Source organism: Nocardia sp. NPDC050435 (genome assembly GCF_040655395.1).
Lineage (GTDB): Bacteria > Actinomycetota > Actinomycetes > Mycobacteriales > Mycobacteriaceae > Nocardia.
This window is the reverse complement of record NZ_JBFAJW010000006.1, coordinates 1-226,687: the sequence shown is the minus strand read 5'-3', so window position 1 is coordinate 226,687 and position 226,687 is coordinate 1. Positions and strand designations below refer to the sequence as shown.

219 protein-coding genes and 2 pseudogenes (1 of these 221 cut by a window edge) are annotated in these 226,687 nt (G+C 69.8%); 135 read left to right on the top strand and 86 right to left on the bottom strand.

Annotated elements, in window-relative coordinates:
* The 7 genes from secD to AB0I43_RS20335 form a co-directional block, all read left to right on the top strand.
* Positions 1-1,556 carry the 3' portion of a protein translocase subunit SecD gene (gene secD / locus AB0I43_RS20365; RefSeq protein ID WP_356975705.1) on the top strand. Its footprint begins 181 nt before the window's first position, so the window shows 1,556 of its 1,737 coding nt (coding positions 182-1,737); its start codon lies beyond the left edge, outside the window; it ends in the stop codon at positions 1,554-1,556.
* Positions 1,553-2,773, top strand: coding sequence for a protein translocase subunit SecF (gene secF, locus AB0I43_RS20360; RefSeq protein WP_356975707.1), 1,221 nt, complete (start codon positions 1,553-1,555; stop codon positions 2,771-2,773). Before secD ends, secF begins: the two co-directional genes overlap by 4 nt.
* A 22-nt stretch (positions 2,774-2,795) precedes the next feature.
* Positions 2,796-4,502: an ABC transporter substrate-binding protein gene (locus AB0I43_RS20355; RefSeq protein WP_357432508.1), complete on the top strand. Its 1,707-nt coding sequence runs from the start codon at positions 2,796-2,798 to the stop codon at positions 4,500-4,502.
* Positions 4,503-4,640: 138 nt separating this feature from the next.
* The gene (locus AB0I43_RS20350) at positions 4,641-5,177 is read left to right on the top strand and encodes an adenine phosphoribosyltransferase (protein WP_357432590.1); all 537 of its coding nucleotides are present in this window, start codon (positions 4,641-4,643) and stop codon (positions 5,175-5,177) included.
* A 177-nt stretch (positions 5,178-5,354) separates the two neighbouring features.
* Complete coding sequence (locus tag AB0I43_RS20345; protein WP_357432507.1) at positions 5,355-6,944, top strand: ATP-binding cassette domain-containing protein; 1,590 nt, start codon at positions 5,355-5,357, stop codon at positions 6,942-6,944.
* A 106-nt stretch (positions 6,945-7,050) separates the two neighbouring features.
* On the top strand, positions 7,051-7,980 hold the full coding sequence (locus AB0I43_RS20340; protein ID WP_357432506.1) for a hypothetical protein: 930 nt from the start codon (positions 7,051-7,053) through the stop codon (positions 7,978-7,980).
* A gap of 9 nt (positions 7,981-7,989) precedes the next feature.
* Positions 7,990-9,240: an adenylosuccinate synthetase gene (locus tag AB0I43_RS20335; RefSeq protein ID WP_357432505.1), complete on the top strand. Its 1,251-nt coding sequence runs from the start codon at positions 7,990-7,992 to the stop codon at positions 9,238-9,240.
* A gap of 531 nt (positions 9,241-9,771) precedes the next feature.
* Here the strand turns inward: AB0I43_RS20335 and AB0I43_RS20330 are convergent.
* Positions 9,772-11,049 (bottom strand): family 1 glycosylhydrolase, encoded by a 1,278-nt coding sequence (locus AB0I43_RS20330; RefSeq protein WP_357432504.1) that lies wholly within the window; start codon positions 11,047-11,049, stop codon positions 9,772-9,774.
* A gap of 111 nt (positions 11,050-11,160) precedes the next feature.
* On the opposite strand from AB0I43_RS20330, the gene AB0I43_RS20325 reads away from it, so the two are divergent.
* Positions 11,161-11,808 carry an NUDIX hydrolase gene (locus AB0I43_RS20325; RefSeq protein ID WP_357432503.1) on the top strand — a complete coding sequence of 216 codons (648 nt, stop codon included), beginning with the start codon at positions 11,161-11,163 and terminating at the stop codon, positions 11,806-11,808.
* Here the strand turns inward: AB0I43_RS20325 and AB0I43_RS20320 are convergent.
* Positions 11,786-12,118, bottom strand: coding sequence for a YnfA family protein (locus AB0I43_RS20320; protein WP_356975718.1), 333 nt, complete (start codon positions 12,116-12,118; stop codon positions 11,786-11,788). The two genes, AB0I43_RS20325 and AB0I43_RS20320, sit on opposite strands and share 23 nt — an antisense overlap.
* 140 nt (positions 12,119-12,258) lie before the next feature.
* Positions 12,259-12,978, bottom strand: a complete 720-nt coding sequence (locus tag AB0I43_RS20315; protein ID WP_357432502.1) for a metallophosphoesterase — start codon at positions 12,976-12,978, stop codon at positions 12,259-12,261.
* A 318-nt stretch (positions 12,979-13,296) separates the two neighbouring features.
* Here AB0I43_RS20315 and AB0I43_RS20310 point away from each other — a divergent pair, with 318 nt between their 5' ends.
* From AB0I43_RS20310 to AB0I43_RS20225, 18 genes are all read left to right on the top strand, one after another.
* Positions 13,297-15,609 carry a RelA/SpoT family protein gene (locus tag AB0I43_RS20310; RefSeq protein ID WP_356975812.1) on the top strand — a complete coding sequence of 771 codons (2,313 nt, stop codon included), beginning with the start codon at positions 13,297-13,299 and terminating at the stop codon, positions 15,607-15,609.
* Positions 15,610-15,990: 381 nt separating this feature from the next.
* Positions 15,991-17,583 (top strand): cutinase family protein, encoded by a 1,593-nt coding sequence (locus AB0I43_RS20305; protein WP_356975722.1) that lies wholly within the window; start codon positions 15,991-15,993, stop codon positions 17,581-17,583.
* Between the two features lie 58 nt (positions 17,584-17,641).
* Entirely contained in the window at positions 17,642-18,571 is a 930-nt protein-coding gene (locus tag AB0I43_RS20300; protein WP_356975724.1) for a hypothetical protein, read from the top strand.
* A gap of 16 nt (positions 18,572-18,587) precedes the next feature.
* Positions 18,588-19,526, top strand: a complete 939-nt coding sequence (locus AB0I43_RS20295) for a hypothetical protein (RefSeq protein ID WP_356975726.1) — start codon at positions 18,588-18,590, stop codon at positions 19,524-19,526.
* Entirely contained in the window at positions 19,523-20,173 is a 651-nt protein-coding gene (locus tag AB0I43_RS20290) for a hypothetical protein (RefSeq protein ID WP_356975728.1), read from the top strand. The genes AB0I43_RS20295 and AB0I43_RS20290 overlap by 4 nt, the downstream gene beginning before the upstream one ends.
* A gap of 40 nt (positions 20,174-20,213) precedes the next feature.
* The gene (locus AB0I43_RS20285; protein ID WP_356975729.1) at positions 20,214-20,507 is read left to right on the top strand and encodes a hypothetical protein; all 294 of its coding nucleotides are present in this window, start codon (positions 20,214-20,216) and stop codon (positions 20,505-20,507) included.
* A gap of 2 nt (positions 20,508-20,509) precedes the next feature.
* On the top strand, positions 20,510-20,770 hold the full coding sequence (locus AB0I43_RS20280) for a hypothetical protein (protein ID WP_356975730.1): 261 nt from the start codon (positions 20,510-20,512) through the stop codon (positions 20,768-20,770).
* The gene (locus AB0I43_RS20275) at positions 20,767-21,423 is read left to right on the top strand and encodes a hypothetical protein (RefSeq protein ID WP_356975731.1); all 657 of its coding nucleotides are present in this window, start codon (positions 20,767-20,769) and stop codon (positions 21,421-21,423) included. The genes AB0I43_RS20280 and AB0I43_RS20275 overlap by 4 nt, the downstream gene beginning before the upstream one ends.
* Positions 21,420-22,241 carry a hypothetical protein gene (locus AB0I43_RS20270; RefSeq protein WP_357432501.1) on the top strand — a complete coding sequence of 274 codons (822 nt, stop codon included), beginning with the start codon at positions 21,420-21,422 and terminating at the stop codon, positions 22,239-22,241. The genes AB0I43_RS20275 and AB0I43_RS20270 overlap by 4 nt, the downstream gene beginning before the upstream one ends.
* On the top strand, positions 22,235-23,089 hold the full coding sequence (locus tag AB0I43_RS20265) for a hypothetical protein (RefSeq protein WP_356975734.1): 855 nt from the start codon (positions 22,235-22,237) through the stop codon (positions 23,087-23,089). Before AB0I43_RS20270 ends, AB0I43_RS20265 begins: the two co-directional genes overlap by 7 nt.
* Positions 23,083-24,570, top strand: coding sequence for a hypothetical protein (locus tag AB0I43_RS20260; RefSeq protein WP_356975735.1), 1,488 nt, complete (start codon positions 23,083-23,085; stop codon positions 24,568-24,570). The genes AB0I43_RS20265 and AB0I43_RS20260 overlap by 7 nt, the downstream gene beginning before the upstream one ends.
* Positions 24,571-24,646: 76 nt before the next feature.
* Positions 24,647-26,134 carry an SCO6880 family protein gene (locus AB0I43_RS20255; protein ID WP_356975737.1) on the top strand — a complete coding sequence of 496 codons (1,488 nt, stop codon included), beginning with the start codon at positions 24,647-24,649 and terminating at the stop codon, positions 26,132-26,134.
* Positions 26,135-26,141: 7 nt separating this feature from the next.
* Complete coding sequence (locus AB0I43_RS20250; protein ID WP_356975739.1) at positions 26,142-28,673, top strand: hypothetical protein; 2,532 nt, start codon at positions 26,142-26,144, stop codon at positions 28,671-28,673.
* A 114-nt stretch (positions 28,674-28,787) separates the two neighbouring features.
* Positions 28,788-29,069: a transposase gene (locus tag AB0I43_RS20245; RefSeq protein WP_356975741.1), complete on the top strand. Its 282-nt coding sequence runs from the start codon at positions 28,788-28,790 to the stop codon at positions 29,067-29,069.
* 13 nt (positions 29,070-29,082) lie between these two features.
* Positions 29,083-30,756, top strand: coding sequence for a peptidoglycan DD-metalloendopeptidase family protein (locus tag AB0I43_RS20240; protein ID WP_356975743.1), 1,674 nt, complete (start codon positions 29,083-29,085; stop codon positions 30,754-30,756).
* Between the two features lie 77 nt (positions 30,757-30,833).
* Complete coding sequence (locus AB0I43_RS20235) at positions 30,834-31,547, top strand: hypothetical protein (protein WP_357432500.1); 714 nt, start codon at positions 30,834-30,836, stop codon at positions 31,545-31,547.
* A 56-nt stretch (positions 31,548-31,603) separates the two neighbouring features.
* On the top strand, positions 31,604-33,430 hold the full coding sequence (locus tag AB0I43_RS20230; protein WP_356975746.1) for a TraM recognition domain-containing protein: 1,827 nt from the start codon (positions 31,604-31,606) through the stop codon (positions 33,428-33,430).
* On the top strand, positions 33,427-33,813 hold the full coding sequence (locus AB0I43_RS20225; RefSeq protein ID WP_307869657.1) for a DUF4913 domain-containing protein: 387 nt from the start codon (positions 33,427-33,429) through the stop codon (positions 33,811-33,813). The genes AB0I43_RS20230 and AB0I43_RS20225 overlap by 4 nt, the downstream gene beginning before the upstream one ends.
* A gap of 64 nt (positions 33,814-33,877) precedes the next feature.
* Here AB0I43_RS20225 and AB0I43_RS20220 read toward each other — a convergent pair whose 3' ends face one another.
* Together AB0I43_RS20220 and AB0I43_RS20215 are read right to left on the bottom strand one after the other, a co-directional pair.
* The gene (locus tag AB0I43_RS20220; RefSeq protein WP_356975749.1) at positions 33,878-34,432 is read right to left on the bottom strand and encodes a hypothetical protein; all 555 of its coding nucleotides are present in this window, start codon (positions 34,430-34,432) and stop codon (positions 33,878-33,880) included.
* 424 nt (positions 34,433-34,856) lie between these two features.
* On the bottom strand, positions 34,857-35,723 hold the full coding sequence (locus tag AB0I43_RS20215) for a peptidylprolyl isomerase (protein ID WP_356975751.1): 867 nt from the start codon (positions 35,721-35,723) through the stop codon (positions 34,857-34,859).
* Between the two features lie 150 nt (positions 35,724-35,873).
* Between AB0I43_RS20215 and hisS the strand changes: the two genes are divergently transcribed.
* Both hisS and AB0I43_RS20205 read left to right on the top strand, forming a co-directional pair.
* Positions 35,874-37,139, top strand: a complete 1,266-nt coding sequence (gene hisS, locus AB0I43_RS20210; protein WP_356975753.1) for a histidine--tRNA ligase — start codon at positions 35,874-35,876, stop codon at positions 37,137-37,139.
* 306 nt (positions 37,140-37,445) lie between these two features.
* Positions 37,446-38,093 (top strand): hypothetical protein, encoded by a 648-nt coding sequence (locus AB0I43_RS20205; protein WP_356975754.1) that lies wholly within the window; start codon positions 37,446-37,448, stop codon positions 38,091-38,093.
* Between the two features lie 90 nt (positions 38,094-38,183).
* Here the strand turns inward: AB0I43_RS20205 and AB0I43_RS20200 are convergent, their stop codons facing one another.
* On the bottom strand, positions 38,184-38,612 hold the full coding sequence (locus tag AB0I43_RS20200) for a MarR family winged helix-turn-helix transcriptional regulator (RefSeq protein ID WP_356975756.1): 429 nt from the start codon (positions 38,610-38,612) through the stop codon (positions 38,184-38,186).
* 68 nt (positions 38,613-38,680) lie between these two features.
* On the opposite strand from AB0I43_RS20200, the gene AB0I43_RS20195 reads away from it, so the two are divergent.
* From AB0I43_RS20195 to AB0I43_RS20185, 3 genes are all read left to right on the top strand, one after another.
* Entirely contained in the window at positions 38,681-39,145 is a 465-nt protein-coding gene (locus tag AB0I43_RS20195) for a MarR family winged helix-turn-helix transcriptional regulator (RefSeq protein WP_356975758.1), read from the top strand.
* A 99-nt stretch (positions 39,146-39,244) separates the two neighbouring features.
* Positions 39,245-40,258 carry a malate dehydrogenase gene (locus tag AB0I43_RS20190; RefSeq protein ID WP_356975760.1) on the top strand — a complete coding sequence of 338 codons (1,014 nt, stop codon included), beginning with the start codon at positions 39,245-39,247 and terminating at the stop codon, positions 40,256-40,258.
* 144 nt (positions 40,259-40,402) lie between these two features.
* Positions 40,403-40,552, top strand: a complete 150-nt coding sequence (locus tag AB0I43_RS20185; RefSeq protein ID WP_356975762.1) for a hypothetical protein — start codon at positions 40,403-40,405, stop codon at positions 40,550-40,552.
* 56 nt (positions 40,553-40,608) lie between these two features.
* Here AB0I43_RS20185 and AB0I43_RS20180 read toward each other — a convergent pair whose 3' ends face one another.
* From AB0I43_RS20180 to AB0I43_RS20165, 4 genes are all read right to left on the bottom strand, one after another.
* Positions 40,609-41,682, bottom strand: a complete 1,074-nt coding sequence (locus AB0I43_RS20180) for a 2-oxoacid:ferredoxin oxidoreductase subunit beta (RefSeq protein WP_356975764.1) — start codon at positions 41,680-41,682, stop codon at positions 40,609-40,611.
* A complete protein-coding gene (locus AB0I43_RS20175; RefSeq protein WP_356975766.1) occupies positions 41,679-43,619 on the bottom strand; it encodes a 2-oxoacid:acceptor oxidoreductase subunit alpha in 1,941 nt (646 codons plus the stop codon). Before AB0I43_RS20175 ends, AB0I43_RS20180 begins: the two co-directional genes overlap by 4 nt.
* Positions 43,620-43,687: 68 nt before the next feature.
* Positions 43,688-44,704: an Rv2578c family radical SAM protein gene (locus AB0I43_RS20170; RefSeq protein ID WP_356975768.1), complete on the bottom strand. Its 1,017-nt coding sequence runs from the start codon at positions 44,702-44,704 to the stop codon at positions 43,688-43,690.
* A 31-nt stretch (positions 44,705-44,735) separates the two neighbouring features.
* A complete protein-coding gene (locus AB0I43_RS20165; RefSeq protein WP_356975770.1) occupies positions 44,736-45,737 on the bottom strand; it encodes an NAD-dependent epimerase/dehydratase family protein in 1,002 nt (333 codons plus the stop codon).
* Positions 45,738-45,917: 180 nt separating this feature from the next.
* Between AB0I43_RS20165 and AB0I43_RS20160 the strand changes: the two genes are divergently transcribed.
* Complete coding sequence (locus AB0I43_RS20160; protein WP_356975772.1) at positions 45,918-46,235, top strand: type VII secretion target; 318 nt, start codon at positions 45,918-45,920, stop codon at positions 46,233-46,235.
* A gap of 13 nt (positions 46,236-46,248) precedes the next feature.
* Positions 46,249-47,892 carry a hypothetical protein gene (locus AB0I43_RS20155; RefSeq protein WP_356975774.1) on the top strand — a complete coding sequence of 548 codons (1,644 nt, stop codon included), beginning with the start codon at positions 46,249-46,251 and terminating at the stop codon, positions 47,890-47,892.
* Between the two features lie 60 nt (positions 47,893-47,952).
* On the opposite strand, the gene AB0I43_RS20150 is transcribed toward AB0I43_RS20155, so the two are convergent.
* Positions 47,953-48,462: a hypothetical protein gene (locus AB0I43_RS20150; RefSeq protein WP_356975776.1), complete on the bottom strand. Its 510-nt coding sequence runs from the start codon at positions 48,460-48,462 to the stop codon at positions 47,953-47,955.
* A 122-nt stretch (positions 48,463-48,584) separates the two neighbouring features.
* Positions 48,585-49,508, bottom strand: coding sequence for a neutral zinc metallopeptidase (locus AB0I43_RS20145; RefSeq protein WP_356975778.1), 924 nt, complete (start codon positions 49,506-49,508; stop codon positions 48,585-48,587).
* Between the two features lie 206 nt (positions 49,509-49,714).
* On the opposite strand from AB0I43_RS20145, the gene aspS reads away from it, so the two are divergent.
* On the top strand, positions 49,715-51,505 hold the full coding sequence (gene aspS, locus AB0I43_RS20140) for an aspartate--tRNA ligase (protein WP_356975780.1): 1,791 nt from the start codon (positions 49,715-49,717) through the stop codon (positions 51,503-51,505).
* Positions 51,506-51,560: 55 nt separating this feature from the next.
* Here the strand turns inward: aspS and AB0I43_RS20135 are convergent, their stop codons facing one another.
* Positions 51,561-52,754 carry a hypothetical protein gene (locus AB0I43_RS20135; RefSeq protein ID WP_356978238.1) on the bottom strand — a complete coding sequence of 398 codons (1,194 nt, stop codon included), beginning with the start codon at positions 52,752-52,754 and terminating at the stop codon, positions 51,561-51,563.
* 195 nt (positions 52,755-52,949) lie between these two features.
* Between AB0I43_RS20135 and AB0I43_RS20130 the strand changes: the two genes are divergently transcribed.
* Positions 52,950-54,119, top strand: a complete 1,170-nt coding sequence (locus AB0I43_RS20130) for a kinase (RefSeq protein WP_356978236.1) — start codon at positions 52,950-52,952, stop codon at positions 54,117-54,119.
* Positions 54,120-54,186: 67 nt separating this feature from the next.
* Here AB0I43_RS20130 and AB0I43_RS20125 read toward each other — a convergent pair whose 3' ends face one another.
* The gene (locus AB0I43_RS20125; protein ID WP_356978234.1) at positions 54,187-55,806 is read right to left on the bottom strand and encodes an alkaline phosphatase D family protein; all 1,620 of its coding nucleotides are present in this window, start codon (positions 55,804-55,806) and stop codon (positions 54,187-54,189) included.
* A 257-nt stretch (positions 55,807-56,063) separates the two neighbouring features.
* Between AB0I43_RS20125 and AB0I43_RS20120 the strand changes: the two genes are divergently transcribed.
* The 7 genes from AB0I43_RS20120 to AB0I43_RS20090 all read left to right on the top strand — a co-directional run bounded on the left by AB0I43_RS20120 (position 56,064) and on the right by AB0I43_RS20090 (position 64,445).
* Positions 56,064-57,416, top strand: a complete 1,353-nt coding sequence (locus tag AB0I43_RS20120) for a replication-associated recombination protein A (protein WP_356978232.1) — start codon at positions 56,064-56,066, stop codon at positions 57,414-57,416.
* Between the two features lie 173 nt (positions 57,417-57,589).
* A complete protein-coding gene (locus tag AB0I43_RS20115) occupies positions 57,590-58,279 on the top strand; it encodes a Uma2 family endonuclease (RefSeq protein ID WP_356978230.1) in 690 nt (229 codons plus the stop codon).
* 36 nt (positions 58,280-58,315) lie between these two features.
* A complete protein-coding gene (gene alaS, locus AB0I43_RS20110; RefSeq protein ID WP_356978228.1) occupies positions 58,316-60,982 on the top strand; it encodes an alanine--tRNA ligase in 2,667 nt (888 codons plus the stop codon).
* The gene (ruvX, locus tag AB0I43_RS20105; protein WP_356978227.1) at positions 60,982-61,545 is read left to right on the top strand and encodes a Holliday junction resolvase RuvX; all 564 of its coding nucleotides are present in this window, start codon (positions 60,982-60,984) and stop codon (positions 61,543-61,545) included. Before alaS ends, ruvX begins: the two co-directional genes overlap by 1 nt.
* The gene (gene mltG, locus AB0I43_RS20100; protein WP_356978226.1) at positions 61,542-63,101 is read left to right on the top strand and encodes an endolytic transglycosylase MltG; all 1,560 of its coding nucleotides are present in this window, start codon (positions 61,542-61,544) and stop codon (positions 63,099-63,101) included. Before ruvX ends, mltG begins: the two co-directional genes overlap by 4 nt.
* Complete coding sequence (locus AB0I43_RS20095) at positions 63,091-63,903, top strand: shikimate dehydrogenase (protein WP_356978224.1); 813 nt, start codon at positions 63,091-63,093, stop codon at positions 63,901-63,903. The genes mltG and AB0I43_RS20095 overlap by 11 nt, the downstream gene beginning before the upstream one ends.
* Positions 63,904-63,971: 68 nt before the next feature.
* Positions 63,972-64,445 (top strand): B-4DMT family transporter, encoded by a 474-nt coding sequence (locus AB0I43_RS20090; protein WP_356978223.1) that lies wholly within the window; start codon positions 63,972-63,974, stop codon positions 64,443-64,445.
* Positions 64,446-64,545: 100 nt separating this feature from the next.
* On the opposite strand, the gene aroB is transcribed toward AB0I43_RS20090, so the two are convergent.
* The 5 genes and pseudogenes from aroB to AB0I43_RS20065 all read right to left on the bottom strand — a co-directional run bounded on the left by aroB (position 64,546) and on the right by AB0I43_RS20065 (position 69,650).
* A complete protein-coding gene (gene aroB, locus AB0I43_RS20085) occupies positions 64,546-65,667 on the bottom strand; it encodes a 3-dehydroquinate synthase (protein ID WP_356978222.1) in 1,122 nt (373 codons plus the stop codon).
* A 1,205-nt stretch (positions 65,668-66,872) separates the two neighbouring features.
* Positions 66,873-67,391 (bottom strand): annotated as a pseudogene (locus AB0I43_RS20080) (shikimate kinase); the annotation flags it as partial.
* Positions 67,388-68,587: a chorismate synthase gene (gene aroC, locus AB0I43_RS20075; protein WP_356978220.1), complete on the bottom strand. Its 1,200-nt coding sequence runs from the start codon at positions 68,585-68,587 to the stop codon at positions 67,388-67,390. The gene aroC and the pseudogene AB0I43_RS20080, both read right to left, overlap by 4 nt.
* A gap of 118 nt (positions 68,588-68,705) precedes the next feature.
* Positions 68,706-69,152, bottom strand: a complete 447-nt coding sequence (locus tag AB0I43_RS20070; RefSeq protein ID WP_356978218.1) for a prepilin peptidase — start codon at positions 69,150-69,152, stop codon at positions 68,706-68,708.
* 99 nt (positions 69,153-69,251) lie between these two features.
* Positions 69,252-69,650 (bottom strand): MerR family transcriptional regulator, encoded by a 399-nt coding sequence (locus AB0I43_RS20065; RefSeq protein WP_356978217.1) that lies wholly within the window; start codon positions 69,648-69,650, stop codon positions 69,252-69,254.
* A gap of 114 nt (positions 69,651-69,764) precedes the next feature.
* Here AB0I43_RS20065 and AB0I43_RS20060 point away from each other — a divergent pair, with 114 nt between their 5' ends.
* The 10 genes from AB0I43_RS20060 to AB0I43_RS20015 all read left to right on the top strand — a co-directional run bounded on the left by AB0I43_RS20060 (position 69,765) and on the right by AB0I43_RS20015 (position 78,560).
* Positions 69,765-70,466 carry a VTT domain-containing protein gene (locus tag AB0I43_RS20060; RefSeq protein ID WP_356978215.1) on the top strand — a complete coding sequence of 234 codons (702 nt, stop codon included), beginning with the start codon at positions 69,765-69,767 and terminating at the stop codon, positions 70,464-70,466.
* 91 nt (positions 70,467-70,557) lie between these two features.
* The gene (locus tag AB0I43_RS20055) at positions 70,558-71,922 is read left to right on the top strand and encodes a hemolysin family protein (protein ID WP_356978213.1); all 1,365 of its coding nucleotides are present in this window, start codon (positions 70,558-70,560) and stop codon (positions 71,920-71,922) included.
* Entirely contained in the window at positions 71,915-72,937 is a 1,023-nt protein-coding gene (locus tag AB0I43_RS20050) for a hemolysin family protein (RefSeq protein ID WP_356978212.1), read from the top strand. Before AB0I43_RS20055 ends, AB0I43_RS20050 begins: the two co-directional genes overlap by 8 nt.
* A gap of 109 nt (positions 72,938-73,046) precedes the next feature.
* Positions 73,047-73,622 (top strand): TerD family protein, encoded by a 576-nt coding sequence (locus AB0I43_RS20045; RefSeq protein ID WP_356978211.1) that lies wholly within the window; start codon positions 73,047-73,049, stop codon positions 73,620-73,622.
* A 71-nt stretch (positions 73,623-73,693) separates the two neighbouring features.
* On the top strand, positions 73,694-74,821 hold the full coding sequence (locus tag AB0I43_RS20040; RefSeq protein WP_356978209.1) for an aminopeptidase P family protein: 1,128 nt from the start codon (positions 73,694-73,696) through the stop codon (positions 74,819-74,821).
* A gap of 39 nt (positions 74,822-74,860) precedes the next feature.
* Positions 74,861-75,424, top strand: coding sequence for an elongation factor P (gene efp / locus AB0I43_RS20035; RefSeq protein ID WP_356978208.1), 564 nt, complete (start codon positions 74,861-74,863; stop codon positions 75,422-75,424).
* Between the two features lie 16 nt (positions 75,425-75,440).
* Entirely contained in the window at positions 75,441-75,944 is a 504-nt protein-coding gene (gene nusB / locus AB0I43_RS20030; RefSeq protein ID WP_356978206.1) for a transcription antitermination factor NusB, read from the top strand.
* 191 nt (positions 75,945-76,135) lie between these two features.
* Entirely contained in the window at positions 76,136-77,026 is an 891-nt protein-coding gene (locus tag AB0I43_RS20025) for a hypothetical protein (RefSeq protein ID WP_356978204.1), read from the top strand.
* Positions 77,026-77,706: a hypothetical protein gene (locus tag AB0I43_RS20020; protein WP_356978203.1), complete on the top strand. Its 681-nt coding sequence runs from the start codon at positions 77,026-77,028 to the stop codon at positions 77,704-77,706. The genes AB0I43_RS20025 and AB0I43_RS20020 overlap by 1 nt, the downstream gene beginning before the upstream one ends.
* Entirely contained in the window at positions 77,685-78,560 is an 876-nt protein-coding gene (locus AB0I43_RS20015; RefSeq protein ID WP_356978201.1) for an inositol monophosphatase family protein, read from the top strand. Before AB0I43_RS20020 ends, AB0I43_RS20015 begins: the two co-directional genes overlap by 22 nt.
* Here AB0I43_RS20015 and AB0I43_RS20010 read toward each other — a convergent pair.
* Complete coding sequence (locus AB0I43_RS20010; RefSeq protein WP_356978199.1) at positions 78,557-79,804, bottom strand: SLC13 family permease; 1,248 nt, start codon at positions 79,802-79,804, stop codon at positions 78,557-78,559. The genes AB0I43_RS20015 and AB0I43_RS20010 overlap by 4 nt on opposite strands.
* A gap of 126 nt (positions 79,805-79,930) precedes the next feature.
* On the opposite strand from AB0I43_RS20010, the gene AB0I43_RS20005 reads away from it, so the two are divergent.
* The 8 genes from AB0I43_RS20005 to AB0I43_RS19970 all read left to right on the top strand — a co-directional run bounded on the left by AB0I43_RS20005 (position 79,931) and on the right by AB0I43_RS19970 (position 89,960).
* Complete coding sequence (locus AB0I43_RS20005; protein WP_356978197.1) at positions 79,931-85,660, top strand: TIR domain-containing protein; 5,730 nt, start codon at positions 79,931-79,933, stop codon at positions 85,658-85,660.
* Between the two features lie 49 nt (positions 85,661-85,709).
* Positions 85,710-86,246, top strand: a complete 537-nt coding sequence (locus AB0I43_RS20000; RefSeq protein ID WP_356978196.1) for a DUF4334 domain-containing protein — start codon at positions 85,710-85,712, stop codon at positions 86,244-86,246.
* An 85-nt stretch (positions 86,247-86,331) separates the two neighbouring features.
* A complete protein-coding gene (locus AB0I43_RS19995; RefSeq protein ID WP_356978194.1) occupies positions 86,332-86,472 on the top strand; it encodes a hypothetical protein in 141 nt (46 codons plus the stop codon).
* A gap of 47 nt (positions 86,473-86,519) precedes the next feature.
* Positions 86,520-87,149, top strand: coding sequence for an alpha-ketoglutarate-dependent dioxygenase AlkB (locus tag AB0I43_RS19990; RefSeq protein WP_356978192.1), 630 nt, complete (start codon positions 86,520-86,522; stop codon positions 87,147-87,149).
* Positions 87,150-87,195: 46 nt separating this feature from the next.
* Positions 87,196-87,639 (top strand): SgcJ/EcaC family oxidoreductase, encoded by a 444-nt coding sequence (locus tag AB0I43_RS19985; protein ID WP_356978190.1) that lies wholly within the window; start codon positions 87,196-87,198, stop codon positions 87,637-87,639.
* Between the two features lie 78 nt (positions 87,640-87,717).
* Positions 87,718-88,593, top strand: coding sequence for an aldo/keto reductase (locus AB0I43_RS19980; protein ID WP_356978188.1), 876 nt, complete (start codon positions 87,718-87,720; stop codon positions 88,591-88,593).
* A gap of 194 nt (positions 88,594-88,787) precedes the next feature.
* Positions 88,788-89,501 carry an HD domain-containing protein gene (locus AB0I43_RS19975; protein ID WP_356978186.1) on the top strand — a complete coding sequence of 238 codons (714 nt, stop codon included), beginning with the start codon at positions 88,788-88,790 and terminating at the stop codon, positions 89,499-89,501.
* Between the two features lie 33 nt (positions 89,502-89,534).
* Positions 89,535-89,960 (top strand): nitroreductase family deazaflavin-dependent oxidoreductase, encoded by a 426-nt coding sequence (locus AB0I43_RS19970; RefSeq protein ID WP_356978185.1) that lies wholly within the window; start codon positions 89,535-89,537, stop codon positions 89,958-89,960.
* On the opposite strand, the gene AB0I43_RS19965 is transcribed toward AB0I43_RS19970, so the two are convergent.
* From AB0I43_RS19965 to AB0I43_RS19955, 3 genes are all read right to left on the bottom strand, one after another.
* The gene (locus AB0I43_RS19965; protein ID WP_356978183.1) at positions 89,947-91,728 is read right to left on the bottom strand and encodes an ABC transporter ATP-binding protein; all 1,782 of its coding nucleotides are present in this window, start codon (positions 91,726-91,728) and stop codon (positions 89,947-89,949) included. The genes AB0I43_RS19970 and AB0I43_RS19965 overlap by 14 nt on opposite strands.
* A 124-nt stretch (positions 91,729-91,852) precedes the next feature.
* Positions 91,853-92,248 carry a nitroreductase/quinone reductase family protein gene (locus AB0I43_RS19960; RefSeq protein WP_356978181.1) on the bottom strand — a complete coding sequence of 132 codons (396 nt, stop codon included), beginning with the start codon at positions 92,246-92,248 and terminating at the stop codon, positions 91,853-91,855.
* A gap of 57 nt (positions 92,249-92,305) precedes the next feature.
* Positions 92,306-92,881: a helix-turn-helix domain-containing protein gene (locus tag AB0I43_RS19955; RefSeq protein ID WP_356978180.1), complete on the bottom strand. Its 576-nt coding sequence runs from the start codon at positions 92,879-92,881 to the stop codon at positions 92,306-92,308.
* Between the two features lie 106 nt (positions 92,882-92,987).
* On the opposite strand from AB0I43_RS19955, the gene AB0I43_RS19950 reads away from it, so the two are divergent.
* From AB0I43_RS19950 to pyrF, 8 genes are all read left to right on the top strand, one after another.
* Positions 92,988-93,953: a zinc-binding dehydrogenase gene (locus AB0I43_RS19950; RefSeq protein ID WP_356978178.1), complete on the top strand. Its 966-nt coding sequence runs from the start codon at positions 92,988-92,990 to the stop codon at positions 93,951-93,953.
* 452 nt (positions 93,954-94,405) lie between these two features.
* Complete coding sequence (gene pyrR / locus AB0I43_RS19945; RefSeq protein ID WP_356978177.1) at positions 94,406-95,035, top strand: bifunctional pyr operon transcriptional regulator/uracil phosphoribosyltransferase PyrR; 630 nt, start codon at positions 94,406-94,408, stop codon at positions 95,033-95,035.
* Positions 95,032-95,988, top strand: a complete 957-nt coding sequence (locus AB0I43_RS19940; RefSeq protein WP_357432499.1) for an aspartate carbamoyltransferase catalytic subunit — start codon at positions 95,032-95,034, stop codon at positions 95,986-95,988. The genes pyrR and AB0I43_RS19940 overlap by 4 nt, the downstream gene beginning before the upstream one ends.
* Positions 95,985-97,298 carry a dihydroorotase gene (locus AB0I43_RS19935; protein WP_356978173.1) on the top strand — a complete coding sequence of 438 codons (1,314 nt, stop codon included), beginning with the start codon at positions 95,985-95,987 and terminating at the stop codon, positions 97,296-97,298. The genes AB0I43_RS19940 and AB0I43_RS19935 overlap by 4 nt, the downstream gene beginning before the upstream one ends.
* Positions 97,299-97,796, top strand: a complete 498-nt coding sequence (locus AB0I43_RS19930) for a transporter (RefSeq protein ID WP_356978171.1) — start codon at positions 97,299-97,301, stop codon at positions 97,794-97,796.
* A 23-nt stretch (positions 97,797-97,819) separates the two neighbouring features.
* On the top strand, positions 97,820-98,968 hold the full coding sequence (gene carA, locus AB0I43_RS19925) for a glutamine-hydrolyzing carbamoyl-phosphate synthase small subunit (RefSeq protein ID WP_356978261.1): 1,149 nt from the start codon (positions 97,820-97,822) through the stop codon (positions 98,966-98,968).
* A complete protein-coding gene (carB, locus tag AB0I43_RS19920) occupies positions 98,968-102,300 on the top strand; it encodes a carbamoyl-phosphate synthase large subunit (protein WP_356978169.1) in 3,333 nt (1,110 codons plus the stop codon). Before carA ends, carB begins: the two co-directional genes overlap by 1 nt.
* Before the next feature lie 43 nt (positions 102,301-102,343).
* Positions 102,344-103,168 carry an orotidine-5'-phosphate decarboxylase gene (gene pyrF / locus AB0I43_RS19915; protein ID WP_356978168.1) on the top strand — a complete coding sequence of 275 codons (825 nt, stop codon included), beginning with the start codon at positions 102,344-102,346 and terminating at the stop codon, positions 103,166-103,168.
* Positions 103,169-103,245: 77 nt separating this feature from the next.
* Here pyrF and AB0I43_RS19910 read toward each other — a convergent pair whose 3' ends face one another.
* The gene (locus AB0I43_RS19910) at positions 103,246-103,587 is read right to left on the bottom strand and encodes a hypothetical protein (RefSeq protein WP_356978166.1); all 342 of its coding nucleotides are present in this window, start codon (positions 103,585-103,587) and stop codon (positions 103,246-103,248) included.
* Positions 103,588-104,025: 438 nt separating this feature from the next.
* On the opposite strand from AB0I43_RS19910, the gene mihF reads away from it, so the two are divergent.
* The 6 genes from mihF to AB0I43_RS19880 all read left to right on the top strand — a co-directional run bounded on the left by mihF (position 104,026) and on the right by AB0I43_RS19880 (position 110,471).
* Positions 104,026-104,349 carry an integration host factor, actinobacterial type gene (mihF, locus tag AB0I43_RS19905; RefSeq protein WP_194813993.1) on the top strand — a complete coding sequence of 108 codons (324 nt, stop codon included), beginning with the start codon at positions 104,026-104,028 and terminating at the stop codon, positions 104,347-104,349.
* Positions 104,350-104,357: 8 nt separating this feature from the next.
* Positions 104,358-104,939: a guanylate kinase gene (gmk, locus tag AB0I43_RS19900; RefSeq protein WP_356978164.1), complete on the top strand. Its 582-nt coding sequence runs from the start codon at positions 104,358-104,360 to the stop codon at positions 104,937-104,939.
* Positions 104,940-104,982: 43 nt separating this feature from the next.
* On the top strand, positions 104,983-105,258 hold the full coding sequence (gene rpoZ / locus AB0I43_RS19895; protein ID WP_356978162.1) for a DNA-directed RNA polymerase subunit omega: 276 nt from the start codon (positions 104,983-104,985) through the stop codon (positions 105,256-105,258).
* 51 nt (positions 105,259-105,309) lie between these two features.
* Positions 105,310-106,530 (top strand): bifunctional phosphopantothenoylcysteine decarboxylase/phosphopantothenate--cysteine ligase CoaBC, encoded by a 1,221-nt coding sequence (gene coaBC / locus AB0I43_RS19890; RefSeq protein WP_356978259.1) that lies wholly within the window; start codon positions 105,310-105,312, stop codon positions 106,528-106,530.
* Between the two features lie 278 nt (positions 106,531-106,808).
* Positions 106,809-108,023 carry a methionine adenosyltransferase gene (gene metK / locus AB0I43_RS19885; RefSeq protein WP_356978160.1) on the top strand — a complete coding sequence of 405 codons (1,215 nt, stop codon included), beginning with the start codon at positions 106,809-106,811 and terminating at the stop codon, positions 108,021-108,023.
* A gap of 66 nt (positions 108,024-108,089) precedes the next feature.
* On the top strand, positions 108,090-110,471 hold the full coding sequence (locus AB0I43_RS19880) for a primosomal protein N' (RefSeq protein WP_357432498.1): 2,382 nt from the start codon (positions 108,090-108,092) through the stop codon (positions 110,469-110,471).
* Between the two features lie 515 nt (positions 110,472-110,986).
* On the opposite strand, the gene AB0I43_RS19875 is transcribed toward AB0I43_RS19880, so the two are convergent.
* The gene (locus AB0I43_RS19875; RefSeq protein WP_356978158.1) at positions 110,987-111,799 is read right to left on the bottom strand and encodes a GNAT family N-acetyltransferase; all 813 of its coding nucleotides are present in this window, start codon (positions 111,797-111,799) and stop codon (positions 110,987-110,989) included.
* A 63-nt stretch (positions 111,800-111,862) separates the two neighbouring features.
* Here AB0I43_RS19875 and AB0I43_RS19870 point away from each other — a divergent pair, with 63 nt between their 5' ends.
* From AB0I43_RS19870 to AB0I43_RS19860, 3 genes are all read left to right on the top strand, one after another.
* The gene (locus tag AB0I43_RS19870) at positions 111,863-113,446 is read left to right on the top strand and encodes an amidohydrolase family protein (RefSeq protein ID WP_356978156.1); all 1,584 of its coding nucleotides are present in this window, start codon (positions 111,863-111,865) and stop codon (positions 113,444-113,446) included.
* Between the two features lie 99 nt (positions 113,447-113,545).
* Positions 113,546-114,775, top strand: a complete 1,230-nt coding sequence (locus AB0I43_RS19865; protein ID WP_356978154.1) for a helix-turn-helix domain-containing protein — start codon at positions 113,546-113,548, stop codon at positions 114,773-114,775.
* Positions 114,776-114,944: 169 nt separating this feature from the next.
* Positions 114,945-117,386 (top strand): KR domain-containing protein, encoded by a 2,442-nt coding sequence (locus AB0I43_RS19860; RefSeq protein ID WP_356978152.1) that lies wholly within the window; start codon positions 114,945-114,947, stop codon positions 117,384-117,386.
* A 3-nt stretch (positions 117,387-117,389) separates the two neighbouring features.
* Here AB0I43_RS19860 and AB0I43_RS19855 read toward each other — a convergent pair whose 3' ends face one another.
* A complete protein-coding gene (locus tag AB0I43_RS19855) occupies positions 117,390-118,223 on the bottom strand; it encodes an NAD(P)H-binding protein (RefSeq protein ID WP_356978150.1) in 834 nt (277 codons plus the stop codon).
* Positions 118,224-118,299: 76 nt separating this feature from the next.
* Between AB0I43_RS19855 and AB0I43_RS19850 the strand changes: the two genes are divergently transcribed.
* The 7 genes from AB0I43_RS19850 (at position 118,300) to AB0I43_RS19820 (ending at position 124,975) form a co-directional block, all read left to right on the top strand.
* Positions 118,300-118,872 carry a TetR/AcrR family transcriptional regulator gene (locus AB0I43_RS19850; RefSeq protein WP_356978149.1) on the top strand — a complete coding sequence of 191 codons (573 nt, stop codon included), beginning with the start codon at positions 118,300-118,302 and terminating at the stop codon, positions 118,870-118,872.
* 143 nt (positions 118,873-119,015) lie between these two features.
* Entirely contained in the window at positions 119,016-119,666 is a 651-nt protein-coding gene (locus AB0I43_RS19845) for a PadR family transcriptional regulator (protein ID WP_356978147.1), read from the top strand.
* Positions 119,667-119,722: 56 nt separating this feature from the next.
* On the top strand, positions 119,723-120,751 hold the full coding sequence (locus tag AB0I43_RS19840) for an alpha/beta fold hydrolase (protein WP_356978145.1): 1,029 nt from the start codon (positions 119,723-119,725) through the stop codon (positions 120,749-120,751).
* 190 nt (positions 120,752-120,941) lie between these two features.
* A complete protein-coding gene (def, locus tag AB0I43_RS19835) occupies positions 120,942-121,508 on the top strand; it encodes a peptide deformylase (protein WP_356978143.1) in 567 nt (188 codons plus the stop codon).
* Complete coding sequence (gene fmt, locus AB0I43_RS19830) at positions 121,508-122,431, top strand: methionyl-tRNA formyltransferase (protein ID WP_356978141.1); 924 nt, start codon at positions 121,508-121,510, stop codon at positions 122,429-122,431. Before def ends, fmt begins: the two co-directional genes overlap by 1 nt.
* A gap of 589 nt (positions 122,432-123,020) precedes the next feature.
* Complete coding sequence (locus AB0I43_RS19825; RefSeq protein WP_356978255.1) at positions 123,021-124,517, top strand: transcription antitermination factor NusB; 1,497 nt, start codon at positions 123,021-123,023, stop codon at positions 124,515-124,517.
* Positions 124,518-124,627: 110 nt separating this feature from the next.
* Positions 124,628-124,975 carry an MmcQ/YjbR family DNA-binding protein gene (locus AB0I43_RS19820; protein WP_356978139.1) on the top strand — a complete coding sequence of 116 codons (348 nt, stop codon included), beginning with the start codon at positions 124,628-124,630 and terminating at the stop codon, positions 124,973-124,975.
* Here the strand turns inward: AB0I43_RS19820 and AB0I43_RS19815 are convergent, their stop codons facing one another.
* Together AB0I43_RS19815 and AB0I43_RS19810 are read right to left on the bottom strand one after the other, a co-directional pair.
* Complete coding sequence (locus tag AB0I43_RS19815) at positions 124,976-125,872, bottom strand: RNA polymerase sigma factor SigF (protein WP_356978137.1); 897 nt, start codon at positions 125,870-125,872, stop codon at positions 124,976-124,978. It lies immediately after the preceding gene.
* Positions 125,872-126,240, bottom strand: a complete 369-nt coding sequence (locus tag AB0I43_RS19810) for an anti-sigma factor (protein WP_356978135.1) — start codon at positions 126,238-126,240, stop codon at positions 125,872-125,874. Before AB0I43_RS19810 ends, AB0I43_RS19815 begins: the two co-directional genes overlap by 1 nt.
* 186 nt (positions 126,241-126,426) lie before the next feature.
* Between AB0I43_RS19810 and rpe the strand changes: the two genes are divergently transcribed.
* A complete protein-coding gene (rpe, locus tag AB0I43_RS19805; RefSeq protein WP_356978254.1) occupies positions 126,427-127,080 on the top strand; it encodes a ribulose-phosphate 3-epimerase in 654 nt (217 codons plus the stop codon).
* Positions 127,081-127,125: 45 nt separating this feature from the next.
* Here the strand turns inward: rpe and AB0I43_RS19800 are convergent, their stop codons facing one another.
* Positions 127,126-127,533 (bottom strand): hypothetical protein, encoded by a 408-nt coding sequence (locus AB0I43_RS19800; protein WP_356978133.1) that lies wholly within the window; start codon positions 127,531-127,533, stop codon positions 127,126-127,128.
* Positions 127,534-128,072: 539 nt separating this feature from the next.
* Between AB0I43_RS19800 and AB0I43_RS19795 the strand changes: the two genes are divergently transcribed.
* The 4 genes from AB0I43_RS19795 (at position 128,073) to AB0I43_RS19780 (ending at position 131,058) form a co-directional block, all read left to right on the top strand.
* Positions 128,073-128,696: a riboflavin synthase gene (locus tag AB0I43_RS19795; protein WP_356978131.1), complete on the top strand. Its 624-nt coding sequence runs from the start codon at positions 128,073-128,075 to the stop codon at positions 128,694-128,696.
* A gap of 102 nt (positions 128,697-128,798) precedes the next feature.
* The gene (locus AB0I43_RS19790; protein ID WP_356978129.1) at positions 128,799-130,043 is read left to right on the top strand and encodes a bifunctional 3,4-dihydroxy-2-butanone-4-phosphate synthase/GTP cyclohydrolase II; all 1,245 of its coding nucleotides are present in this window, start codon (positions 128,799-128,801) and stop codon (positions 130,041-130,043) included.
* 33 nt (positions 130,044-130,076) lie between these two features.
* Complete coding sequence (gene ribH / locus AB0I43_RS19785; RefSeq protein ID WP_356978127.1) at positions 130,077-130,556, top strand: 6,7-dimethyl-8-ribityllumazine synthase; 480 nt, start codon at positions 130,077-130,079, stop codon at positions 130,554-130,556.
* 4 nt (positions 130,557-130,560) lie between these two features.
* Positions 130,561-131,058 carry a PH domain-containing protein gene (locus AB0I43_RS19780; RefSeq protein ID WP_356978126.1) on the top strand — a complete coding sequence of 166 codons (498 nt, stop codon included), beginning with the start codon at positions 130,561-130,563 and terminating at the stop codon, positions 131,056-131,058.
* Between the two features lie 70 nt (positions 131,059-131,128).
* On the opposite strand, the gene ggt is transcribed toward AB0I43_RS19780, so the two are convergent.
* Entirely contained in the window at positions 131,129-133,075 is a 1,947-nt protein-coding gene (gene ggt, locus AB0I43_RS19775; RefSeq protein WP_356978125.1) for a gamma-glutamyltransferase, read from the bottom strand.
* 227 nt (positions 133,076-133,302) lie between these two features.
* Here ggt and uvrC point away from each other — a divergent pair, with 227 nt between their 5' ends.
* The 7 genes from uvrC to tpiA all read left to right on the top strand — a co-directional run bounded on the left by uvrC (position 133,303) and on the right by tpiA (position 141,797).
* On the top strand, positions 133,303-135,414 hold the full coding sequence (gene uvrC, locus AB0I43_RS19770; protein ID WP_356978123.1) for an excinuclease ABC subunit UvrC: 2,112 nt from the start codon (positions 133,303-133,305) through the stop codon (positions 135,412-135,414).
* A gap of 94 nt (positions 135,415-135,508) precedes the next feature.
* Positions 135,509-136,486, top strand: a complete 978-nt coding sequence (gene rapZ, locus AB0I43_RS19765; RefSeq protein ID WP_356978122.1) for an RNase adapter RapZ — start codon at positions 135,509-135,511, stop codon at positions 136,484-136,486.
* Positions 136,483-137,529: a uridine diphosphate-N-acetylglucosamine-binding protein YvcK gene (gene yvcK / locus AB0I43_RS19760; protein WP_356978121.1), complete on the top strand. Its 1,047-nt coding sequence runs from the start codon at positions 136,483-136,485 to the stop codon at positions 137,527-137,529. Before rapZ ends, yvcK begins: the two co-directional genes overlap by 4 nt.
* Positions 137,526-138,503, top strand: coding sequence for a DNA-binding protein WhiA (whiA, locus tag AB0I43_RS19755; RefSeq protein ID WP_356978253.1), 978 nt, complete (start codon positions 137,526-137,528; stop codon positions 138,501-138,503). The genes yvcK and whiA overlap by 4 nt, the downstream gene beginning before the upstream one ends.
* Positions 138,504-138,768: 265 nt before the next feature.
* Positions 138,769-139,788: a type I glyceraldehyde-3-phosphate dehydrogenase gene (gap, locus tag AB0I43_RS19750; protein ID WP_356978119.1), complete on the top strand. Its 1,020-nt coding sequence runs from the start codon at positions 138,769-138,771 to the stop codon at positions 139,786-139,788.
* A gap of 5 nt (positions 139,789-139,793) precedes the next feature.
* Positions 139,794-141,008, top strand: coding sequence for a phosphoglycerate kinase (locus AB0I43_RS19745; protein WP_356978117.1), 1,215 nt, complete (start codon positions 139,794-139,796; stop codon positions 141,006-141,008).
* 3 nt (positions 141,009-141,011) lie between these two features.
* Entirely contained in the window at positions 141,012-141,797 is a 786-nt protein-coding gene (gene tpiA, locus AB0I43_RS19740; RefSeq protein ID WP_356978115.1) for a triose-phosphate isomerase, read from the top strand.
* A gap of 71 nt (positions 141,798-141,868) precedes the next feature.
* Here tpiA and AB0I43_RS19735 read toward each other — a convergent pair whose 3' ends face one another.
* Together AB0I43_RS19735 and AB0I43_RS19730 are read right to left on the bottom strand one after the other, a co-directional pair.
* A complete protein-coding gene (locus AB0I43_RS19735) occupies positions 141,869-142,711 on the bottom strand; it encodes an META domain-containing protein (protein ID WP_356978114.1) in 843 nt (280 codons plus the stop codon).
* Between the two features lie 80 nt (positions 142,712-142,791).
* Positions 142,792-144,207 (bottom strand): lipase family protein, encoded by a 1,416-nt coding sequence (locus AB0I43_RS19730; RefSeq protein WP_356978113.1) that lies wholly within the window; start codon positions 144,205-144,207, stop codon positions 142,792-142,794.
* Between the two features lie 175 nt (positions 144,208-144,382).
* Between AB0I43_RS19730 and AB0I43_RS19725 the strand changes: the two genes are divergently transcribed.
* Positions 144,383-145,003 (top strand): TetR/AcrR family transcriptional regulator, encoded by a 621-nt coding sequence (locus tag AB0I43_RS19725; protein WP_356978112.1) that lies wholly within the window; start codon positions 144,383-144,385, stop codon positions 145,001-145,003.
* Positions 145,004-145,009: 6 nt separating this feature from the next.
* Positions 145,010-145,603 carry a hypothetical protein gene (locus AB0I43_RS19720; protein WP_356978110.1) on the top strand — a complete coding sequence of 198 codons (594 nt, stop codon included), beginning with the start codon at positions 145,010-145,012 and terminating at the stop codon, positions 145,601-145,603.
* Between the two features lie 182 nt (positions 145,604-145,785).
* Here the strand turns inward: AB0I43_RS19720 and AB0I43_RS19715 are convergent, their stop codons facing one another.
* The gene (locus AB0I43_RS19715; RefSeq protein ID WP_356978109.1) at positions 145,786-146,196 is read right to left on the bottom strand and encodes a hypothetical protein; all 411 of its coding nucleotides are present in this window, start codon (positions 146,194-146,196) and stop codon (positions 145,786-145,788) included.
* 52 nt (positions 146,197-146,248) lie between these two features.
* Entirely contained in the window at positions 146,249-146,545 is a 297-nt protein-coding gene (locus AB0I43_RS19710; RefSeq protein WP_356978108.1) for a hypothetical protein, read from the bottom strand.
* A 119-nt stretch (positions 146,546-146,664) separates the two neighbouring features.
* Here AB0I43_RS19710 and AB0I43_RS19705 point away from each other — a divergent pair, with 119 nt between their 5' ends.
* Together AB0I43_RS19705 and secG are read left to right on the top strand one after the other, a co-directional pair.
* The gene (locus AB0I43_RS19705; RefSeq protein ID WP_356978251.1) at positions 146,665-148,245 is read left to right on the top strand and encodes an MFS transporter; all 1,581 of its coding nucleotides are present in this window, start codon (positions 146,665-146,667) and stop codon (positions 148,243-148,245) included.
* 60 nt (positions 148,246-148,305) lie between these two features.
* Complete coding sequence (gene secG, locus AB0I43_RS19700; protein ID WP_356978106.1) at positions 148,306-148,539, top strand: preprotein translocase subunit SecG; 234 nt, start codon at positions 148,306-148,308, stop codon at positions 148,537-148,539.
* Between the two features lie 82 nt (positions 148,540-148,621).
* On the opposite strand, the gene AB0I43_RS19695 is transcribed toward secG, so the two are convergent.
* Positions 148,622-149,251 carry a class I SAM-dependent methyltransferase gene (locus tag AB0I43_RS19695; protein ID WP_356978105.1) on the bottom strand — a complete coding sequence of 210 codons (630 nt, stop codon included), beginning with the start codon at positions 149,249-149,251 and terminating at the stop codon, positions 148,622-148,624.
* Positions 149,252-149,287: 36 nt separating this feature from the next.
* The gene (locus AB0I43_RS19690; RefSeq protein ID WP_356978104.1) at positions 149,288-150,136 is read right to left on the bottom strand and encodes an SDR family NAD(P)-dependent oxidoreductase; all 849 of its coding nucleotides are present in this window, start codon (positions 150,134-150,136) and stop codon (positions 149,288-149,290) included.
* Between the two features lie 107 nt (positions 150,137-150,243).
* Here AB0I43_RS19690 and AB0I43_RS19685 point away from each other — a divergent pair, with 107 nt between their 5' ends.
* Both AB0I43_RS19685 and AB0I43_RS19680 read left to right on the top strand, forming a co-directional pair.
* On the top strand, positions 150,244-151,173 hold the full coding sequence (locus AB0I43_RS19685) for an alpha/beta hydrolase (RefSeq protein WP_356978103.1): 930 nt from the start codon (positions 150,244-150,246) through the stop codon (positions 151,171-151,173).
* Positions 151,174-151,270: 97 nt separating this feature from the next.
* On the top strand, positions 151,271-151,870 hold the full coding sequence (locus tag AB0I43_RS19680; protein WP_356978102.1) for a hypothetical protein: 600 nt from the start codon (positions 151,271-151,273) through the stop codon (positions 151,868-151,870).
* Positions 151,871-151,873: 3 nt separating this feature from the next.
* Here AB0I43_RS19680 and AB0I43_RS19675 read toward each other — a convergent pair whose 3' ends face one another.
* From AB0I43_RS19675 to tkt, 9 genes are all read right to left on the bottom strand, one after another.
* Entirely contained in the window at positions 151,874-152,347 is a 474-nt protein-coding gene (locus AB0I43_RS19675) for a hypothetical protein (protein ID WP_356978100.1), read from the bottom strand.
* 93 nt (positions 152,348-152,440) lie between these two features.
* Positions 152,441-154,660 carry a thiamine pyrophosphate-dependent enzyme gene (locus AB0I43_RS19670; RefSeq protein WP_356978098.1) on the bottom strand — a complete coding sequence of 740 codons (2,220 nt, stop codon included), beginning with the start codon at positions 154,658-154,660 and terminating at the stop codon, positions 152,441-152,443.
* A 113-nt stretch (positions 154,661-154,773) separates the two neighbouring features.
* On the bottom strand, positions 154,774-155,175 hold the full coding sequence (locus tag AB0I43_RS19665) for a PIN domain-containing protein (protein ID WP_356978096.1): 402 nt from the start codon (positions 155,173-155,175) through the stop codon (positions 154,774-154,776).
* Positions 155,160-155,414: a type II toxin-antitoxin system prevent-host-death family antitoxin gene (locus AB0I43_RS19660; RefSeq protein WP_356978095.1), complete on the bottom strand. Its 255-nt coding sequence runs from the start codon at positions 155,412-155,414 to the stop codon at positions 155,160-155,162. The genes AB0I43_RS19665 and AB0I43_RS19660 overlap by 16 nt, the downstream gene beginning before the upstream one ends.
* A 45-nt stretch (positions 155,415-155,459) precedes the next feature.
* Entirely contained in the window at positions 155,460-156,206 is a 747-nt protein-coding gene (pgl, locus tag AB0I43_RS19655; protein ID WP_356978093.1) for a 6-phosphogluconolactonase, read from the bottom strand.
* A complete protein-coding gene (gene opcA, locus AB0I43_RS19650; RefSeq protein ID WP_356978249.1) occupies positions 156,199-157,107 on the bottom strand; it encodes a glucose-6-phosphate dehydrogenase assembly protein OpcA in 909 nt (302 codons plus the stop codon). Before opcA ends, pgl begins: the two co-directional genes overlap by 8 nt.
* Positions 157,104-158,657, bottom strand: coding sequence for a glucose-6-phosphate dehydrogenase (gene zwf, locus AB0I43_RS19645; RefSeq protein ID WP_356978091.1), 1,554 nt, complete (start codon positions 158,655-158,657; stop codon positions 157,104-157,106). Before zwf ends, opcA begins: the two co-directional genes overlap by 4 nt.
* A 5-nt stretch (positions 158,658-158,662) precedes the next feature.
* Positions 158,663-159,793, bottom strand: a complete 1,131-nt coding sequence (gene tal, locus AB0I43_RS19640; protein ID WP_356978089.1) for a transaldolase — start codon at positions 159,791-159,793, stop codon at positions 158,663-158,665.
* Positions 159,794-159,797: 4 nt separating this feature from the next.
* A complete protein-coding gene (gene tkt / locus AB0I43_RS19635; protein WP_357432497.1) occupies positions 159,798-161,939 on the bottom strand; it encodes a transketolase in 2,142 nt (713 codons plus the stop codon).
* Positions 161,940-162,336: 397 nt separating this feature from the next.
* Between tkt and AB0I43_RS19630 the strand changes: the two genes are divergently transcribed.
* Positions 162,337-163,257 (top strand): heme o synthase, encoded by a 921-nt coding sequence (locus tag AB0I43_RS19630; protein ID WP_356978248.1) that lies wholly within the window; start codon positions 162,337-162,339, stop codon positions 163,255-163,257.
* Here the strand turns inward: AB0I43_RS19630 and AB0I43_RS19625 are convergent.
* Entirely contained in the window at positions 163,250-164,653 is a 1,404-nt protein-coding gene (locus AB0I43_RS19625; RefSeq protein ID WP_356978086.1) for an FAD-dependent monooxygenase, read from the bottom strand. The genes AB0I43_RS19630 and AB0I43_RS19625 overlap by 8 nt on opposite strands.
* 85 nt (positions 164,654-164,738) lie before the next feature.
* Here AB0I43_RS19625 and AB0I43_RS19620 point away from each other — a divergent pair, with 85 nt between their 5' ends.
* Together AB0I43_RS19620 and AB0I43_RS19615 are read left to right on the top strand one after the other, a co-directional pair.
* Positions 164,739-165,341, top strand: coding sequence for a TetR/AcrR family transcriptional regulator (locus AB0I43_RS19620; RefSeq protein WP_356978084.1), 603 nt, complete (start codon positions 164,739-164,741; stop codon positions 165,339-165,341).
* 82 nt (positions 165,342-165,423) lie between these two features.
* A complete protein-coding gene (locus AB0I43_RS19615; RefSeq protein WP_356978082.1) occupies positions 165,424-165,795 on the top strand; it encodes a nuclear transport factor 2 family protein in 372 nt (123 codons plus the stop codon).
* A gap of 43 nt (positions 165,796-165,838) precedes the next feature.
* On the opposite strand, the gene AB0I43_RS19610 is transcribed toward AB0I43_RS19615, so the two are convergent.
* Entirely contained in the window at positions 165,839-166,804 is a 966-nt protein-coding gene (locus tag AB0I43_RS19610; RefSeq protein WP_357432496.1) for a quinone oxidoreductase, read from the bottom strand.
* Positions 166,805-166,886: 82 nt separating this feature from the next.
* On the opposite strand from AB0I43_RS19610, the gene AB0I43_RS19605 reads away from it, so the two are divergent.
* The 3 genes from AB0I43_RS19605 to AB0I43_RS19595 all read left to right on the top strand — a co-directional run bounded on the left by AB0I43_RS19605 (position 166,887) and on the right by AB0I43_RS19595 (position 168,622).
* Entirely contained in the window at positions 166,887-167,234 is a 348-nt protein-coding gene (locus AB0I43_RS19605) for a hypothetical protein (RefSeq protein ID WP_356978079.1), read from the top strand.
* A gap of 133 nt (positions 167,235-167,367) precedes the next feature.
* Positions 167,368-167,829 carry a hypothetical protein gene (locus tag AB0I43_RS19600; protein WP_356978078.1) on the top strand — a complete coding sequence of 154 codons (462 nt, stop codon included), beginning with the start codon at positions 167,368-167,370 and terminating at the stop codon, positions 167,827-167,829.
* 43 nt (positions 167,830-167,872) lie between these two features.
* Entirely contained in the window at positions 167,873-168,622 is a 750-nt protein-coding gene (locus AB0I43_RS19595) for a hypothetical protein (protein WP_356978076.1), read from the top strand.
* A 1-nt stretch (position 168,623) separates the two neighbouring features.
* Here the strand turns inward: AB0I43_RS19595 and AB0I43_RS19590 are convergent, their stop codons facing one another.
* The 4 genes from AB0I43_RS19590 to mptB form a co-directional block, all read right to left on the bottom strand.
* The gene (locus AB0I43_RS19590) at positions 168,624-169,592 is read right to left on the bottom strand and encodes a heme A synthase (protein ID WP_356978075.1); all 969 of its coding nucleotides are present in this window, start codon (positions 169,590-169,592) and stop codon (positions 168,624-168,626) included.
* Between the two features lie 70 nt (positions 169,593-169,662).
* Positions 169,663-170,466, bottom strand: a complete 804-nt coding sequence (locus AB0I43_RS19585) for an ABC transporter permease (RefSeq protein ID WP_356978073.1) — start codon at positions 170,464-170,466, stop codon at positions 169,663-169,665.
* Positions 170,463-171,392, bottom strand: coding sequence for an ABC transporter ATP-binding protein (locus tag AB0I43_RS19580; RefSeq protein ID WP_356978071.1), 930 nt, complete (start codon positions 171,390-171,392; stop codon positions 170,463-170,465). The genes AB0I43_RS19585 and AB0I43_RS19580 overlap by 4 nt, the downstream gene beginning before the upstream one ends.
* Positions 171,389-173,074 (bottom strand): polyprenol phosphomannose-dependent alpha 1,6 mannosyltransferase MptB, encoded by a 1,686-nt coding sequence (gene mptB, locus AB0I43_RS19575; protein WP_356978069.1) that lies wholly within the window; start codon positions 173,072-173,074, stop codon positions 171,389-171,391. The genes AB0I43_RS19580 and mptB overlap by 4 nt, the downstream gene beginning before the upstream one ends.
* A 398-nt stretch (positions 173,075-173,472) precedes the next feature.
* Between mptB and AB0I43_RS19570 the strand changes: the two genes are divergently transcribed.
* From AB0I43_RS19570 to AB0I43_RS19530, 9 genes are all read left to right on the top strand, one after another.
* On the top strand, positions 173,473-174,255 hold the full coding sequence (locus AB0I43_RS19570) for a metalloregulator ArsR/SmtB family transcription factor (protein WP_356978067.1): 783 nt from the start codon (positions 173,473-173,475) through the stop codon (positions 174,253-174,255).
* Positions 174,252-175,688 carry a Fe-S cluster assembly protein SufB gene (gene sufB / locus AB0I43_RS19565; RefSeq protein ID WP_356978065.1) on the top strand — a complete coding sequence of 479 codons (1,437 nt, stop codon included), beginning with the start codon at positions 174,252-174,254 and terminating at the stop codon, positions 175,686-175,688. Before AB0I43_RS19570 ends, sufB begins: the two co-directional genes overlap by 4 nt.
* Entirely contained in the window at positions 175,688-176,896 is a 1,209-nt protein-coding gene (sufD, locus tag AB0I43_RS19560; protein WP_356978063.1) for a Fe-S cluster assembly protein SufD, read from the top strand. Before sufB ends, sufD begins: the two co-directional genes overlap by 1 nt.
* 37 nt (positions 176,897-176,933) lie before the next feature.
* Positions 176,934-177,701, top strand: coding sequence for a Fe-S cluster assembly ATPase SufC (gene sufC, locus AB0I43_RS19555; protein WP_356978061.1), 768 nt, complete (start codon positions 176,934-176,936; stop codon positions 177,699-177,701).
* 1 nt (position 177,702) lies between these two features.
* Entirely contained in the window at positions 177,703-178,959 is a 1,257-nt protein-coding gene (locus tag AB0I43_RS19550) for a cysteine desulfurase (RefSeq protein WP_356978059.1), read from the top strand.
* Positions 178,960-178,962: 3 nt separating this feature from the next.
* Entirely contained in the window at positions 178,963-179,430 is a 468-nt protein-coding gene (gene sufU / locus AB0I43_RS19545) for a Fe-S cluster assembly sulfur transfer protein SufU (RefSeq protein ID WP_356978057.1), read from the top strand.
* Positions 179,427-179,792, top strand: a complete 366-nt coding sequence (locus tag AB0I43_RS19540; RefSeq protein ID WP_356978055.1) for a metal-sulfur cluster assembly factor — start codon at positions 179,427-179,429, stop codon at positions 179,790-179,792. The genes sufU and AB0I43_RS19540 overlap by 4 nt, the downstream gene beginning before the upstream one ends.
* A gap of 86 nt (positions 179,793-179,878) precedes the next feature.
* On the top strand, positions 179,879-180,298 hold the full coding sequence (locus tag AB0I43_RS19535) for a DUF4189 domain-containing protein (protein WP_356978246.1): 420 nt from the start codon (positions 179,879-179,881) through the stop codon (positions 180,296-180,298).
* 104 nt (positions 180,299-180,402) lie between these two features.
* Positions 180,403-180,900 carry a DUF4189 domain-containing protein gene (locus AB0I43_RS19530; protein ID WP_356978053.1) on the top strand — a complete coding sequence of 166 codons (498 nt, stop codon included), beginning with the start codon at positions 180,403-180,405 and terminating at the stop codon, positions 180,898-180,900.
* A 58-nt stretch (positions 180,901-180,958) separates the two neighbouring features.
* On the opposite strand, the gene AB0I43_RS19525 is transcribed toward AB0I43_RS19530, so the two are convergent.
* From AB0I43_RS19525 to AB0I43_RS19515, 3 genes are read right to left on the bottom strand one after another with little or no spacing between them, the layout of a single operon-like run.
* Positions 180,959-181,621, bottom strand: coding sequence for a methionine ABC transporter permease (locus AB0I43_RS19525; protein ID WP_356978052.1), 663 nt, complete (start codon positions 181,619-181,621; stop codon positions 180,959-180,961).
* 2 nt (positions 181,622-181,623) lie between these two features.
* Positions 181,624-182,631: a methionine ABC transporter ATP-binding protein gene (locus tag AB0I43_RS19520; protein ID WP_356978050.1), complete on the bottom strand. Its 1,008-nt coding sequence runs from the start codon at positions 182,629-182,631 to the stop codon at positions 181,624-181,626.
* Entirely contained in the window at positions 182,628-183,443 is an 816-nt protein-coding gene (locus tag AB0I43_RS19515; protein ID WP_356978244.1) for a MetQ/NlpA family ABC transporter substrate-binding protein, read from the bottom strand. Before AB0I43_RS19515 ends, AB0I43_RS19520 begins: the two co-directional genes overlap by 4 nt.
* Positions 183,444-183,633: 190 nt before the next feature.
* Here AB0I43_RS19515 and AB0I43_RS19510 point away from each other — a divergent pair, with 190 nt between their 5' ends.
* On the top strand, positions 183,634-184,497 hold the full coding sequence (locus AB0I43_RS19510; RefSeq protein WP_357432495.1) for a MetQ/NlpA family ABC transporter substrate-binding protein: 864 nt from the start codon (positions 183,634-183,636) through the stop codon (positions 184,495-184,497).
* Positions 184,498-184,540: 43 nt separating this feature from the next.
* On the opposite strand, the gene AB0I43_RS19505 is transcribed toward AB0I43_RS19510, so the two are convergent.
* Together AB0I43_RS19505 and AB0I43_RS19500 are read right to left on the bottom strand one after the other, a co-directional pair.
* Positions 184,541-185,071 (bottom strand): SRPBCC family protein, encoded by a 531-nt coding sequence (locus tag AB0I43_RS19505; RefSeq protein WP_356978047.1) that lies wholly within the window; start codon positions 185,069-185,071, stop codon positions 184,541-184,543.
* The gene (locus tag AB0I43_RS19500; protein ID WP_356978045.1) at positions 185,068-185,403 is read right to left on the bottom strand and encodes a metalloregulator ArsR/SmtB family transcription factor; all 336 of its coding nucleotides are present in this window, start codon (positions 185,401-185,403) and stop codon (positions 185,068-185,070) included. The genes AB0I43_RS19505 and AB0I43_RS19500 overlap by 4 nt, the downstream gene beginning before the upstream one ends.
* 112 nt (positions 185,404-185,515) lie before the next feature.
* On the opposite strand from AB0I43_RS19500, the gene AB0I43_RS19495 reads away from it, so the two are divergent.
* A complete protein-coding gene (locus AB0I43_RS19495) occupies positions 185,516-186,139 on the top strand; it encodes a hypothetical protein (protein ID WP_356978043.1) in 624 nt (207 codons plus the stop codon).
* 4 nt (positions 186,140-186,143) lie between these two features.
* Here the strand turns inward: AB0I43_RS19495 and AB0I43_RS19490 are convergent, their stop codons facing one another.
* Positions 186,144-186,701 (bottom strand): GNAT family N-acetyltransferase, encoded by a 558-nt coding sequence (locus AB0I43_RS19490; RefSeq protein ID WP_356978042.1) that lies wholly within the window; start codon positions 186,699-186,701, stop codon positions 186,144-186,146.
* A gap of 67 nt (positions 186,702-186,768) precedes the next feature.
* Entirely contained in the window at positions 186,769-187,704 is a 936-nt protein-coding gene (locus AB0I43_RS19485; protein ID WP_356978040.1) for a Ku protein, read from the bottom strand.
* Between the two features lie 144 nt (positions 187,705-187,848).
* Between AB0I43_RS19485 and AB0I43_RS19480 the strand changes: the two genes are divergently transcribed.
* The gene (locus AB0I43_RS19480) at positions 187,849-188,682 is read left to right on the top strand and encodes a hypothetical protein (RefSeq protein WP_356978038.1); all 834 of its coding nucleotides are present in this window, start codon (positions 187,849-187,851) and stop codon (positions 188,680-188,682) included.
* Between the two features lie 159 nt (positions 188,683-188,841).
* Here the strand turns inward: AB0I43_RS19480 and AB0I43_RS19475 are convergent, their stop codons facing one another.
* Positions 188,842-189,933: a lycopene cyclase family protein gene (locus tag AB0I43_RS19475; protein WP_356978036.1), complete on the bottom strand. Its 1,092-nt coding sequence runs from the start codon at positions 189,931-189,933 to the stop codon at positions 188,842-188,844.
* A 274-nt stretch (positions 189,934-190,207) separates the two neighbouring features.
* On the bottom strand, positions 190,208-190,972 hold the full coding sequence (locus tag AB0I43_RS19470; protein ID WP_356978034.1) for an SDR family oxidoreductase: 765 nt from the start codon (positions 190,970-190,972) through the stop codon (positions 190,208-190,210).
* A 145-nt stretch (positions 190,973-191,117) separates the two neighbouring features.
* Here AB0I43_RS19470 and map point away from each other — a divergent pair, with 145 nt between their 5' ends.
* The gene (map, locus tag AB0I43_RS19465) at positions 191,118-191,885 is read left to right on the top strand and encodes a type I methionyl aminopeptidase (protein ID WP_356978033.1); all 768 of its coding nucleotides are present in this window, start codon (positions 191,118-191,120) and stop codon (positions 191,883-191,885) included.
* Here the strand turns inward: map and AB0I43_RS19460 are convergent, their stop codons facing one another.
* A complete protein-coding gene (locus tag AB0I43_RS19460; RefSeq protein ID WP_356978031.1) occupies positions 191,886-192,491 on the bottom strand; it encodes a YdeI/OmpD-associated family protein in 606 nt (201 codons plus the stop codon).
* A gap of 198 nt (positions 192,492-192,689) precedes the next feature.
* Here AB0I43_RS19460 and AB0I43_RS19455 point away from each other — a divergent pair, with 198 nt between their 5' ends.
* Both AB0I43_RS19455 and AB0I43_RS19450 read left to right on the top strand, forming a co-directional pair.
* Complete coding sequence (locus tag AB0I43_RS19455; protein ID WP_356978029.1) at positions 192,690-193,649, top strand: alpha/beta hydrolase; 960 nt, start codon at positions 192,690-192,692, stop codon at positions 193,647-193,649.
* Between the two features lie 153 nt (positions 193,650-193,802).
* Positions 193,803-194,684: a TIGR03621 family F420-dependent LLM class oxidoreductase gene (locus tag AB0I43_RS19450; protein WP_357432494.1), complete on the top strand. Its 882-nt coding sequence runs from the start codon at positions 193,803-193,805 to the stop codon at positions 194,682-194,684.
* 21 nt (positions 194,685-194,705) lie between these two features.
* On the opposite strand, the gene AB0I43_RS19445 is transcribed toward AB0I43_RS19450, so the two are convergent.
* Entirely contained in the window at positions 194,706-195,551 is an 846-nt protein-coding gene (locus tag AB0I43_RS19445) for a hypothetical protein (RefSeq protein ID WP_356978026.1), read from the bottom strand.
* A 541-nt stretch (positions 195,552-196,092) separates the two neighbouring features.
* On the opposite strand from AB0I43_RS19445, the gene AB0I43_RS19440 reads away from it, so the two are divergent.
* Entirely contained in the window at positions 196,093-196,644 is a 552-nt protein-coding gene (locus tag AB0I43_RS19440; RefSeq protein WP_356978025.1) for a hypothetical protein, read from the top strand.
* Here AB0I43_RS19440 and AB0I43_RS19435 read toward each other — a convergent pair.
* A complete protein-coding gene (locus AB0I43_RS19435) occupies positions 196,618-197,037 on the bottom strand; it encodes a hypothetical protein (protein WP_356978024.1) in 420 nt (139 codons plus the stop codon). The genes AB0I43_RS19440 and AB0I43_RS19435 overlap by 27 nt on opposite strands.
* Positions 197,038-197,204: 167 nt before the next feature.
* On the opposite strand from AB0I43_RS19435, the gene AB0I43_RS19430 reads away from it, so the two are divergent.
* A complete protein-coding gene (locus tag AB0I43_RS19430) occupies positions 197,205-197,681 on the top strand; it encodes a class I SAM-dependent methyltransferase (protein WP_356978022.1) in 477 nt (158 codons plus the stop codon).
* Positions 197,682-197,744: 63 nt separating this feature from the next.
* On the opposite strand, the gene AB0I43_RS19425 is transcribed toward AB0I43_RS19430, so the two are convergent.
* Both AB0I43_RS19425 and AB0I43_RS19420 read right to left on the bottom strand, forming a co-directional pair.
* Positions 197,745-198,272 carry a DUF3558 family protein gene (locus AB0I43_RS19425; RefSeq protein WP_356978021.1) on the bottom strand — a complete coding sequence of 176 codons (528 nt, stop codon included), beginning with the start codon at positions 198,270-198,272 and terminating at the stop codon, positions 197,745-197,747.
* 43 nt (positions 198,273-198,315) lie between these two features.
* On the bottom strand, positions 198,316-199,062 hold the full coding sequence (locus AB0I43_RS19420) for a VOC family protein (RefSeq protein ID WP_356978020.1): 747 nt from the start codon (positions 199,060-199,062) through the stop codon (positions 198,316-198,318).
* Positions 199,063-199,418: 356 nt separating this feature from the next.
* Here AB0I43_RS19420 and AB0I43_RS19415 point away from each other — a divergent pair, with 356 nt between their 5' ends.
* Positions 199,419-199,706, top strand: a complete 288-nt coding sequence (locus AB0I43_RS19415) for a hypothetical protein (RefSeq protein WP_356978019.1) — start codon at positions 199,419-199,421, stop codon at positions 199,704-199,706.
* A 10-nt stretch (positions 199,707-199,716) separates the two neighbouring features.
* Here AB0I43_RS19415 and AB0I43_RS19410 read toward each other — a convergent pair whose 3' ends face one another.
* Complete coding sequence (locus AB0I43_RS19410; protein WP_356978018.1) at positions 199,717-200,199, bottom strand: nitroreductase family deazaflavin-dependent oxidoreductase; 483 nt, start codon at positions 200,197-200,199, stop codon at positions 199,717-199,719.
* Positions 200,200-200,378: 179 nt separating this feature from the next.
* Here AB0I43_RS19410 and AB0I43_RS19405 point away from each other — a divergent pair, with 179 nt between their 5' ends.
* The 3 genes from AB0I43_RS19405 to AB0I43_RS19395 are packed head-to-tail and all read left to right on the top strand — an operon-like array spanning position 200,379 to position 202,947.
* On the top strand, positions 200,379-200,675 hold the full coding sequence (locus AB0I43_RS19405; RefSeq protein WP_356978017.1) for a DUF6285 domain-containing protein: 297 nt from the start codon (positions 200,379-200,381) through the stop codon (positions 200,673-200,675).
* Between the two features lie 20 nt (positions 200,676-200,695).
* Positions 200,696-201,676, top strand: a complete 981-nt coding sequence (locus AB0I43_RS19400) for a phosphotransferase family protein (protein ID WP_357432589.1) — start codon at positions 200,696-200,698, stop codon at positions 201,674-201,676.
* Positions 201,677-201,684: 8 nt separating this feature from the next.
* On the top strand, positions 201,685-202,947 hold the full coding sequence (locus AB0I43_RS19395) for an acyl-CoA dehydrogenase family protein (protein ID WP_356978015.1): 1,263 nt from the start codon (positions 201,685-201,687) through the stop codon (positions 202,945-202,947).
* Positions 202,948-202,980: 33 nt separating this feature from the next.
* Here AB0I43_RS19395 and AB0I43_RS19390 read toward each other — a convergent pair whose 3' ends face one another.
* From AB0I43_RS19390 to AB0I43_RS19375, 4 genes are all read right to left on the bottom strand, one after another.
* Positions 202,981-203,745: a class I SAM-dependent methyltransferase gene (locus AB0I43_RS19390; RefSeq protein ID WP_356978014.1), complete on the bottom strand. Its 765-nt coding sequence runs from the start codon at positions 203,743-203,745 to the stop codon at positions 202,981-202,983.
* A 59-nt stretch (positions 203,746-203,804) separates the two neighbouring features.
* Entirely contained in the window at positions 203,805-204,395 is a 591-nt protein-coding gene (locus AB0I43_RS19385; RefSeq protein ID WP_356978013.1) for an NAD(P)H-dependent oxidoreductase, read from the bottom strand.
* A gap of 75 nt (positions 204,396-204,470) precedes the next feature.
* Positions 204,471-204,950 (bottom strand): hypothetical protein, encoded by a 480-nt coding sequence (locus AB0I43_RS19380; protein ID WP_357432493.1) that lies wholly within the window; start codon positions 204,948-204,950, stop codon positions 204,471-204,473.
* 28 nt (positions 204,951-204,978) lie between these two features.
* Positions 204,979-205,824, bottom strand: a complete 846-nt coding sequence (locus tag AB0I43_RS19375) for a helix-turn-helix transcriptional regulator (protein WP_357432492.1) — start codon at positions 205,822-205,824, stop codon at positions 204,979-204,981.
* A 102-nt stretch (positions 205,825-205,926) separates the two neighbouring features.
* Here AB0I43_RS19375 and AB0I43_RS19370 point away from each other — a divergent pair, with 102 nt between their 5' ends.
* Positions 205,927-206,646 carry an SDR family oxidoreductase gene (locus AB0I43_RS19370; protein ID WP_356978008.1) on the top strand — a complete coding sequence of 240 codons (720 nt, stop codon included), beginning with the start codon at positions 205,927-205,929 and terminating at the stop codon, positions 206,644-206,646.
* Complete coding sequence (locus AB0I43_RS19365; RefSeq protein ID WP_357432491.1) at positions 206,643-207,122, top strand: hypothetical protein; 480 nt, start codon at positions 206,643-206,645, stop codon at positions 207,120-207,122. The genes AB0I43_RS19370 and AB0I43_RS19365 overlap by 4 nt, the downstream gene beginning before the upstream one ends.
* Positions 207,123-207,125: 3 nt before the next feature.
* Here the strand turns inward: AB0I43_RS19365 and AB0I43_RS19360 are convergent, their stop codons facing one another.
* The 4 genes from AB0I43_RS19360 to AB0I43_RS19345 all read right to left on the bottom strand — a co-directional run bounded on the left by AB0I43_RS19360 (position 207,126) and on the right by AB0I43_RS19345 (position 211,881).
* Positions 207,126-207,566, bottom strand: a complete 441-nt coding sequence (locus tag AB0I43_RS19360; protein ID WP_356978004.1) for a pyridoxamine 5'-phosphate oxidase family protein — start codon at positions 207,564-207,566, stop codon at positions 207,126-207,128.
* Between the two features lie 59 nt (positions 207,567-207,625).
* Positions 207,626-208,975 carry a family 1 glycosylhydrolase gene (locus tag AB0I43_RS19355; RefSeq protein ID WP_357432490.1) on the bottom strand — a complete coding sequence of 450 codons (1,350 nt, stop codon included), beginning with the start codon at positions 208,973-208,975 and terminating at the stop codon, positions 207,626-207,628.
* A 127-nt stretch (positions 208,976-209,102) separates the two neighbouring features.
* Complete coding sequence (locus AB0I43_RS19350; protein WP_357432489.1) at positions 209,103-210,290, bottom strand: FAD-dependent monooxygenase; 1,188 nt, start codon at positions 210,288-210,290, stop codon at positions 209,103-209,105.
* Between the two features lie 121 nt (positions 210,291-210,411).
* Positions 210,412-211,881, bottom strand: a complete 1,470-nt coding sequence (locus AB0I43_RS19345; protein ID WP_357432488.1) for an MFS transporter — start codon at positions 211,879-211,881, stop codon at positions 210,412-210,414.
* An 88-nt stretch (positions 211,882-211,969) separates the two neighbouring features.
* Here AB0I43_RS19345 and AB0I43_RS19340 point away from each other — a divergent pair, with 88 nt between their 5' ends.
* The 3 genes from AB0I43_RS19340 (at position 211,970) to AB0I43_RS19330 (ending at position 215,015) form a co-directional block, all read left to right on the top strand.
* Entirely contained in the window at positions 211,970-212,422 is a 453-nt protein-coding gene (locus AB0I43_RS19340) for a MarR family transcriptional regulator (RefSeq protein WP_356977995.1), read from the top strand.
* A 189-nt stretch (positions 212,423-212,611) separates the two neighbouring features.
* Positions 212,612-213,787 (top strand): cytochrome P450, encoded by a 1,176-nt coding sequence (locus AB0I43_RS19335; RefSeq protein WP_356977993.1) that lies wholly within the window; start codon positions 212,612-212,614, stop codon positions 213,785-213,787.
* A gap of 10 nt (positions 213,788-213,797) precedes the next feature.
* Positions 213,798-215,015, top strand: coding sequence for a cytochrome P450 (locus tag AB0I43_RS19330; RefSeq protein WP_356977991.1), 1,218 nt, complete (start codon positions 213,798-213,800; stop codon positions 215,013-215,015).
* Positions 215,016-215,018: 3 nt separating this feature from the next.
* On the opposite strand, the gene AB0I43_RS19325 is transcribed toward AB0I43_RS19330, so the two are convergent.
* The 9 genes from AB0I43_RS19325 to AB0I43_RS19285 all read right to left on the bottom strand — a co-directional run bounded on the left by AB0I43_RS19325 (position 215,019) and on the right by AB0I43_RS19285 (position 223,021).
* A complete protein-coding gene (locus AB0I43_RS19325; protein WP_356977989.1) occupies positions 215,019-215,228 on the bottom strand; it encodes a hypothetical protein in 210 nt (69 codons plus the stop codon).
* A 76-nt stretch (positions 215,229-215,304) separates the two neighbouring features.
* Positions 215,305-215,760, bottom strand: coding sequence for a DUF6640 family protein (locus AB0I43_RS19320; protein WP_357432487.1), 456 nt, complete (start codon positions 215,758-215,760; stop codon positions 215,305-215,307).
* The gene (locus AB0I43_RS19315) at positions 215,757-216,347 is read right to left on the bottom strand and encodes a TetR/AcrR family transcriptional regulator (protein ID WP_357432486.1); all 591 of its coding nucleotides are present in this window, start codon (positions 216,345-216,347) and stop codon (positions 215,757-215,759) included. The genes AB0I43_RS19320 and AB0I43_RS19315 overlap by 4 nt, the downstream gene beginning before the upstream one ends.
* Before the next feature lie 76 nt (positions 216,348-216,423).
* The gene (fadD11, locus tag AB0I43_RS19310; RefSeq protein ID WP_357432485.1) at positions 216,424-218,229 is read right to left on the bottom strand and encodes a fatty acid--CoA ligase FadD11; all 1,806 of its coding nucleotides are present in this window, start codon (positions 218,227-218,229) and stop codon (positions 216,424-216,426) included.
* The gene (locus AB0I43_RS19305; protein WP_357432484.1) at positions 218,226-219,131 is read right to left on the bottom strand and encodes a short-chain dehydrogenase/reductase; all 906 of its coding nucleotides are present in this window, start codon (positions 219,129-219,131) and stop codon (positions 218,226-218,228) included. The genes fadD11 and AB0I43_RS19305 overlap by 4 nt, the downstream gene beginning before the upstream one ends.
* Positions 219,131-220,597, bottom strand: a complete 1,467-nt coding sequence (locus tag AB0I43_RS19300) for an NAD(P)/FAD-dependent oxidoreductase (protein ID WP_357432483.1) — start codon at positions 220,595-220,597, stop codon at positions 219,131-219,133. The genes AB0I43_RS19305 and AB0I43_RS19300 overlap by 1 nt, the downstream gene beginning before the upstream one ends.
* Entirely contained in the window at positions 220,594-221,091 is a 498-nt protein-coding gene (locus AB0I43_RS19295; RefSeq protein ID WP_357432482.1) for an SRPBCC family protein, read from the bottom strand. The genes AB0I43_RS19300 and AB0I43_RS19295 overlap by 4 nt, the downstream gene beginning before the upstream one ends.
* Before the next feature lie 20 nt (positions 221,092-221,111).
* Positions 221,112-222,089 (bottom strand): PDR/VanB family oxidoreductase, encoded by a 978-nt coding sequence (locus AB0I43_RS19290; protein WP_357432588.1) that lies wholly within the window; start codon positions 222,087-222,089, stop codon positions 221,112-221,114.
* A 50-nt stretch (positions 222,090-222,139) separates the two neighbouring features.
* On the bottom strand, positions 222,140-223,021 hold the full coding sequence (locus AB0I43_RS19285) for a metal-dependent hydrolase (protein WP_356977978.1): 882 nt from the start codon (positions 223,019-223,021) through the stop codon (positions 222,140-222,142).
* A 98-nt stretch (positions 223,022-223,119) separates the two neighbouring features.
* Between AB0I43_RS19285 and AB0I43_RS19280 the strand changes: the two genes are divergently transcribed.
* Positions 223,120-223,728, top strand: a complete 609-nt coding sequence (locus AB0I43_RS19280; RefSeq protein ID WP_357432481.1) for a helix-turn-helix domain-containing protein — start codon at positions 223,120-223,122, stop codon at positions 223,726-223,728.
* Here AB0I43_RS19280 and AB0I43_RS19275 read toward each other — a convergent pair.
* From AB0I43_RS19275 to AB0I43_RS19265, 3 genes and pseudogenes are all read right to left on the bottom strand, one after another.
* Positions 223,715-224,284, bottom strand: coding sequence for a hypothetical protein (locus AB0I43_RS19275; protein WP_357432480.1), 570 nt, complete (start codon positions 224,282-224,284; stop codon positions 223,715-223,717). The genes AB0I43_RS19280 and AB0I43_RS19275 overlap by 14 nt on opposite strands.
* On the bottom strand, positions 224,209-225,864 hold the full coding sequence (locus AB0I43_RS19270) for a hypothetical protein (protein ID WP_357432479.1): 1,656 nt from the start codon (positions 225,862-225,864) through the stop codon (positions 224,209-224,211). Before AB0I43_RS19270 ends, AB0I43_RS19275 begins: the two co-directional genes overlap by 76 nt.
* A 38-nt stretch (positions 225,865-225,902) precedes the next feature.
* Positions 225,903-226,687: pseudogene (locus tag AB0I43_RS19265) on the bottom strand (Fe-S oxidoreductase); the annotation flags it as partial.

Below are 226,687 nucleotides of genomic sequence, written 5' to 3'. Positions count from 1 at the left end.
GCAAGCCGAGCCAGGACAGCCTGAAGAAGGCCCAGGAGATCATCGAGAACCGCGTCAACGGTCTCGGTGTCGGCGGTTCCGAGGTCGTCATCGACGGTGACAACATCGTCATCACCGTCCCCGGCGACGACGGGCAGCAGGCCCGGGCGCTGGCCACCACGGCCAAGCTCTACATCCGCCCGGTGCTGGCCGCCGTGCCGGTCGGCCCCGACGGCAAGGTGGCCTCGCAGGGCGCGGCCCAGCAGCCGCAGCCCACTCCGGCGCCCGCTCCCGCGCCGGTCCCCGATCCCGCCGCGCCGCCGGCCGAGCCCGCGCCCGCCGAGGCGCCGCCGGTCGAGCCCGCGCCGCAGCAGCGCGTCTTCCCGGCGCAGGCGCCCACCGAGCCCGCCGATCCGGGCGATCTGACCCCGCAGGAGATCGCGCAGAAGGAGATCGCCGAAGCCAAGGCGACCCGGCAGAGCAGCGATCCGGCGGTGCAGCAGGCGGCCGTGCTGGCCATGGACTGCTCCAAGCCCGACCCGCTGGCCGGCAACGACGACCCGACCCTGCCGCTGATCACCTGCGCGGTTCCCGGCTCGGCCAATCCCGAGATCTACCTGCTGGCCCCCAGCAAGATCGACGGCCAGGAGATCAAGGACGCCACCGCCGGGCTGAACAGCCAGCAGGCGCGCCACGAGGTCAACCTGGAATTCAAGTCCGGCGGCAGCGACGCCTGGGCGGCGATCACCGGTGACGCCATCAAGCAGCAGTCCCCGCAGAACCGCGTCGCCTTCGTGCTCGACTCGCGCGTGGTCTCCGCTCCGGTCGTGCAGCAGGGCCCGCAGCTGGGCGGTCGCACCACCATCTCCGGCAACTTCAACGCGGCCAGCTCCAAGGAACTGGCCAACACCCTGAAGTACGGTTCGCTGCCGCTGTCGTTCCAGACCTCCGAGGCCGAAACCGTCTCCGCGACCCTGGGGCTGTCCTCGCTGCGGGCGGGTCTGCTGGCCGGTGCGATCGGCCTCGCGGTGGTGCTGCTGTACTGCCTGGCCTACTACCGCATGCTCGGCTTCCTGACGGCGATCTCGCTGGTCGCCTCGGGCCTCGCCGTGTACGGCATCATGGTGCTGCTCGGCCGCTGGATCGGGTTCACCCTGGACCTGGCCGGCATCGCCGGTCTGATCATCGGTATCGGCATGACAGCCGACTCGTTCGTGGTGTTCTTCGAGCGCATCAAGGACGAGATGCGCGAGGGCCGCAGCTTCCGTTCGGCGGTGCCGCGCGGCTGGCAGCGCGCCCGGCGCACCATCCTTTCCGGTAACGCGGTCAGCCTGATCGCCTCCGCGGTGCTCTACATCCTGGCGGTCGGCCAGGTGAAGGGCTTCGCGTTCACCCTGGGTCTCACCACCGTGCTCGACGTCATCGTGGTGTTCCTGGTGACCGCGCCGCTGGTCATGCTGGCCTCGCGGAGTCAGTTCTGGTCCAGGCCCGGCGTCAACGGCCTGGGCGCTGTCCAGGAGGTGGCGCGCGAACGCCGGGCCGCCGGCGCCGTCACCGAAGGTGTGAGGACTCGATGAGCAACCAGACCAGCCCGCAGTTGCGCAAGCGCGACGCCGAGGACAGCGTGGACTACGACGACAACTACGACGCGAAGGCCCGGCACGGGTTCTTCAGTCGCCTCTACACCGGCACCGGCGCCATCGACGTGATCGGCCGGCGCCGCATGTGGTACGCCATCACCGCTGTGATCCTGCTGATCTCGCTGGGCAGCATCCTGGTGCGTGGCTTCAACTTCGGCATCGATTTCGAGGGCGGCACCCGGATCCAGTTCCCGGGTTCGGTCAGCCAGAGCGCCGTCGAGGACACCTATCGCGCGGCGATCGGCACCGATCCGGAATCGGTGCAGAAGGTCGGCGCCGGCGCGACCAGCAATATGCTGATCCGCTCCGAGGCCCTGGATCAGGGGCAGGTCGAGAAGCTGCAGGCCGCGCTGTACCAGGAGTTCCAGCCGAAGGATTCCAGCGGCAAGCCCAGCCTGAACGCGATCAGCGTCTCGGATGTGAGCGAGACCTGGGGCGATCAGATCACGAAGAAGGCGCTGATCGCGCTCGCGGTCTTCCTGGCCATCGTCGCGGTCTACATCACCATCCGGTTCGAGCGGGACATGGCGGTCGCGGCGCTGGCCGCGATGGTCTTCGACGTGCTCGTCACCGCGGGCATCTACTCGCTGGTCGGCCTGGAGGTCTCCCCGGCGACCGTGATCGGCATTCTCACCATTCTCGGCTTCTCGCTCTACGACTCGGTGATCGTGTTCGACAAGGTCGAGGAGAACACCCGCGGCGTGCTGCACGTGAACCGCCGCACCTACGGCGAACAGGCCAACCTGGCCGTCAACCAGACGCTGATGCGATCGATCAACACCGCGCTGATCGGCATCCTGCCGATCGTCGGCCTGCTGGTGATCGCGGTCTGGCTGCTCGGCGTCGGCACGCTCAAGGACCTGGCGCTGGTGCAGCTGGTGGGTCTGCTGGTCGGCACCTACTCCTCGATCTTCTTCGCCACGCCGCTGCTGGTGTCGATCAAGGAGCGCTTCGGCCCGGTCGCCGCGCATACCAGGAAGGTGCTGGCCAAGCGATCCGGCGTGGCGAGCGCGCGGGCCCTGGCGGCCGCCGAGCAGCGGGCCGTGGCCGCCACCGGTCGCGCGCCCTCCGAGCAGGAGATCCGCCGCGCCGCCGGGCAGACCCCGCCGCCGGGCGCGCGCCCGAGCGGGAAACGGCACAAGCGAAGGAACTAGTACCCCAGGGGGTTTCGTTCAGATGCAGCGATCACGCGTCATGGTGCGGTTGATCGGAGTGGTCGCGGCGGGTGCCTCGGTCGCCGGGCTGGCGGCCGGGTGCTCGAGCCAGAGCCAGGTGCCGTCCATCGGGTACGCCGTCGACGCGGCGATCGCGAGCTACAACGGCGGCAGCACCCTGGGCGCGAGCGGCGGCGCGACCGCCGTCTTCGGCCGGGTGCTGACCGGGTTCTACTACACCGGGCCGGACGGGCAGCAGGTCGCCGACACCGATGTCGGCACCGCCAAGGAGGTGCCGGGCGAGGCCCAGACCGTCCAGTACCGGCTCAACCCGGACGGTGTGTACTCCGACGGCGTGCCGACCTCCTGCGACGACCTGTACCTGACCTGGGCGGCGCGCAGCGGCCGCTTCACCAAGCCCGGCGGCGGGTCGCTGTTCGACGCCGCGAGCACCGCCGGGTACGCCGACATCGAGCGGGTGGAATGCCAGCCCGGGTCCAAGGACGCGACCGTGGTGTTCCGGCCGGATCGGCACTACCAGTACTGGCGCAATCTGTTCACGGCCGGCGAGCTGATGCCGGCGCACGTGGCGGCGAGCGCGGCGAACGTGCCGAACGTGGTGTCGCCCTTGCAGACCGGTGACGCCGCCGGAGCCGGGCGACTGGCCGATTTCTGGAACACCGGGTGGACTCTGACCGAGAGCGCGGATCTGACCCGGTTCCCGTCCTCGGGGCCGTACCGCATCGATTCGTTCAGCCCCACCGACGGCGTGGTGCTGGTCGCCAACGAGCGCTGGTGGGGCAACAAGCCCGAGACCGGGCGCATCGTGGTGTACGGCAAGTCGGCGGATCTGGGCAAGAAGATCGGCGACGGGTCGGTCAGCGTCGTCGACATCGGCGGCGAGTCGGTGAAAGACCTGGACCTGGGCGGTTTCTCGACGCGCACGGTGCCGGGGCGCGGCGCCGAGCAGCTGGTGCTGGCGACCGGGGGAGTGCTGGGTTCGGCCGACGCGCGTCGCGGTTTCGCGCAGTGCGTGCCGCGTCAGGAGCTCTACAACCAGCTCGGCAAGGCCAAGGACCTGCCCAAGACCGCGCTCGGCGCCGGTCCGCTGAACGGCCATATCGTGCAACAGGATTCGCTGTTCTACCCCGCGGTCACCGGGGCCGCCGAGAAGTACCTGAATCCCGACATCTCCCGGGCGACGGCCACGCTGGCGTCCGCCAAGGCCGCCGGGCAAACTCTCCGCATCGGTTATCTGGGCCCGGACGAGCGCCGTGCCCGCACCGTGGCGATGATCGCCGAGTCCTGCAAGGGTGCGGGCATCACCGTCGTCGACGCGGGCGCGGCCGACTTCGATCCGAGTCAGCTGGCGGCGGGCAAGGTCGATGCCGTGCTGGGCGGCGCCGGCGGCGTGCCGGGGCCCTCCGGGTCGCTGTCCGGGGTGGCCGCCACCAGCGCGTTGCGCACCGGAAACGGCCTCAATTTCGGTCGATTCGGCAATGGCCGCTACGATTCGATTACCGATCAGCTTGCCGCCGACGATAATTCGACGGCCCAGCTGAATCTGCTCACCGAGGGCGAGAACCTGCTGTGGGCGGAGATGCCGAGCATTCCGTTGTTCGCCACTCCCCGCACCATCGCGTTCGCCGAAGGGTTGCAGAACGGTGTGGCCGGCCCCACCCAGGCGGGGTCCGGCTGGAACATGGACCGCTGGGTGTTGAAGCGGTGACGGCCGGCGGCGTGAGCTCAGGGCACGGAGGCGGCAGCCTGCGTAACCATGGAGGGCCCGCGAATGCCGCCAAATGAAGACAGTGACCATGGAGAGGGCTCGATGAGCAAGCACGCGGCGATCGAATCCGAGGAGCTAGTGGCCGAGCGGACCGCGCTGGCGGGCGCGGCGGTGCAGCGCCTCACCCGGTGGCGGGACGATTTCCCCACGCCCGGAGTGCGTTTCGCGGATCTGACCCCGGTGTTCGCCGACGCCGAGGGCTTCCGGACGGTCATCGACTGCCTGGCCGCCTGCGCGCCCGACGCCGATCTGGTGGCGGGCGTCGACGCGCGCGGGTTCCTGCTCGGCGCGGGCGTCGCGGCCACGCTGGGCACCGGCGTGCTCGCCGTGCGCAAGGCCGGCAAGCTGCCCCCGCCGGTGCTGAACCGCGAATACGACCTGGAGTACGGCACGGCGGCGCTGGAGATCCCGGCCGACGGGCTCGAGCTCGCGGGCAAGCGCGTGCTGCTGCTGGACGACGTGCTCGCCACCGGCGGCACCCTGGCCGCGGCCGCCGATCTGTTCCGCCAGGCCGGTGCCGAGATCGTCTCCGCGGCCGTGGTACTGGAGCTGGAATTCCTGAAAGGCCGTGAGCGCCAAGGGGATTACCCGGTCACCGCCATCGTCAAGGTCTGACCGACGGGATCGCGCCGGCGTGATGTGAATTACACTGGCGCGAATCACCGAAGTGTGGTTAACCTAGTCGGGTCTTAATCCCGTTGATCGGAGTCATGCCGTTGAAGTTCTGAGGTAGCGCTTTCGGGCGGCCCGCAGTATGCGCGCCGCGATACCGTCGCAACCTCAGGAGGACGCATGTCTTTTCTGTCTATTTCCGATCTCACTTTCACCTGGCCTGACGGCACCCCGGTCTTCGAGGGGCTCGCGGCGGTTCTCGGTCCCGGTCATCTCGGCCTCGTCGGCAGCAACGGCGCGGGAAAATCCACGCTGCTGCGGCTGATCGCCGGTGAGCTCACCGCTCAGCGCGGTTCGGTCACCGTCTCGGGGGAGCTGGGGTATCTGCGCCAAGATCTCGGCCTGGCCGAGGGGCAGCGGGTCGACGCCGTGCTCGGCATCGCCGAGATCCGGAAAGCCCTGCACCGCATCGAATCCGGGGCCGCCGAGGAGTCCGACTTCGAGACCGTCGGCGCGGCCTGGGATGTCGAGGAGCGCGCGGTGGCGCTGCTCGGCCGGCTCGGCCTGCACTACCTCGCCGATTCGGCGGCGCAGCTGGACCGCACCCTGGACACCCTGTCCGGCGGCGAGACGGTGCTGCTGGGGCTGGTGGCGCAGCTGCTGGCCGAGCCGAGCGTGCTGCTGCTCGACGAGCCCACCAACAATCTGGATCACGTTGCGCGGGAACGGCTCTACGAGGTGATCGGCCAATTCTCCGGCACCGTGCTCACGGTCAGCCACGACCGTGAGCTGCTGGAGCGGATGGACACCATCGCCGAGCTCCGGCAGGGCGAATTGCGGCTGTTCGGCGGCAATTTCAGTGAGTACGAGCGGATCGTCGCGGCCGAGCAGGAAGCGGCGCGGCACGCGATCCGCGACGCGAAGAGCGATGTGCGCAAACAGGCGCGCGAACTCGTGGAGGCCCGCATCAAACTGGACCGGCGGCTGCGCTACGGCCAGAAGATGTGGGATCAGAAGCGGGAGCCGAAGATCATCATGAACGAGCGCAAACGGCAGGCCCAGGTCTCGGCCGGCAAGCTGCGCAACAATCATCTCGAGAAAGTGGAGGACGCGAAACAGCAGCTGGATCAGGCCGAGGCGATGCTGCGCGCCGACAAGGAGGTCCGGATCGAGCTCCCGGACACCCGCCTCTACCCGGGGCAGGATGTGCTCGAGCTGGAGGACGTGCGGCTGGCGTGCGGTCCGACGGTCACTCTGTCGGTGCACGGGCCGGAACGCATCGCGCTGACCGGTCGCAACGGTGTCGGCAAAACCACTCTGCTGCAACACATCGCGGCTACCGGGCCGAAGGTGCCGTGGCGCATGCTGCCGCAGCGCCTGGACATCTTCGACGAGGACCTGACGGTGTTCGAGAACGTGGCGCGGGCGGCGCCGCATGTGCTGCCGCAGCAGATCCGGGCGCAACTGGCCCGCTTCCTGTTCCGCGGGACCGATGCCGACGTCCTGGCCGGCGCCCTGTCCGGCGGCGAACGCCTGCGCGCGGCGCTGGCCATGCTCCTGCTGGCCGACCCCGCGCCCAAGCTGCTGCTGCTCGACGAGCCGACCAACAATCTGGACCTGCCCAGCCTGCAACACCTCACCCAGGCCCTGTCCAGTTTCGAGGGAGCGCTGATCGTGGTCAGCCACGACCCGCGCTTCCTCGACGACATCGGCGTCACCCGCCGGGTGGATCTCACCCCCGACGGACTCGTCGAAACGCTGGTCCGATGACCCGATGAGCGCCCCCGGCCCGCTGTGGCCGGGGGCGTTCGCGTTCTTGACGCGATTTGTTTTGGTGGCTTAGACTAAAACAGATCGAACGGGAGGACTGATCACCATGGGTTACGGACACTGGGACGACACGGCCTACAGCGCGGCCAAGACCTATCGCGCCAGCCGGGGGCTGGACGACTTCGGCTACACCGCCGAGATGCGCGGCAAGCCCTACGACACCTGGCAGGCGCACCCCGCGCTGGACCCGCTGGGCGTCGGGGTGCGGGAATGCCGGGATTCGGCCGAGCACGGCAACTCGCTGCCCATCGCGGTTCTCTTCGACGTCACCGGCTCCATGGGGCAGGTGCCGATCATCATGCAGCGCAAGCTGGGCAAACTGCACGGGCTGTTGCAGCGCAAGGGCTACGCCGACGATCCGCAGATCCTGTTCGGAGCGGTCGGCGACGCCGACTGCGACCGGGTCCCGTTGCAGGTCGGGCAGTTCGAGTCGGACAACCGGATGGACGAGCAGCTGCGCAATATCCTGCTCGAAGGCGGCGGGGGCGGCCAGAAATCCGAAAGCTACGAACTGGCCGCCTATTTCATGGCGACCCATACCGCCACCGACGCCTGGGACAAGCGCCGCAAACGCGGCTACCTGTTCCTGATCGGCGACGAGCTGAACAAGCGCAAGCTCGCCTCGCGGCACATCCGCGCCGTCATCGGCGACCACGTGCGCAAGGACATCTCGGTCGAATCGATCTACCGGCAGCTCGCCGAGCGCTGGCACGTCTACTACATCCTGCCGAACCAGTCGAGCTACTACAACGACCCCGAGATCGCCGAGCACTGGCGGGAGCTGCTCGGCCAGAACTTCCTGAAGCTGGACGATCCCGCGGCGGTGTGCGAGCTGATCGCGCTGACCGTCGGCCTGGAGGAAGACCGGGTCGACCTCGACACCGGTTTGGCCGACCTGGCCGATCTCGGCTCGGCCGCGGAGGTGGCCGCGGTCGGCAAGGCCATCACGCGCGCCCTGCCGCCCGGTAAGCGCTGAGGGGGAGGGGTGAGCGAGCACATCGTGGTGGTGGATCTCGGATTCGGGGACGCCGGTAAAGGGGCCACCGTCGACTGGCTGTGCTCGCCCGACGCGGGGCTGGGCGTCTCGGCGGTGGTGCGGTTCAACGGCGGCGCGCAGGCCGCGCACAACGTCGTCGCGGACGGAAAGCACCACACCTTCGCGCAATTCGGCTCGGGCACCTTCTCGGGCGTGCCCACCCTGCTGTCGCGGCACATGCTGGTCGAGCCGATCGCGCTGGCCGGTGAGGCGCGGCAGCTCGCGGCGCTCGGCGTCCCGGATCCGCTGGCGCTGCTGCGGATCGACGGCCGGGCGCTGCTCACCACGCCGATCCACATCGCCGCGAACCGTGCGCGCGAGGACGCGAGGGGTTCCTCGCGGCACGGTTCCTGCGGGCGCGGCATCGGCGAAACCGCCGCCTACGCACTGGAACACGACGCGCCGACCGTCGGCGACTGCCTGCGCCCGCGGGTCCTGCGGCAGAAGCTCGATCTCCTGGCCGCGCACTACGGCCCGCTGATCGCGCCCAGCTCCCACCGCTACGAGCCGATCGCCGACCTCATTGCGATGTACGGTGAGTTCGCGGCCGCCGTGCGGATCGTGGACGACAGGGAACTCGGGCACCTGGCCCGGCGCGGCCGGCTGATCTTCGAAGGGGCACAGGGGATCCTGCTGGACGAGTGGCGCGGTTTTCATCCGCACACCACGTGGTCCACGGTGGAACCGCGCAACGCCCGCGCGCTGCTCGCGGGGATCGGTGCCCGCGCCTACGTCCTCGGAGTGACCCGCACCTACCAGACCCGCCACGGCGCGGGCCCGCTCCCGACCGAGGACCCGGCGCTCGATATCCCCGAGCCGCACAACACCTTCGGCCCCTACCAAGGCGGCTTCCGCCGCGGCCCCCTCGACCTCCCGCTCCTGCGCTACGCCCTCGCGGCCGCCGCGGGCGTCGACGGCCTCGCCGTAACGCACCTCGACGCGCGAACCGACTCGGTCGCAATCGGTTACGACACCCCGTCCGGATTCCGCACCGACCTCCCCCTCGGAACCTGGCGCGACCTCGACCACCAGCGCTCCCTGACCAGCCTGCTGACCACCGCCCGCCCCCACCTCACCGCTTGGCCGACCGAGCCGACCGACTACCTCGCCAGTGCACTCCAAGTGCCAGTGGTCCTCGCGTCCAACGGCCCTGACCGCGCCGACCGCACCCCGTTGTCGCGCTTGCGATCTGCCGCTTGACGACCCGTCACCTCGGGTTTGACGGGGCAGCTGCCCGCACCGACCCTGCTGCCTGCTGCCTGCTGCCTGCTGCCTGCTGCCTGCCGCCTGCCGCCTGCTGGCCGTCGCTCGTCGCGAATCAGCCGACCGAGCCGAGCGACTACCTCGCGAGCGAACTCGACGTGCCAGTGGTCCTCGCGTCCAATGGCCCCGACCGCGCCGACCGCACCTCGTTGTCGCGCTTGCGATCTGCCGCTTGACGACGCGTTGCCTCGGTTCGATCAGGAAGCTGCCCGCCTGCCGCCCGCTTGCCGCCTGCCGCCCGCTTGCCGCCTGCCGGCCGTCGCTCGTCGCGAATCAGCCGAGCGAGCCGACCGACTGGCTCGCGAGTGCACACCGCGTGCCGGCGGTCCTCCCGTCGGAGGGCCTGACTGAGCTGGCGCACCCTGTTGGCGCGCTCGCGATGTGCGGACTGCGCGCGGCGCATCGGGTTCGGCGGCCGCGCGCTACCGGCACGGCCGCGCTACCGGCACGGCGTTGGGTGGGCGTGGTTCAGCGCAGGGTCACGGGCTCCGCGCAGCTGGCGGGTGGGTCGATGAGGGTGCAGTCGGCGGGTGGGCGGGAGGGGCGGTAGTGGGGGGTGACGCCGTCGGCCGCGACGATCGCGGCGTAGGCGGCGGCCGCTTCGGTGGGGACGCGGGTGAGGTCGCCGGCGGCGGCGTCGACGCGGTAGAGGCCGAAACGTGGCTTGTAGCTGCCCCATTCGTAGTTGTCGGTGAGGCTCCAGTAGTTGTAGCCGATGATGTTCATGCCGTCGGCGGCGGCCCGCTGCACCCAGTAGATCGAGTCGCGGAGGTGCTCGGCGCGGGTGTACCCGGTGCGGTGCGGGGCGTGGTTCTCGGTGGTGATGCCGTTCTCCACGATGAACAGCGGTTTGCCGGGGAACAGGCGGGCGTAGCGGCGCAGCGCGAAATAGATGCCCTCGGGGCGGACGGGCAGTTCCCAGAGTTCGGACGGATCCGGTTTCGGCGGTTCGAAGCCGTAGTAGTAGTCGAAACCGATGTAGTCCAGGCGGGGGCCGATGTCGGCCAGCACCGAGCCGTTGATCTGCAGGTCGTTGCCCGCGACATAGCCGACATTGCTGGTGACCATGGCGTCGGGGGAGCGCTGGTGGATGTGGTCGTAGATCGCGTTGTGCGCCGCCGCGACGCGTTTCTCCATGGTCGCGCGGTCGGCGCCGCTCAGGGCGACCTCGTGGCTGATGTAGGCGACGGGCTCGTTGATGGTGACCCACAGCGGATTCCGGTCGGCGTAGCGGTCCACCACCCGGCGCGCGTTGGCGACCCAGTCCCGCACCATGTCCGGGTGGTCCCAGCCGCCGCGGTCGTAGGCCCAGCCCGGATACACCCAGTGGTCGAGGGTGAGCATCGGCCGCATGCCGGCCGCGACGATTTCGGCGACGACCTTATCGTAGAACTGGAACGCCGCCTCGTCCCAGGTGGAGCGGCCATCGGGTTGCAGGCGGGCCCACTCGACGCCGATCCGGAAGACCTGCACGCCGAGCGCGGCGGCTAGCCGGATGTCCTCGGGGTAGCGGTGATAGAAGTCGACGGCGTCGCCGTAGTCGTCGAACTCGGGATGCTGCCGGATGTAGCGCAGCCAATTGCTGTCCGGCGCATGGCCTTCAGCCTGGAATCCGGAGACCGCGACGCCCCACAGGAAATCCGGCCGCAGCGCGGGCACGCCGGGCGCGACGGCGGTGCCAGGCATCAGCATCGCGACCAGGGTGGTCGCGAGGGCTGCCGCGGCGTGCCGAGCCGTTGTGCGCATCCCTCGCGAAGGTAGCCCGCGATTCGCTGCCCTGCTAGGCCCCGGTCAGTGGGCAGTAGCAGCCCCGCCCCGGAGTCGGGGGCGTCGCGGCGTCCGGCAGGATGGTGCGCCGTGGAGCAATCGATGGTCTCGGTCGATGTGGTGACACTCCGCTTCTGGGCTTCCGACAGCGCGGTCACCGTCGGCATCGCGCCGCGCGAGCACGAGCCGTTCACCGGCGCGCTCGCGCTGCCCGGCGTGCTGCTCGGGCGCGGCGAAAGGCTCGCGGTGGCGGCGCGGCGCGCGGTGCACACCAAGCTGGGCGTGCCCGAGTCGGCGATCGGCGCCGTCGGTCAGCTCGTCACCTTCGACGAACCCAATCGCGACCCGCGCGGGCCGACGCTGTCCATCGCCATGTGGGCGGTGGCCGGCGAGCACGAGGGCCCGGCCCGCTGGGCGCCGTTCGACGAGGTGCCCCCGCTGGCCTTCGACCACAACAGCATCATTACCGCGGCCCGCGCCCACCTGGCGCGCCTGCTGTGGAAGGACCTGTCCTTCACCCGCGCCCTGACCGGGTCCGAATTCCCGGCCACCCGCGCCGTCGATCTCGCCACCACGCTGGTCGGCGCGCGCCCGGACCCGGCCAATCTGAACCGCACCCTGGCCGCCATCCCCGGCCTGACCCGGACCACCGAGCGCCGTCGCACCAAGCCCACCGGCCGCCCCGCCGCGGTCTGGGCCTTCGACCCGGATCCGGTCAGCGCCGCGGCGCGTACATGATGATCGCGACGCCGATCAGGCAGATCGCGGCGCCGAGGTAATCCCACCGGTCGGGCCGGAATTTGTCGACCACGATGCCCCACGCCAGCGACCCCGCCACGAACACGCCCCCGTACGCGGCCAGAATCCGCCCGAAATTCGGATCCGGCTGAAAAGTAGCCACAAACCCGTAGGCCCCGAGCGCGATCACCCCCGCCGCGATCCACAGCACCCCGCGTTGCTCCCGCCACCCCTGCCACACCAGCCACGCGCCCCCGATCTCGGCCACGGCCGCCAGCGCGAACAACAGCAACGAGCGCAGGATGATCACCAGGCGAACCTACCGTCCCGCCGACTCCCTTCGACCGCTGTACCTCGGAGTCCTATTGCGGCGCCCGCCTGCGTGTCGACCGCACTTTGTTCGCGCTCGGAGCGGGTCACTTCCGGCGCGCGCGTCGACTCGGTCGGGCGTCACGCCTCGAGCGAGTACACCGCGTACGGCCGCCCGAGCACCGGATAGGAGACGTTGCGTACCGGAACGCCGCCGTCGGTGCTGCCCACCTCGGTCCCGGCGTGGGCGTGCCCGTGCACCGCGAGGTCGGCCCCGGCGCGGTCGATCGCCAGGCCCAGTTCGTGGCATCCGAGACCGGGGTAGATCCGGGGATTCTCGCCCGTGAGCGTGCCCAGGACCGGGGAGAAGTGCGTGAGGGCGATCCGGAGATCGCAGTCGAGGGCATCGAGGGCCTGCTCCAGGCGCAGCGCGTCGACCGGTCCGCGGAGCATGCGCTCGCGGTGGCGGAGGCCGGCGTGTTCCGGGTCGCCGGGATGCCCGGGGAATCCGCCGCTGCCGCCCATCACGCCCGCGATCCCTACGCGCGTTCCGGTGAGATCCAGGGCCAGCGCGGTCCCGTCCAAGACGTGCACCCCGATCCCGCTCAGCAGCGCGGCGATCCGATAGCCCTGCTTGCGGTCGTGATCGTGGTTGCCGAGCACGGCGACGACCGGGACCGGAAGGTCGAGGAGTTCGGCCCGCAGCAGTTCCGCCTCGGCCATCGCGCCGCTGTCGGTGAGGTCGCCGGCGAGCAGGAGCAGATCGGCGTGCGCGGCGAGTTCCCGGAAGGCCGGGCGGAATTCTCCGGCGACCGCCGGGCGCATATGCAGATCGGCCCCGGCGGCGACGCGAACAGACACCGCCTCAGCCAGCCACAAGCGGCGAATGGTGTCAACAGAATTCACCTCCGATACCAACCCGGGATTCACCTATCGGTCGCTGGTCCGATACCCGGACTAAAGTGGTGATCTGGGCGGTTGCAGCGTCGGATAAGGTGTTGCGATCGAGCCCGGCATGCGAGGTCGGGCCCGGAAGCGGCGGCTGGTGTAACCATGTAGGGCTCCGAGCCTGCCGAATGGTTGCGGAGAGGTGGTGGCATGGCTCAACACTTGGGCGAGGCGAATGTCGGGCAATCGGCAGCACCCGCGGAGTCGAACGGCGCGCCCACGCCGTCCGACATGCCCGCCACCAAGCCGGGCGCGGAGCCGCCCGCCCGCGGCGCCACCGCCGCCGTCCCGACCTCCGCCTCGCGCCGTGTGCGCGCCCGCCTGGCCCGCCGGATGACCGGTCAGCGCGGCATCGCCGCGGTCAAGCCGGTGCTGGAGCCGCTGGCCTCGGTGCACCGCGAGCTGTATCCCAAGGCCAACCTGACGCTGTTGCAGCGCGCCTTCGATGTCGCCGACGAGCGGCACGCGCACCAGTTCCGCAAATCCGGCGATCCGTACATCACGCACCCGCTCGCGGTGGCCAACATCCTGGCCGAGCTCGGCATGGACACCACCACCCTGGTCGCGGCCCTGCTGCACGACACGGTCGAGGACACCGGCTACTCGCTCGAGCAGCTGACCGGCGAGTTCGGCCAGGAGGTCGCGCACCTGGTCGACGGCGTCACCAAGCTGGACAAGGTGAATCTCGGCGCGGCCGCCGAGGCGGAGACCATCCGCAAGATGATCATCGCCATGGCCCGCGATCCGCGCGTGCTGGTCATCAAGGTCGCCGACCGCCTGCACAACATGCGCACCATGCGCTTCCTGCCGCCGGAGAAGCAGGCCAAGAAGGCCAAGGAAACCCTGGAAGTCATTGCGCCGCTTGCGCACAGACTCGGGATGGCCACGGTCAAGTGGGAGCTCGAGGACCTCGCGTTCGCGATCCTGCACCCGAAGAAGTACGACGAGATCGTGCGCCTGGTCGCCGACCGCGCGCCTTCGCGCGACACCTACCTGGCCAAGGTGCGCGCCGAGATCGTGAACACGCTCGCGGCCTCGCGGATCACGGCGATCGTCGAGGGCCGCCCCAAGCACTACTGGTCGATCTACCAGAAGATGATCGTCAAGGGTAAGGACTTCGACGACATCCACGACCTGGTCGGCATCCGCATCCTGTGCGACGAGGTGCGCGACTGCTACGCCGCGGTCGGCGTCGTGCACTCGCTGTGGCAGCCGATGGCGGGCCGTTTCAAGGACTACATCGCCCAGCCCCGCTACGGCGTCTACCAGTCGCTGCACACCACCGTGGTCGGCCCGGACGGCAAGCCGCTGGAGGTGCAGATCCGCACCCAGGACATGCACCGCACCGCCGAGTTCGGCATCGCCGCGCACTGGCGCTACAAGGAGACGCGCGGCAAGCACTCCAACGACACCGCCGAAGTCGACGACATGGCGTGGATGCGCCAGCTGCTGGACTGGCAGCGGGAGGCCGCCGACCCGGCGGAGTTCCTGGAGTCGCTGCGCTTCGACCTGAAGTCGCCGGAGATCTTCGTCTTCACCCCGAAGGGCGACGTGATCACGCTGCCGCAGAAGTCGACCCCGGTCGACTTCGCCTACGCGGTGCACACCGAGGTCGGGCACCGCTGCATCGGCGCGCGCGTCAACGGCCGGCTGGTCGCGCTGGAGCGCCAGCTCGAAAACGGTGAAGTGGTCGAGGTTTTCACCTCCAAGGCGCAGAACGCCGGCCCGAGCCGGGATTGGCAGAACTTCGTCGTCTCCCCGCGCGCCAAGGCCAAGATCCGGCAGTGGTTCGCCAAGGAGCGCCGCGAGGAGGCGCTGGAATCCGGCAAGGAGCAGATCTCCAAGGAGGTCCGCCGGGTCGGACTTCCGTTGCAGCGCTTGATGAGTGTGGACGCGATGACGGCGGTCGCGCACGAGCTGCACTACACCGACATCTCCACCCTCTACACCGCGGTCGGCGAGCACCAGGTCTCCGCGCACCATGTGGTGCAGCGGCTGATGGCCCAGCTCGGTGGCATCGGCGACGTGGAAAACGAACTGGCCGAACGCTCTACGCCCTCGACCACGCCGAGCCGGCAGCGCGTCACCGGCGACGCGGGCGTGCTGGTGCCGGGCGCCTCGGGCACCGTGGCCAAGCTGGCCAAGTGCTGCACCCCGGTGCCCGGCGACGAGATCATGGGCTTCGTGACCCGCGGCGGCGCGGTGAGCGTGCACCGCACCGACTGCACCAACGCGGGCTCGCTGCGCGAGCAGTCCGAGCGCATCATCGACGTGGAGTGGGCGCCCTCGCCGTCCTCGGTGTTCCTGGTGGCCATCCAGATCGAGGCGCTCGATCGCACCCGCCTGCTCTCGGACGTGACCAAGGTGCTGGCCGACGAGAAGGTCAACATCCTGTCCGCCTCGGTGGCCACCCACGGCGACCGGGTCGCGATCAGCAAGTTCACCTTCGAGATGGGCGATCCGAAACATTTGGGCCACTTGCTGAATGTGGTGCGCAATGTGGAGGGCGTTTACGACGTCTACCGCGTCACCTCCGCCACCTAGTCGCGAGCGCATCGGCGCGAACAGGAACTTTCCGCTGCGTGTCGCAGAGGTTAATTCGTTGCGTGGCGGGTAGATTTCCTTCCACAAGCGAACCATGGCGGCCTCAGTTGCCCGGCAGCACACCGGTTTCGAGGCCCGCGCACACTTCGCCGGAGGATTGCGGTGCGGCCCCTCGGGGTCGGAAAACTGTTGTTCACATTCCGGCGCCGCGCCGTCCTGTGTTCAGCATCTCCGCCGGATGGGCGGAAACTTTTCGCGACGTCGGCAGTCATAGCCGGAATCTGTTACCGTCGAATGCGTTTGAGGACGTCAAGATTCACCAGCGGCAATACGGATTGATGGCGGTTCGCTATGGCCAATTACCCGGCAAGAATCACGGGGGTGCTCAGTGCGCTCGCCGTTGCTGTGGCATTTGCCGCGGCGGTTCCGGCAGTTGCCCAGGCCGAGCCCTCTCTCGACCTCTCCATCGAATCCTGTCCGGCGCTGTACGCCTTGGGAATTCAGGGCACCGGTGAATCCTCGCCGGACGCCGCGCCCAGCACCGATACCGGCATGCTGTCCACGGTATTCCGCCCGCTGCTGGCCAAGGCCGGCGAGCAGGGGCTGGTGGACCGCGCCTACGTGCCGTACGAATCCAGTTTCGGCGGTTTCACCAATGGCGGACCGGCGCCCTACGCGCAGTCGGTCGGCGCGGGTCTGGACCGGCTGAAGTCGATGGCGCAGCAGGTGTTGCAGCGCTGCCCCGAGACCGATCTGGCGATCGTCGGCTACTCCCAGGGCGCGCACGTGGCCTCGCTGTTCGCCCAGGAGGTCGGGCAGGGCAAGGGCGCGGTCCCGGCCGACAAGGTCGCCGCCGTAGCGCTTTTCGGCGATCCGACCCGGAATTCGGGTGCGCCGCTGTTCCCGGGCTCGCCGGGCAAGACCAACCCGGACGCGGCGCCCGGCACCGACGGCGCCGAGGTGGCGGCCATCGCGGCGCTGAACCAGACCCCGGCCTCCGGCGGCGGCATCGCCCCGGAACGCGATCAGGCCAAGAACTTCGCGGCGCTGACCGGCCGCGTCGCGAGTTTCTGTACGGCGGGCGATCTTTCGTGCGATGCCCCCGCGGGCGCGCCGATCCTGCGGGCGGTGGCCAATATCGCGGGCCAGGCCCAGGTCAGCGGCGGCGACCCGATCGCCTCGCTGGTCTCGGTGGCGCAAGCGCTGGCCTACACCTCGATCAAGACCGTCTCGAAGGTGGTCAACGAGGACATCTCCGGCAACTCGCTGTCGAACCTGTCGCTCTCGCCGAAGAAGTCGATCTCCGAGCGCCTCGCCGACGCCTCCGACCCGCGCACGCCGATCGAGGTCAACAGCGCGTTCCAGGCGTTGCTGAAGGTCGGGCTGATCGGCTTGAACGCGGTGGTCACCGTGGTCAAGGCGGTGATCAATCCGGCCACCATCGCCGAGCTCGCCACCGCCGGGCTGGCCAACCCCGTGGCGGGGCTGGCCCTGCTCGGGACGAAACTGCTCGGCGCGATCCCGGAACTGATCCCGCCGACCACCATTTCGCGGCTGGTCAGCCAGGCGTTCACCGCCGTCGTCCAGAACATCACCGACAACAGCGAACTGCTCAACGTCACCACCTGGGTGAAGTACTGGGAGACGGTGCAGCGGCACGGCGCCTACGGCACTGCCGCCGTCACCGCCGGCGGCGACGCGCCGGTGCGGTTCGTGGCGGACTGGTTCGCCGCGCTGGCCCGGGATTTGGACGACACGCAGGGCAGCGGCACCGCGCCGCAGCCGCTGAGTACCACGGCGGTGCCTCGATTATCGGTACCCGCTACCGGCGCGTCGACTACGCCGAACCCGTCCGGTACGGGAGAATTTCCGTTCGGGAACGGAGCCGCCAGCGCCCCAACCAGTGGCGCGTCGACTACGCCCACCGTGGTACCCGGCACCCCCAGATCCAGCAACCCGTCCTTGACGAACTGAGCGCCGAGAGGGTCTGACCGATGCGACACCAGTTGCCCGGCTCCGTGGGAAGGGGGGAATGTTGAAGTCGTACAAAGAGCTGTCCCGCTGGTTCCCCCCGTTGGAGCCGGAGACGGGCACACCGGCTCCCGCGCCGGTGCGCGCGGACGATCTGCGCGCCGACGACGACGGCCCGGCCCAGTACCCCGATTACATTCGCGAACCCGACCCGAACGATCCGGACGTGGCCCGGGCGCGCGCCGAGGTGCCCACGGATCTGCCTTCGCGGCGCAGCGAATTCACCGGCGGCTGGTCGGACTGGGTGGGTGAGCGGGCCCCCGCCGCCGGTCACCGTCGCGACGCCGACCTGGTCCGCTTCCCGTGGGCCGACGACGACGAGGACGACGACTACGACGACGAGCCCGAGGACGAGGGCCGCTGGGGTGTGGTGCGTGAGCGCGTCCGCCGGCCGCTGCCCGGCCGGAACCGGGTCCTGGCCGTGCTCGCCGTCGCGGTGCTGCTGCTCGCGCTAGCCGGGGCGGGCGCGCTGTGGCTGCTGAAATCCTCCGGCAACGACAGCGCGGGCTCGCCGCGAGAGTCCATGCAGTTCACCGCGGGCAGCGCACAGTCCGATCCGGCCGCCGTCTGCCCCGTGGAACGCACCGACCGGGTGGTGCGCAGTTCCGAACCCGGCGGCACCGGCTCCGGGCCGGACGCCATTCTGTCGTTCCAGTACGCCTACTACGTGGAACGCGACGCCGACCGCGCGCTGCAGGTCGTCGCCCCCGGCGCGAGCGTCTCGCCCGCCGCGGTGATCCAGCAGGGCATCCAGACCATTCCGGCGGGTACCCGGCATTGCGTGCGCATCGTGGCGATCGGCACGGACAAGTACTCGGTGGAGGTCACCGAGCAACGGCCGGACAGCACACCGGCGACGTACAACAAGCAGACGGTCACCACCGCGGTGATCGGCGGCCGCACCCTGATCACGGGTATCGCGGCCGGATGAAGGAGAGCTGATAGCGATGGGCGAGGACTGGAGCCGCTGGCTCGACGACACACCCGAGGCGGGTGCGGCGACGAAGTCCGCGAAGGTGGGTCTTTTCGAGCGACCTGCGAGCAATCGCCTCGGCAAGGCTCCAGTGGTGCGGTTACGGCGGAACAGGCAGAGCGGCGGGGGGGCGGGGGCCGGCACCGGGGAGCAGCACGAATCCCAGCGCGCGCCACGCCCGATCCTGGTGGTCGGCGGCTGCGGCGGGGCGGGCACCACGACGACGGCCCTGGGCATCGCGGGTGAACTCGGCATGTCGGGCACGCCGACCGTGGCGGTGGACGCCACCGCGGCGGGCAGCGACCTCGCGCTGCGCGGCGCCGACGAGCACCTGCACCCGATCAGCCTGCAATCCTGGTTGTACGGGCGCGGCAACGACGAGCCGGCGCCGGTGAAGGAGTGCCTGTCGCTGGCGACCTCGGGCATCGGCCTGCTCTGGCGCGACGCCGCGCCGCTGCGCCGGCGTGCGACCTACCTCACGGTGGCGCGCGCCATCGACGACGCCGGGTTCACCGGCGTCTACGACGGCGGCAGCCCGATAGCCGGACGGCAGCTGCGCCCCCTGCTCGACGACTCCGATGTCGCTCTGATTCTTGCCATTCCGGCCCGCGCCGATGCCGCGAACCGGCTGCGCGTCACCCTGGAATGGCTCGACGACCAGTACGGACACGGCACCGAAGGGCAGGGGGGCGGCATCGTGGGTGACACCACCATCGTCATCTCGCACCAGCTTCCGGGCGCCGACTCGCGCATAGCCGATCATTTGCGCGAGCACCTCGCCGGCTGGGTCCGCGACATCAACGAGATTCCCTACGATCCGCATCTGGCGCGCGGCGAACTGGTCCGGCACTCGGAGCTGGCCCCGGAGACCCGACGAGCCTATGGGCGCCTGCTGACGGGGGTGGCATCATGACCGCCGCCATGTCGAAACTAGGTCAGCGCAAGCAAACTCCGCAGCCGGCGGGCGTGATCGCCCCGCCGGAGTCCCGCCGCGCCCCCGTCTGGGACCGCCCGGTACCCGGCATCGGGCGCGCGCCGCTGCTGTGGCTGCTGGGCGTGCACGGCGGTGCCGGAGCCACCACGCTCGCGCACGTGCTCGCGCCGGCGGCCGACGCCAGCCGGCGCTGGCCCGGCGTGTTCGACCGGGAGTCGCCGTTCGTGGTGCTGGTCGCGCGCGAGACCATCGCCGGGCTGACCCGCGCCCATGATCTGCTGCGCCAGCACCACTTCGGTTTCGGCGGACCCTCGGAGGTGCTCGGCCTGGTCACCGTCGCCGCGCGCCCGGGGAAGATGCCGGTGGAGATCCGCCGCTATCGTGACGTCGTCGGCTCGCTGGCCGGGCCGATGTGGCAGGTTCCGTGGTACGAGGAGTGGACCCTCGTGGAGGCCGACGCGCTGCCGGTCTGGACGCCGGGCGACCCGCTGCCGGAGCGTAAACGCAAGATCGATCCGCTCGCGGAGGTACCGCTGGAGGTCCGCGAAATCGGGGCGGATATTGTCGCCACGGTTCGCGAAAAGATCGACGCCCGTACAGCTTTCGAAGAGGGGGAGGAGCCGTGAGGTCGGTCGCCGAACCTTCGGATTTCGAGAAAGGCACCCGATGAGCTCGTTACTCCTCGCCGTGCAGGACACCTACGGCACCGTGCTGGCCCAGGTCGGTAACCCGACCCCGGAGGCGCCGCCGGGATCGGAGAAGTTCCTGCAACTGGTCAGCTACCTTACGTGGTTCGTTCTGCTCTCGGGCATCTGCGGCATCGTCTACGCGGGTGGCAAGTTCGCCTGGGAGAAGTGGACCGGCGGCGGTCTGGAATCGCCGAAGATGGTGGCCGGGGCCATGATCGGCGGTGTCGTCGCGACCAGCGCCGGCACCATCATGAACGCGCTCATCGGATAGCGATGACGGATACCGTGATGCTGGCATACAAGCAGTTGCCCTCGGAGGTCCTGGAACCGCTGATGCAGCTGCTGAATTGGCTGCTGTGGTTCGTGCTCCTGATCTGCCTGGCCTGGATGATCTTCTCCGCGGGCCGGCTCTGGATCGCGTTCCGCAGCGACATGGCGGTCAACGACGCCACCCACGGCGTGGTGATGAGCCTGATCGGAGCGACGGTCGCGAGCACGGCGTCGGGGATCGCATTGGCGTTCCTACCGACATGACAGAACCGGCCTCGATGCCCGCCCAGCCCGACCACGCCCCGCGGCGCCGGGCCCGCTACCGCCCCGCGGCGGGGCTGCTCGGTCTCGCGGTGTTCGCCGCGGTGGGCTGCGGGTCCGATACCGAGGCGGCGCCCGATCTCAACGCCGGGCCCGGTGGGGTCCGCTGGCAGGCCTATCACGGCGTGCAACTGCCGCGGACCGACCAGGGGCCCGAGTCCGAGGCCGACGGCGCGGCAACGGGTTTCGCCCACACGCCGGCCGGGGCGGCGGTCGCCGCGATCACCCACACCGTGCGGATGTCGGTGGCGCCGGACAACCAGTGGGCCAAGGTCATCGCGAAAGAGGTCGTTCCGGGCCCGGCGCGTGACGAATGGTCGGTGAACCGGGTGCAGCTGTCGATCACCGGCCCGGCCGCGCCCGAATACGCGCCGCGCCTGCTCGGCTACAAGATCACCGAGTACACCCCGCAGCGGTCGGCGGTGGACATCTACACCGAATACTCCGACGCCTCCAAGGCCGTGAACCACACCACCGTCGAGTGGTACCTCGACGATTGGCGACTGCGCTTACCCGATCCGGGCTCGACCGCGCGCCCGATCGACGCGATCACCGAATTACCCAGCGACCTCGTCGAGTTGGAAGGACCGAAATGATGGCGAAAGAGAAGGAGGCCGCGTACCCGCGCGACCGGGTCTCCTTCGGCGCGATCGCCTCCGCCGCGGTACTCGCCCTCATCGTGATCGTCGGCGCCGTCATGTTCCTGACCCGCGACGACAACGGCGGCCCGCAGGATCCGGCGGCCGCCACGGCGACCGGCGGGCAGGGCTTCACCGATCCGGAGGTCGATATCTTCGGGCGGCGGGTGGACATCCCGAACAACGCGGCGGGCCAGCCGCTGCCGCAGGACCCGGCCCAGCAGCGCCGGCCCGCGGATCCGGATTGGCTGACCGGCGCACCGGCTGGCACCACGCAGCCGCACGGGTGGCAGCGGGTGTTCGGCGCCTCGGTGCCGTTCTCCACCTCCGACGGCCCGACGCGGATCGAAGACGGTCTGGCCGTGGGGTATTCGCACACCCCGCAGGGCGCCGCGCTGGCCGCGGCGCAGATCACCTACCGGCTCAACGCCCGCCCGGCCGACCGCGACCTCTACGTCCGGCAGGTGCGGGTCTCGGCCCAGCAGATCGCGGCCTACGACAAGGCGCTGAACGAGAACCGCCTGCCCAAGCAGCAGCCGGAGAAGGTGACCAAATACTTCGTCGCCTCCGACGCGTTCAAGGTCGAGAACTACGCCGACGATCTGGCGATCCTGCAGCTGGCCTCGCGCGGCCAGGTGATCGACGGCAAGCAGACCTGGGTGGCGATGCGCCTGGTGATGGTGTGGGACGCGGGCGACTGGCGGCTCAAGCCCGCCACCTCGAGCGGTTCGCAGACCGAGCTGATCGATTCGCTGGCGGGGTGGACCAAATGGTGAACCCGCGCGCTACCGCCCGCCGTTCCCGGCTGACGCTGCTCGGCCTGGGCGCGGCCGTCGCCGTGCTGGTCGCCGCGGGCGTCACGGTCTCGGCGCTGCGCGACAACGACTCCGGCGACGAGCGGGTGCAGGCGACCAACGCGTCCTCGGGGACGGGGCCGCTCGCCCAGACGGTGTCGGCGGCTCCGGTCGGTTTCGCGGGCGCCGCGGTCGACGTCTTCGGCCGCCGGGTCGACATTCCCAACAACCCGGCCGGGCAGCCGCTGCCGCAGAACGCCGCGCAGCGGCGCACGACCGCCGACGCGGATTGGCTGACCGCGGCTCCGGCGGGCACCCGCGGTGCGGGCGGCTGGCAGCGCGTCTACGGGGTCTCGCTGCCGTTCTCCACCTCCGACGGCCCGGCGCGCGTCGAGGACGGGCTCGCGCTCGGCTACAGCCACACCCCGCAGGGCGCGATCCTGGCGGGCGCGCAGATCATGTACCGGGCCAACGCCCGCCCGGCCGACACCCGGCTGCGCGAGCGACAAATGGTGCTGACCGCGCAGGAACAAGACACCTACCAGCGCAAGCTCGCCGAAGGCGGTGTGCCGGAACAGCTTCCGGAGTCCGCGGCGAAGTGGCTGGTGGCCTCGGACGCGTTCCAGATCGAGAAGTACACGCCCGAGCAGGCCACGATGCGCATCGCCACGCGCGCCGCGGCCGGCGAGGGCGGTGGCACCAGATGGATGGCAACACGTTTGGCAGTGGTGTGGGTCGACGGCGACTGGCGGTTGCAGTCGGCGCCCGGTCCGGACGGCAGACCGCAAACCGAAACCATTACGACGCTGACGGGGTGGACGCCATGGTGAAAAAGCTCCTCACAATCCTCGCGGTGATGTTCACCGTGATGGTCGCGACGCCGACCGTGGCCTATGGCCAGACCTACGGCTTCGACCAGACCTGCAACGAGATACACGACACGCTCGACGGTGTCGGCATCCCGGGCACGCCGTCGCTCGGTGATCTCGCCTCCGCGGTGTGCAAGGGCGGCAACGCCACCACGCACCCGGGCGACGCCGCCGCCGCGGTCCGGGACAAGGCCTGGGACTCCACCTTCGGCAAGGTGGTGGACTCGCTGATGAACGGTCTCGGCGAGGCGCTGATCTTGGCGTTGACGTTCTGGATGAAGGTGCCGAACGAGGCGGCCAGCGACGGTGGTTCGCTGTTCACCAAGATCAACGATTACACCTATCAGATCCAGATCATGCTGCTGATAGCCTCGGTGATCATCTCCGGCGGCCGGTTGGCCGCGGCCCGGCGCGGCGGCGTGTCGGGTGAGGCGGAAGAGGGCTTCCGGATGTTCGCCCGGGTGGTGTTCTCGTCCTGGATGCTGGGCGCCATCATCGTCGCGGGCACGCAGGCCTCGGACCGGTTCTCCGAGTGGATCATCAACGATTCCACCAACGGCAACGCCAAGGACCTGGCCGAGCTCATGGTGAAAACGTCCAAGCTGCAAGCGTTCTCGCCGGGTCTGGTGCTGATCATCGCGATCGTCGGCCTGCTCGGCGCGCTGGCGCAGATCGTGCTGGCCATCGTCCGTCAGGGCCTGCTGATCGTCGCCGCCGGTGTGCTGCCGTTGGCGGCGGCGTCCTCCGGCATGGACATCGGCAAGAGCTCCTACCAGAAACTGGTCGGCTGGATCATCGCGTTCATGCTCTATAAACCGGTGGCGGCGATCGTCTACATGATCGCCTTCACCACCGCCGGGCACGTCGACGGGCTCACCGCCACCACCAGCCTGCCCGAAGGCGAAGAGGCGCAGCGCATGCTGGTCGCGATCGTGCTGCTGTGCAGCGTCGCGTTCGTGCTGCCCGCGCTGATGCGCCTGGTCACCCCGGCGGTCGCGATCGTCGGCTCCGGCGGTTCCGGTCTGACCGCGGCGGGCGGCACCTTGGTCGCCGCGGCCGCGCTCGGCGCGATGGGCACCAAGGCCGTCGGGGTCAAGGGCACGGCGGCGGCCGGGCGGCCCGGCTACGTCAGCGGCAGCGGCACCGGTCCGCCGGGTGGCGCGGGCGGTCCGCGCGGCGGCGGCGGAGCCCCGCGTCCGGTGCCCCCGCCCCGCCCCGGCGGCGGTGGCGGGCAACCACTTACGGGGGAGCCACCGCGCGCCTCCGGGCCAGGCGGCTCCACCGCCGTATCGTCCGGTGCGGCACGCGCCGCGGGCCGGATCGGCGCGGCCAGAGCCGCCACCAGCAGCTTCAACAGCGCCGAACAAAGCATGGGAGACATGGCCGGTGACCGTTGGGCGAATCGGTCGCCCGACCTCGGGAGGAGCACCATTCCGCGATGAACGTGACTGAGCGCAGCGAAGGAACCAAAAGCCCAGCACGGCCCGGCGCCATGTCGGCGAGCGCTAGCGAGTCGGCATGGTGACGGATACCTACGAGCGCCGGTCTTACGGGCTCTGGCAGAAGCCGCGCAGCGCGGGCCTTTTCGGCCTGCGCTGGGAGGAGACCGTGATCGGCTTCGTGGTCGTGATCACGGCGCTGATCACCGCGATGGTCGGCGGCTTCAAATGGGGCGTGATCGTCGGCGGCCTCGGTGTTCTGGTGATGGTGCCACTGGTGTGGCGGACCGGAGGGCGCTCCGGCTACGAGACGGGAATCATGATGTTCAACTGGATGCGCTCGCGTAATCGTGGCGAGCACGTGTACCGCGGCGGGCGGTTCTCCCGGATCCCGGGCGGCGTCACCCGGCTGCCGGGCCTGCTGGCCCCCTCCAAGCTCTACGAGGGCATCGACGCCGGCGGCTACAGCTTCGGCATGATCCACCTGCCCCAGTTCGCGCAGTACACGGTGGTGCTGCGGGCCTGGCCGCAGGGGCACGAGGCGGTGGACCAGCCGGTGATCGATCGCTGGGTCTCGGCCTGGGGCACCTTCCTGGCCTCGGTCGGCCAGACCTCCGACATCGTGGCGGTGGTGCCGGTGATCGACACCGTGCCCGAGACCGGAAACCGGTTGCTCACCGAGGTTTCCACCATCACCCGCCCGGACGCGCCGGAGCTGGCGCAGCAGGTGATGTACGAGCTGGCCACCGAACTGCCGCAGGAGCGGGTGCAGTTGCTGCCGCGCGTGGCGATCACCTTCAAGGCCACCACGGCCGAGCGGCGCAAGAACCCGGCCGAGGAGGCCGTCGAGATCGGCCGCCGGCTGCCGGGTATCTGCGCGGCGCTGGCCGAGGCGGGCGTGCGCGCCCAGCCGATGTCGGCCGACGAGGTGATCGGCTTCATCCGCCGCAGCTACGATCCGGCCTCGCAGGCCGACCTCGAGGTCGCGGCCTCCGATCCCGAAGGGCACGGCCTGGATTGGGCCGACGCGGGCCCGGTCTCGCACGACGAGAAGTGGGATCACCTGATCCACGACGGCGGCCGTTCGGTCACCTGGGAAATGGACGCTGCCCCCGAGGGGGCGGTGGACGAGCGCGTGCTGCAGCGGCTGCTCGCACCGAACCCGGAGGTGCCGCGCAAGCGGATCGCCATCGTCTACCGGCCGCACTCGGCGGCCGACGCCGCCGAGATCGTCGACGACGACTTCAAGAACGCGCTGGTGGCCCAGCAGAGCGAGCGCGGCGTCGTCTCGGCGGCGGCCACGCTGCGGGTCGGCGCCACCCAGCAGGCGCGCGAGGAGCAGGCCCGGGGCCACGGCGTCACCCGGTTCGGCGCGCTGGTCACCATCACCGAGCCGCTGCGCGGTGACCTGCCGCGCATCGAAGCCATCACCCGCGACCTGTCCACACAGGCGCGCTTGAAGATCCGGCGGTGTTACCGCTACCAGTCGGCGGCCTTCGCGGCTTCGCTCGGCTGCGGGGTGATCCTGCCGGAGCACGCGACCATTCCGAAGGCATTGGCAGGGTAGGCGATCCATGGACCACGACGACGATCTGCGCGGGCCCGGCACCGATCCGGGTGGTTCGACCACGTCCGAACCGAATACGTCCGGGCGCGACGAGGCTCCGGCCCGCCGCAAGTCCCGCGACGACGAGTGGACGTTGTTGCCGGCCGGCGACCGGTCCGGAGAGTCACCGCGGGTGCGGCAGCGATCCGGGCTGGAGGAGATGCCGGATCGTCGTCGGTCGGGCGAGCCGGGGGCGGAGCGACGCCAGCCGGTCGAATCGTCGCAGGAGGCGGACGCGGAGTGGCGGCGTCCGGCGGAGTCCGGTCGCTCCGTCGAGCGTCGCCAGGGCGATCCGGGGCATCCCGGCAACGCGGAGCAAAGCCGGTCGGCGGAGGCGCCGCGGGCCGGCGCCGCGGGTGCGGAACGTCGCCGTCCGGCGGAGTCCGCGCAGCCGGGTGCGGAACGTCGCCGTCCGGCGGAGTCCGCGCAGCCCGGCGCGGAGCGGCGGCGCCCGGGAGCCGGTGCGCCCGGGGCGGATCGGCGCCGGACGGCCGCGGAGTTGTCGGCGCGGGAGCGCCGCGGGGCCCAGGAGCCGGAACGCCGCCCGCGTGCGGGAGAGCCGCCGCGCAGCGGCGCGGGGAGGGCAGAGGCCGGTAGGCCGTCGCGGGACGCGGCCGTGCCGCGGCCGCCGCGCGGTGAGCGCGGCGCGCACGCGGCACGACCCGAGCGGACGGCGAAGCCGCCGGTGCGCGCGGAGCGCGGCCGCGGCGGGCGGCCGGAGAAGACCGATTACGCCGCCGATCGCGCCATGGGCACCCCGGTCCAGGACAAGGCCGCCCGGCGCGCGAAGGCCAAGGCGGACAAGCGCACCCGGCAGGGTCCGCCGCTGCTGGACGAGGCCACCCGGTCCCGGCTCGAGATCGCCAGCCGCGAGGGCAACGGCCTGCGCGCCGCCTGGGCCGCCTTCCGGGTGCGCACCGACGACATGCGCCGCCGCAACTACGCCGCGCGCGCCGAGCAGGTCCTAGTCGACGGATTCGACCGCAGCACCGCCCAACTCACCGACCGCGGCTTCAGCGGCGCGGGCGGCGGCAAGATGAACGTGGTCGGCCGTCCGGTCGAATACCGCGCCACCACCGCGCAGGTCGCGGGCCTGTGGCCGTGGTCGGTCGGCGCGGGCGCGCCGCTGATCGGCACCCCGCTCGGCTCGCATCTGCACACCGGCGCGCCGGTCTGCTTCGATCCGATGAACTGGTTCCTGCGCGGCAGCTTCATCACCGCGCCCAGCCTGTTCGTGCTCGGTCTCAACGGTTTCGGCAAGTCCTCGCTGGTGCGCCGGATCGTGCTGGGCGGCATCGCGCAGGGCATCACGCCGCTGATCCTGGCCGACGTGAAGCCGGACTATCGCCGGATGGTGGAGCTGGTCGGCGGTCAGGTCATCGATCTGGGGTACGGTCACGGCAAGCTCAACCCGCTGGCGGCGGGCGTGCTCGGCTCCGTGGTGCCGCTGCTGGACGAGTTCCCGGCGCTGCAACTGCAGGTGCTGCAGGATCTGCGGGCCCGGCAGGTCACCCTGATCGCGGGCCTGGTGGAGCTGGTGCGCGGCGCGCGCGTGCGCGACTACGAGGAGACGCTGATCGCGACCGCGCTGCGTGTCCTCTACCAGCCGGGCAGCGGCTACACCCCGGACCAGCCGCCGATCATGGAGAACCTGCTCGAGGTGATCGTCGCGGGCGGCGACGAACTGCGCCTGGACGCCGGCGCCGACGACGTCGACGAGTACAACATCGCGATCAAGGGCCTGCGCCGCTCGCTGCGCGCGCTCACCCAGGGCCCGTTCGGCGCCATCTTCAACGGCCAGACCTCGGTGCCCATCGACACCGGCTCGGTCGCGGTCTGCATCGACGTCTCGCACATCCCGACCGGCGACAAGAAGCTCAAAGCCGCGGTCATGCTGGCCTGCTGGGCCGACGGATTCGCCTCGGTGGAGGCCGCGCACGTGCTCTCCGACGCCGACCTGGGCCCGCAGCGCTACTTCCAGGTCGTGATGGACGAGTTGTGGCAGGTGCTCGGCCTGGGCGACTTCATGGTCGACCGCGTCGACGAGCTGACCCGCCTGCAGCGCGGCATCGCCACCTCGCTGATCATGATCAGCCACACCATCAAGGACCTGCAGGCCCTGGGTTCCGAGGCCGCGATCGCCAAGGCGCTCGGCTTCCTGGAACGCGCGCGCGCCAAGATCTTCGGCGCGCTGCCGGGCGAGGAGGTCAAGCGGCTGGACAGCATCGTGCCGTTCACCTCGGCCGAGACCGAGATGGTCACCGGCTGGTCGGCGCCGCAGGCGCTGACCGGCGAGGCGCTCAAACCCGGTCAGCAGCGGCCCTCGCCGCCCGGCACCGGCAAGTTCCTCATCAAGATCGGCGAGGATCGCCGGCCGGGGATCCCGTTCCACATGGAGTTCACGCTGTCCGAGCGCGAAAGCGGCATCCACGACACCAACTCGCGCTTCAGTGAGTTCACCGAATCCACTACGCGCGGGACGGATGGGAGCGCCGCATGAAAAGTCAGGCCCGGAGGCGGCAAGGCGGCGTAACCATGCAGGGCCCTGATCATGCGAGGTGGGACTCAGCGTGAGAGAGACGCAATCATGATGCCGCATCGGTCATATCGCAGAGTGTCGCCGGAAGTGCGCAAGGCCGCCGTCGAGCAGGTCATCGCGCTGACCGGCAAGCTACGCAGCGAGTCGGAGGCCTGCCGGGTGGTCGCCGATCAGATCGGCGTGCACACCAACTCGGTGCGGAACTGGGTGCGCGCGGCGGAGGGCCCGGGCCTGGATCGGATGGACGCGACCGCCCTGCGGCGCAAAGTGGCGCTGCTGCAACAGCAGCTGGCCGCGGCGGCGGAGATGAACCGGACGCTCGCCGACACCCTCAACGAAGCCCGCCGCCAGACGTGAAGCGCGGCACGCGATGAACGCCAAGGGCGTGCTGTGGCTCGCCATGGGCCTGGTCGTCGGTCTGATGGCCCTGGTGCTCGTGGTGGTGCTGCCCGCGGTGGAGGACCCGTGCGAGGGCACCCCCGTGGTGGGCGCCTCGCAGACTGCGCTGCCGCCGCTGGGCGGCTGGGCCCCGGGTGACCCGCGCGCGAGCGGAGCACCGCCCGACCCGGGTGCTACCTCGGTGAATCCCAGTGCGGCGCAGGCGAATCCGACCGTGACCGGCACCCCCTCGCTGGCCGCGGGCGTCGGCCCGATCAACCGGACCATGCCGCTGGCCGCGGGTACCTTCACCGTCTCCGACACCTTCGGTTCGCGCGGCGGCGACCACAAGGGTGTCGACATGGCGGCCGCCGACGGCACCCCGATCTTCTCGGTCTCCGACGGCAAGGTCGTCGCGGCCGGCTCGGCGTCCGGTTTCGGCAACTGGATCGTCGTCGACTCGATCGACACCAACGGCCGCGGCTACTCCGCGGTGTACGGGCACATGTGGGATTACGGCGTGCTGGTGCGCACCGGCGACAGCGTGCGCGCGGGCCAGCAGATCGGCCTGGTCGGTTCGGCCGGCGAATCCAGCGGCCCGCACCTGCACTTCGAGATCGTGCCCGGCGGCCGGTTCACCGGCGGTCGCCAGATCGACCCGCTGCCCTGGTTGGACGGCGCGCCGACCCCGGATCTGGGTGGCGCGCAGTGGTATTCCGCCGATCCGCGGTGCAGCCGCGGCTTCGGCACCCAGGGCGGCGCGCTGGCCGACGGCAAGGTGCCCGCCGAACTGGAGATCTGGTATCGGCGCGCGGGGTCGCTGTGCCCCGAGATCACGCCGTCGCTGCTGGCCGCGCAGGCCAAGCAGGAGTCGGGGTTCCGTCGCGGCCTGACCTCCCCGGCCGGTGCGCAGGGCCTGGCGCAGTTCCTGCCCGGCACCGCCGCCTCCATCAATCCCGACGACGGGCAGCCGTATGTGATCGACGCGGATGGCAACGGCGTGGCAAGCGTGTGGGACGACGGCGACGCGATCATCGGCCAGGGCCGCTACATGTGCGCCATCGCGGGCAAGGTGAGCCGGTGGATCACCGAGGGCCGGGTGCAGGGTGAGGTCACCGCGCTCACCCTGGCCGCCTACAACGCCGGCGAGGGCGCGGTGCTGGCCTCCGGCGGCATGCCGAATCAGTATGCGGCCCATCTGTCCGAGACCCAGCCCTACGTGCGCAACATCCTGGCGATGGAACCGCAGTACCGCTCGCCGGGCGCGCAAGGCCGCTTCACACCCGGTGAGGAGGCGGGCGGCGCGCAGATCGTGGAGGCCGCGCACGACTGGCTCGGCACGCCCTACGTCTGGGGCGGCGGCGGACCGCAGGGCCCCAGCGGGGGCGGCTTGGACGCGCCCGGCCTGACCGCGGCCGCCGTGTTCGCGGCCTCCGCGGGCACGGTCACCCTGGCGCGCACCGTCGAACAGCAGTGGGAGACAGGGACGGAGGTGTCGATGAGCAAGGTGCAGCCCGGCGATCTGGTGTTCAGTTCCTTCGGCCCGCGCGGCCCCGCCGACGTCGGGATCTACTCCGGTACCGGGACGATGATCCAGTCGGTGCCCGGCGCGGGCGTCCGCGAGGTCCCGGTGCCCGGCGACGCGCGCGCGAGGCGGGTGCTGTGAAACACGCCGGGACGCGAGTTGGGCACGGACCCGCACAGGGCCGGTCCGGACGGTTAGCCTGGAAGTACAGGAGTTCTGTGTCCGACAAACCGATCGCATTCGCTGGCGGCCGCACGGCAGGCCGCTCGAACAGGTCCACGAAACTGGTGGTGGTGCTGGTGGCAAGCGTGGCGGTGCTCGGCGCGGGATGCGCCCGGGACAGGGACGCGAATTCCGATGCGTCCCAGTCCGCCACGTCCACCACCCGCCTGCTCGAGAACGTCCCCGCGCCGGACCCGGTGACGCCCGACGGCGTCGCGGTGGCGGCGCTGAAGGAGATCTTCACCTGGCAGCCGGCCACCGAGTTGCCGGGCGCGTCGCTGGAGCGTGCCCGGAAATGGCTGGGTCCCAGCCTGATCCGGGTGCTCGACGCGCAACCCGCGCTGACCACGGTCACCACGGCTCCGGCCACGACCACCCGGGCGACGGGCGTCGGCCCGTTCGCGACCACCGTCGCACCGACCAGTAGCGCCGCCCCGAGCAGCACGGTGGCCGCCCCGCAGAACACGGCGCCGAAAGTGACGCTGCAGTGGGCCGACTGGGCCCGGGCCAAGGCGACGGTGCAGGCCTTCACCTTCGCGTCGGGGGAGAAGCCGCCGGCCGGCGCGGACCCGAACACCGAGCAGTACAAGATCGGCATCGAGCAGACGGTGCTGTATCCGAACGGGCGCAAGGAAGCGCTACCCCCCAGCACCGTGATCGCCACGGTGGTGCGCACCCCGGCGGGCTGGCGTCTGGACGCATACCGCTGACGCACAAGGGTTTTCAACCCCGCGCGTCATGGCAGAAAGGATCGAGGAGGCACGACATGGCGAAGAAAAAGAAGGTGACGGACCCGGCCGCGGTCGGTCCCGATCACGCCCTCATCCTCACCTACGTCGGCCTCGGCCTGCTGGGCGTGCTGTGGGTCGCGCTGCACCTGGGCAACGCGCTGGCGGTAGTCCGCCAGGACGTCCCGGTCAATCCGATCACGATCGTGGTCGAACTGGTGCGGGGGCAGCTCAGCTGGCCCAAGCCGGCGACGGTCATCGTCGTCGTGGTCGCGGGCATGATCGGCCTTTTCCTGCTCTTCCGCAAGAACCGCGCCAAGCGCGCGACCAAAGGCAAACTGGCCGTGGACGACAAGGCCGGCCACATGGGCAACGGCGGCGCGATCGCCTCGCTCACCGAGGCCGGCGTGCGGGAGAAGGCCGAGCAGCTCGGCATGAAGCTGGGTTTCAAGGACGCCCCGGGCGTGCCGATCGGCGTCGGCGTCGCCGACGGGATCATGCTCTACGGCTCCTACGAGGACCTGCACCTCGACATCTGGGGTCCGCGCCAGGGCAAGTCGACCTCGCGCGTGATCCCGGCGATCCTGTCGGCCATCGGCCCGGTGCTCACCACCTCCAACAAGCGCGACGTCGTCGACGCGACTCGCGATGTGCGCGAGGCCAAGGGCAGCCCCACCTTCGTCTTCGACCCGCAGGGCGTCGCCGACGAGGACCCGACCTGGTACTGGAATCCGCTGGACTGGGTGGACGCGCGCCGCGAGGGCTGTGAGATGCGCGCCCAGCGCCTGGCCGGGCACTTCGCCGACGCCGACAACGGCACCGACAGCTCGAAATCGGACGTCTTCTTCGACCCCGAGGCCGAGGATCTGCTGGCCGGGCTGTTCCTGGCGGCGGCGGTCGCGCGCCGGCCCATCGTGCAGGTCTGGGACTGGGTCACCAACCCGGGCGACCACGAACCCATCGAGCTGCTGCGCGCGGCCAGCCACGACTACACGGCCTCCGGCCTGGCCATGCAGTACAACGCCGATCCACGCACGCGCAGTGGCATTTTCGGCACCGCGAAGAAGATGATCCGCTGCCTGCAGCTGTCCAACGTGCACCCGTGGGTGCTGCCCGGCGGCGACCGCCGCCAGTTCGACGAACTGGAGTTCGTGGAGCGCAACGGCACCCTCTACAGCCTCTCGCTGGAGGGCCGCGGCTCGGCCGCCCCGCTGGTCAGCGCCTTGACCGAAGCGGTGGTCGACGTCGCGATGCGCAAGGCGTCCCGCTCGCCCGGCGGCCGGCTGCCGATCCCGCTGCTCGCGGTGCTCGACGAGGCCGCGAACGTGGTGCGCTGGAAGGATCTGCCCAAGCAGTACAGCCACTTCGGTTCCCGCGGCATCGTGGTGATGACGGTGCTGCAATCCTGGGCGCAGGGCGCGCGCTGCTGGGGTGACGCCGGGATGCTGGCCCTGTGGTCGGCGGCCAACATCAAGGTGCTCGGCAGCGGCGTGGACGACATGAACTTCCTGCGCGACCGTTCCGAGGCCATCGGCGAATACGAGTCCATCTCCTCCTCGGTCTCGGAATCCAAAGGCGGCAAGAGTTATTCGCGATCGCTCGGCGCGTCCAAGACGTTCACCGTGCACGGGCTGACCACCCTGCCGAAGGGGCGCGCGATCGTGTTCACCTCCGGGCAGCCGGCGGTGCTGGTTCGCACGGTTCCGTGGTGGGAAGGCGACTACGCTACTGAGGTCAAGTCTTCGATCGCGCGCCACGATCCGACCCGCAAGACCACGATTTCCGACCTGATCGGCTCGCCCAAGCTGACCAAAGTCGTTCCGCCCCAAGACTCCGGGCAAGTAGAGGAGGTTCGCCCGCTGTGACCGAACAGCAGCAACAACCGATGATCTACACCAATGTCGTGGAGTTCGTCGAGAATTACCTGAGCCTGGTGTACCGGCGTCAGGTAACCGACATCAGCGAGACGGTGTGGTGCCCGGAGTGGTGGAAACACGCCGAGGCGGTGGCCCGGCTGGACGCGCTGTGGCGGGCCTGGGAGCACTACCGGCTCGAGCCCAGCACCGGCCTGAGCATCTGGTTCCTCGACCACGCCGACCCGCACATGACCAAGCTGTTCGATCCACGCGGCCCGTTCAAGTACTGCTCGGTCCGCAACGGCCACAAAGACATGCTGAGTCCCCTACCGCTGAAGTCCCCGGCGCAGGGCATGTTCGGCGATCCGACGATCGGCGACTTCCGGATGTGAGGCCCCGCGCAAAGCAGAACGCCCGCTGTTCGCAGCGGGCGTTCGTTTTTTCGGTGCCGTGGCGCTACTGTCGCACGCGCTCCAGGCCGCGGGCTTCCTGCTCCCGGCCCCGGGCGGCGACCGCCCTGGCTTCCTCGTTACGGGCCCGTACGGCCTCTTCCGGCGGCGTGGCCTGCCCTACCTCGATGAGCATCCGGACCGCGGCGAGCTCCGGCGCCACGCCGAGGCGGGCGAGGTGCGCCGCGATGGCCTGGCGGCGTTCCTGGGAGTCGTAGCGGACCAGGGGTTGCTTGGCGGCGCTGGCATTGGCCGCCATGCGCGTGGCCTCGGCCTGTGCGGAGAAACGATCCTTCTCCAGCGAAATGCCCTTGGCGGGCACGGCTTTCTCGACCATGCGTGCGAGCTCGAGGTTGCGCGGATCCTTGGCTTTGGAATCGCGCGCCTCGCGGATCTGGAGCTCCCGGGCCTCTTTGACCCGGGCTTCGGTGACCTTGACGCGAGCTTCGGCTTCTTTTTGACCACGCTCGCGGGTGCGCAGTGCGACGAGGGTCGCAAGCTGCAACATTGTCCTCATCATGGCCGCGGTCTCCCGGCCGATGTCGTCCAGTTCCTCGGACATGGCTGCTCCCCGATGCTGCAGTGATCACTATGGATGGTGTGGTGCTTCGTCCGGACATCGCCACGCGAACTGTAACCCGCTGAGCGATGTCCCGCCTGCAAACGTGGACACCCAGAGGACTCGTGTCGTGGCTTCCCGGGGGATCTCCCTCAGGTATTTAGGGATGGCTACGCTACGTGTACTCCTTGGTTCGAGATTACCCGAGAAACGCCTGCACCAATCGTACGGACGTGCCGGATCAAGCATATAACGCACAATTCCGTCACGCATCGGGAAGTTCAGGAGGAAATCAGGTTTAAGGGCACCCTTGCCGGATGATTAGGTGTGCCTTGCCTTTTGGGGTCCTACCTGGGGATACAGTGCGGGCCCGGTACCTGTGAGGTACCGGGCCCGAAGTCAATCCCGCTGATCGGAGTGTCGCTGATCAGTTATCCAGGAGGACGGACTTGATCTCCACCGGAGTGAGCGGCTTGCCGTCGCCGGGGCCGTTCGAGTCGTCGCTGCCGGCCGCGGCGATCTTGTCCAGGGTGGCCAGGCTGTTCTCGTCCACCGAACCGAAGATGGTGTACTGCGGCGGCAGCTGCGAATCGCCGTAGACCACGAAGAACTGGCTGCCGTTGGTGCCCGGCCCGGCGTTGGCCATGGCGAGCACGCCGCGCTTGTAGTCGACCGGCGACTGAGCGTTCGGATCGTTCGCCGCGTACTGATCGGTCGGGTACTCGTTCGCGAACTGGTAACCGGGGCCGCCCATTCCGTCGGCCTTCGGGTCGCCGCACTGCAGCACCTTCAGACCCTCGCCGGTGGTCATCCGGTGGCAGGAGGTGTTGTCGAAGTAGTTCTGCTTGGCCAGGCTGACGAAGCTGTTCACGGTGCATGGCGACTCGGCGTTGTTCAGCGTCAGGCCGATCGGGCCCGCGCTGGTCTCCATGCTCATGCTGACCTTGGCGTTCACGCCGGTGGTCGGCACCTCGGTCTTCTCCGGCTTCGTCGCGGCCTTGGCCGCGGGCTGCGGGCTGTCGGCGTAGGTGCAGTTGACCAGGTCGGCCTTGGGCTTGGCGGCCGGCGGCGCGGCCGCGGTCAGCGAGGCGTCCGGGGCGGCGGTGTCGTCCTTCTTGTCCTCACCCTTGGTGAGGAAATACACCCCGGTGGCCGCCGCTACCGCGACGACCACGCCGAGTACCGATCCGGCGATGGTCAGTTGCTTGCGCCGGCGCGCCCGTTCGGCGCGATTGGCCAGCTGGCGCTCGAGCTTGCGTTTGGCCGCCGCTCGGCGCTGTTCGTTGGTCGGCACTACCACGTTCCTCCCGTTTTCCGTTCTCTTCGGGGTAAGAGTGTGCCATTCCTTCCTGAGACACCCGTGCACTTCCCTGAGAACCTGCGCGGCGCGCACGGTGAACAACCGGTTGGACTTCGGTGGGCGCGGTGGTGGAAACTTGCCCTCGTGACCAAGACCAGCAGCTTCTCCGCCCCGAAGGGGGTCCCGGATTACGTGCCACCCGGTTCGGCCGAGTTCGTCGCGGTGCGCGACGGTCTCCTCCGCGCCGCCCGACTGGCCGGATACGGGCATATCGAGCTGCCGATCTTCGAGGACACGGGCCTGTTCGCGCGCGGCGTCGGCGAGTCCACCGACGTCGTCTCCAAGGAGATGTACACCTTCGCCGACCGCGGCGACCGCAGCGTCACGCTGCGGCCCGAAGGCACCGCCGGGGTGATGCGTGCGGTCATCGAGCACGGGCTCGATCGCGGCCAGCTGCCGGTGAAGCTCGTCTACTCCGGTCCGTTCTTCCGCTACGAACGCCCGCAGGCCGGCCGCTACCGGCAGCTGCAGCAGGTCGGCGTCGAGGCGATCGGCGTCGACGACCCGGCGCTGGACGCCGAGGTGATCGCCATCGCCGACGCGGGCTACCGCAGCCTGGGGCTGGAAGGCTTCCGCCTGGAGCTCACCTCGCTCGGCGACGACACCTGCCGCCCGCAGTACCGCGAGCTGCTGCAGGAGTTCCTGTTCAAGTTGCCGCTCGACGAGGAGACGCGGCGGCGCGCCGAGATCAACCCGCTGCGCGTGCTAGACGACAAGCGCCCGGAGATGCGGGAGCTGACCGCCGACGCGCCCCTGATGATCGACCACCTCTCCGAGTCCGCCAAGGCGCACTTCGAGCAGGTGCTCGGCTATCTCGACGCGCTGGGCGTGCGGTACGTGGTGAATCCGCGCATGGTGCGCGGCCTGGATTACTACACCAAGACCACCTTCGAGTTCGTGCACGACGGTCTCGGCGCCCAGTCCGGCATCGGCGGCGGCGGCCGCTACGACGGGCTGATGGCCCAGCTCGGCGGTCAGCCGCTGTCCGGCATCGGGTTCGGCCTCGGCGTCGACCGCACGGTGCTGGCGCTGCAGGCCGAGGGCAAGGCGGCCGGCGATCCGGCGCGCTGCGAGGTCTACGGTGTGCCGCTCGGCGACGCCGCCAAGCAGCGCCTGGTGGTCCTGGCCGCCCAGCTGCGGGCCGCGGGCGTGCGGGTCGATCTCGCCTACGGCGGGCGCGGCGTGAAGGGCGCGATGAAGGCCGCCGACAAGTCCGGCGCGAAGGTCACCCTGGTGCTGGGCGACCGCGATCTGGCCGACAACACCATCGGTGTGAAGGACATGGCCACCGGCGAGCAGCGGCAGGTGTCGCTGGACGAGGTCGTCGACGCGGTGCGCGCCGCGCTCTGATCGCCCGCGGACCGCGTGGCGGGTGTTCGCCTGCCTCGCGCCCCCGAGGACTGCGTGGTTGCCTGCCTCGCGCCAGGCCGGTTGCATGCTGCGCGCCCGGCGTCGGTGTGGTTGTCTGCCTCGCGCCCCGGCGTCCGTGCGGTCGTCTGCTTCGCGCCTCGGCGGCGGTGCGGTTGCCTGCCCGCCCGATGGCCCACCAGCGTCGCCCCCGTCACGGAATCGTTGAAGCGCAGCTGATTCCGGGGCTGCGCGGTACCGTGTCTGCGCACCCTGGGGTGCGGTGGTGTCGCGGAGAGGTTTGGGGCAGTGGAGAGCAATGCTGGGGGGCCGGCGGGGGATTCGCGGATCGGGCTCGATCTGGTCGCACCGGAGGTCTACGCGCCGACGCTGCGCCGGCTGGCCCTGATCGCCGCCGGCATCGGGGTGGCGGCCGCGCTGCTGGCGGCGACGGTGGCGAGCTGGCCGGTGGCGCTGGCGATCGGCCTGGCCGTCGGCGCGCCGACCGCCGGGTACGCGCTGGCCTCGCGCCGGCGGCGAATGTGGCTGCACGGGACCACGATCCACGCCCAGCGGGTGCTGGGTGCGCGCACCATCGAGGTCGCCGCCGCCAACGGGGTCGAACTGCTGGTGTTTCCGGGGCGGCTGAGCCGGGTGGTGCTGCGCCTCACCGCGGGCCCGGACACCCAGATCATTCCGCTGGCCATGTACACCGACGCGGGCAGCGGGCGCGAACTGCATCTGCTCGGCCTGCGCAAACTCGCCGACGCGCTCGCCGCGAGCCACTTGGCCGCGGCCGTGGCGGTTTCGGGTGTGCTGGTGCGGCAGTTGCGCGCCGAGGCCCGCGACGCCGCGCTGGGGGAGCGGCCGCTCTATCGGGCGGTGCAGTTCGCCCGCGCCAAGGATCTCGTCTCGCCGATCGTGCTCACGGACAGGGAAGTCGCCGAACTGAACTGACGCAGCGACTGCCGGTATGCACGCGCTGCGAAGTGGCACACGATGCAAACATGCATGGGGTGCGCGGGTTTTCGTGTTTTCCCAGGTCGGCTACCGCCGAGCGGCGGCTAGAGCGTCCACGTTCCCGGATACCCGCTCCAGCAGGCGGATAAGCGTCCGATAGCCCTCGGGGCCGATCCCCTCGAGGAGCGCGGCGCGCTCGGCCTCGACCAACTCCGTCACCGCATGGTATTCCGCCCGGCCCGTTTCGGTCAGGACGTAGCGCCCCTCCGTGTCGGTGCGCAGCCAGCCCCGGGCGAGCAGGGGTGTGAGCTGTGGCGCGACGCTCGGCTCGGAGTCGTCGAGGAAGTGGGCGAGCGCGCGGTCGAGAGCGGGCAGGTCGGCGGGGCCCCGGCCGAGCGTGTTGAGGACCTGCCAGCCGCGGCGCACCAGGCCGCGATCGCGCAGCAGAGCGGCGAAATTCGCCTCCAAGCCGGTGTGAATGTGCATGAGCCAGTAGCCGAGCGGACGGTCGGACATGAGCGTCTCCATAAGCTTGTAAAAGTACATCTATATGTAATTTAGCATGCATATGTAGGATGGCGACCATGAAGCAGGCAGACCCGGCGACCGCGGCGATCGAGCGGGCGATGGTCGCGATTCGGCGCAGTCAGACCCGTCGCACGCTGAACCAGTTCCGGGGGGCCGGGCCGACCATCGATCCCACGGTGTTCGCCGTGCTGGACGCGGTCGCCGAGCGGGACGGGGCCTGCACTGTCGGCGATATCGCCGCCGGGTTGAACGTGGATCAACCCCGGGCCAGCCGCCTGGTGGCGCGCGCGGTGGCCGAGGACCTGCTGGAACGGCGGGCCGACCAGTCCGACGCGCGCCGGGTGCTGCTGCACCTGACCGCCGCCGCGCGCGCCGCGCTCGTGCAGGCACGCGAGCTCCGGCGGGCGTTCTTCGGCCGCGCGATCGCCGACTGGCCCGAGCGTGACCGCACCGAATTCGCCCGTCTGCTGACCCGTTTCGTGGCCGACTTCGACGCCGCCTCCACCCGGTCGCGGGACTGAGCGAAAACCGGACTGTTCCGTAGCTCACGCCTAGCTCGTGGCGGCGGTTCGCGTGGCTAGGGTGGGCAACGAGTGTCCTTCTATCGCAAGGAGTTCGTCGTGAGCAGCGCTGCTACCCGGAAAGCCCCCGTCACCGTCGCCGTCACCGGCGGCGCCGGCCAGATTGCCTATGGTCTGCTGTTCCGGATCGCCTCCGGCGCGATGCTCGGCCCCGACACTCCGGTGCGCTTGCGGCTGTTGGAGATTCCGGCGGCGGTGGCCTCGCTCGAAGGCGTGGCGATGGAACTCGACGACGGCGCCTTCCCGCTGCTGGAGTCCATCGATATCAGCGACGATCCGTGGGTCGGGTTCGACGGCGCGAATGTCGCGGTGCTGGTGGGCGCGCGCCCGCGCACGGCGGGCATGGAGCGCTCGGATCTGCTGGCCGCCAACGGCCCGATCTTCACCGAGCAGGGCCAGGCGATCAACGCCAGCGCCGCCGGTGATGTGAAAGTGCTCGTGGTCGGCAATCCCGCCAACACCAACGCGTTCATCGCGATGAGCAACGCCCCGGATGTGCCGGCCGAGCGATTCACGGCCTTGACCAGGCTCGATCACAATCGCGCGATCGCACAGCTGGCCAAGAAGAGCGCGACGCCCGCCGCCGAGATCGCCCGGGTCGCGATCTGGGGTAATCATTCCGCCACCCAGTACCCGGATCTCACGCACGCCACCATCGCCGGCCGCCCGGCGCTCGAGCTGATCGACGACCAGGCCTGGGTGCGTGACGATTTCATCCCCACGGTGCAGCAGCGCGGCACCGCGATCATCCAGGCGCGCGGCGCGTCCTCGGCGGCCAGCGCGGCCAGCGCGGCGCTGGACCACGTCCACGACTGGGTGCTCGGCACGCCCGCGGGTGCGTGGACGTCGATGGCGGTGCCGTCGGACGGGTCCTACGGCGTCCCGGCCGGATTGATCAGCTCCTTCCCGGTCACCTGCGCCGACGGCGGCTACCGGATCGTGCCGGACCTCGAGATCGACGAGTTCTCGCGGGCCCGCATCGACCTCAGCGTCGCCGAACTCGAAGCCGAACGGGACGCGGTCATCGATCTGGGGTTCGCCAAGCGCGACTGAAACTCGCAGCTACGAAAAGCAGCGCACGGCCACGCGGCCGTGCGCTTTTTCGTTTCCGATCCACCCCTTGACACCACTGCAATTGGAGTACTACATTCACATCACTACGAACGCAGTGGTTCGGATCGAGGCGAAGGAGAACCCATGCGAAACACCACCGAGCAGGCCCAGAACCGCGCGGCCCGGCGCGGCGCGAAGAACGCGGCCGTGCGCAGCATTCAGCCCATTCAGCCCACGGGCCGGTTGAACAACTCCCGGCGGCCTGCGGCCGCGCCCCGGCGCAGCGCCTACTGACCGACACGGCAAAGCGGGTCCCGGCTCCGGCCGGGGCCCGCTTTCGTCTGCGTGAACTACGCCTCGACAGTCCAGGTCTCGGTGCCCGAGAGCAGGGCCTGCAGTGAATCGGGGCCCACCGGCCGGCGTGCCCGCGCCGCCGCGGACTGCCCGCGCACGCCGTCGTCGTAGGTCGGGCGCGTGACCGCGCGGAACACGCCGGTCACGACGTGCCCCAGATCCTGATCGGAGAGCCGCGACAGCGCATAGGCGTACTCCGGATTGTCGGAATACGCGTCGTGCACGATGATCTCGGACTCCGCCGCGTCGGCGGCGGGCACCACCGCGAGGCCGAAACCGTCGCGGACCACCGCGAATTCGCCGTCGGCGCCGAAGCGGACCGGCTGCCCGTGCCGCAGCGGAATCAGCCGGGATTCGGCCTCGCCCTTGCGCAGCACGTCGAAGGAGCCGTCGTTGAAGATCGGGCAGTCCTGCAGGATCTCCACGAACGACGTGCCGCGGTGCTCGACGGCCGCGCGCAGCACCTCGGTGAGACCCGCGCGATCGGAATCCAGGGCCCGGGCGGCGAAGGTGGCCTCGGCGCCCAGGGCGATCGACAGCGTGTTGAACGGATGGTCCACCGACCCCATCGGCGTCGACTTGGTGATCTTGCCCGGCTCCGAGGTCGGCGAGTACTGGCCCTTGGTCAGGCCGTAGATCCGGTTGTTGAACAGCAGAATCGTCATGTTCACGTTGCGCCGCAGCGCGTGCACCAGATGATTGCCGCCGATCGACAGGGCGTCGCCGTCGCCGGTCACCACCCAGACCGACAGATCCGGCCTGGTCACCGCCAGGCCGGTGGCGATGGCGGGCGCGCGGCCGTGGATGGAGTGGACGCCGTAGGCGTCCAGGTAGTACGGGAAGCGGCTGGAGCAGCCGATCCCGGAGACGAACATCAGGTTCTCCCGGCGCACGCCGAGCTCGGCCAGGAAGCCGCGCACCGTCGCCAGGATGACGTAATCGCCGCAGCCCGGGCACCAGCGCACCTCCTGGTCGGAGGTGAAATCCTTGACCTTCTGCGGGCCCGCGGCGAGCGGCACGCCCGCGAGCCCGAGTTCGGTTCCGACAAGCGAGGTTTCGGTGATGGTCATCGGTTGCCCCCGGTCGTGAGATAGGTGGCGCGCGCCCGCGCGGTGAACGCCTTGTCGTGTTCCAGATCCTCGATCGAACCGTCCAGCGCGGCATCGATCACGCCGACGAGTTCCTGCGCGGAGAACGCGGTGCCGGCGATTTTCGTCCAGGGCCGCACGTCCACCAGGTATTTGCCGCGCAGCAGCAGCGCCAGCTGGCCGCCGTTCATCTCCGGCGCGACCACCGTGCGGTAGCGCCGCAGAACCGCGCCCAGGTTGGGCGGCAACGGATTCAGATGCCGCAGATGCGCCTGCGCGACCGGCACGCCGCGCCGGCGGGCCCGCCGGCAGGCTTCGCCGATCGGGCCGTAGGAGCTGCCCCAGCCGATCAGCAGCAGTTCGGCCCGGCCGTCGGGATCGTCGACCTCGAGCTCGGGCACGGCGATGCCGTCGATCTTGGCCTGGCGCAATCGCACCATCAGCTCGTGGTTGGCCGGCTCGTAGGAGATGTTGCCGCTGCCGTCGGCCTTCTCCAAACCGCCGATGCGATGCGCGAGACCGGCCGTGCCCGGCACCGCCAGCGGCCGGGCCAGGGTTTCCGGATCGCGGGCGTAGGGCTGGAAATTCTCGGTGCCCGCCGGCGTGAAACCCGGATCGATCGGCGCCAGCTCGGCCACGTCCGGAATCGACCACGGCTCCGAGCCGTTGGCGATCGCGCCGTCGGACAGCAGCAGCACCGGCGTGCGATAGGTGAGCGCGATCCGCGCCGCCTCCACCGCGGCGGCGAAACAATCGGCGGGGGAGCGCGGTGCGAGCACCGCGACCGGCGACTCGCCGTTGCGGCCGAACAGCGCCTGCAACAGATCCGCCTGCTCGGTCTTGGTCGGCAGCCCGGTGGACGGGCCGCCGCGCTGCACGTCGACCACCACCAGCGGCAGTTCCATCATCACGGCCAGGCCCACGGTCTCGCTCTTGAGCGCCAGGCCCGGCCCCGAGGTCGAGGTGACGCCGAGCGCGCCGCCGATCGACGCGCCCAGCGCCGCGCCGATGCCGGCGATCTCGTCCTCGGCCTGGAAGGTGGTGACGCCGAAGTTCTTGTGCTTGCTCAGCTCGTGCAGGATGTCGGAGGCGGGGGTGATCGGATACGTGCCGAGGAAGACCTCCAGCCCCGAGAGCTGCCCCGCCGTCACCAATCCGTAGGCGAGCGCGGTGTTTCCGGTGATCTGGCGGTAGGTGCCCGGCGGCAGCGTCGCGGGCGCCACCCGATAGGTGGTCGCGAAGGCCTCGGTGGTCTCGCCGTAGTTCCAGCCGGCGCGAAAGGCCAGTACGTTCGCCTCGGCGATCTCCGGCTTCGCGGCGAACTTCTCCCGCAGGAAGCGCTCGGTGCCGCCGATCGGGCGCCCGTACATCCAGGACAGCAGGCCGAGCGCGAACATGTTCTTCGCGCGCTGGGCGTCCTTCTTGCCGACGCCGGCGGGTTCGGTGGCGCCCAGGGTGAGCGAGGTCATCGGCACCTCGTGCACGACGAAATCGGTGAGCGTGCCGTCGGTGCGCGGGTCGGCGGGGTAGCCGACCTTGGCCAGATTGCGCTTGGTGAACTCGTCGGTGTTGACGATGACGGTCGCGCCGCGCGGCAGTTCCTCCAGGTTCGCCTTCAGCGCGGCCGGATTCATCGCGACCAGCACGTCGGGCTGATCGCCGGCGGTGAGGATGTCGTAATCGGCGATCTGGATCTGGAACGAGGAGACCCCGGGCAGTGTGCCCTGCGGTGCGCGGATCTCGGCGGGGAAGTTGGGCTGGGTGGCGAGGTCGTTGCCGAACGCGGCGGCCTCGTGGGTGAAACGGTCGCCGGTGAGCTGCATGCCGTCCCCGGAATCACCGGCGAACCGGATCACGACTTTTTCCAATTTCACTGCGGCGGCATCACTTTGGTCCGCCGGTTGGGTCCACTGCGCCATCGGCCTGTGTCACTTCCTCGTCATCGACGGGTGCCATTGGCCAAAGTACTCCGATCTCGGGAGCAGGCTCAGGCGAACAGGGCCAGCTGCGGATCCGCGGGGTGCTCCGGCTTGGTTTCGGCTGCCGACGGTAGCGCGGTTTCCCTTGTCAGACCGTGTTTTTGCAAAAGCGGATCCAGACGCTCGCGCAACCACGCCGCGTACTCGGGCGTCACATACGCGCCGCGGCCGTAGAGCTGCCGGTAGCGGCGCAGCAGGGCCGGGTGCTCGCGGGCCAGCCACTCCAGGAACCAGCCACGCGTGGCGCCGCGCAGATGCATCGGGAACGCCACCGCGGAGGCGGCCCCCGCCGCGGCGATCGCGCCGAACAACTCGTCCAGGTGGGCCCGGCTGTCGGTGAGATAGGGAATCACCGGCGCCACCATGACATTCACCTCGAACCCGGCGCCGGCCAGCGCCTCGACCATCTCCAATCGCGCACGCGGGGACGGCGTTCCGGGCTCCAGGCCGCGGTGCAGCTCCAGGTCGAAGATCGCGATCGAGACCGCGACCCGGATCGGCACGGCCCGCGCCGCCTGGGTGAGCAAGGGCAGATCCCGGCGCAGCAGCGTGCCCTTGGTCAGGATGGAGAACGGCGTGCCGGACTCGGTGAGCGCGCGAATGATGCCGGGCATCAACCGGTATCGGCCCTCGGCGCGCTGATACGGGTCGGTATTGGTGCCCAGCGCCACCGGCTCCCGATGCCAGGAACGCCGGCCCAGTTCCTTGCGCAGCACCGCGGCGATGTTCGTCTTCACCACGATCTGCGCGTCGAAATCCCGGCCGGCGTCCAGATCCAGATATTCGTGCGTGGGGCGGGCGAAGCAGTACCGGCACGCGTGCGAACAGCCGCGCATCGGGTTGATCGTCCAGTTGAACGGCAGATTCGACGCCTCGGGCGTCTTGTTCAGCGCGCTCTTGCAGAGCACCTCGTGGAAGGTGATGCCGTCGAATTCGGGGGTCTGCACGGTGCGCACGAACCCGGCCCGGTCGAGACCGGGCAGTGCGCCGTCGTCGGCGTCCAGGGATTGGTTCTGCCACCGCACCCCCTCAGTCGAACATGTGTTCTATCGAGTGTCAAGCGATGCGGCGGGTGGCCTGCGGTTCGAAGGCGGACGGATCGTTGAAGAAAGCGACCAGGTCGCGCACCGTCTCCTCGGTGGAACGCGGCTGGTAGCCGAGCTCGGCGGTGGCCTTGGAGTGATCGACGATCGGAGCCGAGACGATCGCCCCCAGCGCCGCCTTGGACAGCACCTCGCTACCGATCAGCTTGCCGATCGGTTCCAGCACCGGCATGGCCCCGGAGACCAGCTTGGCGGGGATGGTGAAGCGCGGGCCCTTCTTGCCGTTGAAGTTCGCCGACATCTTGCACAGGTCCATGGTGGTCACCATTTCGCTGCCGAGCAGATAGTTTTCGCCGGTGCGGCCCTGGCCGGCGGCCAGGGTCAGGCCGTGGGCGACGTCGCGCACGTCGACCATGTCGAAGCCGCCGCTGATCATCGCCGGCACCCGGCCCGCGGCGGCGTCCTTGAGCGTGCGGTTGACCCGCGAGAGCGGGGTGCAGTAATCGGCCGGGCCGAAAACGCCGGTGGGATTGCAGATCACCGCGTCCAGGCCCTTGTCGATGACCTTGCGCAGTTCGACCTCGCCCTGCCACTTGGAGCGGTCGTAGACCGGGAGCGCGGGATCGGTGGAGCGGACGGTGGACTCGTCGATGCTGCCGCCGCAGGTGTACTGGTTGAACGCGTGGATGGAGCTGGTGTGCACCATGCGCCGCGCGCCGACCGCGAGCGCGGCCTCGGCCACCACGCGCACGCCCTCGGTGTTCACTTTCCAGGCGAGATCGTTCTTCTCCGACAGCGTGATCACCGCGACCAGGTGATACACCAGTTCGCTGCCGTCGAGGGCCTCGCGCATCGAGGCCGGGTCGAGCACATTGCCCGAGACCCAGGTGACGCGCGGGTCGGGGTTTTCGGGGGCGACCCGATCGATGGCGGTGACCTCGTGGCCCGCCTCGGTGAGCAAGGGGAGCAGGTTACTGCCAAGGTAGCCGGCTGCGCCGGTCACTGCGACCTTCATGTGATCGAGAATATAGAACTTGTTCTAATTTGCAACACGTTCCAGTTCTGCGTCCGGACACCTGTATCGGCTCGAAAACCGGACACGTTCTCGGCTATATTGAGCGCCAACCATAGCGGCCGGTTCGAACGCTAGGTGGCGAAACACAGTGATGTCACAAACAACTTGGGGGGTGCCAACTTGTCGAATCTCGCGGTAGATACCGACGCGGTCCGGATGTTCGGTGTGCAGAACGCGAACATCGCGGCGCAGATCTTCGGCGTGGCGAATGTCGATTCGGCGGGCAGCGTCGCCGCCATGGTCCCGGTCTTCGGCGTGATCGGCGCCGACTTCCTCATGAGCTTCGCCGCGGCCCAGGTGCTGCAGGCCAAGGACATGAACGAACTGGGGGCCAAGTACAGCGAGCTGGCGGCGAACGCGCAGACCGCGGCCAACGAATACCTCGCCCAGGACGGCAGCAACGCGGTCAACCTGGCCGTGCAGAACAACAAGATCTGAGGCGGGGGAATAGATGAAGCCGATCGACAGCGGCAATACCGGCGTGATCGCGCCGCAGGACATCCCGGCCTCGGAGTCGCTGCAGCACGCCGCGGCCACCCCGCACGAGCCCGCGATCGCCGCCGCGCAGACCGCGCAGCAGGGCATCCCGGATGTCTCGCTCGGGCAGTGGCCCGCCGAGGTGGCCGAACCCGAGTCGCCCGCGCTGGTTTTCGCGCGCAAGCTCGCCGAGGAACAGCAGAACACCGGCACCATGCCGGCCGGTCTCGGTCTCGGCGGCCTGACGGGGCAACCGATCTCGGACACGCCCGACCTGTCCGGCGCCGTGCCGACGGATGTGTCCAGCCTGCTCAGCGGTGCGCACGGCACCATCACCGCGGCCGCGCAGCAGGCGCAGGTCGCCGCCAGCAGCGCTCTCACGCAAGCGAACGGCGCGCTCACCTCCGGTGATCTGGCCAAGCAGGTCGCTCAGGTCGCCGACACCTCGGGGCTGTCCGCGGTGATCAACGATCCGGCCAAGGCGGTGGATTCGCTCCTCAACGGCGTCTCGCTGCCCGCGCTGCCCGGCGTCGACCAGCTGATCAGCCCGATTCTGGAGTTGCTCAGCAGCTTCGGCTCCGGTGTGCTCGGCTCCTTCGACCCGACGGCGATCATGAGCAGCGCGTCCTCGGTGATCGAATCCGCGATGGAGGTGGGCCAGGGCGCCATCACCAGCGTCCAGGAACTGTGGGAGGGCAAGGCTTCCGAGCAGGCCACCAACGCCGCCCAGCAGGCCAACGTCCAGGGCACCGAGACCAGCCAGCGCGGCTTCGACATCTCCGATCTGACCCAGAAGGCCGCGGCCGTGGTGCAGACGGGCAACGCCCAGTTGTCGGGTATCGCGACGTCGTTCGCCTCGCAGGCGGTCGCGATGGCTCCGGTCATCCTGACCCCGCCCGGCCAGGCCGCGCTGGTGGCCTCGGCCACCGAGCATCTCGGCAACGCGGTCTCGGTCGTCAACGCCACCCGCGGTGATCTGTCCGGCAAGACCACCGAGCTGAACGCCATGCTGCAGGGCCTGCTCGGGCAGAGCGGCATGCCCTCGGTGCAGGAGGTCGCGGAGACGGTGGCGAAGAACGTCGCCGAACCGCTGTCGAACACGGCCTCCGAGGCCGCGACGCAGGCGCAGTCCGCGCTGAGCAGCGGTTCGCCGACCTCGACCACCGCGGCCACCACCCCGGCGTCGACCACCAGTCCGACCTCCGCCAACCCGGCCAGCACGGTGCTCGGCACCGGCACGCCGCGCACCTCCACCGGCACCCCGCGCACCTCCACCGGCAACCCGACGAGCGGGAACCCGGCGGCCAAGGGCGTCTCCGGCGTGCCCGGCACGGTCTCGCCGCTGCGCGCGCCCACCGTGCCGACGGGTCTGGGCAGCGGCCTGAACGCGGCGACGTCGCCGGCCAGTGCCGGCAACTCGTTCATGGGTAACCCGGCGGCCGCCGCCAACCGCGGCAACAACGACGACGACGAGCACGATCGCAACGTCACGCCGTACCAGAGCCTGACCGGCAACGACGATCTCACCGGCCCGCTCGGGGAGTCCACGCCCGACGTCATCGGCGCGACGCACTCCGACGAGATGCTCGGCATGGATTACGAGCAGGATCAGTTCTAGACGGTTCGAAGAACGGTGCCCCGCTTCCGAATCCGGAAGCGGGACACCGTTCTTCGCGCGCTATTCGACGACGAACGCGTCCAGCAGGCGGCGGTACAGCGCCGCGAAACGGATCCGCCCGTCCTGCTGCTCGGTCGTCAAACCCTCGGTCGCGCCCGGGGCATACAGGATCAGATGCAGTTCCTTGCCCCGGGTACGCGGCAGGTAGTCGATGATCTGCTTGGCCTCGTCGGTCGTGGTCGGTTCGCCGAAATCGACCTCGGTCAACGACCGGATCTCGGCCTGCGCCGCCTGCAAGACGTCCGGGCGGATGACGCCGTGCAGTTCCTGCGGCGGCACGTCCGGCGGCCGGGCCGGCGCCGCGGCGTCGGGCTTCATGATTGCGCGGCCGTCCGCGTAGACCTGCAGTTCCGGGCGCAGATCGTTGCGGCCGGACCAGCCGTGCGGGATGTTCGTCAGCGTGATTTCCGCCAGGTCCGGCGGGGCGGGTGCGGGGTCGGCCGCGGCCAGACCCGACCCGGCGGTCGTCAACAGAACCAGTGCGAGCAGAACCGACTTCGTCTTGCGCATGAAACCCCTATCCGTGCGAACCGGGTATGCCTGATCAAGCCGAGCGCGCGGGAACCTCGGAGGTTCCCGCGCGTCGCGGTGTCGAACAGTGTGACAGTGAAAAGCGCCCGGTCGCCGCAGGATCAGCGCAGCGCGGGCGGATTGCGCAGATCCGAGGCGCCGAAGGTGTCGCAGCCCTTCAGCTCACCGGACTTGTAACCGGCCAGGAACCAGGCCTGGCGCTCGTCGGAGGAGCCGTGCGTCCACGCCTCCGGATTGACCCGCCCGGTGGCCGCGCGCTGGATCCGGTCGTCGCCGACCGCGGCGGCCGCCGACAGGGCGTCCTTGACGTCCTGGTCGGTCAGCGTCTTCAGGAACGGCTGATCGCCGCCCGGGGCGGGCTGCTTGTCGGCGTAGTGCGCCCAGATCCCGGCGTAGCAGTCGGCCTGCAGTTCGGTGCGCACCGCGCCGGACTCGGGGCCGTTCGGATCGCGCTGCGCGCGGCCGAGATCGCCGAGCATGTTCTGCAGGTGATGGCCGATCTCGTGCGCCACCACGTACTCCTGGGCCAGTGGGCCGGTGCTCGCGCCGAAGCGGGTGGTCAGCTCGTTGAAGAAGGTGACGTCGAAGTAGGCCGTCTGGTCCAGCGGGCAGTAGAACGGACCGACCTCGCTGGTGGCGTTGCCGCAGCCCGTCGCCGTGGCGCCGGAGAACAGCACCACCTGCGGCTTGACGTACTTCTTGCCGCCGGTCTGCTTCGGAAACTCGGTGCCCCACACCGCGTTCAGGCTGGTGGCGGTGGCCGCGACCCGGCAGTCCAGGTATTTGTTGGCGTCCGCGCCGGTCTTGCAGTGCTCGGGGGTGCCCTCGGTGACCGCCGGCGCCTCCTGTGCGCCGTTCAGGCCGCCCAGCACCGAACCCGGATCGCCGCCCAGCAGCAGCACCACCACGGTCAGGAGCAAACCGCCCAGACCGCCGCCCAGCGCCAGCTTGCCGCCCATGCCGGGACCGCCCCCACCGGACCGCACCGCGCCCGGATCGATCTGTGTGCCCTCGTTGAAGGTCATGGATGTCGCTCCTGTAAATCGAGTGGCCGGTCGGGCGCGGTTCGTCGCGATGGAGCTAGCGCGCCTACAGCTTTACATGTGATACCCAGCAATGCGGCGCTCACCGCCACCGTGTCGCGGCCGCTGTGGGCGGCCGCCCTTATTAGGGCTTGGGCCTGCGTCATCGCTACGATGGCTGCGCATCCGCATTCGTCGAAAGGAACACCGTGCTGCGCACCCACTTGGCTGGTTCGCTGCGAAGCGAGCACGCCGGTCAGACCGTCACCCTCACCGGATGGGTGGCCCGGCGGCGTGACCACGGTGGCGTGATCTTCATCGATCTGCGTGATGCGTCCGGTGTCTCGCAGGCCGTCTTCCGCGAGGGCGCGGCGGCCGAGCAGGCGCACAAGCTGCGCGCCGAGTTCTGCGTCCGGGTCACCGGTGTCGTCGAGCAGCGGCCCGACGGCAACGAGAACCCCGAGCTGCCCACCGGCCAGATCGAGGTGAACGTCACCGAGCTGGAGGTGCTCAACGAGAGCGCCCCGCTGCCGTTCCAGCTCGACGAGCAGCCCGGCGAAGAGGCCCGCCTCAAGTACCGCTACCTGGACCTGCGCCGCGAAGGCCCGGCGCACGCCATGCGGCTGCGCTCCAAGGCCAACGCCGCCGCGCGCGAGGTGCTCTCCCGGCACGAGTTCGTCGAGGTGGAGACCCCGACGATGACGCGCTCCACCCCGGAGGGCGCCCGCGACTTCCTGGTGCCCGCCCGCCTGCAGCCGGGCAGCTTCTACGCGCTGCCGCAGAGCCCGCAGCTGTTCAAGCAGCTGCTCATGGTCGGCGGTATCGAGCGCTACTACCAGATCGCGCGCTGCTACCGCGACGAGGATTTCCGCGCCGACCGGCAGCCCGAGTTCACCCAGCTCGACATCGAGATGAGCTTCGTCCGCCAGGACGACGTCATCCTGCTGGCCGAGGAGATCCTGGTCGCGCTGTGGAAGCTGATCGGCCACGACATCACCACCCCGATCCCGCACATGACCTACGCGGAGGCCATGCGGCGCTACGGCTCCGACAAGCCGGACCTGCGCTTCGAGGTCGAGATCACCGAGTGCGCCGAGTACTTCAAGGACACCCCGTTCCGGGTGTTCCAGTCGCCCTACGTCGGCGCGGTCGTCATGCCGGGCGGCGCGAGCCAGCCGCGGCGTCAGCTCGACGCCTGGCAGGAGTGGGCCAAGCAGCGCGGCTCGCGCGGCCTGGCCTACGTGCTGATCGGCGCGGACGGCGAGCTGACCGGTCCGGTCGCCAAGAACCTGTCCGAGGCCGAGCGCGAGGGCCTGGCCAAGCACGTCGGCGCGGAGCCGGGTGACTGCGTCTTCTTCGCGGCCGGCGAGGTCAAGGCGAGCCGGGCGATCCTGGGCGCGGCCCGCGGCGAGATCGCCCGCAAGTGCGGCCTGATCGACGAGAACGCCTGGGCGTTCGTGTGGATCGTGGACGCGCCGATGTTCGAGCCCGCCGCCGACGCCACCGCCAGCGGCGACGTGGCGCTCGGGCACTCGGCCTGGACGGCGGTGCACCACGCGTTCACCTCCCCGAAGCCGGAGTCGGTGGACACCTTCGACACCGACCCGGGCGCGGCGCTGGCCTACGCCTACGACATCGTCTGCAACGGCAACGAGATCGGCGGCGGCTCGATCCGTATCCATCGCCGCGATGTCCAGGAACGCGTGTTCAAGGTGATGGGCATCAGCAACGAGGAGGCGCAGGAGAAGTTCGGCTTCCTGCTCGACGCGTTCGCCTTCGGCGCCCCGCCGCACGGCGGCATCGCCTTCGGCTGGGACCGCATCACCGCCCTGCTGGCCGGTGTCGACTCGATCCGCGACGTCATCGCCTTCCCCAAGAGCGGCGGCGGCGTCGACCCGCTGACCGACGCGCCGGCGCCGATCACCCCGCAGCAGCGCAAGGAAGCCGGGCTGGACTTCAAGCCCGAGGACAAGAAGAAGCCGAAGGACGAGGCCGAGTAGTCCGGCAACTCCGCCCCCGCGCTCGCGAGAGCGCGGGGGCGGAGTCGTTCACGGCTTATCGCGCCGGTGCGACGAGGCCCCCGGTGAGCACGCGGTAGGCGTAGGTCACCGCGATGACGGCGACCGGCGCGGCGAACAGCAGGCCGAAGCCGCACAGCAGCGCGCCCAGGAAGGTGATCACGGCGACCGCCAGGGCCAGCAGCAGCGCCGGACCGACATTGGCGATGACCAGGTTTGCGCTGGATTTGATCGCCTGCACCGGACCCTGATCCTGGTCGATGACGAAGTGCAGGGCGAACATGCACAGGAAGCCGATGATGATTCCGGGCAGCACCAGCAGCGCCAGGCCGAGGAAGGTCGCCGCGAAGGCGATCAGCGAGGTGAGCAGCACGTTGCCGGCATTGCGGAATTGGAAGTAGGAGCTGAAAACCGGTGGGGTGCCGTCGGTTTCGTAGAGCGCGCCGCGCACCATGGCGGCCTGCAGCAGCCACAGCGCCGCCATCACCGCGAGGAACAGCACCATCAGCACCAGGACCGAATTCGGCTCGAAAACCAGGACGAAAATCCAGTACACCAGGTAGATGCCGAAGCCGACCGCCGTAATGCCAAGCCACGGCGCGAGATTCGCGCGGAACCGGTCCAGGCCGTAGCCCAGGGCGGAGCCGACCTCGAGACCGGTGGGTGCACCCTGGGCGGCCGCCTGATAGCCGTAGGTGGGCTGCTTCGGCGGCTGCGGGCCGGGCGGCTGCCCGCCCCCGGGTAAACCGTGTCCGGGCGGTGGCGGGGCATCCTGGGGGGTGTAACCGGGCTGCTGGGCTCCCGGGGGGCCGTATCCGGGTGGCGGTGCGCCCTGGGGCCCGTATCCGGGAGGCGGTGCGCCCTGGGGGCCATAGCCGGGTGGCGGCCCGCCCTGGGGCCCGTATCCGGGTGGTGGCCCGCCCTGCGGCCCGTAGCCCGGCGGCGGTGCACCCTCGGGCCCGTATCCGTGCTGGGGCTGGTAACCCTGCTGCGGTGGAAAGCCTTGCTGCGGTGGGTAACCCTGCTGCCCGAGGTGCGGCGGCGGCTCCACCGGCTCGTTGCCGTACTGCGCCGCGCCCGGCCCGCCGAACTGCGGGTAGCCCGCGGCCCCCGGCAGCTCGTGCTTGCCGTGACCGGCCTGGGGGTGCGGATCGCCACTCCCGGAGTCGGGCGCGTCGCCGGCCGGATCCCGCTGGGGATCGCGGGGGGCGGAAGGCGGTGTGTCGGTCATTCTCGTCGACCTTTCCGGCGCAACTGGTTTGCGGTGTGGCGCACAACAGTTCACGATGAGAAAACCGGACGATTGCGCCTGATGTCAAGCAGACAGCGCGCACCCGGCAACCACAACCTCAGACACGCCGAGCGACGCGGAAAGGTTGTGCAACCGCTCGCTAGAAGTGACCCGATGCGAGTAGCTTGAAAGGCGATGACCGCACTATTGGCCGAACGCGCCGCCGAAGTCGTGTCCGCAGCACAGCAATTGCTCACAAAGCGAATGGGTGCTCCGGTGAAGCTGAGCGATCCGATGGAACTCAGCGGTAGTGGTAGGACGACGGTCCTACGCGTGCGCGTTTCAGAAAACGCCTTCTCGTTGCCTCGCACCCTGATCATCAAGCAGGTGCGCGGCAACGCCGACGAGCGCAGCACCGGCGGCCTCGCCCCCGGTGTCGTCAGCATCGATTCGGCATTCCTGCGCGAAGCGGTCTCCTACCAGTTCACCACCGCGCTGAGCCGCCATCAGCGCCCCGGCGCCTACCTGGTCGCCCACAGCCTGCCCGACCGCCTGCTGATCCTCAGCGACCTCGGCGAGAATTCGCTGCTCACCCAGCAGTTGCAGTCCGGCGCCGAGCCGGCCACCCGCAACGCGCTGATGGCCTTCGCGCAGGCTCTGGGCCGCATGCACGCGGCCACGGTCGGCCGCGAGGCCGATTTCGTGGCGCTGCTGCGCCGGGTGGACGTGATGCACCGGGTCGACGGCATCGCCCAGCAGGCCGAGACGGCGATCTCCGAGGTGCCCGGGCTACTGCGCCGCGAGCTCGGTATCGAGGTGCCCGGCGAGATCGCCGAGCGCATCGTGCGCGGCAACCGGCTGTTCTCCGCCGGCCGCTTCCGCGCGTTCAGCCCGTCGGACCTGTGCCCGGACAACGTCATCCTCAACGAGGAGGGCGCCCGCTTCCTGGATTACGAGTGGGGCGGCTTCCGCGACGCCACCCTGGACATCGCCTACGCGCTGGTGTCCGCGCCCGGGTGCCTCTGCGATTTCGAGCTCTCCCGCGATCGCGCGCGGCAGATGGTGGAGGCGTGGCGCTCGGAGGTCGTCGGCGTCTGGCCCGCGCTCGCCGACGACGCGGTGCTCGCCGAACGCATCCTCGAGGCCCGGCTGATCTGGGTCTGGCTCAGCACCTACTGGTTCCTGCCGGCCGACCACGCGCGGATCGCCGCCGCCCGGGAACACGGCCTGTCGGTGCCGCGCTCGGTCGCGCTGATCAACCGCTGGGCCGCGCTCGCCGAGGACGCGCGCTGCACCGGCGACGACGTCATCGGCGATTTCGCCGACGAGGTCTCGGCGATGCTCGAGGAACGCTGGTCGGAGTAGCCGCCGGAATCATCGAACACCTCGGCCGGGCACCGCGAGACGGTGCCCGGCCGAGGTGTTCGATCGGTCAGACCACCGGGCTCGGGCGCGGCTCCAGCCGTCCGCCCGAGCGCACCGCGAACGAGGCGCCGTGCCGGACGGCGGTATTCGGGTCTTCTACGTTGAGCACGTAGAACCAGTCCATCTGGGTCTGCTCGGCGGTCACCTCGAGCACGCCGTAGCCGTGCGATTCCAGTTCCACATAGCGCATGTGGTGGTTGACGCCCTTGATCGTCTCCTCGATCGGCACCGAGGTGGTGCGCGGCGCCGACTTCATGATCTCGCCGATGCTGGAGGAGGTGACCGAGGGGACGACGAACTCCGCGCCGACCGTCGGGCCGGCCGGATAGGTCGCGGCCTCCACCGGCAGGTCCGAGGCCCAGGAGGAGTGGATGTCGCCGGTCAGGAACACCACGTCCGAGACCTGGTTGTCGGTCAGCGTGCGGAACAGCGTGCGGCGATCGGCGGTGTAGCCGTCCCACTGGTCGGCGTTGGCGGGGACGCCGGACTGCGGCACGCCCAGCGCGTCGGTGAACGCCTTGCTGGTGGCCGGGTCCAGCGGCGGGAAGACCAGCGGCGCGATCATCACCGAGGTGCCGATCAGCTTCCAGCGCACCGGGGCCGAGGCCAGGCCCGCGGTCAGCCATTCCATCTGCGCCTTGCCGGTGAGGGTGCGCGCCGGGTTGTCGACGTTGCGCCAGCCCGCGCCGGGGGTGACCTCTTCGTCGCGGTAGCTGCGCAGGTCGAGCATGGACAGCTCGGCCAGCGTGCCGAATCGCAGGCGCCGGTAGATCTGCACGTCCGCGCCGGAGCCCTTGGCGCGCACCGGCATCCATTCCAGGTACGCCTGGGCGGAGGCGGCGCGGCGGTCCGACCAGGGGCCCTGCACGGCGGGATCGTGGTGGTTCGCGCCGCCGGACCAGGAGTTGTCGGCGGACTCGTGGTCGTCCCAGGTGCAGATGAAGGGCAGCAGGGCGTGCAGCGCGGACAGGTCGGCGTCGGTCTTGTACTGGGCGTGCCGGATGCGGTAATCGGCCAGCGTGACGATCTCGTTGATCGGGTCGTGCCCGCGCACCGCGCCGCTGCGGCCGCCGTACTTGCCGCGGCCGTATTCGTAGATGTAGTCGCCCAGATGGATGATCGCGTCCAGGTCGCCGCGGGCGGCCAGGTGCCGGTAGGAGGCGAAGTAGCCGGCCTCCCAGTTCGAGCACGACACGACGCCGAAGCGCAGGCGGTCGGGGGTGTCGGCGTCGGCCGGGGCGGTGCGGGTGCGGCCGGTGGGGGAGGTCTCGCCGAGCGCGGAGAAGCGGTAGTAGTACTCGCGGCCGGGTGCCAGGCCGGTGGCGTCGATCTTGACGGTGTGGTCGGAATCGCGGGTGGCCGTGACGGTTCCGGAGCCGGCCAGGGTGCCGAAGCCCTCGTCGGTCGCGATCTCCCAGCGCACGGGGGTCGCGGGGCCGATGCCGGAGCCGGGGGTGGCGTCCTCGGCGACGGTGGCCCGGGTCCAGAGGACGACGGCGGTGGGGAGTGGGTCGCCGGAGGCTACGCCGTGCCGGAATACCGCGCCCTGGGCGCGGGCCGGACCGGCGAGCAGCGTGGTCGCGGCGGCCGCGGCGGCGCTGCCTTTCAGCAGTGTCCGCCGACCCATCGATCCCCGCGCGCGGGCGGAATCTGAAACAACCATGTTTTCGGCCACGTCTATTGATCTCAGTCGATCCCGGGCCGTCAGGCAAGTTGAAACACCTCGATATTGGTCGAGTGTCCAGTTTTGTGCGGATGTTCGCGCTCGGTTCACGTCGCGTTGGCCCGCGCCGCGACGCGTGCGAAGTTGTCGGAGGTGCGCGGTACGGTCGCAGACATGACCGCGCGCATCTTCTCTCCGCCTGCCCCGAGGCAGGCGCGGGCATGACCGATGGGCTGTTCGACGTGCCCGGGCAGGCGCCGGGGGAGTCGGATGGGCGGGGCCGCGTCGAGTTCCGCGGCGCCGGTGATTCCGTCCCGCTGGCGGTGCGCATGCGCCCGGCGTCGCTGGAAGAGGTTGTCGGCCAGCGGCATCTGCTCGGTCCCGGGTCGCCGCTGCGGCGGCTGGTGGAGGGGTCCGGTGCGGCCTCGGTGCTGCTCTACGGTCCGCCCGGCACCGGCAAGACCACCCTCGCCTCGCTGATCTCGCAGGCCACCGGCCGCCGGTTCGAAGCGCTCTCGGCGCTGTCGGCGGGCGTGAAGGAGGTGCGCGCGGTCATCGATCTGGCGCGCCGCCGGCTGACCGTCGGCGAGCAGACGGTGCTGTTCATCGACGAGGTGCACCGCTTCTCCAAGACCCAGCAGGACGCGCTGCTCGCCGCGGTCGAGAACCGGATCGTGCTGCTGGTCGGCGCGACCACGGAGAACCCGTCGTTCTCGGTGGTCTCCCCGCTGCTGTCGCGGTCACTGGTGTTGCAGTTGCAGTCGCTCACCGACGCCGATATCCGCGAGGTGCTCCAGCGCGCGGTCGAGGATCCGCGCGGCTATGGCGGCGAGTACACCGTCACCGACGGCGCGCTGGATCACATCGTGCGGATCGCCGGCGGTGACGCCCGCCGCGCGCTCACGGCGCTCGAGGCCTCGGCCGAGTCCTCGCTCGACGGCACGGTGGACGTGGATCTGGTGGAGGCCAGCGTCGACAAGGCGGCCGTGCGCTACGACCGCGCGGGCGATCAGCACTACGACGTGGTCAGCGCCTTCATCAAGTCCATTCGCGGCTCCGACGTCGACGCCGCGCTGCACTACCTGGCCCGGATGATGAGCGCGGGTGAGGATCCCCGCTTCATCGCGCGCCGACTGGTCATCTCCGCCAGCGAGGACATCGGCATGGCCGATCCCAGCGCGCTGCAGGCCGCCGTCGCGGCCGCCCAGGTGGTGCAGCTCATCGGCATGCCCGAGGCGCAATTGACGCTGACCCACGCCACCATCCACCTGGCCACCTCGCCGAAGTCGGGCGCCGTGCCCGCCGCGCTGGGCGCGGCCATGTCCGACATCGCGGCGGGCAAGGCCGGCCTGGTCCCGCCGCACCTGCGCGACGGCCACTACGCGGGTGCGGCCAAGCTGGGCAACGCCCAGGGCTACCGGTACCCGCACGACGATCCGGACGGCGTTCTCGCCCAGCAGTATCCGCCGGACGATCTGGTCGGCCGCGATTACTACGCCCCGACCGACCACGGCAACGAACGCGAAATCGGTACGCGAGTCCAGAAGCTGCGCCGGATCGTCCGCGGCAAGTGAAGTTCGCCGGTTACCACATCACGCGCGGATAACGTTCTGTCCCAACGCTATTTGAGTGACGAGGGGATTCGCTCGACGGTGCGCCCGGCCCGGCGAAAGCGTGGGTGCGGAAGGGTTGCCGGGCGTAGGGTCATCCGACGTGGGTATTGCCACCGGGTCGGAGGAGGTGCGCGGTGCAGGTTCGCCCGGATCGGCCGCAGCTGTCGAAGGAGCAGGTCGAGGCGCTGGCCGTGCACGTGCCCGCCGCGCTCCGGCTCGAATTCCGGGCGGGCAAACTGGCCGTGCGCGGCGACGGCCCGCAATTGCTGATCGAGGAATTCGAGGCGCTCGCCGGGCACGCGCCCACCGCCGTGGCACTGGAGTTCCTGGACGGCGCGCTCGGCGCGAAGGTCGCCCCGGATCAGCAGTGCGTGGAGATCCGGCGCGCGCTCACCCAGCAGATTCTGCGGCAGCGCCCCGAGCTGCGCTTGTATCCGGCATTGGATCTGAAGGTGCAGGCCGATCGGGAAGGCCGGGTGCGCCCGGACGGCGTGCTCGCGCCGGACGGTTCGTTCCGGCGGCGCGCGGGCTGGGCCGAGCCCGATGAGGTGTTGCTGGTCATCGAGATCACCGCCTACGAATCCGAGACCGACCAGCGGGCGCGGGCGCACAAGACCCAGGCCTACGCCGAAGCCGGCATCCCGCTGTACCTGCTGATCGACCGCGCGGTGCGGGGCGCGTTCGTCTTCAGCCACCCGGTCAAGGGCTGGTACGCCCAGACCGCGCGCACCGAGTTCGGTCACACCATGGAACTGCCGGAGCCCGTCGGCGTCGTGCTGGAAACCGAGCCGCTGCTCGCCTGGGCCGACGGCTCCGGCCCCTGAAAAACCGGATGCGCCGTCCCGGTAGGCTGGATACCTGTGCAGACCCACGAGATCCGACGGCGATTCCTGGAACATTTCGTCCGTGCCGGCCACACCGAGGTGCCCAGCGCCCCGCTGAGCCTGGACGACCCGACCCTGCTCTTCGTGAACGCGGGCATGGTTCAGTTCAAGCCGTACTTCCTGGGTCAACAAGCAGCGCCGTACCCGCGAGCTACCAGCGTGCAGAAGTGCGTGCGCACCGGTGACATCGAGGAGGTGGGCGTCACCACCCGGCACAACACCTTCTTCCAGATGGCCGGCAACTTCTCCTTCGGCGACTACTTCAAGGAAGGCGCCATCTCCCTCGCGTGGGAGCTGCTGACCAAGTCGCAGGAAGAAGGCGGCTACGGCTTCGATCCCGAACGCCTGTGGGTCACCGCCTACAACGAGGATCCCGAGGCCGCCGAGATCTGGCGCACCAAGATCGGCATCCCGGCCGAGCGCATCCAGTTCCGGGACGGCGAGGACAACTACTGGGACATGGGCGTGCCCGGCCCGGGCGGCCCGTGCTCGGAGATCTACTTCGACCGCGGCCCGGAGCACGGCAAGGATGGTGGCCCGGTCGCCGACGAGGACCGCTACCTGGAGATCTGGAACCTGGTCTTCATGCAGGACATCCGCGGTGATCTCAGCCCCAAGAAGGGCCACCCGCCGATCGGTTCGCTGCCGAAGAAGAACATCGACACCGGCATGGGCGTCGAGCGGGTCGCGATGTTGCTGCAGGGCGTGGACAACGTCTACGAGACCGATCTGCTGCGCCCGATCATCGCCAAGGCCGAAGAGCTCACCGGTAGCTCCTACGGCGTCGACGCCGAGGGTGACCGGCGCTTCCGCGTCATCGCCGACCACGCCCGCAGCGGCGCCATGCTGATCGCCGACGGCATCAACCCCGGCAACGACGGCCGCGGCTACGTGCTGCGCCGCCTGCTGCGCCGGATCGTGCGCTCGGCCCGCCTGCTCGGCGCGGACAAGCCGGTGATCGGCGAGTTCATGAAGACGGTCAGCGATCTGATGGCGCCGTCCTACCCGGAACTCGGCGCCGACTTCGAGCGCATCAGGGATGTCGCGGTCGCCGAGGAAGCCGCGTTCCTCAAGACGCTCAACACCGGCTCCAAGCTGTTCTCCGACGCCGTCGACGAGGTCGAGGCCAAGGGCGGCAAGACGATTCCGGGCAACGCCGCGTTCAAGCTGCACGACACCTACGGTTTCCCGATCGAGCTGACCCTCGAAATGGCTTCCGAGGCCGGGCTTTCCGTCGACGAGGCCGGTTTCCGCTCATTGATGGCCGAGCAGGTCGCCATGGCCAAGGCCGACGCGCAGGCCCGCAAGCACGGGCACGCCGACCTGTCGATCTACAAGGAATTGGTCGACCGCGGCGAGACCGAGTTCACCGGCTTCGACGAATTGACCTCCGAGGCCACGGTGCTCGCGCTGATCGCCGACGGCGTGCGTGTCCCGGTCGCCACCGCGGGCCAGGACGTCGAGGTCATCCTGGACCGCAGCCCGCTCTACGCCGAGTCGGGCGGTCAGATCGCCGACCGCGGTTCGATCACCGCCTCGGGCCTGAAGCTGACCGTCAACGACGTGCAGAAGATCGCCAAGAAGCTGTGGGTGCACAAGACCACGGTGGAGCAGGGCCAGATCACCGAGGGCGATGTCGTGCTGGCGCAGGCGGATCCGGCCTGGCGCCGGGGCGCCACCCAGGGCCACTCCGGCACCCACATGGTGCACGCCGCGCTGCGCCAGATCCTCGGCCCGAACGCCGTGCAGGCGGGCTCGATGAACAAGCCGGGCTACCTGCGCTTCGACTTCAACTGGACGGGCCAGCTCTCGGAGAACCAGAAGGCCGACATCGAGGCCGTCTCCAATGACGCTGTGGGAGCGGACTTCCCGGTCAACACCTTCGTCACCGACCTGACCAAGGCCAAGGAGATGGGCGCGATGGCGCTCTTCGGCGAGAACTACGGCGACGAGGTGCGCGTCGTGGAGATCGGCGGCCCGTTCTCGATGGAGCTCTGCGGCGGCACCCACGTGCAGCACTCTTCGCAGATCGGCCCGATCACCCTGCTCGGCGAGTCGGCCATCGGTTCCGGCAAGCGTCGCGTGGAGGCCTTCGTGGGCCTGGATTCCTACAAGTACCTGGCCAAGGAGCGCGCGCTGCTGGCCGGCGTCGCGTCGTCGCTGAAGGTGCCCTCGGAGGAGGTGCCCGGCCGCGTCGAGCAGCTGGTGGAGCGGCTCAAGGTCGCCGAAAAGGAGCTCGAGCGCACCAAGATGGCCGCGGTGCTGGCCTCGGTGTCGACCTTCGTCGAGCAGGCCGAGCGGATCGGCGGCGTGCTGCTGGTCGCGGTGGCCGCGCCCGAGGGCGTCGGCGGCGGTGACCTGCGCACGCTGGCCACCGACATCCGCGGCCGCTTCGGTACCGAGCCCGCGATCGTGGTGCTGCTCGGCAACGCCGAGGGCAAGGTGCCGTTCGTGGTGACGGTCAACAAGCCCGCCCAGGATCTCGGCTTCAAGGCCGGTGAGCTGGTGGGCGCGTTCGGTCCCAGCATCGCGGGGCGCGGCGGCGGCAAGCCGGAGATGGCGCAGGGCGCCGGTTCGGATCCCTCGGGCATCACCACCGGTCTAGCGGCGGTCCGGGCGCGGGTGGCCGAACTGGCCTCCTGATGACAGCAGAGTCTTCACATTCCGAATTGCCCGAGGGGGGTCACCGGCCGGATCCGGCGACCGACCCCGGGCGGGGCCGGCGCATCGCGATCGATGTCGGCAGTGTGCGCGTCGGCGTGGCGTCAAGTGACCCTGACGGCATTCTCGCGACACCCGTCGAGACGGTCGCGCGCGCGAAATCCGGTGCGCGCGGGGGCGGTCCGCCGGCCGACATCGCCAGGATTGCCGAAATTGTGCGCGAGTACGAGGCGGTGGAGGTTATTGTCGGCCTGCCACGGACATTGCGCGGGGAGAAGGGCACCGCGGCGGGGCTGGCCGTGGCATTCGCCAAGCGTTTGCAGGCCAGCATCGCCCCGGTGCCGATCAGGCTTTCCGACGAACGTTTGACTACGGTGTCAGCTGCACGTGCATTGCGGGACAGCGGAGTACGCACGCGTGGTCAGCGCCAAGTAATCGATCAGGCGGCGGCCGTGTCGATCCTGCAAGGATGGTTGGACGAACGGAGTGCGGTGTTGAGGTCGGGCGAAGAGGAACGTGGTGCGTCGTCGGAGGGCGATGCATGACGGATCGATGGGCGCGGGCCGAGGAACGCTTCCGGCAGCGCGAGGCTGATCGCCGCTACAAGCGTGACGACCGGGCGTGGGCCGCCGAGCCCCGCGGGCGCGCGGCGACCGGATCGAACCCCGATGCCTGGGACGACTATGACGACGACACCACCGTCATCCCGCGTTACACCGACGACGAACCGTTCTACGACGGCCCCGCGCTCTACGACCGCAAAGACCCCGACTACGACGGGTACGACGCCGACGGCGAGTACGACGCCGACTACGACGACGATCCCGAACCGCCGCCGCCGCCGAAGCGGGCCAAGACCGCGGGCGGCCGCGCGGCGGGCAAGGGCAAGGCCGGCCGGGCGCCGAAATCGGGGCGCGGCCGGCGCTCGCGCGCGGCGTCGCGCAAGGCGGCCGAGCGCAAACGCCGCCGCCGCAACCTGTGGATCATCGGCGGCGTCTTCGTCGTCCTGTTCGTCGGCGCGGCCGGATTCGCGGCGATGCAGTTCGCCAAATCCTTCGGCCCGCCGCCGGATTACACCGGCGCCGGCGGTCCGCTGGTCGTGGTGCAGGTGCATCCCGGCGACACCGCCACCCAGATCGCGGACACCATGCTGGAGAAGGGCGTGGTCAAGAGCAGTTCCGCGTTCTACCAGGCGGCCATGCGCAACGCGAACATGACCTCGGTGCAGCCGGGCTTCTACGCGATCCCGAGCGAGAGTCCCGCCGCGCTGGCGGTCACCACGCTGGTCGGAAAGACTTCGCGGGTCGGCAATCTCGTCGTCGCCGAGGGGCGGCTGCTGCACGATCAGCACGACGTGAAGACCGGCGCACAGACCGAGGGCCTGTACACCAAGATCTCCGCCGCCAGCTGCATCGGCATGGCGGCCCAGCAGAAGTGCGTCAGCGCGGAGTCCCTCGCCGCCGCCGGCGCGAGCACCGATCTGGCCGCGCTGGGCGTGCCGTCCTGGGCCATCGACTCCGTGCGTGCGGCCCCCGACCGCACCCGGCAGTTGGACGGCCTGTTCGCCGCCGGCACTTGGGATTTCGATCCGAGCGGCACACCGCAGCAGATCCTGCGGCAGCTGATCACGCAGAGCGCGGCCAGCTACGAGCAGACCGGCCTGCTGCAATCCGGCGCGGAGACCAAGCTGACCCCCTACCAGACGCTCATCGCCGCGTCCCTGGTCGAGCGGGAGGCGTCGCCGGAGGATCGGGCGAAGGTCGCGCGGGTCATCCTGAACCGGTTGAAGATCGACATGCCCCTGCAGTTCGACTCGACGGTGAACTACGCGCTCGACACCACCGAGCTCGCGACCACCGACGAGGACCGCGAGACCAAGACGCCGTGGAACACCTACGCGATGGCCGGCCTGCCGGCGAATCCGATCGCCGCGCCGTCGCTGGACGCGTTGCGCGCCATGGAGAAGCCGGAAGCGGGCGACTGGGTGTACTTCGTGACGATCGATTCCAAGGGCACCACGCTGTTCACCGCCAGTTACGCCGAGCACCTGCGCAATATCCGCAAGGCGCAGGAGAGCGGGATCCTCGACAGTGGACGCTGAGGTACGCAAGGCCGCGGTCCTCGGGCAGCCGATCGCGCATTCCCGCTCGCCGCAGTTGCACCTGGCCGCCTACCGCGCGCTCGGCCTGCCGTGGACCTACGAGCGGATCGAATGCTCCGCCGAGCAGCTGCCCGGCCTGGTGGACGGGCTGGGTCCGGAGTGGGTCGGCCTGTCGGTGACGATGCCCGGCAAGGAAGCCGCGCTCGCCTACGCGGCCGAGCGCACCGAGCGGGCCGTGCTGGTGGGTTCCGCGAACACCCTGCTGCGCACGCCCGGCGGCTGGCGCGCGGACTGCACCGATGTCGACGGGGTGCTGGGCGCGCTGCGCGGCGGAGGCGTCGGCACGATCAGCGCGGGCGTGGTGCTCGGCGCGGGCGGCACGGCGCGCCCGGCGTTACTGGCGCTGTCCGAGCTCGGCGCGAAATCGGTGACGGTGCTGGCTCGGGACGCCGGAAGAGCCCGCGGCGCACTGGAACTCGCCGAGCGGCTCGGCATGACGGCCGCGGTCGCCGGGTTCGATCCCGAGGCCGTGCGCGCCGCGTGCGCGAGCGCGGGGGCCGTCGTGAGCACCATTCCGTCCGGTGCGGCCGCGGTCGTCGCCGACGCGGTGGCCGTCGCGCCGGTGGTGCTCGACGCGATCTACAACCCGTGGCCGACCCCGCTCGCCGAGGCCGTCGAGCGGGCGGGGCACACCGTGGTCAGCGGGTTGCAGATGCTGCTGAATCAGGCGTACGGCCAGGTGGAGCAGTTCACCGGGCGGCCCGCGCCGCGCGCGGAGATGGCCGCGGCCCTCGACGACTGAGCGCATTGCGAAATTTCTAGCACCGGTTCTAGTTAGGTTTCGTCTAGCTGCGGGTTATGGTGTTGGCCATGACTGGTTGGGTGATGCGGGCCGTGCTGCTCGGTGGGCTGGTGGTCGCCATGCGCACCCTGCTCGGGCTCGCGATGGTGTACTGGCCGACGCAGGGTTCGTGGCTGCGCATGCTGTGCCTGGCGGCGCTGATCGCCGTCGTCGTGGCCTGGGGCGTGCTCGACGGACGCAAGGACCGCGAAGTGCATCCCGACCCGGAGCACGGCTCCGACCTGACCATCGTGTGGCTGAAGGCGGCCGTGGCGGGCGGGCTCGGCATGGGCCTGGTGTCCTGGCTGCTCGATTTCCTGCCGCGTTTCGACCTCGGCGACAACCCGCTGCTGTTCGAGATGACGGCGGCCGCGTCGTTCATCGTGCTGCTGATCTTCCTGCCCGGCCTGGCCGGAGTGGGCATCGGGCGCATGGTCGCGGAGCGGCGGTTGGAGAAGGCGCGGAATTCGGCGGCGCGCGAGCACGCGGGTACCGCTGCCTGAAGGTGAACTCGGCCCCGTGCGAGCTAGTTCGCGGCGTGGCGACACGAAAGGCCCGGCCTCCCTTATGTGGCGGCCGGGGCTTTCGTTGTCGCGGTGGGGGTTACAGCAGGATCGCGCCGCCGGACGGGCTGTCCTCGCGGGCGATGGCCGAGTACGCGGCGGCCAGCAGCGCCGGGTCCGGGCCCTCCAGGCGGCCGGGCTTGGCCAGGCCGTCCAGCACCACGAAGCGCAGCACGCCGGAGCGGGTCTTCTTGTCGGTCTGCATGGCGTCGAGCAGCTGGGGGAGCGCGTCGGCGTCGTAGGTGGTCGGCAGGCCGACACTGGCCAGCACGCTGCGGTGCCGGTCGGCGGTCGCGTCGTCGAGACGACCGGCCAGCCTGCCCAGCTCCGCCGCGAACACCAGGCCCACCGCGACCGCCGCGCCGTGCCGCCAGCGGTAGCGCTCGCGGCGCTCGATGGCGTGGCCCAGGGTGTGGCCGTAGTTGAGGATCTCGCGCAGGCTGGATTCCTTGAGGTCGGCGGCGACCACGTCGGCCTTCACCTGAACGGCGCGGCGGATCAGTTCCGGCAGCACGTCACCGGTCGGGTCCAGCGCGGCCTCCGGGTCGCGTTCCACCAGATCCAGGATGACCGGGTCGGCGATGAAACCGGCCTTGAGGATCTCGGCCATGCCCGCGACGATCTCGTTGCGCGGCACCGTTTCCAGCGTCGCCAGGTCCACCAGCACCGCGGCGGGCTCGTGGAAGCTGCCCACCAGGTTCTTGCCGGCCTCGGTGTTGATGCCGGTCTTGCCGCCGACGGCCGCGTCCACCATGGCCAGCAGCGTGGTCGGCACGTGCACGATGTTCACGCCGCGCATCCAGGTGGCGGCGACGAAACCGGCCAGGTCGGTGGCGGCGCCGCCGCCCAGGCTCACCACGACGTCGTTGCGGGTCAGCCCGATGCGCCCCAGCACTTCCCAGCAGAAACCGGCGACCTGCAGGTCCTTGCCGGCCTCGGCATCGGGGATCTCGATCCGGTGCGCGTCGAGCCCGGTGTCGGCCAGGGCTTTGCGCACCGCCTCGGCCGTCTCGGCCAGTGGCGGCTGATAGAAGATCGCCACGGTGCGCACCCCGTTGGTCGCCGTGCGCACCGATTCGACGAGCTCACCGAGCAACCCGCGCCCGATGATCACCGAATACGGGTCGGCCGTGCGTACCTCGATACGGGTCGGCTCACTCACGTTGTCTGCTCCGATTCTGTTCGTGCCGAAGGCTCTTGATCTCGCATACGCGCGCGACGAGCACGCGCCCGCCGAGCGCGCCCACTCGAACTTGGTCTACCACTGGACTGTCCACCGGCATTCGCCGCCGGCTCCGCCGCGCCGCTACCACTCTGCTGCCCCGAACGCACCTCGCCACCGGCCGAGTCCGCCGCCGAACCGCTCGGCGTGCGGGCGGCGGGAGCGCCTGCGGCCCGGCGGGCGCGCCGGGGACGGCGGCCGGGCGACGCGTCCGCACCCTGCTCGTGTGGAGGGGCGGCCGGTCGCTGCCCGCGCTGTGCGGCCGGGGTCGCGAAATCCACTTGGTTATGGGATGTTTCGGGTCGATCAGCGGCCGCCTGGGTGTGGGGCGATCGCGGGCGGTCGGCGTTCGGCCGATCGTTGGACGGACGGCGGGTGGTGTCCGTCGGGTTCGAGCGCCTGCCTGCCCGGCCGGCGCGATGGTCCGGTCGCGCAAGGCTGTTCGAGTCGCCCGCGCCCGACGGTCGCCCAGTGGTAGAGGTACCGCCGGATAAGTCACCGCCCGGATCGGCGGGCGTTCGCCTGCCACCTCGGCGTCGGCCACGACGCCGGGCATGCCTGTCGTTCTCGGTGCTGGATGCGGCTGAGCTGCCCGATGTTTCGGCAGCACCGAGCCCGGTGTGAACGTCAGGTTCGGAGTTGGGGCCGCCAGTGGTGCCAGGACCGCGCGTTTCACTGCCGCTGCCACTGCCGCCGCCGCTGCTGGCGCCGCCGCCACTGCCACTGCTGCTGCTACTGCCGCTGTTGGCGCTGCCACTGCTGCTGCGACTGCCGCTGCTGCTGCCGCTGCCACTGCTGCTGCCACTGCTGCCGCTGCTGGCGCTGTCGCCACTGCTGCTGCCGCTGCCGCCGGTGCTGCTGCCGCCGCTGCTCACGTTGTTGTTGCCGCGGCTGCTGCTGGCGTTACCTCCGGCGCGATCGCGCCGACGGCCGCCTGCGCGAGGCCCAGCGGAGTCGCGGGGATCGTTGTCGGCGGTAGTGGTATCGCCTGTTGTGTTCGCGCCGTCGGAAGCGGACGGGTTGCGACGGGCGGCGGCTGCGCGGGCTCGGGCTCGGCGGCGGGCGCGGGAGCGGCTGCTGCCGGACGGGGGTGGGGTGAGGGGGGTTTCGGGGGCGAGGGGGTCGGGGGTGGAGGGTTCGACGCCGAGTTTGGCCAGGATCATGCGCACGACGCGGCCGGGGCTGCGGCCGTCGGTGCGGACGCGGATCGAGGCGACCTCGCGGTAGAGGGGGCGGCGCTTGCGCATCAGCTCGCGGTACTTGGCCGCCGGGTCGGCGCCGTTGAGCAGCGGGCGCTGGTTGCTGGCGCCGGTGCGGCGCAGCCCCTCGGCCACACTGATTTCCAGGTAGACGACGGTGCGGTTGCGCAGCAGGGCGCGGGTCTCGGCGGACAGCACGGCGCCGCCGCCGAGCGAGACGACCCCGCGCTCGTTCTGGATGGCGCGGCGCACCACCCGCTCCTCGATCGTGCGGAACTCCGGCTCGCCGTCGGCGGCGAAGATCTCCGGGATGGTGCGACCGGTGTCGGCCTCGATCCCGGCATCGGTGTCGAACAGTTCGACACCGAGTTCCTTGGCGAGCTTGCGGCCGATCGTGGACTTTCCCGCCCCCGGCGGTCCGACCAGCACCACGCGCGGCGCGCGTGGATCGGTCTGGACGATCATTGCGCTGTCGGAATATGTGGCCGCGAACTGATCCGCTTGACGTAGCTGGTGACGTTGTCGACGGTCTCGACCAGCGAGTCACCGCCGAACTTCTCCAGCGCGGCCTGCGCGACGACCAGCGCCACCATCGCTTCGGCGACCACGCCCGCGGCGGGCACGGCGCACACATCGGAGCGCTGGTGGATCGCGACGGCTTCCTCGCCGGTGGTCATGTCGACGGTGGACAGCGCGCGCGGCACGGTGGAGATCGGCTTCATCGCGGCGCGCACCCGCAGCGGTTCGCCGTTGGTCATGCCGCCTTCCAGGCCGCCCGCGCGATTGGTGGAGCGCAGCACGCCGTCCGGGCCGGGCTTCATCTCGTCGTGGGCCTGGCTGCCGCGCCGGCGCGCCGTTTCGAAACCGTCGCCGACCTCGACGCCCTTGATCGCCTGGATGCCCATGAGCGCGGCGGCCAGCCGGGAGTCGAGGCGATCGGCGCCGCTGATGAACGAGCCGAGACCGACCGGCAGGCCCTCCACGACGACCTCGACGACGCCGCCGAGGGTGTCGCCATCTTTCTTGGCGGCCTCGATCTCGGCGATCATGGCCGCTTCGGCGTCCTTGTCGAACGCGCGGACCGGGCTCTCGTCGATGGCCGCGAGATCGGCGGCGGTGGGGACGACACCGGTGGTGTTCGCGGCCGCGCCGATGGAGACCACGTGCGAGACGACCTCGACGCCGAAGGCCTGGCGCAGGAAGTTGCGCGCCACGGTGCCGGCCGCGACGCGGGCCGCGGTCTCCCGGGCGCTGGCGCGCTCGAGCACATTGCGGGCGTCGTCGAAGTTGTACTTGAGCATGCCGGAGTAATCGGCGTGCCCGGGACGGGGCCGGGTGAGCGGCGCGTTGCGGGCCAGGTCGGCCAGTTCGGCGGGATCCACCGGGTCGGCGGACATCACGGTGGTCCACTTGGGCCACTCGGAGTTGGCGACCTCGATGGCGACCGGGCCGCCCATGGTGCGGCCGTGGCGCACGCCGCCGACCATGGTGACCTTGTCGGCCTCGAACTTCATCCGGGCGCCGCGCCCGTATCCGAGCCGCCGGCGCGCCAGCTGTGCGGAGACTTCGTCGGACGTCACTTCGACTCCCGCGACCATCCCTTCGAGGATGGTGACGAGAGCGGGACCATGGGATTCTCCGGCAGTTATCCAGCGCAACACGCCCTATATCCTTCCATGTCGGGGCCCGCCCTCCAGCATCCGGGCGGCCGTGATTACGGGCACGTGGTTATCGCACCGCGTGGGGGCGGCCGTAACCGGCCACCGCGACCGGCGGTGGTCAGGGTGGCGCGGCGAGCAGGCCGAGCAACGTGGCGGCACACATCGCGGGCCCGTGCGGCAGCGAGCGCTCGCCGGCGGGGCGCCGAATCCGGTTGGCGCACAGCAGGGCGACCCCGGCCAGCGCGGTGCCCACCGGCGCCGCGACCGCCGCCCAAACCCAGGCCTGCGCGCCGCCGAGCCCGGCGGCGGCCCCCAATCCGGCGGCCAGCTTCACATCGCCCGCGCCCAGCGCCGCGGGCGCGAGGAGATGAACCAGCAGGTACGGCCCGGCCAGCAGCAGCGCGCCCGCGACCGCCGCGCCGAATTGCGCTGTGCTCAGCGCGTATCCGAGGACGCCGAGCGCCAGCAACCCGGTGAGCGCATTCGGCAGCCGCCGCGCGCGCAGATCCCACCCGCTCAGCACCGCGCACCAGAGCGCGAACACCGTGAAAGCCGATATCGTCATGCCTTCCAGCCTCGTCCGCGGCCGCCGGAAAACAACCCCGGAACCGCTGGCTGTGGACAACTTTCACCGATGTGGACAGCCCACGTTCCGAAGCCGGGCTCAGATCAGCGGCAGGTTGGGCGGAAGTTGCATGGCGACCGCGATCAGCGAGTGCACCCGCGTGGCGATGATGTCGAGCAGGCCGTGGATCTCGGCGGGCGCGGATTCGCTGACCGTCGCCAGATTCTTCAGATCGCCATCGATGCGGGCGAGGACCTCGTTGATGTCGCGGGGACCGGCGCTGAGCGCGGCCGCGATCTCCTCCAGCGGAATGCCCTGCGATTCCAGCCGCTGGATGAGCTGGATCCGTTCCACGTCGGCGGGGCTGTAGAGGCGATAGTTGCCGGCGCTGCGCTGGGCCGGCGCGAGCAGGCCGATGGTGGTGTAGTAATCGACCGTGCGCGAGCTGACCTCGGCGCGTGCGGCCAGTTCACCGATCTTGAGCAGCGTCTCGGTCATCATGGCCTCCTTCCACGGAGACAAATACCATACAGCGGCACGTGCTACCTGGGCGCACGCCGCGATGCGCCCGACCTCCCCGAAACCATACAGTGCTGCGTGATACTGTGTGGCATGTCTGATCTCGCCAGCGTGGCAACTACGAATCTGGCATTGCTGCCAGGTTTTCTGGACCCGGTGAATCTGCTCAATTCCTTCGGCACCTGGATGCTGGTGGGTTTGCTGGCGGTGGTCTTCATCGAATCCGGACTGCTGTTCCCGTTGCTGCCGGGTGACTCTCTGCTGTTCACCGCCGGCCTGATCGCCGCCTCCAAATCCACCGAGATCGCGCCCTTCGCGCCGATCGGCGTGCTGCTGGTGCTGATCCCGATCGCCGCCATCGCCGGTGACCAGGTCGGCTATCTGATCGGCGCGAAGGGCGGCACCGCGCTGTTCAAGAACGACGACGCCCGCTTCTTCAAGAAGCGCTACATCGATGAATCGCACGCCTTCTTTCTCAAGCACGGCCCCATTACCATCGTGCTGGCCCGGTTCGTGCCGATCGTGCGTACTTTCGCGCCCGTCGTTGCGGGCGCGGCGGGCATGCGCTACCGAGTCTTCATCACCTACAACGTCATCGGCGGCGTGCTCTGGGGCACGGGCGTCACCTACCTCGGCTATCTCCTCGGTCAGATCGCCCTGGTCCGCGACAACATCGACCTCATCTTCCTGCTGATCGTCTTCGTCTCGGTGCTGCCGATCATCATCGAGATCGCCAAGCGCATGCTCGCGAGCCGCCGCGCGGCTACCGTCGAGACGGCACGTTCCGACCACTGAGAGAGGCCATGAGACGCGCATCGCGCAAACGCCGAAAACCCGTCCCGCCCCCGGCGGACCAGCCCCCGCGATCTAGCCGGGAGGTGCGGTCGTGCTGACGTTCGCGAGTCTGCTGCTCGGCATCCTCGTGGTCCTGGGCATCACGGCGCTGACCGGCTATTTCGTCGCCCAGGAATTCGCCTACATGGCCGTCGACCGGTCCCGGCTGAAGGCGGGCGCGGAAGCGGGCGACGCGGGCGCACGGCGGGCCCTGGCGGTCACCCGGCGCACCTCCTTCATGCTGTCCGGCGCGCAGCTCGGCATCACGGTCACCGGCCTGCTAGTCGGCTATGTCGCCGAACCGCTGATCGGTCGTTCGCTGGGCCGCCTGCTCGGCGGCGTGGGTGTGCCGACGGCCGTCGGCGTCGCGGTGGGAACGGTGCTGGCCATCGCGTTCTCCACCGTCGTGCAGATGCTCTTCGGCGAGTTGTTCCCGAAGAATCTCGCTATCGCCCGCCCGGAGCCGGTGGCCCGATGGCTGGCCCGCTCCACGACGTTGTATCTGACCGTCTTCGGCTGGCTGATCCGGCTGTTCGACCAGTCCTCGAATGTGTTGCTGCGCCTGCTGCGGATCGAGCCGGTGCACGATGTCGAGCACTCGGCCACAGCGCGCGACCTCGAGCACATCGTCGCCGCCTCGCGGGCGGCCGGTGAGCTGCCGCGCGAACTGTCCACGCTGCTCGATCGCATCCTGGACTTTCCGGCCGGGACAGCGGCGCACGCCATGATTCCCCGTTCGCGCGTGGACGTCGTGCACGTCGATGACGGGGTCGACGCGGTCCTGGCCCGGATGGGAACCGGGCACACCCGCTATCCGGTCGTCGGATCGAGCAGTGACGACCTGCGCGGTGTCATCCACCTGCACGATCTGCTCGGCGGCGCGCCGGCGGGCGTCGCGGGCGATCGGCTCCGGCCCGCGGTGCTGGTGCCGGAATCGTTGCCGCTGCCCGAGGTGGTCGCCGCGCTGAGCGCCGCCGACGAGGAGATGGCGCTGGTGGTGGACGAGTACGGCGGTTTCGCCGGCATCGTCACCGTCGAGGACATCGCCGAGGAACTCGTCGGTGAGATCGCCGACGAACACGATCAGAACGCCGAGGCGGAGATTGTGCGTTCGGGCGCGGGCTGGCTGATCGCCGGTGACGTCCACCTCGACGAGATCGAACGCCGCCTGGAGGTGCGCCTGCCCGCAGGCGGCTACGAGACCCTGGCCGGGTTGGTGATCGCCGAGTTCGGCGGTCTGCCCGAGCCCGGCGACGAGGTATCGATCACCCTGCCGCGCAACGGTTCCGACTACGCGACCGACCTGCCACCGCGGGGTCGTACTCTGACCGCGCGGGTCCGCACGGTAGCCCGGCATGTCCCCGCCGCGGTGTTCGTCACCGTGCACACCGAGTCGGAGGCGGACGCCGATGAGTAATCCGTGGACGATTCTCGCGATCACCGTCATGCTGATCGCGGCCAGCGCGTTCTTCGTGGCGGTGGAGTTCGCGCTGATCGCCGCGCGGCGGCACCGGCTCGAGGACGCGGCCCCGGCCAGCCGCGCGGCGCGTGCGGCGCTGCGCAGTTCCGCGGAGCTGTCGGTGCTGCTGGCCGGTTCCCAGCTCGGCATCACGGTGTGCACGCTGGCGCTGGGCGCGATCACCAAACCCGCTGTGCACCACTGGTTGACGCCCGCGCTCGAGCGCCTCGGCGCACCGCTCGGACTCGCTGACGTCGCCGGTTTCGTGCTCGCGCTGATCGTGGTGACGTTCCTGCACCTGGTGGTGGGGGAGATGGCGCCCAAGTCCTGGGCCATCGCCCACCCGGAGCGATCGGCGACGCTGCTGGCACTGCCGATGCGCGCGTTCATGTGGTTGACGCGCCCGTTGCTGACCGCGCTGAACCAGATGGCGAACTGGTGCCTGCACAAGGTCGGGGTGACGCCGGTCGACGAGGTCGAGGCCGGGCAGGACCCGGCCGCGCTGCGGCATCTGGTCGAGCATTCCGCCACCGTGGGCACGCTCGACGAGCGTTACCACGGCAACTTGATCAGCGCGCTGGAGCTGGAACGCCTCACCGTCGGTGATCTGGTGCATCCCGATGCCGCGCCGAGCGCTGTCGCGTCGGGCGCGGGCCCGGCCGAGATCCAGGCGGTCTCGCGGGCCAGCGGTCATCTGCGCCTGCTGATCCGTGACGGGGACGAGATCGGCGGCATGGTGCATGTGCGCGACAGTCTCACCGCACGGCCGGGCGCTACGGCCTGGGAGCTGGCACGACCGGTGCTGCGCATGGCGACGGACCTGCCGGTGTACGAGGCGCTGCGCACGATGCGGTCGGCGCGGCGGCACCTGGTGGTCGTCACCGAGGCGGGAACGGGCCGGCTGGTGGGCCTGCTGACGATCACCGATGTGCTGCGACGTCTGTTGCCGGGCGGCCCCGCCGACCTCCGATGAGGTCGGCCCGGCAAACCATACAGTGGCACGTGATACTGTGAAAAGGGACGGTTCGGACTGTCCCGCAACCCTTTCGGGACGGCCGCCGCGATGATCGAAGGAGATCGAGATGGGTGTCAGTCTGTCCAAGGGCGGCAATGTATCGCTGACCAAAGCGGCGCCGAACCTGGCCGCGGTGTCCGTCGGCCTGGGCTGGGATCTGCGCAGCACCACCGGCACCGACTTCGATCTCGACGCCAGCGCCATCGCGCTCGGCGGCGACAAGCAGGTCGTCTCGCCCGGCCACTTCGTCTTCTTCAACAACCTGAAGTCGCCCGAGGGCACGATCGAGCACGCCGGTGACAACCGCACCGGCGAGGGCGAGGGCGACGACGAGGTCATCAACGTCGATCTGGCCAATGCCTCCCCGGCCATCGAGAGCATCGTGTTCCCGGTCTCGATCTACGACGCGGACACCCGCGCGCAGAGCTTCGGCCAGGTCCGCAACGCCTACATTCGCGTGGTCGACCGCGCCAACGGCAGCGAGCTGGCGCGCTACGACCTGACCGAGGACGCCTCGACCGAGACGGCCATGGTCTTCGGCGAGCTCTACCGCAACGGCGCCGAGTGGAAGTTCCGCGCGGTCGGCCAGGGCTACGCCTCCGGGCTGACCGGCATCGCCCGCGACTACGGCGTCACCGTCTGACCCGGGTCCGGTCGATCCCCGGTCTCGTGTTGTGGCTCCGCGCCGCACCGGCCCGGCGGTAGTTTGGATCCATGTGTGCTGATCACGTGGGCCCCGGGCCCGATTACGCGGCGCGGCGCGGCGCGTTGCGGAGCCTGCTGATGGAGAACGAGGTCGACGCCCTGCTGGTCACCGACCTGGTGAACATCAGGTACCTGACCGGTTTCACCGGATCCAACGCGGCGCTGCTGGTGCACGCGTGGGAGATGCGCAATGCCGAGGAGCGCACGGTGATCGGCACCGACGGCCGCTACCGCGATCAGGTCGCCGCGCAGGTCCCCGACCTGCGCGCCGAGATCGCCCGCGCCACCGCGCGCCGCATCGTGGAGCTGGCCGGGGAGTGGCAGGTCGGCCGGGTCGGTTACGAGAGCCATGTCGTCACCGTCGATCAGCACCGGGGCTTCGCCGAACAGAAGACGGGTCTGGAACTGGTGGCCGTGCGCGGCCTGGTCGAGCAGTTGCGCCTGGTGAAGGACGAGTACGAGGTGGCCCAGCTGCGCGCCGCTGCCGCGGCGGGCGACGCGGCGCTGGCCACCTTGCTCGAGCGCGGCGGGCTGCGTCCGGGCCGCACCGAGCGCCAGGTCGCCCGCGACCTGGAGTGGGCGATGTACGAGCAGGGCGCGGACGCGATCGCGTTCGAGACCATCGTCGCCGCCGGGGTCAACTCCGCGATTCCGCACCACCGGCCCACGGGCGCCGTCCTGGCGGCGGGGGATTTCGTGAAACTCGATTTCGGCGCGGTGCGCAACGGCTACCACTCCGACATGACCCGCACCTTCGTGCTCGGCGCGCCCAGCGACTGGCAGCGCGAGACCTATGCGCTGGTCGAGGAGGCGCAGCGGGCGGGCCGCGCGGCGCTGCGGCCGGGCGCCGAGGTGGTCGACGTGGACGCGGCGGCGCGCTCGGTGATCGAGGCCGCCGGGCACGGCAAGCTGTACACGCACGGTCTGGGCCACGGGGTCGGGCTGGAGATCCACGAAGCGCCCGGCATCGCGAAAACCGGAACCGGTACACTTCTCTCCGGCGTGGCGGTGACCGTCGAACCCGGTGTGTACTTTCCCGGCCGCGGCGGAGTCCGGATCGAGGACACGCTCGTGGTGCGCGAAGGGGGCCCGGAGTTGCTCACCAACACCAGCAAAGACCTGACCGTCGTCGAATGACGCGGTACGACCTGTGACGAACGAGGAGAGCCGAGAACCGTGGCGGACACCAGCGACTTCAAGAACGGCCTTGTGCTGAAGATCGACAACAACCTGCAGCAGATTGTCGAGTTCCAGCATGTCAAGCCGGGTAAGGGCCCCGCGTTCGTGCGGACCAAGCTGAAGAACGTGGTGTCGGGCAAGGTCGTCGACAAGACTTTCAACGCGGGCGTCAAGGTGGAGACAGCCACCGTCGACCGCCGTGACATGACCTACCTGTACCACGACGGCTCGGACTTCATCTTCATGGACGGCGAGACCTACGACCAGATCCACCTGGGCGACGCCATCGTCGGCAAGGCGGGCGGCTTCCTGCTGGAGAACATGGGCGTGCAGATCGCCATGTACGAGGGCGAGGCGCTGTTCATCGAGCTTCCCGTCTCCATCGAGGTCGAGGTCACCCACACCGAGCCGGGCCTGCAGGGCGACCGCTCCAGCGCGGGCACCAAGCCGGCCACCATCGCGACCGGCGCCGAGGTGCAGGTCCCGCTGTTCATCAACGTGGGTGACAAGCTCAAGATCGACACCCGCGACGGCAGCTACATCAGCCGCGTCAACTCCTGACGCGGATACTGTGACTGTGCCGCAGCAGCCAGAAGACAAGAAGTTCAAGAAGCTCGGCGCCCGGCACAAGGCCCGGCGCCGCGCGGTGGATCTGCTCTTCGAGGCGGAGGCCCGCGACGTCGACGTGGCCGACCTGCTGAGCGAACGGGTCGAGCTGTCCCGCGGCGACCAGTCGGTGGCTCCGGTGCACGCCTACACCCACACCCTGGTCGAAGGCGTGGCCGACGATCTGGATCGGGTGGACGGCACCATCGAGTCCTATCTACAGGACTGGACGCTGTCCCGCCTGCCCGCCGTGGACCGCGCGATCCTGCGCATCGCGGTGTGGGAGTTGTTCCACGCCAACGATGTTCCGCCGGTGGTGGCCGTGGACGAGGCGGTGGAGCTGGCCAAGGAGCTGTCCACCGACGATTCGCCGTCGTTCATCAACGGCGTGCTCGGGCAGGTGGTCCTGGTGGCCCCGCAGGTCCGCGCCGCGGCCGCCGCGACTCGTGCGCCGCGTCCGGAGCCCGACGCCTGATTCGCGAAAAGCCAGCAGCCGCACACTCTTCGAGGAGTGTGCGGCTGCTGTCGTAGACGCCGGTGGGTGTACGGGGCCCGGCGGCTACGGATTCCATCCTGATTCCTCAACCATGCTCGAGGTCAAGGGAATCGGGTGTGGGGGCGGCCACGGAGCACCTATCCTGGGGGGAAACACGGGGAGGGTGGTGCATGGCTCGGTTTCTGACCTGGTTCCGCAACAACGTCGACGGCTTGGTCGCGCTGGTCCTGGCCCTGGTCGTCGGGGTGCTGGCCGTCATCGACGTGCTGGGCACCGACACCGTGGACGCCGCGGTGCTGCTGGTGCTGGCGCTGCTGGCCACTACGCTGCTGCGGGATCGGCATCTCTCGGCCAAGGCGATGCGGGACGCGTCCTCGGTGCAGATGCTCAACGGCCCCGAGATCGGCCACCAGCACACGCTGGCGCGGCGCGACACCGAGAAGTGGATCTTCAAGGGCGGCACCGGAACCTACATCCGGGCGGTCACCCTCAAGGAGTGCGTGCGCAACGCCCGCCAGGCCCAGCGCAGCCTGCGGGTCCGCCTGGAGATCCTGGATCCGACCAACGAACTGCTCTGCAAGACCTACGCGGAGTTCCGCGCCTCGGTGGCGCCGGACGCCACGCGCGCTCGTGATCCGTGGACCACCCGGCGGGTGCAGCAGGAGTCCTTCGGCACGGTGCTCGCCGCCTGCTGGTACAAGCAGCAGTACAGCCCGCTGGATATCGCGGTGGGCTTCTCCTCGGTGATGACGACCTTCCGCTGGGATCTGTCGACGAGTTGCGTGATCATCACCCAGGACAACCCGAACACCCCGGCCATGATGTTCGAGCGGGACAAGCCCTATTACCGGGATTTCAGCCGCGAGCTGGATTCCAGCTTCGATCAGGCCAAGAAGGTGCCGCTCGGCAATGCCCGCGACGTCCAGCTGGACGATCCGCCCACGGTCGAGCAGGTGCGCGCGGTGTTCGACGCGCTGGGCCTGCCCCTGCCTGCCTCTTTCGAGGATCGTGACGTCGCCGAGATCGTGCGTCGTGCCTTGAACCCGGAGAACCCATTCTGATGAATCCCTATGCCCGACTACGTAGTTCGATCGGCTCCACCGCCGCGGCCCGCGAAGTGGGCGGCTGGGTCCGGGAGTACCTGACGCCGGTGGCCACCGGCGCGGCGACGGTCACGGTGGTCCGGCATCCGCTGGGGTTCCTGTGCTTCCCGGTGTGGCGTGGCGGCGATCTGGGGGTGTGCCTGCACGTGTGGGCCGAGGGCATGCGCTCGCGGCCCACCACCTCGCCGATTCACGCGCACAGCTGGGATCTGCTGAGCCTGGTGCTCTACGGCTCGGTCGGCAACGAGGTGTTCGAGCTCCTCGACGCGCCCGAGCGGCCGACACACCGGGTGTTCGAGATCCAGAGCGGCGCCGACGGTGATCTGGTCCGCGCCACCCCGCAGGTGGTGGGCTATCGGCTGCGTTCGCATGAACTTTTCCGGGCCGGGGACGCATATACCCTCCCGCACGGTGTATTCCATGTATCCGAGGTGGTCGGCGCCGCTGCGACCGTAGCCTTGGGCGAGTACCGTCACGGCAAGCCCGATCGATCTCTCGGCGGTCTGGCCACCGACGACCACTGGGTGCACCGCGTGCCGTGCACTCCGGAGGAGACGCGCCGCGTGGCACGGACCGTACTGGAACAGCTGACCCAGCCGGCTCACCTGGAGGAGCAATGGGACCGAGCAACGTCTTGAACGCGGTGCCGACGCTGGCCGCCCCGCCCGACGCCGCGGCGCGGGTGGCGCGCGCGGCGGCGGAGGAGGCGGGGGCGGCGATCCGCGCCGGACTGGGGGGCGCGCTGGCCATTCGCGCGAAGGGCGCCGCCGGCGACCTGGTCACCGATCTGGATCTGCGCGCCGAGGACATCATCCTGGGGCACCTGCGTCGCGCGTTCCCCACGCACCGGATCCTGGCCGAGGAGTCCGGCCTGCTGGCCGGGGCGGACGAGGCGTGGTGCTGGGTGGTGGATCCGCTCGACGGCACCAACAACATCGCCATCGGCCTGCCGGTGTGCACGGTCGGCATCGCGCTGTGCCACTACGGCACGCCGGTCGTGGGTGTCGTGCACGAGCCGCTCACCGGCCACACCTGGTCGGCGGTGCGCGGCGGCGGCGCGCTGGGCCCGGACGGCCCGCTCTGGCAGCCGGCGTCACCCCGGCCCGACAGCGCGCCGGTGCTGGCCTGGTTGCAGGGCTATCCGGTCGCGCGCACCGATGCGGTGGCCCGGGCCATGCGCCTGACCTTGGAGACGAACGCCCGCCGGCTGATCCAGCTGTGGTCGCCGCTGCTGTGCTGGATCATGCTGGCGCGCGGGGACATCGACGGCTTCGTCGGCTACCGCGCGGGCGTGGTCGACCTGCCCGCGGGCAGTCTGATCGCCCGCGAGTCCGGCGTCGCGATCACCGATTTCGGCGGCACGCCGCTGGACGACACGATCGATCCGCTGGGCGGCGAGGTCGACTTCCTCGCGGGCAGCCCGCGGATGGCCGCCGAACTCGCGCGCTGGGTCAAATCCGCTGCCGAGGTGGCCGTGACGGGCTTGCGCTAGCCCGTGACCAGCAGCGCCGCGACCGAGCCGATGGTCGCCAGCGCCGCCAGCGCCGACCCGGTGAGCACGAACCGCCGCATCGGCACGCGCACGCCGTGCGTGCGGCAGAACTCCAGGCACAACAGGGTGGCCAGGGACGCCCACGGCGTCACGATCGGGCCCACGTTGGTGCCGATCAGCAAGGCCAGCAACTGGTTCCGGTTCTCGCCGGGGACGACGGCCTCGCCCGCGGTGTAGGCGGGCAGATTGTTGGCGACGTTGGACAGGCCGGCGCCGGCGGCGGCCGCGCGGTACGCGCCCTCGGCGCCGGGGTCGTCGCCGATCAGCCAGTGCATCAGGTCGGAGAGCCCGTGCCTGCTCAGGGTCGGGATCACCAGGAACAGGCCGACCACGAAAACCAGGAGCTGCCAGGGGAACAGCGCGAACTTCAGCGCCGAGCGATCGAAGACGGCGAAGGCCAGCAGCGCGATCGCCGCGGCGATGACCGCCGCCACGTCGATCCGCTCGCCGACGATCGGGATGGCCAGGATGAACAGCAGGCACGCGCCGCCGGTGGTGTAGAGCAGCGCCCGCTCGCGCCGGTTCCGCGGCCGCACCGGCTCCGGGGGCACGTAGCGATCGGCGTCGCGGTGCCCGCGCCGCCAGTAGAACACCCACAGGCACAGCATCGTGGCCGCGATCGAAACCACCTGCGGCGCCCACATTCTGGCGGCGAAGTCGGTGGCGTGCAGCGCCACCCGCTCGGCCGCGAGCAGGTTCGTCAGGTTCGACACCGGCAGCAGCAGGCTGGCGGTGTTGGCCAGCCACAGCGTCAGCATCGCCAGCGGCAACGGCGGAATCCGGGCCGGGCCGGCCAGCGCCAGCATCACGGGGGTCAGCAGCACCGCGGTGGTGTCCAGGTTGAGCAGGATCGTGGTGGCCGAGGCGAACAGTACGCACAACCCGAACAGCGCCGGGTAGTAGCCGCGTCCCAGGATCGCCAGCCGATGCGCGATGACGTCGAAAACCTTTGCCTGCCTGGTCAGTTCGGCCAGAATGATGACCGCGCCGAGGAATACCAGCAGCGGCCAGATGCGCCGCATGTTGTCGGCCGCCTCGGCGCGGGGAAGCGCCCCGGTGGCCACGCAGAGCAGCCCGGCCACCAGCAGCGCGATCCGGACCCAGTCCAGGATCGTCAACCCCCAGATGCGCCGGGTCTGCTCGTTCGGCGGCGGTGACGCGGCGGATTCGACCTGATCGGGCACGGCTTCATGATCGCATTCGGCACCCGCTTCGGCGCGCAGGGCGGCCGGACAGGTGATTCGGCGGCGGGGGCGAGCCCTGATTCCGGTGTCTCCCAAGATGATCTAGTGCCGGGGCATACTGGGTGGGTGACGCAGCCGAGCGCCCAGCCCCGCGACTTCTTCATCAGCTACTCCCCGGCGGACGAAAGATGGGCGACCTGGCTGGCCTGGCAGCTCGAATCCGAGGGGTACCGCACCCTGATCCAGGCCTGGGATTTCGTCCCCGGCACGAACTTCATCGACTTCATGGACCGCGGTGTACGGGAATCCGCGGTGGTGCTGGCGGTGGTCTCGGAGAACTACCTGAATTCCAAGGGCGGCACCCAGGAATGGCAGGCGACCTATCGCACCGAACCGGGCAAACTGCTGCCGATCCGGATCGCCGAGTGCGAGCTGAGCGGCCTGCTCGCCACCATCACCTATGTGGATCTGGTCGGCGTGGCCAGCTCCGACCTGGCGCGCCGGACGCTGCTGGAGCGGGTCGGTCACCTGCTCGCCGGCCGGGCCAAACCCGGCCTGGCCCCGGCGTTCCCGCTCGACGCCGTGCCCGAGCACCGGCCCGAGGACGAGCCCGACACCATCGAAAGGCCCTGGCACCGGCGCACTCCCGTGGCCGCCCCGGATTTTCCCGGCGCCGCGCCGCTCGCGGGTGCCGGGCACGAGGGGTTGTCCATCCTGCATGTGGCCGGCCCGCGCTTCGGCCGCGGCCTGCTCGGGCGCGACGATCCGGCGACCGCGGGCGATCTGCAGGCTCACATCTGGGCGAATGTCACCCAGCTGGTCGATCAGGGTGTGCCCAAGCCCGATCTGGTCGTGATCACCGGCGATCTGACCGAATCCGCGCGTCCCAGCCAGGTGGACGAGGCGCTGCGCTTCCTGACAGGGCTGCGGATCCTGCTCGGGCTGGAGCCGAGCCGGCTGATCGTGGTGCCGGGCAACCACGACGTGTCCAAGGCCGCCTGCCAGGCGTACTTCCTGGAGCAGGAGGCCAACGAGCGCAAACCGCAGCCGCCCTACTTCCCGAAGCTCAAGCAGTTCTCCCGCTTGTTCGGGGAGCTGTACCAGGGGCTGGACCACCTGGTGTTCGACATCGGCCAGCCGTGGACGCTGTTCCCGGTCCCGGAATTGCGGGTGGTGGTCGCCGGATTGAACTCCACGATGGCGATGACGCACCGGGTCGGCGACGACTACGGCGAGATCGGCACGGCGCAGGCGGCCTGGTTCGCCCAGCAGCTGCGCGAATTCGAGCGGCTGGGCTGGTTGCGGCTGGGCGTGCTGCGGCACGATCCGCTGCCGGGTCCCGCCGCCGCCCCCGAGGATCCGACGGTGCTGCGCGATGCCGACGCGCTGTCCCGGCTGCTGGCCGGGCGGTTGAACCTGCTGCTGCACGGACCCGGTCCCGGTGGGCGGCACCTGGACCGGCTGGGCGGCGTGCTGCCGGTGCTCCCCGCCGCCGCGCCCGGGCGGGACGAGATCGTGCACGTCACCCTGGACGGGCTGGCCCGCTACAGCAGTGCCGAAGCCCGGCCGGGCGAGCCGTGGGCGACGCTCACCCAGACCTGGGCCCATGCCGCCGCCGCGCTGCCACCGGCGGCGCCGCTGCAACTGCCCGCGCCCGAGGAGCTCGAACTCGAGCAGCCCGAGAACGGCGAGGCCGAAATCCTCGATCCGCACAGCCGATTACTCGACCGGGTCGCCGAGGTGTGCGAGACCAGGTTCCCCGGCGCGCGGATCCGGCGGGTGCCCTCGGATCCGCCGCACCTGCTCGTCGTGCACAAGGAGGGCGAGGTCGTCGGCGTGCGCCGGGTCGGCGTGCACGTCGGGGACATGACCAGGCAGGTGGTCGAGGAATTCCTCGCCCAGGACCCGGAATACGGCTCCGATCTGGTCTATCGTGGTGCGGCGCCGCCGCTTTCGCTGCGTGAGGAGGCGGCCAGCCACGGTGTCTGGCTGCGCAGTTTCACCGATTTCCAGGGTCTGCTGGATCTGGACGAGTATCTGGCCGGGCAGTTGGCGCGGCTGCGCAACGACCGCAGGTATCCGCCGGATCTTTATGTGCCGCAGCACTTCCGGATGCTCGAACACGGCGACGAGCAGGCCCACGAGGACCTGGTCGGCGAACTGCTGCGCGTGGTCTCGGCCGACCACGGCCGATTCGTGCTGCTGCTCGGTGATTTCGGGCGCGGCAAGACTTTCGCGCTGCGGGAGCTGGCCCGGCGCATCACCGAGACCAGACCTGCGCTCATCCCGATCCTGATCGAGCTGCGCGGCCTGGACAAGTCGCACACCGTGGACGGGCTGGTGGCCGCGCACCTGGCCAATCACGGTGAGGGCCGCATCGATCTGGACGCGCTGCACTACATGCTGCGCGAGGGCCGGGTGGTGCTGCTGTTCGACGGCTTCGACGAACTCGCCACCCGCATCAGCTACGAATTCGCCGCGCAGCATCTGGAGACGCTGCTCCAGGCGGCGGCGGGCAAGGCCAAGATCATCGTGGCCAGCCGTACCCAGCATTTCGAGTCCCGTTCCCAGGTGCTCTCGGCGCTGGGGGAGCGGGTCGGCATGCTGCAGGACCGCCACATCCTGAGCATCGAACCGTTCGGGCAGGACCAGATCCGGGCGTTCCTGGTGAACCGTTACGGCGGCGATCCGGCCCGCGCCGACGATCGCATGCGCCGGATCACCGGCATCCAGGATCTGCTCGGCCTGGCCCGTAATCCGCGCATGCTCAGCTTCATCGCCGAACTGGACGATTCCCGGCTGCGGGCCGCCGCCGATACCGAGGGCGCGGTGGGCCCGGCCGGGTTGTACCGCGAAATCCTGGACGCCTGGCTGGAATTCGAGGCCCGGCGCACCGGGTCGGTCGCGGGCACGCTGCCCGGACTCAGTCGCGCCGAATTGTGGCTGGCGGTCACGGCTTTCGCGCTGCGCTGCTGGGAATCGGGCGAGCAGTATCTGCGCATGACCGAATTGACCGATGTGGCGCAGGATCTGGTGGAGATCACCGGCTCGAATCGGATGACCCCGGAGCAGCAGGCCCATGCCATCGGGTCCGGCAGCCTGCTGGTGCGCACGGAGGAGAACCTGTTCGGGTTCATCCATTCGTCGGTGACCGAGTGGCTGGTGGCCAACCACATCGCCGGGCAGTTCCGGGGCGGTGCGGTCGCCCCGCCACAGCTGGCCGCCAGGCCGCTGTCGCAGCTGACCGTCGATTTCCTCTGTGATCTGGCCGATCACCGCGCCGCCGGGGCGTGGGCCGAGGCGGTGCTGGCCGATCCCGACGCCGGAGAACACGCCCGCCGCAACGCATTACGGGTCAGCACCCGGCTGGCCACCGCGCCGTCGGCCGATCTGCGCGGCGCCATGCTGGCGGGCGCGGACCTGTCCTACCGCGAACTGCGCGGTGTCGACCTCAGCGACGCGAATCTGACCGGGGCCCGGCTGGTCGGGGCGAATCTGGCGGGCGCGGTCCTGCGCGGTGCGCGGCTGGCCGGGGCCCGGCTCGACGACGCGGTCCTGACCGACGCCGATCTCAGCGGCGCCGACCTGACGCGCGCCCGGCTGGCGCGCACCGACCTCACCGGCGCCCGCGCCGTCGGCACCCGCTGGCACCGCGCCGCCCTGCTGGACGTGATCGGCCCGCCGCGCGAGACGGAGCTGCGCGGCGCCGCGATCGTGCCCGGCGCGGTGGTGCACACCGAGTTCGCGCCCGCCGCGATCGGCGTGCGGCACGGTTTCCACGCCCGCCACGGCCGCCTGCCGCAGCCGCTGGCCTACAGCCCGGACGGCAGCACCCTGGCCATCGGCAGCGAGAACGGCGGCGTGCTGATCTACGACACCGAGACCGGACGGCCGCTGCGCACCCTGCAGACCCACCGCGCGCGCACGTTCGCGGTCGGCTACACCGAGCAGGTCCTGATCACCGGCTCCGGTGACGGCACCGTCGGCATCTGGGACGCCGCCACCGGCGCCCTGCGCCGGATCCTGAGCGGGCACGACAATTGGCCGTGGCCGGTGGTGCTGAGCCGGCGCGGTGACGTGCTGGCGACCGGCGACGCCGAAGGCGTGCTGCGGCTGTGGTCGCTGCCGGAGGCAGAACTGCTGCACGAGTGCCGTCCGGGTGAGGGCGAGCTCATCTACAGCATGGATTTCCACGACGGCACCGTGGCCGCGGCCTACCGCAACGGCGTCGTCCGGTTGTGGGATACCGAAACCGGTACGGAGCAGGGCCGTTTCGAGGCCGCGCAGGGGTCGGTGTTCCGGATCGCGTTCAGCCCCGACGGCGGCCTGCTGGCCGCGGGCGCGATCGACGGCACGGTGTCGCTGTGGGACCCGGGCACCTGCCGCCGGGTGCGGGAACTGACCGGGCACACCGGCCGGGTCTACACCCTGGCCTTCCATCCCGGCCTGCCGATCCTGGCCAGCGGGGATACCGAAGGGGGACTGCGCCTCTGGGATCTCGACACCGGCGCGACCAGGCACACCTCGGCCGAGCACGCCGGTGCGGCCATCTACTGGCTCACCTTCGATCCCGCGGGCGAGCAGCTCGCCTCCGGGGACAGCGCGGGCCGAGTCCGGCTGCACGACAGCGAAACCGGGCAGCTCCGGCATCGCCTGACCGCGCATACCGGATCGATCTGGCCCTTCGCCTTCCGCTCCGACGGCCGTCAGCTCGCCGTCACCGACGACCAATTCACCACTCGCCTCTGGGATCCCGTGACCGGCGCCTGCCGGCACGTGCTGACCGGCCACGGCCGCCAGGTCACCACCGTGCGGTTCAACTCCGACGGCACCCTGCTCGCCGCCTGCGGCAACGACGGCGTGGTCCGGTTCTGGGATCCGGTCACCGGGCGGCTGACCCGGCGCCTGCTCGGCAGCGAGGACCGGTTGTTCTCCTACGAGGCGGCACGATTCAGCTCGGTGGATCCGAATCAGATCGCCATCGCCCGCAACGACGGTCGCCTGAGCCTGTACAACCTGGCCACCGAATCCTACGAACGCCACATCACCGGCGACTCGCCGCCGATCTGGGCCACCGCCTACGACCCCACCGGCAAGTTCGTCGCGACCGCCAACGACGACGACACCGTCACGCTGTGGTTCCGCACCACCGGCGCGGATCACGCGCGCTGCACCGAGCATCGCGGGCGGGTGCGCTCGATCGCCTTCAACGCCGACGGGACACTGATGGCCACCGGCTGCGACGACAAGGTGGTGCGGCTGTGGGAGGTGGAATCGGGCCGGTTCCTGCGCGCCCTGCGCGGCCACGAGGACCGGGTCTACGCGGTCGCGTTCCACGGGGACCGGCTGGCCAGCGTCTCCTGGGACACGGTGGTGCGGATCTGGGATGTGGCCACCGGTGACTGCCTGCACGCGATCGGCCGGCACACCGCCCGGCTCTGGGCGGCGGCGGTCGACGCGACCACCGGGATCCTGGCCACCGGCGGCGACGACCTGGTGGTCCGGTTGTGGGACATGGCGACCGGACGGCACCTGCACACCCTGGAGGGACACAAGCGCCAGATCTGGTCGCTGGCCTTCGATCCCGCGGGGCGGGTGCTGGCCAGCGGCGCCGACGACGGCAATGTCATCCTGTGGTCGATGGGGGAGCAGGTGACCGATCCGCCCGTCATCCGATCGATTCTGCTCGGGCTGCCCGAGAGCTGGGCGGCGGTCGCGCCGGATGGCCGCTACAAGGTGGACGGCAGCCCGGCGGGCCAGTTCTGGCACGTCATCGGCATGTCCCGCTTCGACATCGGCGAACTCGACCAGTTCCTGCCGGAGGTCCGGCAGCTCCTGCCCGACGAGCCGTTCTGAGAGACAGATAGACTTTTCCTCGCACTGCTGCGCGAGGAGAAGAGTAGGGATGGACCACGGCGTCGAGCTGAAGGAACTGCTGAGCTCCGGCTGCACGCCGGAACAGGCCTGGGCGCTGTTCGACCGGCTGCCCGCCGCCCCGGTCGCCGAGGTGACCACCGGCCGCTGGCGCGGCGAGGAACTCGACACCGGGCACCCGTGGGCCGGCGTGCTCGTCGAATCCGGCTGGTATGGAAAGCAGTTCGACGACGCGGACACCGTCCACCCGCTGCTGTTCGCCGACCCGGCGGGGACGGTGTTCGCCGTCGATCCGCGCCGGGTGCCGCTCGGGCTCGCCGGGCAGGTTCCGCTGCCCGCCATCCGGGCACTGCGGAAGACGCTGCGCTACACCGGATTCGCGCTCCGCACCGGCAAGCCGACGGCCCGGTTGCGCGATGTCGGCTATCGGGGCGTGGTGAGCGCCGCCATGGTCTACGACCACCTGCCGATCATCGATCACTTCCGGCGCGTCGACGCGCACACCCTGCTCGGCGTCATGGACCTACGGGGCCTGACCGAGCCCTACTTCTTCGTGCTGCGCGACTGACGGCGATTCCGGGCGCGCACCCGTCTTCGCCCGGGCTATCCGCGCGCGGACTCGTAAGCTCGGGGGATGGCCGGTTCCTGCGCACGTGTTCGTGCGGCCGGCCGGAACGCCGGACTCGGTGCCCTGGTACGACACCACCTCCTGGCCGGGCCGTCCGCAGCTCGACGCCGCCGGGCTGGTGGATCTGGTGCGGCGGTTGCGGGTGCGGTGTGCGGAATCGCCGTGACCGGTATCCGCTAGCACGTATGTTCGATGTGGCGTACATTCGGGGCCATGTCGACACCGGTGCTGCAAGGATCGCTGCTGGATGGGTTCGGTGCGGTCGAGCTGGGCGGGCTCGGCCGGATCCGCCGGACCGTGCTCGCGCACGGGGCCTGGGTGGATGTGCTGCCGGGGTGGCTGAGCGGGGCGGATGTGCTGTTCGAGCGGCTCGTCGACGGGGTGGCGTGGCAGGCCGAGCGGCGTCCGATGTACGACCGGGTGGTCGATGTGCCACGGCTGCTGCGGTTCTACGGGGAGGGGGAGGCGCTGCCGGATCCGGTGCTGGACGAGGCCCGCGCGGCGCTGAGCGAGCACTACCGTCCCGAGCTCGGTGAGCCGTTCCGCACCGCCGGAATGTGCTACTACCGCGACGGTCGCGACAGCGTCGCCTGGCACGGCGACACCATCGGGCGCGGCTCCACCCACGACACGATGGTCGCCATCGTCTCCGTCGGCGCGCCCCGCGCACTGCTCCTGCGCCCGCGCGGCGGCGGAGAGGCGCTCCGGTACCAGGTCGGCCACGGCGACCTGCTGGTGATGGGCGGGTCGTGTCAGCGCACCTGGGAGCACGCGGTGCCGAAAACCCGCAAGCCGGCCGGGCCGCGCATCAGCATCCAGTTCCGTCCGCGCGGGGTGCGCTGAGCCCGCGCTTGACCTGAACATTCGTTGAGGTACAAAGCTGTCGGTCATGAGTACAACAGCTTTCGAAGCCCCCACGGTCAGCGACACCACCGTCGAGCACACCGCGGACCGCGCCGCCATCGAGCAGATCGTGCGCGACACCGAAACCGCCTACAACACCAATGACGCCGAATTGCTGACCAGCCCCTTCACCGCCAACGCGGCGGTGGTCAACGCGGTCGGCATACTCATGACGGGGCGTGCGGCCCTGCTCGAGGCCAACCGCGCGGGGCTGGCGGGATTTCTGAAGAACGAGTACGTGCGCTATGACGTCGCCGACATCACCTTCCTGCGGCCCGATGTCGCCATCGCTCACAAACTCGCCCGCGCCACCACGGCCGACGGGACGCTGATCGATCAGGAGCCCGCCATGATCGCCCTGTACGCGCTGGTCAAAGAGCGCGGAAAGTGGTGGACCGCGGCCCGGCAGAACACCCTGATCCCGCGCTGAGTGACCGACCGCCGGGAATTCCTCCCGGCGGTCCGGAGTTCCTCCTGCTCGTTCGACCGAATCGGAGGAGTGGTGCAGATGAGTACGTCGTTCTTGCTCGGTGGCGAGCTGAAGGTTAACCGGATCGGTTACGGCGCAATGCGTTTGGCGGCGGCGCCAGAGCCCGGGCACGAGGCGGGGATGGGGCACATCTGGCGCGCGCCGGTGGATCGGGCGGCCGCGATCGCGGTGCTGCGGGCCGCCGTCGAGTCCGGGGTGAACCTGATCGACACCGCCGACTCCTACGCGCTCGGCGAGAACGAGGAACTGGTCGCCGAGGCGCTGCATCCTTACCGCGGCGACGTGGTGGTCGCGACCAAGGTCGGCGTCGTACGGCCCTCGCCCACCGAGTGGGTGCCGCTGGGGCACCCGGCCTACCTGCGCCAGCAGGCCGAACTGAGCCTGCGCCGGCTCCGCGTCGACCGCCTGGACCTGCTGCAACTGCACCGCCTGGACCCGGCGGTACCGCTGGCCGACCAGATCGGCGCGCTGCACCAGCTGCGCGAGGAGGGCAAGGTCGGCCACATCGGCCTGTCCGAGGTGAGCGTCGACGAGCTGCGCGCGGCGGCGGCGATCACGCCGATCGCCAGCGTGCAGAACATGTACAACCTGGCCGAGCGCGGCCACGAGGCGGTGCTCGAGTACGCCGCCGCGCACGACATCGCGTTCATCCCGTTCTTTCCGGTCGCCGCGGGCGAGCACGCCCGGACCGACGGCCCGGTCGCCGCCGTCGCCGCGGAACTCGGCGCGACGACCGCCCAGGTCTACCTGGCCTGGCTGCTCCGCAAATCGCCCGCCACGCTGCCGATTCCGGGCACTACGTCCCTGGCGCACCTGGCCGAGAACATCGCGGCCGCCGCGCTCGAGCTGTCCGACGACCAGTTCGAGCGCCTCGCCGCGGTGGCCCCGATCTGAGCGCGCGCCGTCACGACCGTGCGCCGGGGTAGCGCCGCCGCACGGTCGTGCTGGGCGACCGGATTCGGCGTTCCGGCTCCGAATCCGTCTGCCCGCCCACGCCGCGAATTTCCGGGCCGAGCGTGCGGGAGAACACAATCGGGGGTGCGGAATTAGGGGCGCGCCGGGGGTGGTGTCCCAGATAGATTGGGCGTATGAGCAATCCTGGGGCGGGGGTCTTGGCCGTGATGCCGCTGCACACGATCAGCGAGGTCTATGGCGAGTCCGGGCTGCGCGAACGGTTACTGCTGGAGATCGCCGAGCTGCCCGACGCGGAGCGGCTCACCGAGGCCCTGGAGCTGGCCTCCGAGCTGCACGGTTCCGATCGGTACGGCCGCGAGCCGTATCTCAATCATCTACTGCGGGTGGCGATCCGGATCATCAGCCACTACGAGGTCCGCGATCCCGACGTCGTGGTGGCGGGCCTGCTGCACGACTCGGTGGAGGACCATCCCCGGGAACTGGCGGGCAAGCATCCCGGCACGCCCACCGACGCCGCGCTCACCGAACTCGCCCGCCGCTTCGGCATCCGCGTCGCCGATATCGTTGCCGCCGTGACCAATCCGGCCCCCGATCCGCGGCTGGACCGGCACGAGCAGTACCGCGAGCACGTCGCCACGAACCTGGACCGCGCCCCGTGGGCCCGGGTGGTGAAGCTGTCCGACTTCACCGACAACGGCGTCGGCATCCTGTATTCCACCGGCACCCACATGCGCAAGCTCGCCAGCAAATACCGCCCGCTCACCGACGTGTACCGCGAACTGGTCGCCCGGCCCGACACGCCGCTGGCCGAGCACGTCAAGCAGCACATCCTGGACCAGCTCGACCGCGCGGACGAGCGTTTCGAAGCCATTCTCGCGCGGGACTGACCGAGCGCGCGCGACCGGCATAAGCTGGCGCGCATGGCGATCAAGAACGACATCCAGCGTCTGATCATGAATGTCAGCGCGGCGGTCTACCGGCGCAGCGGCGGGAAACTGCTCGGCTCGGTCAAGGGCGCACCCGTGCTGATCCTGAGCACCGTCGGCCGCAAGACCGGCAAGACCCGCACCACCCCGGTGCTGTATCTGCAGGACGGCGCCCGCTACCTGGTGGTCGGCTCCTACGCGGGCGCGCCCACCGATCCGGCCTGGGTGCACAACCTGCGCGCCCAACCGGCCGCCGAGATCACGGTGGGCGAGCAGACCTTTCCCGTCACCGCCACCGAATTGACGGCCGCCGAGGCGGAACCGCTGTGGCCCCGCCTCGACGCCATGTACGCCGGCTACGCCGATTATCGCACCAAGACCGATCGCGCCTTCCCGGTCTTCGCGCTCACCCGACGGTGACGTCCTCGCTGAGGAACCCGCCGGATTGGTGCCGCCACAACTTCGCGTAAACGCCGTCCGCACGCAGCAATTCGGTGTGCGATCCCTGCTCCAGCACGGTGCCGCGATCGAGCACGACCAGTTGGTCCATGCTCGCCACCGTGCTGAGCCGGTGCGCCACCACCAGTGCGGTGCGCCCGGCCATGAGCTCCCACAGCGCCTGCTGCACCAGCAGTTCGCCCTCCGAGTCCAGCGCGCTGGTGGCCTCGTCGAGGATCAGGATCGGCGCGTCCCGCAGGATGGCGCGGGCCAGCGCGACCCGCTGGCGTTGTCCGCCGGACAGTTTCACCCCGCGTTCGCCGACCAGCGTCGACAATCCCTCGGGCAGGCTGTCGGCGAACTCGGTGACGTGCGCGGCCTCGGCCGCGCGCCGCACCTCGGCGTCGGTGGCCTCCGGACGGGCGAAGCGGATGTTCTCGCGCAGCGAGCGGTGGAACATGGCCGGGTCCTGTGGCACGTAGGACAGCATCCCGCGCAGGTCGGCCTGCTTCAGCCGGGAGATGTCCTGGCCGCCGATGCTGATGGTGCCGCCCTGGATGTCGGTCATGCGCAGCAGCAACTGGGTGATGGTGGTCTTGCCGCCGCCGGAGCGGCCGACCAGCCCCATCCGGGTGCCGGGCGGCACCTCCAGATCCAACCCGGTGAACAGCGGTTTCGCGCCCGGATAGGTGAAGTCGACCTGGCTGAAGCGCACCCCGTAGTCGGTGGGCCGCAGCGCCAGCGGCCGTTCCGGCTCGGTGATCAGCGGCGGGTCGAGCAGCAGCTCGGTGAACTGCGCGGCCTCGGTGATCGCGCTCTCCAGCCGCCGATAGATCTGGTTGAACCGGAACATGATGCCGGTGGCGTTCCAGAAATAGGTGAACGCGACGATGATCACCTCGATCCCGGCCCCGTTGCTGACCAGCCGCACCGCCAGCAGCAGCCCGAGCACGTTGGTGAGCACGAACAGCGGCGCGACCACGAGATCGATCCGCAGGTTGCCGTAATCCCAGGAGCGCAGGGCTTTGCGGCGCTGGTCGGCGACCCGCCGCCGATGCTCGGCCGCCTCCTGCGGCTCGGCGGCGAAGGCGCGCACCGAGTGCATGTTGGACACGCTGTCGGCGACGTGCCCGGCCACCAGCGCGATCGCGGCTTCGCGCGCGTCCACCAGTTTCTGACGCCGGCGCACCAGCGGCGTGATCAGCACGCCGGTCAGCACGATCAGGCCGAGCATCGCGACGACCAGCAACGGGTCGTAGCGCCACAGCACGAAGGCCGCGAAACCGACCGGAACCAGGAACGCGCACACCTCGAAGACCAGCGTGTCGACGAATTCCTCGAAGCGCGAGGCGAAACTCAACGCCCGTTTGGTGAGCGATCCGGCGAAATTGTCGTGGAAGAACGCGGCGTCCCGGACGAGCAGCTCGTCCATCGCCGTCACGTACAGGCTCTCGATGCCGTAGGCGTCGGTCCGGTTCAAGCAGTGGATGCCCAAGCGCCAGCACACTTCCGAGCACACGAGCAGCCCCGCGACGCCCAGCACGTACGGCGCCAGCTGCGCCGCGTCGACGTGCCCGGTGGCGGCGATGCGGCCCACCATGGCCGCGACCACGAGCGGGGCCAGATACAACTGGCAGATATTGCCCAATGCGGGCGACAGCAGCGCCGGCACCGCGAACTGCGGGCGGCGTCGCAATTCCTTTCCGTAGTAATGCAGTACGAGCCTGACAGCGGATCTCCGGGCGGCCATGCGCCTCCTTCTCGAATCGGGTTCGAGCAGCCCTCGGCCGTCCCGGGACAGCGCTGGTCCGGGACGAACGGAAAGGGGATGGAGTAGTCATGGTGCCCCGGCCGCCGGGGCGGGGCCAATGATTTTAGGCGTCGAGATCGATGCGCACGGTCAGCATGTCGGTGCCGACCAGCCGGACCATGGTGCTGTTGTAGCGGGGGAGGCTCCGCAGGCGGGCGCGGGCGTCGTCCGCGGGAAGCAGGTGCGCGGTGCCGGTGTACCAGCGGCCCCGGTCGCGCAGCCGAACCCGATTGTCGGCCTTGATGTTCCGGATGTACTGCGAGCGTTCGCCGTATTCCGACACCAGCCAGAACTCGCGCCCCACCCGGCGGCCCCCGATCGGGGTGACACGCGGCTGCCCGCTGACCCGCCCCGTGGTCTCCAGCAACTGCTGCGCGGGCACCCGCCGGATGAGCGGATTCCAGATCCGGCGCTGCAGCGTGGTGACCACCCGATGCTGAATATCGTCCTTGCTCGGCACATTTCGACGGTAGCACCCCGGGAACACCCGCGCGCCGCACCGGAAACAAGCCCCCCGTCACGGTGCGCGCACGACGGATTCGACCAGTTCACGCATGGCTGCCAGCAGACGATCGGCGGCTCCGGCGCGCACCAGCTGAGGGACGAGCTCGCCGCCGAGGGGCGCGAGCAGGAGCGCTCCGACGGTCTCGGCGTCCAGGTCGGGCCGGGCCTCGCGCAGCAGCGCGGTGATGTGCGCGGCCCAGAAGCCGTGGAACTCTTCGCGTTGCGGGTGCGGCGGCACGGCGGAGTAGGCGACGACGAGTTCGACGTTGTCGATGACCAGGTGGGTCATCGCCTCGAAGTACGCGATCAGGCGGTCGGCGGCGGGTGCGCCCGGGCCCAGTGGGGGCGGACCGTCGCCGACGGCGGCCATCAGGGTGCGCGCCGGGTCGGCGATCAGTTCGTGCAGGAGTCCGGCGCGGCTGCCGAAGCGGTGGAAGATGGTGCCTTTGCCGACGCCCGCGGCGGCCGCGACCCGGTCCATGGTGACGCCCTCGGCACCGTGCTCGGCCAGCAGGGCCTTGGTGGCGTCGAGGATGGCGCGCCGGTTGCGTGCGGCGTCGGCCCGTTCCCTGGGCGGTCCGTCGGACATCTGTTGCGCTCCTTCAACGGCATTGCGCCGCACCGGCATTGACAAGTTGACCGGCGGTCCATATCGTCGGGATAATTGGACCGCTAGTCAACTTATGGAGTTCTCGATGAAGGCAATCGTAATGACGGCCACCGGTGGGCCCGAGGTGCTGGTCGCGCGCGAGGTGTCCGCGCCCCGGCCCGGGGCGGGTGAGGTGATCGTGCGCGCCGAGGCCGTACCCGTGCTGTTCCCGGAGACCAAGCTGCGCTCGGGTGAGTTCCCGAGCCCGGTCGCGCCGCCCGCGGTGTTCGGCTTCCAGGCGGTCGGCACCGTCACCGAGGTCGGCGCCGGCGCGGACCCGGGTCTGCTCGGCCGCCGCGTCGGGGTGGACGCCCAGGGCGGTTCCTACGCCGAATACGTCTGCGCCCCGGCCGCTTCCGCGACCCCGCTGCCCGAGGGCCTGTCCGCCGTCGACGCCGCCGCGGTGCTGATGAGCGGCTCGGTCGCGCTGGCGCTGTGGGAAGCGGCCGCCTGCGCCGGGTCGGAAACGGTGCTGATCGAAGCGGCGGCCACCGGTGTCGGGGCCGCGCTCACCCAGCTCGCCGAAGCCCATGGCGCGGCGCGTGTACTCGCGACGGCGGGTGGCCCCGCCAAGATCGCGCACGCGCGCAAGCTGGGAGCCGACGAGGTGGTCGATCACACCGATCCGGACTGGGCGGCACGATTGCGCGAAATCCTCGGCGCTGCCACCGTGGACATCGTCTTCGACTCGATCGGCGGTCCGTCGGCCGCACCCCTGCTCGACCTGATGACGCCGCTGCGTGGCCGCATGCTCAGCTACGGGTACCTCTCCGGCGCACCTGCTCAGCTCACCGCGGCGGACTTGATCTTCCGCGGCCTCACCCTGGTCGGCTGCGCCGGACCGCACTGGCTGGCCCGTGTCGCACAGCTTCGGGCCGCCGCCTTGACGCACGCGGCTGCGGGCACCCTCGCGCCACGGGTCGAGGAGATTCTCCCGCTCGAGCAGGCGGCCGAAGCCCATCGGCGCCTGGAAAGCCGCACGCCGCTGGGCGCGTTCGTCCTACGGCCGTAGAAACGAAACAGCCCACCGCCGGGGCGGTGGGCCGACAGTGAGGCCGCGGGCGGGTTGGCGCCCGCGGCCGCCGGATCAGAAGATGCCGGGGTCGGGGTTGTAGCCGAAGAAGCCGAAGAACAAAGCCAAGAAATCCATTTCATCCCATCCTGCGGTTGAACGACGCGCAATGTTAGCGCGCCGGGCGGGCTATCGCGGCCGGAATTCCGGTGACCGGATGGTTGTGCACCGCAACGGAACTCGCGGTCGGGTTTGCGGGGCCCGGAGCTAGCGCGTGGCAAGCGCGGCGGCGCGCGGGCCGCCCGCGGCCGCGTGGCGCGGCTCACAGGCCGCCGCGTGGCACCGCTCACACCGGATATGCCTGGTGAAAGCACGGATTGGCACGCTGTTAGGCTGCTACCCGTAAGACATCCTTTAACGGACCGTTCAGTGAGGCGGGGAAGGAGGTCGGCATGGCTGTGCCTGGAGATCGGGCGGCCAAGTCCGGCGAGCAATCGCAGAGGCATACCCCGGAATGGGTGGCGGCGGGGCGCGAGCTGCTGTCGCCGTCCGATGTCAGCCGGACCATCGCGCGCATCGCGCATCAGATCATCGAGAAGACCGCGCTGGACTCCGACGACCGGCCCGCCCCGCGGGTGGTCCTGATCGGCATCCCGACCCGCGGCACCACCCTGGCCGCGCGGCTTACCGAGAAGATCGAGGAATTCTCCGGTGTCCGCCCCGCGCTCGGCTCCCTCGACATCACCCTCTACCGCGACGACCTGCGGACCCGCCCGCATCGCCCGCTGGAGCGCACCTCGGTGCCCGAGGGCGGTATCGAGGACGCGCTGGTCGTGCTGGTCGACGACGTGCTGTTCTCCGGCCGCACCGTGCGCTCGGCCCTGGACGGCCTGCGCGACCTGGGCCGCCCGCGCGCGGTCCAGCTGGCGGTGCTGATCGACCGCGGCCACCGCGAACTCCCGATCCGCGCCGACTTCGTCGGCAAGAACGTCCCCACCTCCCGCTCGGAGGACATCTCCGTACTGCTCGCCGAACACGACGGCCGCGACGGCGTCTACCTGCATCAGGAGGCCGACGCGTGAAGCATCTGTTGAGTGTCGGGGATCTGTCCCGCGCCAACGCCGTCGAACTGCTCGACGAGGCCGAACGCTTCGAGCAGGCGCTGCTGGGCCGCGAGGTGCACAAGCTGCCGACCCTGCGCGGCCGCACCGTGATGACGGTCTTCTACGAGAACTCCACCCGCACCCGCGTCTCCTTCGAGGTCGCCGGCAAGTGGATGAGCGCCGACGTGATCAACGTCAGCGCGAGCTCCTCCTCGGTCTCCAAGGGTGAATCGCTGCGCGACACCGCCCTGACCCTGCACGCGGCCGGCGCCGACGCGCTGATCGTGCGGCATCCCGCCTCGGGCGCCGCCCATCAGATCGCGCGCTGGATGGACGCCTGGGCCGCCCAGGAGAACCGGCCGGGCCCGGCGATCATCAACGCGGGCGACGGCACGCACCAGCACCCCACCCAGGCTCTGCTCGACGCGCTCACCCTGCGCCAGCGGCTCGGCGACATCGAGGGCAAGCGGGTCGTGATCGTCGGCGACATCCTGCACAGCCGGGTGGCCCGCTCCAACGTCTTCCTGCTGGCCACCCTCGGCGCCGAGGTCACCCTGGTGGCCCCGCGCACGCTGCTGCCGGTCGGCGTCGAGACCTGGCCGTGCCGGGTGACGCACACCCTGGACGCCGAACTGCCCGGCGCCGACGCGGTGATGATGCTGCGGGTGCAGCAGGAGCGGATGAACCGCGGCTTCTTCCCGTCGCCGCGCGAGTACTCGGTCAACTACGGGCTCAGCGAGCGCCGGATGGCGCTGCTCGACGAGCACACCGTGGTGCTGCATCCCGGCCCGATGCTGCGCGGTATGGAAATCGCTCCCGGCGTTGCGGATTCGGACCGCGCCGCGATCCTGCAGCAGGTCACCAACGGCGTGCACCTGCGCATGGCGGTGCTGTTCCGGCTGCTGGTCGGCACCCAGGAGGCGGTCGCATGAGTCAGAAAGGTGGTGCCGTGGAACTGGTCATCAAGGGCGTGCGCCCGTACGGCGAGGGCGATCCGGTCGAGGTGCTGGTGCGCGACGGCGTGATCGCCGAGATCGGTTCCGACCTGCGGATTTCCGAGGACGCGGAGGTCATCGACGCGGCGGGGCAGATCCTGCTGCCCGGCTTCGTGGACCTGCACACGCATCTGCGCGAGCCCGGCCGCGAGGACACCGAGACCATCGAAACCGGTTCCGCCGCGGCGGCGCTCGGCGGGTACACCGCGGTCTTCGCCATGGCCAACACCAACCCGGTCGCCGATTCACACGTGGTCACCGACCACGTGTGGCGGCGCGGCCAGGAGGTCGGCCTGGTCGATGTCTATCCGGTCGGCGCGGTCACGGTCGGTCTGAAGGGCAAGCAACTGGCCGAGATGGGCACCATGGCGGCCGGCGTCGGCGCCGTGCGCCTGTTCTCCGACGACGGCCACTGCGTCTACGACCCGCTGATCATGCGCCGCGCGCTGGAGTACGCGACCTCGCTGGGCGTGCTGATCGCCCAGCACGCGGAGGAACCCCGGCTCACCGAGGGCGCGGTGGCGCACGAGGGCCCGAACGCCGCCCGGCTGGGCCTGGCGGGCTGGCCGCGGGCCGCCGAGGAGTCCATCGTGGCCCGCGACGCGCTGCTCGCCCGGGACGCGAAGGCACGCGTGCACATCTGCCACGCCTCCACCGCGGGCACCGTCGAGTTGGTGAAATGGGCGAAGGCGCAGGGCATTTCGATCACCGCCGAGGTCACGCCGCATCATCTGCTGCTGGACGACTCGCGCCTGGAGACCTACGACGCGGTCAACAAGGTGAACCCGCCGCTGCGCGAGGCCTCCGACGCGGCCGCGCTGCGCCAGGCCCTGGCCGACGGCGTCATCGACTGTGTCGCCACCGACCACGCCCCGCACGCCGAGCAGGACAAGTGCTGCGAGTTCTCGGTGGCCCGGCCGGGCATGCTCGGCCTGGAGACGGCGCTGTCGATCATCGTGCAGACGATGGTGCGCCCGGGCCTGCTGGACTGGCGCGGCGTCGCGCGGGTGATGAGCGAGCGGCCCGCCGCGATCGTCGGCCTCGACGAGCACGGCCGCCCGATCGAGGTCGGCGAGCCCGCCAACCTCACCCTCGTCGACCCGGACGCCGAGTGGACGGTCCGGGCGCGCGAGCTGGCGAGCATCTCGAACAACACCCCGTTCGAGGACATGACGTTCCCGGCGAAGGTGACGGCGACGGTGCTGCGCGGCCGGGTGACGGCTCGGGACGGGAAGGCTGTGCGCTAGATGGAAAGAACACTGTGGGTAGTCGGCTGCCTGGTGCTGTTCGCACTGGGCGTGTGGCTGATGTACCGGGGCTGGCAGAACCGCGCGGCCCGGCAGGCGGACCGCATCGGCGCGCTGCCGCAGGTGCCCGCCGACCTCGGCGCGCAGGTGCTCGAACCGACCACCGGCCTCTACCTGGGCAGCACCTTCGCGCCCAGCTGGCAGGACCGGATCGCGGTGGGGGACCTGGGTTTCCGGGCCACCGCGGAACTGACCCGGTTCGAGCGCGGAATCCTGCTCGAACGCGACGGCACGACGGCGCTGTGGATTCCGCAGGAGTCCATCACCGCCGTGCGGACCGAGCGCGGGCACGCAGGCAAGGTAATGACACAAGACGGAGTGCTGGTAATTCGCTGGACGCTGCCGACCGGAACCGAGATCGATACCGGTTTCCGAGGTGACGACAAGACGGTGTATCCGGCGTGGACCGAGCAGAAGTTGACGGGAGACGACGAATGATTACTGCATCGCGCAGCGATTCCGTGGGGGGCGGCGGTCGGGCGACGGGTGGGCCGACGAAGCAAGAAGCTGCCGCGCTCGTGCTGGAGGACGGCCGCGTGTTCCGCGGATCCGCCTACGGCGCGGTGGGCGAGACCCTGGGCGAGGCGGTGTTCTGCACCGCGATGACCGGCTACCAGGAGACCCTGACCGATCCCAGCTACCACCGCCAGATCGTGGTGGCCGCGGCCCCGCAGATCGGCAACACCGGCTGGAACGACGAGGACGACGAGTCCGGCAAGATCTGGGTCGCCGGCTACGTCGTGCGCGACCCGGCCCGCCGCGCCTCCAACTGGCGCGCCACCACCACGCTGCCGGAGGCGATGCAGCGGCAGAACGTGGTCGGCATCGCCGGCGTCGACACCCGCGCCCTGGTCCGCCACCTGCGCACCCGCGGCTCGATGAAGGCGGGCATCTTCTCCGGCCCGGCGCTGGCCGCCGACGATCAGCTGCTCGCCCGGGTCGCCAACCAGCCCTCGATGCTCGGCGCGGACCTGGCCGACGAGGTCAGCACGAACGAGGTCTACACCATCGACCCGGTCGGCGAGCACCGCTTCACCGTGGTCGCGGTCGACCTGGGCATCAAGACCAACACCCCGCGCATGTTCGCCGAGCGCGGCATGCGGGTGCACGTGGTCCCGTCCAACGTCACCCTGGACCAGATCAAGGAACTGAACCCGGACGGCGTCTTCCTCTCCAACGGCCCGGGCGACCCGGCCACCCAGGACGGCGCGGTCGCGCTGACCCAGGGCATCCTCGGCGAGGGCCTGCCGCTGTTCGGCATCTGCTTCGGCAACCAGATCCTGGGCCGGGCGCTGGGCCGCAGCACCTACAAGATGAAGTTCGGCCACCGCGGCATCAACATCCCGGTCGTCGAGCACGGCACCGGCCGCATCTCCATCACCGCGCAGAACCACGGCTTCGCCCTGGAGGGCGAGCGGGGCGAGCAGTTCGACACCCCCTTCGGCAAGGCCGAGGTCAGCCACGTCTGCGCCAACGACGGCACCGTCGAGGGCGTGCAGCTGGTCGACGGCCGCGCGTTCTCCGTGCAGTACCACCCGGAGGCCGCCGCCGGCCCCCACGACGCCGCTTATCTCTTCGACCGTTTCGCCGGTCTCATGGAAGGAGCCTGATGCCACGCCGCGAGGATCTGAAGCACATCCTGGTGATCGGCTCGGGCCCGATCGTCATCGGCCAGGCCTGTGAGTTCGACTATTCCGGTACCCAGGCGTGCCGGGTGCTGAAGTCCGAGGGCCTGCAGGTTTCGCTGGTCAACTCGAACCCGGCCACCATCATGACCGACCCCGAGTTCGCCGACTCGACCTATGTCGAGCCGATCACCTGGGAGTTCGTCGAGAAGGTCATCGCCAAGGAGCAGCCGGACGCGATCCTGGCCACCCTGGGCGGGCAGACCGCGCTCAATTGCGCTGTCGCGCTGCACGAGCACGGCATCCTGGAGAAGTACGACGTCGAGCTGATCGGCGCCGACTTCGAGGCCATCCAGCGTGGCGAGGACCGGCAGAAGTTCAAGGACATCGTCGCCAAGGTGGGCGGCGAGTCGGCGCGCTCCAAGGTCTGCTTCACCATGGACGAGGTCCGCGAAACCGTTGCCGAGCTGGGCTTCCCGGTGGTCGTGCGCCCGTCGTTCACCATGGGCGGCCTGGGTTCGGGCATGGCCTACAACGAGGAGGATCTCGACCGCATCGCCGGCGGCGGCCTGGCCGCCTCGCCGACCGCGAACGTGCTGATCGAGGAATCCATCCTGGGCTGGAAGGAATTCGAGCTCGAGCTCATGCGCGACCGCAACGACAATGTGGTCATCGTCTGCTCGATCGAGAACGTGGACCCGATGGGCGTGCACACCGGTGACTCGGTCACCGTCGCCCCGGCCATGACCCTCACCGACCGCGAGTACCAGAAGATGCGCGATCTCGGCATCGCCATCCTGCGCGAGGTCGGCGTCGACACCGGCGGCTGCAACATCCAGTTCGCGGTGGACCCGAAGGACGGTCGCCTGATCGTCATCGAGATGAACCCGCGTGTCTCGCGCTCGTCCGCGCTGGCCTCCAAGGCGACCGGCTTCCCGATCGCCAAGATCGCCGCCAAGCTGGCCATCGGCTACACCCTGGACGAGATCGTCAACGACATCACCAAGGAAACCCCGGCCTGCTTCGAGCCCACGCTGGACTACGTGGTCGTCAAGGCGCCGCGGTTCGCGTTCGAGAAGTTCCCGGGCGCCGACGCCACGCTGACCACCACGATGAAGTCGGTCGGCGAGGCGATGTCGCTGGGCCGCAATTTCTCCGAGGCGCTCGGCAAGGTGCTGCGTTCGCTGGAGACCAAGGCCACCGGCTTCTGGACCCAGGACGACGGCGCCTGGGCTCCGGTCGACGGCGACGTGCGCGGCGCGATCGAGAAGATCCTCGAAGATCTGCGCACCCCGACCGAGGGCCGGATCTACCAGGTCGAGCGCGCGCTGCGCTACGGCGCGAGCATCGAAGAGGTCGCCAAGGCCTCGGGCATCGACCCGTGGTTCGTCGCCGAGGTCGCGGCCCTGGTGGAGCTGCGCCAGGAGATCCTCGACGCCCCCGTGCTGGACGAGGAGCTGCTGCGCCGGTCCAAGCACTACGGCCTGTCCGATCGTCAATTGGCCGCGCTACGACCGGAATTGGCGGGCGAGACCGGCGTGCGCGCGCTGCGCCACCGCCTCGGCGTGCGCCCGGTCTACAAGACCGTGGACACCTGCGCGGCCGAGTTCGAGGCCAAGACCCCGTACCACTACTCGGCCTACGAGCTCGATCCCGCCGCGGAGTCCGAGGTGGCGCCGCAGACCGAACGGGACAAGGTGCTGATCCTGGGCTCGGGCCCGAACCGGATCGGCCAGGGCATCGAGTTCGACTACTCGTGTGTGCACGCGGCGCTGACGCTCTCCGAGGCCGGCTACGAGACCGTCATGGTCAACTGCAACCCCGAGACCGTCTCCACCGACTACGACACCGCCGATCGCCTGTATTTCGAGCCGCTCACCTTCGAGGACGTGCTCGAGGTCTACCACGCGGAGAGCGAGTCCGGCACGGTCGTGGGCGTCATCGTGCAGCTCGGCGGCCAGACGCCGCTGGGCCTGGCCCAGCGCCTGACCGACGCCGGCGTGCCGGTGGTCGGCACCAGCGCGGCCGCCATCGACCTGGCCGAGGACCGCGGCGAGTTCGGCGACGTGCTGGTGGCGGCGGGCCTGCCCGCGCCCAAGTACGGCACCGCCACCACCTTCGCCCAGGCCAAGAAGATCGCCGCCGCCATCGGCTACCCGGTGCTGGTCCGCCCGTCCTACGTGCTGGGCGGGCGCGGCATGGAGATCGTCTACGACGAGAAGTCGCTCGAAGGCTACATCTCCCGCGCCACCGAGATCAGCCCGGATCGCCCGGTGCTGATCGACCGGTTCCTGGAGGACGCGATCGAGATCGACGTCGACGCGCTCTGCGACGGCGAGGAGGTCTACCTCGGCGGCGTGATGGAGCACATCGAGGAGGCGGGCATCCACTCCGGCGACTCGGCCTGCGCGCTCCCCCCGATCACCCTGGGCCGCAGTGACATCGAGGCCGTGCGGCGCTCCACCGTCGCGCTGGCCAAGGGCATCGGCGTCAAGGGCCTGCTCAACGTGCAGTACGCGCTCAAGGACGACGTGCTCTACGTGCTGGAGGCGAATCCGCGTGCCAGCCGTACGGTTCCGTTCGTCTCCAAGGCCACCGCGGTGCCGCTGGCCAAGGCGGCGGCGCGAATCACCATGGGCGCCACCATCGCCGAGCTGCGCAAGGAGGGCATGCTGCCCGCCGAGGGCGACGGCGGGCACGTCCCGTTCGACGCGCCGGTCGCGGTGAAGGAAGCCGTGCTGCCCTTCCACCGATTCCGGCGCGCGGACGGCAGCGGCGTGGATTCGCTGCTGTCGCCGGAGATGAAGTCGACCGGCGAGGTCATGGGCATCGACGCCGACTTCGGCACCGCCTTCGCCAAATCGCAGGCCGCGGCCTACGGTTCGCTGCCCACCGAGGGCTCGGTGTTCGTCTCCATCGCCAACCGCGACAAGCGCGCCATGGTGTTCCCGGTCAAGCGCCTGCACGATCTGGGCTTCCGGATCCTGGCCACCGAGGGCACCGCGGAGATGCTGCGGCGCAATGGGATTCCGTGCGAGCAGGTACGTAAACACTCCGAAGACGCTCCGGTCGATCAGCCGACCATCGTGGAGATGATCCGCGACGGCGAGGTCGACATGGTGTTCAACACCCCGTACGGCAACTCGGGTCCGCGTGTGGACGGCTACGAGATCCGCACCGCCGCGGTGGGCGCGAACATCCCGTGCATCACCACCGTGCAGGGCGCGGCCGCGGCCGTCCAGGGCATCGAGGCCGAGATCAACGGCGGCATCGGCGTGCGGTCCCTGCAGGAGCTGCACTCCAAGCTGCGCGGCTGACCCCGGCGCCATCCTCGGAACCCGCACCGACACAGGAGGACTCATGCCCACTTTCGGAAGCCGCCTGCAGGACGCGATGGGGCAGCTCGGTCCGCTGTGCGCCGGCATCGATCCGCACCCGGGGCTGCTGGAGTCCTGGGGGCTGACCGACGACGTGGCCGGTCTGGCGAAGTTCACCGAGCTCTGCGTCGACGCGTTCATCGGCACGGTCGCGCTGGTCAAGCCGCAGGTGGCGTTCTTCGAGGCCTACGGGTCCGGCGGGCTGGCGGTGCTCGAGCGTGCCATCGCGGATCTGCGCGGTGCGGGCACCCTGGTGCTGGCCGACGCCAAGCGCGGCGACATCGGCTCCACCATGGACGCCTACGCCCGGGCCTGGCTCGGCGACGGCCCGCTCGGCAGCGACTCGGTGACGGTCTCGCCGTATCTCGGATTCGGTTCCCTGGCACCGGCGTTGGAGCTGGCCGAGCGCAACGGCCGGGGGCTGTTCGTGCTGGCCGCCACGTCCAATCCGGAAGGGGCGCAGGTGCAGCGGGCGCGGGACGCGGACGGGCGCACCGTCGCCCAGGGGATCGTCGAGGAGTGTGCCCGGCGCAACGCCGGGCACGAATTCGGTTCGGTCGGCATCGTTCTCGGTGCGACGCTGACCGAACCTCTGGACGTGTCCGGGCTCGGCGGCCCGATCCTGATGCCCGGCGTGGGCGCGCAGGGCGGCGGTGCGGAGTCGATCCGCGCGCTGGTCCCGGAATCGGCGTTGCGCCTGGTCGTGCCCAATGCCTCGCGCGAGGTACTGACCGCCGGGCCGACGGTGGAGGCGCTGCGGGCCAAGGTGGGCGCGCTGCAGGAGGATTTCGCCTTCCTGCGCGCCTAGGCCGCGCCGCGATACGCCCGTAAAACGCCTCCGACGGCGCTCAGAAGCCCTTCTGAGCGCCGTCGGAGTCTGTGTGCCTAGAGCCGGAAGACGCGGCCGCCGGAGCCCCATCCGGCCGAGGACCAGTTCGGGCCGAAGCAAGCCACGGTCCCGGCCTGGCCGACCGGCAAATCCTTGCGGACCGTGTAGGGGCCGATCGCGAACGGGCTCAGGTTGTAGCCGAAGCAGTCGACCTCGAGCCGGTAGGTGCCCGTGCCGCCCTGGCAGTTGCCGTTGTAGGCGAAGCCCGCGTTCATCGACCCTTCGCAGCCGTCCGGGCCGGGTGCCGCGGCGGCGGTGCCGGAGGCGACACCGGTCAGCGCGAGGGCGACGACGGGTGCGGCCAGACACAGGGAGAGGGTTCTTGCGGTAATGCGCACGGCGGATTCCAATCGTTGGATGAACCTATGACCTTGCGATGTGCACCGGTTCCCGCGGTCCGTGCGTTACAACCCCGTGGACATGTGTTCGATCCGACACGCGAGAAAAAGCGGCGACACGCGGAAAAATTCGAGAAACTTCCTGGTCGCGCACGTGACGGTTTGCTACGCAGCGGAAACCCGGTGCCGCAACTATTCCGCTAACCCATTCCGTCATCGAAAAGTGCCTGGTACCAACACATTTCGGGGCCCGCCCAACAAGATCGCCAGCGTAACCGGGGCGTCGTTCGCATCCACGCGCGCACACCCTTACGACATCGGCGAATCATGCGCTGACCTGGGGGGTGGGTTCGCAATCGCGGGCCGACGTGGGTACGGTCGCTGAGACTGCCGGGTTACTGGCAGGGTTGATGCAATAAACGATGAGACGGAGGAACCGTGGCCCTTCCCCAGCTGACTGACGAGCAGCGCGCCGCTGCTTTGGAGAAGGCGGCTGCCGCTCGCCGCGCTCGGGCGGAGCTCAAGGAGCGCTTGAAGCGCGGTGGCACCGACCTGAAGAGCGTCCTCAAGGATGCCGAGACCGATGAGATTCTCGGCAAGATGAAGGTGTCGGCTCTGCTCGAGGCCCTGCCGAAGGTTGGCAAGGTCAAGGCTGCCGAGATCATGAGCGAGCTGGAGATCGCCCCCACGCGGCGTCTGCGTGGGCTGGGCGACCGGCAGCGCAAGGCGCTGCTGACGCGATTCGACTTCGACGCCTCCTGATTACCAGGGTGATCGAACACACGCGGAAGGGTCGACTGGTTGTACTGGTCGGCCCCTCGGCCGTCGGCAAGTCCACGGTCGTGCGGTGCGTGCGGGAACGTCTGCCGCAACTGGTCTTCAGTGTGTCCGCGACTACCCGGGCCCCCCGGCCCGGGGAAGTCGACGGCCGCGATTACCGGTTCGTGTCCCGAGTCGAGTTCGACGCCATGATCGAGGCGGGCGAACTGCTCGAATGGGCGGACATCCATGGCGGGTTGCAGCGCTCGGGCACCCCGGCGGCCCCGGTTCGGGAGGCCATGACAGCGGGTTTGCCCGTGCTCGTCGAGGTCGATCTCGAGGGCGCGCGGTCGGTGCGAGCGGCGATCCCCGAAGCCACCCTGGTGTTTCTGGCCCCGCCGAGCTGGGATGAACTGGTCTCCCGGCTGGTGTCGCGCGGCACCGAGACGCCAGAGGTGATCGAACGCCGGCTGGCCACGGCCCGGACCGAGATGGCGGCCTGTGACGAGTTCGACATCGTCATCGTGAACGACGAGGTGACCAGCGCCTGTGAGCAGTTGGTATCCTTGTTCGTTAGCACAAATTCGATGTAGGCGCAGCGCGCCTGCCAACACCCACTTCCCAGGAGCCTCCTAAGTGAGCGACACCAAGACCGTGCCCGCGTACGACACCCCGATCGGCCTGACCAACCCGCCGATCGACGAGCTGCTCGAGCGCACGTCGTCCAAGTACGCCCTGGTCATCTACGCGGCCAAGCGCGCGCGCCAGATCAACGACTACTACAACCAGCTCGGCGACGGCATCCTCGAGTACGTCGGCCCGCTGGTCGAGCCCGGCCTGCAGGAGAAGCCCCTCTCGGTCGCGATGCGCGAGATCCACTCCGATCTGCTCGAGCACTCCGAAGGCGAATAGGCTCTAGCAGAGTTCGTGTCCGTTGAGCAGGCAGCCGGAGGGGCAGTGACCATACGCATCGTCGTCGGAGTCGGCGGCGGGATCGCCGCGTACAAGGCGTGCGCGCTGGTCCGGCGATTCACCGAGACCGGGCATCAGGTCCGGGTCATCCCCACCGCTTCGGCGCTGGAGTTCGTCGGCAAGGCGACCTTCGAGGCGCTGTCCGGGAACCCGGTGCACACCGACGTGTTCACCGATGTGCCCGAGGTGCCGCACGTGCGGCTGGGCCAGGAGGCGGATCTGGTGGTCATCGCTCCGGCCACCGCCGACCTGATGGCTCGTGCCGCGCAGGGCCGCGCCGACGACCTGCTCACCGCCACCCTGCTGACGGCGCGCTGCCCGGTGCTGTTCGCACCCGCGATGCACACCGAGATGTGGGAGCACCCCGCCACGCAGGCCAATGTCGAGACGCTGCGCAAGCACGGCGCGATCGTCATGGAGCCCGCGCACGGGCGGCTCACCGGCGCCGACACGGGTGCCGGGCGGCTACCCGAACCCGAGGAGATCTTCGCCCTGGCCTCGCTGCTGCAGGAACGCGCCGACGCCATCCCGCGTGATCTCGAAGGCCGCCGCGTGGTCATCACCGCGGGCGGCACCCGGGAACCGCTGGATCCGGTGCGCTTCCTCGGCAACCGCAGCTCCGGCAAGCAGGGCTACGCGCTCGCGCGGGTGGCCGCACAGCGCGGCGCCCAGGTGACGCTGATCGCGGGCAACACCATCGAGATGGCCGCGCCCGCGGCGGTCGACCTGGTGCACGTCACCACCGCCGAGCAGCTCAAGACGGCCGTCGACAAGCACGCCGTCGGCGCGGACGCGGTGATCATGGCGGCGGCGGTGGCCGATTTCCGGCCCACCAGCGTGGCCGCGGCCAAGATCAAGAAGGGCGCCGGCGAGCCCGACGTCATCAACCTCACCAAGACCGAAGACATCCTGGCCGGTCTGGTGCAGGCCCGCCGCGACGGTCAGCTGACCGACACCGCGATCGTCGGCTTCGCCGCCGAAACCGGTGACGAGCACGGCGACGTGCTCACCCACGCGCGCGCCAAACTGGCGCGCAAGGGCTGCGATCTACTCGTGGTCAACGCTGTCGGCGAGGGCAAGGCGTTCGAGGTGGATACCAACGACGGCTGGCTGCTCGGCGCCGACGGCACAGAACAGGCTCTCGACCATGGATCCAAGGCGCTGCTGGCGAGCCGGGTGCTGGATGCCCTCGGCCCGCTGCTGCGGAAGTAGGCCCGGATGATGTCGAGATACCAGCGATGTCGATGTTGCGCATGTCAATGTCGTTCACACGCTGAGAATTAACGATCTGTGGCCGAGCCCGGCGCGATCGATACGAACGCAGCAAATGCTGCGCCGGAGACGACGGTTCGCCGAATAGTCTCCTGACAGCGATCCGACCTGGGTCGTCGTGTCGATGGTTTGGAATAGTCTGAGAAGGGTTGTGATGGTGCGGTCTCCGCACGATCGAGCCGACCCGAATACGACCCGTTGAGGGAGAGGGAAGAACTGTGCCCACGTCTGGCAGCCGCCTATTCACCAGTGAGTCCGTGACCGAGGGTCACCCGGACAAGATCTGTGACGCGATCAGCGATTCCATCCTCGACGCGCTGCTCGCGGCCGACCCGCGCAGCCGGGTTGCCGTGGAAACGCTCGTCACCACCGGCCAGGTGCACGTCGCCGGTGAAGTCACCACCTCGGCCTACGCCGATATTCCGACGATCGTCCGCGAGAAGGTTCTCGAGATCGGATACGACTCGTCGGCAAAGGGTTTCGACGGCGCCTCGTGCGGCGTGAACGTCGCCATCGGCGCGCAGTCGCCGGATATCGCGCAGGGCGTGGACACCTCGCACGAGGCTCGCGTCGGCGGCGAGGACGACGCCATCGCCCGGCAGGGCGCCGGCGACCAGGGCCTGATGTTCGGTTACGCCACCACCGAGACCCCGGAGCTCATGCCGCTGCCGATCTCGCTGGCGCACAAGCTCTCGCGCCGGCTGACCGAGGTGCGCAAGTCCGGCGTGCTGCCGTACCTGCGGCCCGACGGCAAGACCCAGGTCACCATCGAGTACGACGGCGACATCCCGGTGCGCCTGGACACGGTCGTCGTGTCCACCCAGCACGCCGCCGACATCGACCTGGACAACCTGCTCGCGCCCGACATCCGGGAGAAGGTCGTCGATTCGGTGCTGGCCGAGCTGAACCTGCCGAACCCACTCGATGTCGCCGACGTGCGCCTGCTGGTCAACCCGACCGGCAAGTTCGTGCTCGGCGGCCCGATGGGTGACGCCGGCCTGACCGGTCGCAAGATCATCGTCGACACCTACGGCGGCATGGCCCGCCACGGTGGCGGCGCGTTCTCCGGCAAGGATCCGTCGAAGGTGGACCGTTCGGCCGCCTACGCCATGCGCTGGGTCGCCAAGAACGTCGTCGCGGCGGGTCTGTCCGAGCGCGTCGAGGTCCAGGTCGCCTACGCCATCGGCAAGGCGGCCCCGGTGGGTCTGTTCGTGGAGACCTTCGGCACCGAGAAGATCGACCCGACCAAGATCTCCGCGGCCATCAGCGAGGTCTTCGACCTGCGTCCGGGCGCGATCATCCGGGATCTGGACCTGCTGCGGCCGATCTACGCGCCGACCGCCGCCTACGGTCACTTCGGCCGCACCGACGTCGATCTCCCCTGGGAGCGGACCGACCGGGCGGACAAGCTCCGCGCCGCCGCCGGGCTCTAACCCACCGGCCGCGTGGTCGACATCGCGGATACGACACCGACAACAGCGGGACACCCGATCGCCCGGGTGCTCCCGCTGTTGTCGCCTGCCCACCTCGACCGCGATTTCGACTACCTGGTCCCGCCGGAGTTCGACGAGATCGCCCGCCCCGGCGTCCGGGTGCGCGTCCGCTTCGCCGGCCGCCTCGTCGACGGCTACCTGCTCGAGCGCCTCGAAAAAAGCGACCACGCGGGCAAACTCGTCAAACTCGAACGCGTCGTCTCCCCGGAACAAGTCCTCACCCCCGAAATCCGCGACCTCGCCACCGCCGTAGCCGCCCGCTACGCCGGCACCCGCGCCGACGTCCTCCGCCTGGCCATCCCACCTCGCCACGCGGGCGCGGAAACCGGAAAACCGAGGTCCGCCAAGAAGTCCGCCAAATCGGCGAAGGTCTCGGCCGCCACCCCGATCGATCTGGACGAACCGGAAGCGGATTCGCCCGAACCGCCCCGGCCCTCCGCCGACGGCGCGACGGGCCCACCCACACCGAATGACGCCGCCCAGCCCTCGGTTTCACCCCCCGCCGCAGACTCCGGCTCTGCGGATGTTCCTTCGTCTGAGGCGTACCCGACGTCGAGCACCGACGTGCCCGACCCGGTACTCGGTGCGAGTGATCCCGCTGCGTCCGAAGCGCGTGCGACAGAACAGGCTGGGGCGCAATCGATGGGTGTGGCGGGAGCTGGTTCCGGTCCGGCGTCGGCGCCCAGTGCTGCGGCCGACGATTCGGCTGCCGAGGTCGGCGGATCCGAGTTGGCGAGCGATGTGACAGGTCGCGGCTCGGAGCGGGCCGGGGAAGGTGGGGTCGAGGGGTTCGCGGAGGGGGCGTGGGGGCGGTATGTGCATGGGGGAGCGTTTGTTTCGGCGTTGGGGCAGGGGAAGGGGGTGCGGGCGGGTTGGCAGGCGTTGCCGGGGGAGGATTGGGCGGCGCGGCTGGCGGAGTTGGCGGCGACTGTGGTGGCGGCTGGGCGGAGTGCGGTGCTGCTGGTGCCGGATCAGCGGGATCTGGATCGGCTGCTGACGGAATGTGTTCGGCTGGTGGGGGATTCGGCGGTCGGGTTGTCGGCAGGGTTGGGGCCTTCGGCGCGGTACCGGCGGTGGCTGTCGGTGTTGCGGGGGAGTGCGCGGATCGTGGTGGGGACGCGGGCGGCGGTGTTCGCGCCCGCGAAAGACCTCGGGCTGATCGCCATCTGGGATGACGGCGACGACACCTACGCCGAACCGCGCGCGCCGTATCCGCACGCGCGGGAGGTGGCGATGCTGCGGGCGCACGAGACGGGGGCGGCGTTCGTGGCCGCGGGATTCGCGCGGACCGCGGAGATCCAGGCGGTGGTCGACTCGGGCTGGGCCCACGACCTGGTCGCCGACCGGGAGGTGCTGCGCCAGGCGACGCCGCGCATCAGCGCCCCGGGCGACAGCGACTGGGCACTCGAGCGGGACCCGATCGCCAACGCCATCCGCATCCCGGGCATCGCCTTCGCGGCCGCGCGGGCGGCACTCAAAGAGGGCGCGGCGGTGCTGGTGCAGGTGCCTCGCCGCGGGTACGTCCCGGCGCTGTCCTGCGCCAAGTGCCGCACCCCCGCCCGCTGCCGGCATTGCAACGGACCCTTGGCATTACCGCAGGGGCCGCGCGCGGACGAGGCGCACAGTCCGAGCTGCCGCTGGTGCGGCATCGTCGAAGCCGCCTACCGCTGCCCGGCCTGCGCCTCGCGAGCCCTGCGCGCGGTCGTGATCGGCGCGGTGCGCACCGCCGAGGAACTCGGCCGGGCGTTCCCGGGCGTTCCGATCAAGGGTTCCGGCGGCGGCATGGTGCTGGACACGGTCGAGCCGGGCCCCCAGGTGGTCGTCGCGACGGTCGGTGCGGAACCGCTGGTGCGCGGTGGTTACGCGGTGGCGCTGCTGCTCGACGGCTGGGCCCTGCTGGGCCGCGCCGACCTGCGCACCGCGGAGGACGCCCTGCGCCGCTGGATGTCAGCCGCCGCCCTGGTCCGGGCACGCGGCCAGGTCATCGTGATGGCCGAGCCTTCGGTCCCCACCGTGCAGGCGCTGATCCGCTGGGATCCGATCTGGCATGCCCGCGCCGAGGTGGAGGCCCGGGCGGAAGTCGGCTTCCCGCCCGCCGTTCGCCTCGCCGCCATCGACGGCACCTCCGAGTCGATCGCCGAATTGCTGTCCACCGCAGAGCTTCCCGGCGACGTCGAAGTGCTGGGTCCGGTCCCGCTGCCCCCCGGCGCCCGCAAGCCCTTCTCCAGCGGCGACGATCCGGCCGAAGTCGAACGCATGCTGCTGCGCGTGCACCGGCGCGCCGGTGCGGCGCTGGCGAAGTCCCTCACCGCCGCCCAGGCCGTCCGCAGTACGCACCGTTCGGACGCGCCGTTGCGGGTTCAGATCGACCCCATCGACATCGGCTGACGGCCCACGCGTGTGTCCGACACGCGCTGTTCGTCCGCTTTGTCGCGTGTCGCGTAATCCCTTGTCTGCCAACAGTTCTCGGTGGCGAAGACGGGTAGAGTGACGACAGCCTCTCATCCAGGGACGCTGCGGCAGCCGGTCCACGCCGCAACGTGCCGAGAAGGGAGGTGGTGGGGAATGGCGAAGCATCGCCGGGCAAAGAGCAAGGCACCGGTCGATTACGGCATCTTCTTAGCAGGTACTGCCGTAATCGCCGGTGCGCTCTTGCTGGTCCGCTGGTTGCGGGCTAGGTAACCCACCAGGCGGGGGCGTCGTTGCAGCGGCGCCCCTGCCGCCCAGCATCACTAGGTGACCTTCGCATTCTACCGGCTGGGCTCGGAAGCGCACAGCCTGCGGCGGAGGCCGGGCCGGAACGTGACGATGGAGCGCGGCAACGCGTACCGTGGACTGTATTTCCACACGTCGTGGACGCGATCGGGGGCGATGCGGCATGGCTGATTCCGGAGTTCCGGTACTCACAGGGGCAGGGTGTGACCCGCGGTGACCGGGCCGCACACGAGTCGATAGACCGCGAGCCCACCACCGACCCGCCGGCAGGAAACCGCCCGGTACCCTCCGGCCATCAACTCGTGCACGACCGCACACAGATCGCGATGCAGCGCGACGGTGGCGGCCCCGCCGCGATACTCCCACTCGTCGGGGATGGCGAGCAGCATCGAGTCGTAGCCGACCCGGTGATCGCGGACGGGCACCCCGAGCGCGAGGCCGGGCGGCGGTTCCGGCCAGTGCCGCTGGGGCGCGTCCAGATCCCAGCGGGCGACGACGCGGTGCGTCGGGAAGCCGCGGTCGCGCCCGGTGTCCTCGACCCCGTACATGTTGTCGATGAACTCGTAGCCGCAGGCGCCGATGACGTCGAGGTAGAAGTGCGCGTTGGCGGCGCGCAGCGGATCGTAGGCCCAGTAGATACGTTGCAGCCCACGGCGTATCGCGATGGCGCGCACCTGCTGCATGAGGGTGCGGCCGATCCCGGAGTTCTGGCAGTCGGGCCGCACGACGAGCAGTTCCATGTAGTGGTAGGCGCGTTGGGCGTCGAGGTGCCCGATCGGGGCCCGGCCCGGGAAACCGTAGCTGAACCCGACCAATTCCCCGTCCAGGTGGGCTCCGACAGCAATTCCGCCGTTACGCACCAGCGACACGAGCAGCCGCGGACTGGGCGCGGGATCGGTGGTACACAGCCGAAAGACCTGGCGATAGAGGGCGATTGGGTCGCGCATGGTGTCGGCGCTGGTCAATTCGCTGACCAGTACCTGCCGGACTACCGTGGTCACCCCCTCACCGTACCCACCTTGCCCGGCAATGGGCCAGCCCCAACGGCTTCCAGTTTCCAGGGCGTGACCAACGGCCAAACTGTCGGCAATACCGTGACATTCGACGTGCTGATTCGCGGCGGCACGGTCTTCGACGGCACCGGCGGCCCCGGCTACCGCGCCGATATCGGCATCGCGGGCGGCCGTATCCGCGTTCTCGGCGACCTGGCCGGGGTGCGAGCCGCGACCGAGGTCGACGCGACCAGTCGTTATGTCCTGCCGGGCTTCATCGACGCGCACGTGCACGGCGAGAGCGCGGTGCTCGACCCAGCGGTGCAGCTGGCGAGCCTGCGCCAAGGGGTGACGACCTTCGTCCTGGGCCAGGACGGGCTGTCCTTCGCGCCGGCCACCCCGGCGGCATTGCGCTGGGTGGCACGCTATTTCGCCGCTGTCAACGGCCCTGTCCCGCCGGCGCTCACCTGTTCGGACGCCGGCGTGACGGTCGCGGAGCTACTGTCGTGCTATCACCACACCACGGCCGTGAACACCGCGTACCTGGTTCCCCACGGCACGGTCCGCTACAGCGTGATGGGCGGCTCGCCGCTCGCACCGGACGCCGGTCAGCTCGCCGCGATGGTCGCGCTGGTCGAGCAGGGCCTGGAGCAGGGCGCGGTCGGCGTCTCCTCCGGATTAGGTTACCTGCCAGGCAGATTCGCCGACGCCGAGGAGCTGGGCGCACTCTGTGCCCCGGCGGCCCGGCGCGGGCTGCCCTATGTGACGCACATGCGCACCTACGGCGACGCCGCCGACAAGGGCATGTCGGAGGCGTGCGCGATCGGCCGGATCAGCGGCGCGGCCGTGCACATCTCGCACTATCACGGCCCCGGGGAGATGCTGGCGGGGCTGGTCGACACCGCCCGCGCCGCCGGTCAAGATGTCACCTTCGACACCTATCCGTATCTCCGAGGATGCAGCATTCTCGCCAAAATGCTGCCGGAGTGGCTCGCGACCGCCGACCTGGACGGCACCCTGGACGCCCTGTCGGACCGGTCGGTCCGGGAGTTGCTGGACACTCGCTTCGACGAGAGCCGCTGGCACGGCTGCATTCTCGCGCACGTGCCCGGCCGCTACCACTGGGCGGAGGGACTGCCGCTGGACATCGCCGCCCGCTGGGCCGGCCGCCGCCCGGCCGCGTTCTGCGCCGACCTGCTCATCGACGCCGAACTCGACGTCGGGATCGTCTTCGACTACCCCGAACGCGCCCTGGAGGATTCGGTGCGCTGCCTGCTCCGCCACGAAGCCCACATGGGCGGCTCGGACGGCATCTACCTGGGCGGTCGCCCGCATCCCCGCGGGTACGGCGCGTTCGCGCGAATGCTGGCGCGGCACTGCCGCGAACTCGGCGACTGGACCTGGGCGCAGGCCGCCGTGCACCTGGCCGCGCGGCCCGCGCGCCGATTCCGGCTCACCGACCGGGGCGTGCTGGCCCGGGGCAAGGCCGCCGACCTGGTCGTCCTCGATCCGCGCACCGTCCGCGACCGCGCCGGTTACGCGGCACCGCGCGAGCCCGCCGCCGGCATCGACGATGTCGTGGTCGGCGGCGTGCCGGTGCTCACCGGCGGCCGCCGGACCGGGCGACTACCGGGCACGGTGTTGTCCGCGTGCTGAAACGTCAACGACGGGAACGCGTTTCGGATACCGTTACCCGCAAGTCCCGCCCGGTCGAGGGGGAAACCCACGCCGGGCGCCCGCGAGGAAGGACTTGACGTGGCAACCACCGGGCGGCCGCTCACCGTCGGCGAGCGGATCGAGATCCGGCGGCGCAGGCTCGGGCTTTCTCGCCGGGTCGTGGCGCAGTTGGCCGGTCGCAGCGAGGAATGGCTGCGGCAGATCGAGCGTGGGCATCGCGAGCTCGACAGCATCGCCGCCCTCTACCGGATGGCCGAGGTGCTGCACCTGGACGATCCGACGGCGCTGCTCGGGCACCCGACCTCGAGCCGCTCGGCCGCCCGCGACATCGCCCCGGTGCTGACGCCGCTCAATCACGCGATCATGGATCACCCGACGGCGCGCGCGTTCGGCGCGGAGGCCGCCGGGCCGCCGCCACCGCCGGCGCAGGTGCGGGCCGCGCTCGAGCAGTGCTGGCAGGCCTGGCTCGGCGCGCCGGATCGCTACTCCCGGCTCACCACGCAGCTGCCGCAGGTGATGCGCTCGGCGCGGTCGCTGCGCGCGGCGACCCGCACCACTGCGAGCGGGTCCGCCCACGATGCCGGAGTGCTGCTGGCCGAGTCCTATCACCTGGCGCGGTTCCTGCTGACCCGCGTCGGCGACTATCACCTGGCCTGGCTGGTGGCGGACCGCCCGGTCGGCATCTTCGCCGACGCCAAGCAGCCGATTCCGGTCGCGGTGAGCGCCTGGCACGTCGCCGCGGCCCTGAACAATCTCGGCTATCACGCCGAATGCCGCGACTACGCCCTCGCCGCGGCCCGCCGGCTGACGCCGGTGCGCGCGGGCCAGTCGGTGCTCGGCGCGCTGCAACTGATCGCCGCCTACGGCGCGGCAGGCATGGGCGACGCGATCGGCAGCCAGGATCTCGTCACGGCCGCGCGCACTACCGCGTCCGGCCTGGACGCGGCCACACCCGAGCGGCGCGACGTCTGGTTCGGCGTAGCGGAGGTGGCCATCGCCGAGATCGACATCGCGGTCCGGCTCGGCCGCCTGGGCGACGCGGTGCGCTGCGCCGCCCAGGTGGAACTGGCCGACACCGCCTCGATCGAGCAGCGCGTGCGCTACTACACCACCATCGCCCACGTCTACGCGCTGCTCGGGGACGACACCGCCGCGGTGCTCGCGCTGCAACGCGCCTGTCAGGCGTGCCCGGAGGACATCCGCTACGACTGGCTGGTGCATCGCACGCTGCAACGCCTGGCCCGCCGCGACCATCATCTGGTGCGACGGGAATTGGCCGCGCTGCTCACCGTCGCCGGACTGGCCTGAACGAATCCAAATCCATTTGGGCCGGATTCTCCCGCTCGAGTTGGATCCGAGCGAATGCCCGGCGCGACACCGTGTTCCGGTGCGGAAATGGCCGCCCGCCGGGGTGGCCTGTCGACCTCGCGAGCGAACTTATGGTCGGTTGACCAGCCACGCGAAGGACGGATCGACCATGACCACACCGCTCACCAATCAGCCCGCCGAGCCGCGCCGCCCCGTGCGCGGATCCGGCCCGGCGCCACTCGCCGCACCGATCCTGGGCGTCCCGGCTCAGCCGCGCCCGGACCGGCTCGAATGGCCGTGCCGGCTCGACGCCCGGCACCGCTACCTGCTCGGCCACCTCAGCGCGGGACAGCCGGTGCTGTCGCCCGCCGTGTCGCTGGCGCTGTGGCACGCCGCCGCCCGGGAACTCTCGGGCACCGACCGAATCGCCCTGTACGGCATCCGATTCCGTCGATCGCTGACACTGTCGGGGCTCGGCGGCGGCGTCGCCTTCCGGATCGTCGCCCAGGCCGAGCAGCACGCCTGGCGGTTGACCACTGTCGGCCCGGACGACAGCGTGCTCGCCCACACCCGCGCCGAGGACCCGCCGCCCGGCGATCGTCCGCCCGAACTCGCGGCGGCCCGGGCCCGGTGCACCCGGTGGCAAGCCGGTGGCCGGTTCTACAACCAGCACTATCTGACCGGCAACCAGTGGGTCGGCGAGTTCCGGCGGATCGCCGAGATGTGGTTCGGCCCCGGGGAAACCGTGGCCCGGATCCGCGGCGGCGCCGACCCGCACGCGGCGCTGCCCGCCCTGGACGCCTGCCTCCAGACGGTGTTCACCCTGCTGCCCACCGCCGCCGACGGCCCGATGCTGCTCACGACCATCGACCGGGTCCGGTTCCACACCGCCCGGCCGGATCCACGCTGGTGCGTGACGCGTGCGGTGCGCAACGACGACGCGGGATTCGCCGGCGACATCACGGTCTACGACGAAAACGGCACGGCCATCGTGGAATTGACCGGGGTGCGGGTGGGACCGCTGCGGGCGCGCCGCGCCGCGCCGCCTCCGGCGCGCGAGAAGCCGCTGCGCGCCTTGCCGTTCCATCCCCGCGGTGGTCTGCCCAGCCGCGAGGCCGGTCTGCTGCCCGCGCGGAGCACACCGCCCCGGCCCGCCGGCGCCGAGTACCGAACCGCCTGGCAGGCGGTCGAACTCCGGACCGAGGCCCGGGACGAGCCCGGCCGGGTGGTGATCCGGCAGAGCGGCACCGACCTGGACGCGGCCGTGATCGCGGCGCTGCGCAACGCGGGCTATCGCGTCTTCCCGGTCGCGCCGCACGCCGGGGCCGCCGAGATCAGTGCCGATCTCGGCCCGGATCCCGCCGTGCACACCGTGCTCAATCTGGCCGCGCTGGGTTCGCGCACGCACGCGCACTCCTCGGCCCGTGAGGTCTTGTCGACCTCGGTCGGTCTGTGCGCGGGCGTGCTCGCGACCGCCCGCGCCACCCCGGCGGCGGTGCCCACCATTCTGGTGACGCGCGGCGCCCAGGCCGCCGGCCTCGACCCGCGCTGCGCCGCCCCCTGGCAGGCGGCGCTGTGGGGGTACGGGCCGGTGCTGGGCCGGGAGCAGCAGCGCGAGGTGATCCTGGTCGACCTGCCCGAGACCGGTGCGACCCGGGCCGACGAGGCTGCCCGGCTGACCGCGGTGGCCCGAGCCGCGCACTCCGAAGCTCGGCTCGCGCTGCGCCGGAACCGCTGGTGGGCACCGCGTCTGGTGCCACTGGACGATGTCTACCGGGCCGACCCGGAGACGCTCTGCGGCGGCATCCGGTCGGGGGTGACCTATCTGATCACCGGCGGCTTGGCCGGGCCGGGCGAGCAGTGCGCGCGCTGGCTCGTCGAACGCGGCGCCCGATCGCTGCTGGTGCTCGGGGCCGGGGCAGGCGAAGCCGAGTTGCCGGAGTTCTTGCGCATGCCCGGTCTGGTGGTGGAGCAGCATGCCGCCGACGTCGCCGACGAGCACGCCGTCGCCCGGATCCTGCATCTCGCCGAACGCCGGTCGCGGCCGCTCGCCGGGGTGGTGCACGCCGCCGCGGCGGGCGGACCGGCCGGCGCCGAACCCTCGCCCGCGGAACTGGAACGCGCGTTGCGAGCGCAGGTGGCCGGCGGCTGGGCGCTGCACCGGTTGCTGTCGGCCCGCCCGCTGGATTTCTTCGTGCTGCTCGCCCCGGTCGCGACGGATCCGGCGCGGCATCCCGGCGCCGACGCCGCCGCCAACGCCTTCCTCGACGCGCTGGCCGAGCACCGCCGCGCGACGGGACTGCCTGCCGCCGTGGTGAATTGGAGCCCCAACGGGCATCCCACCCCCGCGCCGCCCACCGGGACGCTGGCGGCGCTGGAGCACTATCTGCTGCAGCAGATCGGCCGCATGCTCGGCGCGGCGGCCGACACCTTCGACCGGCACAGCCCGCTGATCGGGCTGGGGCTGAACTCGCTGCACGCGGTCGATCTGTGCCACCGGCTGCGCCAGGACCACGGCCTGGACCTGAGCCTGTCGGATCTGCTGGACGCGGCCAGCGTCGCCGAACTCGCCGTGCGGCTCGTCACGGGCGCGTTCGGCGGCGCGGCCTGAGCCTCAGCGGAAGGCGGGGAGGTTGCGCGCGGCCCAGGCGGCGTAGGGGAGCGGCGCGCGGCCCAGCACCCGTTCGACGTCGGGGCTGACGCGCTGCTCCTCGGCGGTCGGGTCGCCGAGCACCGCCAAGGTGGTGTCGGCGACCTCCGGCGGCATGAAGGTCAGCAGCTGGGCCCGCGCCTGTTCGCGGGTCTGCTCGACGAAACGCACTGTCTCGCCGAGCAGTTCGCCGAGCGCGGCGGCCCGGTCGCGCGGGGATTCGGGGGCCGGGCCGGTCAGGACGTAGGTGCGGCCGTGGTGGCCGTCCTCGCGCAGCGCGGCCGCCGCGACGGCCGCGATGTCGTCCGGATCCACGAACGGGATGGCGATGTCGCCGAAGGGCGCGGCCACCTCGCGCGCGCCGCGCACGGAATCCGCCCAGGCGAAGGTGTTGGACTGGAAGCCGCCGGGCCGCAGGATCGTCCACTCCAGGCCGGAGTGCTGGACCGCGTCCTCGATCGCCTTGCCCAGCTGCCCGTGCGAGACGCTCTCGGGTCGCGTGCCCACCCCTTGCGAGGACAGCAGCACCACCCGGCGAACGCCGGATTCCCGTGCGGCCGTGAGGATCGCGGCGGCGTCGGCCGCGAAGGAATCGGGGGCGAAGAGCAGGAACAGCCGCTCGGCGCCGGCGAGGGGGAGGCTCGCCGGGTCGGTCAGGTCGGCGGCCACCGCCCGCGCGCCGGCGGGCAGGTCGGCGGGGAGGCGACGGGAGACCGCCGTCACCTGCTCGCCCGCCGCCGCCAGCAGCCGCACCAGCGGGCGTCCTACGTTTCCGGTCGCTCCGGTTACCACGATCATTGTTCGAACTCCTGAGTTAGTTGACTGACTAACAAGAAGGTAGCCGGTCCGAACCCGGTTGTCTACAGTTAGTTGGGTGACCAACTCAGTGGCCGGCGCCAAACCCGGCAAACGCGAGCGCCTGATCGAGGCCGCCGTGCGCGTGTTCTACGAGCGGGGCGTGGAGAAGACCACCATCGCCGACATCGCCGGCGTGGCCGAGGTTCCGGTCGGCAACGTGTACTACTACTTCAAAACGAAAGACCAGCTCATCGCCGCCGCGATCGGGGCGCACGCGCGCGGGCTGGACGAGCTGATCGCCGAGCTGAACCAGCTTGCCGCGCCGCGGGACCGCTTGCACCGGCTGATCGCGGGCTGGGTCGAGGAGCGGGAGCTGGCGGCCCGCTACGGCTGCCCGTTCGGTTCGCTCACGGCGGAACTGCACAAGCGGGACGACCCGCTCGAGGGCCGGGCCAGCGAGGTCATGGGTGTACTCGTCGGCTGGGCCGCCGAGCAGTTCGAGGCCATGGGCCGGGCGGACGCGCGCGAGCTCGGTGTCGCGCTGATCGCCTCCTATCAGGGAATCTCACTGCTCACCAATGCCTTTCGAGATCCTGAGCTGATGGTCACCGAAGGCAGGCGACTGCAGGAGTGGGTCGACTCGCTCTAGTCTCGCTCGATCACACAGGCGCGTCCCGGACGGGGCGCGCCTGTGTGCGTCCGGGGGAATGTGCGTTCCGGGGGTTGCGTTGGATAGATTGTCGATATATCGTCGATAGCGTGAGATACACACGAAGGCCCAAGGAGGCTGACATGGAAAACATCGAGAACAGAGAATTCGGGCGGCGCGGTCGCCGTCCCTTCGGTCCGGGCGAATTCGGCCCCGACCGGCACACGCACCACCGGCACGGCCGGCGCGGCGGCTTCGGTACGGGCGAGTTCGGTCCCGGCTTCGGTCCCGGTTTCGGCCCGCACTTCGGTCGCGGTCGCGGCCGTGGCGGGCGCGGCCGGCGCGGTGACGTGCGCGCGGCGGTCCTGCTGCTGCTCACCGAGCGTCCGATGCACGGCTACGAGCTGATCCAGCAGATCCGCGAGCGCAGCGACGACGTCTGGCGTCCCAGCCCGGGTTCGATCTACCCCGCGCTGGCCCAGCTCGAGGACGAGGGCCTGGTCCTGATCGAGAAGGTGGCCGGTCGCAAGACCGCGCAGCTGACCGAGGCCGGCACCGCCTACGTCACCGAGCACCGCGACGACCTGGGTGATCCCTGGGCCGACGTCAAGGGTGATGTCGGCGATCAGGCGATCGACCTGCGTGGTCTGATCGGCCAGCTGATGGGTGCCGCGGCACAGGTCGCGGCGGCCGGAACGCCGGAGCAGGCGGCCAAGGCGGCCGAGGTGCTCACCGAGGCGCGCCGCGCTCTTTACCGCATCCTCGCCGAAGACGACAGCCCCGAAAAGTCGTAGGACGAAACACCCCGCGTCGGTAGGCATTTCACGCCATTTCGGTCGATAATTGGGCTATGGAACAGCCGCGGGGCACGTGGGGTTGGGGTAAGTCACAGTTTGGCCGGGTACTGCTGGCCTTCGCCATGGCCGGAGCCGGATTCGTCGGCTCCGGCGCGGGGGTCGCCACAGCCGAGCCGGAACCGGTCGCCGAGGTGGCGGGCTACCGCCTGCCGGACATCCCGGGCCTGCCCGGTCCGGTCCAGGTGGATCATCTCGCCGCCGCGATCTATCAGAAAACGCATCCCAGCGCGGTTCCGCTGGGCGTCAACAACTTCGAGTGCGCGCCGGATCCGGCGCATCCGCGCCCGGTGGTCCTCGCGCACGGCACCGATTCCAGTGCCTACGCCGACTACTCGGCCATCGGCCCCAAGCTGGTGTCGGCCGGATTCTGCGTCTTCGCGCTGAACTACGGCGGTGCGCCCGGCGCCCAGACCTACGGCACCGAGGACATGCGCGTCAGCGCCCGCCAGATCGGCGACTTCGTCGACACCGTGCTGGCCGCGACGGGGGCCCGGCAGGTCGATCTGGTCGGGTTCTCGCAGGGCGCCAACGTCACCCGGTACTGGGTCAACCAGCTCGGCGGGGCCCCGAAGGTGGGCACCTGGGTCGGGCTGGCCTCGCCCAGCTACGGCGGGGTGATGTACGGGCTGGTGCCGGTCGTGCAGTCGTTCGGGGTGCTGGACGCGTTCGTTCGCGTCACCTCGCTGGCAGCGATCCAGCAGGTGCAGGGCTCACCGGTGATGGCCGAGCTCAACGCGGGCGGTGACACGGTGGCCGGGCCGCAGTACGTCACCATCGGCAGCCGGGTCGACGAGATGATCCAGCCGTTCAGCAATATCGCCCTGCAGGGGCCGGGCGCCCGCAATCTCGTCTTGCAGGACCTCTGTCCCAGCAACCTGACGGGGCACTTCCACATGGTGTACGACCCGTTCGTGCACGACCTGCTCCTGCAGACCCTGGATCCGGCCAGTCCGGAACCGGTGTGCCGGGCGGTGCCGCTGGGCACCGGCATCCCGCAGGTGATCATCGCCGGCAATTCCTGATCGGGCGGCCGGGCGGAGGGGTCGACACCCCGCCCGGACCGCAATGGATTTCTACCAGTTTCGGCGGCTTCCGTCTGGGACATCTGAAAAGCTTCGGCTTCGCGCAGCGATTCTCCGAGGCCCGGCGGGCGGGTTCGGGTCGCTCACTAGAATGAGACGACCGTATCCACCAGTTTTCCCGGGAGCCGCCGTGACCATTCAGCCCGTCCGCCTATTCGGCGATCCCGTCCTGCGCGCCCGCGCGGCCGAGGTCACCGAGTTCGATCGGGAACTGGGCCAGCTCGTCCAGGACCTGACCGACACCATGTACGACGACGGCGGAGTCGGGATGGCCGCGCCGCAGATCGGCGTCGGGCTGCGGGTGTTCGTCTACGACACCGGCGACGCGCAGGGGCACGTGGTGAACCCGGTCTACACGGTCGAAGGCGACGAGGAACAGGTCGGGCCCGAAGGGTGCCTGTCGATTCCCGGGGTGCGCTACGACGTGCGGCGTGCGCTGCGGGTGCGGGTGTCCGGGGTGGACGCGCAGGGCAAGCCGGTCCGATTCGACGCGACCGATCTGCTCTCGCGCTGCGTGCAGCACGAGAACGACCACCTGGACGGGGTGCTGTTCATCGACCGGCTCGACCCGGGCGATCGCAAGGAGGCCATGCGCACCATCCGGGAATCGGATTGGTTCAGCGCGGGCCTGACCGTGCGCGCCTCGCGGGGCGCCGGCGAGTCCGGCAAGCCCAACCCGTTCGGGCGGGGCCGCTGATGCGCATCGTCTTCGCGGGCACGCCCGAACCGGCCGTGCCGTCGCTGCAACGGTTCATCGATTCGACCCGGCACGAGGTGGTCGCCGTCGTCACCCGGCCCGACGCCGTCGCCGGGCGCGGGCGCAAGGTGCAGCGCTCCCCGGTGGGGCAGCTCGCCGACGCGCACGGCATCCCGGTGCTGACGCCGCGGCGGGCGGGCGATCCGGAATTCGTCGAGCAGCTCACGGAATTGGCGCCCGACTGCTGTCCCGTCGTCGCCTACGGCGCGCTACTGCCGCAGCGGGTCCTCGATATTCCGCGCTTCGGCTGGATCAACCTGCACTTCTCGCTGCTGCCCGCCTGGCGGGGCGCGGCGCCGGTGCAGGCCGCGATCAACGCCGGTGACGAGTTCACCGGCGCCTCCACCTTCCAGATCGAAGCCGGCCTGGACACCGGGCCGGTCTTCGGCGTCGTCACCGAGAAGATCCAGGTCACCGACACCGCGGGCATTCTGCTCGGGCGGCTCGCCGAGAGCGGGGCGCGCCTGCTCGAATCCACCCTCGACGGCGTGGAAGACGGTGCGCTGCAGGCGATTCCGCAGCCCGCCGAGGGCGTCTCGCACGCGCCCAAGGTGGTCGCCGAGGACGCGCACATCCGCTGGGACGAACCGGCCCTGAACATCAGCCGCCGCATCCGCGCCGTCACCCCGGCCCCCGGCGCCTGGACCGAGGTGGCCGGCGCCCGCCTCAAGGTGGGCCCGGTGGAAATGGTCGAGGAGGAACTGCCGACCCGCGCCATCGAGGTCCGCAAGACCGGCGTCTTCATCGGCACCGCCACCACCGCCATCCGCCTGGACCAGGTCCAGCCCCAGGGCAAGCGCATGATGGCCGCCCTGGACTGGGCCCGCGGCGCCCGCCTGCAACCGGGCGCGGTCGTCGAATGACCGATCCGACCCAGGGCGCCACCGCGGTGTTGCCGACATCGAGCGACAACGAGGAGCAGGTAATGAGCGAACGAGCGATCGGCACAACGGTTTCGGTGAACGGTCCGGGTACCGGGGTGCGCCCGCGACCTCTCGGCGCCTTCGCGTCTGCGGCTGTGGCGGGCGTCCACGGGGCAGCCGCATGAGCGCCGAGGATCGCCGCCGCGCCCGGGAGCGAAACGCCGACTCCGGCCAGCGCCGCACACAGGGAAGTGCCGCACCCCGCAAGGCCGTCGGCCGCGTCAGCTCCTTCGACCGCGGCGGCGACTCGGCCCCGAGCGGGCGGGGCGATCAGCCGCGCCGGACAAGCGGGCAGGCCAAGTCGCCGCAGTCGGCCGGTCGGGCGAACGCGGACGGTTCTCGGCCGGGCAGCCGGGATTCCGGGCGCGGTAAAGCAGAAGGGCCACGGTCGAGTGGCCGTGACGGCGGTCGCGCGGCTACCGAAGAATCGCGATCGGGCTCCGGTGATCGGTCGCCGGGTTCGCGTTCCGGCGGACAGGGAGCCGCTGGTCGGCCACGAACCGGCTCCGCACAGTCCCAGGCTGGTGACATCGCAGGCCGACGGGGCGAATCGGCGCCGGGTGCTGTCCGGGAGAACTCGGGTGCGGTGCGCTCTGGTGCCCGCGGGCGCGCGGATGCTGAGGGATCGGCGTCCGGCGGCGGGAAGGGGCGTGGGGCGCAGGCGAAAGGTGTTGGGCGGCAGAAGGAACGGGGTGGGGTGGATCCGGTGCGGTTGGTGGCGCGGGATGTGCTGCGGGCCGTTCGGGAGCGGGACGCCTATGCGAACCTGGTGTTGCCGGCGTTGCTGCGGGAGCGGGGGATTTCGGGGCGGGACGCGGCGCTGGCGACCGAGCTCACCTATGGGGCCTGCCGGTCGCTCGGGTTGCTGGACGCGGTGATCGAGGCCGGGTCCGGGCGGGCGATCGAGGAGATCGACGGCGGGCTGCTCGATGTGCTGCGGCTGGGCGTGTATCAGCTGCTGCGGACGCGGATCGGGGCGCATGCCGCGGTCGACACCTCGGTGGCGATGGCGCGCAACGAATTCGGGCAGGGGCGTTCGGGTTTCGTGAACGCCGTGCTGCGGCGGGCGGGGGAGAAGACCGCCGAGCAGTGGGTGCTCGAGCTGGCGCCGTCGGATCCGGTCGGGCACCTGGCGTTCGAGTTCGCGCATCCGCAGTGGATCGCGCAGGCGTTCGCCGACGCACTCGGCGTGCGCGCCGCGGAACTGCGCGACGCGCTCGCGGCCGACGACGCCCGTCCGTCCGTGCACCTGGTGGCGCGGCCGGGTGAGATCTCCGCCGAGGAATTGGCGCTGGTCACCGGCGGTAACGAAGGCAAGTGGTCGCCCTACGCGGTCTACCTCGACGGCGGCGATCCGGGCAAACTCGAGCCGGTGCGCGAGGGTTTGGCGAGCGTGCAGGACGAGGGCAGTCAGCTCGTCGCCCTCAGCCTGACGCGCGCCCCGCTCGAGGGCCCGGACAACGGCCGCTGGCTGGACCTGTGTGCCGGCCCCGGCGGCAAGGCCGCGTTGCTCGGCGCCCTGGCCGCCATCGACCGCTTCCACGTCGACGCGGTCGAACCCTCCGAACACCGCGCCGAACTGGTCCGCAAATCCACCCGGGACCTCCCGGTCGAAGTGCACGTCGTCGACGGCCGCGCCAGCGGCCTGACCCCCGGCTACGACCGCATCCTGGTCGACGCCCCGTGCACGGGCCTGGGCGCGCTGCGCCGCCGTCCGGAAGCCCGCTGGCGGCGCACCCCGGCCGACGTCCGCGAACTGGTCGTCCTGCAACGCGAACTGCTCGCCGCGGCCTGGGATCTCCTGCGCCCCGGCGGCGTCGTCGTCTATTCGACCTGTTCCCCGCACCTGGCCGAAACCGTCTCCGTCGTCGGCGATTTCGTCCGCCGCACCGGCGCCACCCAACTCGACACCCGCGCGCTGCTCCCGGGCGTCACCGACATCGGCGACGGCCCCGGCGCCCAGCTCTGGCCGCACCGCCACGGCACCGACGCCATGTTCATGGCCGCCCTGCGCAAACCGCTGTAGCGAGGGCGTCGCGCCGTCGAGGGCGATGCTCCCACGTGCGGCGTGGCAGGGGAAGGGCGCGCGTTCCAAATGTCCAAGCCCGGGCCGGGTGCGGCGGGCAGACTGGGGACATGGCGATCACGTGGCAGGGTGTCGTCGCGTTGGCGACGGAGTTGCCGCAGGTGGAGGAGTCCACCTGGTGGCGTAGTCCCGCGCTGAAGGTGGGCGGGAAAGGGTTCGCGCGGCTGCGGGACGAGGCCGAGGGCGGGCTGGTGCTGCAGTGCGAGATGGCGGAGAAGGAAGCGCTGCTGGCCTCGGGGGACCCGACCTTCTACACCACCCCGCACTACGACGGGTACGGCTACATCCTGATCGATCTGGACCGGATCGATCCCGCCCAGCTGCGCGAACTGCTCGACGCCGCCTGGTGGCTGGCGGCTCCGGCCAAGCTGCGCAAGCAGCGCGCCCAGTCGGGCTGACTACTCGCGTTCGGACAGTTCGCGCAGGCGGGCAAGGGTTTTGGTGAGGATGCGCGAGACGTGCATCTGCGAGATGCCCATCTGCTTGGCGATCTGGGTCTGGGTCATCGACTCGAAGAACCGCATGGTCAGGATCCGGCGCTCGCGCTCCGGCAGCCCGGCCAGCAGCGGACGGATCGCGACGTACTCCTCCACCCGCTCGAACTGACCTTCCTCCTCGCCGAGGGTGTCCAGCAGCGAGGCGTCGGTGTCGCGGCCCAGCGAGGCGGCGTCGATCGAGCTCGGCTGGTAGGCGTTGCCTGCGATGACCGCCTGGGTGACCTCGTCGGGATCGACGTCGAGGTGCGCGGCGATCTCCTTGGCGGTGGGGGAGCGGCCCAGGGTCTGGGAGAGCGCGTCGATGGCGGCGCCGATCCGCAGATGAGTCTCCTTGACCCGCCGCGGAACTCGCATCGCCCAGGTGTTGTCCCGGAAGTATCTGCGGACCTCGCCCATGATGGTCGGCACCGCGAAGGACAGGAAGTTGGAACCGCGACTCGGGTCGAACCGGTCCACCGCGTGCACCAGCCCGACGCGCGCGACCTGGGTCAGGTCGTCGAAGGGCTCACCGCGGCCGCTGAATTTGCGGGCGATGTGATCGGCGAGCGGGATGCAGCGGCTGATCAGCTGGTCGCGCAGCGCCGTGTGCTGCGCAGTGCCTGCGGTGGCGGCCGAGAGTCGCTCGAACAGCGCGCCCAGATCGTCGTAGCCGGAACCGGAGCCGACCTCCTCGACGGTCTCGGCGTCTTCCACGGCGTCGGTGGGCGCCGCTTCGGCTTCCGCACCCGCTGCGGTGGTCTCCTTGGTCTCGCTGGTACCGGGCTGATCCGGCTCGAACACTGTCTCGTCTGCGGGCACTACGCCTTCCCCCGGACCCGACGGAACTCGACCGACGTCGGATATCCGGAGGCGGCCGAATCGTAGGGGTCCTGCGTCGCCTGCACCGAGTCGGTGAGGGTGCGCAGCACGTGCCAGCCGAAGCTGCGCTGGTCCGGCATGCCCTCGGCGCCCGCGATGCCGCTGACGTGCACCAGCAGCTCGGTGTCGCCGATGGTGAACCGGCAGTGCAGGCTGGAGCCCGGTTTGGCGACCGCGATCAGGGTCGAGCACACCTCGTCGACGGCCAGCCGGATGTCGGCGACCTCGTCGAGGGTGAATTCGCTGAGTAGGACGAGAGTTTCGGCGAGCCCGCGCACGATGGGCAGCTGTGTGACCGATGCGGCCACCCGAATCTCCACGGGGGAGCTGGTCCCCTGTTCCGCCGAAATATTGATCACCCCGACAAGGCTACCCATTCCACTGCGCCGCAATCACAGTTTGCCTGGTCTGTAGGCACGTTCGGCTCCCCGGAGCGGCCCTCGGTACACTCCCGCCTTGTGTCCACACCCACGTTTTCGCGCCCGGCCGAGCCGATGATCGCGCCCTCCATCCTGTCCGCCGACTTCGCTCGTCTCGCGGACGAGACCCGGGCCGTCGCGACCGCCGACTGGCTGCACGTGGACGTGATGGACGCGCATTTCGTGCCGAATCTCACGCTGGGCCTGCCCGTGGTGCAGAGCCTGCTGAAGGCGACCGACATTCCGCTGGACTGCCATCTGATGATCGAGGATCCGGGCCGCTGGGCGCCCTCGTACGCGGAGGCGGGCGCCTACAACGTCACCTTCCACGCCGAGGCCACCGACGATCCGGTGTCGGTGGCGCGCGATATCCGCGCGGCGGGCGCGAAGGCCGGACTGTCGGTGAAGCCGAACACACCGATCGAGCCGTACCTGGAGATCCTGAAGAACTTCGACACGCTGCTGGTGATGAGTGTCGAGCCGGGTTTCGGCGGGCAGTCGTTCATCGCGCACGTGCTGGAGAAGGCGCGCATCGTGCGCAACCTGGTCGATGCCGGTGAGCTGCGCCTGCTGGTGGAGATCGACGGCGGGATCAACGCCGACACCATCGAGCAGGCGGCCGAGGCCGGTATCGATTGCTTCGTCGCGGGTTCGGCGGTCTACAACACGGCCGATCCGGGGGCGACGGTGGAGAAGCTGCGCCACCAGGCCGCCGCGCACTGGGCCTGATCCGCTTCGGGCGCTGGACGATTCAGCGCCCGAAGCGTGAAAACGCTAGTTGTACTGTGATTTCCGCCGGGCGCCGAGCGCCCGCGTCGCCTCGATGACCGCGTTGATGGGCGGCAGGGTGGTGGCGTTCTCGGGCTGCTGCACCCAGACGCGGTAGCCGGTGCGCTCGTCGTCGGCGGAGGGCAGCACGACCTGGCTGCCGGCACACGCGACCGTGGCGTAGAGGCGGAACAGTTCGGCGGAGACGTGCGTGGTGAGCGCCTCCGAGGCCGGACCGGTGATGAACGTCCAGCTGCCGGCGCGCGGGTGGTGCACGACGGGCGCGGCGAGCCGGGCGGACTGCAACCGCCGCTGCACCTGCTCGCCCAGATCCGACGGCATCGTGATGGCGCCGTAGTGCTGGCCGATGTGCAACAGAATGTGGCGCGAGGCCGGGTCGATCGAAGCCGGCATCTGAAAATCGTTGCAGTACTGATCGCAGCGAACTTCCAGCTTCGCGTCGAGAAGCGTGGTCACGCAGCACCCCCGGTGAGTGGTGGATTTTCCATGGTGTCGAGATCCTCTTCCAGCTGGTGGAAGCCGTTTCATGGCCGACTGGGGAACAAAATTCGAACGGTGTGGATCGTGTACATAACAATCCTGCATCCATTTCCGTTTGGATGCAAGGGGAATGTGTGGGCGTGTTTTCCGCTGGGTACCAGGCGGATTCGGCGCTCCGGCGAAATGGTCTTGATTCGTCCGTGATGCGCGGAAATTCTGGGCAGTCTGTTTATATCGGGCTGGTAAATAGTCCGCTATTTCGTATCGCTGTATAGAAACCCGCCGGGCTTGCCGGTCGCGTGGTCGGTTCCATCCCGCATCGGCCGCTGGGCGGAACCGCGCTGCCGCCCTACGACCGGGCGTCGTTAGTCTGGGAGCGAGCGCGGGGAATAGCAGCCGGGCCCAGCTTGTTCCGCCCACCGGGAACACGAACGCGACAGGGAGTGCAGCGCATGTTCACAGGCATCGTCGAGGAGCTTGGCGAGATCGTCGCCACCGAGCCGCTGGCCGACGCCGCGCGCCTGACCATCCGGGGCAAGCTCGTCACCTCCGATGCCGGCCACGGCGACTCCATCGCGGTCAACGGCGTCTGCCTGACCGTCGTCGACGTCGTCGACGGCGACAGCTTCACCGTCGACGTCATGCAGGAGACGCTGAACCGCTCCAGCATCGGCGGCCTCGGCGCGGGCGACCGGGTCAACCTGGAGCGCGCCGCCGCGCTGAACAGCCGCCTCGGCGGGCACCTGGTGCAGGGCCACGTCGACGGCACCGGCACCGTGCTGGCCCGCACCCCCTCGGAGAACTGGGAGATCGTGCGCGTCTCGCTGCCCGAGGCGATCGCCCGGTACGTGGTGGAGAAGGGCTCGATCACCGTGGACGGGATCTCGCTCACGGTCTCGGGCCTGGGCCGGTCCGAGGAGCCCGCCGCCGACGGCGCGCGGGATTGGTTCGAGGTCTCGCTCATCCCGACCACGCTGTCGCTGACCAATCTGGGCGCGGCCGCCGTCGGCACCAGGGTCAACCTGGAGGTCGACGTGATCGCCAAGTACGTCGAGCGGCTGCAACAGCGCGGCTGAGCGCCTGCCGCGGGCGTCGCCGAAACGGACTGCCCTAATGTAGTGAGGCAAGGTGCTCGGCCGGCGAGCCGGACACTTCTTTGGATATGGAGCACAGCTGACGTGACCAGGTTCGACACCATCGAGCGCGCAGTCGCCGACATCGCCGCCGGAAAGGCCGTCGTCGTCGTCGACGACGAGGACCGCGAGAACGAGGGCGACCTCATCTTCGCGGCGGAGAAGGCCACCCCGGAGCTGGTCGCCTTCATGATCCGCTACACCTCCGGCTACATCTGTGTGCCGCTCACCGGTGACGACTGCGACCGTCTCGGCCTGCCGCCGATGTACGCGCAGAACCAGGACAAGCACGGCACCGCCTACACCGTGTCCGTCGACGCGCGCGAGGGCATCACCACCGGCATCTCCGGCGCCGACCGCGCCACCACCATGCGCCTGCTCGCCGACCCCGACGCCAAGGCCGACGATCTGACCCGCCCCGGCCACGTGGTGCCGCTGCGCGCCAAGGACGGCGGCGTGCTGCGCCGCCCGGGGCACACCGAGGCCGCCGTCGACCTGTCCCGGATGGCGGGCCTGCGCCCGGCCGGCGTCATCTGCGAGATCGTCAGCCAGAAGGACGAGGGCCATATGGCCCGCACCGAGGAACTGCGCATCTTCGCCGACGAGCACGATCTGGCGCTGATCTCCATCGCCGACATGATCGCCTGGCGGCGCAAGCACGAGAAGCAGGTCATCCGCGTCGCCGAGGCGCGCATCCCGACCGCGCACGGTGAATTCCTCGCGGTCGGTTACCAGAGCATCTACGACGATGTCGAGCATGTGGCGCTGGTGCGCGGCGACATCAGCGACGGCGAGGACGTGCTGGTGCGCGTGCACTCGGAGTGCCTCACCGGCGACGTGTTCGGTTCGCTGCGCTGCGACTGCGGCCCGCAACTGGACGCCGCGCTGGAAATGGTGGCCGCCGAGGGCCGCGGCGTGGTGCTCTACATGCGCGGGCACGAGGGCCGCGGCATCGGCCTGATGCACAAGCTGCAGGCCTACCAGCTGCAGGATTCCGGCCGCGACACCGTGGACGCGAACCTCGACCTCGGCCTGCCCGCCGACGCCCGCGACTACGGCACCGGCGCGCAGATCCTGGTCGATCTCGGCCTCCGCTCGATGCGCCTGCTCACCAACAATCCGGCCAAGCGCGTCGGCCTGGACGGCTACGGCCTGCGCATCACCGAGCGCGTCCCGATGCCGTTGCGCGCCAACGCCGAGAACCTGCGCTACCTGCGCACCAAGCGCGACCGGATGGGCCACGACCTGATCGGCCTGGACGAGCTCGATCTCGGCGAAACCGCGCAGTAGGCCCGTCCCCGGCACCCCACAGAAAGGCTCCTCATGAGCGGCACCGGCGTACCCAGCTTCGAGCTGGCGGATGCCAAGGACCTCAAGCTCGGCATCGTCGCGTCGCGCTGGCACACCAAGATCTGCGACACCCTGGTGGCGAACGCCGAGCGGGTGGCGAAGGAAGCGGGCGTGCGCCATGTGACGACGGTGCGCTGCGCGGGCGCGATGGAGCTGCCGGTCGTCGCCCAGGAGCTGGCCCGCACGCACGACGCGGTCGTCGCGCTCGGCGTGGTGATCCGCGGCGGCACACCGCATTTCGAGTACGTGTGCGACGCGGTGACGGCCGGGCTGACCCGGGTGTCGCTGGACGCGGCGACGCCGGTCACCAACGGTGTGCTCACCACCAACACCGAGGAGCAGGCCCTCGACCGCGCCGGCTTGCCCGGGTCGGCCGAGGACAAGGGCGAGCAGGCCGCGCAGGCCGCCCTCGACGCCGCGCTCACGCTGCGGGCGCTACGAGAGTCGTTCTGAGGCAATGCCCGTCGTACGCATGTGGCGCCGTGCCGCCGTGGCCGATACTCCGGAGTGGGAGCTCGAGGTGCGGCCGCGCCGTGCCGTCCGCACCGCCTGGATCTGCGCGATCATCGTCATCGTGGTCTTCGCGATCGGCGGCATCTGGCTGCGGTCCGGATCGACCGGGGTGAACTTCCGCCTCGTCGATCAGTTCGCGATGATCGGCGTCGGTCTGCTCATCGCCGCCGGCATCCTCTCGCTCACCCGCCCGCGCCTGCGCGTCGGCCCTCGGGGCGTGGCGGTCCGGAACATCCTCGGCGAGAACACCTTCGGCTGGCAGCACGTGCGCGGGGTGTCCTTCCCGGACCGTAAGTCCTGGGCTCGGCTGGAACTCGCCGACGACGAATACGTTCCGCTGCTCGCCATCCGCTCCAACGACAAGGCGCACGCGGCCCGCGCGATGGACCGCTTCCGTGAACTCGGCGCGAAGTACACCACCGAGGACGTCGCGAAGTCCTGACAGCACCGGGATTGTGCCGCGCGGCCCCGGATCGAATCGAGGCGCGCGGCGACGCCGGGGTCGCGGCCGATCAGCGGGTGTCGCCGAAGACCGCCCCCTCGCGGCGTGGGTCGGCGCCGCCGATCCAGCCGCCGGCCGGATCGAGTCGCAGTGCGCTCAAGCCGCTGACCTGGGACGTCACCGAGACCTGGTGGCCGAGTTCGCGCAGTTTCAGCACCAGCGCGTCGTGGTCGCCCTTGTCGGAGGCGTCGATGGCGGGATGCTCGCCGCCGATCCCGGTGGCGGGGCTGTTGCCCGCGCCGAAGGAGACCGCCGAGACCGCCTGCTGCGGGTCCAGCCCCCAATCCAGCAGGCCGACCAGCGTTTTGACGACGAACTGGATGATCACCGAGCCGCCGGGGGAGCCGGTGACGTGGGTCAGGGCGCCGCGCGTGCCGTCGGGCGCCCGATCGAAGACCAGGGTCGGCGCCATCGAACTGCGCGGGCGCTTGTTCGGCTGCAGGCGGTTGGCCACGGGCGCGCCGTCCGGGCCGAGCGGGTCGGCCGAGAAATCGGTGAGCTGGTTGTTCAGCACGAAACCGTCGACGACGTGGAAGGAGCCGAAGGCGGATTCCACCGTGGTGGTCAGGGCGGCGGCGTTGCCGTACTTGTCGACCACCGAGATGTGGCTGGTGCCGTGCTCGGGCGGCTGCGGGCCGACGCCGAGCGGGACCGGGCCGAAGTCGCCCGGCTGGGCGGTGCCCATGCTGCGGCTCGGATTGATCAGTCCGGCACGCTGCTTCAGGTAGTTCTTGTCGATCAGGGTCTGCATCGAGCCGCCGGGCAGCGGGATGAAGTCCTCGTCGGCGACGTACTTGTTGCGGTCGGCGTAGGCGAGGCGCTCGGCCTCGGAGATCAGGTGCACCGCTTCGGCTTTCGGCTTGCCGCCGTTGGCGTCGAGGTTGTCCGGCTTCAGGCCCGCGAGGTCGAAGTTCTCCAGGATGCCCAGCGTCGCCGCGACGGTGCTGCCGCCGGAGGAGGGCGCGGGCATGCCGCAGATCTCGTGCGCGCGGTAGCCCGAGCACAGCGCGGTGCGCTTCTTGGGCTGGTAGGCCGAGAGATCGGCCAGGGTGATCTGGCCGCCGGTGCGCCCGCCCGCAGTGGAGGCCGTGGCGTCGACGATGGCCTGCGCGATGGCCCCGGTGTAGAAGGCGTCCGCGCCGTTGGCGGCGATCGCGCCCAGCGTCTTGGCCATGCCCGGGTTGGTCAGCACCGTGCCGACCTTCTTGCCCGTGCCGTCGGAGTTCAGGAAGTACGCCTTGGCCGCCTCGTCGGTGGCGAGGTCTTTCGCGGACTCCGCGATCTGGCCCGCCAGGCGTGGGCTGATCTCGAAGCCGTCGTCGGCCAGCCGGATGGCCGGGTCGAACAGGTCGCGCCAGCCGGTCTTGCCGTGTTCGCGGTGGGCGAGTTCCAGCATGCGCAGGATGCCGGGGACGCCGATCGAGCGGCCGCTGGCGCGCGTGCTCGGTTTCGGTTCGGTGCGGTCGGTGTCGCTGACCCAGCGCAGGTAGTTCTCGGTGGCCGCGGCCGGCGCCACCTCGCGGCCGTCGTAGGCCTCGACGTTCTTGCTCGCGGCGTCGTAGTAGACCAGGAAGCCGCCGCCGCCGATGCCGGAGGCCTGCGGTTCGACCAGCCCCAGCACCGCCTGCGCCGCGATCAGTGCGTCCGCGGCGGTGCCGCCGTTGTTCAGCACCTCGCACGCGGCCCGGGTGGAGATCGGATTGGCCGTGGACACCGCGTAGGTCCGGGTGCGCACCGCCGTCATCCCGGACCGGTACCCCGACGCGATCTCGGGATTGGTGGCGATGTTGGTCGAGCCCGATCCGCTGGGGGCGGCCGCGGTGACCGGAGTGCCGTTGGCACTCTCGGCACACGCCCCGCCCGCCTGCTGATCCTCACCCGAACAGGCCGTGACTATCCCGACCACGAGCGTCAGCGCCGCCCCAGCGCCGACCCACTTACCACGTGCGCGCCTCATGCACGGACTTTAACGCCGATCATCGCCCGCCGTGCGGTATCGCAACGAAAAGATCTCCGCCGCAAGCACTCTCCGCACTGCGGCACCCACGCGAAATCCGCAGGTCACGGTGGCCGATGGCGCCGCTCATCGTGACAGCGGAACCGCGAGCGGGGCGCCGGCGGCCGATCCGGCGGCCGCCGCCGGTGCCGGCGGGGGCTGTCGGTGGCAGTCGATAGGCTGTTCGGGTGGCAGATCCAGCGACGTACCGGCCCGGGCCGGGAACGATTCCCGTCGAGCCCGGAGTGTACAAATTCCGGGACGCGCATCGGCGGGTCATCTATGTCGGGAAGGCGAAGAGCCTGCGGAGCAGGCTGAATTCGTACTTCGCCGATGTGGCGTCGCTGCACCCGCGCACCCGCCAGATGGTTACCACGGCGGCCAGCGTCGAGTGGACGGTCGTCTCCACCGAGGTGGAGGCGCTCCAGCTGGAATACAACTGGATCAAGGAATTCGATCCGCGCTTCAATGTGCGCTACCGCGACGACAAGTCCTACCCCGTGCTCGCGGTCACGCTCAACGAGGAGTTCCCGCGGCTGTTCGTCTACCGCGGGGCGCGGAAGAAGGGCGTCCGGTATTTCGGCCCGTACGCGCACGCCTGGGCGATCCGCGAGACCCTCGATCTGCTGTTGCGGGTGTTCCCGGCGCGCACCTGCTCGAACGGAGTCTTCAAGCGGCACAACCAGATCGGCCGCCCCTGCCTGCTCGGCTACATCGACAAGTGCGCCGCGCCCTGTGTCGGCCGGGTCAGCGCCGCCGAGCACCGCCGGATCGTCGAGGATTTCTGCGACTTCCTGGCCGGCCGGACCGACCGGATGGTCCGGGAGCTGGAGCGCCGCATGCAGGACGCCGCCGAGGAGCTCGATTTCGAGACGGCCGCCCGTCTGCGCGACGACGTGCAGGCCCTGCGCCGCGCGCTGGAGAAGCAGGCCGTGGTGCTCGGCGACGGCACCGACGCCGACGTGATCGCCTTCGCCACCGACGAACTCCAGGTCTCGGTGCAGATCTTCCACGTGCGCGACGGCCGGGTGCGCGGCCAGCGCGGCTGGGTGGTCGACAAATCCGGTGACGCCATCGACGCCCCGGAGGCCGGCGGCGAGCGGGCCGCGCTGGTGGAACAGTTCCTCACCCAGTTCTACGGGGAGCAGGTCGCGGTCGCCGAGCAGGCCGCCGAGGAGCAGGCCGCCACCGTCGTGCCGCGCGAGGTGCTGGTTCCGGAGCTGCCCGCCGACACCGAGCAGATCCAGGAGTGGCTGAGCGCGCTGCGCGGCTCCGGGGTCAAGCTCCGGGTGCCCCAGCGCGGCGACAAGAAGGCCCTCGCCGAGACCGTGCAGCGCAACGCCATGGAGGCGCTGGCCCAGCACAAACTCAAGCGCGCCGGCGATCTGACGTCGAGATCGGCCGCGCTGCAAGACATTCAGGACGCGCTCGAACTCGACAGCGCCCCGCTGCGCATCGAGTGCGTCGACATCAGCCACGTCCAGGGCACCGACGTGGTGGCCTCGCTGGTGGTCTTCGAGGACGGCCTGCCGCGCAAATCGGAGTACCGGCACTTCACCATCAAGGAGGCCGCGGGCGAGGGTCGCTCCGACGACGTCGGCAGCATCCGCGAGGTCACCCGGCGGCGGTTCTGGCGGCTGCGCAAGGAGCGCGACGAACTGGCGGCCGAGGCGGCGGCCCCGCACACCGCCGAGACCGACGCGCTCGCGAATCCGGACCCGAACGCCTACGGCATCGACGAGGACGGCCTGGACGGCGCGCTGGACCCGGAGGATCTGAACCCCCGCCCGGGGATCGACCCGCGCACCGGCCGCCCCCGCAAATTCGCCTATCCGCCCAACCTCTACGTCGTCGACGGCGGCGCGCCCCAGGTGGCGGCCGCCGCCGAGGTGCTCGACGATCTGGGCATCACCGATGTCGCGGTGATCGGCCTGGCCAAGCGCCTGGAGGAGGTCTGGGTGCCGGGCGAGCCCGATCCGGTGATCATGCCGCGCAACAGCGAGGCCCTGTTCCTGCTGCAACGGGTGCGCGACGAGGCGCACCGCTTCGCGATCACCTTCCACCGCAGCAAACGCTCGCGCCGGATGACGGCCTCGGCCCTGGATTCGGTGCGGGGTCTCGGCGAGTCCCGGCGGACGGCGCTGGTCACCCATTTCGGGTCGGTCGCCAAGCTCAAGGAGGCCAGCATCGAGCAGATCACCGAGGTGCCCGGTGTCGGCGTCGCGACGGCGAAAGCGGTGCTCGCGGCCCTCAACGCGGAGGCCGCGGACGCGACACGCGCCCCCGCAAGCGACAATTGAAGAATTCCGTGTCGCGTACGTTGTGTGTCTGCGCCCGATACCGGAACCGGTACGGGATGATCGAGAGGCACCCTAGACACAGATCCGGTAGGACATGACACGCGTCGAATCGAACAGCACTGCGGGCGGCCCCCGGTCGGCCGCCGATTCCGGCACGCCCGAGTCCGGCCTGCGCGAGCAGGTGGAGGTCGTCATAGTGACCGGTTTGTCCGGTGCGGGCCGCGGTACCGCGGCCCGTGTGCTGGAGGACCTGGGCTGGTACGTCACCGACAACCTGCCGCCCGAGCTGATCGGCCGCATGGTCGAGCTCGGGGCCGCGGCGGAACCGCCGATCCGGCGATTGGCCCTGGTGATGGACGTTCGCAGCCGGTTCTTCACCGGTAATCTCTCGGCCGTCACCGAGCAACTGCGGGCGTTCGGCGTGCGCACCCGCATTCTGTTCCTGGAGGCCTCGGACGATGTCCTGATCCGCCGTTTCGGGTTCGCCCGGCGCCGGCATCCGCTGCAGAGCGAGAGCCGCGACGGCACCCTCTCGGCGGGCATCGCCGCCGAGCGGGTCCGGCTGGCTACCGTGAAGACCGCGGCCGACCTGGTCATCGATACGTCCGAGCTATCCATCCATCAATTGCATCGCAAGCTCGAGGAGGCCTACGGCGGCGGTACACCCGCCGCATTGCAGCTGACCGTGCAGTCCTTCGGCTTCAAATACGGGGTTCCGCTGGACGCAGACATGGTGTTGGATGTGCGTTTTCTACCCAATCCGCATTGGATACCGGAACTTCGGGAACATTCGGGACAGGAGGCGGTGGTCAGCGAATACGTGCTGTCGCGCCCCGGCGCGGCCGACTATCTGCGCACGGCGCACCACCTGGTCGACCTGACGACGAATGGTTACCGCCAAGAGGGGAAGCGATACATGACGGTGGCAGTGGGCTGCACCGGAGGCAAGCACCGCAGCGTGGCGATCGCCGAGGCGCTCGGTGAACTGATGGGCGCGCTATTCGACGAGCAGGGTGCGGCGGGGGCGCCCGGCGTCGTGCGCGTGGTACATCGGGATCTGGGGCGCGAATGACCGGGTGGGAATCCAATCCCGCCATCGTGGCGCTCGGCGGCGGGCACGGACTATATGCGACGTTGACCGCGGTCCGGCGGCTGACCCGCAAGATCTGCGCGGTGGTGACGGTCGCCGACGACGGCGGCTCCTCGGGCCGGCTACGCGCCGAGCTGGGCGTGCTGCCCCCGGGCGATCTGCGGATGGCCCTGGCGGCCCTGGCGGCCGACCCGGAGGGCGTCTGGACCCAGTCGATCCAGCACCGTTTCGGCGGCACGGGCGCGCTGGCCGGTCACTCGGTCGGCAATCTGATCCTGGCGGGCCTCACCGAGGTGCTGGGCAACCCGGTGGACGCCCTGGACGAACTGGGGAAAATGCTGAAGGTGACCGGCCGGGTCCTGCCGATGTCGCCCATCGCCCTCGATATCGAGGCCGATGTGTCCGGGCTGGAGGCGGATCCGCGGGTGAGCCGCTGTATCCGCGGCCAGGTCGCGGTCGCGACCACGCCGGGCAAGGTGCGCCGGGTCCGGCTGATCCCCTCGGATCCGCCCGCGAGCCCGGAGGCCACCTCGGCCATCGAGCACGCGGATGTCGTTGTGCTGGGCCCGGGTTCGTGGTTCACCAGCGTCATTCCGCACGTCATGGTTCCCGAATTGCGCGAAGCGCTGGTCTACACCCGTGCGCGTAAGGTCCTGGTGCTGAACCTGGCCGCGGAACCGGGTGAGACGGCGGGTTTCTCCGCCGAACGCCATCTGCATGTATTGTCCCAGCACGCACCGGAATTCGTTGTCGACGAGGTTTTGGTCGATTCGGGCTCGGTGCCGGAGGGTCGAGAGCGTGAACATGTGGCCAGGGCTGCCGAACAGTTGCGGGCGCGAGTAACCTTTTCCGATGTCGCCGAAGCGGGAACCGACCGGCATCACCCCGGAAAGCTCGCCGCCGCACTGGATCAGCTGATCCGGCAACCTCGGCCGCAAAAGGCAGGGCTTCGAGTCGAAGGACGGCACATGGGCGCGGATGTGCGGTCCGGGTTGGGTGGAAAGGAGCGCGTCTCGTGGCAATGACAGCCGAGGTGAAAGACGAGCTGAGCAGGCTCACGGTTTCACAGGTGAGTTCCCGCAAGGCCGAACTGTCCGCGCTCCTACGTTTCGCCGGAGGCCTGCATATCGTCGGCGGCCGGGTGATCGTGGAGGCCGAAGTGGACATGGGCTCGATTGCCCGGCGTTTGCGCCGGGAGATCTTCGAGCTCTACGGCTACGGCTCCGATGTGCACGTGCTGGGCGCGGGCGGGTTGCGCAAGACCTCCCGCTACGTGGTGCGCGTGTCCAAGGAGGGTGAGGCCCTCGCGCGGCAGACCGGTCTGCTCGACGTGCGCGGCCGCCCGGTGCGCGGCCTGCCGGCCCAGGTGGTCGGCGGCAGCATCGCCGACGCCGAAGCGGCCTGGCGCGGTGCGTTTCTGGCGCACGGCTCGCTCACCGAACCGGGTCGCTCCTCGGCCCTCGAGGTGAGCTGCCCCGGTCCGGAGGCGGCGCTGGCGCTGGTCGGCGCGGCGCGGCGGCTGGGCATCACCGCGAAGGCGCGGGAGGTGCGCGGCACCGACCGGGTGGTGGTGCGCGACGGCGAGGCCATCGGCGCGCTGCTCACCCGCATGGGCGCCCAGGACACCAGGCTGACCTGGGAGGAGCGCCGGATGCGGCGCGAGGTCCGGGCGACGGCGAACCGCCTGGCCAACTTCGACGACGCCAACCTGCGCCGTTCGGCCCGGGCCGCGGTGGCCGCGGCCGCCCGGGTGGAGCGCGCGCTGGAGATCCTCGGCGACGACGTGCCGGACCACTTGGCCGCGGCGGGCAAGCTGCGCGTGCAGCACCGTCAGGCCTCGCTGGAGGAACTGGGCCAGCTCGCCGATCCGCCGATGACGAAAGACGCTGTGGCGGGCCGGATCCGCCGCCTGCTGTCGATGGCCGATCGGCGCGCCAAGGAACTCGGTGTCCCGGACACCGAATCCGCGGTCACCGCGGAACTGCTCGACGAAGCCTGACAATTTCGGCCAGATCCCGCCGCTCCGGAATGTCCGGGGCGGCGGGTTTCCTGTGTTCGGGTGACACTGGTGCTCCGACCCCGGCCGGTTCCGGATTTCGTGCGCGAGCAGTCCGGTGACCGGCCGAACCCGCAGTGCCGCAGGAGCTGTCGACGACGACGGCGCACAACGGCAGGTGCATGTCGGTGAGGTGGATCCAGGGCATTAGTGTGAGAGTGGCATCCATCGGAATGAATATCCGCTTGAAAGCTGAGGAGCGAATAACGTGACTGTCCGGGTAGGCATCAACGGCTTCGGTCGTATCGGACGTAACTTCTTTCGGGCGGTGGAGGCGCAGAAGGCGCTCGGCACCACCGATATCGAAATCGTGGCGGTCAACGACCTCACCGACAACGCGTCCCTGGCAACCCTGCTGAAGTACGACTCGATCCTCGGCCGCCTGCCGCAGGACGTCTCGCTGGACGGCGAGGACACCATCGTGGTCGGCGATCAGCGGATCAAGGCCCTGGCCATCAAGGAGGGCCCGGCGGCCCTGCCCTGGGGCGAGCTGGGCGTCGACGTGGTCGTCGAGTCCACCGGTATCTTCACCGACGCGACCAAGGCCAAGGGCCACCTGGCGGCCGGCGCCAAGAAGGTCATCATCTCCGCGCCCGCCAAGGGCGAGGATCTGACCGTGGTGATGGGCGTCAACGACAACCAGTACGACGGCAGCCAGAACATCATCTCCAACGCCTCGTGCACCACCAACTGCCTGGGCCCGCTGGCCAAGGTGCTCAACGACACCTTCGGCATCGAGCGTGGCCTGATGACCACGATCCACGCCTACACCCAGGACCAGAACCTGCAGGACGGCCCGCACAGCGACCTGCGTCGCGCCCGTGCCGCCGCCCTGAACATCGTGCCCACCGGCACCGGTGCGGCCAAGGCCATCGGCCTGGTGCTGCCCGAGCTGCAGGGCAAGCTGGACGGCTACGCGCTGCGCGTGCCGGTCCCGACGGGCTCGGTCACCGACCTCACCGTCACCCTGGCCAAGTCCGCGTCCATCGACGCGATCAACGAGGCCTACAAGGCCGCGGCCGAGGGCGCGCTGAAGGGCTTCCTGAAGTACAACGTGGACCCGATCGTCTCCAGCGACATCGTCACCGATCCGCACTCCTGCATCTACGACGCGCCGCTGACCAAGGTCATCGACGACCAGGTGAAGGTGGTCGGCTGGTACGACAACGAGTGGGGCTACTCGAACCGTCTCGCCGATCTCATCGGCCTCGTCGGCAAGTCCCTGTGACGCGCATGGCAGTCAAGACTCTGCAGGATCTGCTGGCCGAGGGTGTGGAAGGCCGGGGCGTGCTGGTGCGCTCCGACCTGAACGTGCCGCTCGACGACAACGGTGCGATCACCGATCCGGGGCGCATCATCGCCTCGGCGCCGACCATCCGCGCGCTCGCCGAGGCGGGCGCCAAGGTCGTGGTGACCGCGCATCTGGGCCGCCCGAAGGGCGCCCCGGACCCGAAGCTGTCCCTGGCCCCGGTCGCGGCGCGACTGGCCGCGGAACTGGGCCGCAACGTCCAGCTGGCCGGTGACGTGGTCGGCCAGGACGCCCTGGCGCGTTCGGAGGGCCTCACCGACGGCGACGTGCTGCTGCTGGAGAACATCCGCTTCGACGCCCGCGAGACCAGCAAGGACGACGCCGACCGCAAGAAGCTGGCGCACGCGCTGGTGGAACTGGTCGGCGACGACGGCGCTTTCGTCTCCGACGGCTTCGGCGTCGTGCATCGCAAGCAGGCCTCGGTCTACGACGTGGCCACGCTGCTGCCGCACTACGCGGGCGGCCTGGTCGCCACGGAGGTCGAGGTGCTGCGCAAGCTCACCACCGACACCGAGCGGCCGTACGCGGTCGTGCTGGGCGGCTCCAAGGTCTCGGACAAGCTGGCCGTCATCGAGGCGCTGGCTCCCAAGGTCGACACCCTGGTGATCGGCGGCGGCATGTGCTTCACCTTCCTTGCCGCACAGGGCCTTTCGGTCGGTTCCTCGCTGCTGCAGGAGGAGATGATCGACACCTGCAAGAAACTGCTCGACGAGTACGCCGATGTCATCCACCTGCCGCGCGACATCGTGGTGGCGGACAAGTTCGCCGCCGACGCGGACTCGAAGGTGGTGCCCGCCAACGAGATTCCGGACGGCTGGCTGGGCCTGGACGTGGGCCCGGAGTCGGCGGACCGTTTCGCGGCGCTGCTCACCGAGGCCAAGACGGTGTTCTGGAACGGCCCGATGGGCGTGTTCGAGTTCGAGAAGTTCGCCGCGGGCACCCGCGGGGTCGCCGAGGCGATCCAGAAGGCCACCGAGAAGGGCGCTTTCACCGTGGTCGGCGGCGGCGATTCGGCGGCGGCCGTGCGTGCGCTCGGCCTGCCCGAGGACGGCTTCTCGCACATCTCGACCGGCGGCGGCGCGTCGCTGGAATACCTGGAAGGCAAAGAGCTGCCCGGTATTTCGGTACTGGAGGACTGAACCATGGCTCGTAAACCGCTCATCGCGGGCAACTGGAAGATGAACCTCAATCACCTCGAGGCCATCGCCCTGGTGCAGAAGATCGCCTTCGCACTGCCGGAGAAGTACTTCGAGAAGGTCGACGTGACGGTGATCCCGCCGTTCACCGACCTGCGCAGCGTGCAGACCCTCGTCGAGGGCGACAAGCTGCTGCTCACCTATGGCGCGCAGGATGTCTCGCAGCACGAGTCCGGCGCCTACACCGGCGAGATCAGCGGCGCCATGCTGGCCAAGCTGGGCTGCGCCTTCGTCGTGGTCGGGCACTCCGAGCGCCGCCAGTACCACAGCGAGGACGACGCCACCGTGCTGGCCAAGGCCAAGCAGGCGCTCAAGCACGGGATCACCCCGATCGTGTGCATCGGCGAGGGCCTGAACATCCGTGAGGCCGGCACGCACGTCGAGTACAACCTCGAGCAGCTGCGCGGTTCGCTGAAAGGCCTGACGGCGGAGGAGATCTCGAAGGTCGTCATCGCCTACGAGCCGGTCTGGGCGATCGGCACCGGCAAGGTGGCCTCGGCCGCCGACGCGCAGGAGGTCTGCGGCGCGATCCGCAAGGAGCTGGCCGAGCTGGCCTCCGCGGAGGTCGCCGCCGGTGTGCGCGTGCTCTACGGCGGTTCGGTGAACGCCAAGAACGTCGGCGAGCTGGTCGGCCAGGCCGACATCGACGGCGCGCTCGTCGGCGGGGCTTCGCTCAAGGGTGACGAGTTCGCCACCCTGTCCGCGATCGCCGCGGGCGGCCCGCTGCCCTGATCGGCGGCACGAACTCGATCGGCCCGGTACCGCGCTGCGGTGCCGGGCCGATTGCCGTGTGGGACAGCGGGTTACGGCTGAGTCGCGCGCAACACCAGGCCGTTGCCCTCGGCGGTCATCAGCGTGAGGGTGTCGGCGTCGACGGCGGCGGTCATGGCGGCGTTCAGGACCTTCAGCACGGCGTTCTCCACCTCCATCACGTCGGGCTGACAGACCATCCTGGTGGTGCCGAGGTCGTCGAGCACGATGTTGGCGCCGGCGGGGGTCTGGTCGATGGCGGCCTTGGCGGCGAGGTTGTTGCAGCCGGTACTGCCTGAGACGCCCTTGTCCTTGAAGGTCAGGGTGGGCTTGGACTCCTCGATCGCGACGGAGGCGGTCCGCGCGTCCGGCGTGATGGTCTGGATGAGCCGCCAGACCGTGCCCTCCAGCGGCTTGTCCGGGGTGGCGATCTTCTTGTCCAGCAGGGTGACGGTCTGATCCTGGTTCTTCAGGGTCAGCGTGTTGTCCTTCAGCTCCCAGGACGGCGCGGAGGTGAGCAGGGCCGACATCCATTCGTCGGCGCGGGCGCGGTCGCCCTCGCAGCCCATCAGGGTGGTGGCCAGCTGGCCCGCCGTGAGCGTGTTGTTGTCCAGGGTGACCGGCGCCGACCCGGTGTTGCAGCCGGCCGTGCCGCTGACGCGGCCGTCGGCGGTGAAGGTGAGGGTGAGCGGGCCACCGCCGGGGATCTGCGGACCCTTGACCTCGGTGGAGATATAGGTGTGGCCCGTCGGGTTCGTCGGCGCGGCCTGGGCGGTGCTGCTGGCGGTGCTCGGGCTCGGGGTCGGGTCGGGGCTGCCGCTGTCATCGCTGCCGCATGCGGTTACGGCGCAGGCGAGCAACAAGATCGGAACGGAGCGCAGGAATGTGGCCGACATGTGCGCGATGCTACCGAGGCCCTCCGGCGGTGCCGGTCAACGCGGCCGTTGAACGGCCCGCCGGAGGTGGAAGGCCCAGGTCAGATCGGCATCCCCAGTGCCGAGGCGAGCGTCTGGCCGATCGCGTTGACGAAGGCCGCCAGCGCACCCGGGTCGGTCAGCTGGGTCAGCACGTCGCGGTTGTTGCAGCCGGTCGGCGCGGGGATGCCGTTGAGCCGGTCGTTGAGCCACAGGGCCGCCGAACCCGCGCCCGCCACGGCGGCGATGCCGTGCTCGCTGAGCAACTCGCGGGTGTAGAAGACGCTCGCGTTCGGATCCTTGCAGTAGGCGTCGTAGGTGCGGTTGACCGCGTTGATCGGCATGACCTCGTCGAGCGGGGCCTCGTAGAGGTAGAGGGGGGAGCGCGGGGCGCCGCGCTTGCCCAGGGTCAGTTCGTCGAGCAGCGGCTGGAGTTCGGGTGCGCTCATCGGGTCACCGCCCGGGTAGTCGAAGAGGCCCTTGATGTTCACGAACGGGAACCCGGCGAACTGCAAGGCCACGCACTGGTTTTCGTGCACCACCCGGACAGCCTTGCCGAGCGGGTTCATGTAGCGGTTGATGAAATCGTTCAGCAGCGGATATTCGCGGGCGACGCCGAACAGGCCGCCCAGCACCGCGCCGCCGAAGGCGGAGGTGCCGTTGTTGTAGTCGATCGATTCGCGGATGTCGGCCAGCAGGCCACCGGCGACCGAGCCGACCAGGTTCAGCTCCGGGGCGTAGTCGTCGTGCAGTTCGGCGGCGTGCGCGGTCGGGATCGCGCCGCCCGAGTAGCCCCACAGCGTGGTGCGGGTGGCTGTCCCAGGCAGCCCGGCCGGCTCGAAGTTCTGGGCCGCGCGGATGCCGTCGAGGGTGATCCGGGCGCCGAGCGGGCCGGCCGCGTAGGCGGCGTTGGGCCCCTGGTGATCCGGGATCACGACCGCGTGTCCCAGCTGCAGCATGGCCTGGACTTCGACGAACTCCGCGCCGATCACCGGGTTGAGCGGATTGGGCAGCGAACCCATCTGCAGCGTGTAGGAGGGTGCGCAGTTGATCGACAGCGAATCCTCGGCGAACTGGAACGAGACCAGGCCGCGCTGACCGGTCGGGGCCGGCCGGTGCGGGACGATGACGGTCGCGACCGCGGGGATCGCCTCGCCGCGGGTGTTGGTGCTGCGGTAGGAGACCTGCCAGGCGTTGGTGTTGAGCGGAATGAGCCAGAAGTTGGCGAGATTGACCTGCCGGGCCGAGAGGATCTCACCGGGCCGGGCCGCGGCCACCGTGCCCGGATCGGGCTGGTAGAACGCCGGATCCAGGTAGGGCGGGGCCGGCGGCATCGGGAACGGCAGTGCGGGGGATACCGGAACCGGTTGTGCGGCAACATTATCGGCCATCACAGGGCAAACCGCGACGGTCAGTCCGGCGGCCAGGGCCAGGCAGGCCCGGGTGGCGCGCCGGCCGCGGGCGGTGGTCGTACTCATGCGGGAGACTCCTCGAAGAATGCGCTGGACGGACCGCGCCGACGGTCGCTCAAAAAGAGCGAGCACTTATTTCCTAACTGGGCGTCCCAGACTGTAAATCGCGGGTCGCGGCTGTGTCAACGGTCACGCCACCCGGCTGCTGTAACGACCGCGCGCCGGTGCAGGATGGTCAGCCATGACCTCCCAGCGTCCGCGCCGCACACAGTCCGAACGCCGGGCCGCGACCGTCGCCAAACTCGTGGACGCCACCATCGCGGCCATCGGAGAACTCGGCTACCAGCGCGCCACGGTCCAGGAGATCTGCGGCCGCGCCGGGCTTTCGGTGGGCGCGATGTTCCGGCAGTTCGACAGCCGCCTGGATCTGATCGTGCGCAGCGCCGACGAGATCATCGCCCGCCAGCTCGCCGCCTTCGGCGCGGTGATGGAACAGCTGGGCAGCCAGGAGAATTCGCTCGACACCGCGCTGCGCTTCCTGCGCGACGCGCAGGCGAGCAACCTGACCCACGCCCTGCGCGAGATTTTCCTCGCGGCGCGCTCGGACGCCGAGCTGCGCACCCGGATCGCACCCCAGGTCGAGACCTACTACGCGCGCATGGTTTCCGAGACCGAGCGCACCGCGGTGCTGGCGCGCTTCCCGGCGGAGCGGCGCGAACCGCTGTTCTTCCTTGTCCTGCACGTGTTCTCGGGGCAGGCGGTGGTGCGCGGCGTGGTACCGGACCCGGCCATGGACGACGCGGTGCTGGCCCTGGTCGAGGATCTGCTGCACACCTACGCCGAAAAGCGCTCCGGCGCCTAGGTCGTCATGCGGTTGTGGACGCTGCAGGCGCCGGAGGCGGTCGACGCGCTGCGTGCGCACGGCGCCTATCGCGCCGACTGGTCGCGCGTCACCGGCAACTGGCACACCGCCTTCGCGGACATGGCCGCCGAGATGGGGCGGCGCGGCATCGATTGCGCGGGCGCCCCGCCGATCTGGTGCTGGCGCGGGCGCGCCCGGCAGCGCCGCGCGGTGCGGTCGGTGGCGAGTCTGCTGCTGTCGCACTACGAGTGGGCGCACGGGCGCTGGCTGATCACCCTGCGCGTGCCGGACCGGCTGATCCTGACGAGCTCGTACGGGGCCTGGAACGACTATCTCGGGTTCCGCGGCGGGTACGACTCCGGCCTGGTCGAGGGGCCGCATCGGATGGACTGGACACCGGCCCCGCAATCACGCTGGGACGAAATGCAATACACGATTCCGGAGTTGCGGGCGGAGTGGGTGATCCGGGCCCGCCCGTATCCGCCGGACACGGAGACCCTCGCCGCTGTGCTCGCCGATCCGTATTGCCGCGAGATCTACGAGCGACGCACGCCCGACGGGCCGGACTTCGCGCCCCGCCGCTCCCGGCCTGCCCCGTGATCGGCTACGAGCGATGCGCGCTCTAGGGGCCGGACTACGCGCCCCGCCGCTCCCGGCCTGCCTCGTGATCGGCTACGAGCGACGCGCGCTCGACGGGCCGGACTTCGCCGACGGAGCCGGATTCGCCGCCGGTCGGGGTGATCGCGGACGGTGCCGCCGGACCGGGTGACCGGATCCGGCGATCAGGGTAGGACGTCGACGATGACCCGCGGATCCAGTTCGCGGAGCTTGTCCGGGCGATCGGTCAGACATGACCAGCCGCGATTCACGGCCTCCAGGGTGACGTGACCGGCGGTGACCATGGTGTCGGCGTCGCGGCGGCCGAGCAGGGTGGCGCCCACCTGCCGGCTGGCGGGACCGTCCAGCCCGCGGATCACGGTGTTCGGCAGATCCAGCAGTGCGGACAGGATGTCGTGGCGGCGCGGCGGAATCAGCGCGCGCGCCGCGACCAGGGCAGTCACCGGGATCAGCAGGGTGTTGCCCGCTTCGGAGGTGGTCCAGACGACCGACTGCGCGTACATCACGCGATGCGCCCAGGCGGTTAACGCCGCGGTGTCGAACACGACCCCGCTCAGTTCACTTCGATCGGTCACGTCAGTGCCTCGCTCGCCGCCCCCGCGGCTGTTGCCCCCCGACTGAAGGCCCTCACGCGGCACCGGGGCGGCGCTCGTCGAATTCCTTCTGTGACAACGGCGGCAGGCCCTGCATCGCCCGGGCCCGGTTGATCATCTCCAGCGGTGGCGGGCCGCCGATCACCTCCTCCACCTTGGCGAGGGCTTCGACCCGGTCCACCTCGGCGCGGTCCATGCGGGCCTTCACCGAATCGGCGACATAGGCGGAGACGGAGGCGATCTGACCGCGTTCGCGCCAAATGTCCAGTGTGGCCGCGATTTCCTCGGGGAGGGTGATCGTCACCTTCCGCGTTTTGCGCTCCGCCGTCATGCCGCGATTCTAACGGCGACAGGTCGCTGAACGGGAGGTTTGCCGAGGGTTCCGGGCCGGGATCCGGAGCCGGGCGGCGGCGCGGCGATATGCTCTGGCAAGTGACCACCGCCGACGCCATGACCCCGCTCTCGACCTGGGCGCCGCTGCGTTCGCGGATCTACCGCTCGCTGTGGATCGCGCAATTGGTGTCCAACCTGGGCACGTGGATGCAGACGGTCGGCGCGCAGTGGATTCTGGTCGACGAGCCGAACGCGGCGGCGCTGGTGTCGTTCGTGCAGACCGCGATCACCCTGCCGGTGATGCTGCTGGCGATCCCGTCCGGCGTGCTCGCCGACCTGGTGGACCGCCGCCGGCTGCTGCTCGGGGCGCAGTCGGCGATGGCGGTGCTGGCCGCGGTGCTCGCGGTCGCCACCGCGACCGGGCACACCACGCCCGGCGTCCTGCTGACGCTGCTGTTCCTGATCGGCTGCGGTCAGGCGCTGACCGGACCGGCCTGGCAGGCGATCCAGCCGGAACTGGTTGCGCGTGAGCAGATCCCGGCCGCGTCCGCGCTGGGCAGCATGAACATCAACATCGGGCGCGCGGTCGGGCCCGCGCTGGCCGGTGTGCTGGTGTCGCTGTCCGGGCCGACGCTGGTGTTCGCGCTGAACGCGATCTCCTTCGTCGGAATCGTGGCGGTGCTCGCCGTGTGGCGGCGGCCCGCCACCGCCCGCAAGCTGCCCACCGAGCGCCCGCTGGCCGCGTTGCAGGCCGGGACCCGGTTCATCCGGGCCGCGCCCGCGATCCGGCGGGTGCTGCTGCGCTCGATCCTGTTCATCGCGCCGGCCAGCGCGCTGTGGGCGCTGCTGCCGGTGATCGCGCGCGAGGAACTGGGGCTCTCCTCCTCCGGGTACGGCCTCATGCTGGGCGCGCTGGGACTGGGCGCGGTGCTCGGCGCGCTCGGTCTGTCGCGGATCCGGGCGCTGCTCACGCCCACGCAGCGGTTGACCGCGGCCGCGGTGCTGTTCGGCCTCGCCTCGGCCGGGTCGGCGCTGCTGGGCAGTCTCGCGCTGGTGTTGCTGCTGCTCGTCGGGGCCGGGCTGGCCTGGCTGCTGGCCATGTCGACGATGAACGCGACCATGCAGTTGCTGCTGCCCGGGTGGGTGCGGGCCCGCGGGCTGTCGGTGTATCTGCTGGTGTTCATGGGCGGGCAGGCCATCGGTTCGCTGCTGTGGGGTCTGGTCGCGCACGCGGTCGGCGCGGTGTCGGCGCTGCTCATCGCGGCGGCGTTGCTCGGGTGCAGCGCGATCAGCAGCGTGTGGCTGCCGATCCGGCACAACGCCGAGGACATGGATCTGACGCCGTCGGCGTACTGGCCGGAACCGGCGCTGGTCGTGGAACCCGATCCCGAGGACGGCCCGGTCCTGGTGCTGCGCACCTACGACGTGCCGGCCGAGCACGTGGACGGATTCATGGCCGCGATGGTGTTCGTCGGGCGGTCCCGGCAGCGCACCGGGGCGATGGAGTGGCGGCTCTACCGCGACGTCGGAATGCTGGACCGGTATGTCGAGGCGTTCGTGGTGCGGTCCTGGGCCGAGCACATGCACCAGCATCAGGTGCGCCTGACCGCACAGGACCAGGTGCGTGAGAAAGAGGTGTCGCGCTACACCGTCGGTGAGGACCAGATCACCCACCTGGTCGCCGTCGGCCCGCGTTAGCCGGTGGGTTCCGGCCGGGCCGATTAGGGGCTGGGGTCGGCACCCCATACACTGATCGGCATGCGGATGTTCCTGGATATCCTCCTGATCATCACCAGCGTGCTGCTGGTGCTGCTGGTGCTGCTGCACCGCGCCAAGGGCGGAGGCCTGTCCAGCCTTTTCGGTGGCGGCGTGCAGTCGAGCCTGTCGGGCTCCACCGTCGTCGAGAAGAACCTCGACCGCCTCACCATCTTCACCGGCATCGTTTGGCTGATCGCCATCCTCGGCATCGGCTTGGAGATCAAGTTCGCCTGACCGAGCCCCTCCGCTCGACCATCCAGGACATGCGCCGCGGGACGCCTGAGCGTCACCGCGGCCGCGTCGTTTGCGGCGAGGTTCACCGGAGCCGCAGTATCGCCCACTGGTAGTGCCACCGGCTCTCGCCCGGCCAGGTCAGCCACTGCTCGAGCTCGCCGTGCCGTCGCAGTTCCGCGCGGACGTCGTCGTCGCTACGGAAGCTGAAGAACCGCGCCGGGCCGTGCCCGCTGCCGTTGTCCCACAGTTGTTCGCCGCCGTGCTGCTCGCCCCACAGGCCGATCGCCAGCGGCGCTCCGGGCCGCAGCACGCGCACGATCTCGGTCAGCGCCGCCGTCAGGTCGGCGTCGGCGATGTGCAGCAGCGTGCTCATGGTCCAGCCGGCGCCGAAACTCGCGTCCTCGAACGGAAGCTCGAGCACCGAGGCCCGGTGGGTGTCGAGCCCCAGCGCGCGGGTGACCGCGACGCTCTGCGGGGCGAGGTCGACGCCGGTGTAGGCGAGCCCGGCGGCGGCGAACGCGAGACCGTCGCGGCCCGGGCCGCAGCCGATCTCCAGCAGGTCCGGGACGCTCTCGCGCCGCAGCAGTTCGATGAACTCGGCGCGGCGCTGTAGCCGTGGGGCCGGTAGCTCGCGTGCGGCGCGTTCGCGAATCTCGTTGTCGTAGTACTCGATCAGGTCCGCTTCGCGCTGGGGCCGAGGGGGATGGTCCATAGCTTGATCATGCCGCTCGACCGGTGCCGGGCAGCCCTAGTCCGCGCGCGGCACTCGCCCGTCGAGGTCGGTGAAACCGTAGGCGTCGGCGAGGTCGGCGACGCGGAAGGCCTTGCCGGTGCGCGTTTTCCGGTCGGCGTCCGCCGCCAGGGCGACGACGGCGCGGCCCGGGAAACGGGGAGTTTCGGCCTGGGCGAGGTCGTAGGTGCCTTCGCCGGGAAGGGTGACGAGGCGTTTGCCGTCGGCGTCGGCGGGGACCAGTTGCAGGAGTTCGGTGTCGACGATGCCGGGCCACAGCGAGACCACGGTGACGCCGGTGTCGGCGAGGTTGCGGGCGAAGTCGGCGGTGAGGCGGTCGAGGGCGGTTTTGGCGATGCCGTAGACGGCGTTGTGCATGTAGCGTTCCGCGCCGGGAGACGAGATGTTGACGAGCAGGCCGTCTGCCTCGATCAGCAGGTCGGCGGCGAAGTAGGCGGCCGCGTAATGCGACCGGACGCCGACGTCGAAGGTCTCGTCCCAGGCTTTGGGTGGCACCTCCCAGAACGGCTTGCCGAGCCAGCGGGCGGCGGCGGGGGAGTTGTAGACATTGTTGACCAGGACGTCGAGTTCGCCGTGCTCCTTGCGGACCTGCTCGAAGAGCTGCTGCACCGCCTCGTCGTCGCGATGGTCGCAGATCACCGGGATGCCGGTGCCGCCGAGTTCCTCGATCTGCGCGGCGGTTTCGGCGACCGTGCCGGGCAACCGGCCCGCGGCCGAGGTGCGTCCGGTGACGTACACGGTGGCGCCCGCCGCGCCCAGTTCCAGGGCGATGCCCTTGCCGATGCCGCGGCTCGCGCCGGTGACCACCGCGATCTTTCCGTCGAGCTTTTGCGCTATTCCACTCACGACTCCCAGACACTACCGTGAAAATGAGAACACGTTCTAGGTTTGGAGTCAGTGTGGTGGCAGAACAGGGACCGCGGCATCGTTTCGTGGAAACGGACGGTGCGCGTGTGCATATCGCGGAACAGGGCGAGGGTCACCCGGTGATCTTCTGTCACGGCTTCCCGCATACCTGGTACATGTGGCATCGGCAGCTGCCGGCCGTCGCCCGGGCAGGGTATCGCGCGGTCGCCCCGGACCTGCGTGGATACGGGCGCACGGAAGTCGCGGACGCCCCGGACGCCTACACCAATCGCGCGGTGATCGGCGACCTGCTGGCCCTGCTCGACGACCTCGGGGCCGAGAAGGCGGTCTTCGTCGGCCTGGACTTCGGCGCCCAGCTGGTCTGGGAGCTGGCCTGGCGGGCCCCCGAGCGGATCAGCGGCATCATCGTGCTGAACAACCCGATCCAGCCGCGCCCGCCGAAGGCCCCGTCGGAACTGTGGGCGCGCGCGGCGAAGCGGCACTTCCTGCACCTGGACTACTTCCAGAAGCCCGGCATCGCCGACGCCGAACTCGCCGCCGACCCCAAGGCGTTCCTGCGGCGCGTGTACTACTCGCTCAGCGCCGACTACCACTACCTAGACACCTGGCAGCATCCCGCCGAGGGCACCGGCTACCTCGACGTGCTGCCCGAGGCCCCGGAGCTGCCGTGGCGCTGGCTGGCCGAGAGCGATATCGACACGCTCGCCGCCGATTTCGACCGCACCGGCTTCACCGGCGGCCTGAACTGGTACCGCGCGCTGGACCGCAACTGGGAACTCACCGCCGACTACACGGACGCGAAGATCGAGGTGCCCACCTACTTCATGTACGGCGACCGCGACCCCGACATGGAGGGATTCAGCGGTCGGGACCCCCTGGGCACCATGCAGGCGCATGTTCCCGGCCTGCGTGAGGTCACCAAGATCTCCGACGCCGGGCATCTGGTGCAGTTGGAGCGCACCGACGAGGTGAACGCCCTGCTGGTCGCCCACCTGCGCGACCTGCTGCCGTCGTGAGGCCCACCGGCGGCCGTACCCCGCGGCCGCCGGAAAGACTGCGGCTCATAAGGTTTCGATAAGCGGAGCGGCGGGTCGGACCGGTTACCGTCGCGCCATGAGTTACAGCCTGAGCCTCTACCTGGTCGACCTGGCCACCGCGCGTTCCGCGATCGGCTCCGAGGACGACAAGCTGCGGCGCATGATGGGCGGGCGATTCCAGGCCCGTTTCGCGCACGACGACGAGTACTGGGCCGACGATATCGCGGCGGGCGCGCCCAGGAAATACGACGCGGTCCGGGCGGTGATCGACGGCGGCCCGTTCGACACCGCCTACGCCCACCTGTACGGGTATGCCTACCAATCGATCTGCGAGTTCCACGGGCGTTTCCTCGACAACAGCTCGTTCAGCCCGTTCCGGGGGCGCTGGCTGGAGTTGGTCGACGAGGGTATGAAGGAACTCGGACTCGACGCCCGGGTCAGCGACTTCTGGTACGGCAGCCTGCCCGCCGGGCTGCCGCGCCCGGACTTCGTGCCGGGTTACGGCGAATGGAGCGCCGGCGACTGCGCGACCCTGCTGCGACAGTGGGCCGCCACGACGCCGGAGCAGTACGCCGAACTCGACCCCTACGTCCTCGAAGCCATCGAATCCTGTGTCGGCTGGGCCCGGGCCGCCCGCGCCCAGCCGGGCAAGGGTGTCGCGGGCTTCTTCTTCTGAGCCCTACCGGTACTCCGCGGCCAGCGCCGGATACTCCGACCACCGCGGCAGTGACTGGCCGGTCAGGTAGGCGCTGAGGCGGTCCAGAACGTATTGCCAGCGCGGGCCGACGTCGGGCGCTTCGGCCGGGCAGAGATGACGGCGGACGAGCTCCAGATTGGTGACCACACCGATCTGGGTGAGCCGCAGTTCGACCAGGCAGCCGTCGAGATGCACCAGCAGCTCGTGCGGCGCGACGCAGTGCTCGACGCGGATCGCGACCGGCCCCGGCACCGGGCCGTCCAGCGGCTCCAGGGTGAGGGTGCCGTTGCCGCCGGTGACCGTGCCGAGCCAGCGGGCGAGCTGGCCGCGGTGCGTGCAGGCCGACCAGAGGTCCAGGACCGGCAGGCGGAACGATCGCAGGTAGTGCACCAGCACGAGGTCGGCGTCGCGTTCGTGCTCGGGACGCACTTCGCCGAGCGTGGACATCGTGGTCATGCGGCTGTCCTTCCCCTGCGGGCGGTGGTCCGTCCACTGTATTTCCCCTGCGTGGCGGGTGAATCGGAAACACGCCAAACGAGCACGCGTGCCTTATTCGGCGAGCAGTTTGCCCGCCGCCGTCTCGATCGCGGATTCGTCGAGCAGCACGGTGGCGGCCGCCGGTCCCAGCGGGATGAAACTGTCGACGCTGGTGACCCGCGCGACGCGGCCCTCGAACCCGCCGTCGATCAGGGCCGCGCAGACCGCCTCGGAAACGCCGCCGCTGCGCCGGGTTTCGTCGACCACCAGCACGCGGCCGGTGGCGCGGGCGTGCTCGAGCAGGTCGGGCACCGGCAGCGGCGCGAGCCAGCGCAGATCGAGGATCCGGACGCCGTGACCGTGTTCGTGCAGCCGGTGCGCCGCCCGCAGACTCATCGGGACGCCGTTGCCGAAGGTGACGATGGTGAGGTCGGCGCCGTCGCCGTAGCAGCGGGCGCTGCCCAGCTCCACGTGCTCCCCGGACAGCGGCGCGGGCCAGGAATCGTCGCCGGTGTGCAGGTCACGGGTGTGATAGAGCGCGATGGGCTCGACGAAGACGCAGACCCGCCCGTCCACCCGCGCCGCGGAGACGCAGGTGCGCAGCAGGGCGGCGGCGTCGTCGGCGCGGGCGGGCACGGCAATGACCAGCCCGGGGATGTCGCGCAGCGCGGCCAGCGAATTGTCGTTGTGGAAGTGGCCGCCGAAGCCCTTCTGGTAGGCCAGGCCGGCGATCCGCACCACCATCGGGTTGCGGTAGCGGCCGTGCGAGAAGAACGCGAGGGTGGCGGCCTCGCCGCGTAGCTGGTCCGCCGCGTTGTGCAGGTAGGCGAGATACTGGATCTCCGGGATCGGCACGAACCCGGCCAGGCCCGCCCCGAGCGCGGTGCCCAGCACGCTCTGCTCGTCGAGCAGGGTATCGAAGACCCGGCGGGCCCCGAACTGCTTCTGCAACCCCTTGGTGACGCCGTAGACCCCGCCCTTGCGGCCCACGTCCTCGCCGAACACCAGCACATCGGGATCGCGCGCCAGCAGCTCCGCCAGGGTGCGATTGATCGCCTGCGCCACCGTCATTCGCACGTCACAGGCCGCTCCGGTGCCGACCGTTTCGACGCCGGCGGGCACCGGCCGAGGCGACACCGGGTGGGTCGTCTCGTCGGCGGCGGCACGCAGGACGTCGGCGCGGACCTCGTCGGGGTGCGAGGGGGCCAGCGGGGCGATGACGGCTCCGGCGGAGCTGAGTTTCGGTTCGCGCCAGACCGATTCGGCCGTGGCGGCGACGCGGCGCGCGATCTCGTCGTAGCGGCGCAGGATCTGGCCGGAGGTGGCGAGGCCGCCGGTGACGAGAATGCGGGCGGTGGCGAGCACCGGATCGCGAGCCAGGCCGGCGGTGATCTCGCCGGGGGTGCGGTAGGCGGACTCGACGTCGGAGCCCGCGTGCCCCAGCAGGCGCACGGTCCGCAGGCGCAGGAACGCGGGCCTGCGGTGCTCCCGAACCCACTGTGCGGCAGCCGAAGCGGTGGTCAGCGCGTCGATCAGGTCGCAGCCGTCGGCGTAGAAGTACTGCAACCCGAGCCGCACCCCGTAGGCCTGCTCGATCCAGTCCGGCGGCGTCGGCACGCTGATCCCGATCCCGTTGTCCTCGCAGACGAACAGGATCGGCATCGGAACACCCTGGTGCGCGGTGTGTATCGCGGTATTGATGGCGCCGACCGCGGTGGAATGGTTGGCCGAGGCGTCCCCGAAACTGCACACCACCACCGAATCGGCGGGCCACTCGCTCGCCACGCCGAGCCGCGCGGCCCGGTCCAGCGCGAACGCCAGCCCGACCGCGCGCGGCAGCTGCGAGGCGATGGTGGAGGTCTGCGGAATGATGCTCGCGGGCTTGCTCCCGAAAACCTTGTGCCGCCCCCCGGAGATCGGATCCGCCGCCGCCGCGACGACTCCCAGCAGCACGTCCCGGATCGGATCGAGCTCCGGCACCTGCCGGCACCGCTGCACGAAGAACGCCCCGGACCGATAGTGCAGCAGCGCCGGATCGCCGACCCGCAGCGCCGCCGCTACCGCCGCGTTCCCCTCGTGCCCGGACGACCCGATGCTGTAATAGCCGCGCCGCTGCCGCCCCAGCTCCCGCGCCGCCAGATCCAAATGCCTACTGGCAGCCTGCGATTCGAACAGCTCGAGCAACTCCCGGCGGCCGAAACCCCCGACCGTCCGGGTACCGGCGGGCCCGGGAGCCATCGCCGATACCGCGCTGCGGAATCCCTCGTCCAGATCGACTCGCTGCTCGGTCATGCAGCGATCATTGCCGACGAACACCGTTCAGGTCACCGAAATCCTCGGCGATCCACCGAAAGAGTACTGAGGGACGCGAACTCAGACGCTAAAGTTTCCGGCGCCGAGTGACATCAACACAGCAGACACTCGACACCGGGCAACGCAGTGAATTGGGCCTTGCTGTCGGTCGACACGAGAATTCGGCTTGTAGCAGCCGCGGTTGCGGCAATGATCAGGTCGTGGGCGCCTCGGGGAACACCAGACCTCCGAGCATGTGCCATCAGCCTCGCGTGCGAGCGTGCTACATCGAGTGTGTGATCCTCGATCGGTGTAGCCGCGATGAAGGCATCGACGAATGCCTTCCGCGCACCCTGCCGTGCGGGGTCAGCCAGTTCTACTCCGAGGTACAACTCGGAGGCCGTGATCATGGCGATCACCACGTCATCGGCCGGGCGCAGGAGACCGGCCAGATCGAGCTTGCGCCGCTCGGCGGCAATCACGACCCCGGTGTCCAGGATCAGTCGTCGTCCCACTCTGCGCTCACTCCGTCGATGAGGATTTCACGAGTGGTCTCGACATCATCACCGAAACCTTCGAGCGGTGTATGAGCGGCGAAGAACGCGATGACCTCGGCACCGTTCGCGCGGGCGGCCGGAGTCAGTGTTGCGATCCGGCGCCCGCCGCGAGTGATGGTGATCGTCTCGCCGTGTTCGGCCTCGTCGAGCACCGCCGATAGGTTGCGCGCAACCTCGGTAGCGGTCATGACCTTCATGGGAATCATATTATCTGATTCGCTGCGGACGGCAGTTCGGATCGGTCAGCGTCGTAGCTGGGCGGCGGCTTCCTGATCCAGCAGCCAGAGGGTGGACTCCGTGCCCTGGGCCCCCGCGGCGGGGATGTCGACCGGCTTCGCGCCGCCGATCGCGGCGGCGACCGCTTCGGCCTTCGCCGAACCGCCCACGATCAGCATCACGTGGCGGCTGCGGCGGACGGCGGGCAGGGTCAGCGTGACTCGGACCGGCGGGGGCTTGGGCGAATTCACGACCGCGACGACGAGTTCGTGCGCCTCGCGCACCGCGTCGGTGTCCGGGAACAGCGAGTTGACGTGGCCCTCGCCGCCCATGCCGAGCAGGTGCAGATCGAAGGAGCCGTGCTCGGCGAGGTGGGCGTGCACCGCCGCGGAGTACTCGGCCGCGGCCTCCGTGGGATCGGGGTATTCGCCGTCGGAGGCGGCGACCGGGTGCACCCGCGCCGGATCGACCGGGACGTGGTCGAGCAGCGCCTCGCGCGCCTGCAACTCGTTGCGCTCGGCGTCGGCGACGGGCACGAAACGCTCATCACCCCAGAAGATGTCGAGCCGCGACCAGTCGACGGCGCCGGGCGCCTTGCGGACCTGTTCCAGCATGCCGATGCCGGTGCCGCCGCCGGTGAGCACCACCGAGGCCGAGCCGCGCGCGGCCTGGGCGGCCGTCACGATCTCGACGAAACGAGCGGCGGCCGCGGTGACGAGGGCGTCGGGATCCGGGTGGACTTCGACGGTGTCGGCGGGAGTGCGGTCAGTCATAGATCACCTTCTCGATTCCGGCGAGGGCCTCGACATAGATGTCGTCGGCGTCCAAACGGCGCAACTCCTCGGCGAGGCAGTCGCGAGTTTCCCGGCGCGCCAGGGCGATCCGCTGATCGGGATCCCCGGTGCGGGTCAGGGTGGCGGTGGTGCCGTGCTGCGGGCGCTGGATCGCGATGGACACCGACTCGCGGTGCAACTCCACCCGCAGCTCCCCGGTCTGGCGATGCACCGGGCAGCCGAGCCGCTCGGCCAGCCAGCCGGCCAGCATGTCCAGCGCCGGCTCCTCGCGCAGGCCGGAGATGGTGACCCGCTCGATCGGTTCGTAGGGCGGTTCGTCCAGCGCGGCGGTGAGCAGCGCCCGCCAGTAGGTGATCCGGCTCCACGCCAGATCGGTGTCGCCCGGCGCGTAGGAATCCTGGCGCTTCTTGATGGTGGCCTGCGGATCCGGCGCGAACGTCGCGTCGGTGATGCGGCGGGTCGCCAGGCGGCCCACCGAATCCTTGGACGGGAACTCCGGCGCGCCCCGCGGCCACCAGGCGACCACGGGAGTGTCGGGCAGCAGGAACGGGATCACCACGCTGGATTCGTGATTGATCAGCTCGCCCTGCAGGCGCAGCACGATGACCTCGGCCGCGCCGGCGTCGCCGCCCACGCGGATCTGCGCGTCCAGCTTGGTCGGCTGTTCCCGATCCCCGCGCGCGAGCACCACGACCCGGCAGGGGTGTTCGCGGCTGGCGTCGTTGGCCGCGTCGATCGCGTCCTCGGCCTCGGAGCTGTCCAGCGTGCACACCACGAGGGTGAGCACCCGGCCCATGGTGATGACACCGTTGCTCTCGCGCAACTGCACCAGGCGCTTGGTGACCGCGCCGGTGGTGGTGTCGAGCATGTCGACGATCACGGGCGCCGCCATTCGCGGCCGGTGCGGGCCAGCATCTTCTCCGCCGATTCCGGACCCCAGGTGCCCGCCTCGTAGGCCTCGGGTTTACCGCCCGCGGCCCAGTGGTCGAGCACCGGATCCAGGATGCTCCAGGACAATTCGACCTCCTCGTTCACCGGGAACAGGGACGGCACGCCGAGCAGCACGTCCAGGATCAGGCGCTCGTAGGCCTCGGGGGAGGACTCGGTGAACGCCTCGCCGTAGCTGAAATCCATGTTGACGTCGCGCACCTCCATGCTCGATCCGGGCACCTTGGAGCCGAATCGCATGGTGATGCCCTCGTCCGGCTGCACCCGGATGACCAGCGCGTTCTGGCCGAGTTCCTCGGTCATGGTCTGATCGAAGGGCAGGTGCGGGGCCCGCTTGAACACGATCGCGATCTCGGTGACCCGCCGGCCCAGCCGTTTGCCGGTGCGCAGATAGAACGGCACCCCGGCCCAGCGCCGGGTATCGACCTCCAGGGTGATGGCGGCGTAGGTCTCGGTGCGCGACTGCGGGTCGAAACCCTCCTCGTCGGACAGCCCGACCACGTGCTCGCCGCCCTGCCAGCCTTCGGAGTACTGACCGCGCGCGGTCGTCTCGTCCAGCGGCTCGACCAGTTTCGTCGCCGAGAGCACCTTGATCTTCTCGGTCTGCAACTGCTTGGGCTGGAAGCTGATCGGCTCCTCCATCGCCGTCAGCGCGAGCAGCTGCAGCAGATGGTTCTGGATGACGTCGCGCGCCGCGCCGATGCCGTCGTAGTAGCCCGCGCGCCCGCCCAGGCCGATGTCCTCGGCCATGGTGATCTGCACGTGGTCGACGTAGTTGGCGTTCCAGATCGGGTCGAACAGCTGGTTGGCGAAGCGCAGCGCCAGCAGGTTCTGCACCGTCTCCTTGCCGAGGTAGTGATCGATGCGGAACACCGTCTCCTCGGGGAACACGCCGTTGACCAGCGCGTTGAGTTCGACGGCGCTCTTCAGGTCGTGCCCGAAGGGCTTCTCGATCACCACGCGCCGCCACGGCTTGCGCCCGTCACCGTTGCCGGTGGACTGGGCCAGCCCGTGCTCGGAGAGCTGGTCGAGCACCACCGGGAACATGTCCGGCGGAATCGACAGGTAGAAGGCGTGATTGCCGCCGGTGCCGCGTTCCTTGTCCAGTTTCGCGAGTGTCTCGGCGAGCTTGGCGAAGGCCGCGTCGTCGTCGAAGGTGCCCTGCACGAAGCGGAAACCCTCGGCCAGGTGATCCCAGACCGCCTGGCGGAACGGGGTGCGGGCGTGCGCCTTCACCGCGTCCAGGACGACCTGGGTGAAATCCTCGTCCGCGTAATCGCGGCGGGCGAAGCCGACCAGGGCGAAACCCGGGGGCAGCAGCCCCCGGTTCGCCAGGTCGTAGATGGCCGGCATCAGTTTCTTCCGGGACAGATCACCGGTGACCCCGAAGATCACCATGCTGCACGGGCCCGCGATCCGGGGAACCCGTTTATCCCGCTCGTCACGCAGCGGGTTCTTGCTGACCTCTGCTGTGCCGGCCATCGTCGTCAGTTGCTCCCCGCTCCGCGCAGCTCGGCGCCGGTGGCGGAAAGCAGTTCCTCCCAGGACTTCTCGAACTTCTCCACGCCTTCGGTCTCGAGCACGGCGAACACGTCGTCGAGATCGATGCCGACCGCGCTGAGCTGATCGAAGACCTGCTGCGCCGCCTCGGCGGCGCCGCTCAGGGTGTCGCCGCGAGTCTCGCCGTGATCGGCGAAGGCCTCGAGCGTTTTCTCCGGCAGGGTGTTCACCGTGTTGGTCGCGACCAGCTCGGTGACGTAGAGGGTGTCGGAGTAATCCGGGTTCTTCACGCCGGTGGACGCCCACAGCGGCCGCTGCCGGTTGGCGCCGGCCGAGGCCAGGTGCTGGTAGGTGGAGGTGTGCGCGCCACCGTCGAACACGTCCTGGTACTCGGCGTAGGCCAGGCGGGCGTTGGCGACGCCGGCCTTGCCGCGCAGCGCCAGCGCCTCGTCGGAGCCGATCGCTTCCAGGCGCTTGTCGATCTCGGTGTCCACGCGGGAGACGAAGAACGAAGCGACGGAATGGATCTTGGCCGGATCGTGGCCCGCGGCCTTGGCCTTGGTGATGCCGTCCAGGTAGGAGCCCATCACGGCGCGGTAGCGCGGGACGGAGAAGATCAGCGTCACGTTGACGCTGATGCCCTCGGCCAGCACCGCGCTGATCGCGGGCAGGCCCGCCTCGGTCGCGGGGATCTTGATGAACAGGTTCGGGCGGTCCACCGTTTTCCACAGGTCGATGGCCTGGGCGACGGTCTTCTCCGCGTCGAAGGCGAAGCGCGGGTCGACCTCGATGGAGACCCGGCCGTCGACGCCGCCGGAGGCCTCGAAGACCCCGGCGAACACGTCACAGGCGGAGCGGACATCGTCGGTGGTGATGGTGCGGATCGCGGCGTCCACGTCCACGCCCTGCGCGGCAAGCTCTTTCACCTGCTTGTCGTAGGCGTGGCCCTGGCTCAGCGCACCCTGGAAGATGGTCGGGTTGGTGGTGACGCCGACGACGCTGCGGGTCTCGATCAGTTCGGCGAGGTTGCCGGACTGGATGCGATCCCGGGAGAGGTCGTCGAGCCAGACCGATACGCCGGCCTGGGAGAGGGCGACGAGATTCTCGTTCTGTGCCATGGGTTTATCCCTTCACGTTCTCGAGCGTGCGCTGCGCGGCAGCGACAACAGCGTCGGTGGTGATCCCGAACTCGCGGAACAGGGTCTTGAAATCGGCCGAGGCGCCGAAGTGCTCGATCGAGACCATCTCGCCCGCGTCACCGACGAAACGGTGCCACGGCATCGCGATGCCGGCTTCGACCGAGACCCGCGCCCGGACCGAGGGCGGCAGCACCTCGTCGCGGTAGGCCTTGTCCTGCGCGTCGAACCACTCCACGCACGGCATCGAGACCACGCGGGTTCCGATGCCCTGCGCCTCCAGCGTAGTCCGCGCGTCGACGGCGAGCTGGAGCTCGGAGCCCGTGGCGATCAGGATCACCTGGGGGGTGCCGGTCGAGGCCTCGGCCAGCACGTAGCCGCCCTTGCGCACGCCCTCGTAGCTGGTGCCCTCCTGGATCGGCAGATCCTGGCGGGTCAGCGCCAGCGCGGACGGGCCGTCCTGATGCGGGGGCTCCGACACCGAGAAGTGCGAGGTGTGCTCGGCCGAATCGCGCTCCAGGATGGTGCGCCAGGCGTAGGTGGTCTCGTTGGCGTCGCCGGGGCGCACCACGTTCAGGCCCGGGATGGCGCGCAGCGCGGCCAGGTGCTCGATCGGCTGGTGCGTGGGGCCGTCCTCGCCCAGGCCGATGGAGTCGTGGGTCCAGACGTAGATCGCGGGGACGCGCATCAGCGCGGCCAGGCGCACGGCCGGGCGCATGTAGTCGGAGAACACCAGGAAGGTGCCGCCGTACGGGCGGGTCGGGCCGTGCAGCGCGATGCCGTTCAGGATGGCGCCCATGGCGTGCTCGCGGACGCCGAAATGCAGTGTGCGGCCGTACGGTTCGGCCTTCCACATGCCGGTCGAGATGGTCTCCGGGCCGAAGCTCGGGGTGTCGGGCATGGTGGTGTTGTTGGACTCGGCGAGGTCGGCCGAACCGCCCCACAGTTCCGGCAGCACCGGCGCGAGGGCGGCGAGCACCTTGCCGGAGGCCTTGCGGGTGGCCATGCCCTTCGGGTCCGCGTCGTAGGTGGGCAGGCTCTCGGCCCAGCCCTTGGGCAGATCGCGGGTGGCCAGGCGGTCGAACAGTTCCTTGTTCTCCGGGTTGGCCGCGGCCCACGCGTCGAACTGCTGCTGCCACTCCCGGTGCGCCGCCTGACCGCGCTCGACGGCCTTGCGGGTGTGCTCGATGACCTCGGGGGCCACGTCGAAGTTCTTCTCGGGATCGAAGCCGAGGATCTTCTTGGTGGCGGCCACCTCGTCGGCGCCCAGCGCGGCGCCGTGCGCGGCGCCGGTGTTCATCTTGTTCGGGGCCGGGTAGCCGATGATGGTGCGCAGCACGATGATCGAGGGCTTGCCGGTCTCGGCCTTGGCCGCGGCCAGCGCCGCCTCGATCGCGACGACATCCTCGCCGCCCTCGACGACCTGCACGTGCCAGCCGTAGGCCGCGTAGCGCGCCGCCACGTCCTCGGTGAAGGCGATGGTGGTGTCGTCCTCGATGGAGATCTTGTTGTCGTCGTAGATCAGGACCAGGTTGCCCAGCTGCTGGGTACCCGCCAGCGACGACGCCTCGGAGGTGACACCCTCCTCCATGTCGCCGTCGGAGGCGATGACGTAGATGAAGTGGTCGAACGGGCTGGCGCCCGGCGCGGCCGACGGATCGAACAGGCCGCGCTCGCGGCGCGCCGCCATCGCCATGCCGACGGCGGAGGCCAGACCCTGGCCCAGCGGGCCGGTGGTGATCTCGACGCCGTCGGTGTGCCGGAACTCCGGGTGGCCCGGGGTCAGCGAACCCCACTTGCGCAGGGTCTTCAGATCGTCCAGCTCGAGGCCGAAACCGGCCAGGTACAGCTGGATGTACTGGGTGATGCTGGAGTGGCCGCAGGACAGCACGAAACGGTCCCGGCCGACCCAGCTCGGATCGCTCGGGTCGTGGCGCATGACGCGCTGGTAGAGCGAGTACGCCAGCGGCGCCAGGCTCATCGCGGTGCCGGGATGACCGTTTCCGGCGTTCTGGATCGAATCGGCGGCCAGCACGCGTACCGTGTCGACGGCCTTGGTGTCGAGATCCGTCCAATCGTCCGGGTGGTTCGGCTGAGTGAGGGCGCGGATGTCGTCTGTCACTGACACGACCGAGGTTCTCCTGACATTGGGTTTCGGCTGGCCGTTTCGAGCGACCTGCATGCAGTCGCAAGCGACCGGGGGAGCGGTGTCCCCACCACCCTAGATGTGCCCCGTGACCGGCTGAGCGGGAACCCGGGTTACCGGCGCGTATTGCCCACTACCGACCGGTCGCTACCCCGGCACACCGGGGCGCGAGCAGGTGCACCACCGGCGAGGGTCTACCATCCTCTGTAGTAGTTGCCGCGCCGTAGGGGCCGCGCACTGCTGATTCCATGGCCGGATGCGATGCACAAACGTGCGAGGAGAGACAGTGCGGATTGGGCAACAGCCGGGTGACAATCCCGCTCCCGCGCCGATGAATATCGCGGACGCGCACGGCTCTTCGACGGCGCTCGCCGATCGGATGCAAGGGGAGGGACTCGTCGCGCGAGTGCTGCGCCGCCCGCTCGCCTACATCGCGCTGACCAAGCCGCGCGTGATCGAGCTGCTGCTCGTCGCCACCATTCCGACGATGCTGCTGGCCGACCGCGGCAACGTCGACATCCGGCTGATCCTGGTCACCCTGTTCGGCGGCTGGATGGGCGCCGCCAGCGCCAACACCCTGAACTGCGTCGCCGACGCCGACATCGACAAGGTGATGAAGCGGACCGCCAAGCGCCCGCTCGCCCGGGACGCGGTGCCGACCCGCAACGCCTTCGTCTTCGGCGTGACGCTCGGCGTCGCCTCCTTCGCCTGGCTGTGGTGGCAGGCGAACCTGCTCAGCGGCGCCCTGGTCGTCGCGACCATCCTGTTCTACGTTTTCGTCTACACCCTGGGCCTCAAGCGCCGCACCTCGCAGAACGTGGTGTGGGGCGGCGCGGCCGGGTGCATGCCCGCCCTGGTCGGCTGGTCCGCGGTGACCGGCGGCATCGGCTGGCCCGCGATCGCGCTGTTCGGCGTCATCTTCTTCTGGACGCCGCCGCACACCTGGGCGCTGGCGATGCGCTACAAGGAGGACTACCGCGCCGCGGGGGTTCCGATGCTGCCGGTCGTGGCGACCGAGCAGACGGTGACCAAGCAGATCGTCGTCTACACCTGGCTCACCGTGCTCACCACCCTGGCCCTGGTCCCCGCGACCGGTGTCATCTACGCCGCCGTGGCCCTGGTCGCCGGCGCCTGGTTCCTGCTCATGGCACACCAGCTCTACGCCGGCGTGCGCCGCGGCGAATCGGTGAAGCCGCTGCGCCTGTTCCTGCAGTCCAACAACTATCTGGCCGTGGTCTTCTGCGGACTGGCCGTGGATTCGGTGCTGGGCTGGGACACGATCGGCAGCTTCTTCAGCTGAGATAGCCGTCGGGGCGGATCCCGACGACGTCGCCCTCGGTGGCGTGATAGGCCGCGAACGCGTGACCGTCGACATCGACGACATGGCGGCCCGCCGCCGTGGTGCCCGGCCGCACCACCGCATACGTCTCGACGCCGGATTCGACCGGCAGCGGGCCGGTTTCGCCGAAGTGCAGCCGGGTCGCGTGCGGCCCGCGGAACAGGTCGAACAGGCGCAGCCGACGACCGGAGGCGTCCTCGAGCGGCGCGTCCGGGGCGCGGTCGCCCGCGACGATCGGGCCGGTGCCGGTGCGGTAGCTGATGTCGAGTTGCTGCGTTTCCGGGCCACGCTCCCTCGCGTCCGCGTCGCCGTCGACCAGTTTGCCGAGCAGTTCGGTGCTGACCCCGAGTACCCGGGCCGCGACCGCGCGGCGCTCGGATTCGTAGCTGTCCAGGCGTGATTCGTCGCCCGCGAGCGCCGCGGCGAGTTTCCAGCCGAGGTTGTAGGCGTCCTGGATGCCGGTGTTCATGCCCTGGCCGCCGGTCGGCGGGTGCACGTGGGCGGCGTCGCCGGCGAGGAACACCCGGCCCGCGCGGAAGCGCCGCGCCAGGCGGATGTTCGGGCGCCACACGGTCGCCCAGGTCAGGTCCGTGAGGGTGATGTCGGTGCGGGCGGAGTAGCGGTCGATGAAGTCCTGCAAGGTTTTCAGGGTCGGTTCGACGTCGGCGGGCAGCGGTGCGGCCAGCTGGAAATGGCGGCCGCCGGGCAACGGGGACAGCGCGATGCCTTCCATGGGGTTCGCGGCGGCGGCGAACCAGTAGCCGTAGTCGTGGTCGAGCGCGTCGGCGCGCACGTCGCCGAGCAGCATCCGGATCGACTCGTCGGTGCTGCCCTCGAACGGGATGCCGAGTGCCTTGCGGACCGTGCTGCGGCCGCCGTCGGCACCGACCAGATAGGCGGCGCGGACGGTGTCGCCGGTCGCCAGGGTGGCGGTGACGCCGGCGTCGTCCTGCTCGAAAGCGGTGAGGGCGGTGCCGAGTTCGACGTGCACGCCGAAGTCGGCGAGCCGTTCGCGCAGGATCTGTTCGGTGCGGGACTGCCCGAGCATCCACAGGTTCGGATAGGGAACGGCGGGGGTCGGCTCGACCGGCTCGGCCATGCGGTGTTCGCCGGCGAACTCGCCGCCGACGTAGGCGCGCAGCACCGGCGCCGGGATGCCCGCCGCCAGGACGGCGTCCAGGACGCCGAGATCGTCGAAAACCTCCAGCGTGCGCGGCTGGATGCCGTCGCCGCGGGAGCCCGCGAAGAACTCGGTTGCCCGGTCGATGACGCGCACCGGCAGGCCGCGCCGGGCGAGATCGAGGGCCAGGGTCAATCCGGTGGGTCCGGCTCCCGCGACGAGTACCAGGTCCGACACGATTCCTCCTACAATGAATCTGAATTCAGTGAATATAGATTCAGTATGTTGGTTGGTAAGTTTCCGTGTCAAGGAGGTGGTTCGAGTGGTCCTGAGCCGACAGGAGAAGGCGGCCGAAACCCAGCAGGCGCTCAAGGCCGCCGCGATGCGGGTCTTCGCCGAACGCGGCTACCTGAACACCAAGATCACCGACATCACCGCCGCCGCCGGGCGCGCGGCCGGGTCCTTCTACAACCATTTCGCGAGCAAAGAGGAACTCCTGCAGGCGCTGCTGCAGGACCTGGCGGCGGCGGGCGACGCGCACGCCGACGCCGACGACCACAATCCGGATTTCAGCGATCCCGAAGCGGTCCGCTATCACGTCGCCGGGTACTGGACCTTCGCGCGCGCCCACGCCCCGGTGCTGCGGGCGGTGAATCAGGCCGCGATCGTCAGCGCGGATTTCGCGCGCATGGTGGGGGAGTTCTCGGTGCGGCAGCGCGCCGACATCGCCGACCACGTGACCGGCTTCGCCGACAAGGGATTACGGCTGCCCAGCACGCCGGACGCCTCCCTGGCGATGATGTTCCTGCTGGTGCAGGCGCTCCTGCAGGCGGTCGAGGACGGCACTGTGGAACTGACCGACGAGCAGGCCGTCGACGGGCTGACCCGCTTCGTCTACCGGGGCATCACCGGCCGCGATTACTGATCGGAGCCGCGGCCGCGCAACCCGCGCCATTCGGTATCCGCCGCGCGGCCGAATGCGCTGCGATCGTGGCTACGATCGCTGGATGGACCCGGTGGCGGAAGTTCGTGCGGTGGCTCGGAACTGGGCCGAGGCGATGGTGTCCAACGACCCCGCGCGGATCGCGCGGTTCATGGCGCCGGAGTGGGTGATCGTCTCCGACTCCGGAGTGCGCACGCGCGCCGAGTTCCTCGAACTCGTCGGCGCGGGCGGGTTGACGCACTCCGCGATGCGCGAGGTGAGCGAGCCGCGGATCCAGCTGTACGGCGACATCGCGGTCTACACGGCGCGCGTGACGAATACGGCGCACTACCGCGGGGATCGGTTCGACGCCGACGAGTGGACGACCGATGTCTACCTGCGCGGGGAGAGTGGCTGGCGCTGCGTGCACAGCCACATCACCGCCGCCGAGGGGTAGACCCGCTGACCTGTGGGTGCGGGCAGATCGGGCCGCGCCGAGGTCAGGGCAGCAGCACGATCGAACCGGTGGTCTTGCGGCCCTCCAGATCCCGGTGCGCTCGCTCGGCTTCGGCCAGCGGATAGGTGGCCCCGACGCGAATATTCAGCGTGCCGTCGGCGATCGCGGTGAAGATGTCGCCCGCGCGCCACCGGAGTTCCTCGCGGTCGCGGGTGAAATCGCCCAGCTTGGGGCGGGTGACGACGAGCGAGCCCAGCCCGTTGAGGCGCTGCAGGTCGAACGGCGGGACCGGACCGCTGGCCGCGCCGAACAGAGCCAGGGTGCCGCGCACGCGCAACGAGGACAGGCTGGCTTCGAAGGTGTCCTTGCCGACGCCGTCGTAGACCGCCGCGACGCCGACGCCGTCGGTGAGCTTGCGGACCTGCTCGGCCAGGTCGTCGGCGTAGCGCAGCACCTCGGCCGCGCCCGCCTCGCGCGAGAGTTCCTCCTTCGCGTCGGAGGAGACCGTGGTGATCACGCGGATGCCGCGCGCGGCGGCCAGCTGGGTCAGGATCAGGCCGACACCGCCCGCGCCGGCGTGTACCAGCACCGTCTCGCCGGGCTCCGGCTTGTACACCGACTCGACCAGGTAGTGCGCCGTCATGCCCTGCAACAGTGCGGACGCGGCGACCGGGGCCGCGACGCCGTCCGGCACCGGAACGGCGATCGCCGCGTTCACGGCCACTTTCTCGGCGTAGGAGCCGGGCGCGGCGCACCAGGCGACGCGATCGCCGACCTGGAAATCGGTGACGTCCGCGCCGATCGCGGCGACCACGCCGGTGCCCTCCGAGCCCGGGACGTAGGGCACGGCCGCCGGGTACATGCCGGTGCGGAAGTAGGTGTCGATGAAGTTGATCCCGATCGCCTGGGTGTCGACCAGCAGCTGGTCGGGCGCGATCGCCGGGTCGGGCGCGTCCACGGGCCGCAGGACGTCGGGACCACCGTGCTCGGAAACCTGAATGGCGCGCATGGATTCAGTTCTAGCACTGACACGGAGTGACCTGTACCCCGCCGGTATGGACTGCGGCCTACCGGTCGGTAAAGTGTCGGTCATGAGCGTTGCAGCCGACACCCCCGTGAAGTTGCCGGGCGCCGTCGTGGCCTCCGTCAAGGGATTCGTCGCCGAGCACGGCGGCTCCGCCACCGCCGTCCTGCAGCCCCTCGGCCGGTTGGGTGTGCGCGTCACCCTGGTCGGCCAGGACGGCATCCTCGGCGACCGCGTCGTCGGCTCCATGGCGGAGGCCAAGGCACTCGTCGCCGCCGTCGACAACCTGGCCGAGGCCGACGAGTGGGACCGCGAACTCGGCGCCATCGTCACCCCCCGCCCCGGCCACTTCGCCCAGATGGCCGGCTGGGTCGCCCGCCAAACCCGCTTCCCGAAGGCCCGCAACGAGCGCTGAGCCCGACGACTCCGAGCCGGTTATCGCCCCAGGGTAGCCGGCTCGTGTTATTCGCTGGCGTCGCCGCCCGCCCTGTACCACGATCGTCCCGGTGGGGATGTTCTTCTGTGCTCGATGCGAGCTGAGGCTGAGTGTGGCGCTGCGGGAAGTACCGTATCCGGACGAGCCCTGCACCGCCGGGCACGTCGGGGTCCTGCCCCATCGGATGCCGCCCGGCACCTACGCGATCCGCCCGCTCGGGCTACGCGGCGTGCAGATGCTGGAGGACCGCTACTACGTCCTGTCGCCGGGGGACGTCCGCGGCACGGACCTCGTCCTCGCGCGCTGCCACACCGGTTGCTGGGGGCTGGACGGCCGTGACGGCCCGAATCTCGCGTGTGCATCCTGCGCCGCCGACGTCGGCGTCCGGCTCGACGACTGTCAACGATGGCAGGAAACGCTGCTGATCGGCTCGGCCGTGCACCTAGTAGCAGCCCCGGCGGGACCGGGGGTCGACATCGAGCCCTATCCGGAGATCCCCGGTGCCGCACTGCACGGAACGCGATGGTCCCAAGCCGACGCGGCGGACTTCTACCGGGACGAAGTCGCGGGGTGAATCTCCGTTGCGGCGAAAAGTGCTGAGTGGATAGCTTTTCCGGGTGAGTGAGACACAGGACGTCGATATCGAGGCGCAGTATTACGAGCCGACCTGGCAGGCGCTGGATCGGGTGTGGGCGGGGTGGGGGCGGCTGGACGCCGAGTATCGGTCTCCGCGCTATCGGTCGCGGTTCATTCCCGCCGAGATCTGGGACAACATGGGGATCCAGGAGGTGGAGCCGGCCAGTCCGGAGCATCCGAGTTTCCGGGTGGTGCGGCGGCAATACGGTGTGCTGGCGACGAGTTACGGGTTGTCGTTTCCGATCGCCTGGTCCGACGCCGAGCCGACCAACGGCGTCGAGGTCGAGGTGTACGCGGCCGCTGCCGGGACCGACTTCGCCGAGATGAGCACCGGCGAGGTGTTGTCGTCCTGGCTGGGGCAACTGGTGCGTGCGGTGACCGAGAACTGGTCGAGCGGGGGCTTCCGATTCACCCGTGCTTTGCAGCACTACGGCGTGCTCACAATTACCCTGCCCGGCGTGCGACTGCCGGAGGGTGCTTCGGACTACCTCGACGACGACGGCAATCCCACCGTGCTGCTCGGTGTCCGGGATCCGGCGCTGCCCGAATCCGTCGAGGGACCGCTGTCACCGATCCGGCTCGTCGGAATCAAGCTCCTCACCCGCGCCGAAACCGAGTACTGCGTCTCGGGCACGTCCGGGATCGACAGCGCCCGGGTCGATCTGGCCCGCTTGCTGGAAGGTCAGGGCGACACGATCTGGTCCAGCCCGACCCGTCCCTCGGTGGTCTGACCTAGGCGGGCTGGCCGACCGGCGCCTCGACCGGAAGCGGTTCGCGGGTGCGCAGGGCGGCCCACAGTGCGGCGGTGGCGGCGACGCAGGCGCCCGCACCGGCGACGTGCGTGGCGACCAGGAAGCCGGGGACGTCGGTGAAGTATTGGACGATGCCGACCAGGGCCTGGGCACAGACCAGGCCCAGCAGCACGAACAGCCGGGTCCGGACGGGCTTGGCGACGCCGACCGCGAAGAGGCCGAACCCGAGCCCGACGAGCAGGGCGAGATAGCTGACCAGGAACTGCGAGTGCAGGTGCACGAGGGTGACGATCTCGACCTCGAGCCGGGCCACCGGCCGTTCCAGGCTCTTGTCGCCCGCGTGCGGTCCGGCGGCGGTGACCAGGGTGCCCGCGACGAGCACGCCCGCGAGCGCGACGCCGCTCAGCGCGGTCAGCCAGCGCAGCGGTTCGGGCGCCCGCACGGTGTCCACACCGTCGTCGGGTTCGCTGATCTTGGCGTAGAGCACCATCGCCAGCCACACCATCGCCATGGACGCGAGCAGGTGCACCGCGACCGTCCACCAGAGCAGCCCGGTGCGCACGGTGATGCCGCCGATGATCGCCTGCACGACGGTGCCGCCGGGCATCAGCCAGGCGTAGACCAGCACGGTGCGACGGCGGCGCGCCCGCGTCACGGCCAGCACGATCAGCGCCGCGAACAGCGTCACCACGAAGACGAGCAGCCGGTTGCCGAACTCGACGGCCTGATGGAAGAACGGCACCTCGGCGACGGTCACCGGCGTGAAGCTGCCGGGGAAGCACTGCGGCCAGGTCGGGCAGCCCAGCCCGGAGGCGGTCACCCGGACCACTGCTCCGGTGACGGCGATGCCGGCCTGGGTGAGCACGACCAGGGCGGCGATCAGCTTCTGCGCCCGCAGCGACGGGAGCGGCAGGCGGTCGACGACTCGCAAGAATGCGCGATACAGCACCGCACGATGGTAGCGACCGCCCGAAACCCGCTCGCACCCGGTCTACTACATGACGTCGTGGAGTCGGCCGTCAGTGGAAGCGGAAGTACCGCGTGGCGAGCAGACCGCAGATCAGACCCCACGCGGCGAGCACGATCAGCCCGAACCAATCGACGCCGCTGCGCAGCGCCTGCTCCAGGGCGACGGCCAGCGCACCCGAGGGAATCAAGCGCGCGATGACGTTCACCGCGGTCGGCAGGTCGTCGGAGGCGAACACCACGCTCGCGACGCCGAGCATGACGAACCACAGGATATTGGCCAGCGCCAGCACGATCTCGGCCTTCAGCGTGCCGCCGAGCAGCAGGCCCATGGCCGCGAACACGGCGGTGCCGAGCGCGATCACCAGCGCGCCCAGCAGCAGGCCGCCCAGTCCGGGCCGCCAGCCCAGCGCGAATCCGATGGCGCCCAGCAGGATCGCCTGCAACACCACCACGATCAGCACGGCGGCGCTCTTGCCCGCGATGATGCCCCAGCGCGGCAGCGCCGTCGCCCCGAGGCGCTTGAGCGCGCCGTAGCGCCGATCGAAGCCGACCGCGATGGCCTGCCCGGTGAACGCGGTGGACATCACCGCCACCATCATCACCGCCGGCACCAGCTTGTCGATGCGGTCCTGGCCGAGGTTGCCGAAGGGCAGCAGCGTCAGGCCGACCAGCAGGGTGATCGGGATGAACATGGTCAGCAACAGCTGTTCGCCGTTGCGCAGCAACAGGACCAGTTCCATCCGGGTCTGCGCGGCGAGCATGGCGGCGCGGGTGGTCGGACGGGGATCCGGGGTGAAGGTGCCCGGCACGAACCGATTGGATCGTGCGAAGGGGTCAGAAGCCGCTTGTGTCATCCGCGTAGGTCCCGTCCGGTGAGTTCCAGGAAGACGTCTTCGAGCCGGCGCTGATCGATGCGAATGTCGGTGGCGAGCACGTTCATTCGCGCACACCAGGCGGTCACCGTCGCCAGCACCTGCGGGTCGATCTCGCCCTCGACGAGGTACGAGCCGGGATGCGTTTCGCGCGGCGCGAAGCCTTCCGGCAGCGCGGTTTCCAGCAGCCCGAGATCGAGTTTCGGCGGCGCGGTGAAGCGCAGCTGACCGGCGGCGCCGTGCGCGGTCACCTCGGCGGGCGTGCCGGAGGCGACGATCTGCCCGTGGTCGATGATGACGAGCTGGTCGGCGAGCTGCTCGGCCTCGTCCATCAGGTGCGTGGTGAGCAGCACGCTGACGCCGTCGCGGCGCAGCGCGTCGATCAGCTCCCAGACGATCAGCCGGGCCTGCGCGTCCAGTCCGGCGGTGGGCTCGTCCAGGAACACGATCTCGGGGCGGCCGACCAGCGCGCAGGCCAGCGCCAGGCGCTGCTGCTGGCCGCCGGAGAGCCGGCGATAGGGGGTGCGCCGATTGTCTTGCAGCCCAAGGGTTTGCAGCAGCCACTCCGGATCGAGCGGATGGGCCGAGTAGGAGGCGACCAGGTCGAGCATCTCGCCGGCGCGCGCGCCCGGGTACGCGCCGCCGCCCTGCAGCATCACGCCGATGCGCGGGCGCAGCCGATCGGAATCGGCGACCGGGTCCAGCCCGAGCACGCGGACGCTGCCCGCGTCCGGGGTGACGAATCCTTCGCACATCTCGACGGTGGTCGTCTTGCCCGCGCCGTTGGGCCCGAGCAGCGCAAGTACCTGCGCCCGTTCGACTTCGAAGGACAAACCGTCGACCGCGAGGGTCTCGTCATAGCGTTTGACGACGCCGTCAACGCGTACGGCCGGGCCGGAGGAGGTCACGAGGTCACACGGTAAGCCGTGCCCCCGTGTGACCGAGCCGACACCCCCGGCTGCTGCACCCGCCAGGGCAGCACATTGCGCGTCAGAACGATGAACAGCACGCACACGATCGCGGTGGCGATCGCCGAGCCGACGATCTGGAACACCTCGAAATCACCGCCGCGCGGCATCTGCAACACGCTGACCAGCGCGGAGAGCGCCACGGCCGGGACCCGGAAGATCGGCCGGGTGGCCCAGGCCGCGAGCGGCACGATCGCCCACAGCAGATACCAGGGCTGCACCACCGGGAACAGCAGCACGATCGCGCCGAGCGAGACGCCGAGCGCCCCGACCGGGTGCAGCCGCCCGGTGCCGGCGGCGACGAGCATGCGAATGGTGACGTAGGCGGCCACCGCCATCGCGATCGGCCGGGTGATGCTGAGCAGCGCGGTGGTGTGGTCGCCGAGCCCGAGCAGCACGCCGCCGAAGCCGGTGATGATGCCGATCGCGGTGGGCAGCGACATCCAGCTGCGCACCGCGCTGGCGACGTTGAGGGTGTGGATCCAGCCGAAGCCGAGATCGCTGAGCGAGCCGATCAGCGCCGTCACCCCGAGCGCGATGCCGCCGAGCATGGCCGCGGATGTGACCAGGGTGCGTAGCCCGCCGTTCCAGCGGCGGGCCAGCGCGACCCAGACGAAGCCCATGGTGATCATCGAGGTCACCTTTATCGACGCCGACAAGGTGATCACCACCGCGCCGGAGATCAGCAGCGCGTAGGCGCGGCCGTCGAATTCGGGGGAGTCGTCGATGGCGCGCAGGCACAGCTCCATGCCGGCCAGCATCAGGCCGAGCATGAGCGCGTCGTTGTGCACGCCGCCGACCAGGTGGAACAGCACCAGCGGGTTGGCCGCGCCGAGCCACAGCGCGCTCACCGGCGCGACGCCGCAGCGCACCGACAGCCGGGGCAGCGCCCACACGATCAGCGCGACGCCGCCCAGGGCGAGCAGCCGGTGCATCCAGACGCCGACCAGGATGTTGTCGCCGGTGATCTCGGCGATGATCCGCCCGGCCCACAGGAACAGCGGCCCGTACGGCGCGGGGGTCTCGCGCCAGATGTTGGGGACGTTGCGGGTCAGCACATTGTCGTTGCCCAGCGCCTGGGAGGGACCGACCGAGTAAGGATCCAGCCCCCGCGCGCTGATCTCGCTCTGCGCCAGATAGGAATAGACGTCGTTGCTGAACATCGGCGGCGCGATGGCCAGCGGCAGCACCCACAGCAGCAGGGTGCGGTCCATCTGCGAGCGGGTCAGCCGGTGCAGCGGATTGCCGCCGACGCCGCCGACGGCGAAGCGCCCCAGCAGCAGCCAGGCCAGTACCACCAGCGTGGTGCCGACCATGCAGACGGCCAGCGAGGCGGTGTGGGTGCGGCCGAAGATGGCGAAGATCCGCATGCCCGAGACCGGGTTCTGCAGCACCGGCTGCGCGCCGACGCCGAGCGCGCTGATCACCATCAGCACCGATCCGGTCGCGCCCAGCAGCCGAATCCGGTTGAACTGCGACATCTCCCGGGCGTCGAGTTCGGGCACCGCCGTCTCGTCCCGGTGCAGCACCGCGACCGTGTGATCGGGGGCGGGCACGTCGAGCCCGAGGGCCCGGCGCCCGACCGCCAATGTCCGGCGCCGCGCGCCCTCCAGTACCGCCACGACCGGAAGCCTAGTGCGCGGGCCGCTTCCGGCCGACCCGCAACCCGCGCTCCGCCGGCCGGCCCCCGCTGTGGTCCAAGTCGCACGATCGATCGCGCCGGTGGCGGGGCGGGTGATCCGGCGAACTCCCGGATATCGCCGAGCGGCGCCTGATCGCGTCCGGGAGGCGCGCGATCGTCGGACGATACCCCCGCCGAGGTGGACTGATAGGCGTAGATCACCGCTGTGTGATGGGTCACTATTGACCCGGATCGGGGCCGCCGCGAACCGCTGGCATCTCGGGTTATGCGCGTCCCCGGCCGCACGTCATGATCAAAAGCCAAGCTCGGAGGGTGTTTATCAGGGCACCCTTATTAGATTTAGGGAACGAATTCCGCCACACTGGTGTTGTGAAAACCGTGGGTTTGCGGAATGACGACGAAAGGGCCGGTCGCAAGGCTGGTACCGCGTCCAGTGCTGCGCCCGCCACCGAGGGCCACACCCGGGCCGCCATCGTCCAGCTGCTGCTGGAAGACGGTCCGATCACCGCGACGGCCATCGGCACCAGGCTGGGGCTCACCCCGGCCGGTGTGCGCCGGCATCTGGACGCCCTGATCGATTCCGGTCAGGCGCGGGCCAGCCGGTCCGCGCCGTGGCAGCAGAAAGGGCGCGGCCGTCCAGCCAAGCAGTATCAGCTCACCGCCGCCGGGCGCGGCCGCCTCGGCCACGCCTACGACGACCTCGCCGGCGCCGCCATCCGGCAGCTCGGCGAGATCGGCGGCGAACAGGCCATCACCGAGTTCGCCCGGAAACGGGCACGGACTATCGTGGCCGGGATCGACGCGGTGGAGTCGCACACCCCGCACGACACCGAGGCCAAGGCCGAGGAGATCGCGGAAGCCTTCACCGACGCCGGCTTCGCCGCGACCACCCGCAAGGTGGGCGCGGGCGTGCAGATCTGCCAGCACCACTGCCCGGTCGCGCACGTCGCCGAGGAGTTCCCGCAGCTGTGCGAGGCCGAACTCGAGGCGTTCCGGGACCTGCTCGGCACCCACGTCCAGCGGCTTGCGACGATCGCCAACGGTGATTGCGCCTGCACCACGCACGTGCCGCTACTACCGATACCGAAAAAGTCTGCTCCACAAACCGCCGCACAGCCCGCGCCGGTACGAACGAACGACTCCGGAAGGAGTGCCGAATGACGACGACCACCGACCAGGTGCAACCGCTGACTCAGGAAGAAACTATTGCTTCCCTGGGCAAATACGGTTACGGCTGGGCCGATTCGGATGTGGCCGGTGCCAGCGCGCAACGAGGCCTCTCCGAGGCTGTCGTCCGCGACATCTCGGCCAAGAAGAACGAGACCGAGTGGATGCTGGAACAGCGGCTCAAGGCCCTGCGCATCTTCGATCGCAAGCCCATGCCGAACTGGGGCTCCAACCTCGACGGCATCGACTTCGACAACATCAAGTACTTCGTGCGTTCGTCCGAGAAGCAGGCCGAGAGCTGGGAAGACCTGCCCGAGGACATCAAGAACACCTACGACAAGCTGGGCATCCCGGAGGCGGAGAAGCAGCGCCTGGTCGCCGGTGTCGCCGCGCAGTACGAGTCCGAGGTCGTCTACCACTCCATCCGTGAGGATCTGGAGAAGCAGGGCGTCATCTTCTTGGACACCGACACCGGCCTGCGTGAGCACCCGGAGATCTTCGAGAAGTACTTCGGCTCGGTCATCCCCGCCGGCGACAACAAGTTCTCCGCGCTGAACACCGCGGTGTGGTCGGGCGGCTCGTTCATCTACGTGCCGCCGGGCGTGCACGTCGACATCCCGCTGCAGGCCTACTTCCGGATCAACACCGAGAACATGGGCCAGTTCGAGCGCACGCTGATCATCGTCGACGAGGATGCCTACGTGCATTACGTCGAGGGCTGCACCGCGCCGATCTACAAGTCGGATTCGCTGCACTCCGCGGTCGTGGAGATCATCGTGAAGAAGGGCGGCCGCTGCCGCTACACCACGATCCAGAACTGGTCGAACAACGTCTTCAACCTGGTCACCAAGCGGGCCAAGGCCGAGGCGGGCGCGACCATGGAGTGGGTCGACGGCAACATCGGCTCCAAGGTCACCATGAAGTACCCGGCGGTCTGGATGACCGGCGAGTACGCCAAGGGCGAGGTGCTCTCGGTGGCGTTCGCGGGCGAGGGCCAGCACCAGGACACCGGCGCGAAGATGCTGCACCTGGCGCCGCACACCTCCTCGAACATCGTGTCGAAGTCGGTGGCGCGCGGTGGCGGTCGGGCGTCCTACCGCGGCCTGATCCAGGTCAACAAGGGCGCGTACGGCTCGAAGTCGACCGTGAAGTGTGACGCGCTGCTGGTCGACACGATCAGCCGCTCCGACACCTACCCCTATGTCGACATCCGCGAGGACGACGTCACCATGGGCCACGAGGCGACCGTCTCGAAGGTGTCCGAGGATCAGCTGTTCTACCTGATGAGCCGCGGCCTCACCGAGGACGAGGCGATGGCGATGGTGGTGCGCGGCTTCGTCGAGCCGATCGCCAAGGAACTGCCGATGGAATACGCGTTGGAACTGAACCGGCTCATCGAGCTGCAGATGGAAGGAGCCGTCGGCTGATGGCGACAGGAGTCGTTGGAGCGGTCGAGGGCGAAAACCCGGCCAAGTCCGTGCCGAATCCGGGCGCCGGAGCGGCGATCAACAAGGGCGAGGTGTTCACCTCGTTCGACGTGAACGCGTTCGAGGTGCCCTCGGGCCGCGACGAGGAGTGGCGCTTCACCCCGCTGCGCCGGTTGCGCGGCCTGCAGGACGGCACCGCCGTGCGAGACGGCCGGGCCACCGTCGAGGCCAACTCGGTCGCGGGTGTCACCGTGGAAACGGTCGGCCGCGACGACGCGCGCCTCGGCACGGCCGGTGTGCCGGCCGATCGCGTTGCCGCGCAGGCGTATTCGGGCTTCGAGTCGGCGACCATCGTGTCGGTCGGCGCGGAGACCGAGGTCGCCGAGCCGGTCGTGCTGACCATCACCGGCCCGGGCGAGGGCAAGACGGCCTTCGGCCACACCCAGATCCGGCTGGGCAATTTCGCCGTCGCCACCGTCGTCATCGACGAGCGCGGCAGCGGTACCTACGCCGAGAACGTGGAGTTCGTGCTCGGGGACAGCGCCAAGCTGACCGTGGTCGCGGTGCAGGACTGGGCCGACGACGCCGTGCACAGCACCGCGCATCACGCCAAGGTCGGCCGCGACGCCACGCTGCGCCACATCAACGTCACCCTCGGCGGCGATCTGGTGCGCCTGACCGCGGGCGTCCGCTACGACGGCCCCGGCGGTGACGCCGAACTGCTCGGCCTCTACTTCGCCGACGCCGGCCAGCACTTCGAGCAGCGCCTGCTCATCGACCACGCGGTCCCGAACTGCAAGTCGAACGTGCTGTACAAGGGTGCGCTGCAGGGTGATCCGGCTTCGCCCAAGGGCGATGCCCGCACCGTGTGGGTCGGCGACGTGCTGATCCGCGCGGCCGCCGAGGGCACCGACACCTTCGAGGTGAACCGCAACCTGATCCTCACCGACGGCGCCCGCGCCGACTCGGTGCCGAATCTGGAGATCGAGACCGGCGAGATCGCCGGCGCGGGCCACGCCAGCGCCACCGGCCGGTTCGACGACGAGCAGCTGTTCTACCTGCGTGCGCGTGGCATCCCCGAGGACGCCGCCCGTCGTCTGGTGGTGCGTGGCTTCTTCCACGAGATCATCCAGAAGATCGCGGTCCCCGAGATCCGGGAGCGGCTGGAGTCGGCCATCGAGGCCGAACTCGCCGCGATCGGCGCCTGACACCCGAACCATTACCCCACAAAGGAATTCACATCCGATGACCACCCTGGAAATCAAGGACCTGCACGTCGAGGTGGCCACGCCCGAGGGCGAGGCCAAGGAGATCCTCAAGGGCGTGAACCTCACCATCAATTCCGGTGAGACGCACGCGATCATGGGCCCCAACGGCTCGGGCAAGTCGACGCTGTCCTACGCGATCGCCGGCCACCCGAAGTACACCGTGACCTCCGGTTCGATCACCCTCGACGGTGAGGACGTGCTGGAGATGTCGGTCGACGAGCGCGCCCGCGCCGGCCTGTTCCTGGCCATGCAGTACCCGGTCGAGGTGCCCGGCGTCTCGATGTCGAACTTCCTGCGCACCGCCGCCACCGCGGTCCGCGGCGAGGCCCCCAAGCTGCGCACCTGGGTCAAGGAGGTGAAGGAGTCGATGAGCGAGCTCGAGATCGACGCCGCCTTCGCCGACCGCAGCGTCAACGAGGGCTTCTCCGGCGGTGAGAAGAAGCGTCACGAGATCCTGCAGCTGGGCCTGCTCAAGCCGAAGATCGCGATCCTGGACGAGACCGACTCCGGCCTGGACGTGGACGCGCTGCGCATCGTCTCCGAGGGCGTCAACCGCTACCAGGAGCGCGAGAACGGCGGCGTGCTGCTGATCACGCACTACACCCGCATCCTGCGCTACATCCAGCCGGAATTCGTGCACGTGTTCGTCGGCGGCCGCATCGTCGCCGAGGGCGGCGCGGAGCTCGCCGAGGAACTCGACGCCAACGGCTACACCAAGTTCATTCCCGCGACCGCTGGAGCCTGATATGACCGCCATGGTCCATCACACTCTCGACGTGGCCCGTGTCCGGGCCGACTTCCCGATCCTGGCCCGCACGGTCCGGGACGGGAAACCGTTGGTGTATCTGGACTCCGGCGCGACCTCCCAGCGGCCGCTGGCCGTGCTCGACGCGGAACGCCGGTTCCTGGTCGAGAAGAATTCGGCGGTGCATCGCGGTGCGCACCAGCTGGCCGAGGAAGCCACCGACGCCTACGAGGACGCGCGCGCGGCGATCGCCCGATTCGTGGGTGCGGACGCCGGGGAGATCGTGTTCACCAAGAACGCGACCGAGTCGCTGAACCTGGTGACCTACACCTTCGCCGATCCGCGCTTCCCGTTCCACGTCGGCCCGGGTGACGAGATCGTCGTCACCGAGCTGGAGCACCACGCGAATCTGGTGCCGTGGCAGGAGCTGGCGCGGCGCACGGGCGCGACGCTGAAGTGGTACGGCGTGACCGACGACGGCCGGATCGATCTCGATTCGCTCGAGCTCTCGCCCGCCACCAAGGTGGTCGCGTTCACGCACCAGTCCAACGTGACCGGTGCGGTCTCCGATGTCGCCGAAATCGTCCGGCGGGCACAGGCGGTCGGCGCGCTGACCGTGCTCGACGCGTGCCAGTCGGTGCCGCACATGGCGGTGGATTTCCACGCGCTCGACGTCGACTACGCCGCGTTCTCCGGGCACAAGATGTTCGGCCCGTCCGGCGTCGGCGTGCTCTACGGCCGCCGTGCGCTGCTCGAGCAGATGCCGCCGTTCATCACCGGCGGGTCGATGATCGAGACGGTCACCATGGCGGCCAGCACCTACGCGCCGCCGCCGCAGCGGTTCGAGGCCGGTGTGCCGATGACCTCGCAGGTGGTCGGGTTGGGCGCCGCCGTGCGATACATCGAAGAGCTCGGCATCGACAACATCGCCGCGCACGAGCACGCGCTGGTCGAGCGGGCGCTCGAGGGGCTCGGCGCGATCGAGGGCGTGCGGATCGTCGGGCCGACCGACAACGTCGATCGCGGTTCCGCGGTCTCGTTCGTGGTCGACGGGATCCATGCCCACGATGTCGGCCAGATCCTGGACGACGAGGGCGTGGCCGTGCGCGTCGGGCACCACTGCGCGTGGCCGCTCATGCAGCGCCTGGGCATTCCCGCCACCGCGCGCGCGTCGTTCGCCGCCTACAACACGCTGGACGAGGTGGACGCGCTGGTGGCAGCGGTGCGGAAGGCTCAGAAGTTCTTCGGGGTTGCATAAGACATGCGCATGGAGCAGATGTACCAGGAAGTGATCCTGGACCACTACAAACACCCGCATCACCGCGGGCTGCGGGAGCCGTTCGGCGCCGAGGTGCACCACGTCAACCCGACCTGCGGTGACGAGGTGACCCTGCGCGTGCACGTCGACGAGAACGGCGCGGTCGGCGACGTCTCCTACGACGGCCAGGGCTGTTCGATCAGCCAGGCCGCCACCTCGATCCTGACCGATCAGGTCATCGGGTTGTCGGTGCCGGAGGCGCTGAAGGTGGTCGACTCCTACAACGAGATGATCTCCAGCCGCGGCACCGTCGAGGGCGACGAGGACGTGATCGGCGACGGCATCGCGCTGGCGGGCGTCTCGAAGTATCCGGCGCGAGTGAAGTGCGCATTGCTCGGCTGGATGGCGTTCAAGGACGCCGTCGTGCGGATAACCTCCGAACAACAGGCCACGAATGGGGAAGTGTCATGACCGAAACGCCGTCGGAGACCACCGAACAGGTCGAGCTGTCCGCCGAGGAGATCAAGCACCTCGAGGACATCGAGGAGGCGATGCGTGACGTCGTCGACCCCGAACTCGGCATCAATGTCGTCGACCTGGGGCTGGTCTACGGCATCAAGGTCGAGAACGAGATCGCCAAGCTGGACATGACTTTGACCTCGGCGGCCTGTCCGCTGACCGACGTCATCGAGGATCAGGCCCGCAACGCCCTGGTGCGCAGCGGCCTGGCCGAGGATCTGGAGATCACCTGGGTCTGGATCCCGCCGTGGGGCCCGGACAAGATCACCGAGGACGGCCGCGAGCAGCTGCGCGCCCTCGGTTTCACGGTCTAGTCACCTTCCAGCACTGGACAATTCGATACGGTACGCGCGAAGATCCTCCCCGTATGATCTCTGAACGGGGAGGATTCCTCTTGTCTGTGCTCGGTAAGTCGGCCCTGGTGGTCGCGGTGACGTCCGCGTCGGCGGCCACCGTCTTCGCCGCCGCTCCCGCCGAAGCGGCCGGAAAGTACTACGGCACCTTCGGCATTTCCTGGAGCACCGGCAAAACCATTGCCGCGGTAGACCATCCGTCGAAGGTATCCGCCGATGCCGCGGCGATCCGCGAGTGCGGGGTCTACGACTGCGAACTCGTGCTGCGCGTCGTCGACGGCTGCGGCGCCATCGCCCGCGGCGCCGACGGCAAATGGGGCTGGGCGGCCGGCGGCTCGCTGGCCGACGCGGAGCAGGCCGCCGTCGTCTCCCTCGGCGAATCCGCGCCGCCGTTCCCGGATCTGGGCAGCTCGCAGCCGCGGGCCGCCGCCGTTGTCACCTCGGCCTGCACCAAGAACATCCGCTGATCCACCGGTGCCGCCCGGCGCCCGGAAATGCTTTGGACAATCGGGATCTTCTACGCAATGATCTTGCCTGTCATCACCATTGAACCGGGGAGGATTCATTGTCCATGTCTGGAAAGGTTGCCGCGGGCGCTGTCGCGTCCATCGCGACCGCGATCATGTTGTCCGGGATGAGCCCGGCCAACGCGGCCGCGCAGAGCGGTGTGGAGATCATGGAGGTCGAGGGGTATCACGCCACCTCCGTCGACGGCGGCTACAACGCCGCTCGGGGCGATCTCTATGGCGCGCTGGCGATTTCGCGCAGCACCGCCCGTGTCTCGTCGGCCGTCAACTACGGCAGCTGGGGTGCGGCGGAAGCGGGCGCGCGGGCCGAGTGCGCCCGGCGCGACTGTGACGTCGTGGTCTCGTTCCGCAATGCCTGTGGTTCGGTCTCGCAGGGCGCGGATTACCGCTTCGGCTGGGCCTGGGCGGCCGGTCGCGGCGAGGCCGAGCGGTTGTCCAACGAGGTGCTCGGCATGAGCGCCCCGCCGTTCCCGGATCCGGGCAGCGCCTCGCCGCGTCCGGCCCGGGTCATCCTGTCGGCCTGCACCGCCAACGCCGGCTGATACGAAAGACCGGAAAGCCCGGCCCGATTCGTCCACCCACGAATCGGGCCGGGCTTTTTCAGCGCCGCAGCACCTTGCGGGCCAGCCAGTTGCCGAGGAACTGGATGCCCTGCACGCCCGCGATGATGATCAGCGTGGCGACCAGCGTGACCTGCCAGTCGAAGCGCTGATAGCCGTAGACCAGCGCGAAATCGCCGAGCCCGCCGCCGCCGACGGTGCCGGCCATGGCGGACATGTCGACGATGGCGATCACCACGAAGGTGTAGCCGAGCACCAGCGGCCCGAGCGCCTCGGGGATCAGCAGCGTGCAGATGATGCGCAGCGGGCCCGCGCCGACCGCCCGCGCGGCCTCGATCACGCCGGGATCCACCGTCACCAGGTTCTGTTCGACGATGCGCGCGATGCCGAAGGACGCCGCCACGATCATCACGAACGCGGCCGCCTCGGTGCCGATGGTGGTGCCGACCACCTCCAGGGTGATCGGCCCGAGCGCGGCCAGCAGGATGATGAACGGGATCGGCCGCACGACGTTCACCAGGACGTTGAGCAGCACGTGAATCGGCGCGTTGGCCAGCAGGCCGCCCTTGCGGGTGGTGTAGAGCGCGGTGCCGAGCAGCAGTCCGATCACGCCGCCCACCACGAAGGTGAGCAGCACCAGATAGAGGGTGGTGCCGATGGATTCGATCAGTACCGGCTGGAGTTTGTCCCAATCCGTCTGCACGACTACTCCTTTCCGGCGGTTTCGAGCTCGGCGGCCACCTTGGCGACGGCGTCCTCGGGTCCGTGCAGTGCCAGGGTGAGGCTGCCGAAGGTCTTGTCCTGTAGGGTCCGCACGCCGCCGTAGACCACCTCGAACCGGACGTCGGCGTGTGCGGCCAGGGCCGCGCCGATGCCGCGCTCGTCGTCGATCGCGACGGTGACCAGCCGGCCGCCGTGCCGGGCGCCGAGTGCTCTCCGTTCGGCCTCGTTCGGCTCGTCGTGCAGGACGGTCGCCACGAAGGAGCGCGTTGGCGCCGCCTGCGGCGTCGCGAAAACCTCGAAGGTGGAGGCCAATTCGACGATTCTGCCCTCGGCCAGCACCGCGACCCGATCGGCCACCGCGCGGATGACGTCCATCTCGTGGGTGATCACCACGATGGTGACGCCGAGCTCGGTGTTGATCTTGCGCAGCAGCCGCAGCACTTCGCCGGTGGTCTCCGGATCCAGCGCCGAGGTGGATTCGTCGGCGAGCAGCAGCGACGGCGAGGTCGCCAGCGCCCGGGCGATGCCGACGCGCTGCTTCTGCCCGCCGGAGAGCTGATCCGGATAGCTGCGGGCCTTGTCGGAGAGCCCGACGAACTCCAGCAACTCGGCCACCCGGGCCTTGCGTTCGGCGCGCTTCCAGCCCGCCACCTTCAGCGGATACTCGATATTGCCCGCGGCCGTGCGGGACCGGAACAGGTTGAACTGCTGGAACACCATGCCGATGTCGCGGCGCAGCCGCCGCACCTGCTTCTCCGGCACACCCGTGATGGGGGTGCCGGAGATCTCGATGGTGCCGCTGGTCGGCTTCTCCAGCGCGTTGATCAGGCGCACCAGCGTGGACTTGCCCGCGCCGGAGTACCCGATGACGCCGAAGATCTCGCCCTGCTCGATCCGCAGATCGATGTCGTCCAGCGCGACCTGCCGTTGCTCACCCGTGCCGAAAACCTTGGTGACCGAGCGGAATTCGACGGCCGGCGGCCGGCTCACTTGCCGTCGCGGGTGGTCTGCTGCACCCGGGTCAGGATCTGCTCGAGATCACCGGCCGGACGATTCACCGCGACCGCGGTGCCCTTGGTGACCTCGGCGTGCGCCTGCGCCACGGCCGGGTCCCGCCAGATCTCGACCAGCTGCTGGTAGACCGGGTTGTTCTTGTCCTCGGCGCGGGTGACGATCACGTTGATGTACGGCTCGGCGGCGGGGTTGTTCGGATCATCCTTGTACAGCGCCGATTTCGGATCGATGCCGGAGCGATCGAGGAAGGTGTTGTTGATGACCGAGCCGTCCACCGAGGCCAGCGACAGCGCCGTCTGCGCCGCGTCCACGGGGGTCACCTTGACCTTGGACGCGCCCTTGTCGACATCGGCGGGGGAGGGCTGGCGGGAGTCGGAGGACAGCTTCAGCAGTCCGGCGGCCTGGAGCACGAACAGCGCCCGGGCCTGGTTGGTCGGGTCGTTCGGGATGGCGATCTCGCCGCCGGCCGGGATGTCGGCCAGGGTCTTGTGCTTCTTGGAGTACAGGCCCAGCGGCACGATGTAGGTGGAGCCGATCGGGGCGAGGGTGTCGTTGTTCGCGACGTTGTAGGCCCCGAGGAACTGCAGATGCTGGAAGAGGTTCACATCGATCTGCTTCTGCGCCAGCGCCAGATTCGGCTGCTTGTAGTCGGAGAAGTTGGTGATCTTCAGGGTGATGCCCTTGTCCTTGGCCTTCTGCTCGAAGACGTCCCAGGCCTTGTCCTTGTCGGTGGTGCCGATGCGGACTACGTTGGCCGAGGCGTCGTCGTCTTTTCCGCAGGCGGTCAGAGTGAGGGCCGCGGTGGCTACGAGGACCGGGATCGCCAGCGCCCGAGTGAACTTCACAACTGCTCCTGAAATGCTTGTGGCGGGTATGAACCCGGTAATCCAAGCGGGGCGGGCAGCGGTCTCACAACCGTTCGAATTGTGCTGAGCAAAACTCTGGCGAATTACTGGACGGACGTCTAGGTTGCCTGCAATGCGAAAACTGCGGCGAGTGCTGCTGATCCCTCTGCTGTTCGCCCTGCTGGCGGCGGTCTCCTGTGGTCGGGAGCACAATGCGGACGTGGTCCGGATCGGTGTGAACGATATCCAACTGCCGCACTGGGAGGTCTTCAAGCAGAAGGCGGCCGAGCAGGGCATCGCGGTCGAGTTCGTCAACTTCACCGACTACAACCAGCCGAACCCGGCGCTGGCGCAGCGGCGGATCGATCTCAACAAGTTCCAGCACGTGCGCTACCTGGCGAACTACAACGTCCGCAACAATGACACGCTGGTGCCGGTCGGGGCGACGGAGATCTTCCCGCTGACGCTCTACTCGCGTAAGCACAAGGCGGTCGGTGATATCCCGCAGGGCGGTCAGATCACCCTCAGCAACAATCCGGCCAACCAGGTGCGGCCGCTGCTAAGCCTGTCCGCCGCCGGACTGATCGTGCTGAAGGGCGGGGCGAGCTGGGACTCCAAGATCGAGGACGTCGACACCGCCGCCTCGAAAGTCACCCTGAAGGCCATCGACCCGACGCTGACCGCGCAGTCGCTGGAGAGCGTGGACGCCGCCTTCGTGGACGACACCTTCGCCCGCCCGGCCGGGCTCACCCAGCAGGAGACGATCTACACCGATGATCCCGAGCGTCCGGATCTGAAGCAGTACATCAACATCTTCGCCGCCCGCGCCGCCGACAAGGACAACCCGCGCCTGCTCGCGCTCGCGCAGCTCTACCACCATCCCGAGGTGGCGGCCGCAGTGCGCGCCGAGACCGGCTACCAGGGCACCTTCAAGAACAACGACCCGGCCGATCTGCAGGCCACGCTGCGCGAACTCGAAGCGAAGTTCCGCAGGTGACCGAGGTGAGCCCGTGCGTCACCGGCGCACGGGCTCTCGCGGCCTACTCCGGAATGCGCTCGGCGTACTCGCCCTGGAGCCGATCCAGCTTGGCCCAGAACGGATCCGGGGTGCGCTCTGCCAGCCGGGCGTCCAGCAGGTCGAGGTGGGTGTGCCAGCCGGCGGAGACGCCGAGCACCTCGTTGCGATCCGGCAGCTTGCTGTGGGTCAGTTCCAGGTGCACGCGATCCTCGACCGGTGTCAGCGCGATGGTGACGATCGAGCCGTTGCTCCAGGTGAAGGAGAGCAGCCGCGGCGGATCGCAGGCCAGGACGACGCCGTGCTCGTGGTGCTCACCGCTCTGGTCCGCCGGGGCGGGGTCCTCGACGCCGGTCAATTCCGCGTTGCGCCAGATCAATTCGATGCTGCCGCCGTCGCGCAGCTCGAAATCGCCTGCGGCCAGCCAGGTGCGGCGCAGCTCGGCCTCGGTGACGTAGCGCCAGACCCGCTCGATCGGGCCAGGGAGCAGGCGCTCCAGGCGAACCGCGCCCGGTTCGGTCAGGGTGCCGTACTCGGAGAGCTCTTGTGCTGTCATGATCCATCCTCTTCTCGCAGGAGTTGTTCCAGGCGGTCGATCCGCTCGGTCCAGAAGCGCTCGTAGTAGCGCATCCACTCGGCGCCGTCCCGGATCGGGCCGGCCTCCAGGCGGCAGAGATGAATCCGGCCGCGCACGCTGCGCCGCACCAATCCGGCACGCTCGAGCACCTGCACGTGCTTGGAGGCGCCCGCGAACGTCATCGCATACGGCTCGGCCAGCTCGCCGACGCTGCATTCGTGCTCGGCGAGCTGACGCAGCATGCCCCGCCGGGTCGGATGCGACAGCGCGTGGAACAGGGCGTCCAGCCGCTCGGATTCATGTTCAACCACATGGTTGAACATACGCCTCCGTGTGCGGATTGGTCAACCATGTGGTTGAACGATTTCCGGCGGATAGCCCGAAACGGGTGTCTCCGACCGGCGCAGCGGAGATGATTTTCGGGTGGACGAGGCAAAGTACCGGCAGACCAGGCAGTCGCTGCACGGCGTCGCGGAGCTGTTGATCGCGGGCCCGCAGTATCGCGAGTTCGGGACCATCCGGCTACGCGTGGTGCTCGGCGGCTTCGGCGGCGCGAAGCTGCCGGTGTCGGTGCTGGGAACCGGGCTGGTGGGGCCGGGCGGCGGCCGGGTGCCGCTGGAGGGCACGTACACCGAGATCGCCAAGGCTGCCGGAATCGGCCCGGGCGCGCCCGAGGGGAGCTACGCCGACACCACCGGGCAGCAGCTCGACGACGAGGTGCGGGTCGACGCCGAAGCCGCCGCGATCATCGGCGAGTGGTTCGCCACCGGCGACGCCGCGCTGCGCTGCCTCGCGCCCGATGTCACCCCGGTGCTGTGGCCGGAGCATTTCGACCTGGCCAGCAGCCGGTCCGAGGTGAACTTCGGGGTCTCGCCGGGCGACGCCGCGCACCCCGCCCCCTATGCCTACGTCGGCCCGTGGACGCCGCGCACCGGGGAGTTCTGGAACGCCCCGTTCGGGGCGCTGCGACCGCGCGCGGACCTGCCGACGGCGTCGAGCCTGCTGGCGTTCTTCGAGGAGGGGCGCGAGCGCGCGGCAGCGGGCTGAACGCTCAGCGGGTGCTGCTGCGGTTGTCGCCGGCCAGGCGGCCGCGGCGGATCAGTGCGCGTTTGGTGCCGGGCGCGATCGGCGGCAGCGGCTCCTCCGAAACCTCCTGCGGTTCCAGCGGATTCGGGCGCACGAACAGTGTGACGGTGGCGGCCGCGGCGAAACCGCTGCGGGTCATCAGGGCGGCCGAGGCGGCGTTGCGTTCCTCGACATCGGTGACGATGCGGCGCGCCCCGGCCGCGAACAGGGCCGCCGAGCAGGCCTCGACCAGGCGCCGCGCGATGCCGTGCCCCTGCATGTCGGGGGCGACCGCGATCCACTCCAGGTAGCCCCAGTCGTCGCGCAGTTCGAACTCCATGGAACCCAGCACGAAACCCGCCACCCGATCCGAGTCGAGTGCCACCCAGCAGGCGTTGTCCGCGCTGTCCAGGTGCTCGGCGACGCTGGTCAGCGACCAGGAGGTGTAGGGCTTGGCGGTGGTGTCGAAGACCTCGTGTCCCAGATCGAGCACTTGGCGCAGGTGGCCCAGGCCCATCGGGACGATGGCTATGTCGGATTCCATGCCGCCAGTTTGCCAGGGCGGCGCGATCACGTGGTCGCGCCGCTCCAGGCCGTCGATGCGCGTTTGCTCACGCGCCCTTGCGGGTGGCCGTCTTCTTCGCGGCCTTCTTGGCCGGCTTGCTCGCGGCCTTCGCCGTCGATTTCGTGGCCTTCGCGGCGGCTTTCTTCGCGGGCGCCTTCTTGGCCGGTTTCTTCTCGGCCGCGCCGTCGGAGGACGAGCGGCGGCCGCTGGCCTCCAGGCTGCGCTGCAGCGCGGCCACCAGATCGACGACCTCGGCGTCCATTTCCGCGGGCGCGGCTTCCGGCTGGCTCTGCACCTTGCCGGTGCCGCTGGCGATCGCCTCGTCCAGCAGCCGCTTCAATTCGATCTGGTACTCGTCCTTGTAGAGATCCGGATCGAAATCGTCGGACATGGTGGCGACCAGCGTTTCGGCCATCTTGATTTCCTGCGGGCGCGGCTCGGCCGCGTCCTCCAGGGATTCGAATTCGACCGAGCGCACCTCGTCGGGCCACAGCAGCGTTTGCAGCACCAGCACGCCCTCGCGCACCCGCAGCGCCGCCAACCTGGTCTTCTGGCGCAGCGTGAAATGCACGAGCGCGGTCTGATCGATCTGCTCGAGGGTCTTGGCCAGCAGCACGTAGGCCTTGGGCGTATTCGAATCCGGCTCGAGGTAGTAGCTCTTCTCGAACAGGATGGGATCGATCTGGTCGGAGGGCACGAACTGCAGCACCGGAATCTCGTGTTTCTCGGCGGCCGGCAGTTTCGCGAAATCCTCGTCGGTCAACATGACCTTTTCGCCCTCCGGCGATTCATAGGCCTTGTCGATATCGGCGTATTGGACGGATTTGCCGCAGACCGTGCAGACGCGGTCGTATTTGATCCGCCCGCCGTCCTTGGCGTGCACCTGATGGAACCGGATGTCGTGGTCCTCGGTGGCGGTGTACACCTTGACCGGGACGTTGACCAGCCCGAACGCGATCGAGCCCTTCCAAATAGCTCGCATTCCTCCATGATGGCGTAACCGATTCGAATACGCGAGCGAATCGGACTTCCGCGCGTCGCCGCGCGCGGCGGACCGGTAGGGTCGGAGCCAGCCAGGCGCGCCCGCGTGGGTCGGATGGACGTCCGTGGCGGAGGAAGGACAGCGATGACGTATCCGCCTGGGTTCGGCGGCGGACCCTACCCACAGCGTGATCCGGACCGGTGGGGGCAGGAACCCGAGTGGGTCTCGTGGCCGGAGGATGCGCCGAAAGTCGCCGCGCCGCAGGTGGTTTCCGCGGAATGGGCGCCGCTCACCGGGGCGCCCGCGGTGGCCGTGGCGGATGCGCCCGAGCCGCAGGCCGATCGTGGGCGCGGGCCCGGCCGGTTCGTCGCGCTGGGTCTGGCCGTATTGCTGTTGCTGACCGTGGGCAGCGCCTACTTCCTGTTCCGGGAGAACCGGAGTTCCGCCCCGGAAGCCGCGAGCACCACCTCCGAGATGGCCACCCCCGTGCTGCCGTCGACGAAACCGGCCCCCAGCAAGCCCGGCAACCGCTTCAGCTACACCGAATTGGGTGGCGACGCCTGGGATTTCAAGTTCGGCGTGGTGGAACTGCACGCCGACTGGGTGGACGGCCGTGACTACGACAGCTGCCGCGACATCGAACGCGACGCGAAACTGACCGCGCTCGGCTGCCAATACGCCTCCGAACTGGCCTACCGCACCGAAAACGGCGGCCTGATGCTCACCCAGTTCATCCTGACCATGCCCGACGACACCGCCGCCGTCGCCGCGCAGACCAAATTCAACGGCAAGGACCTGCGGCTGCGGCCCGGCTCCTACATCGCCAACTACGCGGCCGGTAAGTGGAAGAACGAAGCCAAGAAGAACTTCGTCGTGGTCACCGTCGCCACCTCCACCGACGCCGTCCCCGAAGCCGTGCTCGACAAATACCTCCGCTACCTGCACACCGACACGACCCTGGCCCTGATGTTCCGCTGAGTCGCGCTGGTTGTGCGGGGGGGGGCTTACATCCGGTCGTGCCGAGCGGGGTCGGTTTTCGCGGCGATTACCAACCGGGATGCTTCAGCCGCGGCGCGCTGTTGTGGATCAGATGGCCCGGACGCGCGGTCGCGGCGGATCGCCGGGAGCGGGGCGCGGTCAGCGTCGGCTGGGGAGGACGGCGGCGGCGAGGGTGCGACGCCGGCGCATCGGGAGGGCGGTGAAGAGTGCCAGCATGGCGGCGGTGGTGCCGCGCAGGTCGGTGCGGCCGGACAGGTAAGCGCGCTGGTGGTGCGGCGGCAGGGTGAAGAAGGCGTCGAAGAAGCGGGGAATGTCGTTGGGCGGCAAGGCGAGTAGGGCGCGCAGGCCGATCGAGCGGCACGTGTGCACGGCGCGGGCGGGCCAGGGCCACGCGGACTCGCCCGCGGCTACCGTGTCCGCCGCGGTGAGCGTCGCGGCGACGCTGTAACCCGTTGCGGGGTGCAGGAATCCGCCCGCCGCGCCGAAGGTGGTGCGCCCGGGACGGCCGCCCTCGACCGGGAAGCGCACCCGTTCGACCGGCTCGTCGCCGCCGAGATCGATACCGCGCGAACGCAGCCGGTGCAGCAGCCGGGTGCGCAATTCCGCCGAGTCGAGTGCCGGACGACCTACGAGGCAGGTTTCCTCGAGCAGATGGGAACCGCCGCCCAGCGGTACCGAGTACAGGAATGACGGCGGCGCGGCGGGATCCGCGCCATTGTCCGGCCGCCAGTCCATGAAGAGCGTGTCGGCCGGTGCGCCGGCGACGATCACTCCGTAGGCCGTCTGCTCCGCCCGCGCGGGATCGCGTGCCAGCCCTCGCGCGTCGATGACCCGCTCACCGGTGCGCACCTCGCCGGACGCCAGCGTCACCGATCGCTCGCCGATATCGCGGGCCCGATCCGAAATGACCTGCGCGCCGGTGATATCCAGCGATCGCTGCAATCCGGGCGTATCGAGGACCACATAGGCTCGATCGATGTCGTGCGACCGCGTCCCCCAAGCGATCGGCCGCTCGACGCGCGTCGCCACTACCGTCTCGTCCAGCCATCCGGGCAATTCGTCCGCCCACGCGGCATAGGTGGCGGTCCACCGCCGCTCGGGCGCGGGGTCGATCACCGTCACCGCGAGACCCCGGGCCAGCCCGCGATGCGCCAGCGCCCGCCCGGCGGGCCCCGCTCCGCACACCACGAGATCGGCATGCGCGGTCCTGCGCCCGTCGGATGGTTGCATGCTCGGTCCTCAGCTCGGCTCGACTGAGCAGCCTAGTTCGCCGCATCCCTTGACCCTCGACGGCAGGCCGAAACTTGAAACCCAGAGCGCCGGCCGTCGCGTATCGGTGGCAAGTCCTATCGGGGCCGCGTGTGTCCGGGGGCAGCGCCGAGCGGCCGCGCGAGTTATGTCGGCGGCTGGGCGAAGGTGTGCGGCCGCGCGAGTTGTGGCGGTGGCTGCGCGAACTGCGTGCGGCCGCCCGGCTCACGTCGCACGGCCGCCCGGGATCCGGCGCTCAGATACCGCCGGTGGAGAGCAATCCGCCGTCGACCCGCACCGTCTCACCGGTGATCCAGGCGGCTTCGTCGGAGACCAGGAAGGCGATGAGCCGCGCGACGTCCTCGGGAGCACCGAGCCGCTTCATCGGGTAGACGCTGGCGGCCTGTTCCTCACCGGCGGAGAACAGCGCGTCGGCGAACTTGGTCTTGACGACGCCCGGCGCCACCGCGTTGACGCGGATCTTCGGGCCCAGCTGCCAGGCGAGCTCGTCGGTGAGGCGGATCAGCGCGGCCTTGGACGCGCCGTAGGCGGCGATCACCCCGGTGGAGCGGATGCCCGCGACGCTGGCCACATTGACCACCGCGCCGCCGTGCTCACCCATCCACGCCTTGTACGCCTCCTGCACATAGCCCAGCGCCGCAACGACATTGACGTCGAAGATCTTGCGCACGGCGTCCAGGTCGGCCTCCATCAGCGACCCGTAGACGGGGTTGATGCCGGTGTTGTTGATCAGGATGTCCAGCGAACCGAACTCCGCGACCACCCGCTGCACCGCCCCGGCCCGGCTCTCCGCGTCCCCGGAGTTCCCGGCGAGGGCGATGACCTGCCCTTTGTATCCCAGTTCCCGCAGTTCCCCGGCGGCCTGTTCCAGCGGTTCCGGCTTGCGCGCGGTGATCAGCACATTCGCGCCGCGCCGCAGCAGCTCCGCCGCCACCGCCTTCCCGATACCCCGGCTCGCGCCGCTGACGAGTGCACTCTTGCCCACCAGGTCTTCGCTCATGTGAAGGCACAGTACGTCAGTCGGGTGAAGCGCGTGCGTTCGCCCCGGATCGGCTGTCGACCTCGATACCGGGCGAGCTCGGAATTGGTATAAAAATACCGAGCACGCTACGGTGGTATTTAAATACCAACGAGAGGTGGATGCTGTGGTGGAGTTGAAGTCGCCCACGGAGATCGAGCGGATGCGGGTGACGGGGCAGTTCGTGGGGGCGGTGCTGGGCGAGCTGCGCGAGCGCGCCCGGGTCGGGGTCAACCTGCTGGATCTGGAAGCGTATGTGCGCGAACGGATCCGGGAGCGGGGCGCGCAATCGTGCTACTGGGATTACGCGCCGTCGTTCGGGCGCGGGCCGTTCCGCAACACCGTGTGCCTGTCGGTGAACGACGCCGTGCTGCACGGCCTGCCGCACGACTACACCCTCGCCGACGGCGACGTCCTCACCATGGACCTGGCCGTGGGCATCGACGGCTGGGTGGCCGACGCGGCGACCACCGTCATCGTCGGAACGCCCGCGCCCGAGGACGCGCGGCTGGTGCGCGCCACCGAGGAAGCGCTGGCCGCCGCCATCGCGGTCGCGGTGCCCGGCAACCGGATCGGCGACCTCTCGGCCGCCATCGGCGCGGTCGCGCGGGCCCACGGCTACCCGGTCTGCCTGGACTACGGCGGCCACGGACTGGGGCGCACCATGCACGAGGACCCGCACATTCCCAACGCGGGCCGGCCCGGTCGCGGCTTCCCGTTGCGCCCGGGGCTCACCCTGGCGATCGAGCCGTGGTTCGCGCGCGGCACCGACCGCGTCTACACCGATCCCGACGGCTGGACGATCCGCTCGGCCGACGGCTCCCGCACCGCGCACACCGAGCACACGGTGGCCGTCACCGAAGGCGGCCCCCGGGTACTGACGCTGGCCGCCTGATCAGCCGCGCGCCCGCCGCCCCTCGCGTGCCGCCGCGACTATCTGCGCGATCCGGTCCGCGCGCGTGGCGTCTCGTGCGGCGCTGACGATCCACCACAGCATCTGCTTGCGCGCACTGGGCGGAAACTTGTCCCAGTGGGCGCGCGCCCGCGGGTCCTGATCGAGCGCCGCCGCCAGGGCGGGCGGCTCCTCGAGATCTTCGACCGGATCGGCAATCGTCCACCAGCCGTTGGACTTCGCCGCCTCGATGGCGCGCACCCCCGCGTCGGTCATCAGGCCCCGCTCGGCCATCTCGGCCGCGCGGCGGCGGTTGAGCCGGGTCCACGGGCTCTTGGCGCGGCGCGGCGTGAACAGCTGCAAGCCGCGCTCGTCGTCGAGGATGGTGGTGGTGGAGTCGATCCAGCCGAAGCAGATGGCCTCCTCCACCGCCTCGGGATACGGGCAGCGGGGGCGCCCGGCCCGCCACGAGCACAACCACACGCCGCGCGCGGCGGCGTGGTTGCCCGACAACCAGGCCCGCCACTGGGCCCGGGTCTCGGCGTGGAAGATCGGGTAGTCGAACTTCCCGGTCGCGGCGTGGTCGGATGCCGATCGCGGCGTGGTCACGCGGTCTCCTTCGGAGGGATGGTCGCGGCGAGTGCGCCGCACCGCCGGAAGCGGTGGGGCTGCGACAGCGAGAGCGAGCGCAGCGCTCGGGCCGTGGGAGTGGTCCGCATGTGCTCAGTCTGCCGAACTTGTAGGACCGATTCTGTCCGCAATGCCCGCTAGTTTCGCGCCGACCGATCCAGTTCTCGAGGAGCGCCCATGCATCCCATCACCGATTTCCCCCAGCCGACCCTGCTCGCGGTCAACGGAGTGGAGCTCGAAGTGTTCGAAGCCGGTCCGCGTGACGGCGGGAAACCCATCGTGCTGTGTCACGGCTGGCCCGAGCACGCCTATGCCTGGCGTTATCAGGTGCCCGCGCTGGTCGCGGCGGGGTACCACGTCATCGTTCCGAACCAGCGCGGCTACGGCCGGTCCTCCCGTCCGGCCGAGGTGACGGCCTACGACATCGAGCATCTCGCCGGTGACCTCGTCGCCCTGCTCGAGCACTACGGCTACGACGACGCCGTGTTCGTCGGTCACGACTGGGGTTCCTTCGTGGTCTGGGGCCTGACCCTGCTGCATCCGCACCGGGTGCGCAAACTGATCAACCTGAGCCTGCCGTATCCCGAACGCGGGCAGACGCCCTGGGTGCAGGGCATGGAAGCCGCGCTGGGCAGCGAGTTCTACTTCGTGCACTTCAATCGGCAACCCGGCGTCGCCGACGCCGTCCTCGACGCCGACACGCGCAGGTTCCTCCGCAACCTCTTCCGCAAGAACCAGCCGCCCGCCGAGCCGCGGTCGGGCATGGCGATGATCGAACTCGCCCGCGCGGAGGAACCGCTCGGCGACCCGCTCATGAGCGAGAACGAGCTCGACGTCTTCGTCTCCGCCTTCACGGCCTCGGGTTTCACGAGCAGCATCAACTGGTACCGCAACCTCGACCGCAACTGGCACCTGCTCGCCCACGCCGACCCGATCATCCGGCAGCCCGCGCTCATGCTCTACGGCGACCGCGACACGGTGGCACCCGCCGAGAACCTGTCGGCGTTCGTGCCCAACGTCGAGGAGGTCACGCTGCCCAGCGGTCACTGGCTCCAGCAGGAGCGGCCCGAGGAGGTCAATCGGGTGATCCTGGAGTGGCTGGACGCGCCGGCCCGGCAGCGTCGGCCGACGCGGTGATCCGCGACCACGAGGGGAGGACTCGTGAGCCGTTCCGCGCCGGTCGTGACGCCGATGCACGCGCCCGGTGCGGGAGGCACGGCCCGCGCTTGGCTCCGCCGCGGCGGAGTTGTTGTCCCGCAAGGCGTTCGTGCAGCGGCGTAGAAAGGAAAGATGGGTGTAGACAACGGGTTTCGGTTCGGCGTGAATATGCTGTCCACGGGTTCGCGGGACGTGTGGATCGAGAAATGCAGGAGGGCCGAAGCGCTCGGGTACGACGTCGTCGGCGTCCCGGACCATCTGGGGATGTCCGCACCGTTCCCCGCCATGATGCTCGCCGCCGAGGCCACCGAGCGGGTGCGAGTGAACACCTTCGTGCTCAACGTGCCCTTCTACAATCCGGTGCTGCTGGCGCGCGACGTCGCGACGGTCGACGGATTGAGCGGCGGGCGGGTCGAATTGGGTCTCGGCGCGGGCTATGTCGAGGACGAGTTCGCGGCCGCCGGCATCGCGTTTCCGAGCGGTGGGCGGCGCGTCGAGTCGGTCCGAGAGGCGGCGGCCACACTGCGGCGGCTCTACGCCGACCCCGATTACCAGCCGCAGCCCGACCAGGCGGGCGGCCCGCCGCTGCTGATCGCGGGCTGGGGCGAACGCATGCTGCGCGTCGCCGCCGAGCACGCCGACATCATCGCCCTCACCGGTGCCGCAACCGCCGCCAGCGGCGTACTGACCTTGGCCGACGCCGCGGAAGCTGCCGACCGGGTCGCCTACCTGCGGGAGCTGCTCGGCGCCCGAGCCGACAGCACAGAGGTGAACGTGCTCATCCAGGCGCTGATCGAACCGCACGAGCGCGACGAGGCGCTACAGCTACTCGCGCCCCACCTGCCCGCGACCGGCGCGGCGGATCTCGACGACTTCATCGCCCTGCTCGTCGGCACACCGGAGCAGATGGCCGAGCGTCTCCGCGAGCGTCGCAAAACCCATGGGATCAACTACATCACCGTGCTCGAACACAACATGGACAAACTCGCCGCCGTAATCGATCTCGTGCGCTGAGTGCGCTCACCTGGGGCTTGGTCACGCGCCCCGGGAAATTGTCTCGGTCGCTTGCCGCATCGCCTGTCTCACCACGTGGCCCGGGACAGTGACGGAGATGCCCGCTGCTTCGGGAGGGACATTTTTCCCGCCGCTGAGATCTCGACCGTGCCAGCTTTCGATCCGGATGGGATTGTGGCTCGTACCGATCTCACGCAGGGTGAACTCGCCCGGAATCTGGGGAACGAGGTGTGTGCGAACCAGTTCGCACAGGACTTCGTTGAGGTCGATCACCCAGAGCCGCTCTGCCGAGCAGGCGTTGCACCACCATCGGCGGACGTCGCATCCCGCCGCCGCAGCCTTCGTCAGCCAGTGTCGGAGCAGCTCGCCGTCCTCGAATCCGAATGGGGAGAACAGGTCCTGGGCGGCGAGGCGGAGATCGGGTGGTGCTGGGATGTCGTTCCTCGCGTGGTCGTGACGTCTGATCGCCGCGATCACCGCTTCTCCGGGCACCCAGACCGCAAGGTTTTCCACCTCCCTGGGGGTTTCCTTTCCGCCCCAATCCTTGCCTCGCCAGGTGCTGATTCGCACCGGGTTGTGGCAGGTGATCTGGAGGTGGGTGTAGGTGAATTCACCGGGGATCGCGGGAAGCAGAAAATTCTCGACCAAGTCGACCAGTACATCGACGAGGTCGACGGTGCAGTCGAACTCCCACACGTCCGGGCAGCCGGCGCACCACCACCGGTCGACGTCGCAGCCATCCTCACCGGCCCTCTGGAGCCATTCGTAGAGGAGGGCGCCGTCGTTGAATCCCCACTTGCTGAACAGCCCGGAGGCCGGCAGCAGGAGGGACGGCCAGCTCGGGTGCGCGGTGTTGTTGTCGACCACCCGTCAATGCTGCGCCCGTCAGGCCGTTGCCCGCATTTCAATTCTGTTCGGCCAGGCCAGGTCTCATGTCACTCAGGCAGCCAGCGCAACTCGTGTGCCAGAGCTTTGGCGGTGCTGCGTAGCCGGAGGTGCAGTGGTGTCTGCAGGTGGGGGAGCACCAGCTAGATCGTCAAGGTGAGTGCGTCCTGGAGCGGTCGCCACGTGAGACCGGCCAGCAATGTCGCGACTGAGGCTGCACTGGCGGGGGCGAGTGTGCGCCCGTCGAGCAGGTCGCGCTGAATCGACTACCCGATCCGGTAGGGCACCAGCTGAGCTCCGCCCTTACGGCTTGAGAGCGTCGACGGATCGCCGATCCGTATGCGGTTCGCATACGCCGACGATATGTTCGGACTCCTAGCATTCGCCGCATGCACGCACCGAAGGTTGAGTTCCTTTGAGCAGAACTAATGCCTCCACGTCGCGCGGGTCGTGTGACGACCCGCGCGCGAGCTGGGGCGGGGGTGGATATACCGACCCGACGAGCCGGGAACAGCTTGCCGGGTTGATCGCCGTCCCCGTGCTCTTCGCCGCTGCGATCGCGGCGTGGTTCATTGCCGTGCCCGGTGATGGATTGGCAGAACGCTTCTACCGGTTCGACGCCATCCCCTTCGTCGCGTCGCCGATGCTCTGGACGGTCGCCGTGGTGCTGTGCTTACCCGAGCTGACTCGATATCGCAAGTGGGTGTGGCGAACTTTTGTTGTCGTCGTGACGCTGGCGGTGGTGCCGCTCTGGATGTTGACAGGGTTCATAGCGGCCTGGTCCGACGAGGACGGCGGCGTCACGGATACCGTGGTGAGCTCCGACGGCCGGCACGAGGCGGTCGCGGTGCCGGTCCATGCTTTCGACATCGGTTGCCGCGTATGGCTACGGGAGCGCGGCGGGCTGTTCAGCAGGCAGGCGCTGGTGTGGACGGAGTCCGAAGGGCCTTGTCCCGCACAGATATCCTTCGTCGGAGACAGCACGATCAGCGTCGCCGAAGTGCGCGACGGAAAGACCTCGACGACAACCTTCGACCCCGAGCGGACTTCAGTGGCTGTCGTTTTGGGCTCGTAGCGAAGCGGCCTCGAGCACGCGGTGAAACAACGCCAGGACGATCGCTATCAGCGCGATCGGGACGAAATCGAACCACAACGGTTCGCTGAACACGACGGCGACGAGAATCACGAGGCTCGTCGCCGCGGCGGCGGTGATCCACGCCGTCGACCGGGTGGGTCTCAGCATGGGGGCCAGGCAGGCGAGCACCGCGAAGGCGGTGACCAGTACGAACCGAAAACCATAGTGGCTCAGCAAGGATGCTTTGCACGCCGCGTCGACGTTGATCTTCTCGCAACTGCTCAAGTGCCACCAGGGCTGTGATCCCAGGTCTACGCCGTAGACGGCGACCGCGACGGCGAACAGGGACCATGCGATTCTGATCCGAATCTGTTGGTGCGAACTGAAACTCATGAATGCCTTTCGCCGGTGTCGCTGGCATCCGGCCGATACGGTCGGCGCATGGAAAATCCTGTTCGGCTGCTCTATTCTTCGTCCTTCGGCACCGCGGCGCGCGCCTACGCTCGACACCGGCCGGACTACGCGCCGAACGCGGTGCGAACCCGCTGCCCGATGATTCGGTGGACGCCGTGCTGGCCGGAAACGCCATGCACTGGTTCGACATGAACGTCGCGGGCCCCGAGATCGCCAGGGTGCTCGGCCCCGCGGGCATTCTGGCCGGACTGTGGAACGTGCTGGACAACCGGGTCGACTGGGTGGCCGAACTCGCGCGCGTCGGTGGCAGCGCGGTCGTCGGGCCCCGCGACACCGTCACCGAGTGGCGGGCCGCGACGAGCGACCTGCACACGCCGGGCCAGGACGCGGTTGCGCATTTCGGCTCGCCCGAGCAGGCCGAGTTCCCGCACGAGCAGCGCCGGACCGCGGAGTCCTTCGTCGCGATGCTCGCCACGCGCGCCGGGGTATTGGTCATGCCGGAACCGCAACGACAGGAAACACTCGGCCGCATCGGCGATCTGCTGGCGAGCCGCCCGGAAACCGCGATCGGTGAATTCGCGATTCCGATGCTGACCGGAGTGCTGCGCGCGCGGCGGCTGTGAAACCTGCTGCTGTTCAGGTGATCGGGCCGAAGACTCCGGCCGACCCGCGTAGGGCCGGTCATGTCAGCGCGGCAGGACCGGCATCAGCGGTGGGGCGACCAGATCTAGGACCCGGCAAGGGATGTCGTCATCAAGCGAGTCGCGATAGACGTGCACACGGAGCTGAACGGCACCCTGCTGCGCCGGGAAGGCGACGAGGCAATTCAGGTGTTCGGACGCTCCCGCATCCTTCAGTCGCCGCCCCGTGCGCCCTGCGATCGTCGCGTCCTCGGCATCCCACCGCTCGAGTTCGGTCACCGTCTCGGTGGTGGAATACACCGTCACCGCATACGAAATATGAGGTGCGAACCAGCGACAGACCTCGCGCCCGGACCCGAAACGGCTGGGGATGCCGCTGTCCTCGGTAGCCGGGAGAAGTCCGGCCGCTCGCAGCGCGTCGTCGGGGATTCCGGTACACGGGTTCCACACGGCGGGCGTGCTCGTGCTCGTGCTGGCGCCCGTCGTCGTCCACTCGATTCCCTTCTCGCCGTAGACGAAAAGGCCGATCACCGTCATGGCCGCGACAGCCTCCGCGATTCCCCGGTACTTCATCCCCGCTCCTGCCCCGCGACACCCGGACATGAAGACTGTCGTCTCAGGGGCTGTCTTCGTTGCGCGGTGCCGCGCTCGCGAGGGCGGCCTCCAGGTCGTCGAGACCGGCCAGGTGCGCGGCGAGCTCGCCGCGTTCGGCTTCGGTGAGGGGAACGGCGCGGGCGCGGGTGACGGCCGCGGCCGCGGCGGTGGTGTCGGCGGCGCGCAGCGCGAGTTCGGCGCGATAGGCGAGCGCCTCGACGAGTTCGGTGGCGGGGGCGTGGTCCTGCTCGCGGGCGAGTGTGGCGTCCAGGATCTTTATCGCCTGCTGGGTGTCGCCCTTGGAGTCGCCGAGCACGACGGCGTTCTCCACCGCCTTGGCCAGCTTGCCGACCGCGGGCGCGCCCGCGCCGGAGGCTTCCGGTGAGGGGAAGATCCGGATCCAGTTTCCGCCGGGGTCGACGATCGTGAACCCGGTGTGGTTGTCGGCGTTCTTACGTTTCCGCGGCCGGGTGATGCGCGGTATCCCGGAGAGTAGGAGCTTGCCGTGGACGGCGCGCATGCCCGTGGCGAACGCTGCGAACAGCTCCTGGGTGTCGGGCACGATGACCACGCAGCTGCCGTAGGAGTCCTCGGGCCGGAAGTCGGGCAGGCCGAAGAACTGCAGTTGGAAGTCTTCGCGCCGCAGGCCCACGCACGGATAGGGGCGGGCCTGGTAGTAGGTCTGGGTGAAGCCGAGCATCGTGTAGAACTCGACGATGTCGTCGATGGAGCCGCAGGGGAGCAGCGGGACGGTGATCTCGTTGGCCATGATGAGTGCTCCGACTCGGAGGGAGCGGGCTTCCAGTGGAACCCTAGGCAAATTTGACTACCGAAGTAGCGTACCGTTTACTAGCCAAAATTGGTTAATCGCTTTGTGGTAGTGCCCAGAAGAATCGCTCCGGTCATGGTGCACGCTCCAGGATTGCCTCCGGCGATTCGAGCCCCTCGGCTCGCCGCCGTACAGTCGACGGTGCGTGTCGCAGGGGGGCACGTGTCCACCCTCGCGCGGCCGATCCGGTGTGTCCGGCGCCGGATCGGATCGGCTCGTCGCGGCGTTGCTGGTGGAGAGGCGGGAGCGCAGGGAATGAGGACACACTGGACAGCGAGTGCGGGGACGGCCGGCGGGTGGAGCACGCGGGGTTGCTGGCGCTGGGCCTGGAGCTGGCCTCCATCTCCATGGCGGCAGTGCAGAATCCGTGCGCCGCGTTCGCCGAGGAGCTGACGGTCGCGGCTACCGAGTGTGCGCGGACCGGAGTGGCGCTCGAGGAATTGCGGGCGGCGGTCCGGGACGGGATCCGCAGCGGTCTGTGCGGTCGTGCCCTCGACAGCACCGTGCTGACGTGTTTGGTGGACACCGTGACCGAATTGGTCTCGGGGGCATACCGCGCGGAATTGCGGCAGCCCGCGCGATAGGCGCGCTGGGTTACCGCGCGCGCAGGATCACCACCGGTATCTCGCGCTTGGTCCAGGACTGGTAGGTGCCGAAGTCGGCGTAGATGTCCAGCAGCAGCGGCCAGAGGCGGGCCCGTTCGGTGGCATCGGCGACGACGGCGCGCACCGGGGTTCGCTCACGGCCGATCTGAATGTGCGCGTCCGGGTTCGCGCACAGATTGCGGTACCACTGCGGGTGTTCGCGCCGCCCGCCCTGCGAGGCCACGACGATGATGTCGGCGCCGTCGGCGAGATACAGCAGCGGCGTGGTGTACTCGGCGCCGGAGCGGCGGCCGCGGTGCTCGAGCAGCAGCGTCGGCACCGGTTTGCGGAAGCCCGCGCCGATGCGCCATTTGCCGCCGATCCGCCCGCCGGTGCGCCGGAAGAGCCAAACCTGCGCCTTGCCGGCGTATTTGAAGACCTTCGGTAGCAGTGGTGAATCGAGTTGCCGAGGCCGGGGCGGGTGGGTCGTCATGGGCTAGACCATACATATGGTCGGGTTTGTATGGTCAAGGGTCGAAGGCGCCGTCACTGTGCACATCATCCAGCGGTCGCGCGAGAAAGCACTCTCCGACTGGACATCTCGTCCAAAGGCGGCGGCGCGGGGGAGCGGCTCTGCAATGCTGGGCGTGGTCGTCCAACGAGGGAGTCGCCGTGCAGTACCGTCCGTCGGCAGCCGAGCTGCTGGAGTCCCTGGCCGAATTGCTGGAGGACTCGCTGATGCCCGCGCTGCCGCCCGACCTGCGGCATCGGGCGCGGGTGGGGGCGAATCTGGCCCGGATCGTGCGGCGTGAGGTCGAACTCGGCGCGGCGGCCGCGCGGCGCGAGGGCGAACTGCTCGACGCGGTCCCCGACGGTGACGAGCGGGCACGGTGGCAGGCGCTGGTCGAGGTGGTGCGCGCCGATCTGGCGATCGCCAAGCCGGGCTACGACGGCTGGGAGGGTGAGTGAACGCCGACCCGGCCGCCGGACTGGGGGAGTTCCTCGCCGAACTGTTCGACGCACCGGTGCGCGTCGACGGTGTCGAATTCCTGTCCGCGGGTGCGCGTCGGCGCAATGTGGCCTTCACCGCCGAGATCGGCGGGGTCGGCGCGCGCCGGATGGTCGCGACGATCGTGCCGCCCGCCGTGGAACTCGTCTCGGTCGCCGCCGAAGCTGCTGTGCGCGAACTGGTTCGCGCACAGGGGGTTCCGGTGCCGGAGACGGTGGGGGTGTGCGAGGACTCCGCGCGCCTCGGCGCGCCGTTCCTGATCTCCGACTTCGTAGACGGCGAGACAGTGCCGCGCAGAGTATTACGGCTGCTCGCCGCAGGGCGCAATGCCGACGCCGTGGCCTCGGAGTGGGGTGCGGCGATGGGTGCGCTGCACACCCTCGACCCGGCCGCCGCGCCGGAAGCTCTGCCGGCCGCCGGTGCGGATCCGGCGCGGGAGGTGCTGGCCGAGGCCGAGCAGGGCGTGCGCGCGCTGCTGGGCGGCCGGGAGGTGTTCGCGTTCGCGCTGCGCTGGCTCGAACGCCGGTTGCCCGCGCCGCCGCCGCGTCCCGTGCTGCTGCACACCGATTGTCGCAACGGCAACCTCGTCGTCGGTCCCGGTGGATTGCGCGCCGTCCTGGACTGGGAAGGCGCGCAGCGCTTCGGCGACCCCATGCGCGATCTCGCCTGGCCGGCGCTGCGGATGTGGCGATTCGGCGTGGACGACAAGGAGTTCGGCGGGTTCGCCGGGCGATCGGCGTTCGTGGCCGGTTACGAATCCGCCGGTGGCGTCTTCGACCCGGACCGATTCCGTTGGTGGAAGGTGATGGGGACGCTGGCCTGGGGTGTCGGGCTGGCGGGCCAGGCCGCCGCGCACTGCGACGGCACGGTGCGCGACATCGTCATGGCCGCCAGTGGCCGCCGGGTGCCGGAGATCGAGTGGGACCTGCTCATGCAGCTCCGTCCGGACGCGAAAGCATAGGAGAGAGTGTGGATTTCGAACTCCCCGACGAGTTGACGGGCTATCTGGCCGAGCTGGACGCCTTCATCGATGCCGAGATCGTCCCGCTCGAGCGGGAACACGACAACATCCGGTTCTTCGACCATCGCCGCGAGGACGCCCGCACCGACTGGGACCGTGACGGCCTGCCCAGCGCGGAATGGGAAGCGCTGCTGGCGGAATCGCGCCGGCGTGCCGACGCCGCGGGGCACTACCGCTACGCGTTCCCCAAGGAGTACGGCGGGCACGACGGCAGCAACCTGGGGATGGCGGTGATCCGGGAACACCTGGCCCGGCGCGGTCTGGGCCTGCACTGCGACCTGCAGAACGAACACGCCGTCGTCGCCAACAACGTGGGTCTGCTGCTCATGCTCGAGTACGGGACCGAGGCGCAGCGGGCGCAGTGGGTGGACGGGCTCGCCGCGGGCACCGCGTTCTTCGCCTTCGGCATCACCGAACCCGACCACGGCTCCGACGCCACCCACATGGCGACCACCGCCGTGCGCGACGGCGACGAGTGGATCATCGACGGCGCCAAGACCTGGAACACCGGCGTGCATCTGGCCACCGCCGACCTGATCTTCGCGCGCACCTCCGGGCAGGCCGGCGACGGGCACGGGATCACCGCGTTCCTGGTGCCCACCGACGCACCCGGGTTCCGGATCGAGGAGTACCTCTGGACGTTCAACATGCCCACCGATCACGCGCGGATCTCGCTGACCGGAGTGCGGGTGCCGGATTCGGCGATCTTCGGGCAGGAGGGGCGCGGTCTCGCGGTCGTGCAGCACTTCTTCAACGAGAACCGGATCCGGCAGGCCGCCTCCAGTCTCGGTGCGGCGCAATACTGCATCGATCAGGCGGTGGCCTACGCCAAGGAGCGCAAGCCGTTCGGTAAGCCGCTGGCGGCCAACCAGGCGATCCAGTTCCCGCTGGTCGAACTGCACACCCAGTGCGAGATGCTGCGCGCGCTCCTGCACAAGACCGCGTGGTCGATGGACGCATACGGCAATTTCGCTGTCTCCGAACAGGTGTCGATGTGCAACTACTGGGCCAATCGCCTGTGCTGTGCGGCCGCCGATCGCGCCATGCAGGTCCACGGCGGCCTCGGCTACTCCCGCCACAAACCCTTCGAGCACATCTACCGCCATCATCGCCGCTACCGGATCACCGAGGGCGCGGAGGAAATCCAGATGCGCCGGGTCGCGGGCTACCTGTTCGGCTTCATGGATCGTGCCGCGGTCAAAGGAGTTTGAGCGCAGCTCCATGGCCGTGCGGTCTCGCAGCGATCATGGCCTGGTTGCGATGAAGACTTCGAGAGTGACCGGTTCGACGAGGAGGCCGTCAGGGGAGATAGCAGCCAGGGTGCGGGTGACCTCCTGTTCGAAAAGCGTACGGCTCGGCAAGAGTCGGCGGAGTGGGAGCGAAGTGGAGTACAAGTAGCCGATCACCTGCTCGATCGTCCACAGTCGCTGGAACTCGTATGATCGCCGCTCTACTTTTGCGAAGGCCGAGCGGCGCAGGATCTCGTCGTGGGGCGTGGCTTCGACAGGGACGGTCGGTCGGCCTCCTGGTAGATGACGATTCTGGATTTCTTCGATCGCGCGCTGCCACTCCGTGATCGGACACACGAGGCAGCTGTCGTTGGCGATCACCAAGCTGCCTCGGTCCTCGACCATTCCGTGGAGGACGGCGAGCACATTCTCGCGAATCATCCAGTGGAACGAGCGTCCCATCGTGACGACGTCGAATCGGCCGAGGGAGGCGGGCAGATCGGCCGAACTGGCTTGTGTCCAGCGCACATTCGTCACGCCGGTCGAGGTCGCGTAACGCATGGCCTCGACCAGCATCTCCGGTTCGGGATCTACTCCGACAACCTCGCCTGTTCGACGGGCCAACGGCACGCTCAACTGGCCGGTGCCGCAACCCAGGTCGAGCACTCGGCTGTGGCGGTCGAGGTGCAAGGTACGGACGGTATCGTCGATGAACTCAGGCGGGTAGCCCGGTCGATAACGTGCGTAATGCCATGCGGTACCAGTGAACATGCCGCTCATGCGATCCCTCCCCGAGCCGTGTGGATCCCAGTCTGCCGGCGGGGTTCACGCCGCTCCGATCAGGCGGTGTAGGGGCGGGTGGCTCGGGCTTCGTGGAGGGTGCGGGCCCACCAGTCGAGTTGGTCGAGCATGGTTTTGGCGGCGGCGGTGCAGGCGGTGGGGTCGGTGGGGGTGCCGTCGGCGCCGAATCGGGTCCAGGCGTGGTGGAAGCTGACGGTGTCGCGGATGGTGACGGCGTGCAGTTCGGCGAAGACGAGGCGGAGTTGCTCGACGGCGCGCAGGCCGCCGGAGAGGGCGCCGTAGCTGGCGAAGGCGACGGGTTTGGCGTGCCACTGCCGGTTGTGCCAGTCGATGGCATTCTTGAGCGCGGCGGGGAAGCTGTGGTTGTACTCGGGGGTGACGACGAGGAACGCGTCGGCGGCGGCCAGCCGGGGGCTCAGCGTCGCCAGGGCGCGCTGCGCCGCGGGCGGGGGCGTGCCGCCGAACTCGGGCATCGCCAGGGGGAGGTCGATCTCGGCCAGGTCGACGATGTCGACGGTCCAGCCGTGCTGAGCGGCCAGCCCTGCGATCCAGTGAGCGATGGTCGGGCCGAACCGGCCCTCCCGGACGCTGCCGATGATCACGGTGAGCCGCAGTGGTTCCTCGGACACGAATCCTCCAGTTCCTCGTGGGCGTTCGGTCGACGCCCCTCGGGAACCACTCTCATTGCTGAACTATGGTTCAGGTCAAGCGCGACTGCGCCGGGAGAGCCGGACGAGAATGTAGACGTTGGCGATCCCGGTCAGGATCTGTGGCGTCACCGCGAGCAGGGTGGCGGGCAGCGAGTACAGCGGTTTCCATTCGTAGCGGGAAGAATTGGGGCCGAGGGCACTGGCGACCGAGCCGAGGACGACGAGTACGCAGACGAGCGTGGCCGCCGTGCTGCCGACCCGCGCGAACCAGGCTCCGGTACGAAAGTTGTTCCGCACCAGCGCGACAGCGCCGATCAGCGAGGCGATGGTCAGCGGCGCGAGCGCCAGCTGCGTGGCGACTCCCACGAAGCTGCTGAGGATCAGCGTCTTGCCGGCTTTCGTCGCGGACCCGTCGGCGATCGGTTCGGCGAGCGATGTCGCCAGCAGCAACGCCAGCGGCAGCAACGCCACCAGCACCACCCTGATCGGATCTCCGAACCACCCCGTCGTCGGGGCCCCCACGTGCTCGCTCACTCCGCCAGAATCGCACAGAACCGGCCGATCAGCCCACGCCGAACCGCTGCAGCCCGGTGACGCGCAGCAGATCCAGCGCCGAGGCGGACGGGGTGCCGGGTGCCGCGGAATAGACGACGACGGTCTGGTCGGCCTCGGGCACCAGCAGGACATCGCAGTCGAGCTCGAGCGTGCCCAGCTCGGGGTGGGCGAGGGTGACCGAGCGGCTGCGCAGCTGCCCGGAGCGCCCGGCCCGCCACAGCTCGTCGAATCGTGCGCTGCCGGTGCGCAGTTCGGTGAGCAGCCGGGCCAGGCCGGGATCGTCCGGGTATTTCGCGTGCACGGTGCGCAGGCAGCCCACGCAGTCGGCGGCATCGGCGGTGTCGGTTTCGGGGGTGGTGACCAGCCGGTCGAGCCCGGAGCCGAGGAACCGCTGCCACAGCAGATTCCGTTCGGCGGGCGGGTACGCCGAGTAGTCGCCGAACAGGGCCGCCGCGAGCGGATTGCACGCCAGCACATCGGATTTGGCGGACAGCACCAGCGCGGGCAGGTCCGCCATGCGGTCCAGCAGGCGCAGGACACTGGGCCGGATCACCAGCGGAATGTGCCCGGCTTGCGGAGGTTCACCCCCGGCCAGCCGGAAGATCAGGTCCCGATCGGATTCGCTGACTCGCAGCGCCCGCGTCAGTGCCCGCAGGACCTGCTCGGAGGGCCTCGGTCCGCGTCCCTGCTCCAATCGGACGATGTAATCGACGCTGAGCCCGGCCAGATGGGCGACCTCCTCGCGCCGCAATCCGGGCACCTGCCTTCGGTGCCCGCCGGGCAGGCCGACGTCGGCGGGGGTGAGGCGCGAGCGCGCGGTGCGCAACACGATTGCCAGCTCAGCCTTGTCCACCCTGCCCATCGTGCCGCAGGATCTCGGGCCGGGGGTGGTACCGGCGCTCCCATGCCGCACCGGCCCTGGTGGCGCCGGCGGATCGGCGCGAGGGTCGACACCATGACGACATCGACGATCGCCCTGGTGACCGGGGCGAACAAAGGACTGGGACGCGAGACGGCCAGGCGCCTGGCCGCATCGGGGTGGCAGGTCTTCCTCGCCGCCCGCGACGCCGAGCGCGGAACCCGGGCGGCGGCCGAACTGGCCGCGGAAGGCGCGACGGTCCGCTTTCTCCCCCTGGACGTGACCGTGCGGGAATCCGTAGACGCGGCGGCCGAACTCGTCCGGGCCACGGCAGGCCGCCTCGACGTGCTGATCAACAATGCCGCCGTCGCGGGGACCGGCCGGCCTCCGGCCGAGACCCGGGACACGGAGTTGCGCACCGTATTCGAGACGAACGTCTTCGGCCCGGTCCGCGTCGTCACCGCGTTCCTGCCGCTGCTGCGGGCTTCGGACCATCCGCGCATCGTCATGGTGTCCAGCGGCATGGGCTCGATCGCGACGATTACCGACCCGAGGTGGCAGGATCTGGTGCGGCCGACACTGGATTATCCGGCGAGCAAGGCGGCCCTGAACATGCTCACCGCCCTGTACGCCCAGGCGTTCGGCGACCTGCGGGTCAACGCCGTCGACCCCGGCTACACCGCGACAGATCTCAACGGCCACACCGGATTCCAGACCGTGGAACAGGGCGCCGAGGCCATCGTCCGACTGGCCATGATCGGCCCGGACGGGCCCACCGGCGGCTTCTTCGATCGCGAAGGAACCGTCCCGTGGTGAGAGCCGCGGCTATCATCCTCGTGCTCGCCGGGTTGGGCCTGGCGCTGTTCACCTTTCTGCGGGAACCGAAGGATCATGCGATGAACCACCAGGATTCGAGCAACACCGTGCTGTCGGTCGGGCTGCATCCCAGCGCGGTCGACTACAGCCGTTACCCCGGTCTCGACGAGGCGATGCTGACCGCGCGCATCGAGGCGGGGGAGGCCGCACTGCGCGCCGCCGGCTTCGACCTGGTCTCCTGCCAGCTGCCCGCCGATCCCGAGGCGGCCGAGACGCGGCTGCGGGAATGCCTGTCGCAGGGGGTTTTCCGGGTCGCGATGATCGGCGCGGGGGTGCGCATGGCGCCCGAGCACACCCTGCTGTTCGAGCGGCTGGTGAACGCGCTCATCGAGGGCTCGCCCGGAATCCGGTTGTGTTTCAACACCTCACCGGAGACGACGATCGACGCCCTGCGCCGCTGGGTGCAGCCGGGCTGACGCTCAGTGCCGCCGGGTGACCGTCACACCGCCACCGGCCCGCCAGTGCTCGATGACCAGCATCTCCGCCGCCTGGTCGACCGAGGTGAACACCGCGTCGGTGAGGTCGAGCCGGAAGTCGTGCACCCCCGGCGGCGATCCGAAGGCCGCCTTCGCCGGCCCGGTGATCTCCACCGCGACCCCGCTGACCTTGGCGTCGCCGTCGCCGGGATGGGCGTGTATCGCGCACCGCCCGTCCCGGCGCAGATCCGCCGCCTTCCGGGCTTCCGGCATGGATCCGAACATCAGATCCGGTCCGATGAACTCGACCTCCGACCCGCTCACCCGCGGCGCGCCGTCGCGGCACAGGGTGGCGAGCACATGCGTCTCGTGCGCCTCGAACCGCGCCCGCACCCGTTTCGCCAGCTCCGGTGCCTCTGTCGCGAACTGCTCCCATGTCGCCATACCGGCCACCCTGCCACCACCCCGCGACACCTGCTGTCAGGTTTTCGTGCGACGGCCGGTCACCGGACGGTGACCGGGTTGAGGCAGCTGTCCGGGGGATCGACGAAGACGCAGAGGGCGGGCGCGCGCGTGGGTCGATAGTCGGCGGCGACGCCGCCCGCGCCGATCAGCTGGGTGTAGGCGCCGACGGCGTCGGTGGGGCGGCGGCCGAGGCCGGGATCGGTGCGGACGTCGACGGTGTAGAGGCCGAAACGGGGTGTGTAGCTGCCCCATTCGTAGTTGTCGGTGATGCTCCAGTAGTTGTAGCCCATGACGTTCATGCCCTGGGCGCGGGCACGCTGGATCCAGTAGACGGTGTCGCGCAGGTGGTCGCTGCGCGAGTAGCCGTCGCCGCGGGGGCGGCCGTTGTCGGTGGGCATGCCGTTCTCCACGATGTAGAGCGGCTTGTCGGGGAAGCGGCGGGCATAGTGCTGCAGCGCGTAGTAGATGCCCTCGGTGCGAATCGGGAGATCCCAGATGTTCTGGCCGGGCAGGTTCGGCGCCGCGGAGCCGAGGGCCCGGGTGATCGAACCGAGCAGCGACTGCGCCGGGTCGTAGCCGAAGTAGTAGTCGATACCGACGTAGTCGAGCCGGTGCCCGACGCGGTCGAGGAACCCGCCGTTGACCTGCGCCTCCGAGCCCGCGACATAGCCGACGTTGCTGGTCACCTGCGCGCCCGGCTGCCGGGCGTGGATGTAGTCGTAGATGGCGTTGTGCGCCTGGGCGATTCGGTCCAGCATCTCCCCGGCGTCGGCGGCGCCGCGGCGGACCTCGTGCGAGATATAGGCGGCGGGCTCGTTCACCGCGACCCACAGCGGCGCGCGGGCCGCGTAGCGATCGACGACCGCCCGCATGTTGGTCAGCCAGTCCTCGACCATGCCCGGCCCGCGCCAGCCGCCGCGATCCACCGCCCAGCCCGGATACACCCAGTGGTCGAGGGTGATCATCGGGCGCATGCCCGCGCGCACGATCTCGGCGATGACGGCGTCGTAGAACTGGAAGGCCTGCTCGTCCCAGACTCCTGGCGCGGGCTGCACGCGCGCCCACTCGATGCCGATCCGGAACACTTGGACGCCGAGGTCGGCGGCGGCGCGCACGTCCTCGGCGTAGCGGTCGTAGAAGTCGACCGAATCGCCGAGCGCGTCGTAGTCGGGGTGCGAGGGGATATAGCGTGTCCAATTGCTGTCGGGCGCATGACCTTCGGATTGGAATCCGGAGGAGGAGACACCCCACAGGAAGCCCGGATCCACCGGGGCGATGGCAGCGACCGCCCGGACGGGTGGGATCGCCTGAGACTGCGTGCACAACAACAGGGTCGACGCTGCGGCGGCGAGTAGAGCCAGGGCATGCCGACGAAATCGGAACCGCATCACCTGAGGATAAGCACGCCCGGACGGGGCTCGCACGTTTTGCGTGATAGCCCAGCTCGGGACCCGCCGGGTGGGCTATAGTGCGCAAATTCGCCAGTGACGCAGCCTTTTTCGGCGGTGTGTGCGACTAGGCCGGCAGGGTGGCTCCGGAATCGGGCACCCCGGCGTAATCGGGCAGCTCGACGCCGTTGATCGCGCGCCCGACCAGCTCGCCGAACCACTCGCTCTGGAAGTCCAGCACCGGCGCGTCGGCATCGCGGCTGCGCGCGTTCAACCGCGCGATCTCCTGATTGGCCTCGACGAACGGCCGCATCAGCCGCTCGTAGCCGGCGAACCCGGCCGCCGGATCCCATCCGGCGGCGGCCAGCTCACCGGCCAATACGTAGGCGCCGACCAGGGCCAGCCCGGTGCCCTGCCCGGACATCGGCGACGAACTGAACGCCGAGTCCCCGAGCAGCCCGACCCGTCCGCGCGCCCAGCTGTCCAGATGCACCTGGGCGACCTGATCGAGGTAGAAGTCTGGAGTGTCGTCCAGGTGCGCGAGGATGTCGGAGGTCAGCCAGCCGAAGCCCGCCATCCGCTCGCGCAGCAGGCGCTGTTGCGCGGGAATGTCGCGGTAGTCGATCTCGAGGCCGGCCGCGGGGAAGGAGAACATGGCCATCGCCCGGGTGGCGTCCTGGATCGGCCGCAGACCCGCCGAGCGCCCGCCCTCCTGGTACTCGAGCAACCACCGGTCGAGCCCGAATTCGTTGGGCACGCTGTAGAAAGCGAGCGCGTGCCCGAGGTGGCGGACGAAGCGCTCGTGCGGCCCGAAGACCAGCGCGCGCAGCGACGAATGCACCCCGTCCGCCCCGATGACCAGATCGAAACGCTGCCGCTCACCGCCGGCGAAGCGGACGTCGACCCCGTCCGCGTCCTGGGTCAGCTCGGCGATCCATTCGCCGAAGCGGTAGTCGACGCCGTCGCGGGTGTCCTCGTAGAGCACCCGGGACAGATCGCCGCGCAGGATCTCGATCTCCGCGATGAAGCCGTCGCCGCCGTCGTCGTCGGCGCGGTAGGTCTCCAGCACGGCGCCCGCGGCGTCCACGCTGTGCGCGCCGATGGTCTGGGTGCAGGCCGCGCGCACGGGCGCGTCCAGGCCCATCCGCCGGATCACCTCCTTGGTGATGCCGCGCGCGTCGACGGCCTGACCGCCGGGACGCAATTCGGGCGCTCGCTCCAGCACGGTCACCGCGGCCCCGCGCCGGTGCAGCCAGTGCGCCAGCGCGGGCCCCGCGATGCTGGCGCCCGCCACCAATATCCGCACGCCGCTCATCGTTTCGCCGACTTCCGCATCCAGTGCCTCCCTCAGTTCCCGCCGCCCCGGTTTCGGTGCGGCCGTCCAGAGGTGTGGACGCCGGAGCCGTCCGGAATTCATCGGTGCCGCGGCGATCGAATCACACCGTGGCGCCGACCTTGTCCGCGGCGGGCCGCGGCGCCGGTTCGACGAGGGTCCGCCGCGCCGGAATCAGCGCGGCGACCACCGCGCCCAGCGCCGCGACGCCCAGCCCGAAGAACCAGGCGACGCGGATACCGCCGTCGGAGGGGATGACGTGACCGCCGATCGTGGTGCTCAGCTGCGCCAGCACCGCGCCGACGATGGCCGCCGCGAACGACGTGCCGATCGAGCGCATCAGCGTGTTGAATCCGTTGGCGGCCGCGGTTTCCGAGAGCGGGACGCTGGACATGATCAGGGCGGGCATGGCGCCGTAGGCGAATCCGGTGCCCGAGCTGATGATCACCGCCACCGCCAGCAGTCCCCAGGTCGTGCCCATCAGCAGCTGGGCGGAGCCGTAGCCCACGGCGATGACGACGCAGCCGACCATCAGCGTGATCTTCGGGCCGCGCACGGCCGACAGCTTGGCGCCCAGCGGCGAGATGAGCATCATCATCAGCCCGCTCGGCGCCATCCACAGCCCCATCGCCATCATCGACTGCCCCAGCCCGTAACCGGTCGAGGTGGGCAATTGCAGCAGTTGCGGTGCGATCAGCGACTGCGCGTACATGGCCATGCCCACCACGATCGAGGTCACGTTGGTCAGCAGCACCTGGGGACGGGCCGTGGTGCGCAGATCGACCAGCGGATCCCGGGAGCGCAGCTCCCACCAGCCCCAGATCGCCAGTGCGAGAACGGCGATGGCGAACAGGCCGAGGATGCTCGGGCTGCTCCATCCCCAGCCGGATCCCTTGGACACCGCCAGCAGCAGGCTCACCAGCCCGATGCCCAGGCCCAGCGCCCCGGCGAAATCGAACCGGCCGCCCGCGTCGGCGGCCGGGGTGGCGGGCACCAGCAGGAAGATCAGCACGCCGACCGCGCTGACCAGAACGGCCGACCCCCAGAACAGCACCCGCCAGTCGCTGTATTCGACGACCGCGGCGGCGATGGGCAGCCCGAGCGCACCGCCGATGCCGAGCGAGGAACTGATCAGCGCGATCGCGCCGCCGAGCCGTTCCGGCGGCAGCAGATCGCGCAGGGCGCTGATGCCCAGGGGAATGATGCCGACCCCCATGCCCTGCAGGCCGCGGCCGAGGATCATCGGCGCGACCGAGGTCGCCAGCGCGCAGACCACCGAGCCGGCGGCCAGCGGCACGATCGAGGCGAGCAGGATGCTGCGCTTGCCGTACATGTCGCCGAGGCGGCCCGCGACCGGTGTGGTCACCGCGCCGATCAGCAGGGTGATCGTCACGACCCAGGTCGCGTTGGCGGGAGTGGTGTGCAGCAGTTGCGGGAACTGCCCGAGCAGCGGGATGACCAGCGTCTGCATGAGCGCGGCGACGATCCCGGCGGTGGCGAGAACCGCGAGCACGACGCCCGGTTTGCCGGTGGATGGCACAGGAACTCCTAGCGGGGAAGCAGTGTTATGCATGATGCATGCGATGTGCACAGTACACTCAATATGCATTGTGCATAAACTTCGGCATCTAAGGTAGGTCCGGCGGCGGCGGAAGGGTGAGATGGACAAGGCACTGGACTCGATCGAATTCGAGATGATGCTGCTGGGCCGATACAGCCTCAGCGAGCGCCGCGGCGCCGCGCATCGGCTCGAACGCAGCGCGTACACGCTGCTCAGCCGCTTGTCGGCGGAGGGCCCGATGACGATCGCGCAGCTCAGCGAAGCCCTCAACCTGAACCAGTCCACGCTCAACCGGCAGACGACGACGATGCTGAAGGCCGAGGTGCTCGAACGCATCCCGGACCCGGACGGCGGGATCGCCCGCAAATTCCGGATCACCGATCAGGGCCGGCGGGCGCTGGAACGCGACCGGGCCGAGTCCGTCGGCGCGCTGGGGACGATCCTCGCGGACTGGCCCGAGGCCGATGTCGCCGCCTTCGCCGCGAATCTGCGCCGCTTCAACGCCGCCGTCGAAGCCTATGTCGGAAGGCCGTGGCCGCGCACCGATCGCTGACCGATTCGCCGACTGGACGAGAACGGGGTACTTCGCCCTAGGGTGGTCAGGCACGAGGGCTCGCCCTCGCGCTGTGTTCAGTACCAAATCGTGTCAGGAGTACCAGCTTTGGACAGCTCGCCACTACTCAACTCCGCCCCGCCCTGGGCGGTAGGCCCGTCCAGCGCGGTACAGGGGCCACGGTTCCCGATGTACTCCGAAGAGTTCGCCGCCGATCCGCACGGCGCCTACCGCGAATTGCGCCGCACCCACGGGGCTTTGGCGCCGGTCGAATTGGCGCCGGGCGTGCCCGCGACCCTCGTGCTCAGCTATCGCGAGGCGGTGCGCATCCTGAACGACCCGGACCACTTCCCGGCCGACCCGCGGGCCTGGCAGGACTCGATTCCCGACGACAGCCCCGTCAAGCCGATGATGATGTGGTACCCGAATGTCCTGCGCAACAGCGGTAACACGCACCTGCGTTATCGCCAGGCCAATGTCGGCGCGATCGAGGGCGTCGACCTGCACAACCTGCACGCCATCGTCGAACGCGACGCCATTTCGCTGATCAACACCTTCTGCGAGAGCGGTCAGGTGGATCTGGTCTCGCAGTACGCCTTTCCGCTGGTCTTCGCCGGCCTGAACCAAATGCTGGGCTGCCCAGCCGATATCGGGCAGCGGGTGGCCACCGGCATGGCCATGCTCTTCGACTCGGTCGACGACAACGCCGTGCACGGCATGACCATGCTCAGCGCGGCGCTGATGGACCTGCTCGAACTCAAGCGGCGCCAACCCGGCGACGACATGGTGACCCGGCTGCTGCAGCACGACGCCCGCCTCGACGACACCGAACTGCTCTACAACATCATCAGCATCTACGGCGCGGGCATCGAACCGCAGCAGAACCTGATCACCAACACCCTGCTGCTGATCCTGACCGACGATCGCTTCGGCGGCGACGTGCTCGGCGGAAGTCTGTCCACCCGTGACGCTTTGGACGAGGTGCTGTTCAACGACCCGCCGATGGCGAATTTCGCCATCTCCTACCCGCGCCAGCCGATCGCCGTCGGCGACGTGTGGCTGCCGGCCAACCAGCCGGTCATGATCAGCTTCGCGGCCTGCAACAACGATCCGGCGATCAGCGGCGGCGAACGCATCGGCAACCGCTCGCACCTGGCGTGGAGCATCGGGCCGCACGCCTGCCCGGCCAAGCCGGTGGCCTCGGTGGTGGCCCAGGAGGCCGTCGACCAACTGCTCGATGCCCTGCCTGAGTTGCGCTTGGCGGTTCCAGCGGCTGAACTATCTTGGCGCCCTGGGCCTTTCCATCGCGCGCTGGCCGCGTTGCCCGTGGCCTTCCCGCCGAGCCCGCCTCTGAATGTGCTGTAGGAGAATTATTGTGAGTCCGCAACCTCTTGCGCTGGACCTGACCGGCATCGACATTCAAGGCGAGAACGAGCGCATTCGAGCGCGCGGTCCGGTGACCCTAGTCGACCTGATGGGCGTGCCCGCCTGGTCGGTGACCGACGCCGGCCTGCTCAAGCAGCTGCTGGCCGATCCCCGGGTGTCCAAAGACGCGGCCCAGCACTGGGGTTCGTTCATCAACGGCGAGATCACGCCGGAGTGGCCGCTGTTTCCCTGGGTGGCCGTGGACAGCATGTTCACCGCCTACGGCGCCGAGCACCGCCGACTACGAAAGCTGGTGTCGCCCGCCTTCACCCACCGCCGCACCGCCGCGCTGCGCCCGCGCATCGAGGAGCTGGTCACGACGCTGCTCGACGAGATCGCGAAGACGCCGGACGGTGAAAGCGTCGACCTGCGCGAGGCTTTCGCCTACCCGGTGCCGATCCAGGTGATCTGCGAACTGATGGGCGTGCCCGAGGAGCGGGAGCCGGCCCTGCGCACCTGCGTCGCCCGCTTCTTCGACACCGAGATCACCCCGGAGGCCGCGCACGCCAACTACCTCGAAATGTTCGGCCTGGTCGGCGAACTCGTCGCCCTGCGCCGGGAGCACCCCGGTGACGACATGACCAGCGTGCTGATCTCCACCCGCGACGAGGACGGTGAGCGGCTCACCGAGAAGGAGATGGTCGACACCCTGATGCTGGTCATCAACGCCGGGCACGAGACCACCGTCAACCTGCTCGACCAGGCGATCTACAACCTGCTCACCCACCCCGAGCAGCTCGACGCCGTTCGTTCGGGCCGTGCCACCTGGGACGACGTCATCGAGGAGGCGCTGCGCTACGAGTCGCCGGTGGCGCACCTGCCGCTGCGTTACGCCGTGGAGGATCTCGAGATCGGCGGCGTCCACATCGCCAAGGGCGAGGCCATCCTCGCCTCCTACGCCGCGGCCGGGCGCGACCCGGAGCTGCACGGCGCGACCGCGGCCACCTTCGACGTCACGCGAACGAAGAAGGACCACTTGGCTTTCGGCCACGGCGCCCACCACTGCATCGGTGCGCCGCTGGCCCGGCTGGAGGCGAAGATCGCGCTGCCCGCACTGTTCGAGCGGTTCCCCGACCTTCGTTTCGCCGTGGATCCGGCGCAGGTGGCGCCGGTCATCGGCTTCATCTCCAACGGGCACCAGGAACTCCGGGTGCTCGTCGGCCCGTAGCGGCTACCTGCCGAGGCCCAGCGAGGCGGAGAAGGTGGACAGGTTGCACGGAATGTTGCCCGGATAGTTGACGCACGGCCGCGGTTCGTCGACCGCGGCCGGCGCTTCCGTCGCCGGGGTGAGCGGCAGACCGGTCGCCGCGGCGGGCGCGGCCACGGCCAGCGGTGCGAGCACGAGTCCGAGTGTGGTGAGCCAGAGCTTCGGATTCCGCATCGGGTTCCCTTCGGTGGTGGTCTGCCGAGCCACGGTAGGCGATCGCGGCCTGGGGTGGCAGCCATCGATTGTGGGGCTACGCGGGGTGGCCCGGCCGGGCAGCGCCCGGCCGGGCCACGAGCAGCGCCGCCGTGAGCAGCAGCGCGAGCAGAACCACGGACAGGAACACCTGCGGGTGCAGCCCGAGGACGGCCGGGTTGTCGAACTCCGGGTCCTCGATCGCGGCGCCCGGGAACAGCAGGGCCGAAAGCAGGCCCAGCCACGGTGTGGTGAGGATCGCGCAGGCCGTCCACACCGCGTCGCGGGCGCCGCCGCGCCACCGGAGAACGGCGAGGGCGAGCAGGCCGAGCAGGATCGACATGACGATGTACTGGGCGTCGTGGAACTTCGCGTGCGGCGCCCAGGCGTCGTTGTGCATGTGCTGCGCCGCCGTCGCGGGGACGACGAAATCGGCCAGCAGCGCGCCGGCGGCGGTCACCACCGCCACCAGGGCGGTGAGCAGGCGTGCGACGGCGGATCGGTTCTTGATCATGAATCCCCTTGCCGAGATGCGGATTTCGTGGCGTGACAGCGCAGGAAGTCGTCGACGACCGCGTACGCGTAGTCCAGCTCGAAGGTGCGGTTGGCAACGAGCCGCCGGAAGAACAGGGGGCCGTGCAGCTTATCGACGGCCAGGTCGAGATCCACGCCGGTGAGTTCGCGCCGGGTGACGGCCGCTTCGAGGACGGCCCGCAGCGTCGCGGTGCCCGATCGGTACAGCGCCTCCTTGACCTGCGCGAATTTCGGATCCACGGCGGAGCGTTCGATCATGACGCGCATGCCCCGCTCGGTGAGCGGCTCGTGCAGCATCGCGTGCGTCGCGGCGAGCGCGGCGCGCAGATCGGCGCGCAGTTCACCGGTGAGCGGCGGCCGCGCGAGCTCGATGTGCAGGGTGAGGGTGGCGCGCACCAGATCCGGCGGATCGGGCCACAGCCGGTACAGGGTGGCCCGGCTGATCCCGCTGCGCGCGGCGACGGCCCCGTGGGTGAGCCCGGCCAGGCCCTGTTCGATCAGCAGTTCCCGGGCCGCGGCGAGCGCGTTGTCGCGGCTGCGCAGGGTGCGGGGGTCGGGAGGACGCACCACATCTCCTTTGTGAGACAGTCTGTTTCAGAACTCTGAAACAGACTGTATCGAAGATGTGTGGACGGCGAAAGGGTCAATCCCGCCGGGGTTCGTGGACTCCGGGCGCGAGGCCGTGCTGGTAGAGATCGGCGATGTCGGCGGCGTACTTCTCGGCGATGATCCGTCGCTTGAGCTTCATCGTGAGGGTGATCTCGTCGCCGCCGGCCTCCCAGAACACGGGCAGGATCCGGAAGCGCTTGATCTGCTCGACGCGGGCGAGCCGCTCGTTGCCCGCGGCCACGCCCGCCGAAATCGCCCGGATGACACCGGGATCGACGGCGAGGGCCGCCGCCCCGGCATCGGGCAGCCCGTGCCGGCGCGCGTAGGGCTCCGCGGTCTCGGCGTCGAGCACGATCAACGCGGTGTTGTACGCCCGGCCGTCGCCGAGGGCGGCCATCGCGCCGATGAGCGGTGTGCTCGCCTTCACCGTGTTCTCGATATTGGCCGGGGACATGTTCTTTCCGGCGGCGTTGATGAGCAATTCCTTCTTGCGGTCCACCACCTTCAGGAAGCCCTCGGCGTCGATCTCCACGATGTCGCCGGTGTGCAGCCAGCCCTCGGCGTCGATCGCCTCCCGGGTCTGCTCGGGCAGGCCCCGATAGCCCTTCATCACCAGCGGCCCGCGCACCTGTAGCTCGCCGTCGGGCGAACGGCGGGATTCCATGCCGGGCAGCAACTTTCCGACGGTGCCGAGCCGGGCGTCCCGGGGATGGCTGACGCTGCACACGCACGACAGCTCCGACATGCCCCAGATCTCGGAGATCGGCAGGCCGAGCCCGGCGAAGAAGGCCAGGGTCTGCGGCGGAATCGGCGCCGCCCCGGACAGGGCCCAGCGCAGCCGGTCGAACCCCAGCGCGGCGCGCAGCCCGCGCAGCACCAGCTCGTCGGCGCGGGCCCACTCGGCCGCGAGCGCGGCGGGCACCGGCTCGCCCGCCAGCAGGTGCGAGCTGCGGTCGGCGGCCACCGACAACGCCCACTCCAGCGCCTTGCGCCGGGACTCGTCCGGCTCGGCGGAGACCTTGAATTCGATGGCTGCCTTCAGCTTTTCCCACACCCGGGGCACCGCGCCCCACACGGTCGGACGCAGGTCGACCAGCGCCGCCGCGATCTGCGCCGGATCCGGCACACAGGTGACCTGGGTGCCGAGCACCTCCTGGACGTAGAGGGCGGTGAGCCGGTCGGCGATGTGCGCGGTCGGCATGAACGAGGTGATGGTGTCGCCGAATTCGAAGCCCAGGACGCCGTCGAGGCCGTACACCTGGAACAGCAGGTTGGCGTGCGTCGTCTCCACGCCCTTGGGATTGCCGGTGGTGCCCGAGGTGTAGATCAGGGTCGCCACGTCGTCCGGGCGCACCGCGCGCCACGTCGCCTCGAAGTCGAAATCGGCTGTGCCGTAAGCGATCAGCTGGTCCACCGACAGGGTTTCCGCCGGAGCCTCGTCGACGCAGACGATGTGCTCCAGCGCGATCCCGCTCGCGCGCAGGCGCGGCAGGAACTGGGGTTCGCAGATCACGACGCGCGCTTGGGCATTGCCGAGCACGTAGGCCAGCTGTTCGGGTGGCAGCGTGTTGTACACCGAGAACGACGTCGCGCCCAGGTGCTGGGCGCCGACCTCGAGCGGGTAGAAGTCGACGCGGTTGGTCATCATCAGCGCGACGGTGTCGCCACGCCGGACGCCGAGCCCGGCCAGCCCGGCGGCGACGGCACGCACCTGATCGCCGTACTCCCGCCAGGTGAGGGTGCGCGCGTTGCCCGGCGTGCGTAGCGCGATCGCGTCGGGATCGATCGCGGCGGTGTGCTGGAACGCCGCGGGCAAGGTGTCGAAACGGGGTGTGCTCATGCTCTGGTCTTTCTGGATCGATCTGCGGCGGTGCGGGTTTCGATGGCGCGCACCAGCTCGTGCACCGAGGAACTCGCCGCCAGGCGGCTGTCCAGGACGAGATTCACCACGCCCCGGAGCAGGGCGTAGGGCTCCCAGCCGGCCGGGGCGATGGTGCGCGGGGCACGGCGGGCGATGCCGTCGGCGATGGTGCGGGCGGCGTCGGCCGCGGTGATCCGCACGCTCAGCGGCCAGGGGAGCATGCCGTCCAGCCGCCGGCCCAGGTCGTCGGCGTCGAGCATGTCGTGGGTCATGGCGGTCTCGACGATGCCGAAGTACGCGACCCCGGCGCTGGCCCCCGAGGCGGCCAGTTCGACACGCAGCGCGCGGCCGAACTGCTCGACCGCGGCCTTGCTGACCATGTACGGCGAGCCGCCCATGCCCGGGGCGAACGCGGCGCACGAGGAGACGACCACCACGTGGCCGCCGCTCGCGACGATCTGGTCGAGCGCCGGGTGCACGGTATTGAACACCCCGGTGAGATTGACGGCGAGGACCCGGTCGAAGTCCGCCGGATCCATGGTGCGAATCGTCGCGGGGACCGGCGTCACCCCGGCGTTGGCGACCACGACATCGAGCCGGCCGAAGTGCCGGACCGCCTCCGTCACCGCCATGTCCATCTGCTCGCGATCGGTGACGTCGGCGCCGATCGGATAGGCGGGGGAGCCGAGCACGGACGCCGTGGTCCGAGCCGCGATCGCGTCGACGTCGGTGACGACCACCCGCGCGCCCCGGGCGTGCAGCAGGGTCGCCAGCTCCAGGCCGATGCCCTGTCCTGCCCCGGTGATCAGGACGACCTTTCCCGCGACGTCGTAGGTTCGTCCCGGGAGCCAGGCCCGCGGATCGAAGGGGAACGAACTCATCAGGCCACCTCGTAGGATTCGGCGTCGAACCGCTGGGTGCGCCTGCGGTATTCGAAGCTCCAGCTCGGATACAGGCCCGCGTTGCCACCCTCGGGCGTGGTGTAGTAGCTCTCGCAGCCGCCGGTCAGCCAGACGGTGCCGGCGCTGCGCCGCCGCATCTCCTCGATGAACGCCTCCTGCGTGCGCGTCCGTACCTCGACCCGGCGCGCGCCGCGGTCGCGCAGCGTCGTGAGCGCGTCGACGATGTAGGCGATCTGCGACTCGATCATGAAGATGGCGGACTGGTTTCCCGCCGCGCCGAACGGACCGAGGGTGCAGAAGAAGTTGGGGAAGCCGGCGATGGCCGTGCCCAGGTAGGTCTGCGGGCGGTGGTGATAGAGGTCGGCGATGGAGAGGCCGTCCCGGCCTACGATGCGCTCGAAGGCGGTGGGTATGGCGGTGAATCCGGTGCCGAAGATGAGGGTGTCGACCGGGATCTCGGCTCCGGCGCGCGTCACGATCGAGCGCGGCCGGACCTCGGCGATGCCCTCGGTCACCACCTCGACGTTCGGGCGATCCAGCGCGGGCAGGTACGCGTCGGAGAAGATCGCCCGCTTGCAGCCGATCATGTAGTCCGGCGTGACCCGCTCGCGCAGGGCCGCGTCGCGGATCTGGCGGCGCAGCTGGAAGCGGCCGAGCAGTTCGAACGGATGCCGGAATCGATTGTCCACGAAGCCGACCAGGCCGAAGCTCTCGATCAGCGTGTACCAGGTGCCGCGAAGCGCCTTCTGCGCCATCGGGATCCGCCCGAGCAGCAGCCGTTCCAGCGGCGAGGTGCGCCGGTCCAGGCGCGGCACGATCCAGGGCGCCGAACGCTGGAACACGGTCAGCGCGGCGACCTCGGGCTGGATCTCGGGCACGATCTGCACCACGGTGGCGCCGGTGCCGATGACCGCCACGCGGGCGCCGGTGAGGTCGTGGTCGTGATCCCAGTGCAAGGAATGAAAAGCCTTGCCCTCGAAGGTGTCCAGACCGGGTAGGTCGGGATACTTGGCCTCGGCGAAGATTCCGGCCGCGGACAGGAAGAAGTCGGCGGTGAGCGTTCCCCGCGAGGTCTGGACGCGCCAGACCGACTCCTCGTCCACCCAGCGGGCGTCGAGCAGTTCGGTGTTCAGCCGGATATGGCGCACCACATCGTGTTTCGTGGCCACCGCGCGGAGATAGTCGAGGATCTCGCCCTGGCGGCCGTAGGTGCGCGACCAGTTCGGGTTCGGCGCGAACGAGTAGCTGTAGAGGTGCGAGGGGACATCGCAGGCCGCGCCCGGGTAGGTGTTGGCCTGCCAGGTGCCGCCCAGATCGGCGGCGCGTTCGAGCACAACCACGTCGTCGAAGCCCGCCGCGCGGAGCTGGACGGCGAGACCGATCCCGCCGAAACCCGCGCCGAGAACGACGATCTGGTGGTGTTCGGCGGGCTCCGGGCCGGTCATCGGCCGCTCCCCGGGACGGCGCGGCGGATACCGCGGGCGATGGAGCGGGTGAGCAGACGATTGACCGGGCTCGCCGCGGCCAGCAGCGGACGCAGCAGCGCGTTGCCCTCGAGGGCGAAGGTCCAGATCAGGCGGGTGCCCTGCGCGCTCGGCTGCAACGCGATGTCCTCGGCGAAGCGCCGCAGACCCGGGATCGAGGCGGCGTCGACGGTGAAGCTCAGGTGCGCGGCGTGCTCCCAGCGGTAGAAGCGTTCGGCCAGCCGGACCGCGCCGCCCAACGTGACCACGCGGGTCGCGCCGACGCCGAACGGGCGCGGCGAGGTCCACTCCATGGCGGTGACGACCGGCGACCAGGACACGAGCGCGTCGTCGGCGGTCAGGACCTCCCACACCCGGTCGGGCGGTTGCGCGAGGTCGACGAAGTGGGTGTAGCGGCGATCGGCGCGGGCCAGGAAAGCGTCGTCGGAGGGGGCCAGCGCGAAGCGAGTTGTCATGGGGCCGAAGCCTTTCGCGGTCAGAGATCGAGGACCAGGGGTCCGTCGGCGGAGCGGGAGACACAGGGCAGCATGTGGCCGGCGCGCTCGTCGGCGGTGAGCAGGCGGTCGCGATGATCGACCGCGCCGGAGCGGACGCCGACCTTGCAGGTGCCGCAGAACCCCTGCCGGCAGGAGTAGACGACACCGGGGTGCGCCCGCCGGAGCGCGTCCAGCGCGGTCTCGCGGCTGCCGACCCGAACGGTCAGCCCGGAGCGCGCCAGCCGCAGATCGAACTCCCGCCCGTCGGTGACGGGTAGCGCGGAGAAGCGTTCGGTGTGCAGGGAAGCGGTCGGATTGATCCGGAACAGGTGGCGCTGGGCCGCCTCCAGCACCGGCGGCGGGCCGCAAACATACACGGCCGCACCGGGTTCCGCCTTGGCCAGCAGAGCGGGGATATCGGGCACGCCGTATTCGTCGTCCGGGCGGATCTCGGCGTCGAGCGGCAGTTCCCTCAGGAACGGCATGCTCGAGCGGGAGCGCCCGAGATACACCAGCCGCCCGCGCTCCCCGGCCTCCCACGCCATGGGCAGGATTGGAGTGATGCCGATGCCCGCGGCGAGGAACAGGTACGACGGGGCGTTGCCGATATAGGTGAACGCGTTGCGCGGCCCACGGATTCGCACCGTGTCGCCGGTGCGCAGAGCGTGCATCTCCCGGGAGCCGCCGTCGCCGTCGTCGAGGCGGCGCACGGCGATTCGATACCGCCGCCGATCGCGGGGGTCGCCACACAGCGAGTACTGCCGCTGCCGGCCCGAGGGCAGGAACACGTCCAGGTGCGAACCCGGACGCCAAGACGGCAGTGTGCGCAGGTCGCGGGCGCGCAGCGTGAGCGAGACGACGTCCGCGGCCTCGGTGCGCACCGTCTCGACCACGGCGTCGAGGTCGAATCCGTGGAACCGCACCGGTTTCGGGCGGGCCAGCGCCGGTGTGGTGAACACCCGCTTGTAGAGGTCCATCGCCACGCCCAGCGCGCGCAGGCTCGGGGTCGGGCCGGCCTGGACGCCGGTCATGCCCGGGCCGCCGGCGAATGCGCGAGGTAGCGCAGGGCGTTGTCCATCGAACCCAGTTGCGAGGGATGGAAACTCGGGCGCAGATAGCGCGGCATCTCGGTGAAGAACGTGGTGAAGCTGGGGATCACGCCGCGCACGGTCGCGCTCACGAACTGCGCACCCCAGAACCGGCCCTTGTGCGGGCTGGGATCCTTGCGATACAGGTAGGCCGTCGAGACCACGAAGAGCGGCAAAAGCAGTGCGGTGGCGAGTATTCCGGTGCGTGCGCGGCGCGCGTAGCCGCCGTCGAGATGCATGTAGGCGTCGAAGACCACGCTGCGGTGCTCGACCTCCTCCGCGCCGTGCCAGCGGACCAGATCCAGCATGGTCGGGTGCATGCCGGCGGCCTCCAGCGCCTCGGCCTCGAGCAGCCACTCGCCGATCACCGCGGTGAAGTGCTCCATGCCCGCGAACAGGCCCAGGCGCTCCTTGAGCCACTGCTGCCTGGCCCGCCCGTCCAGGCCGTGGTCGCCCAGGACCCGGTCCACCAGCCAGGCGACCTTCTGCACGTAGGACTCGACGTCGAGGCCGATGGACTGCAGGTGCTCGCGCGCGCCCTCGTGGCTGCTGGCGTGCATCGACTCCTGGCCGATGAAGCCGGTCACCTCCTCGCGCAGGCGCTCGTCCTCGATGAAGGGCAGCGCCTCGGCCAGGCAGGCGGCCATCGCGCGTTCACCCTCGGGCAGGACCAGGTGCATCACGTTCGTGACGTGGGTGGCGACCACCTCGTCCGGGATGTAGTGCATCGGGACCGTGGCGAAGTCGAAGTGGACGTCGCGGGCGTGGATTGCGTGGGCCTCGTCCTGATAGGAGCGCGTCGTTGCACTGTGATCAGCCATACAGCGAACCGTACAGCGCCACATTTTGTATGGCAATGTTGCAGCCACAAATTGGCTGTTTTTGTTGCAAATCGGCCGATCGGTGCTAGCGTCGTGCCATGCCCTCCCCAGCCGCGACCTCGGAAGACGCTGCGAAATCCGGGTTCGTCGAGGAACGCATCCTCGACGCGGCCCTGGTGCAGTTCGGGCAGGTGGGCGTGAAGAAGACGACCATCGAGGACATCGCCCGGCGGGCCGGGGTCGACCGCGTGACCGTCTACCGGCGGATCGGTTCCCGCGACGACGTGGTGAGCGCGGTCACCGGCCGGGAGGTGCGCAACCTGCTCGCCGAACTCGCCGAGCTCCCCGCCCGCCACGACACCCTCGAAGACCTCGTCGCCGGCATCTTCGTCACCGTCGTCACCCGCTGGCGCACCCATCCACTGGTCGAGCGCATGCTCGCGCTCGAACCGGACCGCCTGCTGCCCCAGCTCACCACCGGCGGTGCGGGCGTCTTCCTGCTCGCCGTCGCCGCGACCACCGAACTGCTTCGCAGCGCCCTGCGCGCGAAAGCTCTCCCCGAACCGCCGAACCTCGACATCCGTGTCGAAATCGCCTGCCGGATAGTGCATTCGGTCATTCTGCAGCCCGTCGGCACCATTGATCTCGACAACGACCTGGCCGCCTTCGCCCGCACGCACCTCGCACCACTGCTCACGGCACGCTGAAGTGCTCCCTGGCACTACCGATGAAGTCGGCGGCGTCCGGGCCGTGGGCGAAGCGCGCGGTGTCCAGGGCGCCGATCGCCGCGGCCAGCGGGTCCGGATTGCTCGCCCGGTGCACGGTCGCCCAGGCCCAGTGCTGGTCGCGGTCACCGATGGCCGACCGGCGCACGCGTCGTTCGACCTCGGGTGTCAAGGCTCGGGCCGCGATGCTCGCGATCACCTCGGGGTCGGTGTGCAGGCCCGCGTGCTCGACCGTGCGGCTCGCCGTCCACCACGCCAGCTCGCGCAGCCGCTCGGGCGGTAGGTCGGCCAGGGCGTCGGTGTCGGGACCCAGTGGGCCGTTCCCCGGGTAGGTGCGCGATCCATCGGGCTGCCGTGGCTCCGGGTGCAGCTCCTCCAGCAGCGGCAAGATCGCGAACCCGATGCCGGCGGTCGCCAAGCGTGCGAGGTCGTCCTCGGTGAAGGCGCAGCCGGTGAACCGGCCTACGGCGACAACCCCTTTCGCGATTCCGTCGCGGTAGTCGGCGAGATCCATGTCCCGCAGGAACGGTTCGAGCACGGGATTCGTCGGGGCTGCATCGAGTTCGGACGTGGCGAGGACTTCGCCGTTCTCGGCGAAGGACAATTGCGTCCGGCCGTTGACGTTCCAGAACATCGATGCCGCGCGGGTGCCGCGGGCGAGTGCCCGCAACTCCGGGCGTCGGGTAGCCTGATAGCCGTTGTACTCGACGGCCAGCACCCGCCCGCGACGCGTGCCACCGCGACCCAGGGATCGGTGGTGTAGTCCGACGTCGGTTGCCCGAGGGTGTCCATTCGCCCGGGTGCGGTCGGATCCGCGCCCAAGGCTTCGAGCACGGTGTCCGGATCGGCCCCGGCGACGAGGGTGATCGTCGCGGCGTCCCCGAGCGTCGACTTCGCTATCCAGCGATACGCGTCCTCGGGCTTCGCGACCGCCGGGGGTTCGGGCTCGCCGCGCAGGCGATAGCCGAGCCGATCGGTTCGCCGGTGCACCACCGGTTCCGTGTTCTCCGACCTCCAGACTGTCAGCTGGTAGTGCTCGCTGCGGGGATCGTCGCGGTTGACAGCGTGCACGCGGACTCGGTAGGTGCCCGGCCACGGCGGTGTCTGCTCGACCAGCCGGTAGCTGGGGCGCAATCCCGGGTTCGCCGGGGCGCCCACGATGGAGGCGAGACCGCGGTGCGCGGTCCACGCGACTTCCACCACCTCGTCCCAGCTCGTCGTATCGACCTCCGTGGGCGGCTCTTCGAGGATGTCGATCCGCAGACTCACGATGCCGTCCGCGGTGCCGGTTCGTACCGCGATCCCGCCCGGGACGAGGGTGACCAGACCGTTCTCCCCGAAATCGGCCGTTTCGGGGAACTCCGCTTCGGTCAGCGCGAACCGATGATCCTGTGCCGCAACGGCTCCCCTCGAAGCGCGCGGGTACAGATAGCCCTCACGGATCCGGGCGACCCGCGCGTGTTCGTACCCCTGAGGCAGGGGAGCGGCGCGGAGCAGCCCGTCAGCGGCGAGCAGAGCGCTCCCGAGCACGGCCGCCGTCTCGTGCCCTCGGTCCAGGGCGCGCAGCACGGTGGCGGCCACCGCCACACACAGCGCGAAGTACGCCCTACCGTGTGCGGCAGGGATTTCCGTCTCGTCGCCGTCGGTCACGGTGACCCGCAGCAGCGGCACGATCGCAGGGTGCTCGCTCACTCGGGTCGCCAGGTCGCTGATCAGCGCGGAGGTTCCCGGCCGGAGCGCTTCGAGCTTGTCGAGCGCCGTCTTCGGCTCGCAGGCGCCCATGAGCGTCACGTTCATGACACCCGTGTCGGTCTTTTGTGGCAATAGCTCTGAAAGTGGCTCCAGCAGTGGGGCATTCACTTCGGTCAGCCACAGCTCCAGAGCGCCGAGTAACCGCTCGGGCAGCAGGTGCCCGAGGCGATCCCACTCCGACCGAGTCTCGAAGTCGGGCTCGGCGTCCTTTGCGCGCGTGCCACCCAGCTGCGCTGCGGGCGTCACCGGAATCCGGATCGCCGCGGCCCGCATGGTCTCGATGAGCGCGGGCGCTATCGCGTCGACGACCGCGTCCGGGATCACCGCCCGCACCGGCTCGATCTGTCGATTCGGTATCGCGACCATGTGCCGAATGATCTGCGGAGTGTCACCCATGCGTCGTGTCAGCCTTTCCTGCCTGGCGCTTTGGCAAGCCCCTTCATCGCGAGGCCGCCCGGTTTCGCGACTGGGCGAGCGGCACTGTTATCTGCTGGTGTCGCGACGGTCGATACCGAATTCCCCTTCACGCCAGAGGTTTCCGCAGCAGCCCTGGTATTCGCGCTCCCGCGCGGCGGCTTGGCCTTGCCCTTCATGCCCAGGCCCTTGACCGGAGCGGCCGGAGTCTCAGCCGCCGGTGCTTCGGTAGCCGGGGTTTCGGCGGCGGGAGCCGAGTCGTCCTTGGCGCCCGGGGCTTTCGCCGCACCCTTCATGGCCAAACCCTTGCCAGGGGCCTTGGCCGGGCCCTTCATGGCCAGACCCTTGACCGGGGCAGCGGGCTTCTCCTCCGCGGCCGGTTCAGCCGGAGCCGCGGCTTTCGCGCCGGGAGCCTTGGCGGGGCCCTTCATGGCCAGACCCTTGGCCGCGGGCTTGTCCTCGGCCGCCGGTTCGGTGGTCCCGGCACCGGGGGCCTTGGCGGCGCCCTTCATACCCAGCCCGCCACCGGGAGCCTTACCGCCCTTCATCGCCAACCCGCCACCAGGGGCCTTGCCGCCCTTCATGGCCAACCCGCCACCAGCGGGCTTGGCCGCCGACGCAGGAGCCTCCGCCGCAGCGGCAACCGGTTCCGGCTCCGGTTCGGGTTCGGGTTCGGGGGCTTGTTTGGGTTCCTGGATTACGACCAGGTTCGCACCCAACTCATCAGCCTCGACTCGGGTGATCGCGTCCAGCATCAACTGGGCCACATCCACCA

What these genes read in the sequence shown, in the direction of transcription:
- AB0I43_RS20285 (WP_356975729.1), top strand. Translation starts at nt 20,214, where the DNA reads ATGAGCTCGTTACTCCTCGCCGTGCAGGACACCTACGGCACCGTGCTG.
- AB0I43_RS19370 (WP_356978008.1), top strand. Translation starts at nt 205,927, where the DNA reads ATGACGACATCGACGATCGCCCTGGTGACCGGGGCGAACAAAGGACTG.
- AB0I43_RS19845 (WP_356978147.1), top strand. Translation starts at nt 119,016, where the DNA reads ATGGAAAACATCGAGAACAGAGAATTCGGGCGGCGCGGTCGCCGTCCC.
- fmt (WP_356978141.1), top strand. Translation starts at nt 121,508, where the DNA reads ATGCGCATCGTCTTCGCGGGCACGCCCGAACCGGCCGTGCCGTCGCTG.
- whiA (WP_356978253.1), top strand. Translation starts at nt 137,526, where the DNA reads ATGACAGCCGAGGTGAAAGACGAGCTGAGCAGGCTCACGGTTTCACAG.
- zwf (WP_356978091.1), bottom strand. Translation starts at nt 158,657, where the DNA reads ATGGCCGGCACAGCAGAGGTCAGCAAGAACCCGCTGCGTGACGAGCGG.
- AB0I43_RS19270 (WP_357432479.1), bottom strand. Translation starts at nt 225,864, where the DNA reads ATGGTCGCGATACCGAATCGACAGATCGAGCCGGTGCGGGCGGTGATC.
- AB0I43_RS19680 (WP_356978102.1), top strand. Translation starts at nt 151,271, where the DNA reads ATGAGTTACAGCCTGAGCCTCTACCTGGTCGACCTGGCCACCGCGCGT.
- AB0I43_RS19410 (WP_356978018.1), bottom strand. Translation starts at nt 200,199, where the DNA reads ATGACGACCCACCCGCCCCGGCCTCGGCAACTCGATTCACCACTGCTA.
- ribH (WP_356978127.1), top strand. Translation starts at nt 130,077, where the DNA reads ATGAGCGGCACCGGCGTACCCAGCTTCGAGCTGGCGGATGCCAAGGAC.
- AB0I43_RS20175 (WP_356975766.1), bottom strand. Translation starts at nt 43,619, where the DNA reads ATGGCGCAGTGGACCCAACCGGCGGACCAAAGTGATGCCGCCGCAGTG.
- AB0I43_RS19540 (WP_356978055.1), top strand. Translation starts at nt 179,427, where the DNA reads ATGACCGAAACGCCGTCGGAGACCACCGAACAGGTCGAGCTGTCCGCC.
- AB0I43_RS19360 (WP_356978004.1), bottom strand. Translation starts at nt 207,566, where the DNA reads ATGGCGACATGGGAGCAGTTCGCGACAGAGGCACCGGAGCTGGCGAAA.
- AB0I43_RS19435 (WP_356978024.1), bottom strand. Translation starts at nt 197,037, where the DNA reads ATGAGTTTCAGTTCGCACCAACAGATTCGGATCAGAATCGCATGGTCC.
- secG (WP_356978106.1), top strand. Translation starts at nt 148,306, where the DNA reads ATGCGGATGTTCCTGGATATCCTCCTGATCATCACCAGCGTGCTGCTG.
- yvcK (WP_356978121.1), top strand. Translation starts at nt 136,483, where the DNA reads ATGACCGGGTGGGAATCCAATCCCGCCATCGTGGCGCTCGGCGGCGGG.
- AB0I43_RS19820 (WP_356978139.1), top strand. Translation starts at nt 124,628, where the DNA reads ATGGCGATCACGTGGCAGGGTGTCGTCGCGTTGGCGACGGAGTTGCCG.
- secF (WP_356975707.1), top strand. Translation starts at nt 1,553, where the DNA reads ATGAGCAACCAGACCAGCCCGCAGTTGCGCAAGCGCGACGCCGAGGAC.
- AB0I43_RS19285 (WP_356977978.1), bottom strand. Translation starts at nt 223,021, where the DNA reads ATGGCTGATCACAGTGCAACGACGCGCTCCTATCAGGACGAGGCCCAC.
- pyrR (WP_356978177.1), top strand. Translation starts at nt 94,406, where the DNA reads ATGGCTGTGCCTGGAGATCGGGCGGCCAAGTCCGGCGAGCAATCGCAG.
- AB0I43_RS19530 (WP_356978053.1), top strand. Translation starts at nt 180,403, where the DNA reads ATGTCTGGAAAGGTTGCCGCGGGCGCTGTCGCGTCCATCGCGACCGCG.
- AB0I43_RS19965 (WP_356978183.1), bottom strand. Translation starts at nt 91,728, where the DNA reads ATGGCCGCCCGGAGATCCGCTGTCAGGCTCGTACTGCATTACTACGGA.
- AB0I43_RS19675 (WP_356978100.1), bottom strand. Translation starts at nt 152,347, where the DNA reads ATGACCACGATGTCCACGCTCGGCGAAGTGCGTCCCGAGCACGAACGC.
- AB0I43_RS19475 (WP_356978036.1), bottom strand. Translation starts at nt 189,933, where the DNA reads ATGCAACCATCCGACGGGCGCAGGACCGCGCATGCCGATCTCGTGGTG.
- AB0I43_RS19990 (WP_356978192.1), top strand. Translation starts at nt 86,520, where the DNA reads ATGTCGACACCGGTGCTGCAAGGATCGCTGCTGGATGGGTTCGGTGCG.
- AB0I43_RS19490 (WP_356978042.1), bottom strand. Translation starts at nt 186,701, where the DNA reads ATGGAATCCGACATAGCCATCGTCCCGATGGGCCTGGGCCACCTGCGC.
- pyrF (WP_356978168.1), top strand. Translation starts at nt 102,344, where the DNA reads ATGCCCACTTTCGGAAGCCGCCTGCAGGACGCGATGGGGCAGCTCGGT.
- AB0I43_RS20145 (WP_356975778.1), bottom strand. Translation starts at nt 49,508, where the DNA reads ATGACCTTCAACGAGGGCACACAGATCGATCCGGGCGCGGTGCGGTCC.
- fadD11 (WP_357432485.1), bottom strand. Translation starts at nt 218,229, where the DNA reads ATGAGCACACCCCGTTTCGACACCTTGCCCGCGGCGTTCCAGCACACC.
- AB0I43_RS19505 (WP_356978047.1), bottom strand. Translation starts at nt 185,071, where the DNA reads ATGACAGCACAAGAGCTCTCCGAGTACGGCACCCTGACCGAACCGGGC.
- ruvX (WP_356978227.1), top strand. Translation starts at nt 60,982, where the DNA reads ATGACAGCAGAGTCTTCACATTCCGAATTGCCCGAGGGGGGTCACCGG.
- AB0I43_RS19345 (WP_357432488.1), bottom strand. Translation starts at nt 211,881, where the DNA reads ATGCATAACACTGCTTCCCCGCTAGGAGTTCCTGTGCCATCCACCGGC.
- AB0I43_RS20250 (WP_356975739.1), top strand. Translation starts at nt 26,142, where the DNA reads ATGGACCACGACGACGATCTGCGCGGGCCCGGCACCGATCCGGGTGGT.
- AB0I43_RS20020 (WP_356978203.1), top strand. Translation starts at nt 77,026, where the DNA reads ATGAATCCCTATGCCCGACTACGTAGTTCGATCGGCTCCACCGCCGCG.
- AB0I43_RS19980 (WP_356978188.1), top strand. Translation starts at nt 87,718, where the DNA reads ATGAGTACGTCGTTCTTGCTCGGTGGCGAGCTGAAGGTTAACCGGATC.
- AB0I43_RS19280 (WP_357432481.1), top strand. Translation starts at nt 223,120, where the DNA reads ATGCCCTCCCCAGCCGCGACCTCGGAAGACGCTGCGAAATCCGGGTTC.
- AB0I43_RS20300 (WP_356975724.1), top strand. Translation starts at nt 17,642, where the DNA reads ATGTTGAAGTCGTACAAAGAGCTGTCCCGCTGGTTCCCCCCGTTGGAG.
- AB0I43_RS20050 (WP_356978212.1), top strand. Translation starts at nt 71,915, where the DNA reads ATGAGTAATCCGTGGACGATTCTCGCGATCACCGTCATGCTGATCGCG.
- AB0I43_RS20340 (WP_357432506.1), top strand. Translation starts at nt 7,051, where the DNA reads ATGGGTTACGGACACTGGGACGACACGGCCTACAGCGCGGCCAAGACC.
- AB0I43_RS20070 (WP_356978218.1), bottom strand. Translation starts at nt 69,152, where the DNA reads ATGACGATATCGGCTTTCACGGTGTTCGCGCTCTGGTGCGCGGTGCTG.
- sufD (WP_356978063.1), top strand. Translation starts at nt 175,688, where the DNA reads ATGGCGACAGGAGTCGTTGGAGCGGTCGAGGGCGAAAACCCGGCCAAG.
- AB0I43_RS20310 (WP_356975812.1), top strand. Translation starts at nt 13,297, where the DNA reads ATGCCCGCCACCAAGCCGGGCGCGGAGCCGCCCGCCCGCGGCGCCACC.
- AB0I43_RS19610 (WP_357432496.1), bottom strand. Translation starts at nt 166,804, where the DNA reads ATGCGCGCCATTCAGGTTTCCGAGCACGGTGGTCCCGACGTCCTGCGG.
- AB0I43_RS19670 (WP_356978098.1), bottom strand. Translation starts at nt 154,660, where the DNA reads ATGACCGAGCAGCGAGTCGATCTGGACGAGGGATTCCGCAGCGCGGTA.
- AB0I43_RS19340 (WP_356977995.1), top strand. Translation starts at nt 211,970, where the DNA reads ATGGACAAGGCACTGGACTCGATCGAATTCGAGATGATGCTGCTGGGC.
- AB0I43_RS20280 (WP_356975730.1), top strand. Translation starts at nt 20,510, where the DNA reads ATGACGGATACCGTGATGCTGGCATACAAGCAGTTGCCCTCGGAGGTC.
- AB0I43_RS20295 (WP_356975726.1), top strand. Translation starts at nt 18,588, where the DNA reads ATGGGCGAGGACTGGAGCCGCTGGCTCGACGACACACCCGAGGCGGGT.
- AB0I43_RS20330 (WP_357432504.1), bottom strand. Translation starts at nt 11,049, where the DNA reads ATGCGCACAACGGCTCGGCACGCCGCGGCAGCCCTCGCGACCACCCTG.
- AB0I43_RS19480 (WP_356978038.1), top strand. Translation starts at nt 187,849, where the DNA reads ATGACGTATCCGCCTGGGTTCGGCGGCGGACCCTACCCACAGCGTGAT.
- AB0I43_RS20270 (WP_357432501.1), top strand. Translation starts at nt 21,420, where the DNA reads ATGATGGCGAAAGAGAAGGAGGCCGCGTACCCGCGCGACCGGGTCTCC.
- AB0I43_RS19350 (WP_357432489.1), bottom strand. Translation starts at nt 210,290, where the DNA reads ATGAGCGGCGTGCGGATATTGGTGGCGGGCGCCAGCATCGCGGGGCCC.
- AB0I43_RS20185 (WP_356975762.1), top strand. Translation starts at nt 40,403, where the DNA reads ATGCGAAACACCACCGAGCAGGCCCAGAACCGCGCGGCCCGGCGCGGC.
- AB0I43_RS19585 (WP_356978073.1), bottom strand. Translation starts at nt 170,466, where the DNA reads ATGACACAAGCGGCTTCTGACCCCTTCGCACGATCCAATCGGTTCGTG.
- AB0I43_RS19860 (WP_356978152.1), top strand. Translation starts at nt 114,945, where the DNA reads ATGACCACACCGCTCACCAATCAGCCCGCCGAGCCGCGCCGCCCCGTG.
- AB0I43_RS19425 (WP_356978021.1), bottom strand. Translation starts at nt 198,272, where the DNA reads ATGAAGTACCGGGGAATCGCGGAGGCTGTCGCGGCCATGACGGTGATC.
- AB0I43_RS19510 (WP_357432495.1), top strand. Translation starts at nt 183,634, where the DNA reads ATGCGAAAACTGCGGCGAGTGCTGCTGATCCCTCTGCTGTTCGCCCTG.
- AB0I43_RS19800 (WP_356978133.1), bottom strand. Translation starts at nt 127,533, where the DNA reads ATGCCGGCTTCGATCGACCCGGCCTCGCGCCACATTCTGTTGCACATC.
- AB0I43_RS20275 (WP_356975731.1), top strand. Translation starts at nt 20,767, where the DNA reads ATGACAGAACCGGCCTCGATGCCCGCCCAGCCCGACCACGCCCCGCGG.
- AB0I43_RS20345 (WP_357432507.1), top strand. Translation starts at nt 5,355, where the DNA reads ATGTCTTTTCTGTCTATTTCCGATCTCACTTTCACCTGGCCTGACGGC.
- AB0I43_RS19720 (WP_356978110.1), top strand. Translation starts at nt 145,010, where the DNA reads ATGCGGTTGTGGACGCTGCAGGCGCCGGAGGCGGTCGACGCGCTGCGT.
- AB0I43_RS19390 (WP_356978014.1), bottom strand. Translation starts at nt 203,745, where the DNA reads ATGAGCGGCATGTTCACTGGTACCGCATGGCATTACGCACGTTATCGA.
- AB0I43_RS20090 (WP_356978223.1), top strand. Translation starts at nt 63,972, where the DNA reads ATGACTGGTTGGGTGATGCGGGCCGTGCTGCTCGGTGGGCTGGTGGTC.
- AB0I43_RS20065 (WP_356978217.1), bottom strand. Translation starts at nt 69,650, where the DNA reads ATGACCGAGACGCTGCTCAAGATCGGTGAACTGGCCGCACGCGCCGAG.
- AB0I43_RS20255 (WP_356975737.1), top strand. Translation starts at nt 24,647, where the DNA reads ATGGTGACGGATACCTACGAGCGCCGGTCTTACGGGCTCTGGCAGAAG.
- AB0I43_RS19930 (WP_356978171.1), top strand. Translation starts at nt 97,299, where the DNA reads ATGGAAAGAACACTGTGGGTAGTCGGCTGCCTGGTGCTGTTCGCACTG.
- ggt (WP_356978125.1), bottom strand. Translation starts at nt 133,075, where the DNA reads ATGAGGCGCGCACGTGGTAAGTGGGTCGGCGCTGGGGCGGCGCTGACG.
- AB0I43_RS20130 (WP_356978236.1), top strand. Translation starts at nt 52,950, where the DNA reads ATGACCGCACTATTGGCCGAACGCGCCGCCGAAGTCGTGTCCGCAGCA.
- AB0I43_RS19485 (WP_356978040.1), bottom strand. Translation starts at nt 187,704, where the DNA reads ATGCGAGCTATTTGGAAGGGCTCGATCGCGTTCGGGCTGGTCAACGTC.
- AB0I43_RS19970 (WP_356978185.1), top strand. Translation starts at nt 89,535, where the DNA reads ATGGCGATCAAGAACGACATCCAGCGTCTGATCATGAATGTCAGCGCG.
- AB0I43_RS19615 (WP_356978082.1), top strand. Translation starts at nt 165,424, where the DNA reads ATGGACCCGGTGGCGGAAGTTCGTGCGGTGGCTCGGAACTGGGCCGAG.
- AB0I43_RS19630 (WP_356978248.1), top strand. Translation starts at nt 162,337, where the DNA reads ATGCAAGGGGAGGGACTCGTCGCGCGAGTGCTGCGCCGCCCGCTCGCC.
- AB0I43_RS19320 (WP_357432487.1), bottom strand. Translation starts at nt 215,760, where the DNA reads ATGATCAAGAACCGATCCGCCGTCGCACGCCTGCTCACCGCCCTGGTG.
- AB0I43_RS19950 (WP_356978178.1), top strand. Translation starts at nt 92,988, where the DNA reads ATGAAGGCAATCGTAATGACGGCCACCGGTGGGCCCGAGGTGCTGGTC.
- AB0I43_RS19730 (WP_356978113.1), bottom strand. Translation starts at nt 144,207, where the DNA reads ATGAGTACGACCACCGCCCGCGGCCGGCGCGCCACCCGGGCCTGCCTG.
- AB0I43_RS20220 (WP_356975749.1), bottom strand. Translation starts at nt 34,432, where the DNA reads ATGTCCGAGGAACTGGACGACATCGGCCGGGAGACCGCGGCCATGATG.
- rapZ (WP_356978122.1), top strand. Translation starts at nt 135,509, where the DNA reads ATGACACGCGTCGAATCGAACAGCACTGCGGGCGGCCCCCGGTCGGCC.
- AB0I43_RS20290 (WP_356975728.1), top strand. Translation starts at nt 19,523, where the DNA reads ATGACCGCCGCCATGTCGAAACTAGGTCAGCGCAAGCAAACTCCGCAG.
- AB0I43_RS20260 (WP_356975735.1), top strand. Translation starts at nt 23,083, where the DNA reads ATGGTGAAAAAGCTCCTCACAATCCTCGCGGTGATGTTCACCGTGATG.
- AB0I43_RS20000 (WP_356978196.1), top strand. Translation starts at nt 85,710, where the DNA reads ATGGACCACGGCGTCGAGCTGAAGGAACTGCTGAGCTCCGGCTGCACG.
- AB0I43_RS19420 (WP_356978020.1), bottom strand. Translation starts at nt 199,062, where the DNA reads ATGGCCAACGAGATCACCGTCCCGCTGCTCCCCTGCGGCTCCATCGAC.
- rpe (WP_356978254.1), top strand. Translation starts at nt 126,427, where the DNA reads ATGATCGCGCCCTCCATCCTGTCCGCCGACTTCGCTCGTCTCGCGGAC.
- AB0I43_RS19355 (WP_357432490.1), bottom strand. Translation starts at nt 208,975, where the DNA reads ATGCGGTTCCGATTTCGTCGGCATGCCCTGGCTCTACTCGCCGCCGCA.
- sufB (WP_356978065.1), top strand. Translation starts at nt 174,252, where the DNA reads ATGACGACGACCACCGACCAGGTGCAACCGCTGACTCAGGAAGAAACT.
- mltG (WP_356978226.1), top strand. Translation starts at nt 61,542, where the DNA reads ATGACGGATCGATGGGCGCGGGCCGAGGAACGCTTCCGGCAGCGCGAG.
- AB0I43_RS19695 (WP_356978105.1), bottom strand. Translation starts at nt 149,251, where the DNA reads ATGGACCATCCCCCTCGGCCCCAGCGCGAAGCGGACCTGATCGAGTAC.
- AB0I43_RS19840 (WP_356978145.1), top strand. Translation starts at nt 119,723, where the DNA reads ATGGAACAGCCGCGGGGCACGTGGGGTTGGGGTAAGTCACAGTTTGGC.
- AB0I43_RS20060 (WP_356978215.1), top strand. Translation starts at nt 69,765, where the DNA reads ATGTCTGATCTCGCCAGCGTGGCAACTACGAATCTGGCATTGCTGCCA.
- AB0I43_RS20125 (WP_356978234.1), bottom strand. Translation starts at nt 55,806, where the DNA reads ATGGGTCGGCGGACACTGCTGAAAGGCAGCGCCGCCGCGGCCGCCGCG.
- AB0I43_RS19955 (WP_356978180.1), bottom strand. Translation starts at nt 92,881, where the DNA reads ATGTCCGACGGACCGCCCAGGGAACGGGCCGACGCCGCACGCAACCGG.
- AB0I43_RS19735 (WP_356978114.1), bottom strand. Translation starts at nt 142,711, where the DNA reads ATGTCGGCCACATTCCTGCGCTCCGTTCCGATCTTGTTGCTCGCCTGC.
- AB0I43_RS19660 (WP_356978095.1), bottom strand. Translation starts at nt 155,414, where the DNA reads ATGAAGGTCATGACCGCTACCGAGGTTGCGCGCAACCTATCGGCGGTG.
- AB0I43_RS20155 (WP_356975774.1), top strand. Translation starts at nt 46,249, where the DNA reads ATGAAGCCGATCGACAGCGGCAATACCGGCGTGATCGCGCCGCAGGAC.
- AB0I43_RS19450 (WP_357432494.1), top strand. Translation starts at nt 193,803, where the DNA reads ATGGGTGTAGACAACGGGTTTCGGTTCGGCGTGAATATGCTGTCCACG.
- AB0I43_RS20120 (WP_356978232.1), top strand. Translation starts at nt 56,064, where the DNA reads ATGACCGATGGGCTGTTCGACGTGCCCGGGCAGGCGCCGGGGGAGTCG.
- AB0I43_RS19455 (WP_356978029.1), top strand. Translation starts at nt 192,690, where the DNA reads ATGCATCCCATCACCGATTTCCCCCAGCCGACCCTGCTCGCGGTCAAC.
- AB0I43_RS19290 (WP_357432588.1), bottom strand. Translation starts at nt 222,089, where the DNA reads ATGGACCTCTACAAGCGGGTGTTCACCACACCGGCGCTGGCCCGCCCG.
- AB0I43_RS19305 (WP_357432484.1), bottom strand. Translation starts at nt 219,131, where the DNA reads ATGAGTTCGTTCCCCTTCGATCCGCGGGCCTGGCTCCCGGGACGAACC.
- AB0I43_RS19795 (WP_356978131.1), top strand. Translation starts at nt 128,073, where the DNA reads ATGTTCACAGGCATCGTCGAGGAGCTTGGCGAGATCGTCGCCACCGAG.
- AB0I43_RS19325 (WP_356977989.1), bottom strand. Translation starts at nt 215,228, where the DNA reads ATGCGGAATCCGAAGCTCTGGCTCACCACACTCGGACTCGTGCTCGCA.
- sufU (WP_356978057.1), top strand. Translation starts at nt 178,963, where the DNA reads ATGCGCATGGAGCAGATGTACCAGGAAGTGATCCTGGACCACTACAAA.
- AB0I43_RS20040 (WP_356978209.1), top strand. Translation starts at nt 73,694, where the DNA reads ATGTGTGCTGATCACGTGGGCCCCGGGCCCGATTACGCGGCGCGGCGC.
- tpiA (WP_356978115.1), top strand. Translation starts at nt 141,012, where the DNA reads ATGGCTCGTAAACCGCTCATCGCGGGCAACTGGAAGATGAACCTCAAT.
- AB0I43_RS19710 (WP_356978108.1), bottom strand. Translation starts at nt 146,545, where the DNA reads ATGACGGCGGAGCGCAAAACGCGGAAGGTGACGATCACCCTCCCCGAG.
- AB0I43_RS19295 (WP_357432482.1), bottom strand. Translation starts at nt 221,091, where the DNA reads ATGACAACTCGCTTCGCGCTGGCCCCCTCCGACGACGCTTTCCTGGCC.
- AB0I43_RS19855 (WP_356978150.1), bottom strand. Translation starts at nt 118,223, where the DNA reads ATGATCGTGGTAACCGGAGCGACCGGAAACGTAGGACGCCCGCTGGTG.
- AB0I43_RS19335 (WP_356977993.1), top strand. Translation starts at nt 212,612, where the DNA reads ATGTACTCCGAAGAGTTCGCCGCCGATCCGCACGGCGCCTACCGCGAA.
- AB0I43_RS19705 (WP_356978251.1), top strand. Translation starts at nt 146,665, where the DNA reads ATGACCCCGCTCTCGACCTGGGCGCCGCTGCGTTCGCGGATCTACCGC.
- AB0I43_RS19300 (WP_357432483.1), bottom strand. Translation starts at nt 220,597, where the DNA reads ATGACCGGCCCGGAGCCCGCCGAACACCACCAGATCGTCGTTCTCGGC.
- tal (WP_356978089.1), bottom strand. Translation starts at nt 159,793, where the DNA reads ATGGCACAGAACGAGAATCTCGTCGCCCTCTCCCAGGCCGGCGTATCG.
- AB0I43_RS20025 (WP_356978204.1), top strand. Translation starts at nt 76,136, where the DNA reads ATGGCTCGGTTTCTGACCTGGTTCCGCAACAACGTCGACGGCTTGGTC.
- carB (WP_356978169.1), top strand. Translation starts at nt 98,968, where the DNA reads ATGCCACGCCGCGAGGATCTGAAGCACATCCTGGTGATCGGCTCGGGC.
- AB0I43_RS20265 (WP_356975734.1), top strand. Translation starts at nt 22,235, where the DNA reads ATGGTGAACCCGCGCGCTACCGCCCGCCGTTCCCGGCTGACGCTGCTC.
- sufC (WP_356978061.1), top strand. Translation starts at nt 176,934, where the DNA reads ATGACCACCCTGGAAATCAAGGACCTGCACGTCGAGGTGGCCACGCCC.
- AB0I43_RS20180 (WP_356975764.1), bottom strand. Translation starts at nt 41,682, where the DNA reads ATGACCATCACCGAAACCTCGCTTGTCGGAACCGAACTCGGGCTCGCG.
- AB0I43_RS20200 (WP_356975756.1), bottom strand. Translation starts at nt 38,612, where the DNA reads ATGTCCGACCGTCCGCTCGGCTACTGGCTCATGCACATTCACACCGGC.
- pgl (WP_356978093.1), bottom strand. Translation starts at nt 156,206, where the DNA reads ATGACTGACCGCACTCCCGCCGACACCGTCGAAGTCCACCCGGATCCC.
- AB0I43_RS19745 (WP_356978117.1), top strand. Translation starts at nt 139,794, where the DNA reads ATGGCAGTCAAGACTCTGCAGGATCTGCTGGCCGAGGGTGTGGAAGGC.
- AB0I43_RS19975 (WP_356978186.1), top strand. Translation starts at nt 88,788, where the DNA reads ATGAGCAATCCTGGGGCGGGGGTCTTGGCCGTGATGCCGCTGCACACG.
- AB0I43_RS20150 (WP_356975776.1), bottom strand. Translation starts at nt 48,462, where the DNA reads ATGCGCAAGACGAAGTCGGTTCTGCTCGCACTGGTTCTGTTGACGACC.
- AB0I43_RS20015 (WP_356978201.1), top strand. Translation starts at nt 77,685, where the DNA reads ATGGGACCGAGCAACGTCTTGAACGCGGTGCCGACGCTGGCCGCCCCG.
- AB0I43_RS19725 (WP_356978112.1), top strand. Translation starts at nt 144,383, where the DNA reads ATGACCTCCCAGCGTCCGCGCCGCACACAGTCCGAACGCCGGGCCGCG.
- AB0I43_RS20230 (WP_356975746.1), top strand. Translation starts at nt 31,604, where the DNA reads ATGGCGAAGAAAAAGAAGGTGACGGACCCGGCCGCGGTCGGTCCCGAT.
- AB0I43_RS19605 (WP_356978079.1), top strand. Translation starts at nt 166,887, where the DNA reads ATGAGCGTTGCAGCCGACACCCCCGTGAAGTTGCCGGGCGCCGTCGTG.
- AB0I43_RS19470 (WP_356978034.1), bottom strand. Translation starts at nt 190,972, where the DNA reads ATGAGCGAAGACCTGGTGGGCAAGAGTGCACTCGTCAGCGGCGCGAGC.
- AB0I43_RS19985 (WP_356978190.1), top strand. Translation starts at nt 87,196, where the DNA reads ATGAGTACAACAGCTTTCGAAGCCCCCACGGTCAGCGACACCACCGTC.
- AB0I43_RS19550 (WP_356978059.1), top strand. Translation starts at nt 177,703, where the DNA reads ATGACCGCCATGGTCCATCACACTCTCGACGTGGCCCGTGTCCGGGCC.
- AB0I43_RS19780 (WP_356978126.1), top strand. Translation starts at nt 130,561, where the DNA reads ATGCCCGTCGTACGCATGTGGCGCCGTGCCGCCGTGGCCGATACTCCG.
- AB0I43_RS20135 (WP_356978238.1), bottom strand. Translation starts at nt 52,754, where the DNA reads ATGACCGACACACCGCCTTCCGCCCCCCGCGATCCCCAGCGGGATCCG.
- AB0I43_RS20240 (WP_356975743.1), top strand. Translation starts at nt 29,083, where the DNA reads ATGAACGCCAAGGGCGTGCTGTGGCTCGCCATGGGCCTGGTCGTCGGT.
- AB0I43_RS19935 (WP_356978173.1), top strand. Translation starts at nt 95,985, where the DNA reads ATGAGTCAGAAAGGTGGTGCCGTGGAACTGGTCATCAAGGGCGTGCGC.
- AB0I43_RS20195 (WP_356975758.1), top strand. Translation starts at nt 38,681, where the DNA reads ATGAAGCAGGCAGACCCGGCGACCGCGGCGATCGAGCGGGCGATGGTC.
- AB0I43_RS20165 (WP_356975770.1), bottom strand. Translation starts at nt 45,737, where the DNA reads ATGAAGGTCGCAGTGACCGGCGCAGCCGGCTACCTTGGCAGTAACCTG.
- AB0I43_RS20045 (WP_356978211.1), top strand. Translation starts at nt 73,047, where the DNA reads ATGGGTGTCAGTCTGTCCAAGGGCGGCAATGTATCGCTGACCAAAGCG.
- AB0I43_RS20355 (WP_357432508.1), top strand. Translation starts at nt 2,796, where the DNA reads ATGCAGCGATCACGCGTCATGGTGCGGTTGATCGGAGTGGTCGCGGCG.